172 protein-coding genes, 2 tRNA genes and 1 pseudogene (2 of these 175 running past the window's edge) are annotated in these 230,686 nt (G+C 59.4%); 87 read left to right on the forward strand and 88 right to left on the reverse strand.

Going from position 1 to position 230,686, the window contains the following annotated elements; genetic code table 11:
- From FYK55_RS03490 to FYK55_RS28905, 3 genes are all read right to left on the reverse strand, one after another.
- Window positions 1-2,042: the 5' portion of a thioredoxin domain-containing protein gene (locus tag FYK55_RS03490; protein WP_161604279.1), read on the reverse strand. The gene continues 301 nt to the left of window position 1, outside the view; only the first 2,042 of its 2,343 coding nucleotides appear in the window; its start codon is at window positions 2,040-2,042; its stop codon lies off the left edge, out of view.
- 402 nt (window positions 2,043-2,444) lie between these two features.
- Window positions 2,445-2,642 carry a hypothetical protein gene (locus FYK55_RS03495; protein WP_150074938.1) on the reverse strand — a complete coding sequence of 66 codons (198 nt, stop codon included), beginning with the start codon at window positions 2,640-2,642 and terminating at the stop codon, window positions 2,445-2,447.
- A 91-nt stretch (window positions 2,643-2,733) separates the two neighbouring features.
- A complete protein-coding gene (locus FYK55_RS28905; RefSeq protein ID WP_161604280.1) occupies window positions 2,734-2,889 on the reverse strand; it encodes a hypothetical protein in 156 nt (51 codons plus the stop codon).
- Between the two features lie 442 nt (window positions 2,890-3,331).
- Between FYK55_RS28905 and FYK55_RS28910 the strand changes: the two genes are divergently transcribed.
- Window positions 3,332-3,766 carry a nuclear transport factor 2 family protein gene (locus FYK55_RS28910; RefSeq protein WP_161604281.1) on the forward strand — a complete coding sequence of 145 codons (435 nt, stop codon included), beginning with the start codon at window positions 3,332-3,334 and terminating at the stop codon, window positions 3,764-3,766.
- A gap of 129 nt (window positions 3,767-3,895) precedes the next feature.
- Here the strand turns inward: FYK55_RS28910 and FYK55_RS03505 are convergent, their stop codons facing one another.
- Window positions 3,896-4,144, reverse strand: a complete 249-nt coding sequence (locus FYK55_RS03505; protein ID WP_150074942.1) for a hypothetical protein — start codon at window positions 4,142-4,144, stop codon at window positions 3,896-3,898.
- 360 nt (window positions 4,145-4,504) lie between these two features.
- On the opposite strand from FYK55_RS03505, the gene FYK55_RS03510 reads away from it, so the two are divergent.
- Together FYK55_RS03510 and FYK55_RS03515 are read left to right on the forward strand one after the other, a co-directional pair.
- A tRNA-Arg gene (locus tag FYK55_RS03510) sits at window positions 4,505-4,578 on the forward strand.
- 902 nt (window positions 4,579-5,480) lie between these two features.
- Window positions 5,481-6,650, forward strand: a complete 1,170-nt coding sequence (locus FYK55_RS03515) for a hypothetical protein (RefSeq protein ID WP_150074944.1) — start codon at window positions 5,481-5,483, stop codon at window positions 6,648-6,650.
- 29 nt (window positions 6,651-6,679) lie between these two features.
- Here FYK55_RS03515 and FYK55_RS03520 read toward each other — a convergent pair whose 3' ends face one another.
- The 6 genes from FYK55_RS03520 to FYK55_RS03545 all read right to left on the reverse strand — a co-directional run bounded on the left by FYK55_RS03520 (window position 6,680) and on the right by FYK55_RS03545 (window position 17,230).
- Window positions 6,680-7,969 carry a hypothetical protein gene (locus FYK55_RS03520; protein ID WP_150074946.1) on the reverse strand — a complete coding sequence of 430 codons (1,290 nt, stop codon included), beginning with the start codon at window positions 7,967-7,969 and terminating at the stop codon, window positions 6,680-6,682.
- A 357-nt stretch (window positions 7,970-8,326) separates the two neighbouring features.
- Entirely contained in the window at window positions 8,327-10,618 is a 2,292-nt protein-coding gene (locus FYK55_RS03525; protein ID WP_150074948.1) for an alpha/beta fold hydrolase, read from the reverse strand.
- A gap of 111 nt (window positions 10,619-10,729) precedes the next feature.
- A complete protein-coding gene (locus FYK55_RS03530) occupies window positions 10,730-12,151 on the reverse strand; it encodes a DUF1501 domain-containing protein (protein WP_150074950.1) in 1,422 nt (473 codons plus the stop codon).
- A gap of 14 nt (window positions 12,152-12,165) precedes the next feature.
- The gene (locus FYK55_RS03535) at window positions 12,166-15,036 is read right to left on the reverse strand and encodes a PSD1 and planctomycete cytochrome C domain-containing protein (protein WP_201743612.1); all 2,871 of its coding nucleotides are present in this window, start codon (window positions 15,034-15,036) and stop codon (window positions 12,166-12,168) included.
- Window positions 15,036-16,736, reverse strand: a complete 1,701-nt coding sequence (locus tag FYK55_RS03540) for a LamG-like jellyroll fold domain-containing protein (protein WP_150074952.1) — start codon at window positions 16,734-16,736, stop codon at window positions 15,036-15,038. Before FYK55_RS03540 ends, FYK55_RS03535 begins: the two co-directional genes overlap by 1 nt.
- Complete coding sequence (locus FYK55_RS03545) at window positions 16,736-17,230, reverse strand: sigma-70 family RNA polymerase sigma factor (RefSeq protein ID WP_150074953.1); 495 nt, start codon at window positions 17,228-17,230, stop codon at window positions 16,736-16,738. The genes FYK55_RS03540 and FYK55_RS03545 overlap by 1 nt, the downstream gene beginning before the upstream one ends.
- A gap of 439 nt (window positions 17,231-17,669) precedes the next feature.
- On the opposite strand from FYK55_RS03545, the gene FYK55_RS03550 reads away from it, so the two are divergent.
- The 6 genes from FYK55_RS03550 (at window position 17,670) to FYK55_RS03575 (ending at window position 24,919) form a co-directional block, all read left to right on the forward strand.
- On the forward strand, window positions 17,670-19,250 hold the full coding sequence (locus FYK55_RS03550; protein WP_201743613.1) for a sulfatase: 1,581 nt from the start codon (window positions 17,670-17,672) through the stop codon (window positions 19,248-19,250).
- A 111-nt stretch (window positions 19,251-19,361) separates the two neighbouring features.
- Entirely contained in the window at window positions 19,362-20,831 is a 1,470-nt protein-coding gene (locus FYK55_RS03555) for a sulfatase (RefSeq protein ID WP_235908393.1), read from the forward strand.
- Between the two features lie 250 nt (window positions 20,832-21,081).
- Complete coding sequence (locus tag FYK55_RS03560) at window positions 21,082-22,662, forward strand: sulfatase (protein ID WP_150075325.1); 1,581 nt, start codon at window positions 21,082-21,084, stop codon at window positions 22,660-22,662.
- 134 nt (window positions 22,663-22,796) lie between these two features.
- Window positions 22,797-23,105 (forward strand): hypothetical protein, encoded by a 309-nt coding sequence (locus FYK55_RS03565; RefSeq protein ID WP_150074955.1) that lies wholly within the window; start codon window positions 22,797-22,799, stop codon window positions 23,103-23,105.
- Window positions 23,106-23,322: 217 nt separating this feature from the next.
- Window positions 23,323-23,892, forward strand: coding sequence for a hypothetical protein (locus tag FYK55_RS03570; protein WP_150074957.1), 570 nt, complete (start codon window positions 23,323-23,325; stop codon window positions 23,890-23,892).
- A 295-nt stretch (window positions 23,893-24,187) separates the two neighbouring features.
- The gene (locus tag FYK55_RS03575; protein ID WP_150074959.1) at window positions 24,188-24,919 is read left to right on the forward strand and encodes a DUF1349 domain-containing protein; all 732 of its coding nucleotides are present in this window, start codon (window positions 24,188-24,190) and stop codon (window positions 24,917-24,919) included.
- Window positions 24,920-25,229: 310 nt separating this feature from the next.
- Here FYK55_RS03575 and FYK55_RS03580 read toward each other — a convergent pair whose 3' ends face one another.
- Window positions 25,230-26,285: a hypothetical protein gene (locus FYK55_RS03580; protein WP_150074961.1), complete on the reverse strand. Its 1,056-nt coding sequence runs from the start codon at window positions 26,283-26,285 to the stop codon at window positions 25,230-25,232.
- 324 nt (window positions 26,286-26,609) lie between these two features.
- Window positions 26,610-27,035, reverse strand: coding sequence for a hypothetical protein (locus tag FYK55_RS03585; RefSeq protein WP_150074963.1), 426 nt, complete (start codon window positions 27,033-27,035; stop codon window positions 26,610-26,612).
- A gap of 323 nt (window positions 27,036-27,358) precedes the next feature.
- Here FYK55_RS03585 and FYK55_RS03590 point away from each other — a divergent pair, with 323 nt between their 5' ends.
- Complete coding sequence (locus FYK55_RS03590; RefSeq protein ID WP_150074965.1) at window positions 27,359-27,766, forward strand: hypothetical protein; 408 nt, start codon at window positions 27,359-27,361, stop codon at window positions 27,764-27,766.
- A 199-nt stretch (window positions 27,767-27,965) separates the two neighbouring features.
- Here the strand turns inward: FYK55_RS03590 and FYK55_RS03595 are convergent, their stop codons facing one another.
- The gene (locus FYK55_RS03595; RefSeq protein ID WP_150074967.1) at window positions 27,966-28,439 is read right to left on the reverse strand and encodes a hypothetical protein; all 474 of its coding nucleotides are present in this window, start codon (window positions 28,437-28,439) and stop codon (window positions 27,966-27,968) included.
- A gap of 293 nt (window positions 28,440-28,732) precedes the next feature.
- On the reverse strand, window positions 28,733-29,251 hold the full coding sequence (locus FYK55_RS03600; RefSeq protein WP_201743614.1) for a hypothetical protein: 519 nt from the start codon (window positions 29,249-29,251) through the stop codon (window positions 28,733-28,735).
- A 464-nt stretch (window positions 29,252-29,715) separates the two neighbouring features.
- Here FYK55_RS03600 and FYK55_RS03605 point away from each other — a divergent pair, with 464 nt between their 5' ends.
- The 3 genes from FYK55_RS03605 to FYK55_RS03615 all read left to right on the forward strand — a co-directional run bounded on the left by FYK55_RS03605 (window position 29,716) and on the right by FYK55_RS03615 (window position 33,875).
- Window positions 29,716-30,783 (forward strand): hypothetical protein, encoded by a 1,068-nt coding sequence (locus FYK55_RS03605; RefSeq protein ID WP_150074969.1) that lies wholly within the window; start codon window positions 29,716-29,718, stop codon window positions 30,781-30,783.
- 315 nt (window positions 30,784-31,098) lie between these two features.
- The gene (locus FYK55_RS03610; protein WP_150074971.1) at window positions 31,099-33,426 is read left to right on the forward strand and encodes a glycoside hydrolase family 31 protein; all 2,328 of its coding nucleotides are present in this window, start codon (window positions 31,099-31,101) and stop codon (window positions 33,424-33,426) included.
- Between the two features lie 209 nt (window positions 33,427-33,635).
- On the forward strand, window positions 33,636-33,875 hold the full coding sequence (locus FYK55_RS03615; RefSeq protein ID WP_150074973.1) for a hypothetical protein: 240 nt from the start codon (window positions 33,636-33,638) through the stop codon (window positions 33,873-33,875).
- A 104-nt stretch (window positions 33,876-33,979) separates the two neighbouring features.
- Here the strand turns inward: FYK55_RS03615 and FYK55_RS03620 are convergent, their stop codons facing one another.
- The gene (locus tag FYK55_RS03620) at window positions 33,980-36,523 is read right to left on the reverse strand and encodes an alpha/beta hydrolase-fold protein (protein ID WP_150075327.1); all 2,544 of its coding nucleotides are present in this window, start codon (window positions 36,521-36,523) and stop codon (window positions 33,980-33,982) included.
- A 366-nt stretch (window positions 36,524-36,889) separates the two neighbouring features.
- Here FYK55_RS03620 and FYK55_RS03625 point away from each other — a divergent pair, with 366 nt between their 5' ends.
- The gene (locus tag FYK55_RS03625) at window positions 36,890-38,746 is read left to right on the forward strand and encodes a redoxin domain-containing protein (protein ID WP_161604282.1); all 1,857 of its coding nucleotides are present in this window, start codon (window positions 36,890-36,892) and stop codon (window positions 38,744-38,746) included.
- A 133-nt stretch (window positions 38,747-38,879) separates the two neighbouring features.
- On the opposite strand, the gene FYK55_RS03630 is transcribed toward FYK55_RS03625, so the two are convergent.
- The 8 genes from FYK55_RS03630 to FYK55_RS03665 all read right to left on the reverse strand — a co-directional run bounded on the left by FYK55_RS03630 (window position 38,880) and on the right by FYK55_RS03665 (window position 49,681).
- On the reverse strand, window positions 38,880-39,959 hold the full coding sequence (locus FYK55_RS03630) for a Gfo/Idh/MocA family protein (protein WP_150074977.1): 1,080 nt from the start codon (window positions 39,957-39,959) through the stop codon (window positions 38,880-38,882).
- 236 nt (window positions 39,960-40,195) lie between these two features.
- Window positions 40,196-41,617, reverse strand: a complete 1,422-nt coding sequence (locus FYK55_RS03635; RefSeq protein ID WP_150074979.1) for a sulfatase — start codon at window positions 41,615-41,617, stop codon at window positions 40,196-40,198.
- 564 nt (window positions 41,618-42,181) lie between these two features.
- Entirely contained in the window at window positions 42,182-43,150 is a 969-nt protein-coding gene (locus FYK55_RS03640; protein WP_150074981.1) for an alpha/beta hydrolase, read from the reverse strand.
- Window positions 43,151-43,260: 110 nt separating this feature from the next.
- Window positions 43,261-44,619: a DUF1552 domain-containing protein gene (locus tag FYK55_RS03645; protein WP_150074983.1), complete on the reverse strand. Its 1,359-nt coding sequence runs from the start codon at window positions 44,617-44,619 to the stop codon at window positions 43,261-43,263.
- Window positions 44,606-46,687, reverse strand: a complete 2,082-nt coding sequence (locus FYK55_RS03650; RefSeq protein WP_235908394.1) for a DUF1592 domain-containing protein — start codon at window positions 46,685-46,687, stop codon at window positions 44,606-44,608. The genes FYK55_RS03645 and FYK55_RS03650 overlap by 14 nt, the downstream gene beginning before the upstream one ends.
- Window positions 46,688-46,880: 193 nt before the next feature.
- Complete coding sequence (locus FYK55_RS03655) at window positions 46,881-47,846, reverse strand: polysaccharide deacetylase family protein (protein ID WP_150074985.1); 966 nt, start codon at window positions 47,844-47,846, stop codon at window positions 46,881-46,883.
- Complete coding sequence (locus tag FYK55_RS03660; RefSeq protein ID WP_150074987.1) at window positions 47,843-48,106, reverse strand: hypothetical protein; 264 nt, start codon at window positions 48,104-48,106, stop codon at window positions 47,843-47,845. Before FYK55_RS03660 ends, FYK55_RS03655 begins: the two co-directional genes overlap by 4 nt.
- A 9-nt stretch (window positions 48,107-48,115) precedes the next feature.
- Window positions 48,116-49,681, reverse strand: coding sequence for a sulfatase (locus tag FYK55_RS03665; protein ID WP_161604283.1), 1,566 nt, complete (start codon window positions 49,679-49,681; stop codon window positions 48,116-48,118).
- Between the two features lie 256 nt (window positions 49,682-49,937).
- Between FYK55_RS03665 and FYK55_RS28915 the strand changes: the two genes are divergently transcribed.
- The gene (locus tag FYK55_RS28915; protein WP_161604284.1) at window positions 49,938-50,102 is read left to right on the forward strand and encodes a hypothetical protein; all 165 of its coding nucleotides are present in this window, start codon (window positions 49,938-49,940) and stop codon (window positions 50,100-50,102) included.
- An 11-nt stretch (window positions 50,103-50,113) separates the two neighbouring features.
- Here FYK55_RS28915 and FYK55_RS28920 read toward each other — a convergent pair whose 3' ends face one another.
- From FYK55_RS28920 to FYK55_RS03695, 7 genes are all read right to left on the reverse strand, one after another.
- Window positions 50,114-50,275 carry a hypothetical protein gene (locus tag FYK55_RS28920; RefSeq protein ID WP_161604285.1) on the reverse strand — a complete coding sequence of 54 codons (162 nt, stop codon included), beginning with the start codon at window positions 50,273-50,275 and terminating at the stop codon, window positions 50,114-50,116.
- Between the two features lie 548 nt (window positions 50,276-50,823).
- Entirely contained in the window at window positions 50,824-51,897 is a 1,074-nt protein-coding gene (locus FYK55_RS03670; protein ID WP_161604286.1) for a GNAT family N-acetyltransferase, read from the reverse strand.
- Between the two features lie 62 nt (window positions 51,898-51,959).
- The gene (locus FYK55_RS03675; protein WP_150074993.1) at window positions 51,960-53,066 is read right to left on the reverse strand and encodes a hypothetical protein; all 1,107 of its coding nucleotides are present in this window, start codon (window positions 53,064-53,066) and stop codon (window positions 51,960-51,962) included.
- 91 nt (window positions 53,067-53,157) lie between these two features.
- A complete protein-coding gene (locus FYK55_RS03680; protein ID WP_161604287.1) occupies window positions 53,158-53,643 on the reverse strand; it encodes a hypothetical protein in 486 nt (161 codons plus the stop codon).
- Between the two features lie 299 nt (window positions 53,644-53,942).
- On the reverse strand, window positions 53,943-54,371 hold the full coding sequence (locus tag FYK55_RS03685) for a hypothetical protein (protein WP_150074997.1): 429 nt from the start codon (window positions 54,369-54,371) through the stop codon (window positions 53,943-53,945).
- A 186-nt stretch (window positions 54,372-54,557) separates the two neighbouring features.
- Complete coding sequence (locus FYK55_RS03690; RefSeq protein ID WP_150074999.1) at window positions 54,558-54,737, reverse strand: hypothetical protein; 180 nt, start codon at window positions 54,735-54,737, stop codon at window positions 54,558-54,560.
- Between the two features lie 391 nt (window positions 54,738-55,128).
- Window positions 55,129-56,031 carry a BRCT domain-containing protein gene (locus tag FYK55_RS03695; RefSeq protein ID WP_161604288.1) on the reverse strand — a complete coding sequence of 301 codons (903 nt, stop codon included), beginning with the start codon at window positions 56,029-56,031 and terminating at the stop codon, window positions 55,129-55,131.
- A 683-nt stretch (window positions 56,032-56,714) separates the two neighbouring features.
- On the opposite strand from FYK55_RS03695, the gene FYK55_RS03700 reads away from it, so the two are divergent.
- The 4 genes from FYK55_RS03700 (at window position 56,715) to FYK55_RS03715 (ending at window position 60,023) form a co-directional block, all read left to right on the forward strand.
- On the forward strand, window positions 56,715-57,665 hold the full coding sequence (locus tag FYK55_RS03700) for a lectin-like protein (RefSeq protein WP_161604289.1): 951 nt from the start codon (window positions 56,715-56,717) through the stop codon (window positions 57,663-57,665).
- Window positions 57,666-57,791: 126 nt separating this feature from the next.
- The gene (locus tag FYK55_RS03705; protein ID WP_150075005.1) at window positions 57,792-58,445 is read left to right on the forward strand and encodes a zf-TFIIB domain-containing protein; all 654 of its coding nucleotides are present in this window, start codon (window positions 57,792-57,794) and stop codon (window positions 58,443-58,445) included.
- A 94-nt stretch (window positions 58,446-58,539) separates the two neighbouring features.
- Window positions 58,540-58,734 carry a hypothetical protein gene (locus FYK55_RS03710; RefSeq protein WP_150075007.1) on the forward strand — a complete coding sequence of 65 codons (195 nt, stop codon included), beginning with the start codon at window positions 58,540-58,542 and terminating at the stop codon, window positions 58,732-58,734.
- Window positions 58,735-59,159: 425 nt separating this feature from the next.
- Window positions 59,160-60,023 (forward strand): PDZ domain-containing protein, encoded by an 864-nt coding sequence (locus FYK55_RS03715; RefSeq protein WP_161604290.1) that lies wholly within the window; start codon window positions 59,160-59,162, stop codon window positions 60,021-60,023.
- A gap of 1 nt (window position 60,024) precedes the next feature.
- Here the strand turns inward: FYK55_RS03715 and FYK55_RS03720 are convergent, their stop codons facing one another.
- From FYK55_RS03720 to FYK55_RS03745, 6 genes are all read right to left on the reverse strand, one after another.
- Entirely contained in the window at window positions 60,025-60,420 is a 396-nt protein-coding gene (locus FYK55_RS03720) for a class I SAM-dependent methyltransferase (protein WP_150075011.1), read from the reverse strand.
- A gap of 97 nt (window positions 60,421-60,517) precedes the next feature.
- On the reverse strand, window positions 60,518-61,405 hold the full coding sequence (locus FYK55_RS03725) for a hypothetical protein (RefSeq protein WP_150075013.1): 888 nt from the start codon (window positions 61,403-61,405) through the stop codon (window positions 60,518-60,520).
- Window positions 61,406-61,695: 290 nt separating this feature from the next.
- Window positions 61,696-62,286 carry a hypothetical protein gene (locus FYK55_RS03730; protein ID WP_150075015.1) on the reverse strand — a complete coding sequence of 197 codons (591 nt, stop codon included), beginning with the start codon at window positions 62,284-62,286 and terminating at the stop codon, window positions 61,696-61,698.
- Between the two features lie 365 nt (window positions 62,287-62,651).
- Window positions 62,652-62,879, reverse strand: coding sequence for a DUF1580 domain-containing protein (locus FYK55_RS03735; RefSeq protein WP_150075017.1), 228 nt, complete (start codon window positions 62,877-62,879; stop codon window positions 62,652-62,654).
- 205 nt (window positions 62,880-63,084) lie between these two features.
- Complete coding sequence (locus FYK55_RS03740) at window positions 63,085-64,335, reverse strand: tyrosine-type recombinase/integrase (protein WP_150075019.1); 1,251 nt, start codon at window positions 64,333-64,335, stop codon at window positions 63,085-63,087.
- A 130-nt stretch (window positions 64,336-64,465) separates the two neighbouring features.
- Window positions 64,466-64,538, reverse strand: a tRNA-Cys gene (locus tag FYK55_RS03745).
- 509 nt (window positions 64,539-65,047) lie between these two features.
- Here FYK55_RS03745 and FYK55_RS03750 point away from each other — a divergent pair.
- From FYK55_RS03750 to FYK55_RS03765, 4 genes are all read left to right on the forward strand, one after another.
- The gene (locus tag FYK55_RS03750) at window positions 65,048-65,566 is read left to right on the forward strand and encodes an RDD family protein (protein WP_161604291.1); all 519 of its coding nucleotides are present in this window, start codon (window positions 65,048-65,050) and stop codon (window positions 65,564-65,566) included.
- 24 nt (window positions 65,567-65,590) lie between these two features.
- Window positions 65,591-67,183: a tagaturonate epimerase family protein gene (locus tag FYK55_RS03755; RefSeq protein ID WP_150075329.1), complete on the forward strand. Its 1,593-nt coding sequence runs from the start codon at window positions 65,591-65,593 to the stop codon at window positions 67,181-67,183.
- An 82-nt stretch (window positions 67,184-67,265) separates the two neighbouring features.
- Entirely contained in the window at window positions 67,266-68,723 is a 1,458-nt protein-coding gene (locus FYK55_RS03760) for a YeiH family protein (RefSeq protein ID WP_150075023.1), read from the forward strand.
- Window positions 68,720-68,914, forward strand: a complete 195-nt coding sequence (locus tag FYK55_RS03765; protein ID WP_150075025.1) for a hypothetical protein — start codon at window positions 68,720-68,722, stop codon at window positions 68,912-68,914. Before FYK55_RS03760 ends, FYK55_RS03765 begins: the two co-directional genes overlap by 4 nt.
- Window positions 68,915-68,997: 83 nt before the next feature.
- On the opposite strand, the gene acs is transcribed toward FYK55_RS03765, so the two are convergent.
- A complete protein-coding gene (gene acs / locus FYK55_RS03770) occupies window positions 68,998-70,959 on the reverse strand; it encodes an acetate--CoA ligase (RefSeq protein WP_150075027.1) in 1,962 nt (653 codons plus the stop codon).
- 223 nt (window positions 70,960-71,182) lie between these two features.
- On the opposite strand from acs, the gene rsgA reads away from it, so the two are divergent.
- Window positions 71,183-72,325 (forward strand): ribosome small subunit-dependent GTPase A, encoded by a 1,143-nt coding sequence (gene rsgA, locus FYK55_RS03775; RefSeq protein ID WP_150075029.1) that lies wholly within the window; start codon window positions 71,183-71,185, stop codon window positions 72,323-72,325.
- 479 nt (window positions 72,326-72,804) lie between these two features.
- On the opposite strand, the gene FYK55_RS03780 is transcribed toward rsgA, so the two are convergent.
- Complete coding sequence (locus FYK55_RS03780; protein ID WP_235908396.1) at window positions 72,805-74,163, reverse strand: aminotransferase class I/II-fold pyridoxal phosphate-dependent enzyme; 1,359 nt, start codon at window positions 74,161-74,163, stop codon at window positions 72,805-72,807.
- Between the two features lie 296 nt (window positions 74,164-74,459).
- On the opposite strand from FYK55_RS03780, the gene FYK55_RS03785 reads away from it, so the two are divergent.
- Complete coding sequence (locus FYK55_RS03785; RefSeq protein ID WP_150075031.1) at window positions 74,460-75,215, forward strand: (Fe-S)-binding protein; 756 nt, start codon at window positions 74,460-74,462, stop codon at window positions 75,213-75,215.
- A 64-nt stretch (window positions 75,216-75,279) separates the two neighbouring features.
- Here the strand turns inward: FYK55_RS03785 and FYK55_RS03790 are convergent, their stop codons facing one another.
- The 10 genes from FYK55_RS03790 to FYK55_RS03835 form a co-directional block, all read right to left on the reverse strand.
- Window positions 75,280-76,737, reverse strand: coding sequence for a GspE/PulE family protein (locus FYK55_RS03790; RefSeq protein ID WP_235908397.1), 1,458 nt, complete (start codon window positions 76,735-76,737; stop codon window positions 75,280-75,282).
- 17 nt (window positions 76,738-76,754) lie between these two features.
- Window positions 76,755-77,756, reverse strand: coding sequence for a type II secretion system F family protein (locus FYK55_RS03795; RefSeq protein ID WP_235908398.1), 1,002 nt, complete (start codon window positions 77,754-77,756; stop codon window positions 76,755-76,757).
- Window positions 77,757-78,191: 435 nt separating this feature from the next.
- On the reverse strand, window positions 78,192-79,502 hold the full coding sequence (locus tag FYK55_RS03800; RefSeq protein ID WP_150075034.1) for a homoserine dehydrogenase: 1,311 nt from the start codon (window positions 79,500-79,502) through the stop codon (window positions 78,192-78,194).
- Between the two features lie 283 nt (window positions 79,503-79,785).
- On the reverse strand, window positions 79,786-80,151 hold the full coding sequence (locus tag FYK55_RS03805) for a PilZ domain-containing protein (RefSeq protein WP_161604292.1): 366 nt from the start codon (window positions 80,149-80,151) through the stop codon (window positions 79,786-79,788).
- Between the two features lie 420 nt (window positions 80,152-80,571).
- Window positions 80,572-81,450 (reverse strand): sugar phosphate isomerase/epimerase family protein, encoded by an 879-nt coding sequence (locus FYK55_RS03810; protein ID WP_150075038.1) that lies wholly within the window; start codon window positions 81,448-81,450, stop codon window positions 80,572-80,574.
- Window positions 81,451-82,055: 605 nt separating this feature from the next.
- On the reverse strand, window positions 82,056-83,558 hold the full coding sequence (locus FYK55_RS03815) for a glutamate synthase subunit beta (RefSeq protein WP_150075040.1): 1,503 nt from the start codon (window positions 83,556-83,558) through the stop codon (window positions 82,056-82,058).
- 109 nt (window positions 83,559-83,667) lie between these two features.
- The gene (gltB, locus tag FYK55_RS03820; RefSeq protein ID WP_150075042.1) at window positions 83,668-88,242 is read right to left on the reverse strand and encodes a glutamate synthase large subunit; all 4,575 of its coding nucleotides are present in this window, start codon (window positions 88,240-88,242) and stop codon (window positions 83,668-83,670) included.
- Between the two features lie 109 nt (window positions 88,243-88,351).
- Window positions 88,352-89,326 (reverse strand): LysR family transcriptional regulator, encoded by a 975-nt coding sequence (locus FYK55_RS03825; RefSeq protein ID WP_150075044.1) that lies wholly within the window; start codon window positions 89,324-89,326, stop codon window positions 88,352-88,354.
- Between the two features lie 313 nt (window positions 89,327-89,639).
- The gene (locus FYK55_RS03830; protein WP_150075046.1) at window positions 89,640-89,900 is read right to left on the reverse strand and encodes a hypothetical protein; all 261 of its coding nucleotides are present in this window, start codon (window positions 89,898-89,900) and stop codon (window positions 89,640-89,642) included.
- A 386-nt stretch (window positions 89,901-90,286) separates the two neighbouring features.
- The gene (locus tag FYK55_RS03835; protein ID WP_150075048.1) at window positions 90,287-92,362 is read right to left on the reverse strand and encodes a hypothetical protein; all 2,076 of its coding nucleotides are present in this window, start codon (window positions 92,360-92,362) and stop codon (window positions 90,287-90,289) included.
- A gap of 480 nt (window positions 92,363-92,842) precedes the next feature.
- Between FYK55_RS03835 and lepB the strand changes: the two genes are divergently transcribed.
- Entirely contained in the window at window positions 92,843-94,852 is a 2,010-nt protein-coding gene (lepB, locus tag FYK55_RS03840) for a signal peptidase I (RefSeq protein WP_150075050.1), read from the forward strand.
- Between the two features lie 67 nt (window positions 94,853-94,919).
- Entirely contained in the window at window positions 94,920-95,804 is an 885-nt protein-coding gene (gene lptB, locus FYK55_RS03845) for an LPS export ABC transporter ATP-binding protein (protein WP_150075051.1), read from the forward strand.
- Between the two features lie 73 nt (window positions 95,805-95,877).
- On the opposite strand, the gene bioD is transcribed toward lptB, so the two are convergent.
- Entirely contained in the window at window positions 95,878-96,591 is a 714-nt protein-coding gene (gene bioD, locus FYK55_RS03850) for a dethiobiotin synthase (RefSeq protein ID WP_150075052.1), read from the reverse strand.
- 33 nt (window positions 96,592-96,624) lie between these two features.
- On the opposite strand from bioD, the gene FYK55_RS03855 reads away from it, so the two are divergent.
- The 4 genes from FYK55_RS03855 to FYK55_RS03870 all read left to right on the forward strand — a co-directional run bounded on the left by FYK55_RS03855 (window position 96,625) and on the right by FYK55_RS03870 (window position 101,121).
- On the forward strand, window positions 96,625-97,506 hold the full coding sequence (locus tag FYK55_RS03855; RefSeq protein WP_315854035.1) for a carbon-nitrogen hydrolase: 882 nt from the start codon (window positions 96,625-96,627) through the stop codon (window positions 97,504-97,506).
- A gap of 38 nt (window positions 97,507-97,544) precedes the next feature.
- Window positions 97,545-98,207 carry a toprim domain-containing protein gene (locus tag FYK55_RS03860; protein ID WP_150075053.1) on the forward strand — a complete coding sequence of 221 codons (663 nt, stop codon included), beginning with the start codon at window positions 97,545-97,547 and terminating at the stop codon, window positions 98,205-98,207.
- Window positions 98,208-98,676: 469 nt separating this feature from the next.
- Window positions 98,677-99,726, forward strand: coding sequence for a hypothetical protein (locus tag FYK55_RS03865; protein WP_150075054.1), 1,050 nt, complete (start codon window positions 98,677-98,679; stop codon window positions 99,724-99,726).
- Between the two features lie 6 nt (window positions 99,727-99,732).
- The gene (locus FYK55_RS03870) at window positions 99,733-101,121 is read left to right on the forward strand and encodes an MBOAT family O-acyltransferase (RefSeq protein ID WP_150075055.1); all 1,389 of its coding nucleotides are present in this window, start codon (window positions 99,733-99,735) and stop codon (window positions 101,119-101,121) included.
- 334 nt (window positions 101,122-101,455) lie between these two features.
- On the opposite strand, the gene FYK55_RS03875 is transcribed toward FYK55_RS03870, so the two are convergent.
- Window positions 101,456-102,199, reverse strand: coding sequence for a hypothetical protein (locus tag FYK55_RS03875; protein ID WP_150075056.1), 744 nt, complete (start codon window positions 102,197-102,199; stop codon window positions 101,456-101,458).
- A 78-nt stretch (window positions 102,200-102,277) separates the two neighbouring features.
- Window positions 102,278-102,982 (reverse strand): hypothetical protein, encoded by a 705-nt coding sequence (locus FYK55_RS03880; RefSeq protein ID WP_235908399.1) that lies wholly within the window; start codon window positions 102,980-102,982, stop codon window positions 102,278-102,280.
- Window positions 102,983-103,168: 186 nt separating this feature from the next.
- Between FYK55_RS03880 and FYK55_RS03885 the strand changes: the two genes are divergently transcribed.
- From FYK55_RS03885 to FYK55_RS03895, 3 genes are all read left to right on the forward strand, one after another.
- Entirely contained in the window at window positions 103,169-106,234 is a 3,066-nt protein-coding gene (locus tag FYK55_RS03885; protein ID WP_150075057.1) for a RecQ family ATP-dependent DNA helicase, read from the forward strand.
- Window positions 106,235-106,665: 431 nt separating this feature from the next.
- On the forward strand, window positions 106,666-108,690 hold the full coding sequence (gene ftsH / locus FYK55_RS03890) for an ATP-dependent zinc metalloprotease FtsH (protein ID WP_150075058.1): 2,025 nt from the start codon (window positions 106,666-106,668) through the stop codon (window positions 108,688-108,690).
- Window positions 108,691-108,712: 22 nt separating this feature from the next.
- The gene (locus FYK55_RS03895) at window positions 108,713-109,087 is read left to right on the forward strand and encodes a (2Fe-2S) ferredoxin domain-containing protein (protein ID WP_150075059.1); all 375 of its coding nucleotides are present in this window, start codon (window positions 108,713-108,715) and stop codon (window positions 109,085-109,087) included.
- Window positions 109,088-109,166: 79 nt separating this feature from the next.
- Here FYK55_RS03895 and FYK55_RS03900 read toward each other — a convergent pair whose 3' ends face one another.
- The 5 genes from FYK55_RS03900 to aceE form a co-directional block, all read right to left on the reverse strand.
- Complete coding sequence (locus FYK55_RS03900; protein ID WP_150075060.1) at window positions 109,167-109,646, reverse strand: ExbD/TolR family protein; 480 nt, start codon at window positions 109,644-109,646, stop codon at window positions 109,167-109,169.
- Window positions 109,643-110,080, reverse strand: coding sequence for an ExbD/TolR family protein (locus FYK55_RS03905; RefSeq protein WP_150075061.1), 438 nt, complete (start codon window positions 110,078-110,080; stop codon window positions 109,643-109,645). Before FYK55_RS03905 ends, FYK55_RS03900 begins: the two co-directional genes overlap by 4 nt.
- Window positions 110,077-110,976, reverse strand: a complete 900-nt coding sequence (locus FYK55_RS03910; protein ID WP_150075062.1) for a MotA/TolQ/ExbB proton channel family protein — start codon at window positions 110,974-110,976, stop codon at window positions 110,077-110,079. The genes FYK55_RS03905 and FYK55_RS03910 overlap by 4 nt, the downstream gene beginning before the upstream one ends.
- Before the next feature lie 713 nt (window positions 110,977-111,689).
- The gene (locus FYK55_RS03915) at window positions 111,690-113,141 is read right to left on the reverse strand and encodes a 2-oxo acid dehydrogenase subunit E2 (RefSeq protein WP_150075063.1); all 1,452 of its coding nucleotides are present in this window, start codon (window positions 113,139-113,141) and stop codon (window positions 111,690-111,692) included.
- 186 nt (window positions 113,142-113,327) lie between these two features.
- Window positions 113,328-116,057 (reverse strand): pyruvate dehydrogenase (acetyl-transferring), homodimeric type, encoded by a 2,730-nt coding sequence (gene aceE / locus FYK55_RS03920; protein ID WP_150075064.1) that lies wholly within the window; start codon window positions 116,055-116,057, stop codon window positions 113,328-113,330.
- A gap of 422 nt (window positions 116,058-116,479) precedes the next feature.
- On the opposite strand from aceE, the gene FYK55_RS03925 reads away from it, so the two are divergent.
- Together FYK55_RS03925 and FYK55_RS03930 are read left to right on the forward strand one after the other, a co-directional pair.
- Window positions 116,480-117,289 carry an SDR family NAD(P)-dependent oxidoreductase gene (locus FYK55_RS03925; protein ID WP_150075065.1) on the forward strand — a complete coding sequence of 270 codons (810 nt, stop codon included), beginning with the start codon at window positions 116,480-116,482 and terminating at the stop codon, window positions 117,287-117,289.
- A 251-nt stretch (window positions 117,290-117,540) separates the two neighbouring features.
- Window positions 117,541-118,227, forward strand: coding sequence for a hypothetical protein (locus FYK55_RS03930; RefSeq protein ID WP_150075066.1), 687 nt, complete (start codon window positions 117,541-117,543; stop codon window positions 118,225-118,227).
- Window positions 118,228-118,435: 208 nt separating this feature from the next.
- Here FYK55_RS03930 and FYK55_RS03935 read toward each other — a convergent pair whose 3' ends face one another.
- On the reverse strand, window positions 118,436-120,127 hold the full coding sequence (locus FYK55_RS03935; RefSeq protein ID WP_161604293.1) for an outer membrane protein assembly factor BamB family protein: 1,692 nt from the start codon (window positions 120,125-120,127) through the stop codon (window positions 118,436-118,438).
- Window positions 120,128-120,351: 224 nt separating this feature from the next.
- Between FYK55_RS03935 and FYK55_RS03940 the strand changes: the two genes are divergently transcribed.
- From FYK55_RS03940 to FYK55_RS03955, 4 genes are all read left to right on the forward strand, one after another.
- Complete coding sequence (locus FYK55_RS03940) at window positions 120,352-121,248, forward strand: AAA family ATPase (protein WP_150075334.1); 897 nt, start codon at window positions 120,352-120,354, stop codon at window positions 121,246-121,248.
- Window positions 121,249-121,285: 37 nt separating this feature from the next.
- A complete protein-coding gene (locus FYK55_RS03945; RefSeq protein ID WP_150075068.1) occupies window positions 121,286-122,269 on the forward strand; it encodes a Gfo/Idh/MocA family protein in 984 nt (327 codons plus the stop codon).
- Window positions 122,270-122,275: 6 nt separating this feature from the next.
- On the forward strand, window positions 122,276-122,629 hold the full coding sequence (locus FYK55_RS03950; RefSeq protein WP_150075069.1) for a P-II family nitrogen regulator: 354 nt from the start codon (window positions 122,276-122,278) through the stop codon (window positions 122,627-122,629).
- Window positions 122,630-122,854: 225 nt separating this feature from the next.
- Window positions 122,855-123,931 (forward strand): alkene reductase, encoded by a 1,077-nt coding sequence (locus FYK55_RS03955; RefSeq protein ID WP_150075070.1) that lies wholly within the window; start codon window positions 122,855-122,857, stop codon window positions 123,929-123,931.
- A 427-nt stretch (window positions 123,932-124,358) separates the two neighbouring features.
- On the opposite strand, the gene FYK55_RS03960 is transcribed toward FYK55_RS03955, so the two are convergent.
- From FYK55_RS03960 to typA, 6 genes are all read right to left on the reverse strand, one after another.
- A complete protein-coding gene (locus FYK55_RS03960; RefSeq protein ID WP_150075071.1) occupies window positions 124,359-124,946 on the reverse strand; it encodes a hypothetical protein in 588 nt (195 codons plus the stop codon).
- A 238-nt stretch (window positions 124,947-125,184) separates the two neighbouring features.
- Window positions 125,185-125,847 carry a sensor histidine kinase gene (locus FYK55_RS03965; RefSeq protein ID WP_150075072.1) on the reverse strand — a complete coding sequence of 221 codons (663 nt, stop codon included), beginning with the start codon at window positions 125,845-125,847 and terminating at the stop codon, window positions 125,185-125,187.
- The gene (locus FYK55_RS03970) at window positions 125,835-126,224 is read right to left on the reverse strand and encodes an STAS domain-containing protein (protein WP_235908400.1); all 390 of its coding nucleotides are present in this window, start codon (window positions 126,222-126,224) and stop codon (window positions 125,835-125,837) included. The genes FYK55_RS03965 and FYK55_RS03970 overlap by 13 nt, the downstream gene beginning before the upstream one ends.
- A 160-nt stretch (window positions 126,225-126,384) precedes the next feature.
- Entirely contained in the window at window positions 126,385-126,966 is a 582-nt protein-coding gene (locus FYK55_RS03975) for a hypothetical protein (protein WP_150075073.1), read from the reverse strand.
- Window positions 126,963-127,478 (reverse strand): CbtA family protein, encoded by a 516-nt coding sequence (locus FYK55_RS03980; protein ID WP_150075074.1) that lies wholly within the window; start codon window positions 127,476-127,478, stop codon window positions 126,963-126,965. The genes FYK55_RS03975 and FYK55_RS03980 overlap by 4 nt, the downstream gene beginning before the upstream one ends.
- A 206-nt stretch (window positions 127,479-127,684) precedes the next feature.
- Window positions 127,685-129,508: a translational GTPase TypA gene (gene typA / locus FYK55_RS03985; protein WP_150075075.1), complete on the reverse strand. Its 1,824-nt coding sequence runs from the start codon at window positions 129,506-129,508 to the stop codon at window positions 127,685-127,687.
- A 743-nt stretch (window positions 129,509-130,251) separates the two neighbouring features.
- On the opposite strand from typA, the gene FYK55_RS03990 reads away from it, so the two are divergent.
- The 8 genes from FYK55_RS03990 to FYK55_RS04025 all read left to right on the forward strand — a co-directional run bounded on the left by FYK55_RS03990 (window position 130,252) and on the right by FYK55_RS04025 (window position 138,875).
- Window positions 130,252-131,601, forward strand: coding sequence for a Na(+)-translocating NADH-quinone reductase subunit A (locus tag FYK55_RS03990; protein WP_150075076.1), 1,350 nt, complete (start codon window positions 130,252-130,254; stop codon window positions 131,599-131,601).
- Between the two features lie 92 nt (window positions 131,602-131,693).
- Window positions 131,694-132,989, forward strand: a complete 1,296-nt coding sequence (locus FYK55_RS03995) for an NADH:ubiquinone reductase (Na(+)-transporting) subunit B (protein WP_150075077.1) — start codon at window positions 131,694-131,696, stop codon at window positions 132,987-132,989.
- A complete protein-coding gene (locus FYK55_RS04000; protein WP_150075078.1) occupies window positions 132,976-133,791 on the forward strand; it encodes a Na(+)-translocating NADH-quinone reductase subunit C in 816 nt (271 codons plus the stop codon). Before FYK55_RS03995 ends, FYK55_RS04000 begins: the two co-directional genes overlap by 14 nt.
- A 3-nt stretch (window positions 133,792-133,794) precedes the next feature.
- The gene (locus FYK55_RS04005; protein WP_150075079.1) at window positions 133,795-134,421 is read left to right on the forward strand and encodes an NADH:ubiquinone reductase (Na(+)-transporting) subunit D; all 627 of its coding nucleotides are present in this window, start codon (window positions 133,795-133,797) and stop codon (window positions 134,419-134,421) included.
- Between the two features lie 18 nt (window positions 134,422-134,439).
- The gene (gene nqrE / locus FYK55_RS04010) at window positions 134,440-135,078 is read left to right on the forward strand and encodes an NADH:ubiquinone reductase (Na(+)-transporting) subunit E (protein ID WP_201743627.1); all 639 of its coding nucleotides are present in this window, start codon (window positions 134,440-134,442) and stop codon (window positions 135,076-135,078) included.
- Window positions 135,079-135,195: 117 nt separating this feature from the next.
- On the forward strand, window positions 135,196-136,413 hold the full coding sequence (nqrF, locus tag FYK55_RS04015) for an NADH:ubiquinone reductase (Na(+)-transporting) subunit F (protein ID WP_150075081.1): 1,218 nt from the start codon (window positions 135,196-135,198) through the stop codon (window positions 136,411-136,413).
- 218 nt (window positions 136,414-136,631) lie between these two features.
- Window positions 136,632-137,987, forward strand: a complete 1,356-nt coding sequence (locus FYK55_RS04020) for an FAD:protein FMN transferase (protein WP_235908401.1) — start codon at window positions 136,632-136,634, stop codon at window positions 137,985-137,987.
- A gap of 357 nt (window positions 137,988-138,344) precedes the next feature.
- Window positions 138,345-138,875, forward strand: a complete 531-nt coding sequence (locus FYK55_RS04025) for a hypothetical protein (RefSeq protein WP_150075082.1) — start codon at window positions 138,345-138,347, stop codon at window positions 138,873-138,875.
- A gap of 67 nt (window positions 138,876-138,942) precedes the next feature.
- On the opposite strand, the gene FYK55_RS04030 is transcribed toward FYK55_RS04025, so the two are convergent.
- On the reverse strand, window positions 138,943-139,683 hold the full coding sequence (locus FYK55_RS04030) for an HAD family hydrolase (RefSeq protein ID WP_390621705.1): 741 nt from the start codon (window positions 139,681-139,683) through the stop codon (window positions 138,943-138,945).
- A 3-nt stretch (window positions 139,684-139,686) separates the two neighbouring features.
- Between FYK55_RS04030 and FYK55_RS04035 the strand changes: the two genes are divergently transcribed.
- Window positions 139,687-141,024: a DUF3754 domain-containing protein gene (locus FYK55_RS04035; RefSeq protein ID WP_150075083.1), complete on the forward strand. Its 1,338-nt coding sequence runs from the start codon at window positions 139,687-139,689 to the stop codon at window positions 141,022-141,024.
- 60 nt (window positions 141,025-141,084) lie between these two features.
- On the opposite strand, the gene FYK55_RS04040 is transcribed toward FYK55_RS04035, so the two are convergent.
- The gene (locus FYK55_RS04040; RefSeq protein WP_150075084.1) at window positions 141,085-141,297 is read right to left on the reverse strand and encodes a hypothetical protein; all 213 of its coding nucleotides are present in this window, start codon (window positions 141,295-141,297) and stop codon (window positions 141,085-141,087) included.
- 130 nt (window positions 141,298-141,427) lie between these two features.
- Window positions 141,428-142,615 (reverse strand): DUF1559 domain-containing protein, encoded by a 1,188-nt coding sequence (locus FYK55_RS04045; protein WP_150075085.1) that lies wholly within the window; start codon window positions 142,613-142,615, stop codon window positions 141,428-141,430.
- Between the two features lie 424 nt (window positions 142,616-143,039).
- Between FYK55_RS04045 and FYK55_RS04050 the strand changes: the two genes are divergently transcribed.
- From FYK55_RS04050 to FYK55_RS04065, 4 genes are all read left to right on the forward strand, one after another.
- Window positions 143,040-144,212 carry a helix-turn-helix domain-containing protein gene (locus FYK55_RS04050; RefSeq protein ID WP_150075086.1) on the forward strand — a complete coding sequence of 391 codons (1,173 nt, stop codon included), beginning with the start codon at window positions 143,040-143,042 and terminating at the stop codon, window positions 144,210-144,212.
- 449 nt (window positions 144,213-144,661) lie between these two features.
- A complete protein-coding gene (locus FYK55_RS04055) occupies window positions 144,662-145,525 on the forward strand; it encodes a hypothetical protein (RefSeq protein ID WP_150075087.1) in 864 nt (287 codons plus the stop codon).
- Complete coding sequence (locus tag FYK55_RS04060; RefSeq protein WP_161604295.1) at window positions 145,522-147,018, forward strand: NAD(P)/FAD-dependent oxidoreductase; 1,497 nt, start codon at window positions 145,522-145,524, stop codon at window positions 147,016-147,018. The genes FYK55_RS04055 and FYK55_RS04060 overlap by 4 nt, the downstream gene beginning before the upstream one ends.
- A gap of 45 nt (window positions 147,019-147,063) precedes the next feature.
- Entirely contained in the window at window positions 147,064-148,047 is a 984-nt protein-coding gene (locus tag FYK55_RS04065) for a 2-hydroxyacid dehydrogenase (RefSeq protein WP_150075089.1), read from the forward strand.
- A 58-nt stretch (window positions 148,048-148,105) separates the two neighbouring features.
- Here FYK55_RS04065 and FYK55_RS04070 read toward each other — a convergent pair whose 3' ends face one another.
- The 4 genes from FYK55_RS04070 to FYK55_RS04085 form a co-directional block, all read right to left on the reverse strand.
- Window positions 148,106-150,139: a SulP family inorganic anion transporter gene (locus tag FYK55_RS04070; RefSeq protein WP_150075090.1), complete on the reverse strand. Its 2,034-nt coding sequence runs from the start codon at window positions 150,137-150,139 to the stop codon at window positions 148,106-148,108.
- A 92-nt stretch (window positions 150,140-150,231) separates the two neighbouring features.
- Window positions 150,232-151,716 carry a proton-conducting transporter transmembrane domain-containing protein gene (locus tag FYK55_RS04075; RefSeq protein WP_150075091.1) on the reverse strand — a complete coding sequence of 495 codons (1,485 nt, stop codon included), beginning with the start codon at window positions 151,714-151,716 and terminating at the stop codon, window positions 150,232-150,234.
- A gap of 67 nt (window positions 151,717-151,783) precedes the next feature.
- Window positions 151,784-153,184, reverse strand: coding sequence for a proton-conducting transporter transmembrane domain-containing protein (locus tag FYK55_RS04080; protein WP_150075092.1), 1,401 nt, complete (start codon window positions 153,182-153,184; stop codon window positions 151,784-151,786).
- Window positions 153,185-153,254: 70 nt separating this feature from the next.
- A complete protein-coding gene (locus FYK55_RS04085) occupies window positions 153,255-156,380 on the reverse strand; it encodes a DUF2309 domain-containing protein (protein ID WP_150075093.1) in 3,126 nt (1,041 codons plus the stop codon).
- A gap of 1,669 nt (window positions 156,381-158,049) precedes the next feature.
- On the opposite strand from FYK55_RS04085, the pseudogene FYK55_RS30070 reads away from it, so the two are divergent.
- Window positions 158,050-158,214: pseudogene (locus tag FYK55_RS30070) on the forward strand (helix-turn-helix domain-containing protein); the annotation flags it as partial.
- 295 nt (window positions 158,215-158,509) lie between these two features.
- Here the strand turns inward: FYK55_RS30070 and FYK55_RS04095 are convergent.
- On the reverse strand, window positions 158,510-158,725 hold the full coding sequence (locus tag FYK55_RS04095) for a hypothetical protein (RefSeq protein WP_150075094.1): 216 nt from the start codon (window positions 158,723-158,725) through the stop codon (window positions 158,510-158,512).
- Window positions 158,726-158,908: 183 nt separating this feature from the next.
- Window positions 158,909-159,139, reverse strand: coding sequence for a hypothetical protein (locus FYK55_RS04100; protein ID WP_150075095.1), 231 nt, complete (start codon window positions 159,137-159,139; stop codon window positions 158,909-158,911).
- Window positions 159,140-159,677: 538 nt separating this feature from the next.
- Here FYK55_RS04100 and FYK55_RS04105 point away from each other — a divergent pair.
- From FYK55_RS04105 to FYK55_RS04145, 9 genes are all read left to right on the forward strand, one after another.
- Entirely contained in the window at window positions 159,678-161,570 is a 1,893-nt protein-coding gene (locus tag FYK55_RS04105) for a pyrroloquinoline quinone-dependent dehydrogenase (protein WP_150075096.1), read from the forward strand.
- Window positions 161,571-161,917: 347 nt separating this feature from the next.
- Window positions 161,918-164,827, forward strand: coding sequence for a serine/threonine-protein kinase (locus FYK55_RS04110; RefSeq protein ID WP_150075097.1), 2,910 nt, complete (start codon window positions 161,918-161,920; stop codon window positions 164,825-164,827).
- A gap of 333 nt (window positions 164,828-165,160) precedes the next feature.
- The gene (locus FYK55_RS04115; RefSeq protein ID WP_235908403.1) at window positions 165,161-166,222 is read left to right on the forward strand and encodes an AAA family ATPase; all 1,062 of its coding nucleotides are present in this window, start codon (window positions 165,161-165,163) and stop codon (window positions 166,220-166,222) included.
- Window positions 166,212-167,093, forward strand: a complete 882-nt coding sequence (locus FYK55_RS04120; protein WP_150075339.1) for a DUF58 domain-containing protein — start codon at window positions 166,212-166,214, stop codon at window positions 167,091-167,093. The genes FYK55_RS04115 and FYK55_RS04120 overlap by 11 nt, the downstream gene beginning before the upstream one ends.
- Before the next feature lie 15 nt (window positions 167,094-167,108).
- A complete protein-coding gene (locus tag FYK55_RS04125) occupies window positions 167,109-169,571 on the forward strand; it encodes a BatA domain-containing protein (protein WP_150075099.1) in 2,463 nt (820 codons plus the stop codon).
- A complete protein-coding gene (locus tag FYK55_RS04130) occupies window positions 169,571-172,372 on the forward strand; it encodes a VWA domain-containing protein (protein ID WP_235908404.1) in 2,802 nt (933 codons plus the stop codon). The genes FYK55_RS04125 and FYK55_RS04130 overlap by 1 nt, the downstream gene beginning before the upstream one ends.
- Before the next feature lie 100 nt (window positions 172,373-172,472).
- Window positions 172,473-174,878 (forward strand): polyketide synthase, encoded by a 2,406-nt coding sequence (locus FYK55_RS04135; protein WP_150075100.1) that lies wholly within the window; start codon window positions 172,473-172,475, stop codon window positions 174,876-174,878.
- A 15-nt stretch (window positions 174,879-174,893) separates the two neighbouring features.
- Window positions 174,894-176,783, forward strand: coding sequence for a hypothetical protein (locus tag FYK55_RS04140; RefSeq protein WP_235908405.1), 1,890 nt, complete (start codon window positions 174,894-174,896; stop codon window positions 176,781-176,783).
- Between the two features lie 130 nt (window positions 176,784-176,913).
- Window positions 176,914-177,960 (forward strand): hypothetical protein, encoded by a 1,047-nt coding sequence (locus FYK55_RS04145; RefSeq protein ID WP_161604296.1) that lies wholly within the window; start codon window positions 176,914-176,916, stop codon window positions 177,958-177,960.
- A gap of 218 nt (window positions 177,961-178,178) precedes the next feature.
- Here the strand turns inward: FYK55_RS04145 and FYK55_RS04150 are convergent, their stop codons facing one another.
- Complete coding sequence (locus FYK55_RS04150; RefSeq protein WP_161604297.1) at window positions 178,179-180,938, reverse strand: hypothetical protein; 2,760 nt, start codon at window positions 180,936-180,938, stop codon at window positions 178,179-178,181.
- 530 nt (window positions 180,939-181,468) lie between these two features.
- Here FYK55_RS04150 and FYK55_RS04155 point away from each other — a divergent pair.
- Together FYK55_RS04155 and FYK55_RS04160 are read left to right on the forward strand one after the other, a co-directional pair.
- Window positions 181,469-181,762 carry a transcriptional regulator gene (locus FYK55_RS04155; RefSeq protein ID WP_150075103.1) on the forward strand — a complete coding sequence of 98 codons (294 nt, stop codon included), beginning with the start codon at window positions 181,469-181,471 and terminating at the stop codon, window positions 181,760-181,762.
- A 157-nt stretch (window positions 181,763-181,919) separates the two neighbouring features.
- Window positions 181,920-183,140, forward strand: a complete 1,221-nt coding sequence (locus tag FYK55_RS04160; RefSeq protein WP_150075104.1) for a hypothetical protein — start codon at window positions 181,920-181,922, stop codon at window positions 183,138-183,140.
- Window positions 183,141-183,343: 203 nt separating this feature from the next.
- Here the strand turns inward: FYK55_RS04160 and FYK55_RS04165 are convergent, their stop codons facing one another.
- From FYK55_RS04165 to ilvD, 5 genes are all read right to left on the reverse strand, one after another.
- A complete protein-coding gene (locus FYK55_RS04165; protein WP_235908406.1) occupies window positions 183,344-184,243 on the reverse strand; it encodes a class I SAM-dependent methyltransferase in 900 nt (299 codons plus the stop codon).
- An 84-nt stretch (window positions 184,244-184,327) separates the two neighbouring features.
- Window positions 184,328-184,759 carry a Minf_1886 family protein gene (locus FYK55_RS04170; RefSeq protein ID WP_150075105.1) on the reverse strand — a complete coding sequence of 144 codons (432 nt, stop codon included), beginning with the start codon at window positions 184,757-184,759 and terminating at the stop codon, window positions 184,328-184,330.
- Between the two features lie 78 nt (window positions 184,760-184,837).
- On the reverse strand, window positions 184,838-185,770 hold the full coding sequence (locus FYK55_RS04175) for a PSP1 domain-containing protein (RefSeq protein WP_235908407.1): 933 nt from the start codon (window positions 185,768-185,770) through the stop codon (window positions 184,838-184,840).
- Window positions 185,767-186,861, reverse strand: coding sequence for a WD40 repeat domain-containing protein (locus tag FYK55_RS04180; protein ID WP_150075106.1), 1,095 nt, complete (start codon window positions 186,859-186,861; stop codon window positions 185,767-185,769). Before FYK55_RS04180 ends, FYK55_RS04175 begins: the two co-directional genes overlap by 4 nt.
- A gap of 79 nt (window positions 186,862-186,940) precedes the next feature.
- Window positions 186,941-188,617 (reverse strand): dihydroxy-acid dehydratase, encoded by a 1,677-nt coding sequence (gene ilvD / locus FYK55_RS04185; protein ID WP_150075107.1) that lies wholly within the window; start codon window positions 188,615-188,617, stop codon window positions 186,941-186,943.
- A gap of 395 nt (window positions 188,618-189,012) precedes the next feature.
- On the opposite strand from ilvD, the gene FYK55_RS04190 reads away from it, so the two are divergent.
- The 6 genes from FYK55_RS04190 to FYK55_RS04215 all read left to right on the forward strand — a co-directional run bounded on the left by FYK55_RS04190 (window position 189,013) and on the right by FYK55_RS04215 (window position 195,230).
- Complete coding sequence (locus tag FYK55_RS04190) at window positions 189,013-189,711, forward strand: 3-keto-disaccharide hydrolase (protein ID WP_150075108.1); 699 nt, start codon at window positions 189,013-189,015, stop codon at window positions 189,709-189,711.
- Window positions 189,712-189,796: 85 nt separating this feature from the next.
- Complete coding sequence (locus tag FYK55_RS04195) at window positions 189,797-190,435, forward strand: HAD family hydrolase (protein WP_150075109.1); 639 nt, start codon at window positions 189,797-189,799, stop codon at window positions 190,433-190,435.
- Window positions 190,436-190,798: 363 nt separating this feature from the next.
- Window positions 190,799-191,575: a sugar phosphate isomerase/epimerase family protein gene (locus FYK55_RS04200; protein ID WP_150075110.1), complete on the forward strand. Its 777-nt coding sequence runs from the start codon at window positions 190,799-190,801 to the stop codon at window positions 191,573-191,575.
- Between the two features lie 403 nt (window positions 191,576-191,978).
- The gene (locus tag FYK55_RS04205) at window positions 191,979-192,935 is read left to right on the forward strand and encodes an ABC transporter ATP-binding protein (protein WP_235908408.1); all 957 of its coding nucleotides are present in this window, start codon (window positions 191,979-191,981) and stop codon (window positions 192,933-192,935) included.
- Between the two features lie 7 nt (window positions 192,936-192,942).
- The gene (locus FYK55_RS04210) at window positions 192,943-194,277 is read left to right on the forward strand and encodes an ABC transporter permease (protein WP_150075112.1); all 1,335 of its coding nucleotides are present in this window, start codon (window positions 192,943-192,945) and stop codon (window positions 194,275-194,277) included.
- 38 nt (window positions 194,278-194,315) lie between these two features.
- Entirely contained in the window at window positions 194,316-195,230 is a 915-nt protein-coding gene (locus FYK55_RS04215; RefSeq protein ID WP_150075113.1) for an NAD(P)-dependent oxidoreductase, read from the forward strand.
- 78 nt (window positions 195,231-195,308) lie between these two features.
- Here the strand turns inward: FYK55_RS04215 and FYK55_RS04220 are convergent, their stop codons facing one another.
- The 6 genes from FYK55_RS04220 to FYK55_RS04245 form a co-directional block, all read right to left on the reverse strand.
- Window positions 195,309-197,012: a TolC family protein gene (locus FYK55_RS04220; RefSeq protein WP_201743615.1), complete on the reverse strand. Its 1,704-nt coding sequence runs from the start codon at window positions 197,010-197,012 to the stop codon at window positions 195,309-195,311.
- 101 nt (window positions 197,013-197,113) lie between these two features.
- On the reverse strand, window positions 197,114-198,466 hold the full coding sequence (locus tag FYK55_RS04225) for an HlyD family secretion protein (protein WP_150075114.1): 1,353 nt from the start codon (window positions 198,464-198,466) through the stop codon (window positions 197,114-197,116).
- Between the two features lie 186 nt (window positions 198,467-198,652).
- Window positions 198,653-200,785, reverse strand: a complete 2,133-nt coding sequence (locus FYK55_RS04230; RefSeq protein ID WP_150075115.1) for an ATP-binding cassette domain-containing protein — start codon at window positions 200,783-200,785, stop codon at window positions 198,653-198,655.
- Between the two features lie 15 nt (window positions 200,786-200,800).
- On the reverse strand, window positions 200,801-203,572 hold the full coding sequence (gene ppc, locus FYK55_RS04235; RefSeq protein WP_150075116.1) for a phosphoenolpyruvate carboxylase: 2,772 nt from the start codon (window positions 203,570-203,572) through the stop codon (window positions 200,801-200,803).
- A gap of 586 nt (window positions 203,573-204,158) precedes the next feature.
- A complete protein-coding gene (locus tag FYK55_RS04240; RefSeq protein ID WP_150075117.1) occupies window positions 204,159-206,846 on the reverse strand; it encodes a DUF2309 domain-containing protein in 2,688 nt (895 codons plus the stop codon).
- A 56-nt stretch (window positions 206,847-206,902) separates the two neighbouring features.
- The gene (locus tag FYK55_RS04245; protein ID WP_150075118.1) at window positions 206,903-208,495 is read right to left on the reverse strand and encodes a proton-conducting transporter transmembrane domain-containing protein; all 1,593 of its coding nucleotides are present in this window, start codon (window positions 208,493-208,495) and stop codon (window positions 206,903-206,905) included.
- A gap of 449 nt (window positions 208,496-208,944) precedes the next feature.
- Here FYK55_RS04245 and FYK55_RS04250 point away from each other — a divergent pair, with 449 nt between their 5' ends.
- The 5 genes from FYK55_RS04250 to FYK55_RS04270 all read left to right on the forward strand — a co-directional run bounded on the left by FYK55_RS04250 (window position 208,945) and on the right by FYK55_RS04270 (window position 213,010).
- Window positions 208,945-209,199 (forward strand): helix-turn-helix transcriptional regulator, encoded by a 255-nt coding sequence (locus FYK55_RS04250; RefSeq protein WP_235908409.1) that lies wholly within the window; start codon window positions 208,945-208,947, stop codon window positions 209,197-209,199.
- 504 nt (window positions 209,200-209,703) lie between these two features.
- Window positions 209,704-210,180, forward strand: coding sequence for a TIGR03067 domain-containing protein (locus tag FYK55_RS04255; RefSeq protein WP_150075120.1), 477 nt, complete (start codon window positions 209,704-209,706; stop codon window positions 210,178-210,180).
- Between the two features lie 84 nt (window positions 210,181-210,264).
- Window positions 210,265-210,915, forward strand: a complete 651-nt coding sequence (locus tag FYK55_RS04260) for a hypothetical protein (protein WP_150075121.1) — start codon at window positions 210,265-210,267, stop codon at window positions 210,913-210,915.
- Between the two features lie 465 nt (window positions 210,916-211,380).
- Window positions 211,381-212,196 (forward strand): proteasome-type protease, encoded by an 816-nt coding sequence (locus FYK55_RS04265; protein WP_150075122.1) that lies wholly within the window; start codon window positions 211,381-211,383, stop codon window positions 212,194-212,196.
- Window positions 212,171-213,010 carry a transglutaminase-like domain-containing protein gene (locus FYK55_RS04270; protein WP_150075123.1) on the forward strand — a complete coding sequence of 280 codons (840 nt, stop codon included), beginning with the start codon at window positions 212,171-212,173 and terminating at the stop codon, window positions 213,008-213,010. The genes FYK55_RS04265 and FYK55_RS04270 overlap by 26 nt, the downstream gene beginning before the upstream one ends.
- Before the next feature lie 299 nt (window positions 213,011-213,309).
- Here the strand turns inward: FYK55_RS04270 and FYK55_RS04275 are convergent, their stop codons facing one another.
- The 4 genes from FYK55_RS04275 to rfbB form a co-directional block, all read right to left on the reverse strand.
- Entirely contained in the window at window positions 213,310-214,164 is an 855-nt protein-coding gene (locus FYK55_RS04275; RefSeq protein ID WP_150075124.1) for a hypothetical protein, read from the reverse strand.
- A gap of 309 nt (window positions 214,165-214,473) precedes the next feature.
- Entirely contained in the window at window positions 214,474-215,226 is a 753-nt protein-coding gene (locus FYK55_RS04280) for a sugar transferase (protein WP_161604299.1), read from the reverse strand.
- Window positions 215,227-215,874: 648 nt separating this feature from the next.
- A complete protein-coding gene (rfbA, locus tag FYK55_RS04285; protein ID WP_150075126.1) occupies window positions 215,875-216,753 on the reverse strand; it encodes a glucose-1-phosphate thymidylyltransferase RfbA in 879 nt (292 codons plus the stop codon).
- A gap of 119 nt (window positions 216,754-216,872) precedes the next feature.
- Window positions 216,873-217,940, reverse strand: coding sequence for a dTDP-glucose 4,6-dehydratase (gene rfbB, locus FYK55_RS04290; protein ID WP_150075127.1), 1,068 nt, complete (start codon window positions 217,938-217,940; stop codon window positions 216,873-216,875).
- A gap of 482 nt (window positions 217,941-218,422) precedes the next feature.
- Between rfbB and FYK55_RS04295 the strand changes: the two genes are divergently transcribed.
- The 11 genes from FYK55_RS04295 to FYK55_RS04345 all read left to right on the forward strand — a co-directional run.
- A complete protein-coding gene (locus tag FYK55_RS04295) occupies window positions 218,423-219,301 on the forward strand; it encodes a sugar nucleotide-binding protein (protein ID WP_150075128.1) in 879 nt (292 codons plus the stop codon).
- Between the two features lie 400 nt (window positions 219,302-219,701).
- Window positions 219,702-220,199: a PEP-CTERM sorting domain-containing protein gene (locus FYK55_RS04300; RefSeq protein WP_161604300.1), complete on the forward strand. Its 498-nt coding sequence runs from the start codon at window positions 219,702-219,704 to the stop codon at window positions 220,197-220,199.
- A gap of 649 nt (window positions 220,200-220,848) precedes the next feature.
- Window positions 220,849-221,766: a WecB/TagA/CpsF family glycosyltransferase gene (locus FYK55_RS04305; protein WP_150075130.1), complete on the forward strand. Its 918-nt coding sequence runs from the start codon at window positions 220,849-220,851 to the stop codon at window positions 221,764-221,766.
- Between the two features lie 79 nt (window positions 221,767-221,845).
- Window positions 221,846-223,246: an O-antigen ligase family protein gene (locus FYK55_RS04310; RefSeq protein WP_150075131.1), complete on the forward strand. Its 1,401-nt coding sequence runs from the start codon at window positions 221,846-221,848 to the stop codon at window positions 223,244-223,246.
- Window positions 223,247-223,254: 8 nt separating this feature from the next.
- Window positions 223,255-224,193, forward strand: coding sequence for an ABC transporter permease (locus tag FYK55_RS04315; protein WP_150075132.1), 939 nt, complete (start codon window positions 223,255-223,257; stop codon window positions 224,191-224,193).
- A gap of 129 nt (window positions 224,194-224,322) precedes the next feature.
- Window positions 224,323-225,600: an ABC transporter ATP-binding protein gene (locus FYK55_RS04320; RefSeq protein WP_150075133.1), complete on the forward strand. Its 1,278-nt coding sequence runs from the start codon at window positions 224,323-224,325 to the stop codon at window positions 225,598-225,600.
- Window positions 225,601-225,721: 121 nt separating this feature from the next.
- Window positions 225,722-226,306 (forward strand): class I SAM-dependent methyltransferase, encoded by a 585-nt coding sequence (locus FYK55_RS04325; RefSeq protein WP_150075134.1) that lies wholly within the window; start codon window positions 225,722-225,724, stop codon window positions 226,304-226,306.
- A 212-nt stretch (window positions 226,307-226,518) separates the two neighbouring features.
- Entirely contained in the window at window positions 226,519-227,445 is a 927-nt protein-coding gene (locus FYK55_RS04330; protein WP_161604301.1) for a glycosyltransferase family 4 protein, read from the forward strand.
- Between the two features lie 76 nt (window positions 227,446-227,521).
- Window positions 227,522-228,511 (forward strand): glycosyltransferase, encoded by a 990-nt coding sequence (locus FYK55_RS04335; protein ID WP_150075136.1) that lies wholly within the window; start codon window positions 227,522-227,524, stop codon window positions 228,509-228,511.
- A 15-nt stretch (window positions 228,512-228,526) separates the two neighbouring features.
- Entirely contained in the window at window positions 228,527-229,723 is a 1,197-nt protein-coding gene (locus tag FYK55_RS04340; protein ID WP_150075137.1) for a glycosyltransferase family 4 protein, read from the forward strand.
- Between the two features lie 117 nt (window positions 229,724-229,840).
- Window positions 229,841-230,686, forward strand: partial view of a glycosyltransferase family 2 protein gene (locus FYK55_RS04345; RefSeq protein ID WP_150075138.1) — the 5' portion only. 78 nt of this gene lie beyond the right edge of the window; only the first 846 of its 924 coding nucleotides appear in the window; it begins with the start codon at window positions 229,841-229,843; the stop codon falls past the right edge of the window.

The following is a 230,686-nucleotide window of genomic DNA, read 5'->3' on the forward strand; positions in this document are numbered from 1 at the left end:
TGGACGAATGGGGCCTCGGGATTCGCAGCGTACAAGTGCCACGCCTCATCAATGTCGATGACCGCGGTCACGATGAAGGTTTCGTCGACACGAACTTTGGTGGCCGTGCTGGAGACTCGAATCCGGAGAGGACCAACGCGTCGCTCCAACCGATCGCTCTCGGCGTCGGCGGTCATTGTTCCGGCCGCTCCCGTGCCGTCTTCGGCGCGGGTCGCCAACCACCGCGACGTGGCGACCAACAGATCCTCACAGGTGAACGGCTGCTGCTTCATCCGTCCCGCCAGTGACCGCAGTGTTCGCTCTGCTGATTCGCGGTAGGCCGGGTTGCCGGTCAATTCCGACAGTTCAATCAGGACATTCGCAGCAACCCCGTTCGGGTTGGGCAGGTTGCCACCGCCGCCCAGATGCTTCGACCGCACCAGCAGAACCTCATGATCGTCGGTCGTGAAAAAGAACCCGCCGTCTTGGCGGTCTTCAAAATCCGCCAGCAATCGATCGGCCAACGCGGTCGCCTGGCTCAGCCAACGTTCGTCGCCGGTCGCCCGGTACAGCTGGAGCAACGCATCGGCAAAGTAGGCGTGATCATCAAGGTATCCCGGCAGCTTGGCGGTCCCGTCCCGATACGTTCGCAACAGCACACCGTCTCGAACCATTTGATCCAAAATGAACTCCGCGGCTCGTTCGGCCGATCGGATGTAGCGGGGTTCATCCAGCAGACGTCCCGCGTAGGCCAGCGATCCGATCATCAAGCCGTTCCAGCTGGTCAAGACTTTGTCGTCCTTGTGCGGCTGCGGCCAGGTGTTTCTTTCGACCAACAGCGCCGAACGGATTGCTGCCAGCCGCTTCCGCAACGCTGCAGGGTCGGTCTTTCGTTGCTCAGCGATCGTCTCGATCGACGCTTCCAGGTGCGGGATGTTCGTTCCCGTTTGCTCGCCGGTCGACTCCTCGCGGAAATTCCCTTCCGGCCGGAACTGGTAAATCTCTGCGAACAATTCGGCTTGCTCCGGAGTCAACACTTCCGACAATCGCTCGATCGGCCACACGTAGGCTTCGCCTTCCTTGCCGACTTCGCCGGAATCGATCGCCGAATAGAACGCTCCCTGCGGCGAAGTCATTTCCTGACGGAGCCACCGGTCGATGTCGGCGACGGCGTCGCGGTAACGTGGTTCACGGGTCAATGCGAAGCCGTCGGCGTAGGCGCGCATCAACTGCGCGTTGTCGTACAGCATCTTTTCAAAGTGCGGCAAAAGCCACTCACGGTCGGTGGCGTACCGGTGAAAACCGCCGCCAAGATGATCGTGGATCCCGCCCAACCACATCGCATCAAGCGTCTGCGTCACCGGCGGCAGCAGCGAAGCATCTTCGGTGACGCGGTATTGTTCAATCAGCAATTGCAGGGTGCCGTGCGGTGGGAACTTGGGGGCACCGCCAAATCCGCCATGAACCTCGTCGTAGCCCGCGGCAAGCTGCGCCGTCGCTTCTCCGACCAAAGCCGCCGACAGTTCGGGACGTTCCTCGAAGCCCGATTCGCCCAACCGCTCGGCCGCCTTCGCCAGCATGTCCGCCTGTTTCTGTACATCGTCACGGCGATTCTTCCAGACCTCATCCAACTGCTTCAACACCGCAATGAACCGCTGCTTGGGAAAATAGGTTCCCGCCATCCAGGGCCGCCCATCCGGCGTCAGCCAAACCGAGTTCGGCCACCCGCCGCGCTGCGTCATCAACTGGGTGGCAATCATGTACTGCTCGTCCAGATCAGGACGCTCTTCGCGATCGACCTTGATCGGAACAAAGTGTTCATTGATCACCGCGGCAACTTCGGGATCCTCAAACGATTCCACCTCCATCACGTGGCACCAATAGCACGTCGAGTAACCGACCGACAGAAAGATCGGTTTGTCTTCTCGCTTCGCCTTCTCAAAGGCTTCGTCGGACCAGGGGTACCAATCGACGGGATTGTGGGCGTGCTGAAGCAGGTAGGGACTGGTTTCCTTGGCCAAACGATTCGTGTGCGCTGGCTCGTCTGTGTTCGGATCGTGCACCGTTTCTTGAGCCTGAGTGTGGGAAGTGAAGGGAGGGATCGGACCAAGACTCGCGAAGGCGGCGAACAACGCAACGAGAAGCCGCCAACGACCGCGGCGGATCCGGTCACGAGTCGATCGACAACAGCCGTCAAAAACGTTTCGGCAAGTCATGGAACCAAAGCTCAAATGGAGAGACAGTTTCGTGGAAGGGTTGAAATGCGGATGCTGGGTACGACGTCGTGTTTCGACTCCAGTCGCGAAGCGACGCCAGCCCCCTGCCGTCGGCGCAAGCCGACGGACACGGCTGCCCAAAACACCACCAGCCGCGAAGCGGCGACAGCCATCCGCTTCAGCGAGAGGTAAGGAAATCCTCACCTCCCTGGAATGTACCTGAGCGAGAGCGGATCCCAACCAGGCTTGTCACAGCCCCCAGGATGAAATCACCGACAGCAAGTAACGAATCGAGTAGATGACCAGCATCACGGCAATGAAGCCCCACGAAGCGTAACCGACGACGCGCTCGAAGGCGTTGAACTCCAACAACCCCTTCCGCTTTCTCGGCTCGGGCGCTGGAGGCTCGGTCGGTTCCGGCGGCTGGTACGGGTTCGGATCGCTCACGAAAGAATTCTTCCCGCAACAAACGTTGCCAAGACCAGCCGAGTGCACGGTGGCCGTCGCGACGGTTGGCAACGGGCAGGGTGACAGAACATCACGGATCGCTGGGCACGACTTCGGCGTGTTCGGCGGGAAAGGTCCAGGAAGGCGAAAATCGAACGAATGGAATCAGACACAGGAACACGAAAAACAGGAAACCGGCCGCCACCACCACCAAGGCCCCCGCAACCGTTCGCCGACGGATCTTCATGACGGCCTCCTCGATTGCCCGGCAGGGAGTTTCGATCAGGTACTTCGACCCCCAGTCTATCGAATTTGGCGATCCGATTCAGTCGTGGAGCTTTTTCGCAGAATGCCGTAGATCGTTTCGGGCTGCCTGTTTGTCCGTGCCAGAACTTCGTCGACATCGACCCGACGCAAAGTGCAGGGGGCAATCAACACGCCGGAGCTGCCGGCGGCTCGATGTTAGCTCAAATTTCCCTCCCGGAACAGAATCACCAAACCCCTCTGGCGAGCCGTGTCGTACAATCGCCGTTGCTCCGGACGGCAGCCAACGACGTCGCCCGGCGCTCTGGGGTACCGCGACCGTATGCGGTGTGGTGAGTACCGTCACGCAAGCACCATCGGTTGACGAAGAATTTCGATTGGTCCGAGGTCCCGGGGCACAATTCAAAAAACTGGAGAGGTTTCCGATGTTGAACATCAAATCCGTTGCGTTCGCATGTTGTTGCCTTGTCGCTCTTTCGCCTAGCTGGGCGTCGGCCGACGACATCGCCGACATCAAAAAACTCGACGCGGAATTTGGCCAATCGTTGGTCGAGGGTACCGGCACGTGGTTGAAGAACAATCTTGCCGACGATTTCAAAATCGTCCTCCCGAGTGGCGACGCTCTCAACAAGCAAGAGTATGTGGAAAGGTGGACCAGCGACACGTTTGTCGTGACATCCTGCCAGACACGAGGGATCGATGTCCGATTGTTTGGAAACGTTGCGATTGTGATCGGTCACGGCCCGATCAAAGGGGAAGCGTATGGCAAGCCATTCGACGAGATTCAACAATGGACAGAAGTGTTTGTCAAAACGGACGGGAAATGGAAATGTGTGTCGTGCCACGTTTCGAATCGATAGCACGCTAACGTTTTCTCCGTCAGAATTGATCGCGAAGAGAAGACCGGCGCCCCCGCACTGCGTTCGAAAGCCACGACGCAAAATGCGGGAGCGTGCACGCGGGGATCGCCGGGGTTTGGCGGCGACTGGTCAACGATGAATCAACAGTCCGGCAAATGCCAGTTCATCGACCAGGTCCAACCAAGTCTGAGAGGACTGAAACACGCGCAGAATCTCGGTCGCGGGACCTTCAACGAACAGTCCCCAAATCTGCATCGTGACGATCGCGGCCAATGCTCCGTCCTCGGATGGGACGACATTCAAAGTTGCCACGCTGGGATCGATGTGCAGGCGGCAAATCTCGCGGCCGATTTCAAGACGGGCGTTGTGCGGTGTCATTTCCAAAGCCTCCGCCGCAGGGTTAGCAAATCGTGCGCCAAGGGCTGGGTAGCAGAGTAACCCCCGTGTTTCAGGCCGCGGGGAATCCGGGGTGCGATTTGTTCAGCTTGGACGCCGCTCTTTTCACGCTCATCGGCGAACTTCCCCGCGAATCGGGAAGTCAGGTAGCCAGGTCACCGCGCGATGGCACACATTGCCGACAGAGTGCCGGCCAGATAGACTTCTGCCGAATCGCTCGATCCTATTTGTCGAGTGATGGACTGGCATCCTCGGTCCCCACGACCGGCGACGCCGCTCCGTGCGACCCGAAAGGGGTGAGCGTCGGTACCAACGAAACGTACCCAACAGAAAACATCCCCCGCGCCCATAGCTCAGCTGGATAGAGCATCGGACTTCTAATCCGACGGTCGGAGGTTCGAATCCTCCTGGGCGTGCTGACAGAAAATACCGTCATTTACACGATAACGCCCCTGAGCGTTACCACCGTTTTGGTGTGCGGCCCCGTTTCAAAACTGAATCTGTACCGAAAAACTCGGTCCGGGTTCGCACGGGAGTCCCACCGATGGCAAGACCCAAGGCTAAAGCACTGGCACGCCGCTACCACGTGAGCGGCTAATCTGTTGGCACGATCGCGGGGCGCGACTTCTATCTCGGCAAGCATGATTCGCCCGAAATGCCGCGCCGATTGCTCTCTATCAACAGAACGGCCTAGCGCTTCCCAATGACTTCGATCCGGCCGACTTGGACGCCCGCGCTGCGAGCTTGTTTGGAAAGTCAGCATCAAAGAGAGATTGACCCGCAAGTATGTCAACCGGCTGATGGAAGTGATCGCGAGGCCCACCGGCGTCAGTCGCCCGACCGTGTATCGCGTGATCGACCAGCGGGCTTAAGCGAATCGCCGTACTGACTGGCACTTTCAATACGATCCGGCGGGGGTGGATAAAGAGCCGAGCCCTTAAACCTGCCGATCCCACCCTTGAACTTTGCGTCACAGACCCGCTGGCAAACGAGCGGCAATCGGCTTCCCTCCATTTCAGCGGCACGCGACGGCCTGCGATGTGAGCAACTGCATGCAACCGTCAGAGGAACCGTGCAGGGTGACGCTGTGAATCACCACCACGGGCAGGAGTCGAAGACTGCCGCGGATTCTTGACCCAGCACCCAGGGGGCTGAACACCTGCGTATCGGCTATCTTAGAAACTTACGTTTAAAATGCTTGTGAGTGTTGCTAGCGCAAAAAATCTCGCAGGCCTCAGTGGGGAAAATCATGCTTCAATCGTCCGTCCCCGGCGATGTCTAACATTCGTCGACATGCTAATTCGCACGGTCATAGGCAATGCCGAAAATCGCAACGCACAATTACGTCTTTGTTTTCTTCGTCGCCTTGCATGTGGGTTCTATGCATGATTGCGCTGCCCAGGACGGTGGAAACTCTGCCAAATTCGCGTCGCGATTCCGCAGGGTAAAACCTCTGATTCATCGCCGAGTCGAGATAGGCACGGTCTCCAAGCCAGCAGAGGCCGCTTGGAATCGTCTAGAGAGTGCAGCGGACAGTCGCGGGGAGTTGTTTTCACCAAGGGAGTTTGCAGACTTTCTAATCGACAACCAGTTTGAATTGGAGAGACAAGACATTGCGCACCTCTGCTCGCTCTACCAGACTTTGCAGGAGCCTCCTAAAAAATGGACGGCGATTGTCGAGTCTCACATTTCCCGTGGTGACGCTGCCGTTCCAGCACGCTACGAGTTTGAAATTGCCTACAACCAATACCCGACCAACCTACATGTCCGCTCATTTCATGATGGAAAACGTTGTACTACGTCGGCGACAAGGCGTGACTTTGGTGATACGACCGCCTTCGCAACCACCGCGACGGACGGCAAACACTTGATGCGGTTTTCCCGTGAGGGATATCGCTGCGACCAACCCATTGAGACCGCTCGGGAGGAATGGAACGCGGATATCACGCTGTTTCGCGGATACCATCAAGCGATCAGAAAAGATAATCCGTTCTTCCTGTACTTCCCGGACACATTTCAGTCGTGCTATGACATTGAAGGGACGGTCACACCTGTCGCGGAACTCAAATCGCGAGTATGGGAAGCTACCGAGACGCTGAATGGGAAGACTGTTTTTTTCTGTGGCTCACCAATCACCTACATGACATTCGACGTGCACTCGGGTGACCTACTGAGATTCTCATCCGGCGAGTACGTGCTGTCCAATGGCGGCCTTCGGCCCGGTGCGGCTGATCGGCAGAACAGCGTTTCCTTTGCATCGCACGAGCATTTCGACAGGTTGGGGCGAGTGCCGACCGAAACGACAATCAATGTCGGTGGCGGCATCACGAGCGTGCATTTGCTTGACGCGAGCCGAGTATCCGCGGCAACTGATGGAATTGTTGAGGCAACGATTCCCATCAATGCCTATGTCTTGGATCGCGTCAGAGGCGTCAAATATATCAAGCACGGCGAAAAGGGATCAGTTCCAAAGGCCAAGGAGAATTAGCTGCAACAACCTCAAAAAGAACGATGCGTTCATCGCGATAGTTCCTCCGGGAGTGACCAGGGGGTTTCCGCAGGCTGGATGGTTTGCCCGCCCGCAACTCGGTCGTAATCAAATTCAAACAGCTTACCGAGGGGCTCTCGAGGATCTTTCGTGCTCAATTCAAATACATCCGATGGAACCTCATCCCCAATTCGCCACTTGAGATAGAGATCAAGTTCTTCCAGACTGGTGTCCGCCCCGTAAAACACCGTCATGGCGGCCTGAATCCTTCGGGGAAGCCAAACATCAGATGACTTTGCCCACTCGTACCTGCCATGAATTAGGTGCTTCTTCATGATTTCAACGTCTCCTTCCGGTGTTGTGATTTCCACTTCGATGGGCATATCCCCGTGAGCTTTGCTGAACACAATTCGGAACTGCTGAGTTTTCGTCGGATACCGCTTCTTGAAGACCACCTCTGTCTGCCCCGCGCCAAGATCTCTTCCGGAGCTAAATTCCATTTCGGTAAAAAACCTTCGCGTTCGATCTTTCGTCAATCGCGGTGATGAAACTTCGGCTGGGGAAAGCCAGTCGTCGAACGGATCATGCTTTGGAACGTTGAGATTGTTCGCGTTTGACGGTTTGAGATACTTCGAGAGCTTCATCACGATCGGATCAGACTTCTCGCTGACCAACAATTTTACCTTGTCTTCACGAAACACCTCGTATGTCCAAGTCGTATACGGACGGACACTCGGCAGTGCGGCGGCCCCGCGTCCCCCTACTCGAAATACTGCGGCCGCGGTTTTCCTTGAGTGCACGAAAACCATGTCGTCTCCACGCTTCGCTGTAAGTAACAGAGAAGGGATTGCTCGGCCTTCGCGATTTCTATTCAGGTTCGGCGGACTGTAGGCGAGGCCAACCGCCATGCATGCGTAACCTTTTCTTACGATTTCGTCGCGAAACGCCTCGTATTTCGACAACGCATCGAATGCGTATGCTTCGTATTCCTTCCCGTGGTCGTCCTGAGCACTTGCCTCGTTGACGGCAAGTAGCAATGCGATTGCAACGCACACTTTCTTCATCACACATTCCTTGAAAAGTCCGCTGAAAAGCTTATTCGACGCGCAGAAACTGTACATCACCGATCGGTGCACCGCGAACAGACGATCGATGAAGGCCGGCCACTGCTCGTCTGCGAGGAACTCCGGCGGTCGGAAGTTCGAACCCTGCTTGGCGTGCCTAAATTGCGGTCCTGACGCGGTTACCCCGGTCAGGGCCGGTTTATTTTGCTCCGTGGTCGGCTCGGTTGCTGGCCCCAGACTGGTTGTCGCGTGCACGGACGACACCGCCGAACAGGTCCTCGCTCGCCGCTTGTTTCCAATCCTCGTCTGGCAGGTCGTGATGTTTCGCTACGTGGGCACGGTGTCCGATCCAGCCGTCGACGACGCGGCCGGGAAATGTTCTTCGAGATCCGTTCGGCAACACGCTCGCAAATTCTCGGAGGCCTGATGCCATGGGCAAGCGGTGCCTATTCAATGTTCCGATGAACCTGTGTCGGAACATTGTTTTTCTCGTCTGCTGTGCCTTGCGCATCGAACTTTCCGCCGACGAAGTTCGTTCGATCCAAGAATCTTCAATCGTTGCCGGCCCCCGCTTCCAACTCTCCGCGAATCTGCGACGGCGGTCTACGCGCATCAGTTTCCGAGAGATTGCGACGTCGGTCCTTTGAGGTGTTGTGAGAAGAACACTCCCGCGGCATCCATTGCTTCGTCGAACCACACCTGGGTTTCAAGAAACGGATGCGGTGCTTCGTCGATGATTCGGAGCTCGGCCGGGATGTTTAGCTCCTGCATTCGCTGTCGGAATCGTTCCGCTCGTGTGCTTCCATCATCCTTCTCACCTGTCACGATCAGGCAGGGCGGATCCGTTCTGTCCAGGTGAACCAGTGGCGAAGCAAGGCGATAGATTTCCGGCTTGTCTTTTTGTGAACCGCCCAGGAACTGACGCCAAATGCCGCCGCGATCCTTGTCGCTGGAAATGTTGAGCGTCCGTTCGGACATCAGATCCGTCTGTCCCCCCATGGGCACAACGGCATGAATGGCGCTGCTGAATTCCGAATTCCCGCCATCGCCTTCCAGTTCTGGAATCCCAGTCGAGGTCGCAAGCAAGGCGACTAGATGACCACCCGCGGAATGCCCAATTGCACCAAGGTGGTCCGGATCGATTCCATACTTGCTGGCGTTTGCTTTCAGGAATCTCACTGCGGCTTTGCAATCGTGGATCTGTGCCGGAAAGGCTGCTTCGCCACTAAGTCGATAGTCGATCGACGCCGTCACAAATCCCTTCGCAGCAAGTGTCTGGGCAACCTTCCGGTGGTGGATTTTGCTGCCATTTCTCCAACCGCCCCCATGAATGCAAACGATCGCAGGCAGTTGTCCCCAGGCGTTCTTGGGCCGAAAGATATCCATTCCAACAGTCCGTTCCCCGTATCGCGCGTAGGTCACGTCAAGAAGACTGTGCAGTCCTGCGATTGTTTCGGATGGAACTTCGGTCCTACCGTCGGCTGGTGGTGGTGAAACCTGTCCAGGCGAGCGAGCATCAAGCATCATCTCTTCCTGGAACAGAATCGCCATCCCTCGAAGCTTCCTTAGAATCTCGCGATTGCGCACGACCGTCGATTCCCCAGGGTCTTTCTCGAGATCGTACAGCTGAAGTGTGGGATTCAAAACCAGTTTCCAATTTTGCCAACGCACCGCGGACAAAGCGCCCTGGCTGCCATGATAAAAGAATGCATTGTTGAACTCATGGCGTTTGACGATCGGCTCCCACTCGCCCGCTGGACTCCAGCGACGACGCAGAGGAACGGTTGCGTTGAGTGATTTCTTCATTCCCGGTGGCGGAACGAAACTGGTTTCACCTTTCAACAGCGGGCTGATGTCGCGCCCATCGATGACATGGCCTTCAGGAACTTTGATTCCCGCAAGAGTCGCAAGCGTTGGATACCAGTCCATCGCGCGGACCACCGCCGAGGATTCCTCGCCAGACTGTAATCCTACGCCTGGTCCCCACGCGATCGCGGGGACACGAATCCCGCCTTCGTAGGTCGATAGTTTGTGTCCACGAATGTGTTGATCCGGCGTCCGCCCCGGGCCTCGACCGTTGTCGGAGGCGTAGATGACGACCGTATTGTCGGCGATGCCGAACTGCTTGAGCGCATCAAAGAGACGTCCAACGTTGTGATCGATTTCCTGAATCGCGTCGCCGTATTCTCCCCAACTGGATGTGCCTTTGAAGTCAGCACTTACGCCCAGCGGGTGATGCAACATCGTGTGCGGGAGGTACAGAAAGAACGGCCGTTCGCTGTTCCTCTTGATAAACTCAATCGCTTCGTCGGTGTAGAGTCCAGTCAGCTCATTAGGATCGGCCGGACGTTTAACGATGTCGCCATTTCGCACCAACGGTACGCCTTTGTCACCGAAATAGACGACTTTGACGGGGTCAAGGTTGTGGAGCAAACCAAAGTGGTGATCGAAGCCCTGGTTGTGCGGGAGAAATGGCTCATGAAAACCAAGGTGCCATTTGCCGATGCAGGCCGTCGAATACCCATGGGCTTTGAAGAGCTCGGCAATCGTCAACTCGTCCGGATGAATGCCCAATGGTGAATCGGCTCGATGCACCCAAATATGGTTGCCGACACGGCGCGGATAACAACCGGTCAGCAGCCCGGCGCGAGATGGACTGCAAATGGGCGCGGCGGCGTAGTAGTCCGTGAATCGCGTCCCATTCTGTGCCATCGCGTCAATGTGCGGCGTGGCAACTTCCGTCGCCCCGTAGCAACCCAAGTCATAATAACCTTGGTCATCGACGAAGATGAATACGACATTCGGTGGTGCATCGGATGCGACCAACGGCCCAGTGACGCTGAAACACAGAATCAAAGCGTGCAGCGTTACACGAAGAAGTTGCAGACATCCAATCTGATTCATTTCATTCTCTGCTTGCTGAGTGAGATTACCAGCACCAATCGCAAGCGAGTGCGTGCTCGTGCCGTAACTTCAAGATCGACGCGTCGGGTTCACCCCAAGTTCGGAACCGTCTCATGCGATCAATTCCTCGATGACTTTGCCGCCGAACTGGCTGAGTTGTTTGAAGCGGCCGGCGTGGTAATAGGTCAACCTGTTGTCGTCGAGGCCGAGTAAACGCAAGAGCGTCACGTGGAAATCTCGCACGTGGTGCACGTTTTCCACCGCCGTGGCGCCGATCTCGTCGGTCGCCCCGACGGTGTGCCCGGCTTTACAACCGCCGCCTGCCATCCAAACCGTCATCGCGTCGGGGTTGTGATCACGCCCGTAAGCCAGACCGCCGCCACGGACGCCATTGTCGGGCGTGCGTCCGAATTCACCCATCCAGACGATCAATGTCTCTTCCAGCATCCCGCGGTCCTTCAGATCATTGATCAATGCGGCGATCGGGCGGTCTACGGTGGGGATCAACGCCCCGTGGGCTTTGGCGATGTAGTCGTGCGAGTCCCACGTGCTGCAGTAGACCTGGACAAAACGAACTCCCTTTTCGACAAGCTTGCGAGCGAGCAAACAGCGGCGTCCGAAATTGTCGGTCGGCTGATTGCCGATTCCATAGCGGTCGAGTGTCTGCTGAGATTCGTCGTCGATGTTCAGCACCCCGGGCACTTCCATCTGCATCCGGAACGCCAACTCGTAATTCGCCATCCGCGCTTCTAGCTGATCGTGCTTTGGAAATCGTTTGGCGTGGCGGGCGTTGATCTGTTGCAGGAAGTCAAGGTTTTCTCGCTGATGTTGGCGGCTGATTCCTGCTGGCGGTGTGATGTCGAGAACGGGTGAACCTTTCGGCCGCAGAGGTGTTCCCTGCAGTGCCGTGGGCAAAAACCCGTTGGACCAATTCGCCGCGCCGCCTTGAGGATACGCCAGTTCCGGCAAAACGATAAAGCCCGGCAAGTCCTCGTTCTCGCTGCCGAGGCCGTAATTGACCCACGCGCCGAGGGCTGGATCGCCACCAAAGCGGTTGCCGGTGTTGACGTGGTAGTTCGCCGTCGGATGGTTGACGGATTCGACTTGGCAGCCGCGAAAGAAACAAAGATCATCGGCAACGCCCGAGAGATGCTGCCACAAGTCGCACATGTCGGCCCCGCTGTCACCCGCTTGGTGGAATTTAAACGGGCTTTGAACGTAGTACCGTTTGCCGCTGCTCATCGCCGATTGTTCGTCGCCGCTGCGATGAAATTCGTTCATGTGCAGCTTGCTCAACTGCGGCTTCGGGTCGAACGTGTCGATGTGCGACGGTCCGCCCTCCATGTACAGAAAAATACAGTGCTTCGCCTTCGCGTCGGGAAAGTGTGCCCCGTCAGCGGAGGAGACATTCTTCGCGGTATCCTGTCGGGCGGCCTGAGCCAACATCGAAGAGAATGCGACCGATCCGAGACTGGCGCCCAGGCCGTAAAGAAAATCGCGTCGGGGAACGGCCGAAACAGGTTGGAAATTCATGTCGGACAGTCCCTTCAGTAAACGTAGATGAATTCGTTGCTGTTGAGCAGAATCAGGCAGAGATCGCTCAGGGAACGTTTTTGCGGGCTCGCCTCGTGTCGGGCCAGATCTGGCTGATAGTCTTCGTAAGCGAACAGTTTTTCGGTGAACTGGAACGGTTTGCCGGTATTCTCGTCGACCGCTTCTCGCACCACCTCGGTGGGCCAGTCTTGTCGCTCGAACTTCAGCTGCGTCTGCCGCACGAGCATCTTGTGCCAGTGCTCTACCATCGCATCGACCTCTCCGGTCAGCGGATTGCGGTTGTAGACCAATCGGATCAAACGCTTCACCACCGCACGCTGGGAATCGTCACTCAGCTCGCCACCGTCCGTTTCTTTGATCAGCCGGTCGGCGAGTGCCAAAGCGCGGTCATTACTGTCGTGGCCGTTCATGAGGGCGAATACTTGCGGTGTGATGTTCGACTGGTCGCGCCCTTCGCACGAAGTCGACGATCCCGGTTGGTTGAACGTCTCCATGAACGGCATCCGATGCCCGCGCAATCGCGTGATGTAGATCGAACGCCGATTGCGTGTTGCCGGCTTGGGGTTTGGCACGTAGCTGGGCGCGAAGGTGCCCATGATCATCCGGGGCTGGAGTGCCGCTTCCAGATTCATGTCGGGCCGCACCGGGATGCCGCCGATCTTCAGGTTCAACTCGCCGGAGACGAACAGCATCGCGTCGCGGATCTCTTCGGATTCCAGCCGTCGCGGATGAAAAACCGCATACGACTGCAGATTCGGATCGGCTTTGACAAGCTGTTTCGGATGCGGGTGGGTGCTGGAGCGGCGGTAAGCCCGTGAGTTCATGATCATCCGGTGCAGATGCTTGACCGACCAGTCGTTTTCAGTGAACTCGGTCGCCAACCAATCGAGCAGCCGCGGGTGGGTCGGTTTTTTGCCGGTAGCGCCAAAGTTGTTTGGGTTGCCGGCGATTCCGCGGCCGAAGTGATACGACCAGACACGGTTGGCCATGACCCGCGACGTCAGGGAGTTTCCCGAACCGGCGATCCAGTCCGCCAGGTCCGTGCGGCGACCGCCGACTTTATCGGTGATCGCGATTTCCAGTCCGCCGGGCACCGCGCTGAGCACCCCCGGCTCGACCGGCTCACTTGGGGAAAAGACGTCGCCGCCGGTCAAGATCGCTGTCTCCTCAAGCTCGCCTTGTTTCATCGGATCTTTCGGCATTTCGATCCGACTGCCGTCGCGTGGCGGTTCTCGGGTTTTCCCGTTGTAGACCGTGAACGCCAGCGGCTTGTAGCGATCGAATTCCCAAAAAAAACGCTTCTGCCATTTGCGGGCGATCCGCTCGAGGCCGAACTCTTGGGGCGTCTTGAGCAGGTTTCCGCTTGGCAGGTCCTCTTCGGCAGCGCCGGCACTCTTCGCCTCGGCCTTGGTCTTGTAGGGTAAATCTCGTTCTTTAAACCACGCCCTTTCGTACTGTTTCTTTTTCTCGTTCAGTCGCTGTAGCGACTGTTGGTTCCACCGGTGGCGCGTCTCGTGATAGCGGTGGTCTTCCTTCATGCCGCTTCGATTTTCCTCCGGCAACCATTCGGCTTCCACCGTAGCGAACTGGGTCGTCGCAAAGTTGGCTTGGAAGCGGTAGTAGTCGCGCGTTGGGATCGGATCGAACTTGTGGTCATGACAGCGGCAGCATTGAAGGGCCTGGGCCAGGAAGACTTGGCCGACCGTGTCGGTGATGTCGTCAAGCCACTGTTGTCGGGTGACTTTCGCGACACTCATTCCGGTATGCTCCCAAGGGCCCATCCGCAGGAAACCCGCGGCGATCAGCATCTCCGGATCGTCCCGATCGATTTCATCGCCGGCGATCTGTTCGCGAATGAATTGGTCGTAGGGCTTATCTTCGTTGAACGACCGGATCACATAATCGCGGTATCGCCACGCGTTGGGCCGTTCCCAGTCGTTGGCGAAACCAGAACTGTCGGCGTATCGGACGACATCGAGCCAGTGCCGGGCCCACTGTTCGCCGTAGTGCGGACTCTCCAGCAGCCGGTCGACCAATGCAGCGAACGCATCGTCGTCGTGGCGAGGATCCTCGACGAACTGCTTAACTTGCTCAGGCGTTGGCGGTAGGCCGAGCAGATCGAACGTGGCGCGACGGATCAGCGTGCCGCGGTCGGCCAACGGAGCGGGCTCCAACTCCGGCTCCAGCTCCTTCAGGCTGCTATCGATGAAGGCATCGACCGGATTGCCGACATGACCATCGAGCAGGTCGGAGAAGTCACGCTCGATCGGTTGAAACGCCCACAGGTCTTCGGGCTTGTACTTGCGATTGGTCCACTGCTCACTCAAGCCACCGCTGGTCTGGACGCGGATGCCCGCGGCGTACTCAGCGTAAATTTTTGCGACACGGTCTTGGTCGGGCCAGGGAGCACCTTGATTGATCCAGTCGCGTACCGCCCAGACTTCTTCCTGCGAGAGCGCCTCGGCCTCCTTCGGCGGCATTTCGCAGCCGAGTTCCTCGCGTTTGACCATCGCCAACAGGTAGCTCGCTTCGGCGTCACCGGGGACCACCGCAGCATCTCCGTAGCCGACACCGCCACGCAGCAGCGACTCGCGTGAGCTAACATCCAAGTCACCCTTCAACTCGTCGGCCTCGCTGCTGTGACAGCCAAAGCACTTTTCGCGAAGCATCGGCAGGACCTCGAGGGCGAACAGCTTTTCTCCTTCGATCGGATGGCTGTCAGTAGCGCCTGACGGGTTGTCGCTATTGGTCAGTTCGTCGGCGCGGGCGGGAACCATAGCCGCCGAGATGCACACCTCAACTGCCGCGGCAACCAACCCTCCCATCAAAACAGTGAATGTCAGTCTGCTTGTTCGAATTTTCATCAATCCGGCGTCCCCAACCTGTACAAATCCTCGATCTCCTGGCCGGACAACGGCTCCCTAAAAATCAGGAATTCGTCCACTCGTCCGTTCAAGTTTCTGACCGGGAACGGCACCCCTTCCAAGGGAAGCCCCCAGTTCCCGATCTCACACCTGCCGAATGTCACTTTGCGTCCGTCGCGATGGTGCTCGCTGCCACTTCGGCTGACTTCTTTACCATCGAAATACTGCACCGCTTCACCGGTGGTCGCGCTGTAAGTCACCGCCACGTGATGCCATTGTCTGCCGGCAGCCTTGAATACCGTTTCAGAACGGTAGATCTGATTCTGGCGATAGGGTTTGAACTGCGGTCCGCCGGCAGACGGTTCCAGCAGATAACTGATCGAGAACATGAGCCGGCCGGATTGGTCAATTTGCCAGTGTGGCTCGCCATCTTCGTATCCATCGGACAACAACAGCGCGTTGTACTTGCGATCCAGACCATCCACGCGGATCCACGCGGCCATCGTCAAGCCATCAAAGCTAGCATCGCCAAGATCAATGCGAACACGGTCCCCGGGGCTCTTAAACTCCAGGGCATCCTTTGTCGGCCAGCGTCCTTCCACCCAACGAGCCCCAACGGCGGATCCGGCACGTGATCGTTGTTTTGGAATCGCAAAGTTGTTGACAAGGCGGTCCCATTTCTCATCTTCCCAATGCTTGAAGAGGTAGCATCCGACAATGCGATCGTCGGTCCGCACAGACCTCATGGAAGCCCACCATTGATTCGACTGATTCTGATAGAACGCTTCGCGCCGCTGCTCGAATTGCTGCACACTGGGGAAGTCGTCCGGGCTAGCGCGACCGGAAACGGGTGCTTGATTGGCGACCGCTTCCAGACTTTCACCAACACGAACGATCCGCATTGGGGAATCAGGCAGATGAGCTTCAACTTCGCCGTCAAAGACGTGAACCGACGATTCACCACTGTCGACCTTCACACCGAACTCCGTACCAAGATCGATGACTTTCAGCCCCGGTGCCAGCAAACGAAATCCAATTGCCGGCGGCGGAACATGCATGGTGATCTTTCCGCGAAGACATTCAGCTTCCCATGCACTGACAAGATCAACCTCACCAGAGTCTTCGATCAACATGGTCGCGCCGCTGAAAAAGTCGAGCTGCAACCCGCCAGAAAGCAGTCTCAATCGACCCGGCCGCAGAGTGTCCCCTTCGCGAAAGCTGAACCCATCTGGAAACTTGGCATCGACAACTCTGGACACAACGGCACATCCTGTTTCAACAACCTCGTTTGACACGTATTCCAAGCTGACCGCAGTGTCAGTTTCTTCTGCCAGTCGTCCGCTGCGATCACGCCCGATTCCATAACCGACAACAAGAAGCAAAGCCGCAGCGATGGCGGCCGCAAGTCCCATCCAGCCGCGGGAAACACGTGTCAGGTTTTCTTTACCGGTAACCGGATCATCGGGTGCTTTGCGCGAAAGGTACCCGTCACTTTCTTCCCGAGCATCATCGTTGCTGACGGATTCGATTGCGATGTCACTGATCACCCGCAGGTCGGCATCCATACCACAAAGGTCAACAAACTCATCCCGTCGATCTGCGGACCGCTCGAGTTCTGCTTGCAGTTCTGACGATTCGGTCTCCGTCAGCGAACCGTCCAACCAACAGGAGACAAGTCGCGTGAATGTCTCGTTGTTCATTACACGCCCTCCGTCGCGAGTGTTTGTTTCACGCAATCCAAAAGCTTGTGCCGAAGTCGTTGGATCGTTTTGTAAACGGCCTGCTCGGGGCGAGACTGCTGCGCCGCGTACTCACGAATCGTGACGCCGGGCTGATGCACCGAAAGAATCAATTTGCGCCGAGTCTCATCGAGCTTTCGCAGGCATCGCTCCAGGGCATCTCTTCGATCCGCGTCCGTGGAAGTGATGGTTCCCCGAGCATCAGCCAATTGCTCGGCCAGTTTGTCTGAAAAGACGAGTGGGCTGCGAGCGAGCGAACGACGATACTTGAGTGCCTCGAACCGCGCGATCGTCATCAGCCATCCGCCAAACTTCCCGTGGTCGTCCAGTTCATTGAACTTTTTCCACGCGATCAGACTCGTCTGCTGAACGACTTCTTCCACATCGTGCCACGTCGGAACCAGCCGACGAACGTACGCTTTAACCGCCGATTCTTCTTCGATCAGCAGTCGCATAAACGTTTCGTAGCTAGTCTCTTTGCCTATCACGAGCCGTTCGTCTGGAAACTTGAAAAGCACCACGCGTCGATTTACGGGCGATCAAAACGTCAAAGTGGTCACGCACACTTTCTCGCTCCCGCAATTCATCAGGTTGGACAGAGAAAACGGCCAATTTAAAGAAAAGGCGGAAATTCGACTGAATTCCCAGTCAAATTTTCAATCCTTCTGGAGTGAATAGTTAGACGTCCAGCTATCGGAGGGCAATTCGTGCACCGCTGCCGGTTTCTCGCCGCAGCATCTGTCTGCATTGCCTCTTTTGACGAATTTCAAAAGCGATCAACCCGTTCAGATGCTTAAAGCCAACACCGGCGAAATGGCTGAATTGAATGCCGAGCAGTGCAATTCATCAGTGCCAAGTGAAGCCTTTTATTCGCGACCCCGCATCAAGAAACTCATGAACAGACCGACTCGTTCACTCTTCAGCATCGTCCTGGTCCTCGCAAGCAGTACTGGCCATCTGGTTGCGGGCGATACCCGACCCAACGTCGTGTTTCTCGCCGTCGATGACATGAACGACTTTGTCGGATGCCTCGAGTCACGCCCGAGTGCGATCACCCCCAACATTGATCGGCTTGCCTCCCGCGGCGTGTGCTTTACGAACGCTCACACCGCCGGCGTGTTTTGCGCGCCCAGTCGTGCGGCGATTTTCTCGGGCCAGTACGCTTCAACGACCGGATGCTACACGACACCGCTGTATTTTGTGCATCGTCCGGAGCTTGAATCGCTCCAAACGAGCTTTGCCAAAGCGGGATACTCGACCCTGGGCGCTGGCAAGCTGTTTCATCATCCCGCGGGAGCGATTGACCAACGTGGATGGACGGAGTTCTTCCTGCGTAATCAGTTCCAGAAGAACGGCGGTTGGGCACTTGAATCGTGGAGCAGCGACACGCCCGTGCCACAGCCCTTTCCGGCCAGTGTCTACAACAAAGGCAAAGAAATTACCGGCGGACTGTTCCTGGAATGGGGAGCGATCCCAAACGACCAGGAAAGCGACATGGCCGACACGATACGAGCCGACTGGGCGGTCGATCAACTGAAACGGAAACACGACAAGCCGTTTTTTCTGGCCTGCGGATTCTACGCGCCGCACTACCCGAACTACTGCCCGCAAAAGTATTTCGATCTGTACGATCGAGACGCCATCGAGACTCCTGCGTTCAAAGACGATGACCTGGCGGACCTTCCGGACAAGATTCGCAGGCAACGCCAGAATCGCAAAGCGTTTCACTACGATAAGCTCGTCGCGATGGGTGCCTGGAAGGACGCTCTGCACGGATACCTTGCCTGCAACAGCTACGCCGACGCGATGGTCGGGCGGATCCTGAACGCTCTTGAAACAAGCCCCTACGCCGACAATACCCTCGTCGTGCTATGGAGCGATCACGGTTATCACTTGGGCGAAAAAGGGCAATGGGGCAAGCACACGTTATGGGAACGCACCTCCAACGTTCCGTTCGTGTGGGCCGGCCCCGGCGTGGCCGAAGGAGTCACGACCGACGTGACGGTCAGCCTGATTGACATCTATCCGACACTGGTTGAAAAATGCAGCTTGCCGACGCCCCGTCAGGAGTTGGAAGGTGTTTCGCTGGCATCGACGCTGAAGCATCCTACCGAAGCAGAAGACCGAACCGTGTATCTGCCCTACATGACCCCGGGAGAATATGCGGTGATCAATCGCGACTGGCGTTTCATCCACTATGACGACAAGAACCAAGAACTATACGACGTCAAAGAGGATCCGCACGAGTGGAACAACCTGGCAACCGACGCGCAGTACGCGGACGTCATCGCCAAGCTGCAGGATTCAGCGCCGACGGAATTCGCCGACCCGGAACCCAAACTGAACGCGAGGCGTGATCTGGTCGTCGAGGGCGAAACCTTCCGCTGGGAGAAGGGCAATGGGAACTACGTTCCGCATCCCAAATACCTGCCATACAGCGATCCCGCAATGCGGCGAAAGCAGTCGAAAGAGTAACGATGAAGTGATCCGTAACCGGCGTAGAGATACACCACTCCTTCGGCGCGGAACGCTGTCGAGACGGAAAATCAGAAAGAACTTACGTCCAGCGGGACTTGCGAGCGAATAATGAGCGTTGGCCTCTTAAAACACGTCGTCGTCTCAGCCGCCGTCCTGGCATTGTCCGCCGGTATTGTCGAAGCTTCCGACAAGCCGATGAATGTGCTGCTGCTGATCGTCGACGATCTCAACACTTGGTTGCTGGAAGAGCCCACGCGTTACTCGGGCCGAGTCGTCGCTCCCAACATCCAGCGCCTGGCGAAGCAGGGTGTTCTGTTTCACAACGCTTATACGGCCAGCCCGGTTTGCTCGCCTTCCCGGACCGCGTTCCTTTCCGGCGTTGCACCGTGGAAATCGGGCGTCTCACGTAACGGAGTCAAAGTCGGCGACAGCAAAGTTCTGCAGGGGATTCCTTCGTTGTTCAAGACGTTTCAGGATCAGGGCTACTGGGTCGCGTCGTTCGGCAAGGTAACACACGGATACGACACCGGCGTGAATTATGAGGCCTCGATGAACCACAAGCGGACTCCGCCACCACCGGGTGCACCGCTCAATGGCATCGCTCGCAGCGCTGGTGGCAATTTAACCGAACGCGACTGGGGGGCAACTCATCTTGACGAAAACGCTATGAGCGACAAGCGACTGGCCGACGCCGCGATTGAATCGCTGCATCGTGAGCATGACACACCTTTCTTCATCGCGTGCGGCCTGTTTCATCCGCATTATCCGTGGTACGTCCCGCAAAAATACCTCGATATGTATTCGCTGGATGAGATTGAGCTGCCGCCGATGCGGGACGGAGATCTCAAAGACGTGCCCGCGTACGGCCAGAAGCTGGTGAATCTTGGTTGGGACGAAAAAGTTAAGGAGAACGGTTTGGTCAAAGAAGCGATCCGCGGCTATCTGGCCAGTGTCACGTTCTCCGACACCCACGTGGGGCGAGTCTTGGACGCTCTCGACGACAGCCCACACCGCGACAACACGATCGTGATCCTGATCAGCGACCACGGTTTTCATCTCGGCGAGAAACAGAACTGGACGAAGGGGACGCTATGGGAAGAAGCGACGGACAGCGTGATGATGTGGCGGGTGCCGGGCGTGACTCAGCCGAATCAAGTTTGCAAGCGGCCGGTTTCATTGCTCGACCTCTACCCGACGCTTGTGGATCTGAACGGCATTGATAAGCCCTGCCATCTCGACGGTCAAACACTGCTGCCGTTGTTGAAAGACGTCACGGCCTCGCGGCCTCCTGGAGCCATCACCGTCTACGACGGTCACATGTCGGTTCGCACCGAAACCGCTCGATTCATCCGCTACTGGGACGGCACGACCGAACTTTATGACCTCACCAGCGATCCTCACGAGTGGACGAACCAAACAGGAAACCCTCAATTCGCGGCGCTGAAAGCGAATCTCGCGGGGCTGCTTCCCCCGCAAGAAGAAATCGTCGAACCGTTGCCGAGTCGGCAGGCAGGAGCCGTCAATTCGACGCCCCGCAAGCCGAAGCCTGAGAACAGAAATCGGGAAAGTCGAAAATGAAGTCGCCATGAGAAACCTGTTTCATTCATCCAGCAACTGGCAATGCGTCTTCAGCTCTTCGACGAAAATGAAAGTTTCAATCGCCGATGCTCAAAAATGATGTTTGCCACGACGCTTCGTTCTCATCACCACACCACCCACGCGTTTTAGAAATGGCTCAACGACTGCGGTTTGTATTCGCGTTGTCGTTGTTCGCCGTCACGGCGGTTTCAGACGCGGACAATGGCACAGCCCCACTAGGAAGGTCGATATGACTTTGAATTGGACATCGATACACTCACTTCGTGGTTTCGTAACTCTATACGCGATCACGTTCCTGCTGTCGGCCTCGCCGAGTCGTGCGGAGGGTGACGCTGAGAAGCCGAACATTGTTCTTCTGTTCATTGATGACTGGGCGTGGAACGGGTCTCCAGTTGCAATGGATGACGCGATGCCGAATTCTCGCATGCCGATCCTGCAGATGCCGAATGTCGAGCGGTTGGCTCGTGAGGGAATGAAGTTCACCAACGCCTATGCCTCACCGCAGTGCTCTCCGTCGCGAGTCTGTGTGCAGACCGGCCAGTCCTCGCCGCGAAACGGCTTTACCGTGTTTATGAACGACCGCGGACAGGATTACTTTGATGAAAAGGGCTACCCCGACTTTCCGGTGATTCCGTGCGTCTCGGACATGACGATCGACGCGGACGCTGTGACGATTCCCGAAGCTTTGAAGCCGCTCGGATATGTGAGCGCCCATGTCGGCAAATGGCACATGCGAGGCAATCCCGGCGATGAGGGTTACGTGCTTCACGATGGCGACACCAGCAATACGCCGGGCAACACACTGCCGGAGGATGCCAAGCAGCGGCTCCCGGACGACCTGACCGATCCCAAGCTGATGTTCAGCGTCACCGAGAAGGCGCTTGGCTTCATGACTCAGCAGGCCAAAGCCGGCCAGCCGTTCTATTTGCAGATCTCACACTACGCGATGCACGAAGGTCGTGAATGCCTGCCGGCGACGCGTGCCAAATACACGCGACACCCGCTCGTGCAGGCTTACTACCGGAAGATCGGAAAGACGGCTGAAACTGTCAAACGCAAGGAAGATCCGGCCATCTGGCTGGGCATGGGCGAAGACCTGGACGGACGCATTGGAACGGTGCTTGAGCGTATCAGCGAATTGGGTATCGAAGACAATACCTACGTCGTTCTGGTTTCCGACAACGGTTACCGACACCAGGAGCTCCTGCTGACGAAGGGGCTCAAGCAGCCCCACCACGCCGCAAAGTGGTGGGTCTGGCAGGGTGGCATTCGCGTTCCGATGATCGTCAAGGGGCCGGGCATCAAGGCGGGGTCAGTTTTCACGGGTAACGTTGTCAACTACGACTTCCTGCCGACGTTCGTTGATTGGGCCGGCGGTGATCCGGCCGCACTGAAAAACATTGACGGTGTCAGTCTGGCGTCATACATGGCAGGGGAATCGCCGACTGAGTCCTTCCTTGAGCGGAGTCTCTATTTTCATTACCCACACTACCGTACGACCATGCCGCACTCCGCCGTTGTCTCGGGTAATCGCAAGCTGCTGCATTTCTACGAGCGACCGGACATTCCGATGCTTTTCGACCTGACGGACGACATGGGCGAAGTCCACAACCTTGCCGCGTCTCGACCGGAAGAACACCGCCGTCTCCATGATAAGATGATCGAATATTTCGATGAGGTTGGCGCCCGCATCCCAAAACCGAACCCGAAGTACGACTCGGCGATCTACAAGAAGTCGAAGGAATACCAAAAACGCGTCCAATGGGGGCCATTTACCGGTAGCAGGCCACTTGACGAGGACGAGAAATGAATCGCTTTGGCGACTGATCAAACCGGTCGCTCGGGCGACCGCTTGATCTGTACCGCTCGAACAGCGTTTCAAACAGGTGACGCACGCGTTGCAAAGCGAACGCGGCAGCGCATAAACGCACTCAGGTGGCTGCGATGGCTCAGTATTACATGCCGCTCGGGCAGTCCGAGTCCGAAAGATTCCGGGATGCTCTGAAGGAACGCGGATATACGGTGAAGTCGCTGGCTGAAGTAATCTGGCATAAGCACTACGGTGACGGCGCGACCAAGTGGCTTCCTTGTCCCGAATCGCTGCGGTCCTTTTTGACAATGGGATGGATGTCGGGAAGGGACACACTGCCTGCCGAGTTGGTGTCCTACTTCGAAGAAGAATTGGGGGCTCCCCTCGTCGAATTGATTGAACGTCGCGACTCGAGCGGCGAAATCGGTGGGGACGACAGGTGACTGCCCACCACAGCCGTGAGAAGCCGTTTGCCTTGCAAAATGAAGTTCACCACAGTGTCAGGGCCTTCGCAATGCGTTTCCGATTGGCCGTCCAGGCAACTCGCGGCCGAGGTTGATCGGTTGCACATCTCACCAGCCTCGGAACTTGCCCGTAGCGTCTTCCTGGCTAAAAATGTGTCTCGCTACGTCTCCTCAAAACTCATCTCAGGACGCACGAATGAACTTGACCACCATGCGATTGCTTCTCGTTTTGGCCGGAATCGGCTTGACGTCTTCAGCGTTCGCGCAGCAGTTGGAACGGGTCAAGATTGACTTGCGAGACGCGGCATTCGCAGAGATCGACCCGGATGATGATTCGATCCTGACAATCGAATCGAATCGCGTCGACCCGGTCAAACGGCGACGTGTGACTCCTGTCACTCGATGGAGAACCGAAGCCAGAACTCGAGTCGTGCTTGTTGATGGGGAGCAGAAAGAGCAAACGTATCTGGTCAAGATTCCGCTCACGGAGATGACGGTCCAGGAGTACTCGGTTGAGCACACCGACGCGACGCAACGCGCCGCATTTGATCTGTCCCAGGTGAAGCTCTGGAACTTGTCGGGGGAGAGTGTCCCGGCCGAGGAGATCAAGTCACGAGTGCCTAAGCGATTTCCGGTCATCCTGCTCCAGTCGCCCTGGGACGACAGCCAGCCGCTGACGGAAGCGCAAGCCGCAGTCCTTCGTGAAGGCACCTTGCTTCTCTACCCCGAAACCGCGGTCTGGCGATCCGGCGAACCGCAAGAATGAGCCATGGATCAGCATTGGCACGCCAGGAAAGCCGCCGGAAATCCCGCTGGCGCTTGGCCTCCGCGTCGATCACCAGGGAAACCGTTCGCGGAAACGTATTCGGCCCACTGACCCTGGTGTCCCTCGAATTCGTCCAAAGCGGAACCCGCAGTGGTGGGTCGAGTTCGGTAGGGCACCGGCTGGCCGAAAAAAATCTCAAAATTCAGCGTCACAGGACCGGCGTGGCAGGCTCCAAACACAATTGCACCTCAACGACCGCGCGCCGCTGTCATGAATCCACTCAACGGAGAATCCGATGAGAAGACTGCTTCCCGTTGGCCTGATCGCCTGCCTTGTCCTTGCGGAAGGTTTTTGCACCGACGCACTTTATGGAACGATTGCGGGTTGGGGGCACATGATTGACCCCGACGGCGACAGCCGGTTCGAAGTCGCCGCAGACCAGGTCACCATCGTCTTTGGTCCCGGACGCGACGGTCTGGACGCCGAAGGTGGCCCCGAAAAGATGAACGCTCCACGTGTCCTCCGATCACAAACAGGCGATTTCAGCGTCACGACGACCGTGAAAGGCAATCTGCCGCTACCGGAATTGCCTTACGCCTACATCAGTGGCGGCCTGGTTTTGATGCAGGACGACCAGAACTACATCCGACTGGAACGAGCCAATTTTATCCGAGACGGAAAAAAGAGCTATTACACCAACTTCGAGCAGCGGATCGATGCCAAGCGGACGCGGATGGGAAGGTTTGTTGATTACGCGTTGGACGCTGAACGCGACGTCGAACTGCGTCTAGAAGTCAACGGCGAGAAGGTTCGCGCCTTGGTACGTCAAGCTGGAGAACCGTGGCACGAGATGGGGACGGCGACCATCGACGCCAGCCAGGCGCAGCACGTTGGTATTTCGGGCGTCAAGACGATCGAGGAGGAAGTCCGAGTCACTTTCAAGGATTTTCAAATCGAACAAGCATCGAACATCGACGCGGCCGAAAGTTCGAAAATCAAACTTTCTCAGCCGATCGGACAGAACTGATCAACCGCGGCCGCCGAATGGTGCAGTGATAACCCTTTGCAGCAGAAGCACGGCACTGCAGCAGCACGCAGACCCCACCAGATCGACCATGGTTAGCACGAATCCCGCGATTGCTTTCGACGAGTCCGTTTCGGTCATTGGTTGCGTCATTGAGCCTCGGGTGCTCGCATCCGGGACGCTGGATGCTGGTTGAGCAACAATGGTTCAATCCTTCAGCTAGATGCCGCATGTCAGAATGCGTCTCTCGGCTAACTCGAGTAGGAAACCGCTGAGTCAAATGAATCTCGTTCGGCAAGAAACGCTTCAACGGCTAATCGCGAATAAGAATCTCGCGATCGATGAACAGGTCATCCGGCGTGACCCAATCGGGTGCACGACGAATGTGTCCTTCATCGAAATGATCAAATTCCAAATCGAAGTGTTCGCGAAGCGGCTCACGGAAATCGACGGAATCAAAATCGAACACAGCATGGGGAACTTCGTCACCGACCAGCCAATGAAACATCATGTGAGTCTGATGTGTTTCCGGCTTCCCTTTTCTGTAAAGAACTGACGCAATCTCAACACGTTTCGGCACCCAAATCTGGTCGTGCTCCATCCAGTGGATACGGGCATGGCTAAAGAAGCCTTTGAAATCCTCCCTCGATCCGTTCGAGAATCGAACCTCGATAGGAAGGTAGGCGTCGACCGCACTTTGAACCATGACAAGATCGAACGAATTGTTTTTTCGTCCATACTTCCAATGGCTTTTCACGTTCCCTCTGGTGATCTCAACCGCGGAAACCAACTCGGACTTCTGAAAGAAAACCTTTTCGGCGCTTCCTCGATTCGCTTCGATACTCTCAAACTGGTTTCCAAAATCGACAATGTCATCGAAGGGATCGAAGTGGTAAACCTGAATGTAGTTTCGTTCTAAGAATCGATCCTCCGGTACGTTCTCAGGTTTCTCCTGGTACCGTCGCGGACCATTGACGATCCCGTCCGCGATCTTCAATGATCCGCGGGAGCGAACCATTTCCTTCCACAGCTGATTCGAATCCCAGCAACGACCGTAGGCGTAAAAATGGAACTGCTTGCTTTGGTCTGCCGCCTGGATTGCGTAGAACGGAATGATGACGGGCTGATCACCAGGGCCTCCAAGCACCTCCCGTCCCACGAAATGCTTCTCGCCCATCGCGACAAAGGCAAATCTCTTTGAAGCTTTATCGCGATTGGATACCAACTCTGCGATGCCGTCGAAAACCTTGGACTCCGGTCCGGTGAGATCGTTGTCGCGAGGGTCTTGCTTCCGGAACTGACAATGCGCTTCTGATGAACTAAGAATCAAAACAGTGAACAAGACGCATTGTTCGATCCGCCATTGCATGTCAGCACCCATCGTGGAGGGTAAAGTTCGAGAAGCTTCACCAGCATACAACGCCTGGCGGTGGGAACTCCCCGACCGTGCAATGGACCCTCAGGATCGCGTGTCGGTGCCCCATCTATCTGTCCGCTGATTGTGAAGCCGTGTGTCTCGGAGAAGCAGTTGGAATGAACGCAACTTTCACGGAGTGAAAGGCGACAATGAAGTCAACACGCTGTTAGCTTAACAAGTGTTCGAACACTTCGCTGCCATGGCACCCAGACGGTTGGTGATCCTGCCAATCCCGAGCTCTGTCGGATGTGGCTGACTGCAGGGAACGCGGTCCAACTAGCCTTCATCGCGATCGATGTGGTTCACGCGGTCGGGGTCGATTCCCGCCGATCTCAATCCGGATTTCCAACCCAAGTAAACAACATACAGGAATGCAATCTGCGGTCCCCAGCAGCAAAAAGAGGCAACGGAAAGCTCAAAGCCAGCTTCAGCGGCTCCCAGGAAAGCGGCGACCACCACTCCGAAGACGTACAGTCCGAAAAGCACACCCCCGGCAATGGCATAACGTGCGTTGCGTGTTCTCCCGTAGCGAGACATCAAAAACGCAATCGTTGGGCCGAAGACGTACAACAGGGCGCCGATGGCGATGCTGCCGTCGTAGCCCGCCAGTCTCGCGAGCGCGAACACCAAGGCGAGCACAAAGGTTGCAACCAGAAGCTGCTGGATGCCAAACTGCGTCGGTTTCGGTTTCAGCTTGAGCACCCCATTCCGTTTCCCGCCAGTTTCTTCTCAAGATCAAGGAGCGCGGTGAAACGATCACCGGTCAGCCCGAGGGCAACCGCAAAAGCCGGTTCCGGGTGCGGTGATTTACCGGGAATCAAAACACTGACGCTACCAATCTTTGGAACCGCCCCAAGAGCTGCGGGTGCAGTGTAGCGGTGCCTTGCACCCGGCGGGCGTCCGCTGACTTGCATTTTCCCCAAAGCGTGCAATAGACAGCATCGCCACCGCCTGGAGGGCTACACCGACTTCGTGACGAACCAACTTTCCGACGATCTTCCGATGGCATTTCTGTGAAGACTCAGGTGCATCACCGCTCAAACCGCTTCATCGACACGGCTATCTTTGCGACCAACTTTTCGATCGCAACGATCTTGCTCATGGCCTGCGTGATCGCAATCGCAACCGCGGACAACCCGTTCTCTTTTCTGAGTGGCCTGTTCCTGGTGGTTCCCGTTTTGGGATACGCGATAGCCGAATGGGCTTGCTGGTATCGAGAGCGAAATTGGCTCGGCCGACCGCTGGGAATCCTGAACCTGTTGCTGGCTGCGTTCTTCCTTTTTGCTGCCGCCACCAACGTCATCGAGGTGGCCCAGGATCGTGAATCGGTTGATCCATGGTTCCTTGTCGTCTTCGGACTTGGCTTCGGAATGTTTTCGGCCTACCTAGGCTACTGCGGTTGGCGACGAATTCGTCGAGCACCGTCACCGTGATTCACTGGACGGGACCGTTGCTGTCGCCGCTCCGCGGCTGGTGGTGTTTAGGGCAGGCGTTTCCGTCGGCTCACGCCGACGGCAGGGATCTGTCGCCGCTTCGCGGCTGCAAAACAAGAAAAGGGCGTCGGGGGCTGCCGTCGGTTCGCGATTGGAGGTCCTGCCGTTTGGCTTCACCCTGCTGTTCAGCGAGCAGACGTCAACGTTGTCGGTAAATCCAGATGCCGTTCAAGACGGTCCCGGCTAGCAACACGCAACCTCCCAAGAGGACCAGCGTGATCCATAGCAAGCCGCAAACCGTCAGGAAAGCCGTTAAGACAATGGTGGCCGCCAGACTTATTTCGCCCGCTTCCAGAATGGCGGGCCCGTATTTCGCGAACAATGTCAACGAAACCAAGATGTAGACGGCAGCAGAAACAAAGCTCACGCCCAGGCAGGCGAGTCCGACCAGCCCCTCCGTGATTTCTCTGCCACCGGCTGACAACACCATCATAGTCACGATGCTTGTCAGCAGTCCGATGACGAGCGCACGCTGCCAGGGACCGTAAGAAGCGATTTGCTTGTCGCTCAATGACGCATCGGACAGCTGGTTGAACAAACGAACACCCAGAAGTCCACCAAACAGGCCGACACCCGCTCCAGCAGCGGCAACGAAAGTTCCGATCACCAACATGGTGTGACCTCACTCTGACATGCAAATAAGCCGACGAACGCACGAAACTCCCCATGCGGACGCAAAGCGACTTCATTCCGGTGGGTGGATGGGAGGCGCCAGTGGAACCCTAGGTCGCGGATGAAACCGTGTCAAATGCCGATGCCGGTGGCACCACGGCTTTCACCGCGCGCCGAACCGTCGGCTTGCGCCGACGGCAGAGCGCTATCGTCGCTTTGCGACTGCATGACAACGATCGATAAACGCCGCGATCCACTCGGCAACTCTTCTTCGGATGAATGCTCGACCAAGACTCACCGGTCCGATCCGTCTGTCCTTCGCAAGACTTTCTGAATCGCTGCGCACAGTTCTTGGGGTTCATCGGTTCCAATGCGAAACTTGCGTTGGTTCGGCAAATCCAACTCGACGGCGTCCAACCCCGAGACGTTGAACATCCAGCCGTGGGGAATCAGTCGGATCCCCCAGCCGTAGTACCAGCGGTTTCGCACCACCCGCGCATCGACAATCTCGTCCACACGAAAACGCCGCCGAATCACTCCGGGACCGAACGATACCGTCACGCTTTCCGTCGTCACCTCAACCTGTAGCGCGTAGAACAAAAAGATGCAGCACAACAAGATGATCAGGACGGTGACGACCACGCGAGAGTCAGGCGCCGGCGCCCCCACCCAAACCAGGACCGTCATCACGGCACCGATTCCCAGAGACCACAGGATCAGCGTGGCGACTTGACGATGCTTGTAGATCGGTTCCATCTCGGCCTCATCCGGCTGGGAAGCTTCATCGCGGGCTTTTTCATCTTCAGCCGCCACGCTTCGGCGCGGCGTTTCCTCCCAAATGCGATCTTCCTGCTGCGCACTCGCAGTGAACCGTTCACCGACGCCGACCGAGCAGGATGACCATCAAGTTTAACGATTACGTTGACTTCGCCGCCCACTTGTCTCGCACGGGGCGCGCCGTCATTCGATCGCGCCGTGTTCAAATTCTCGGTCGAATTCGGAATCTGCCTAACGGCACAGCGCCGCTTTTGGTGAGCCGCGTGGCGCTTGACACAGGTTCTCTCGCCCCAACCGGCGGCTAGCGCCTTGCCGCTCATTGCACTGCAAATCACGGTGTTTTTGATTGAAAGTGGCACTGTCCAGCTATTTACCGGAGGTTCGATTTCCAGTTGATCCGATAAATCCAATCATAGCGAAGATCGGTTGACCCCCATCACCTTTTGGGTCAACGCGATTCTCATCGCGCATTGATTCACGGGAACTAGGTTTTCCAACCCATGTTAGCGAGACCCTGGATTCTGCTGTTGTTGCTCGCGTGTGGCCCGGCCACATCCCGGGCGGAGGAATGGTGGTCGTTGGACACGTCCACTTGGGAATGGACCAATGCGTCTGGCGACGACGGATGCGATCACTGTGATTCACTGAGTGATGCCGAATTCTGGGGCCAGGCGGAATGCGACGGTGCATGCGACTCTTGTCCTTCCTGCTCGATGCGTGCGGGTGGGGATTCATCGGGCAGCGGCTGTTCCCGGTTGGCGTACTGGAACAGGCCAGCGGAGAATTTTGTCGATCGCATCCTGCCTCGTTCGAACTTGCCCTTTCCGTTGTTGAAAGGCCTGGTCGAGGGCCGTGACGTGCCGCTGCCGTTGCACTTGGGATCGGGAGTCGTGTTCACGGAGATGGACCGCAATGTCGCCGTTTCCGACGTGCGATTGGGCCTGGGGGATGATACTCCCATGTCGGTCGATCGGGTCTCCGTCCCGACCTCCAAGTTCCATGCCTCCAGCCAAATCGCCAGACTGGATCTTTGGGTGCTCCCCTGCCTGAACCTTTATGGAATCGTCGGGCATACCAAATCGACGGGTGACATCACCGTCACGGTCGATCGGTTTCCGCTGCCAGGATCACCACCGGTTGATTTGAGAATCCCCGTCGAACTGAAAGGCACGACGGCGGGATGGGGAATGACGACCGGGATCGGCGCGAAGAATTGGTTTGCGATGCTGGACATCAACAAAACGTGGACCGACTTTTCCCAGCTCGATTCCAGTCTCACCGCATTGGTCATCGCACCCCGAGTCGGGATGCCGATTGACCGGCCGTGTTTCAAGGGCGAGATGCACGTCGGTGCCATGTGGCAGGACACCAACCAGACGGTCGAACTGACCTTGGATCACCCCATCTTGGGCGACGGGTTACACGTCGAAGTCGATCAATTTGAGCCCCGACCGTGGAACTTTCTGGTGGGAGGTCTATGGGCGATCAACGAACGTCTGCTGTTCATGGTCGAGGGGGGAATGGGTGGTCGCAGCTACGTCATCTCAGGGATCACGTTGCGACATTAGATCGGTCGCGGCCCAATGAAGCCGTAAAGCTACTCGCGAGCGTGTGATTGGTTTGGGATTCGTCGCATCGTGAGACTCTTTACTAACGGGCGTGATGAGCGGAATGACGCTGCACCCTGTCTGAAAACTCGAAAAACCCGGTATCTGCCGTCGCAACCGCGTCGGAGAGCCACGCTCCGGCGAGCGTCGCGACTCGTTATCAGATAAAGCCTGGCTGGTGAGCAGTCTGCGGTCCCACAACCCTCGGCCGGGCGGTCATCATGGATGGGAATGAACGAGTGATCTGCGCCGCCACCCTCCTTGTCTGACGTTGCCATGCTTCTGAATTCCAGTCAGCGATTTCGAGCTACCGTTTTCGCCGGAGTCTTTATCTGCCTGTGCGGAGCCACGCGGGGGCAGGGCGTGCGGACGGCCGAAGAGGCCGGCGTGTTGACAATCCGCTCGGCAGGAAATCAGACCGTCCGGATCACGCTGCAACCAGCAAATTCACCTTCCGACGTCCCTTCCACGCCGGCGTTGGTTCGATCCGCAGACGAGGATGAACCGAGATTGACACTCACCCGACTGGACGGACCTGTCTCCAGACGCATCGGGCAGCTGGACGTGGAGGTCCGCCCTGATCCGTTGACGGTGGTGGTCAGCAAGGAAGACCGAATCGTCCAACGCGTCACGTTCGATCCCGACGGCTCGCTACGTTTTCGGCTGGACGACCATCCGGTGTTGGGCCTGGGAGAAGGAGGTCCGCTGCCGCCGCGCGAAACCAACTGGCGGAAGTTGCCGGTCGAATTCGATCGACGTGGCCGCCTGCACCGCATGCGACCACGCTGGCAAGCCGACGCCTACGGATCGCGGAATCCGGTTCCCCTGATGATCGGCACCGGGGGCTGGGCGCTGTTTGTCGCGACTCCGTGGGGACAATTCGACTTGTCCGACGCGGGTGAAGGTGTCTTCACACCGATGCAGCCCGGTGATCCCACCCAAATGCAGCAATCACACCAGGACCAGCATGAGCAACGGGGCAAAGGCATTCCACCGATGAGCTCGCTGCGACCCGGCGTGTTCGATCTGTTCGTCTTCGACGCCAGCCAGCCGGCGAACTTTTTCCAAGACGTCGCGACGCTCACCGGAAAAGCGGCTCTTCCGCCACGGTGGGCCCTGGGTTACATGCAATCGCACCGCACGCTGGAAGACGAGGACCAGCTTCTGTCGATCGTGGACACGTTTCGGCAAAAGCAGATTCCCCTGGATGCGGTGATCTATCTGGGGACCGGATTCACTCCACGAGGTTGGAACACGCCGCAGCCATCCTTTCAGTTCAACCCAGAGATCTTTGATCGCGACCCTCGCGAGGTGATCGCCGACCTGCACCGGCGTCACGTGAAAGTCGTCGTTCACATGGTTCCCTGGGACCGCGACAAGCTGCCGACGTTGGCCGGCAAAATCCCACCGACAAACGATGATCAGGTCCGGCCTGGGCACTTGGCGGATTACTGGTCGCAGCACCGCGACCTGGTGGAAGCGGGCGTTGATGCATGGTGGCCGGACGAAGGCGATTGGTTCAACCTGTTCGAACGCATGAAGCGACACCAACTGTACTTCGAAGGTCCCCTCTGGACGGATCCAACGACACGCCCCTGGAGCCTTCATCGGAACGGTCACTTGGGAATCGCCCGCTGGGGCGGTTGGGTTTGGTCCGGCGACACGACATCCAGCTGGAAAACCCTGGAAGCACAAATCGCGGTCGGGCTCAATCACTCCCTGAGTCTTTCCCCGTTCTGGGGATCGGACATCGGCGGTTTTTTTCCGACGCCGGAATTGACCGGCGAGCTCTACGCGCGATGGTTCCAATTCGGCGCCTTCTGTCCCAGCTTTCGCTCGCACGGCCGGACCTGGTGGACGCGACTTCCCTGGGGCTGGGGCCTGTCAGAATTGGGCCCGTTGGAAAGTCAATCGCCACCGCTGGAATCAGAGCTGAACAATCCCACCATCGAACCGATCGTCAAGGAATACGCACAGCTCCGATATCGGCTGCTGAGCTACAACTACACGTTGGCCTGGGAAGCTCGCGCGCGTGGGCTGCCGATGATGCGTGCCATGTGGGTGCACTATCCCGACGATCCGCGGGCCCAGGGTCTGGGCGATCAGTATCTGTGGGGTCGTGACCTGTTGATCGCGCCGGTGTACAAGCCCGGAGCCAGCGAACGCGCGGTCTACCTGCCCGACGGACATTGGTACGACTGGTGGAACGGCGAACAAAATCGTGGCGGGCAAGTCGTCCATCGTCCCATCGATCTTGCCACCATGCCAATCTACGTCCGTGCGGGCGCCGTCTTGCCGATCGATCCGCAACGTCAATACACCGACGAAGCGGTGGACGCCCCGTTGCCCCTGCGCGTCTATCCGGGAGCCGACGGCGAATTCACTCTCTACGAAGATGACGGCACGAGCATGGCCTACCGGGACGGTCAATCAAAGCAAACCCGATTCGTCTGGGACGATGCCTCCAACACCCTGACAATCGACGTCGTACCCACCAGTGATCGGCAACAGCATCCCCAGCGGACCTTTCAGGTCAAACGCATGCCGGACGGCCCGACGGTGCCGGTGGTCATCGAGAACGGACGAGGCAAAGTCGTTTTCTAGATTCGTCGTCGGGCACAGCCTGAACTAATGGTAAAGAAAACGGGTTGATTAGTCGTCAGGCACAGCGTGACCTACCCCCTGGACCGACCGATCGATTGATCGGCTAAAATCGGGGTGATCCCCAGCAGCCGGATCCTGGCGCAAGTTGCTCCTGACCAGCTGCCGAACCTTTGTTCCCCTTTGCTCTTGAAGTTACTGGAGTCCTCCCGATGGCGACCCGTTTCGTTTTGAACCCGCCGATCGACGCCGATGAATTCGATCGCCGGTACTCGATCCCGCAGCACATCGAACACCGCATTGTTCGAAGCGACAACGAAGCGGTGGTCGATGCGATCACGATCGATACCGACGGCGAAGGTGAAATCTTGGCTGTCGAGCAAGAATTGCGGTACGCCTTCGAACACTGCACGCCGACAATCGAGCGCAGCGTCCCACTGGACGCACAGTGAAGCGACGGAAAGGCTCGCCCACGGGCGCCCCGAGCGACCGTCGCATTCCTGGCGGCTGAACAGCCGCCAGGGTTCTGGACCCGTCCTGGGCTTTCCACCCGATTTCACTCCACCGTCAATTTGCGGCCGTAGATCTTGGAGCCGTGCGCGATAAACAACGTCCGATGTCCGGGCCCCGCCAGGATGCAAGTGGTTAGCGGCTGGTCGGGGTTCGGCTTGGGCAGCACACCGCACGGCCGGCCGGTCGGATCGAAAATCTGCACGCCCACCTCGCTGGTAATGTAGTAGCGTCCGCGCTTATCGACAGCCATTCCGTCGCCACGAGCGGCTGAGACGTAGGGAGGCGGCCTGTTGAATTGGAAGTCACCCTTCGGATCGATCGCCCGCCGCATGGTCATTACAGGCATCTTGGCATCGAGCGACCCGTCGGGCTGAACGCGAAACATCCAAGAGAATTCACCACCGTAGTCTGAAACGGCCAACGTTCCGCCATCGTTGGAAAGCGCGATGCCGTTGGGCTTGGTGATTCCGGTGTCGACCACGGTGACGTCACCCGTGGCCGGATCAATCCGCGTGACTTGCCGTGCCCCCGTTTCAGTGATCAGAATCTGGCCCTCGCGGGTCACCGCCAAATCGTTCGGTTTGACACCCTCGGCAACCGTTTTGACTTCGCCCGTCCGAGGATGAATCGAGACCACGCGGTTCTGCGCACCCTGGCAGCCGTACAGCACCGATTCATCGGGAGCGAATTCCAAGCCACTGACGGACTCCTTGGCGATCAGCCTACGAGATCCATCGGCCGCATCGACACGGTAGATTGCCGGGGCACGCATGTCGCAAAAGTACAGATTCCCGACCCGATCGGAGCACAACGCATCGGCGAACCCCAGGTCCTCTGCCACCACGTTCCACGATTCTCCCGGTATCAGCAGGTTCAGCAGCGTCAGATCACCGCGAAGATCATCCTGCGTGTTGTACTGGGGTGTGTGTGCTTCGTTTCGCCACAACCACTTCATCGCGTCGGGGAAGCGTGAACTGCCAAAGTCGGCGTTGTGGGCGTAGCCTTCTGCCCAGTCAAACCGCACGTCGTATCCCATGTACTGCAGTGCGGACGCCATTCGTTGATTGGCCCAAGGCCAGCTGCCAAAGGCGTTGTCAACGTCACCGCTGGTATCAGCCATGTACACACGGATCGGCTTGGGCTCCGTCTTGCGAACCAGCGCCGGGTAAACGTTCCCGCCTCTCAGATTCGTAAAACTGCCGACACTTGAATACACCTTCCGGAACACATCGGGACGTTCCCAAGCCGCGGTGAAGGCGCAGATGGCGCCGGAACTGGAACCTCCGATCGCACGCATTTCCGGGTCGGACGACAGACGGTAGCGTTTTTCCACCTCCGGCAAGATCTCTTCCAGTAGGAAACGAACATAGCGGTCTCCCAGGCTGTCGTATTCATACCCGCGGTTGGAAGATTTGTTTCCCCGTCGCGGCTTGGACTTTTCGTGCCCCGGGTTGATGAACACCGCGATGGTTGGCGGCATCTCGCCGCGAGCGATCAGATTGTCGAACACGATCGGAATCCGCCAACGTCCCTTCACGTCGCGCATCCGTTCTCCATCTTGAAAGACCATCAGGGCCGCCGGTTCACTGTCCGTGTATTGGGCGGGCACGTAAATCGACCAATCACGGATCGTGCCGGGAAAGATTTTCGACTCCCACGGCGGCATCCGCTCCACGGTTCCCTGTGGGACATCGTCTTTCGCGATGGCATCGGGATGCGGCTCCCAAGCGGGCTTTGTCTCCTGGCTGGGCAGGTGAGTCGATTCCGCGTCCGGTGACCAAAGCCAGCGAAGCGCATCCGGAAAAACTTCAGCGGCCCACTTTCCGCTATGGCCTCCGTCGGTGATCACCAACTTGTAGGTGTAGCCGGCAAACTGCAACGCCGCCGCCAAGTCCTGGTTTCCCAGCGGCCAATTGCCATGCAGATTGTTCAAATCGTCTTTCCCGTCTTGCAGGTAGACCTTGATGGGCTTGGGCCGGTCCTTCGTTTGCCGCACCAATCCCGGATAGGCCCATCCGCCGCGGATGTTGGTGTAGCTGCCGATGTGGCTTAGCACCTTTCCGAACTGATCCGGTCGTTCCCAGGCGACGGTGAAAGCGCAGATTCCACCGGAGGAGATCCCGCACACTGCCCGATCCGCCGGGTCGGAAGAAACATTCAGCCCGTCCAATGCGACCGGCAGGAACTCATCGATCAGAAATCTCGCGTAGCGATCTCCCAGCGAGTCGTATTCGAACGATCGGTTGCTGCGATCACTTGCCCCAGGCTTCGTCGACGCGATGACTCCGGGATCCACAAACACCGCAATCGTGGTCGGGATCTGCTGCTGATCAATCAGTTCGTCCAAAACCTCCGGCACACGAAACGCACCATCGCTTTTGGCATAGTTGGAACCATCCATGAACACCATCAAATTGGCCGGCTGATCGGCGCTGTACTGCGCCGGGACGTAGACGCTGTAGCGGCGTGTGGTGCCCGGAAACACCTGGCTGCTGGAGAACTGGTTCGATGTCAGCTCCCCGCGCGGAACTCCGTCAGATTTCTCGCGATCGACAACTTCTTCGGCCATGCTTGGATACGCGAGCATCGCCAACAGCAGAATCAATACGGCGTTCAGGGGTTTCATGTCGATTCCGAATCAGAAGTGGAAGCAGAGGTGGGGAGGTTTCGGGGAGGCGTGTCCGCCATCGGGCAATCAACGCGACGGAGCGAGGACGGTCCAATCATCGTTCGCTGGAACCCGCCGAACAAGCCTGGCAATCCGGAGTCTCGCGGTGACGCGGAGGCATTCGTTTCGCGTCGGAACACAAGTTTTTGGTTTACAGTCGCACCTAAATCGGGTATCCAAAGGCATCGACGAGCACTGCTCGGGGGGCGACCGCACCTTTCCGGAGACAGGGTGGAGACCGAATCGACTCCGCTTGCCGTTCTTCTTGCCATGGAAACTCGAATCATGTCGACCTTTCAGCTGCGGATTGCTCGGACCATGCTGGGCTGTCTGGCAATTTCGATGACGTTGTTTTCTTCCGCGGCAATGGCGGGTGACCAAGAACACTCGATCGATCGTCAGATCGAATCCTTCACGTTGCCCGATTATCTGGGGCGAGACGTCTCGCTTGCGGATTTTAAGCAGCATCAAGCGATCGTCGTGTGTTTCTTGGGAACGGAATGTCCGCTTGCCAAGTTCTACGGACCGCGACTTCAAGCGCTAAGCCAAGCAATGGCCAATCGCGGTGTCGCGTTCATCGGAATCAATGCCAATGTGCAGGATTCGTTGACCGAAATCGCCGGCTATGCCAGGCGACACGACATTGCATTCCCGATCCTGAAGGACCTTCGCAGCCAGGTCGCCGAGCAATTCGGTGCGACTCGCACCCCGGAAGTCTTCCTTTTGGACAGCGACCGTCGCATCCGTTATCAGGGACGCGTCGACGAGCAATTCACCTTTGGTTCGGGTGTCGGACTCGCACAGCCCAATGCAACGCGAGCCGATTTGAAGCTCGCCATCGAAGAACTGCTTGCCGGAAAACCGATCACGATCAACTGGACGCCCGCCAAAGGGTGTTTGATCGGAAGGGCGAGAGAAAAAGCCGATCAGCCAACCTTCACCTATTCGGAGCACATCGCCGGCTTGATTCAAGATCACTGCCAGAACTGCCACCGCGACGGCCAGATCGCTCCCTTTGCCCTGGATTCTTATGACGAAGTGGCCGGATGGGGTGAAATGATCGCCGAAGTCGTGCGTGAGCAGCGAATGCCGCCGTGGCACGCTGGCGAGAAGTCCACCGCACATTTCCTGAACGACGCGCGTTTGAGCGATGCCCAGAAAGAAATGATTTTCCAGTGGGTCGAGGACGGATGTCCGGAAGGCGACCCCGCCGCCACGCCGCCGCCACGGCAGTTCACCAGCGGATGGTTCACCGATGAGGATTTCGATAACGTCGTTTACATCGCCGATCAGCCCGTGCCGGTCAAAGCCGAAGGCGTCGAAGAGTATCGCTACTACGAGGTCCCCGGCGTGGATCATGACCGCTGGGTGAAGACCATCGAATGCCTGCCCGGAAATCATTCGGTCGTGCACCACATCATTGTGTACGCTCGGCCTCCGGGCGGCGAACCGATTCCTCAGGGCTCCACCGGTGTCAAAACGCGACACTTCAGTTGGCTGGGTGGATTCGCCCCCGGAACGCGTCCCTTGCAGATGCCCGACGGCTGGGTCCGGATGATTCCCGCCGGATACTCATTGGTCTTCGAGATGCACTACACGCCGATCGGCACGGCCCAGACGGACCGCAGTGCCATCGGGCTGATCTACGAAGCCCCGGAGAAAGTCGAACGGGTACTGCGAACCAGCTTGACCATCAACACCGATTTCAAAATCCCACCGCATGCTGCGGATCATCGTGTGCGAGCCGACCGTCCGTTCGAGCGCGACACCCTGGTGCTCGCTCTGTTTCCCCACATGCACGTGCGGGGAAAATCGTTCCGCTATGAACTGGTTGACCCCGATGGACAAAGTCAGATTTTGCTGGATGTGCCACACTACGATTTCAACTGGCAAAACAGTTACACCCTGGCGGAACCCTTGTTGATCCGCAAAGGAAGCCAGTTTCGGACCACAGCTCATTACGACAATTCCGATTTCAATCTGGCCAATCCAAATCCGGACGAAGAAGTCACCTGGGGCGAGCAGTCGTGGGACGAAATGATGATCGGGTTTTACGATCACGGAGTCACGGTGCCGGAGGCGCGGCGTTTGTTGGCCGAAGACCTGGAAATGCTCGAGCAGCAGCGCCGGGAAAGACACTAGTCGGACGAGGGACCATCACAAAAGTGCACGGTGTCCGTCGACTCGCGCCGACGGCAGGGGGATGTCGTCGCTTTGCGACTGAACCCCATGTGGTTGTGTTTCTTTCTGACTCGCGGAGAATCGAGCACGGCCGTCACTGCACCAGTGGGACGGTCTTTTTCTCGCGTGCGCTCAGTGCGGCGGAATCGACGATCTGCTGTCCGATGCGACTGATGTCCGTCGAAAGTGGACCAGTGATTTCCGTATCCTTTTGGATCACATCGACCATGTATTGAATCGGATTCTGAAACGGCGGCGTCAACGGTTCCGGCTGAATCCATTCCCCTTCCGGACACTGCCGCGTTTGCACACGCATGGATGTGTCGTAGTCAAAACTGGAGATGGTGCCTTCGCTACCAACCAGCACAAAGCCACACTTTGGTTGCGGCTGATGCGTCCACGGGTCGGTGAAGGTTCCCCACCGGGTTTCGAATTTGGACAACCCGGTTTCGTACCGGGCGACCACCACACTGTGTTCGTCCACTTCCAACCCGGCCGGCTGGTCGACCATCGCGGAAACTTCGATCGGGCTGCGGCCGTCCATGTACCAAGTCCCCAAGGTGGTGCCGTAGCCGAGATAGTCCAAAAGCGATCCGCCGCCGTGGCTTCGCTTGTAGAACCAGCTGTTCGGTTTCTCGCGTTCGACTTCTTCCGCCGTCCTCTCCACTTTGTCGGCCACGTGCCACAAAGGGCCTCGGTTGCCTCCATAGTAGTGAACTTCCACGCATTGCCCGATGCGTCCTTCGTCGATCAACCGCTTCGCCATCCGGTGCGATGCGACCCACGCCAGGGGCCAGTTGATTGCCAGCCGCACTCCGGCCGATCGACAGGCTGCGATCATTTGATCGGCCTCCGCGAGCGATCCCGCGAACGGTTTTTCGACCAGAATGTCACAACCGAACGGCGAGATTCGCTCGGTCCACTCACCATGTTTTGAGGCCGCCGGACAAAGGATCGCCAGATCCACCTTGTTGGCCGCAAACAACGATTCCGGCTCCTGGTGGACCCGGTCTTCAGAAATCGCAAAATTCTTGGCGGCATCCCGCATCCGTTCCGGGTTCTCATCGCAGACTCCGACCAGTTCCACGTCCGGATGGTCGTGCGCCATCCGCAACAAGTCTCCCATGTGAAAGTGATCGAAGTTGATTCCGGCAACCCGAATAGGAAGTCCCATTAATCTCTCCAGCGGTTCCAGTCGTTTTCGGCGATGCTGTTCACGTCATCCAAAGACTATCTTGACAGCGCCATCCGTAATCAGAAACACCGTGACCTGCAGTTCGATTAGCGGCAAGGCGCCAGCCGCCGGTCGATGCGAAAAAGCAGCTGGCGCCACGCGGCTCACGCAAAGTGCCGTGTCAAATAAAACGCATCACGATCCGACGGCGTCCAAGCCAGTTTCACAGACCAACCTCATCGGCCGGCGCGGGCCGGCGCGCGATTGGTTGTCGGCAGGGCCTTGGATAGATCCGCGATCACGCCGGAATGTTGATCCGATAACTTGCCTGCCACCAGATTATTCCACTCCTGCGGATCGGACACCATGTCATACAGTTCTTCACTGCCGTCATGGTAGCGAATGTATCGGTAGCGATCCGACCTGACCGCGTGATTATCTTTGCCATGAGTCGTGACCGCCAAATACGGCCAGTCGGCAGACGCATCGCTCAGAAGTGGAACGACCGACCGTCCTTCGACACGGTCGTTTACGGGCAATTCACAAAGTTCCACCAACGTCGGATAGATAGAAAGCAGCTCGGTCGGTCGAGAACAACGCTGTCCCGCCGGTTTCTCCGGAGCCACGATGATCAACGGGACATGAGTAGATCGTTCCCAAAGCGAGAACTTTGTCCAACGACTCTTTTCGCCCAAGTGAAACCCGTGATCGGAATACAAAACGACGATGGTGTTGTCGGCATGAGGCGACCCGTCCAACGCATCAAGCAACCGACCAACTTGCTGATCGGTCCAACGGATGCATGCCAGGTAGGCCTGGACGGCGGGTTTCCATTGGTTTTCCTCCACAAACCAACTGTGCGGGGGCGGTGCGCGGTTTGCCGTCACGTCGGCCGCGATCGCTGGAATGTCACTCCAATCGTCCTGCTTGACGTCCGGAAGCGTGACTTGATCGCGGGACAGCATTTCATAGATTCGCCGCGGTGAATAGAACGGGACGTGCGGTCGATAGAAGCCGACGGTCAGAAAGAACGGCTTCTGTGCATCCTGCGACAACTGCTCAATGGCCCAACTGGCATCCACGTGATCCTGGAATAGGCCTTCGTCGTAATCCTGGGGACCAAAATCCCACAGCCCTGGTTTGTCCTGGGGAAAAGTATTGACGATTCGGACGTCCAGGTCCTTCAACCGTTGACCGGGGCGCGGACCGACAAGATCAAAATCGTCCTTCGGAAGCCGTGATCCGTGATAGATCTTGCCCGTTGTGGCCGTGTCGTATCCGTGCTTGGCGAACCACCGCGGCATGGTGGTCAGCTGATTCATGTGGTCGACGTTCCAAGGCAACGGACCATTCATATAGATGCCACTCGTTGACGGTCGCACACCGTACATGACCGAAGTCCGGGAGGGGTTGCAAATCGGCGCCTGACAGTGGGCATTGGTAAACAATGTTCCGCGGGCGGCCAGACGATCAATATTCGGCGTACGCGTGTCTGGGTGCCCGTTCAAACAGCCGACCCAATCATTCAGGTCGTCAATTGCGATCAGCAACACGTTCGGACGAGTCGAATGGGCGGAGGAGGATCCGAAAAGGCCAACGCCGATCGCAATTGCGAACAGCGTCACAAGCATTCGAAACGTCATCAGAAATCGATTCATCTTAGTTAACCTTTGGAAACGACACCCGCGTCATTCGGTGGCTGATCAACCGCAGGCTTGTACGGAATGTGTTTGGGTGGAGGTCACAATCGGTGTCGGCAGGAACAGGAGCGACGAACCAGATATCATGAAATGAAAGGGCGTCTTCGAACACTCCCCACCGAGTGAACCGTCTAGCTGGAAAACCCGACATTAAAACAAAAACACCGTGATTTGCAGTGCAAGGAGCGGCAAGACGCTAGTCACCGGTTGATGCGAAAAAACCCGCGGCTAGCGCCACGCGGCTCACCCCAAGAAATGCTGTCCACTTCCCGTCGCTAAGAAAGAACACGTGGCTCACGCCAAGTGGCATTGTCCACTCCAGTCGCTGAGCGACGACAGCCCCCTGCCGTCGGCGTAAGCCGACGGACACCGTCTCCCGAATCCCACCAGCCGCGAAGCGGCGACAGCAACACCGACTCAGCGAAATGAGCCGCAATCTTCCCCTCGCTGCGTTCGACCCACCTTGGAAAGGAGGGTCAACTGTTAACGTGGCATCCTGCAAAACACCTCGTCCAACAAACTCTATCGCGATAACAAACGAGCGCTCAAGTATTGCGTCGGAGTCTCGTACACAACGTCGGACGCGCCGGGGTAGACGAGGACGCATTCAACGCCGACGTCTTGGCAACGCTCGCGCAGCTTCACGCCAAAATTGGACGTATGCGTAGGATCCTTCTGCGGCTCTCCCAATGCAGGGGCAGCCGTGTAGAAAAGGTAGATGGGTGGATCATCCTTGCTGACCAGTGCGTACGGAGAATACGCGGCGATCCAGGGAAGAATTGAATCTCGCTGCGCAAGAAACTTGTCAAACGGTCGCAGCCCGAACGCGTGCCCACCGTAGCGGCTGTTGGGGGTCCACTGCTTCATTTGCTGCGGATCCAGCGTCGTTTGGGCGCCTTTGACGGCGGCACACCACAGACGCGTCGATTCGCGTGAAACCGGATCGTCACTTTGTGGATCCGCCAGATCATCATGAAAGGCTAGCCATAACGATGAACAAGCACCGGCCGATCCACCCGCGGCTCCGATCCGTTGTTTATCCAGATTCCAATTCTCCGCTTGGCTGCGGATGAACTGCAAGGCGCGAGCGGCATCGTGCAACGGTCCCTTGACCGGTGGCTCCATTCCCTCAGCCTCCGCCTGCGGCACAAAGCGATAATTGATGGCGGCAACCGAGATTCCTGCCTGCAAAAGTGCAGGTGCGTCGACGAATCGTTGCAACCGCTCCTTCGAGCCGCCCATCCAACCACCCCCGTGAATCACCAGGACCAGCGGCGTCGGCTGATCTGACTCTGCGATCCACAAATCCAACACGTTTCGATCATGTTTGCCGTAGCGCACACCGGCCAACGTCGGTGGTGGGACCTCCCGATCGTAGGTTTCGCTTCGCTCCTTCGATGAAGCATCCTTTTGCTGCGGCGCGACTTCGGCCGACGAAGCCTCAATGATGGGAAGCATTAGCGTCAACAACACGGCGGGAATGATCTTCATGAGAATCTCTGTCGGAGAAAGCGAAAAGCAGGAACCTCGGACGGGAAGGTTCGCATTCCTGGGGAAAAACTCGCTGCATCGATCGGCAATTATCCGGTTTCGCCGCCCAGCTAGGTGAGCAGCGCACCGATCTCGCCGGTGCTATCGGCAAAACGATCCAGATCCACGCCCATCATTCTGGCCTGCGTCAACCACAGGTTGGCCAAGGGGGTTCCCTCGGGCATGTTGATGTGATTGCCGGAATGGATGCGTTCGCCTCCTCCGGCAACGATAATTGGCAGGTCGTTGTATTGGTGCGTCGAACCGTCACCGAGCCCCGATCCATAGGTGAACAAAGTGCTGTCGAGCAACGTTGTTCCCTCGGCAACCTGAACGGCATCCATCCGGCCCAGCAAGTAAGCGAACTGCTCCATGTGAAAGCGATCGACTTTCAGCAGATCATCAATCATCTTGGTCTGATTGTGAGACATTTGATGATGGCTGCGCGGCGTGTCGAACAGGCTGTCATACGTGAACGGCGTGTCCCATCGTTCTGGGCCGATCATGAAAGTTGCCACATTCGTCAGCCCCGTCTGCAACGCGACCACCATCAGATCGCCCATCAATCGGATGTATTCTCCCCGTGGCAGGCGGGCTTCGGGCGGTTCTTCAAAATCCGCCTTCGCCAACTCAGACTTCATCGCTTCCAATCGGTCCATTTGCTTTTCGATCGCTCGAATCGATTCGAAGTATTCGTCAAACTTCTGGCGGTCTTGGTAGCCAAGTGCCTTGGTGAGGTCCCGTGCGTCCTCCAGAACCAGATCGGTGATGTCCCGATAGTCATCGATTTCCGTGGTGCTGAACAAGCGACGGTACATCTTTCGCGGGTCACGAATCGACGGGGCCAGATGGCCGGTGCCATACCACGAGATGTTGTCAAAGTAGATCGATTCCTTGTTGTCCCGGTGACTGTTGCAACTGAATTCCAGCGTCGGAAACGGCGTTTCGCGGCCGACGGCGTCGGCGACGATGTGATCCAAGGTGCGGTCAAGCGGCCATGCCGATTCCTTGACCGAAAACGGAGGCGCACTGCTGAGGTAACACGACGCACACTGCGCGTGAACGTCCGTCCCTTGCTGAAACGTTCGATCCATGCCGGTGATCAAGGCAACTTTCTGTTTCCATGGATCGAGTGGTTTCATCGTCGGTGTCAGCTCTGTCAGCGGCTTGACACTGAACCGCGGGTCCTGCTTGCCCAGGGACCGCATCACCCCGCCCAGATTCCCTTTCGGAATCACATGGTCTGCTTCACCGGGAAAGAATCCCCGGCGGACGACGCCGATCGGAACGTAATAGTGGGCCATCCGCAATCCGGGCCGCCCGGAGGACGCCATGGCGGACCGTTCCAACCAGGGTAACGCCAACGTCGCGCCACCGATCCCGCGAAGAAACTGACGTCGGGATGTCGATCGGGATTCAGTCGGAGACATCACTGTGAGGCTCGCTTTGCGGGGTGTACTTTCGTCGAAACGGCTCACTGAGCACGACGTGTTTGATCAACGTTTGAATTCGATAATCGTCGGCCGCTGTTTCCTGGGCGATTAGGTCGACGGCCGCCCGGTCCGATGCGTCCAGTCGTCGAGCGAGCGCGAAGGAAAGCACGTGGCCGGAAAAGCCACGTGCAAAGCGGTCCTTTTCCGCCAGGATCGCGTCCTTGAACTCGATCACGTCGCCAAACGCATGCTTTTGGAAAAGCACGCCTGACATATCGACATCCCGCCCGTTCTGGTAGCTGTCTCGCCAGACGCCGATCGGGTTGTAATTCTCCAACGCGAACCCCAAGGGGTCGATTTGTTCATGACAGCCGCGGCAATCGGCTCGCTCACGATGCGCCGACAACCTCTCGCGCAACGTCAGCTGCTCTTCACCACCTGGCGGCTTTTCTGGCAACGGCGGCACGTCGGCCGGAGGCGGATCAGGTGGGTCGTTGAAGATGACCGACGCCAACCAGGCTCCGCGTGTGATCGGCTGGGTTCGATTCGGTCCCGAAGTCATGGTCATCACCGCCGCATTGGTGATCAGACCTCCGTAACGTCGATCGTTGACCGGCAGACGGTCAAATGTCAACGTTGTCACTTCGCCGCTGTGTCGATTCTTTCGCACCTCCGCGGGAATCTCTTCTCTATACGCTTCCCGCAACAACAACGATCGGTACGTGAAATCGGAGTCAATGAACTGAGTGATCGATTGGTTCTCGATCAAGACTGTTTCGAACAACAGCAACGGCTCCACCATCATGTGCATGCTGTCGCGGTACTTCGCGAAGTAAAACTCCGGGAATTGCTCGGGATCCGGCAAGGATGAGATGATGCGATCCAACTGCAGCCATTGGGCGGGAAAGCTGTCACAGAATCGCTTGATTTTCCGGTCACGCAGCATTCGGTCCACTTGCCCCGACAGAACGTTTGCGTCCTGCAACTTGCCGGCACTGGCCAAATCGCTCAGTTCCTTGTCCGGAAGACTCCCCCACAGAAAGAATGACAACCGAGACGCGAGCTCGAAGTCGGTCAGCGGAGACGTTTCTTGCTCTCGCGTGCCTCCGTCGTACAAATACAAGAAGTTGGGCGAGGCGATCGCCGCAGCAGCCACGGCCTTCATCGCATCGGTAAACGGAACGCCTCGGTGGATCTGCCTGATCACGAACGATGTGTAGCGATTCAGCAATTCGTCGGAAACCTTTCGACGAAATGCCCGCCCCAGGAACCATTGCATCCGATCGCGCACGATCACGTCGATTTCATCCTGACCTGCCGACGGCGGGGCAAAGAAATCGTTCCAAATCCCCACGCGTCGCGGCGTGAAATCGGGACTCTGAGTGATCGACTGGCTCAGCTTCAAAAAGGATTCCATCAACAGTGGCGACAACGACAAATGATCCGCCTGGTTGTCGAAACCGTGCTCGGCGCGAAGGTCCTGAGGAAACATCGCGACACCAGCCAATCGTGGCTCGATCAACTGAGATTTTCCCAGGGGTCGACTTCCAACAACCACCGTGTCGGCCATCACGCCGGTTTCGGGGCGGAAATAGTCTCGATGCACCCGCACCATCTTTTCCGGCAGCGTGAAGACCACGCAATCCAACTGAAACAGATCGACCACCGCATTGTTGTACTGGAACCGATTCAAGCGGCGGATCGGTGCCTGGCTCCTTTCGGCCTGGTCCGACAAGGATTGATGCAACGCCTCGCGCAGCGTCTGCAGCAGCATCGTCCGCTGAACGCTGGACAGTTGCGATGCATCCTCGGGCGGCATTTCGCGGTGTTCGATCACCCGAATCAGATCATCAAACAACTCCGCTTCCCGAGCACTCGCCTTCCCGTTCTGCCACGTCATCGTCAACAAATTGACGTCGCCATTGACCTCACCGTCTTGACCGTGGCACTGAACACAGTGCTGTTGCAGCGTCGCGCGCAGCGAATCCCCCGCGTCATCGACGGCGACGCCCCGTTGGGTCGCAACGACCAAGCAGATCGCGATGAATAAGAATCGAGAAATCACGGTGCAGGGCAACCAAAGGGGTGGGCAAGCAGGGGCGGGAAAGGCGGGTTCCTGTGAGACGGGCACTTCCGTTGATGACACGGTTGCGACCTGAATTTCTCACTGGAATTGTACTTCAGAATACGGTCCCACCTTCGCACCCGCAAGAAATCGGTGGATGCGTCCTGTGAACGAGATCCGCAAATTCACCAACCTACCGGGCCTGGGCCCCATCTTCTTTCGTGTTTCGATCACGAATCACGGTCGCCTGATCGGTCGGCGAAATCGACGGGTCGACATACTTCGCCAGATCCCGCAGGGCAATGACCTGATAATCCTGACTTGCCAGGTAGTGCAAATAGGCCTCAAAGCGATCGCGCCGGCTACTGACCCAGTCATGAGCGGTGTCGGGCACGCCATGGAATTGCAGAATCGCGATGCGACCCTCCTTGGCCTGCTGGACCGCCTGAATGAAGTCCTGCAGATCCCAATCGGGACGGGCGTCTCCCGCCGATGGCAGCAAGTACGGGTGATGCTTCCCGGGCTGGAATGCGACACCGCGTCCGCCCTCGTACGGAAACTCCGGCGCCCCTCCTCGACGGGCGAACAGAATGCCATGTTCTTTCAGGGTGTTGAACGCTTTGGGGGTCCGTGCGTTTCCAGGCCACGCGAACGTCACCGGTTTGGGAATGCCGTGATCCTGGCACTGCTTTTCGATCGCTTCCAACTGTTCCGGCAACCGCTGGTAGGTCTTTTCGGTGATTCCCAGATGATCGCGGGTATGGTTTCCGATCTCAAACCCGTCGTCGTGCAGTTGGCGGATCTGTTCCCAGGTCAGGTAGTCCTCCTTATTGGTTGCAAAGTCCCAACCTTCGGTAATGAAGAACGTTGCACCAAATCCGTACTTCATCAACAACGGGCGCACGACCGTGTAATGCGACTTCGATGAATCATCAAATGTCAGTACGACCAGTCGTTCAGGGATCGGTTGACGCTCGGCCGTCGGAGAATCACTTGGAGGATCCTGTGCCCATCCCACGGCCGACATCGACAGGACGCAAACAATGCCGATGGTCAACCACGTTTGACGGAAACTTCGACCCGTGCTGCCAAAACTCCTCAGGACCTTAGAAATTCGACCGTGCTGGCAACATTGGAAACCGGAGAGCGTTTGATTCATTTCCCAGACCGTTTATTGAAGATGGCGATCACTGCGATGATGCATCCCACACCGAGCAGCAGGAGCCAGATGAGAGGGTCCAATCGCAAACCGAAGACGAAGCGGACCGCCCAGGCGCCCAGGATGAACAGCAATGCCATCGTGGCCCACCCGACGGAAGACGCACGATTCCGTTCCGGCTGGTTCTGATCGGGGATTGGGACCGGGTCGTATGGATTGGGCTTCTGATCTTGACGTTCATCCGGCTGGGAGCCGTTCATCCGACGCTCCTACGGGTCGACGAATTGCGGATTGACCTCCATCATCTCAGCGCCCACTTCTGTTCGCCACACCTTCAACATGGATTTTAACTCGGCAGCCTTGTCTGGCAGGGTATCGGACAGATCATTCTTCTCGCCCGGGTCACTGCGGAGATTGAAAAGCTGGTGGGTGCCATTTTCAAAGTATTCGATCAGCTTGAAGTCTCCCGACCTGACGGCTCCCCCGGGACTTTGCATTCCGTGATTGCTGTAGTGGGGAAAATGCCAGTAAATCGCCTGGCGATCGATCCGCTTCTCGCCACGAAGCAGCGGTACCAGACTCACTCCGTCCTGATGTTGCTCGGGTAATGGATCCAGGCCAGCCATCTCCAGGATCGTTGGGTACAAATCCGTGCTGATGACCGGTGTGGGACAGACCGCACCGGCACGACCGTCGCCCGTCCATCGGATGATCAGCGGGACTCGAATACCACCCTCGTACAGCCAGCCTTTCCCGGCCCTCAGGGGCAGATTCGAGGTGGAGAAGGCTTTGTCCAATCGATCGCTGGGGATTCTGCGCCGCGGATTTCCGAAATTGGCCGCCGACATTCCTCCGTTGTCCGAAAAGAAAACGATGATCGTTTCGTCATGGATCTTCAATTCTTCCAACAGCCCGATCAGTCGGCCCAGGCTACGATCAACCGACTGGACCATCGCGGCAAACTGAGGATTGTCCTGTCGCTGCTTGATTTTGACAGTTCGCCGCGGCAAGACGCGGAAACCCGACCAACCGGGGCGACTCATGAGTTCACTCAGTTCCGAACGCGACAACGAAACCTCGTCATCTGGATTCCCCTCGAGCCCATATTCGGGGCCATCGAAAACGCGGGCATCAAATGCTTGCTCGTATTGATCCACCAATTCCTTGGGGCCTTGAATCGGATCATGGACCGCAAAATGCGCCAGATACAAGAAGAACGGGGACTGTTGGTTTGCTCGAATGAAATCGACGGCATGATCGGTCAAACAATCTGTCAGGTAGCTGCCGTCATCAGCAACCAATCCTTCCATCTGGAACGGCGCGAAATAGCCTGCTTTTGGCCAACCCTTGTTCCAGCGTGGGACCTGCATCTCAAAGCCTTGGCTGGTCGGTCCCAGGGGCTCTTCCCCCAGATGCCACTTCCCCAGGTGCGCGGTGCGATACCCGTGATCCCTAAAGACCTCGGCCAACGTGACCTCATCGCTGGGAACCGCCGGCTCGATCTCCGCATTGAGCAGGCGTTGAAACGGGAAATCCTTTCGACCGGGCAACCAGTCCGTTAACTTCAGACGAGCCGGATACTTGCCAGTCAGAATGCTTGCGCGAGTCGGGGAACACACGTGGCATGCGGCGTAGGCATCGGTGAACCGTACGGCCGACTGTGCAAACCGATCGATGTTGGGCGTTTGGTAGGAAGGGCTTCCGTAGCATCCCAGATCGCGCCATCCCAGATCATCCACCAGGAACAGGACCACATTGGGCGGCCGTTCAACCGCCATCGTCCGCCCCCCCAACACCAACACCGCGGCCGCCAGGCAAGCGATTATCCACTTCATCCGTCCACTCCCCCATTCGTGCCGCCCATCGACTCTGTCGCTGCCATCCACCGAACAACGTTGGTGGAAAGACATTTTAATCGCCGTCAGGCCACTAAGATGCATGCATCACTCCGGTGGTGCCACGAATCAATCGCTCAGGGGCTTCTCTGGTGGGACCAGTCAACGGAACAACGCGGACACCCAACCAATGATCGCATCGAAGGTCCGCATCAGAATCGCGGGCACAACGACGGACGCGAGCCACAAGAGAAAGATGGAAGCGATCATCAAGCCGAACGGGAACGGTAATCGATGTTTCTCTTTTTGCGGCTTCGGCTTGGTCTCGTTCGGTGGCTGGTACGGATTTTCGCTCAAAACCAAGTCCGTTCAGACGGTGGCGATGCAGATATCGAAGGGCAATGCCAATGCGGCCATCTAGGAACACGCCTTCTAAAAGATACTCCACATCGTCACCCCGATCGCAGTCGCGGAGGCAACGACCAACACGAACGTGAACACCAACACGATATTCACCGGCTCTTGGTTCTGATCGACCGGCCGCGGCTGGACGTCGTGATCCGGCGGGGGCTCAAAGGGGTTCAGGTCGCTCACTACTGATCCGCATGATGCTCTCGAAACCGCCACAATGCCGCGACGATGCCTATAGACCAGACTTTTGGACCAACGCCTGGCGGGGCCGCACGGCCTTGAGGTAGCTACGCTCGCCAGAGCGACGAAGATGCCGCTCCGCCACCATTTGACGACGGTAACAAGCGCGACTACGAGCGGAGCCAACTTCCCGCTGCAAGGCACCGTTGCCCAGCAAGTGGACCGCGGACCAGATGGGTGGGAACGCTCAGAGGCATTCCGGCCGGTAAATCACTGGTTTTTGCAAAAGAGGCGACGGTGGGATTCGAACCCACGAATAAAGGATTTGCAATTCGTCCCGTGACGCCGGCTTTTCATGCTGAAAAACCCCGTTTCGGCTAATTCCCATGGTACCAGATATGCAAATTCGTTTGCAGCAATTCGCGTCAAATGGCGGTATCGACAGTTGATCGGTATTTGCCGGTACTGAAGCGATCGCGGCGAGCGATGCAGTCCTGCATGGCCTTGATGGAGTACTACGAGACGCACGCAAAGGTACCGCACCAGGAAAACTACGGCAGTCGCGGCTTGCAGATTGCCGGCGGGACTGCCTGCTGCGGGATGGGCGGAGGCGTTGCGGTGGGGAACTCTGTGTCTCCTTTGGGAACTGCCAAGGCGGCCGCCCATCGATATGGCGAGGCCGTTACCTGCAGATCCAGCGAAGACGTCAACCACTCACTTGCACTGTGATTCGCCTGATTCCAATCAGCCCAATCGATCCATACGCGAACGGAAAGCCCAGTTTCATCGCGAAGTCGCTTGAGCATCTGCAGCAATCGACTGCCAACACCCGCACGACGATACTCCGGCCGTACAAAGAAGTCTTCCACCTCAAGGTATTTGCCCCGCCGTAATGCGATGTACCATCCTTTCCGTTCGTCGGCAGCGGCATCGAAGACTTCTCCAATGTGAATCATCGAATCTGGAAGCGGCGGCATTCCAAAGTTCAGTTGGTCCCACTCTATTTCATTGTGATCACCTTCCAGATTCTGAAAAAAAACGGGCAGTCTTCCTCCGCGTGGAATCGCGTATCCCCCGAAAAAGAAACGGTCGAAATAATCGAACGACAGATGTCCATATCCGGAATTCCCCCAGCCAGGGCCCCATGAGTTGGCAAAAGTAAAAAAGTCGCGGAAGGCGTTGACCGCCCCCACGCTCACGCAGTGCCCTCCAATTGGATGATCAGACGAGCTCGGAAGTTTGATCAGCCCGTCGCTGTGATACCACTGCTCAAAAATATCAAACGCGCAGGCCGGTAATTGCCCGGATCCAATAAAGCGACTGCATGACGCCGCGTCGCGAACCCGTTGATACCACCAGGCTCGATTCAGTTTTGCGGCCGCATCAAGGCCCTCTGGTTCTGTCCAGGGCCAACTGTCACCATCGGAGGCCGGACTCCACAATCGTTCTTCGACGGAGCCCCAGCCCATCATTACGCGTGCCACGGATATCGGCCAGCTTCCTACTGAACCTTCGCCGGGGAGCGTGCCTTCAAGTTGTCGCGCACGGATCCAAAGATAGTCCCCACTGGTCGGCCCTTGGCCCTGCGAAGCTAAACGCTCAGCAAAGTGGTCAAATTCTGGCACAAAGTTCTCCAAAGGCGGTGTCCGGGAAGCCGGCGGAGCGACAGTGAGCCCGGGGCCGGGAATCAAGCGTCGTCTTGTGATCGCAGTTTAGCATTTTCGGCAATCCATTTTATCTCGTCCGCCCCGCGAACTTCCGCGATTAATGCGGGCATCACACCCGCTGACCAGATCATGACCGCATCCGCGAACTGAGTGATCCAGTCTGGATACCTCTGTTTCACGCTATTAAGCATTCTTACGAGACGCTCCATTGGCGAGGGGTACTCCGCGCCCGCCCTTGATTTGAACCCCAAGTTCTCATCGGTTGACCGACAGGCTTCAAGCAACACCTGAACACAGAACATGATACACGCACCCGCAACGCGGTAGTTTGCATCCAACGCCGCATCACGGTTCTCGTTTCGTAGGTCAGCGGGCGCAAGCAGCAGCGTCAACGCGAGATCATCGGCCGCAAACTCGTTGTGGAACCGTTCCACTGCACTGATCGACTCCAAAGATTCGTCGCAGTGTCCGTGTAGCACGTGAGCATACTCATGTGAAACGGCGAACAGTTCGGCGAAATATACAATCTGATCCAAGAAAGCCTGGCGTTGCCCCATGGGTATTTCATGCCGTGGCGCATGGTACACGGTGTGTTTATCTACAAGTGAATCGTATATCTCTACTAGAGAACTGATCGCTTGGGACTGCGTCCAACCCGACGGGGCGAAACCCGCAATCTCCGACAGTGGTCGGGAGCCACTTGGCGATTCAAGCATTATGAAATCAAGGCTGTGACAGAAGACCTTGCATACTCGGTAAATAACCTGGAATAGTTCAGCACGCACCGTGACCAAGTAGCCACCTGGAGCGTTAACCGCCCCCGCGTTCGCGAAACCCGTAGGCAATGTTCTCAGCAGAACTTTGCCGGGCAGATTGGCGTTGCACGCCCGCACGGCAGATTCCACTTCGGCTTGTATCTGATCGAGAATGTAGTCGTAGACTTGATGAAATGGTCTGCATTGGAACATTGATGCGACCTGATTCGCTTCGTCTTCCGTGGCCCCAGCTTCTTGGAGCAATTTCACCTGTGATTCAAAGTCACTTTCGCTGCATACTTCTTTTCCGAGCGGATCCGAACGTAGCTTTTCCAAGTAGTACGATTCGATGCGATCGAGGTCAGAGTTCATTGACTTCGAAATCTCCCAAAACAAGGCGTTCTCGCCCCGTCGCGTGTGGCGATAGCAGCAGCGCAGCGTCGCGTGAGAGACCTGATTCAGTCTATTTCGTCCACGCTCCGGAGCCGGCCGGATGCCAAACTAGGCGATCGTTGTGATCTTTCTGTCCATTGGCATTCCAGAAGAAACGGTCATCGAAGATCAAAAGCCGTATGTCTTCACGCGGAAAACGCAGCTGAGTTGCCACGGAATTCTTCTCTTCCTCGACGCCGTTCTTGTGCTTCGAGTCGTTTCCTGACCATTCTCCACCCGGCAGTCTCCGCAGAACGAGCCCGTCGTCGCTTCGAAACTCCGTCCGTGTGACCTCATCGTCGCCTTCGCGTCGTGTCTCCTTGATGACGTCCTCGCGACCGATCGTCTTGAAGAATGTCGTCGCTGCATCATTCGTGGGTTCGAGATACAACGCTTCTTTGAACGAGTTTGAAGCCTTCTCGATATCGCCTGCCGATATCGCTTTCTGGCCAATGGCAACAAGCTTCACAACTGCCCGACGTTCGGCAGCCTCGATTGCGTCTTCGTATTCTCGCATCACTTGGCCAATCGTCGGGACCTGATCTGCCTCTTGGGCTCCGGCGGCTCCAGGAAACAAAACGCTGGCCAGCACGATGAATCGCATAAACACTATAGGACATCCTTCTTGATACGTTGTGATGAGAGTCCGCTGCGATGAAGCAATGGAGGCAAGCGGGAAAGGCCGTTAACGAATCTCGGCCAGGGGCAATCCGAGTTTAGCGATGCATCGGCATCAGGGCTCGGAAAACCGGCGACTCCGGACCTCGCAGTTGCCAATGTGCGGCTCCGAAGCCGCCGGAATAAGTCCCAGCGATGTTAAGCGTCGTACGCTGTCAGACTGGCGATTGCGTGCTCAATTTCGGCAGCGGCTTCTTCTGCGGCCGCAGCAACTTCATTCTCTGACTGATTCGCAATCACGATCAACTCAGGAATTCGTCTCGCGAGAGCAATACGCACGGTGATTGGAAAAGCCACGCGATCGTCGATAGCGTCGCAGGACAGCAGCATATTTTTGGAGTCGACGTGCGCTATGTGTAGGCCCAAGAACCCTTCATATGAGCCGTATCTCATGTACCCCCGGCAACGCCGATCCGATACGTCGCATTCGCGCAACTCCTCCGTCACATCAATTTCACACGCTGGATGGCGGCTTCCTGGCAGGGTCTTCAGGACCTTCTCAGCAGCTCCAATTTGCTCATTCAGTCGATCCAAAGAGGCGCGCGTACGTTCAGAGATTGGTGCCATAGTTGGCTCCTTCGAAAATAGAGGGGAACTCGGTCCCAAAGATTTGATTCCGGCCACTCGGGGTCCGGCGACGCGAACACGGTCGCGTCGGATAGCAATTGTTACGATTGAGCGGTCGGAAGTCAAGTTTTTCGCGCTATTGCAATTCTGGCAGGTGTCGTCCGGTCAATTCAACGGGTTGAAACTTCAGGCGTCCAGTCGCCCACGAAGTAAGCACTCGCGGCCGAATCCGATCGGGGTTGAGTTGAACGTCCAGCGTTGAAATCCTCGCTCAAAGATCCATTGCGCTTCATAGACGCATCGCTGCCATTGCCGGTAGAAGGCGTCGACACATTCTTGGCTCTGGTAGATTTGCAAAAGCCTCAACTCGTGCTCACTACGAGGTTTCTTTCGTTCGTTGAGCCGATGAAGTAGCAGCGGTGCTGGCGCCCATGTGGTGATCACGCAAACCGATTCGGGGCGAAGGTCCGGAATTGGCTTTCTTGTTACCGGGCCACCGTTCGGCCCGAGATTTGGCTTGAGGTCATTCTTCCCGATCTCTGAGAAGTCGATCTCGATCGCGAGGTTTTGCGGAAGGTGGCCCTTGACCGGGAGCGTGCAAGCCATGATTGACAGGTCCCACCAACCATCGATCGGCGGATCAATGGGAATCGTCTCGCGAGAAAACCTAGCGAGAGTCGATTTCCCGCTGCACGGCATGCCGCCAAGAATAAACAGATTTTTGACACTCAATCCCATGCCCCTTGTCCGGGACGATTTAACAAAGGTCTTCGACCGCATCCCAGTAGTCGTTCTCGTGAACAATCGCCACGGGAAACCCCTTCATCCGCAACGATACGGCCTGCTCGACCTTCCGACCGTAGCAGGAGAACGCCCAGCACGGATTCCCCTTGGCGCCGATGACCAAGTAGTGGAGCGATTGAGTCACCCTGGGTGAGAACCACCCGCCCAGCTCGTGCACTTGTACGGCCAGTTGATCGCGGTTTGTCCGATCGGACGTGCCCGTAAAGCAGAAGCTCTTGTCATCGAACTGAATGTCGGGGCACGAGTGGCAGACGCCGGAGACCAAGTGCGACCGTCCCGGCTGCGGTTTTGAAAACGCTTTTCCACCTGTGAGCGATGAGAACTCGTTGAAATACTCCAAGAGGAATGCATGTTCCTCCGGATCGATTCTGCCGTCGCGCATAACGCGAGTGACGTGGGAATCGATCTCGTCGTACGGCCAGCAGGTCCGAAGCTGATCATTGTCATCGAGCCACTCGCGAAGACCTCGCAACTCGTCCTCCGTGATGATCCCGTCGGCGGCGATCCCGGCAACGATTCCTTGGAGCCTTTGCATGTCCGACGAGAGTTCGCAGAAGAAACTGTTCTCGGTGGAGAACTTCTCGCAGAGCCAAAGGATGTCAGCTCGCTCTTCTTCGTCGACAGCGCCGTCGGCAAGAATCTGATGAAGCCGGTCGATCACTTCGTTAAACGGATGCCGGTTGGCAAACTCTTCGTGCTCGCTGACCCATCGCGTCAGAGCCGTGAGTTCTTGCGTGTTAACAAGGTTGTCGATCGAGATTCCGCGTACGATCCCTTCGAGCGTGTGCATCGCTTTGTCGACGCGTTGCGGGCCGGTGTAGCGAAGATAGTGTGCATTGTCCTCGTTGCGCATCATTGCCCCCATTGGATGGCAGGAAAGTTCATTGCGGTGTAAACGTTACAACACTCCCGAACGAACTGTGTGACCAACTGTCGACAATCGGCCCGGTGACGTAGACCGCCAACGGGACCGCGATCTGGATGCCTTCCTTCGGTTCCCGGAATGCCCAGACAAATCTCTTGCCTCGCGATGGCGGTTCGGGAATCCCGGCGCCATCTCCAGTCATAGGGGCAATACGGGACCGGGTCCGGGCCGGGACCCCGAATCACCAACAGTAAGAGGCCCCATTTGGCACAGACTAGCAGATTTGGCGTTCATGGTGGGGGGGCTGGTATTTTTCTGGCCACCCGTACACATGCTCCCCCCTCTTGGGTTATTATTTGGTCTGACGACTGCGACCGGTAGGGGCCGGGGCGAAAGCAATTTTGAGCACACCGGTGAAATCATTTGCAGAAATGCAGATGTCTGTCCGCAACGACTTCCATCTGAAGCGAATGCAGTCGTCCTGAGAATTTCGGCGCGAGTGCGTCATCGCCTGGCTCAACGTGATTCCCCCGCGTTTCCGAATACTGCAATCCCAAAAGGTTGTGATGAGATTGATCTACTTGTTGGCGGTTCTGGCTGCCATGGCGCAGTTTGCCTCGGCCGGTGTCTTGGCTTCCAGGTTTAATTACTCGACCGGTAGCACGTATCACCTGTTGGAGTCGACGACGTGGACGGCGTCGCAGGCCGAAGCCCGTCGGTTGGGAGGGGATCTCGTAACGATCGATGACCTTGACGAGAACAACTGGGTTTACGACACCTTCACGCCTCTCGTCGCCGATGCAGGGGGGCTTTGGATCGGTCTCAATGATGTCGCAAATGAAGGGGCATTCGAGTGGGTGAGCGGAGAGCCAGTGACGTTCACCAATTGGACGGCCAGCGAACCGAATAACTCTGGACCGCAAGGTGCGGAAAACTTTGCGCACATCGTCACCAAGCCCTTTCTTAACTTCGTGTTGGGAGAATGGAACGACGTCGCAGATAACGCCGCGATGCGTTACGGCGTTGTCGAAGTGCCTGGGTTCATTCAAAACGGAAGTTTTGAGACTCCCGACGTTTCACCGGGGCGTCTCTTTGGCTTTGGCGACTCAATCGGTGGATGGAATGTTGTGTCCGGCAATACCGCCTTCTTGATTGACCAAGTGACAAACACGGGAGAGCCAGTTGATGGAAACCAGTTCATTGAAATTCACGGCGACACGATTCAGCAAACCGTCACTGGCCTAAAAGTTGGCCAGCGATACAAACTGACTTACTACGCGACCGCACGAACTCTGCCCGACTATTTCGGCTCCGGTTCGATAATCGCCACGATCGGCGGGGAGACGGACCATTACGACTATTTCCTTCCGTCCGGCTCCTATCTCTACAACTCTCCGGTCTCGCCATGGGCGAGACGCGACGTCGAGTTCATCGCAGCCGACACCACAGCGTCACTGACGTTCTCAGGCACGGCAGCAGGGCCGCTCGGCGCGATCGACGCGGTTCGAATAACAGCCGTTCCCGAACCTAGCACGGCAGCCATTTTCTTGCTTGGTGGCATGCTCGGGATGGCTATCCGTCCAAAACGAAACGCGAGTGCAATCACGCGGCCTCTCGTCAAATGAGCGACTAGAACGCCGCGTGATGCCACCAGGCAAATCATTGGATGCGATGCCGATCAGTGGAGCCTTTCTGTAGTGCGAGGCCTGTAGGTTTTGTCGATCCCGCGTGAATTTACCGAATCGATGGAGATGAAATACCAAATCATTAAGAGCGTAACGGGCAGATCCATCAAGTATTCATGTCCGAAATGCCATACCGTTCTTAGGTCTGCACTCAGGGAGGCAGGGCAATCGGATGCCTGCCCGTCGTGTGGAAATGCGTTCATTGTTCCCGGCCAGAAAGAGAGAGCCGAGTTCGAGGCCATAAGGGAAGCCAAGAGACGTGAAAAACTCGAAGCCAAGGAGAGAGAGCGGGCGAGACGCCAACAAGAATCTCTTCAGGCTGCAGCAGAAAAAGATGCTGAAAATCAACGTATCGAGATGGCGAAACGAGAGCGATCTATGCGGGAAGCAAGAGCGGCCCAATCACTGGCCGGCTCATGTTTCGACATTGCCATGCATGATTGGTCGACCGGTGCACCCTGGGCCTATGAGTGCATCGAACTCGGAACTCTTTCGGGGAACTGGCAATCCGAAATGAAGGTACTCCTGAACAACATGGCGTCTAAGGGTTGGGAGTTTTACCGTACTGAATCGCTGACAGCGGAGCGTCCCAATGGCTGTTTGGCAGCGTTGTTTGGAAGCCCGACTAGCACGTACGAAGTCGCCGTCTTGGTGTTTCGGCGCCCCGCTTCTGTCATAACTCGCGAGATTGATGTGAAAAGCGAACTTGGTTTGGTATGACCAAACCGTCGTTCGTTGGAGGATAAGGAGCCACACGACTTGATCGAGGCGAAAGATCTTTGAGATTTGAACGCTCAGATAGCCAGGATGTTAAATGAACCCCTACGAGCCAACGGTATCAGCGGCACCGGAAAAGCGGACCAAGTACTCGCGACTCTTCGTTGATTGGCTCAATCCGCTTGAGAAGATGATCGCGATAATTACGGCCGTAGTATTCATCGCGATGGCTTTGTTTGTCATTGGCATCAGTCTGTACGCCGTAGTCGCGGTCGTGGTTGACGCCCATTGAAAACCGGCGACCTCGTCGACGCACGATATCACCGCCAGCAGTGTGGCACCGAGAATTGAACCTGCTGCGGTACAAAAAGGCCGGCAAGCGGGGACCGCAACAAATTGCGAATCCCCGCCACCGGCGAGCCGGAGTGTAACTGATGGTCCGGAGCCGTGGGACCGGGGCAACGGATACCCGGATTTCCAGCAGCGCACGGTGTGATTGCGAGGGGGTTCTCCGCCAGAAACGCCGTCAAATTGGCGGCGTTTTTGAGCCTGGAAAACACGGGGTTTTTTGTTTGACGGACCGCGATTTTCTCGTTTTTCGCGCTCGTGAATTCGGCCAGAAACTACCGCTGCTTCACTTATTGCTGGACGCGTGCCCACCCGCCATCGGGGAGTGCCTATACTGGCCCGCTTTTCACTGACCAAATGGGGACAAACATGCGATGCACTCTTGCTTTGATATTTACGCTTGCAGCGGGACTTGTGACTGCAGCGGGTCCTGAAACCTCACCGTGGAAAACTGATCGGTTTTCCGGCTTCTATTCGTGCGACGTCACTGATCTGAGTGATGCACTGCCTGAGAACTTCAGCCGCTCAATCGGTAGCCAGAAAGGCGCACTCGTGCTTTCTGTCGCACCCGGATCACCAGCAGCGAAGGCCGGGCTGAGGAAGTTCAATATCGTGACAATGGTCAACGGCGAGAATGTTGAAACGGCCGAGCAACTTGCGTCGGAAATGAAGAAGACACCGTCCGATGAAACCCAAATACTTCGAGTCGAACAGCCGACCCTGCGTCGGAACAGCTTCCGGTGGAAAAGCCGCATCATTCGGTTCCAGCCTGTGCCAATTGCCGATTGGGCGGGCGATCGTGTGTCCGTTTCAAAGGATACGATTTCAGGAGTCACCACACTGGAGCCACGTGAGAAGCCAAACATCACACGGGGATCGGGCTTTTACGCCTACGCGGTAGCGAAGGGCGGCCAGAAGGACACGTTCATCCGCTTTTACCGATCCGGTGATGATTGGCTATTCATGAAGCGGTTTGAGATTCGATCGGGCGGTGAAACATACCTAGAGTCGCGTGGCTTTTTTGACGTGGAACGGGATAACTCCGCTGGTCGTGTTTGGGAATACTGCGACGTCCCATTTGCTGGTGATGTCAAAGAAGCCCTTCAAGCGATGATGCAAGGAAGTCCAGCAACCCTGCGGTTCAGCGGAGAACAATATCGAGAGGACCACGAGGTAAGCGAAATTGAACTCTACGACACCATGGCCGTGATCGCTGCAGCGGAAGCTTTGTAGATCAATAGGCTGCGACTACGCGTCTCACGTTCCCGTCGGTCACAATCTGCACCGCTGATGGCCGACGCCCGACCATCCGGTCCAGCTTCGGCAAGTCGATCGGATCCTGAACGTGATACTTGCACCAGCCCGCCGGCCATTGGTACGGAACCGTGATGATCACCGATCGGCCCACCGCGAACAGCCGGTCGACGAACGCCGGCAACTGCTCGTCCGTCAGGTGCTCGATGACCTGGCAACAGGTGACAACGTCGGCATGCTGAACCGGTAGCTCCATCGTCGCCCAGTCGCCGATCAGCGTCTCAACACAGTCCCGATCGGCCAGCCGTTCCAGATTGATTGCGATACGGCGTTGGAAGTCGCCCTGTTGAATCACGTTGGTACTACCGTTGCCCACGTCGATCAGCGTGCCGGCCGGACTGAGTGATTCGAGAACCGAAGCGACCGCCTTCTAATAGTTCAAATCGCGGCGGGCCGCTGCATAGGCTTTCCAATCATTCGTCATCGTCACGCCTCCTGTGAAAGTAGTCGCGGACCTCTTGGTGCAGATCGGGTTTATCGCTGGACCATTCCAGGATCCCGTCCGCATTGATTCGCACGTCCTGCGCCGGGTCAAAGGCGTTCCGCTGCAGGATCTTCTCCCGCGATTCGTACTGCCGGTGTCCCATGTTTCCGTGCCAGAGGTGATAGGTGGTCGCGTCCACGAAGCCGGCGGACGGGCTGTGCCGCCCCATCCTTTCGACATACGCATCCAATTCCCGCTGCAGCGATTCGCACATGATCGCGCGGCGACTCAGGTACTTCTCGCCGAAGTACCGCGCGAGGCCGAAGTAGAACCATTGGTCCCCGCCGCCGACGATGTGACACGATTGCAGACCGCCAATCGCGTCCATGAACGCCCGGTCTGCCAACCAAAGCCCGCCGGGATTGCCCCGCATTTCCTCACCGGTCGACACGCGGCCGGGGATGTCGTTCTTCCAGCGACGATCCGCTTCCAGGTATTTGATCGTCCGGAACAGTTGGACCGCCTTCGTCCCACGATCGATCATCGCCATCGCGTCGACCAGCCAGCGCGGATTCACCGTCACCATGTCGTGATCGAGCCAACCGAAGTACCGGATGTCCGGTGGGCATTCGCGCAGCGCGACGTTGATCAGCGCCTCTTTCTGCCAAAGCCAATGATCGCGTCGGTTGCCATAAATGACGGTCGATCCGTCAATCTCCGGTCGGTCGTTATCCAGAACCAACTCGTACACTCGGACCGCTTTTGCAATTCCTCCCAAGGACGGCAGCCATTCGCTGAACGTTTCGCGGATCCGTCGCGACCGACACGGATTGAAATGAACCACCGCAAGCCTGACCTGATCCAAGTTTCGGGGCACCACGGGATTCGCGGTGTCAACGAGGTGCGGGAAGTTCCCGATCGGGCAACCGAATCCGTGCGACAATTGCCGGGGGAGCGACTTCGGTTCGTCTAGCAGGGCGCACTTCAGACAGGTCGGGCTTCCGTTTGGGCACGCATGGCAGATGCCTGCTGCCGCGCGGATGTGCTGGATCATCGTGAAGTCGCTCGCTGGCCGATTCGATCCACGGACGTGGACCGTCTTCCCGCAGCATTCAAACTGCCGGCGGTGATTGGCTCCGAAAGTCCGGTTGCACTGGGAACACTTTGTCATGGTGTGAATGTCCATGTCACATCGCAATCACCTTCGTCGCCTTCGAGGGCACAACCGGCGTCTGCGCTCGATGTCCCTTCGCCGACAAGGTTCAATGTGAAGCCGCTTTGCAGGTCATTAAGGCCAACGTCCAGCGCGGTCGAACCACCGCCGTTGTAAGTCGCGTAGGCGAAGCTCCCGCCGGGCTGCGGACATTCATACAACCATTCCTGGATTACGCTCATCGTGACGCGAAACACGGGAATCGGGTATTCCGTCCCCGGCGTGGGTGTTGGAAAGTGGAGAGCGACGCGGCCACTCGCGGTAATTTGCAGCCGACCGTCCGTTGCGCCCGGACCGCTGTTCGCAGTACCCCCGGCGATCACCTGATACAGCGTGTAGTTGTCAGACGGATCGGTGGCACCGGACAATTCATCTTTGATCCATCGCGACAGCTCGCAATCCCACGCGCAAAGGCCGTCACGTTCGGCACCTTCGTTTGCCCACGCCTCGGACGGGTAGTACGTCCAAAACGGCTCGGTTGTGTGGTCCCAAAGAGTGTTCGGAAGGAGCAATGAGTTCCACTGCCAATCGGTTTGAGCGGTCACAGTGCGGGTCCCGCCCGACACTGGCCCGCTGCTGGGCGTAAATGGTGGGTCCCAGCCTGCGTGGCGCCGGGGGGCAATTCGACCGTGGCCGGAATTGCTACGGTGTGGGAGAGTTGTCCGGCATCATGCCGGAGGGAACAATGGTCCATATTGGGTCGCTTCAGTTGTTTCGCGCGACTCCACCGGTATGATGGACCCACGCAGTTGCCGCTGCTTTGCCGGTGCTCCCAATACCAAACGGAGAATGACAGTCTCACATTTGGGGGTGCCGGCCTTTTCATGCGCCGGTCGGCACCGGCGCGTCTGATTGACTGGTTCGGCCCGCGAGTCTGGTCGCTGCTAGGCCGGAGATTGAAGCTCGGCGATTACGCCGGCTGCTGGGTGCGTTCGAGGAATCGCGTGACCGCTTGACGTGACGTGAAGCGGTGTTGTCCGATCCGGACTGTTTCCAGCTTGACGCCTCGAAGCCCGCGATTTTGCCAACGCCAAACGGTGGCCTGATGGGGACGCGCGGAACTTGGGAACAACTTGGCCGCGTCAGGGATGCTGACCAAATCCTCGGTCAGCAGATGGAGATTACTTTCAGGGCTCATCCGACTCACTCACTTCGTTTCGGTGGTTGTTCGAAAGAAACCACCAAAGGAGTCGACCTGAGCGCGCACGTCCAAACGGTGATTTCTTCTCTCCGTTGGATACGTGCGCGGCGATGAGGCCACGTGTCTCAATCACCTACAGCCCGTGCTGACTGAGACGTTCACAATGTTAGCGGTCGCAAACACAATTGCAAACCGTTGCAGCTTAGAGTTTTGGTGCTGCTTTCGCCGCCCGCGTTGCCGCTTCGATGCTCTCGCGAGCGTAGTGAGCGGTCATCAATGCCGTCGAGTGCCCAAGTAAGGCTCGGGCATCCTCAATACCGAGTGCAGCACGGACTTCTGTGGCCGTCAGGTGGCGGATCTGATACGGGGTCCACTTCGGAACCTTCATGCGTTTTGCGGCACGTGTGATCGCCTGGTAATAGGATGCGGTCGTGTAGTGGTCACGGGGAGTCCGTTTCGGATTCGCTTTGCGGTTGGATCCGGGGCGGTTGCCCTGGTTTAGAGGCGTCTGTCGGTTCGCCGTTCCAATTGCCCGGCGCCATGCCATCGCCTCGGCCGGGCTGAAACAGTAGGTGTTGGGGTCTCTCTGCAGGTATTCAGTAACCGCATCGCGCGCATCGCCAACCAACGGGATCGCTTTCGGCTTGCCGGTCCAGTCCGTCTTGTGCTGACTCAATCGATAGACCCACACGTCACCGCTCCGGTCGATGTCGCACGGTTTCATGATGCAGATTTCCTTCGGGCGTGCTCCGGTGGCCACCTGGATTCGCAGCATGGCCTTTACTACCGGGGACAGCAGCTCGGCAGTTTTGCGCACGTCTCCGATCGGAACCGGTACGACGGGGGCAACTTCCCTCGCGGTCGTCTGCCCTTTTCGAAGCGGCTCCAGTGATTTCAGTTGGGCTACCTTCGTCGCGTCGATCAGTTCTCCAGCGACAGCATGCCGGAAGATCGCAACCACGCAGTTTGTCAGCCGGTTTACGTACTTTCGAGCGAAACCTTCGTCGACCAAGGTTTTCCGGAATGCTTTCAGCTTCACCGGGCCGAATTGTTCAGCCGCCACGTCACCGAATTGCTTGTCCAGCCGATCACACAGTTTGTCGTGCCGGCTTTTTTCTGACGGAGTGTTCTTGTACTTCTCTGCGATGTGCTCGCGGAACAGGCCAGTAACGTGACGAACCAGAATCGGCTGATCGGTCTGATGAGTGGCTGCCGCTTGCGGCGCGGACACGCCGAGTAGCAACGCCACGTGGGCGTCCAGCGACGTCGGATCGAAGTCATCGGGAAGTGACAACCCGTTCTGCTGGTAGACCGTGATCAGGGCAGCGTAGCGGGCGATGGACTCGGGTGAGTCGTGCTTGCCGAGATAGAAGTCACGGCCGGCGATCGTGACAACAGATTGGCCGCTGATGTGGTAGCGGCGTGCCGGGGCTTTAGCCTTGGGTCTGGCCATCGGTGGGACTCCCGTTCGAATCCGGACCGAGTTTTTCGGTACAGATTCGGTTTTGAAACGGGGCCGCACACCAAATGGGTGGTAACGCTCAGAGGCGTTCCGGCCGGTAAATCACTGGGTTTTGCAAAAGAGGCGACGGTGGGATTCGAACCCACGAATAAAGGATTTGCAATCCTTCGCCTTAGCCACTTGGCCACGTCGCCGCAGGATTCCGGAAAGGTAGAAAACTCAATCGGAATCGTCAAGAACCGCCTGATCGTTCCTCCCCGCCTGACCGGAGTACTCCGGACAACCAGAGCGGCCGTGAAGAACGATATCGGACACTTTGCGGATCCTCTTGAGGGACATCGGGCGAATTGCGGAAGTTCGCTGCCCGAGCTGCCAACCGGTCGTGGAGGCCGCCGAAAGCTGGAGTTCGAGTATCGCCTAAGAATCAGCGTCATCCCATGCCTCGGGCAGACGGGCAGCCGCCGCCGCTGCGCTCACAACACCACGTCGCAACGGGAATGTTACCAGGAGGTTTGGGGCCGAGCGGACGCCACCACCGTTCTAGAATGGATTTGCAGTGCGTTCGGCGATTCGCCTACACTTCGATCCTTCCCCCCCCACTTTTCTGTCGCGACCGATCCGGCTGCTCCGCCAAACGGCCCTACCGGACCGCTCCGTCGTCATTTTGAATCCGCGTGATGAACCCCCTGAGGAGTGTGACAGCGTGAACGATATCAATCCCTACGCGGCAACCACCGAAACGATCGAAGATCCCTACGGCTACCAGGGAGGGTCCGAATTGGCCACCCGCGGCCAACGACTGCTCGGAGCGATCATTGACGGGCTGATCCAGATGGTGATTGTGGTGCCGCTGGGAATTGCGTTGGGAATGGTGATCGCGATGACGCTCGGCGATGGCATGGTGACGCAACTGGTGGCCAACGTGGCCGGCGGGATTCTGGGATTCCTGGTCTTCTTGGCGCTCAACGGCTACTTGTTGGCAACCCAGGGGAAAACGATCGGCAAGCTGGCGATCAAGACTCGAATCGTCGATCGAGACACGGGGCAGCTGGTACCGTTTTGGCCTCTGATCGGCAAACGCTATTTGTGGTTGTGGTTGATCGCCCCCATCCCGTTCTTCAATTTCATCGTCCCCCTGATCAACGTGTTGTTGATTTTTCGCGAGAACCGGGCGTGCCTGCACGATGATATTGCCCACACCAAGGTGATCGCCGACGCGTGACGCCTCGCGTCCCCTGCGGTGATGATGCTCTCGGAAGCTGGAATCACCAGTCGAGTCACCGGTAGCGACGCTCGCCAGAACGTGGCTTTCCGCTGCGAACGTGACGGAAGCTACGGGGTTGTGCGATTCTTCAGACGGAGCCTGGAGCGTGCGTGGAGGGCATCGTTGCCGTTGGGCGAGTCCACCGTCTGGCGACGGTGGCTACGTCGACCACCGCGACGCGGTCCTCCCCGTGTTTCATGGGCTGCTCCGTGGTGTTGCCGGCCGCAGCCAGGCGGTAAGGTGTGTGCGTTTCGGGCGTCTCTCTGTGCCCTCTCCGCCATCTCACGAAACTCGATCAAATACATCATGGATCAACAATGCACGACGCTGGGGTTGGAACCCAGCTTTGGATTCGGAGACCGGACCGGATTCGCAACGCCGGGACACGTTGCCGCGATGAAACGGTGCGGTCAGGGCATCGCGCCGATTTTTCCGCAGCAGTCCATCCGTGAAATGACGCGTACCCAGCGGACACCCGAGGACGTGATGCGGGACGCGATGAGTGCCGCCCAATCGTCGGGTTGGGACGGCCCGGTCGGCGCCGATGCGGATCACCTGAAAGTGAACGAGGACGTCGACGTCACGGCGGCCGCCGGCTTTACATTCTTCACCATCGATCCCTCCGGCGATGTGGATCAACACGCCGACGATTACAACGAACCCACGCTACGGGATCGCTTCAAGATCGTCCGACAGTCCGCTTCGTGGTTCGACGGATATGTCGGGCGGACGATCCCCCTGTCGACCGGCACGACCGTTGAACTGGATGAAGAGGCCTGCATGCGTGCCGCCGTCAAATACGGCTCCGCCATTGCTCGGGCCCTGGAACTTGGCGATTACATCCGCAAAGTCAACGAAGCAGACGGGCGCGACTACGAAATCGAATTGTCGGTGGACGAAACGGAGCAACCGACGACGCTGGCCGAGCATTACATCATCGCCGACCAGTGTTTGCAGGGAGGAATGAAGCTGGTCAGCTTGGCTCCCCGCTTCATCGGTGATTTCGAAAAAGGCGTCGATTTCAAGGGGGACCTGGATGCGTTGGAGCGGTCGCTGGCTGATCATGCCGCGGTGGCGGAAACGCTGGGGCCTTACAAGTTGAGCTTGCATTCGGGCAGTGACAAGGTCTCCATGTACCCTGCCTTGGCGAGAACCACTCGTGGCAAGTTCCACGTCAAAACAGCCGGGACCAGTTACCTGGAAGCGTTGCGCGTCGTCGCGCGTCATGAACCCGAAGCGTTTCGGGAAATCGTCGACTTCTCCCGACAGCGATACGATACGGACAAAGCTACCTACCACGTCTCCGCGACGCTGGCCGATGCTCCCACCACGGATTCGGCGGACGATGCCACGTTGGAGCGCGAGTACCTGGAACTCTGGTCAGAAGTGCCGCAGGGAAAAGGCTTCACCAAGCCGGGCCGCCAGATTCTGCACTGCACGTTCGGATCCGTGTTGACCGATCCCAAATGGGGATCCATCGTGCTGGACTGCTTGAAGTCGCACCCGGAAACCTATTCCGAAGTTCTGGACGACCATTTTGGTCGGCATTTGGACGCGCTGCGTCAGGGAATGTAACGCGTATCGAAGTCGTCCTGTCGCCGCCGCTCGAAAAGAGGTGGCCCAGGCGATTGGCAAGTCGAATCAACACGAGACTGAAATGAGTGACAATCCGTTCGACCCACCGAAAACATCAAACGTCGACGCAGATGAGCAGACGCCGTCGGAACGCGTCAGCGATGCCCCACGGACCAGCACCTGGCAACAGATGAAGACGGCCGAGGACTGGTGGGCAATCTGGTGCGCGGGGCTGCTGTTGCTGGTGTCCTTCGTCGCCGTTTGGATGGCATCCGCGGCGGCCGCTGGAACGGAAGTCGCGCTGGAGAACCCGTTGAGCGGTTGGATCGCCAAGCCCGGTTCGTGGGACTCCAATCCGCTGGACGCGTTTTACGTTGCCGGAGCCGAAGGAAAACCCGCCAAGACGACGTACCTTGGCGTGCTGGGCGCATTTCTGATCATCGGCGGACTGTTCACGGTCGCGACGCGTCTTCGCGGCGAGAACGCATCGGGTTTTGCCAAGGCGTTCCCGATCATTTTTGCGCTCGCCACGCTCGCGTATCTGCTGGCGGGGCAAAGCACTGTCAAAGCATACAACCTGGAATACGCTTTGTGGGCCTTGCTGGTCGGATTGGTCATCAGCAACACGATCGGGACGGCCGCCTGGCTGCGTCCGGCCGTGCTGACCGAGTTCTTTATCAAGACCGGGTTGGTGCTGCTGGGGGCCGAGGTATTGATGAGCAAGCTGTTGGCGCTGGGCATTCCCGGCATCGGTGTGGCCTGGATCGTGACGCCAATCGTGTTGATCAGCACGTACGTGTTCGGCCAAAAAGTGCTGAAGATCCCGTCGGCATCGTTGAACATGGTGATCAGCGCCGACATGTCCGTCTGCGGCGTCTCGGCCGCGATCGCCACCGCGGCGTCTTGCAAAGCCAAGAAGGAAGAGTTGTCGCTGGCGATCGGTCTGTCGCTGTCATTCACCGTCGTGATGATGGTGGTGTTGCCGATCGTGATCCGCGCGTTGGGGTTGCCGACGGCGGTGGGTGGAGCCTGGTTAGGCGGGACGATTGACGCGACCGGCGCCGTGGCGGTGGCCGGGGCGACTCTGGGCGATGAAGCTCTGGAAGTCGCCGCGACGGTCAAAATGATTCAAAACATTCTGATCGGCGTCACCGCGTTCCTGGTCGCCGTTTACTGGGTCACCTACGTGGAGAAAGATCCCAGCGCGCCCCGTCCGGGGATCGGTGAGATTTGGTACCGATTTCCCAAGTTTGTGTTGGGGTTCATCGCCGCATCGATTCTGTTTTCCGTGCTGCACGCGACCCTGCCCGGCGGGGAAGAAATGGTGCAAACGATGATCAAGGGGGCCACCAAAACGCTCCGCGGCTGGTTCTTCTGCCTGGCGTTCGTGTGCATCGGACTGGAAACCAATTTCCGTCAACTCCTGCCGTATTTCCGCGGTGGAAAACCGGCCCTGCTGTATGTCTGCGGTCAGTCGTTGAATCTGATTCTGACGCTGGCGATGGCTTACCTGATGTTTGGGGTTTGGTTCGCGGAATGAAACGGTCTGTGCTGCACCGCCGGCTTGCCTTCGCGACCATCGTCCTGGCGATGATGTTCGTCTGGGGAATTCTGTTGCCGCAACTGTCGGCAACGCAACGGGTCCGCGACCGTCAGCAGTGGCTGGACGAACATCAGATTGATCCGGCCGCAATGTTCTACACCGACCTGCCGATGATGGACCGGCCTTAGTCCGACAGGTGCTGCGCGCCATTTCCGTCGGCTTACGCCGACGGCAGGAAGCTGTCGACACTTCGCGACTGGAGAAGCGTGGGCTACGCGTCTTGTTCGCGAAGTTTCGCCAGCACGGTGTAGTCTTCCAGCGTGCTTGTATCGCCGACCGCTTCGTGACCAGCTGCGATGTCGCGCAACAGGCGTCGCATGATTTTCCCGCTCCGGGTCTTGGGAACAGCGGCGGTGAATCGGATGTCATCCGGCTGGGCCAAAGCGCCGATTTGCTTGCGGACATGCTGACGCAAAGCTTGACGCAGTTCTTCACCCGGATTGGGATCGGTGACGGTGACGAAGGCCGCGATTGCTTGACCCTTGATGTCATCCGGACGTCCGACCACGGCGGCCTCGCATACGGACTCGTGGCTGACGAGCGCACTCTCCACTTCGATGGTGCTCAACCGGTGCCCCGAAACGTTGATCACGTCATCGATGCGGCCCATGATCCAGTAGTACCCGTCGCTGTCACAACGGGCATTGTCCCCCGTCAGGTACTTCCCTTTGACAAGCGACCAATAGGTTTCGATGAAACGCTGCTCGTCGCCCCAGACGCCGCGGAGCATCCCCGGCCAGGGTTGATCGATGCACAACATTCCGCCGTGCTCTTTTCCGACCGGCGCGCCGGTTTCGTCCACAATGATGGGCACCACACCGGGAAGCGGTTTCGTGCACGAACCGGGTTTGGTGGCCGTAATCGCCGGCAGCGGGCTCATCATGATCCCGCCGGTTTCGGTTTGCCACCAGGTATCGACGATCGGGCATTTCTCGCCGCCGATCTTTTTGTGGTACCACATCCAGGCTTCGGGGTTGATGCCTTCGCCGACGCTGCCTAGCAGTCGAAGGCTGGACAGATCGTGCTTTTCGACATGTTCGTCACCCCACTTGATGAACGCCCGGATGGCCGTCGGCGCCGTGTAGAGCACGGTGACCTTGTACTTTTCCACCAGGTCCCAAAACCGGTCTTCCGCCGGATAGTTGGGAGCGCCTTCGTACATCAGGCAAGTCGCGCCCGCGGAAAGCGGTCCGTAAACAATGTAGCTGTGGCCGGTGATCCATCCGCAGTCGGCGGTGCACCAATAGATGTCATCGTCGCGATGGTCGAACACCCACTGAAAGGTGCGTTTGGCCCACAGGTTGTATCCGGCGGTGGTGTGGCGAATGCCCTTGGGCTTGCCGGTGCTGCCGGAGGTGTACAGGATGAACAGCGTGGTTTCACTATCCAGCGGTTCGGCCGGGAAGTCGTCTGACTGCGAATCAACCACATCATGCCACCAAACGTCGCGGCCCTTGGTCATCGGCGTATCCTTTTCACCGGTTCGCCGCAGGACCAGGCATTTTTCAACGGTCGGTGACTTTTCAAGCGCCTCATCGACCGTTTTCTTCAGCGGCAGAACCTTTCCGCGGCGATACAGACCGTCGGAGGTGATCACCAGCTTGGCGCTGGCGTCGTGATTCCGGTCGGCGATCGACTCAGCACTGAAGCCGGCGAAAATCACCGAGTGGATGGCGCCGATGCGAGCACACGCGAGCATCGCGATGACCAATTCCGGCGTCATCGGCATGTAGATGCTGACCACATCGCCCTGCTGGACCCCCAGTTGGCGCAACGCCGCGGCACATTTGCAGACCTCAGACTTCAACTCGTTGTAGGTCAGCGTGCGGGTATCGCCCGGTTCCCCTTCCCAGATGATCGCCGCGCGGTCTCCCCTGCCCTGATCGATGTTGCGGTCCAGACAGTTGTAGCTGGCGTTGGTCTTTCCACCGACGAACCATTTGGCGTGGGGCGCGTCCCATTGGCAAACGTCGCCGAAGGGCTCGAACCAATGCAGATGTTCCAACGCCTGCTCTTTCCAGAATGCGTCTCGGTCATCCCGGGCTCGGGCATACATCTCGTCGTACTGCTGCTGCGTGGCGACGACGGCGTTTTCCGCGAACGAGGCCGGCGGCGGAAACAATCGGTCTTCGGCAAGCACATGGTCAACTTGGCCAGCAGCAGTGTCGGTCATCGAACGCGGATCCAAACGAGGTTGTGGGGTGGGAAATCAGTGGAGGAAATCTCACCGCACAGTCTAGCGAACGGCAGGCACGGTCACCACACGGGGAGCCGCTCGGGCGGCCAACGCGATGGCGGACGGCACCGCTCCCCCGGGCGGCGTGTCCGCTTGCAACCGAAGATGTTCGGGCGACCGGCCCGATCCCCCAGCAGCAACAAATCGTTACACTCGGTTCATGGCGAAGAAAAACCAAAAACGCAAACAGTCGCGCGTGGCTTTCCGCAAACGGCACCAGGGGAGGGTGCGCGACAGTGATTTGACCCGCCAGTTTCGTTCGGGAGAGTCCCTGGAGGACGCGGCAAAGAATGAACGCGTCAGCGGGAAAGGCGATTTGACGCGTAAGCGGACGGTGGTTGGCGTTGATGCCGAACAGCCGACGCAGTCGGACGCTGCCGAATCCAATGCTTCGCCGCTGATCGACGGCCGCGTGACATGCGTCCATGGTTTGGTCAACACGGTGCTGGCCGACGACGGACGCCACTTCGAATGCGCGATCCGCCAGGTATTGAAGTCCGTCAGTATCGAAGGTCGCGGAGCCGTCGTGGCCGGGGATCGCGTCCGATTTCGATCCGAATCCGACGACACGGGGATGATCGAGTTCGTCGCCCCGCGACACGGCGTGATCAGTCGTCAGAGTCGAGGGCAGCAGCACGTCATCGCTGCCAACGTCGACCACCTGTTGATCGTCACCAGTGCCGCCGAACCGACGCTGAAACCGGCCCTGATCGATCGATTCTTGCTGTCGGCCGAACAATGCCAGGTCAACCCGGTCATCATCATCAACAAGTGCGATCTGATTGATCCCGCATCGATTCAGCCGCTGGTCGGTGTCTACGCCGCGATGGGCTACCGAGTGCTGATGACCAGTGCCGAAGCGGGAACCAACATCCAATACCTGCGCGAACTGTTGAAGGGAAAGCAGACGGCATTTTCGGGGCAGAGCGGCGTTGGCAAGAGCAGCCTCCTGAACGCGGTGCAGCCCGGCCTGGGATTGGCCGTCTCCGAGGTCAGCAGCGACAACCAGAAAGGTCGACACACCACGACCACGTCCCGATTGATCCCGCTGGCCGATGGCGATGGGGCCGTGTTTGACACACCCGGGATCCGGCAATTCCAACTGTGGGACATCAGCCCCGAAGAGGTGGCCGGACTGATGCCCGACCTGCGTCCCTACGTCAGCCGGTGCCGCTACTCAAATTGTCTGCACCTGAGCGAAGACGACTGCGCGGTGAAAGACGCGGTCGCCGACGGCCGGATCGACGCACGACGCTACGATTCGTACTGCCACCTGTTGGAAGATGACTTGCTGCTCGGTTGATCGGGGTGGGTCTTTGTCTGAAAACCAGTAGCGACGCTCGCCAGAGTGTGGCTTTCCGCCGCGTGGCTCTCCGCCGTCTGGCGACGGCAGCTACGGGGTTGTGCGACCGTTTCAGACCGACGGCCAGCGATTGCTTTGTACCGACGCTCGCCAGAGTGTGGCTTTCCGCCGCGTGGCTCTCCGCCGTCTGGCGACGGCAGCTACGGGGTTGTGCGACCGTTTCAGACCGACGGCCAAGCGATTGCTTTGTACCGACGCTCGCCAGAGCGTGGTATTCCGCCGCGTGGCTCTCCCCCGCCATTGCGACGGCAGCTACGGGGTTGTGCGACCGTTTCAGACCGACGGTCAGCGATTGCTTTGTACCGACGCTCGCCAGAGTGTGGCTTTCCGCCGTGTGGCTCTCCGCCGTCTGGCGACGGCAGCTACAGGGTTGTGTCGCTCTCCGCCGCCATCGCGACGGCAGCGACAGGCAGCGCAGCTTATCCCAGGCACTTGCCGATTTGGCGAACCGCTTGGCGCAAGCGGTGTTCGTTCTCGACCAGCGACATCCGCAGATAGCCTTCGCCGGCGGCACCAAATCCGCTTCCGGGGCTGACGGCAACGTTGCCTTCTTCCAGCAACTTCATGGCGAAATCCATCGTGCTCATGGAACTCCGCCAAGGCTCGGGCACCTCGGCCCATACAAACATTCCCGCTTTCGGCGGCTGGACGTTCCACCCCAACCGTCGCAAACCGCTGACCAGCACGTCGCGCCGCCCTTGATAGATCTCCGACTGTTTTTCGACCGTGGCCTCGGTTTCACGCAACGCGACGATGGCTGCGATCTGGATGGCTTGGAACATCCCGTAGTCGTAGTAGCCCTTGATGGTGCCCAAACCACGAACCATGTCGGCATTGCCGGCGCAGAATCCGACGCGCCAGCCGGCCATGTTGTATCCCTTGCTCATCGTGGTGAATTCCACTCCCACGTCCTTGGCACCGGGGGCGGCCAGAAAGCTAGGGGGCACGTAGCCGTCGAAAGCCACGTCCGCATAGGCAAAGTCGTGGATCACGAGGAACCCGTACTTCTTGGCAAGTCGGACCACCTCGACGAAGAAATCGGGCTCGATCACCGCGGAGCTGGGATTGTGCGGGTAGTTGACGATCAGCACCTTGGGCACCGGTGTCAGGTTCTCGCAGGTGTACGCCACGTTGCGCAAGAATTTGTCCGGATCAGCCACATCCAGTGACACCACGTTGCCCGACGCCAGGATGACGCCATACATGTGAACCGGAAAATACGGCGACGGAATGATCGCGGTGTCCCCAGGCCCCATCAGAGCCAGGCACATGTGAGAGAACCCTTCCTTGCTGCCCAGACAGGCGATGATTTCCGTTTCCGGATCCAGCCGGACGCCGTATTTGCGATAGTACTTGCTCGCCACCTCGCGCCGCAGATTGGCGATGCCGTTGGATTTGCTGTAGCCATGGTTGCCGGGGTCCGCCGCCGCGTCGTGCAGCTTCTGGATCACAATCGGATCGGGCGGATCGGATGGATTCCCCATTCCCAGGTCAATCACGTCATCGCCGGCGCGACGCTTCTGGTACAGCGAATTGTTGATTCGCCCAAACATGTACGGCGGCAACCGGTCCACGCGTGCGGCGAACTTGACCTCGAACGGCTTGGGCACCGGATCGGTCGTGGGGGGAGAGATCGCCGGAGCGTCAAAGTCGACGGTGTCCACCACGGGGGATTGACCATCGCCCGTCTTGGCGGCCGCATCGTCGGTCGGACCGGAGGACGGCTTGGAGCCGGAGACGGGTTGTTCGGAATCGTTGACGCTAACCGTGTCGCTCATTTGCCAAACCATTGCGTTGGCGGTGAATCGTGGAAGTGGCCGGATCTATTGTCGACAAGATGTGTCCCGATGCCCAGGGGTTCGTGGGAAACCGCCGCAGAATCCTTTTTGCCGGAGGAGTCGACGGAGCGGAACGGGGACGCCTCGGCGGCGGATTGGGTCTGCCATCTCGAGCTGTCGCCGGTTTCAGCTACCATAGGGGCCACTTCATTCCGACGCCGCGCCGGTTGCAGCACCCCCACGTTCGCTCGCCCGGCCGTCTCTCCGTCACCCCGCTCCCCTTTCTCCGGTCGTCCATGTCCGTCGCTCTGTTCGTTCCCTGTTACGTCGACCAACTGTACCCTGACGTGGCGGTCGCGTCCCTCGAATTGCTCGAGCGGCTAGGTGTCGATGTGGTTTACCCCGAAGGCCAAACCTGCTGCGGACAACCGATGGCCAACACCGGGTGCGTCGACGATACCGAGCCGGTGGCCCGTCGGATGGTCGAACTGTTCGCCGATTACGATGCGATCGTGTGCCCCTCGGGATCCTGCACCGCGATGGTCCGGCACCACTACGCGGCGTTTTTTGACGCCGACGACGCACGGTTTCAGCACGTCAGCCATCACACGTACGAACTTTGCGAGTACTTGCATGACGTCGTCCGGTTGCAGCATCTGGACGTGAACTTTCCGCACCGGGTCTCCCTGCACCAAAGTTGCCACGGACTGCGCGAATTGCGATTGGGACAGTCCAGCGAATCGATGACGCCTCGGACCAACAAAGTCCGAACAATTCTGGAGTTGGTCAACGGGATCGAGTGGGTCGAGCCGGATCGTCCCGACGATTGCTGCGGATTCGGCGGCACGTTTGCGGTGAACGAGGCCGATGTTTCGGCGGAAATGGGGCGAGCCCGCATCGCCGACCATTGCGGCAAGGGCAGTGAGGTGATGGCATCGACGGACATGAGTTGCCTGATGCATCTGCAGGGACTGATCCGGCGCGAAAAGACGCCGATCCAGGTGATGCATGTTGCCCAGATCCTGTGCGGTCGCCCGCTGGGGTCAGCTTAACCCGCGCCGCCCACGCTTCCGCGCTTGGCCGCGCGCAATCGGTCGAAGTGTCCCGGCAACGCGATCAGATCCGCATCGCGACGCCCAGGACCCGACGTACTTCGGCAGGACTGGTGATGCCCTGGCGAACGAGATCCGTGGCGGATTGCCAGACCGATTTCATGCCGGCTTCGGTGGCGACGCGATAGCTGGCGCGAGAATCCCGCGTGTCCAAGATCGCCGTGGCCAGTCCCGCATCCCGGAGCGGAAGAAACTCGCTGGCGATCACACGCCCGCGGTACCCGCTATCGCAACATTCGGGGCATCCGCCAGGCACACGCGCCCAATCAATCGGCAACCCGTAGAATTCTTGCGGATCCCGGCTGTCGCCGGCACAGTGACAGAGCTTTCGCAGCAATCGCTGGCAGCAAATGCCAATCACTCCGCTGCGCAACAGGTAGGGTTCGATTCCCATGTCCAGCAAGCGGCTCACCGCAGTGACCGAACTGTCGGCGTGAAAACTGGTCAACATCAACTGACCGGTCAAACTGGCTTGGATCGCAATTTCGGCGGTCGTCGGATCACGGATCTCACCCACCATGATCACTTCCGGATCTTGGCGGAGCAGGGATCGCAGCCCGACGTGCAAATCGAATCCCGCCGCGGCGTTCACCTGGCTTTGCGAGACACCGGCGATGGGTACTTCGATCGGATCCTCCAACGACATCAGGTTGCGTGTCCCGGAGGTCTCTTGCACCAGATGCCGAAGGCACGCGTACAAGGTGGTCGATTTTCCGCTGCCGGCCGGACCACAGATCAGCAGGGCGCCGCTGGTTTCCTGCAAGCAATCCTTGATCTGGTCGACGACCTCCGTCGCGTGTCCCAGTTCTTCCAGGTCCCGGTACTGGTTGCCGTGCCCGAAGAATCTCAACACGCCGCGCTCGCCGTGCAGCGTGGGATACGTGCTGACGCGAATGTCGCCCCCTTGATCACTTTGAAGCCGACCTTCTTGCGGGATATCGCTGCGATAGGTCAGCAGGTTGGAGAGAACTTTTAACCGCGACACGATGTTCGAACTGGCTCCGGCAGGAAACTGTCCCAAGCAAAGCAGTACGCCGTCGTTGCGGAAGCGAATCTCCAACCCCTGTGCGACCGGGTGCAGATGCACGTCGCTGGTTTCCACGCGGCGAGCGAAGTCCAACAAGGCTTCGACGAATTCCGTGGCGTACGCGTCCGTTTCCGGGCGGAGGTGTTCAATCCGGCTGACCATCTCCGCCCGCTGGCTTGCCAAGTCCACTTCGGCGTCACGTGGCTTCGCGGGGGCGGTCGGAGGTCCGGGATCGCGACGGAGTCGCTGGCCGTTGGCAGAGGTGGATATCAAGGTTGTCTTTCGGTATCTCGGGTGGTGGAGCAATTCATCCTGCAACGCGTCGTCCGCGTGCGCGGCGTTGGAAGCAGAGAGAGCGATTTCATTCAGTTCGTTTTCAATCGCATCGGACGACGACTCCGCCTTGACGGGGCGTGCACGGGAGCTTGGGAACATGTGGCAAGTCGCTCGAACTAAATCTCTCGGCTGTCAATCGTCTGGATCGCCGCGTCGCTCAGGTTGCCGATGTACAACGAGAATACGCGGAAAATAATCAGGATCAGAATGGCCGCGATGGCTGCCCAAATCATTGCCGACATCAAGTACGTGATGGTTGCCATGGACATTCGGACCTGGCTTTTCAACTGCCGAAAGTGCTTGTCCAACGTCTCCGAAAGTCGCCCCGAGGCTTCGCCCAGTTCCACCGCCTCCAGCGTGTCCTTCTGGAACAGCCCCGTTTCCTCCAACACGGAATGCAGATCCCGGCCTTGCAGGATCGCTTTCTTGGCCGGTTCGGCTTTGCCAGCGAACTGCGGCGTCCCCGCGCTCTGGAAAGCCAAATCGACGGCCGACCACGCATCTAGTCCGGAGTCGATGGCCAACGACAGCGATTGAATGAATCGGGCTTCGGCAAAGACACGGAACAGGTGTCCGAAACGTGGGATCCGGGCCAGCCAATCCACCACGAACGACAGGTAGCCGCGATTGGCCAAGGCAATGAAACCGAAGAGGATCGCAAAGGCAGCCGCAACGAACAGCGAATAAGTGATCAACCCCGATGTGCCGACCAGCCCGATACCAAGCAAGTCACGTTGAGCTTCGGAATCGGCCGGGACCACAACCTCCGGCAGGTAAATCATCAGACCGACGACCACCACCGCAATCAACAATTGCGCCAGCGGCCACAAGATTGACCCGGTAAAAACTTTGCGAAAATCCGCTAGCTGTTGGTAGTAGTCTGACAGCCGATCGAGGACGCGATCCAGTCGCCCGGTCCGCTCTCCCCCCTCAATCATCTCGGCAAAATGCGACGGGAAATAATTCCCCTGCGCTTTCACCGCTTCGGCCAAGGACCCGCCTTGCCGGACGTGATCGGCGACGGACTTCATGTGTCGCCCATAGGCGTTCGCATGATTTTCCGCCTCGCGATCAAAGACGCGGTGCGGGTCCAGACCAACTTCAAACGATACTCCCACGCGCTCACAGAGCGTACTGAGGGTTTGGTGCCTAATGCGTCCGGGCAGCACTGGGATCTCGGGGAATCGGGGGGGGCGCAACGGTCATTTCGCAAACACTTCTGCCGCGGCCGGGCGTGGACAGGAAACTTCCTGGAGAAACCGACCCGAGGGCGGTGACCGAGACGCTGGAATGCGACAGGGGTGGTCGCCGGCAACCTCGAAGTCGACGGACCCACCGGGTGCGGAAGCTAGCAGATCGGAATGAACAACCGATAAAGATTGGACGAAGGAGCGTTCAAGAATCCTTCACACGCTCGCGAAACACGTCGCTTCATCCTGCCGCCGGTGGTCGTGCCGTATTGCTTCACCCTCGCTCCGGGAGGGTGAATTCTAGAAAGCAGGTCTTTTGCTGGCTCAGAGAGCTGCACCACCTGCGAGCGCCGACGGCTCGCGTCAGCCTTTGACGCGGAGCCGGGTCACCGGACCGGTGACGGACTTGAGCGCTTCGATTTCTTCCGTGGCGGTGTAGGCCGATCCTTCGGTGGCTTCGTGAGTCATGATGACCAGCGGGACCGGGTCGTGCTCTCGATCGGGGCTTTCCGATTCATGTTGAATCACCGACGCGATCGAGATGGCATGTTTCTCCAGGACCGAGGCGATGGCGGCCAGAGTGCCGGGATGATTTGCCACCTGCAGCCGCAGATAGTAACGCCCCAGCAGGGTTTCCGTGTCACGCTGCTTGGCCCGCGGCGGGTTCTCGCTGGAAAAATACTCCAGCGTCTGAAACGTCAGCTTGGTTCGACCGACCGCGGTATCGATCAGGTCGGCCACAACCGCGGAAGCGGTGGGCATCTGGCCGGCCCCCAGACCGTGATAGAACACCGGGCCGACGGCGTCGCCGACCACGCGAATTGCGTTGAAGGCGTCACGGACCTCGGCCAACGGCGTCCCGATCCGCAACAACGTGGGCGCGACCGAAAGCTCCAAGCCGTCCTCGGCCAGGTCCGCGGTCGCCAGTAGTTTGATCCGATAGCCCAGTTGGCGGGCGTAGCGCAGATCGGCAGGGTCCAGCCCGTCGATCCCGATTTTCGGAATGTCGTGCCAGTCGACGGTCGCTCCGAAAGCCAGGTGGGCCAGAATGGCCAATTTTTGAGCGGCATCGGTGCCGTCCACATCCATCGTCGGATCGGCCTCCGCGTAACCAAGCTCCTGAGCTTTGCGAACCACGTCCGCGTAGGCGGAGCCCTTCTCGTCCATCTGCGTGACGATGAAGTTGCTGGTTCCGTTCAGAATGCCCTCCAACGATTGCAACTGGTTGGCGGACAGGCACTGGCTGATGTTGGCGATGATCGGGATCCCGCCGGCCACCGACGCTTCAAAAGCGATGCTGCGTCCCAAACGCCGTGCCGCGTCAAACAATTCCGGTCCGTGTTCGGCCAGCAGCGCCTTGTTGGCGGTCACGATGTCTTTGCCGGATTCCAGCAATCGCAGCATGATCGTCCGCGCGGGCTCGAGCCCACCGATCAGCTGCGCGACCACCGTGATGTCCGGGTCCTGGATCACGTCATCCAGGGTATCGGTCAACACATCTTCGGGCAGGTCAATCCGGCCGCGGGCCTTCTCCAAGTCGCGGACGACGGCCTTCTTCAGCCACATCGTGCGTCCGGCATGCCGCGCCGTTCGGTCGCCGTGATCGAGCAATAGTTTGGCGACGCCAGTTCCAACGGTTCCCAGGCCAACAATGGCTACATTTGTCTTTTCCATGACGCAGATGGTAGCTGCCCAGGGCCGAATGAACGAGGCCCGGTCACGCGCGGAGCACCGCGGGAGTTCTCCGCCGGACCGAAGAGACGCTTCTCAGAGCGAAGAAGATGCGGCCAGATCGCGTTTCCGTCGCCGTCAGCAAGATGCACTTGCTTGATCGTGGGAAGCGCGGGGCAGACACCGTCTGGCGACGGTAGCGACGATCCGAGAGAGCTGGTTTCCGTTGCATTGCGGCGGTCGTCCAACAAGTGGATCAGCTCGACTGAGCGGAATCGAGCCCAACCTACTGGTGCACGTTGATGAATCTCCAACCGGAGATCTTCCAGTTCTGTCCGTAGGAACGGCACCAGCGACATTCAGCCAAGAACTTCACCGGCCCGCTCTTCAAGCTCTCCACCGTCAGAACCGCGACCGCGCGTTCGGGGATCTGGGTGTCGGTGATCAATCCGATCCCCGCACAGGAGACGTTGCGAGAAAAGGCGAGCAACTCGGCATCGGAGCCGCGGACACGAAGCTTGACCGGACGCACCAGGTGATCCCGGTGGGAAGAACGGTTTTCGATGCGATCGTGAAAGGCGTCCTCGTCGAGTAGATCGCGTACCGCAAACTCAACATCCATATTCGGTGCACTGCCGCTTTGACGCAACATTTCGATCAACTCCTTCCCCTGCCGACGCGGAATTCGAGGGAACGACGTTCCCTGAGACGTCCTTGGGGATTCTCTTCCGGTCTTGAGAGGATTGGTGAGAACAATTTTTCTAGTGGATTTCAACGCCATTGAAATCTGCTAGGAAAACGCCCTCGGAGCAAACGGAATGTTGAACAATTCGGCAAGAATCCTGGAAGCCTGAAAAAGCGTTCATCTTTCTGCCCCCGCAGGGGTTCCGAGCATGCGCTTCGCCAGGCCCCCCAACGGGCCAACGATGATGCGACCGCGCATCATGTGCGTCGAAAACACAACGGGCGTGCTAAACATCGCCAACCGTTTGCGGGAACCCGGCGGGAAGCCGTCACGCCGACTTCGCACCTTGTGATCGCTTTCGGGCGGTCCACCAAATCACCGACAAACTCAAAGCTGCCGCAGATACGCCATGCTTTGCTGGATGCTCTTGACCGGATGCGGAGACTGGTCTTGCTCCACGTGGCAGTGAGCCACGCCGGCATCGGCCGCGGCAGCCAGGACGGGTTCCATGTCGATCACTCCGTCGCCAAGTTCCTGAAACGCTTCCGCGGGGACCGAACCGAATTCCGGCGTCTTGACGGACGGATCCAGATCTTTGAGGTGCAACTGAGACACCCGCCCCCGAAGCTTTCGAATCAACGCGGCCGGGTCGTGACCGCCGACGCGAACCCAAAAGATATCGACTTCGAATTTCATCTTGTCGCTGAACTCATCCATGAACACGTCATAGCCGCAGCGGCCATCCTTCAGCGGTTGAAACTCGAACGCGTGGTTGTGATAAGACAGCTGGATTCCGGCCTGGCTGGCCGATTCGGCGGCCGCGTTCAAACGTTCGGCAACCTGCTTGTATTGGTCCAACGAACCGCGGAGGTCGTTGGCCAGATAGGGAACCACCAAATGCGTCAAACCGGCATCGTTGGCCTTTTCCAACAGGACGTCGACGGTGGGGGCCCCCTGGCGATCAGGATACAGAATTGCGTCGGCGTTGATGTGGGAGGAGTGGACCGCCATCCCATTGTCCTTGGCCGCCTGGATCATCTCGTCGGCGCCGGGAAAGCCATACGGTTCGACTTGCTGGTAGCCGGCTTCCGCGACCGCCTTGAGCGTTCCCGCCACGTCGTCGCGGATCTCATTGCGCAGCGTGTACAGTTGAATGCCGATTTCTTTGCGATAGCGATTGTCCGCGTCCAGAGCTTGCAGCCAACGGGACTGGGAGAGTGCCAGGGACAGCGCGGCACCGGTGCGAAGGAATTGGCGACGTTTCATTTCAATGGAACCGAAGGAAGGCGTTGAATCGTAAAAACCGAAGGGGAATTCTCCGGTGGACCGTGCGGAACCGAGAGACCGACCGCCGGGCCACGCGGACGAGGGTTAGTGTAGCCACCGTCGCCAGAGAGTGGACACGCTAAATCTAGCCAGGGTTACCGAGTCGCGTTCCTAACTGCGCAGCGCCGATTCTCATCAATAACACCGTGATTTGCCATGCCGTGGGTGGCAAGACGTTGGCCGCCGGTTGAGGCGAGAGCATTCGCGGCTAGCCCCACAGTGACGATCAATGTCAGGCGCTCTCTGCTTCACCCTCAGCTTGGAGGTCGTGCAGCTTTCCGATCGAGGGAAAAGCGTGCTTTTCTGAAATTCACCCTCCCGGAGGGAGGGTGAAAGGCGGGGCACGAGCCTTTGGGGAGGGTGTGTTCGTGAACCCACTGAAATCAATCGGGCCGGACAACCCTCCCCGCGTCGTCGCGGGGCTCCTCCGCGACCCTCCCGGAGGGAGGGTGATTCAAAGCTGCACGACCTCCGAACGGGAGGGTGAAGTGGCGGAACACGTCGTCGCTGGACCAAAGTCGCCGCGGGGACGCTCGATTGGCGCCTCAGGTGACTTGCATCGAGGTGCCCATGGTCAACCCCGGGGCCGGCAAATGACTTTCACCCTGCAGGAACACGTCGATCGCCCGGGCGGCCCCGCGGCCTTCGTTGATCGCCCACACGACCAGACTTTGGCCGCGTCGACAGTCACCGGCCGCAAACACCTTGTCGATGTTGGTCGCAAACTTTCCGTGCTCGGCTTTGAAATTGCTTCGCGGGTCCGTTTCCATCCCCAGTGACTCCGGCAAGTACTGATCGGGCCCCAGGAATCCCATCGACAACAGAATCAGTTGCGCCGGCCAGACCTTCTCGGTTTCGGGCTGTTCGGCCATCTGCCACTTCCCGTCTTCGTCCTTGGTCCATTCCACCTGCACGGTGCGGATCCCGCTGAGCTGACCGTTGTCGTCGACCATGAATTCTTTGCTGAGCAATTGGTACTCGCGGGGGTCGTGCCCAAACTTTGCTTCAGCTTCTTCGTGGCCGTAATCGACGCGGAAGATTCGCGGCCATTCCGGCCAGGGATTGTCCGGAGCGCGGTGCTCGGGCGGCTTGGGCAGCAATTCGAAGTTGACGATGCTGCGGCAACCATGTCGCAGGCTGGTGGCGATGCAGTCGGTCCCGGTATCACCGCCGCCGATCACGATCACGTCCTTTCCTTCGGCGCTGATGAAGCCGTCACCGAGCGAATCGCCGTGGACCGATTGCTTGGTGTTGGCGGTCAGGAATTCCATCGCGAAGTGTACGCCCGGTGCGTCGCGGTTGGGAATCGGCAAGTCACGCGGTTTGGTGGCCCCACAGGCCAACAGCACGGCGTCAAACTCATTGACCAGCTCTTTGGGATCGACGTCCTTGCCGACGTTCACGCCGGTTTTGAAGGTCACGCCTTCGGCGGTCATCTTATCGACGCGTCGTTGCACGACCTTCTTGGACAGTTTCATGTTGGGAATGCCGTACTGCAGCAGTCCTCCAACGCGATCGGCTCGTTCGAAAACGGTAACCTGGTGACCCGCTTTGTTCAGCTGGTCGGCGGCGGTCATGCCGGACGGGCCGCTGCCGACGATTGCCACGGTCTTGCCGGTGCGTTCGACGGGTGGCTCGGGATTGATCCAACCCTCTTCCCAGGCTCGGTCGACGATCGCGTTTTCGATGTTCTTGATGGTCACCGGCGGATGGTTGATTCCCAACACGCAGGAACCTTCGCAAGGAGCCGGACAGGTCCGACCGGTGAACTCCGGAAAGTTGTTGGTCTTGTGCAACCGTTCGATCGCTTCCTTCCAACGGTTGTTGTAAACCAGGTCGTTCCACTCGGGAATCAAGTTATCGATCGGACAGCCGCTTGCGGATTGGCAAAACGGGACCCCACAGTCCATGCAGCGAGCGCCTTGCTCCTGCAGCTGTTCGATCTTGTGCTCGGTGTAGATCTCGTCGTAGTCGTTCAAGCGAACGACCGGCAAACGCCACGGAACTTTCTTACGGTCGTACTCTTTGAATCCGGTGGGCTTACCCATGGCGATGGTCTCGTAATTTCATGCGGGAATGGCGTGTTTTGAATCGCGCGGTCGGCCGGGGGATTGAACGCCGCGCGTTTAAGTTGGATGAAGGCAACGGAGCCTGGGATCAGGTTGCGGCGGTTTTTGCCGCTTGTTGTTCCAAGACGCGTTTGTAGTCGGTCGGCATCACCTTGACGCACTGCGTCAGGAACTGATCCCAGTCCTCCAACGCGGCGGCGGCAACTTCGCTTCCGGTGTAGCGATGGTGCAGTGAAATCATTTCCTTGACTTCGGCCTGTTCGTCGGCACCTTCGATCCGGTCCAGGTCAACCAATGCCAGGTTGCAGCGAAGATTGAAATCGCCACGGCGGTCCCAGACGTAAGCGATTCCGCCACTCATCCCGGCGGCAAAGTTTCGTCCGGTTTCACCCAGAATCACGACCCGCCCGCCGGTCATGTATTCGCAACCGTGATCGCCGACGCCTTCGACCACCGCCCGGGCCCCGCTGTTGCGAACGCAGAATCGTTCGGCTGCACGGCCGCGGAAGTAGGCTTCGCCGCTGGTGGCACCGTACAGGCACACGTTGCCGACCAGGATGTTGTCCTCCGACTTGAAGGTGCTTTGCTTGGGCGGGTAGACGATGATTCGGCCACCGCTGAGCCCCTTGCCGACGTAGTCGTTGGCATCGCCTTCCAAATCGATCGTGATGCCGTGGGCCAGAAACGCCCCCAGGCTCTGACCGGCCGAACCCTGCAACTGCAAACGGATCGTGTCGTCCGGCAACCCGGGTTGGCCATGGACCTTCGCCACCTCGTTGCTGAGGATGGTTCCCACGGTCCGGTTGGTGTTCACGATCGGGGATTCGATGACGACCGGCTTTTTGGATTCGATCGCCTCACGAGCTTCGTTCAAGATCCTGGTCAGGTCCAGCGAACGATCCAGTCCGTGGTCCTGCGCCATTCGGCAGATCACTCCCACGTCCTGGTGCGGCTTGGCCGCCGGGCGGAGGATCGCCGTCAGGTCCAACCCGTCAGCCTTCCAGTGTTTGATCGCCGCGTCGGTGTGCAACACCTCGCTGTGACCCACCATTTCGTCGATCGTTCGGAAGCCCAACTTGGCCATGATGCGACGAGCTTCCTCGGCGACCATGAACAGGTAGTTGACCACGTACTCCGGCTTGCCTTCGAACTTGCTGCGCAGATACGGATCCTGCGTGGCGATTCCCACCGGGCACGTGTTCAAGTGACACTTCCGCATCATGATGCAACCGAGGGTGACCAGCGGTGCGGTGGAGAATCCGAACTCTTCGGCACCCAACAGCGCCGCGATGACGACGTCCCGTCCGGTTTTCAATCCGCCATCGGTTTGCAACACCACACGACTGCGGAGATCGTTCAAGACCAGGACCTGGTGGGTTTCGGCGATCCCCAGTTCCCAGGGCAGACCGGCGTGCTTGATGCTGGTCAGCGGCGAAGCCCCCGTTCCGCCGGTGTCACCGGAGATCAGGATGTGATCGGCAAACGCCTTGGCGACACCGCTGGCGATCACGCCCACACCCACTTCGGAAACCAGCTTGACACTGATCCGCGCCGAGCGATTCGCGTTCTTCAGGTCATGAATCAGCTGCGCCAAATCCTCGATCGAATAAATGTCGTGGTGCGGGGGCGGGCTGATCAGCCCGACGCCCGGGGTGCTGTAGCGGATGCGAGCGATGGTATCATCGACCTTGCGGCCGGGAAGCTCGCCGCCTTCGCCGGGCTTGGCACCCTGTGAGACCTTGATCTGAATCTCGTCCGCGTTGGTCAAGTATTCGATCGTCACACCGAAGCGTCCGGAAGCGACCTGCTTGATCGCCGAGCGTTTGGAGTCGCCGTTTTCCAGCGGCTGAAAGCGTGCCGGGTCTTCACCGCCTTCTCCGGTGTTGCTCTTTCCACCCAGGCGGTTCATGGCAACGGCCAGGGTTTCGTGCGATTCGGCGCTGATGCTGCCGAAACTCATCGCACCGGTGCAGAACCGTTTGACGATTTCCGAGGCCGGTTGGACCTCTTCTAAGGGGATCGAGTTGCCGGTGTCTTGGAAATCCAGCAGACCACGCAGCGTGCATCGAAGCCGGTTGTCCGAGTTGATCTTCTCGGCGAACCGCCAGTACGCATCTTCGTTATTGGTCTTCGCCGCCACTTGCAGGTTGGCGATCGATTCCGGGGTCCAGGCGTGCTTCTCGCCTTCGGCTCGCCAGTGGTACTCTCCCAGGTTCGGCAGGGACGGAAGCGTATCCGCTTTCCGCTTGGGATAGCCCAGTTCGTGACGCCGCAGCGTTTCTTCGGCCAGCACGTCGAACGAAACGCCTTGAATGCGGCTGGCGGTCCCCACGAAGCACTTCTTGATGACTTCGTCCTTCAGCCCCAAGGCCTCAAAGATCTGAGCACCCTTGTAGCTCTGCAGGGTGCTGATGCCCATCTTGGCCATCACCTTCAACATGCCCTTGGCGACGCCCTTGCGGTAAGCGGCGACGATCTTGTCATCGTCCAGGGTCGAATCCATCAGGCCGTCACGTCGAGCCTGCCACAGGGCCTCGAACGCCAGGTACGGATTGATCGCATCGGCCCCGTAGCCGATCAGCAAGCAGTGATGGTGCACCTCGCGGGCTTCTCCGGATTCGATCACCAATCCGATCCGAGTCCGTTTGGCTTGCTTGACCAGGTGATGGTGCACCGCACCGGTTGCCAGCAGCGAGCTGACCGGGACGCGATCGGGACCGATCTTTCGATCCGACAGAATCACCAACTGAACGCCCGCATCGGCGGCGGCTTCCGCTTCGGCCGAAATCCGGTCGAGCGTCTTCTGGATGCCGGCCTTGCCTTCGGCACGATCAAAGGTGATGTCGATCACACGGCTCTTCCAGCCTTCGTAGTCGATCGTCGCCAGGGCCGACAATTCTTCGTTGGTCAAAATCGGATGCTCGACCAACAACCGGTGGCAGTGAGCCGGGGTGGCATCGAGCAGGTTCTGCTCGGGACCGATGTAGCACTCCAACGACATGATGACTTCCTCGCGAATCGAATCGATCGCGGGGTTGGTCACCTGAGCGAACAGTTGTTTGAAGTAGTCATAGATCATTCGCGGCTGATCGCTCAGACACGCCAGGGCACTGTCGTTGCCCATCGACCCGACCGGATCGCGAAGATCGCGGACCAGCGGACGCAGCATGAAATTCATGGTTTCGCTGGTGTAGCCGAATGCCTGCATCCGCGGCAGCAACGTTTCCTCGTCGAACCCGTGCGCCTGGTTCTCCGGGTGCAGGTCGGCCAGACGGATCCGCTCGGCACGCAACCAGTCGCCGTAGGGCATCGCCTTGGCAAACGAACTCTTCAGCTCTTCGTCGGGAATCAGCCGGCCCTGTTCGAAATCGATCAGGAACATCTTGCCCGGTTGCAGACGGCCCTTCTCTTTGACGATGGCCGGATCGACCGGCAACACGCCGACTTCGCTGGCCATGATCACGCGGTCGTCGTGCGTGACGTAATAGCGGCTCGGACGCAGACCGTTTCGGTCCAGTGTCGCCCCGATGTACTTCCCGTCGGTGAACGCGATCGACGCCGGGCCGTCCCACGGTTCCATCAGGCACGAAAAATACTCGTAGAACGCCCGCTTGTCTTCGCTCATCGTGTCGTGCTTCTGCCACGCCTCGGGCACCATCATCATGATGGCTTCCTGCAACGTGCGGCCGTTCATCAACAAGAATTCCAGCACGTTGTCGAAGGTGCCCGAGTCACTGCATTCCGGTTCGACCACGGGAAACAGTTTGGGCAGTTCATCGCCGAACAACTTGCTTTCGGCCGTCCCCTGGCGGGCCTTCATCCAGTTGCTGTTACCGCGAAGCGTATTGATTTCGCCGTTGTGGCTCATAAACCGCAAGGGTTGAGCGCGGTCCCAGCTGGGAAACGTGTTGGTGGAGAAGCGGCTGTGCACCATTGCCAGGTGCGTCTCGAAATCTTCGTCGCGAAGATCGGGGAAGTAGGGAAGCAGCTGCGCGGGCGTCAGCATTCCCTTGTAGATGATCACCTTGGTGCTCAGCGAACAGATGTAGAACATCAAGGCCTGTTCCAACGTTTCGCTGCCGCGCAACAAATGGCTGGCACGCTTGCGAATCACGTACAACTCACGCTCGAAGGCGTCGCCCTTGAGCCCTTCGGCGGCACCAACGAAAAGCTGCTCGATCACCGGTTCAGCGGCTCGCGCGGTCGGCCCGACGTCGGCGTGGTCGGTCGCTTGCGGCACATCCCGCCAACCGAAAAAGACCTGTCCGCGGTCGGCGATCAGTTCTTCGATGACTTTCTTGCAGTGAGCCCGCTCCGCGTCGTCTTGCGGCAAGAACACCAAACCCGCGGCAAATCGCCCGGGTTCCGGAAGGTCCACGCCCAGATCTTCTTTCGCGACGCGAGTCAGGAATTTGTGGGGCAAACCGCACATCATCCCGCAACCGTCCCCGGTGTTCGGCTCGCAGCCGCACGCACCGCGGTGATCCATCGCGCGCAAGATTTGATCGGCATCCAGCACGTTCTGGTGACTGGCCACGCCTTTGATGTGCGCGATGAAGCCGACGCCACAGGCGTCTTTCTCGTGCTCGGGATCGTACAACCCCTGAGCGGGCGGCAGGTGAAAGAGTCTTTTGCGCTCGTTGGTCGGTTGGCTTGCGGTCATCTGTCGTTTAGGTCAGGGGGGAAGGTTGGATGAGTGTGGCGGGAGCAGGGCCCGCCGTTTGTCAGCGCCACCGAATTGGATCCATCGGCATCAAATGGCGAAGCGATTCTCAGGCGATGACGGAGGTCCCCGTCTCGATCGCCGCGTCGGAAACATCTGGCTTTGCCTCGCCGGGTTTCGATTTCTTGTCACGTTCCGGATCCAAGGGCCGGCCCAGCAACAGGGATCCGAACTCGTGTCCGGCGCGGCTGGGTCGCCCCGAACGTCGGAAGATGATCCCCAAAGGCCGGATCATGCTCAGGCCGCGACAGGCGACCACCCGCAAGGCTCCGGCGGCCGTCTCGCGCCGCACCGCGGCTTCGGGCAAGAACCCAGCACCGTCGTTGGCTTGGATGGCTCGAACGATCGAATCGGCGTTGTCAAACTCGGTGCGAAAATCCACGCGGACGCCGGCCCGCTTGAGGTGCTGATCGATCGAACGGCGAAGCTCCAGGCTGGAATCGAAGCCGACCATTTCCAACCCGTCCAGATCCGACAGCGAGACTTCGTTGCGTTTGGCCAGCGGGTGCTTGGCCGAACACACCAATCGCATCGGCTCCTTCTGCCACGGGACCGCCACGATCTGTTTGGTCGACTTGGGAAAACTAACCAGCCCCAGTTCAACTTCTCCGCCGAGCAACCGCTCGATCACGTCCTCGTTGCGGCCGTAATCGACTCGCACGTCCACCTCGGGATACACCCGCGCGAACTCTTCCTTCGCATCGGGTAGGTAGCTCAACCCGACCGAGTAGATCGCGGCAACGTGCAACGGACCACTGACGCGGTGCCCGGCCGTGATCACCTCGCGCTCCAGCTGGTGATACTTTGCCAACACCGACTGCAGCCCGCGAAAGTAGGTCTGGCCCGCGCGAGTCAGCGAGAGCGGGCGGCTGGACCGATCGATCAACTGCGTCCCCAACGATTCCTCCAGATGCTGCACGGTCTGGCTGACCGCACTCTGCGACACACCCCGAGCATCCGCAGCTTTCGAAAAGCTACGCAGCTTGGCGACGTCACAGAAAATCTCGAGCGAACGAAGTTGCAAATCGGAACCGGTATTAGAAACTCTTATAGACCGGGCGAGCTGCCCGTAGAATTACTAATGGGGAACGTAAACCCGGGGCCGATGCCCGTCAAGACGCGGGGCCCGCGGCCGATTTCGAATCACCGCAAGGGGCCCCACGACGCCACTACAGGTGGATCATGGAGGATCAGCCGCCACCTCGGACGGCCATCGTTCACCGCCTTTCAGGCGTTGCAGCGGCGATTTGCCGGCTGAACGTGCGTGTGCTCGTCGCCGCGGCCGAGGCTGAACGGACAACCGCCACGCCGCCTGAACGCGATTGAAAAGACCGGGCTCACTCGGCCGAAGCGTTGAACCGTTTGGGAAGCGTGAACGAGTAGATCACGATCAGGGCCCCGGCGCTGAGCACCAGCCAGGGGAACCATTCCGTCGGTTGCCAGGTCTTTGTCTGTTGTCCGGGCACGCTGGACGGATCAAAGAACTCCGTCGGCGTCGAACCGCGGTGGGAATAGAACGTGGCGCTTTCGATGATCAGGGACTCAAAGCCGACGATGATCGCCATGATGCCGAAAGCGATGAAGAGCGATCGCCACATAACTAATCGTCTCCGGATGCGTGGGAGGAGGAGAGAGGTGTTCCACCCAACCTATCGACGCCCACTTGCTAGCAATGCAGCCAATCGACCTACGTCATTACGGAAGCGCCAACCGCCGCCACCGTCACAACCGCCCTGGTGCGAATGATGCGTTCATGCGGAAGGCTACCGGACGGATGTCGGTGCTGCGGCCGAGACGGTCCAAGATTGATCGCTGGACAACACACAAGTAACCACGCTCGCCAGAGTGTGGAAGATGAAGAGACGGCATTGCCACCGTCTGGCGACGGTAGCTACATCGACTTCGTGATCAACCGGCGGCCAGCGTCCTGCCGCTCATTGCACCGCAAATCACGGTGTGCTTGATTGAAAGTGGTGCTTTCCAGCTAGCGGGCAGCTTCAAACTCGGCAAGTTGCCGCAGCATCGGCGGAGAATGCGGCATCAGGGAGAGGGCTTCCTTTTGAGTCTCGATCGCCGTTTCGATTTCACCGAGTGCAAAATAGCAGCGAGCCAGCGTATCCAGACGCGCGGACCGGCTGGACGGATCCTCGACGTTACCCATCGTCAAGGACCGTTGGCTGGCTTTGAGCGCCCGATCAAAGTCGCCCTCGGTGTTGGCGACCAGCCAGGCGTACTGGTTCAGCGTCTCCGCCAGCAGTGCCTTCCACTCCTCGATGACATTTTCCTTGACGTGCTTTTCCGCATCCGCGATTTGCTTCTCCAATTTCATGCGGTTCTGGGAGATCTGCTTTCGCACCGTCGTGTCCCAGTCGGGATCGGCGGGGTCACTGATCCGAAACATCTTGATCAGGATGTCGATGTTCTGGCTGTCATAGCGGTAGGCCAGCTGCAGCCGTTCTTTCACTCCCTGCAGTTCTGCGGGGCTAAGCCGATCCAGATCGCCATCGACTGCTGCCAGCGTTTGCATGGCCGTTTCGTACTCATACAGGCTGCGAATCTGATTGACGCTGCCCATGTTGTTGCCCATCCGCGCCTGGTACATCCGGTCCTTGGATAACCGATCGACAATGGGTTCGATGGCGTCGGTTGCTTCGGCGTGCCGAAGCTGTTCGCTGTAAATCATCGCCAAGTCGTGGCGAGCAATGACGCCCACGGACAGTTCGATGTCGCAGTGTTCGATGACGTATCGCAATTCGCGTTCGGCCCACTGGAATCGTCCCCGCTTGCGAAGCAACCTGGCGACGCGGAAGTGCGTGTAGCCGATTTCCTGCAATCGTCGATCACTGACGGCCTGCCCGTCTTCCTGTTGTTCCTGGTCCGGCTTGTCCTCGCCGGCATCAGCGACAACCGGGAACGGTTCGATTTGAAGGGCCTGTTTGGCAAGCCGCTGCGATTCGTCCTCGCGACCGGTTTGGCCGAAAGCCTCGGCAGCGGCATACAACAGGTCAGCGTTCTCTTCAAAAAGATGCAGATTCTGCTGATAGAGCTCGACCACGATCGGATACAGCCCGTGCCGGGTTGCCCAATCACAATGTTCGACCAGATCGTTGGTGCGGGGCGGGACGAGATCGATATGTTCACCGACCAATGCCAGGGCAGCATCGGTTTCACCCTCGTCAATGGCCCGCGAGGCGAGCGTGCGGATCAATTCAATCACCGAAGCGGAATCCACATTCTTGCTGGCGCCGGTGTTGACGATTTGCCGCTGCTCTTCGACCAGCTCCCGCCAGCGCTCGGCCCCGTAGGTCCCTTCACGAAGATCCTTGGCATAGGCGGACAACCATTTGGAGGCATCGCGATCGTTTCCCGACACGATCTCCTCGATGCGTTCGGCCGTCTGCCGCCGCTGGGCAACGTCCTCGGCCATCGGCTGCTTGAGAACCAGCATCGCGGCACGGCGGCTGAGCTGGATGGTGCGATCAAAACGTGCCACCCGGGCCAGGGCCGCAATGCCCATGCGGTCGGGCAAACGGCCCAGCAACTGGATTCGCGCCAGCCGCTCGGTATCCGTTTGAGCGCCGTATTCGACCAGGATTTCTCGCACTTCCTTGGGATCGGTTTCCTCGGACCAGCTGACTTGCAGGCTGCCGATCAGGTAGCGAGCCGCCGACAGGATTTCACTGTCGCTGTGGTTCTGAGCTTCTCGCAAGGCGTCGAAAGCTTGCAGACCGAACCGCTTGAGTTGATTGCGGGCTCGCATCCGCGTGGCGTAGCTGTCGCTGCCCAACTTTTCGATCCAATCCTGGATCTCCTCGTCGGTGACCCGGTTGGACGAAGTCTGAGCTTTGGACGAAGCCTGATCGTCGCCGCGGGCGACTTGCACGAGTACCAGGGAGGAGATCAAGAACCAACCGACGATCACCGTCGCAATCCGGGGCTTGATCTGCGGCCGGGATCGATCGGCGACCGCCTCCGCCGATTTGGCGGTAGCGGATGCAACGTCGGCTCGAACGCCAGACCGCTGCCGGACGTCCGATCGGTTGAAGTCAGCCAAATACATGGATTTCGATACGCCCGATCATGGGAAACGGTGCGAAAAAAAGCGTCACTGCGGGCCGGGTGTGACCGGGCGGTGCATCGACGCGGATCACGCTGAGGAAACAGGGCGGACGCGGGATTCACCCTGCCCGCTCCGTCCTCCAGCTACAGGGTCCGTCTCATCCAGGGTCCGCCGCACGTGCGACGACACCATGCCGGACGGACCCGCGCCGGACAGACCTGTTCCGGAACACACTGCACCGCGGATGCATTCTATCGGTTCCTCGAATTCTGTGCAGTTCAATCTGCTTCCGTGCACTTCAAACCGCGGTGTTTCGCAGCCAACGGGCGGTGATGGGTGGAGATCCGCAGGCAAAACCTGGCACGCGCACCAAGATCGCCCAATTCGAATCGAAGTTCCCAGACGGCATCAAAACGGCTAGGATCACGTGCGATCCCCTCCCGCGTCCTTCTCCCACTGTCCACCGCCCTGGTTCTCCAGATGAGCCGAAAATCGAAATCCCCCTCCGACGCGGCGCGAAAGCCTGCGGCCAAAAAAACGCGGAACGACGTGGGCGACACTCGGGATGACCGCACGCCCGAGCAACGGAGGGCGGAAAAGATTCGCACGTCAGGGCAGCGTGAAACGGTGGAAGCCTTCGTGGTGGCGTTCGTGCTGGCGCTGCTCTTCCGAGCCTTTGTCGCCGAAGCCTTCGTGATCCCGACCGGCTCGATGGCCCCCACGCTGATGGGCGCCCACAAGGATTTGACCTGCCAGCAATGCGGTCACGAGTTTCAGGTCGGTGCCAGCAAGGAGCGACGGGGTCCGGTCCAGAACGACACGGTGGTCGGTGGGGTGTGCCCCAACTGTCGCTACGTCAACCCGCTGGATTTGGCCGGCAACTCCAACCACGCCACGTTCAACGGCGACCGAATCCTGGTCAGCAAGTTTGCGTACACGCTGAGCCAGCCGGAGCGTTGGGACGTGATCGTGTTCAAGTTCCCGGGAAATCCCAAGCAGAACTACATCAAGCGGCTGGTGGGACTGCCCAACGAAACGCTGACGATTCAGTATGGCGATGTCTATGTGCGACCGACCGGCGAAAGCGGCCAGGGGGAAATCCTGCGCAAGCCGGCGGACAAAGTTCTGGCGATGCGTCACCACGTCTACGATACGAAGGAGCAGTCGCAGACGCTGATCAAGTCCGACTTTCCCAGTCGCATTCAACCCTGGCGTCCGGGGGCAACCAGTCCGCCGGAAGATTCCTGGCAAATCCAGCGTGGCCCGGACGGTCTGGTGGCCACCGTTGAGGCTGCCGATGCGACGCAGCCGGAGTGGATCCGATATTTCCATCACTGGCCCGATGCCTCGCAGTGGCGGGCTGCCGCCGCGGGTCAGTCGCTTTCGTCGGTCGATCCCTACAGCAGCCGATTGGTCACGGACTTTTACGCCTACGATTGCTATGTCACGGTGCCCAGCCGCGAAGTCTACTTGCGGGCGCCCTCCAACGCCCGGATGGCGTCCTCGACCGGTTTCGAAGCCGCCTATCGCTCCGGGGCGTCGCTCGACCAGTTCGGCAGCAGCCTCCGTTTTGGCGACCGCGGCGTTGGCGATGAAGGGCTGCATTGGGTGGGCGACCTGACCACCGAATGCGACGTGGAATTGTCCGAGGACTGCAAAGAATTGATCTTCGAGATTGTCGAAGCGGGCGTTTTGTACCAGTGCCATTTGGATGCGACCGACGGCACCGCCAAGCTGATGATCCTGGACGGAGCCCAGGAATTGCCTTTCCAGGGGGCGGACGGCGAACCGATCCGCTCGGTGACGGCGCAGACGGCCGTTCGGGCCGGTCAATCTCACCACATCCGATACAGCAACTGTGATGACCAACTGCTGCTGTGGATCGATGACGACCTGGTCACGTTCGATACCGCCACGACGTTCGACGCTCGGAGCTTTCGCAGCGAAGACGAGAACGTTCCCCATTACGACCCCGGCGTCCACCCGTTGGACGCGTCACCCTTCGGGCTGGCCGTGCGCGGCGGCACGGCAACGGTCCGTCGCGTCGTGATTCATCGTGACAAATATTACTGCGCGACCAACAACAGCTCATTCGGAATCTACGACTACGACATGAATGAGTTGTGGGCGTTGACCGAGCGAAACGTCTCCTTCCAGGACATCCAAACGGTGCTGGCGACACCGGACCTGTGGGACGATTTTCCGTTGTGGCAGACGCGCCGCAAAGTGAGTTTCGAACTGCACGAAGATCAGTTCTTTCCGATGGGCGACAACAGTCCGGAAAGCCTGGATGCCCGCTGCTGGGCGGGGACGAAACGGATCGCCCGTCTGCCCGAACGTTTTCGTGACCAAGCCTATGCGTTTGCGGATGCCTCCTATGTGCCGCGCGACCTGCTGGTCGGCAAGGCCTTGGTTGTGTTCTGGCCGCACCCCTGGAACGAGCCCGTCCCGTTCTATCCCAACTTCAGCCGATTCCGTTTGATCCGCTAATCGATCCAATCCATCGCCTTCTGCCGGCGTGGCGAGCGCTGCGCAACTTGAAAAGGAATTCAATTCAATGGGCACCGAATCAACCGACGCGCCGGTCCTGGAAGCTTGTGATCTGCAGAAAACCTACGGTCGGCGTCGGGTCGTCGACGGAGTGAATCTGCGTGTCGAGCGAGCCGAAATTGTCGGCCTGCTGGGTCCCAACGGGGCCGGCAAATCGACCAGCTTTCGAATGATTTGCGGGATGGTGCAGCCGGATCGAGGACGCGTTTATCTGGAAGGACGCGACGTGACCGACTGGCCCATGTTCCGGCGCGCCCGTGACGGTCACATGGGTTACCTGCCCCAAGAACCCAGCGTGTTCAAAAAGTTGACCGTGGAGCAAAACATTTCTGCGTTGCTCGAATTGCTGGGCATGGATCGCAAGGCTCGAAAGGTGCGGACCCAGGAGCTGTTGGAAGAGTTCAACATCACGCACATTCGCAAAAGCAAAGCGGCAGGGCTGAGCGGCGGTGAGCGGCGGCGGCTGGAGATCGCCAGGTGCCTGGTTTCCAACCCGCGGATCGTGATGTTGGACGAACCCTTCGCGGGGATCGATCCGGTGACCGTCCAGTCCATCCAAGGAGTGATCAAGCAATTGCGTGATTCAGGGATCAGCGTGTTGATCACTGACCACGCCGCCCGAGAAATCCTGGGCACGGTCGACCGCTGCTACGTGATTTACCAAGGACAGGTGCTGATCGATGGCACCCCGGACCAGGTCAAACGCCACCCGAAAGTCCGCGAGGAGTACCTGGGTGATCTGGACGGGGCAGCCGGCAGTGGAAAGCCCTCGGTCGATGCCGCTTGGTCCGAGGAGGAAGTCGCGGTGCCCCCGGCTGCTCGCGGTACCGCCGTCCCACGCCCCCATTTCCAGGGCAGAATCAAACGGCCGCGGCAAATCTCGGACCTGTGACGCCGCGTCCTTTTAGTGAAGCGATTTGTGCGATGGCGAATGCCCGGTGGAAAGCCGAAGGCCACGCGGGCGATCATTCCCCCCAGGCAAGCTCCGTGACCAACTGGCCCGGGCAATAGCGGCGAATCTGCTGCGCGTTGGTCGGGGTGGACGCATCGCCGTGGGGGCTGGCTGACGACAGGATCACACGCTCGATCGCCAGACCCGCATGTTCCGCCGCGCGAACGCTGGCGATCACCTGGTGGATGGCCCCCAGCCGGTTGGCCGCAACCAGAACAATCTGGGCATCGGGCCAACGCCGAAACAGATCGATGTTCAGCACGCCGTCGGCGAGGGGACTGAACAGTCCGCCGGCACCTTCGATGATCAACTGGTCGCAGTGTCCGACCCACCGCGACGCGCCGCCGTACAGGGCGTCCACGTCGACGGTTTTTCCCGCTTGCTTGGCGGCCTGGGGCGGGGCGAGCGGGGCTTCGAAGCATTGCGGGCACACCGCCGAAAGCGTCAACGGTTGCCCGGCCGCTTCCCACAACCGGACCGCGTCCAGTGACAGCAGTTCGGGTTCATCACCGCCCGCTTTCGGTACAGCCCTTTTCGGAACGGTCGCTTTTTTTAAAGACTGGTCCTTTTCTGAAAGCTCAGCGTGCCGGCGGATACAACCGCTGGCCACCGGCTTGTACACTCCAACGGCGACGCCACGGCGGCGCAGGTCCCGCGCCAGTCTCGCTGCGACGTACGTTTTGCCGACCTCCGTGTCGGTCCCGGCCACGCAAAGGATCTGCAACATTTCCACCCTCACCGATCAAGGTTTTTCGACATCGTGAACCATCGAATCATTCGTCTCGCTCTCGTCCAAATGGCTCATCACGGTTCTCGCGATCACATGTTGGACCGGGTGGAAGAACGGGTGGTCGAGGCCGCCAGCCAGGGGGCTCAGATCGTTTGCCTGCAAGAGCTGTTCGCAACGGCCTATCTGTGTCAGCTGGAGGATCACACGCATTTCGATTTCGCCGAACCCACCGACGGCCCATCCGTGCAGCGGATGCGAAAGCTGGCCGCGGAGCACGAAGTCGTGATTGTCGCACCCATCTTCGAAAAGCGCGCCCCGGGGATGTATCACAACACCGCCGTCGTGATCGACGCCGATGGCAGCGTCGCCGGTACGTATCGAAAAATGCACATCCCCGACGACCCACTTTACTACGAGAAGTTTTATTTCACACCGGGCGACCTCGGCTTCCGGCCGATTCAAACGCGCTACGCGCGATTGGGAGTCGGTGTTTGTTGGGACCAATGGTTTCCCGAAGCAGCCCGCCTGTTTGCACTGGCCGGTGCCGAGATCCTGTTGTATCCCACCGCAATCGGGTGGATCGAAGGCGAGAAAGAAGAGTTTGGTGCGGGCCAGCATGATGCGTGGCAAACGTCCATGCGGGCACACGCGATCGCCAACGGCCTTTGGTTGGGCGCACCCAATCGGGTTGGGAAAGAAGGCGACGTCGAGTTCTGGGGAGCCTCGTTCGTCGTGTCGCCCCGCGGAGAAATCGTCGAGCAAGCCGATCATGAAGCCGAACAGGTGCTGTGTGCAGACTGCTCGCTCGACGAGATCGACGTCGTTCGCACCCACTGGCCGTTCCTGCGCGACCGCCGCGTGGACGCTTATCAGGGGCTGATGAAACGCTGGATCGATTCGACCGATCTTTGACCGAAGGTGTCCCCGCAGACCTCCACGATCGCCGAACCATGACGTGGATCACCCAACACACCAAACTGATCGACTGCCGCTCGCACGGTCCCGGCAGCGAGCTGCTGTTGGTCGAAGGCGATTCGGCATCACGCAGCGTCGCGCGTCTGCGGAATGAGCGCTGCCAAGCGGTGTTGCCCATGCAGGGCAAGCCGATGAACGCCGCCAAGGCCTCCGAAAAGTCCGTGCGGCGGAATCCCTGGTACGAGGCGTTGATCAAGGCCCTGGGAGTGGGATGGAACGCTGAGAATCTTGACGCGTTACGGTATGAGCGTGTCTTGTTTTTGTTTGACCCCGACGCCGACGGGATTCACTGTGGCGCGTTGATGCTGATTTTTTTTGATCAATACCTGCGTCCCCTGCTGGACCAACGGCGGGTCTCGCTGATCAAGGCGCCTCTGTTCCGCGTTTCCGCTGACGGTTACCGAGACGCGATTTCGGTCTACAGCGAAGAACACCTCGCTCGTTTGCGCCGGCACCTCGACGACCGAAAGATTTCGCATTCGCACCAACGCTATCGTGGTCTGGCCAGCATCGACGCGGAGACGCTGCAAGAAACCTGCATCGACCCCGATTCCCGCACCGCTTATCTTTTGCAGCATTCCGACGCGGAGTCCGCACGTCAGGTTTTTGGAAAACCGGCCAAGCGGACCGCACGGTAGTGGTTCTTCCATTTTGAGTTGTGACCAGCGACATCGTGCTTGGCCACTTCACCCTCCCGCAAGCGGGAGGGTCGGAGGCGAGGAACGAGACTCCGGGGAGGGTAGAATCGGAAGCGAATGTCAAAAACGCATGGCTCAGTAACAACCCTCCCCGCGTCGTCGCAAGCTCCTCCGCGACCCTCCCGCTCGCGGGAGGGTGAACCAGAGACCGCATGCATTTATCGCTAGATCGACCTTTGCGGAATTGACCCACAAAAGCAAGTAAATTGAACCAGTTGTACCCGAGCCGACTTGTCTGTCGTCGACCTGAATCGGCTGGATTGATTCGCACATGATGTTCGTTGCCGTGAACTGGATCCTGTGCTGACAACGGGCTGCCCAACAACGGGCTTCCCGGGCGCCAACGGTAGCGGAATCGACCACCGGTCGTCATCGATTGTTTTTCCTCATCCGATTGCGAGGCTGGCTGTTGTCTGATCGACGCGTCCCGACCGCCGCGTATCACGGTCTCCGATGGCTCGTCGGCGTCGTCGCGGCAACGGCGATCATCGCGGTCACTTCCCCGTGTTTCGTTCGCAGTTATCTTCCACGTCCCTACGACACCGATCGGAATGTGAGAGTCCTTCAGCCCGGTTCGAATTACCGCTGGCGCAGTGAAGGTTACGCATCGACGACGATCGGCCCTCACGGGATGCCGGGACTTTCCGAATTACCCGACGACGACCCGGCCAGCATTCGATTGGCTTTTTGGGGGGATTCTCAGGCGGAAGGCGTGTGCGTCGCCGATCACCAGAAGGTCGCCTCCGTCGTGGCCGAGGTGTCCGGACAAGACATCGCGCTGTTACCCTTGGCTCGCAGCGGCGACAATGCGAACGACTGGATCTGCCAGATCGCCGGCATCGAGGCGACGCTGGGGCCCGCGGCACACGTGTTCCTCGTGGTGGAGCTCTCGGATTGGGCGGTCCCCGTCGAAACCGTGGCGACTGAGTCCGCGACATCGCGGGCGGCCGATGAGTGGGAAAACCAAATTGCCGCCTGGTGTCCGGCTTTTGTGATCCACGCGTCCAGGAACCTGGTGACCGACGCGGAGACCGGCGGACTTCGAACCCTGCGATTCCGGCCTCGTTGGGGGCAACCCGCTCCCGCCGCGGCTTCGCCGATCCAGGAACAAGAACCCCCGGTCGCCCCTTACGCGGCACAACTGGATCGACTGCGAAGCGTGACCGATCGTCCCTGTTTGTTCTTGTACGCTCCCAAGTTTCCGAGCATCGCGAGGGGACGGATCGTCCAAAAAGATTCCGATGCGAAAGCCTTCGACGCCTTTGAGCGACTCGCCCGAGAACGCGGATACGCCGTCGTCGACTTGCGGGATTCGATGCGACGGAGCGTCCAATCGGGTCGTTGGCCCCGCGGCTTTCACAATGGTCAGTTTGGCGTGGGCCACTACAACGCAACGGGGAATCAACTCATCGCCCGGGCGATCGCCGATACCTTCGCCACCGGCGTCGTGGGGCACTGACCGGAGATGCTGTTCACGCAGATCGAATTCCTGCTGTTTTTGATTCTGGTGATCCTGGTGGCTTGGCGTTGTCCTGGTCGCCGATCCCGGAACACGGTCTTGCTGGCAGCCAGCTATTACTTCTATGCCTACTGGGATCTTCGTTTCTGCGGCTTGCTGCTGCTATCGACGCTGGTCGACTACTGGGTCGCCCAACGGATTGATCGGGCCACCGATCCACGCATCCGTTGGACGTACCTGTGCGTCAGCCTGTTCGTGAATCTGGGCGTGCTGGCCTTCTTCAAGTACTTCAATTTTTTCATCGAATCCGCCGCGGCAATCTTCCATGGGTGGGGCTCGAATCCGGGCACGCTGGACCTGGTCCTGCCGGTCGGGATTTCGTTCTACACGTTCCAGACGCTCAGCTACACGATCGACGTTTATCGCGGCAAGATTGCCCCCACGCGATCGCTGTTGGATTTCGCGCTCTACGTCGCATTCTTTCCCCAATTGGTCGCAGGGCCGATCGTCCGCGCCGTGGAATTGCTGCCCCAACTGGCCACGGTTCCCCAATGGTCGTCGGGTCGCTTCTACGGCGGGTTCCAACTTGCCCTCCGCGGTTTGGTGAAGAAAGTTCTCTTGGCAGATCGCTTGGGCGAAATGGTCGACGTGGTCTTTGCCGGTCCGGAGTTGTACAGCGGATGGACGGTCTGGCTGGCGGTGATCGGCTATGCCGGCCAAATCTACTACGACTTCTCGGGCTACAGCGACATTGCAATCGGGATCGCCAAGATGCTGGGGTATCGCTTCCCGGTCAACTTTCGACATCCCTATCTGGCGACCAGCCTGTCCGAGTTCTGGCGTCGCTGGCACATCACGTTGTCGCGCTGGTTGCGCGACTACCTGTACATCTCGCTGGGCGGGAATCGCCGTGGTCGGTGGCGGACGAAATGGAACCTGATGGTGACCATGGTGCTGGGCGGTCTTTGGCACGGTGCCGCCTGGACGTTTGTGCTGTGGGGAACCCTGCACGGGCTCGCATTGGTTGTCGAACACACGGTCCGGACGCGGTTGAGGCCGGGCGCACGGGTGGGACCGGTCATCGGACGAATGACCACGTTGGCGGTGGTGTTGGCCGGCTGGGTGCTTTTCCGCAGCGAGACCTGGCAGAGAGCCGCGACGATCTATTCACAACTGTGCTTCACGCGATCCGGAATCGACTGGTTTCCGCCGCTGGCTGTTTTGGCTTGCGCGATTCTCGTGGTCGACCACTTGCTCTGGTCGACGCGTGCACGTCTCTGGATGCATCTGCCGGCGGACCGCTGGTACACCCCGACGGCGACCGCCCTGCTGATTTGGACGCTGCTGCTGTACTCTCCGCGAGGCTTTTCGCCGTTCGTCTACTTCCAGTTCTGATCCGGTTGGAGGGTAAAACGTGGAAGAGTGCTAGGCGCTGTCCGAAAAGTCGATGTAGCTACCGTCGCCAGACGGTGGCCAACCAAGGCTGCATCTTCCACGCTCTGGCGAGCGTGGCTACCTCAGACGGGCGCAGTCTGAAAAGTCGATGTAGCTACCGTCGCCAGACGGTGGCAAAGCTGCAACTTCCACGCTCTGGCGAGCGTAATTACGTCAGACGGGCGCTGTCCGGCAAAGCCATTGAAGGAAACCGTGCAGCTACGCTCGCCAGAGCATGGCTATCCGACGTTACCGCGACGACAGCTACGGGGTTCTGCGACTGTTCAGACAATGCCTAATGCAACGAGATCGCTTCCTGCAGCGGTCTCAGCACGGCGCCGACCAGGTACTCGTCGACCAGATCGCGGCACAACGCCGCCAACCGCTCGAATTCTTTGTCAAAGGTTTCATCGGGCCCCAAACTGTCGTAGCGACGCACGGTCAGATAGACGCTCAGCTGGTCCTCGCTGTAATCTCCGGTGCGAACCTGGTAGGCGGTCGTCCGAGATTCAAAACTGATCCGACACTGGGTGCGACAATCCTCGTCCAATGCGAATTGGATTGACGGTTCGTTGGACAGCACCTTGCCGTAGGGCAGACACGCGAAGCGTTCCAGCCCGGGAGCAATGCCGACCGCCTGGGTCAGAATCTCGTTGTGGTTGCCCCGGTAATTGAAGTCAAACCCCAGCATCACGCTCAACGATTCGCAGTCCAACGGGGTGATCGACAACTCGTAGGGGACCAGTTCCAACACGCTCCGATGCTGCTCGATCGCGGACTCCAAGGAGTCCGGATTGACGGCCCCGCTGTTCAATCGTCGCGGCTCAATCGAAACCCAACGATAAGCGCCCTGCTCTTTCTCTTCCTCCAGAACAAATTCCGATTTCTCACGCGAATAGAAATTCATCATCGAAGGGTATCGACGCCGCACCTGTTCAAAATAGTGCAGCACCGATTCCCGATTTTGCGGCAAATCCATTTCGGTTGCCAGGTTCATGTTCAGGTAGAAGTCATCGCTAAACATCCCGTATTCACTCATCCTTCACTCACTTCATCACGTAATCGGTCACCAGCCAAATTGCCCCTTTGTCGACTTCAACAAGTCGTCGCGTCGGCGCTACTTCGCTTTGACCACGACGTTGTCGAAGGCATTCAAGTCATCAAAGGACCCCAGTCCGATGCGACCGTCCGTGAAGGTTTTGTCGATGACCGACATGTGTGGCGATTCCATGTCGTCGAAATAGATGCTGATTTCTCCCGTGTCGACGTCGCGGACCAGCTTGACGTCGTGCCACTGATCGTCCCACGGCGTCGTTTTCTCGTTGGTCGTGAGTGCCAACCGCGGCGCCTCGTTGACGATCATGATCTGGCCGCTGTGCGGGTCGGGGCGGGCACCCAAATGCACGTAGTAAAAGTGCTGGTCGTCTTGATAGTTGAAAAACACACAGCAATCGCGATGATTACCGGTGTCCTTGGTGCTCTTGACACGGAACGTGATCTCGAAGCTCCCCAGTTTCAGCCCTTTGATCAACGCGACGTGCAGGGGGCTGCGCACCGGCGGCTTGTATTCACTTTGGCGATCGGTGATTTCGATCGACATCGAACCGTCGCGTTTGCTATGTTTCCATGTTTTGGGATCCAGCATTTCCCATTGTTCGGTCCCGTTTTCAAAGTCATCCGAAAACACGATGCTGTCCGCCGCGGGGTTGTTCGCCCGGGCCGGAGCCGCCAGCGTCACCAACACCGCAACGGGGCACAAAACGATCGCCAGCACGCCGAAGGCGACGCGGGCGGCAGTTTGTTTTCGATTGATCGTTTCCATCTGATTCTCTCTTGGGGCACAAGACCGCAGTCGTAGTGGAACAGCGGATTATAGACGACGGCAGTACCACCGGCTATCGGCACGGGCGACCGGACCGCCGGGAGCGGGGGCGGCTGCGCGACGTGGAAGGTAGGTGTCGCGGGAGAATGCCGATTCGTCTGCCTGTATGACCGGAAGGAAGTTGCCATGAACGCCCGCCAGACCGACCCCGAGTCGCTGCTATCGCGATTCGGATTGTCGCGTTTCCGACCCGGCCAGCTGGATGTGATTGAGGCCGTCGGGCGCGGCGAAGACGTGATGTGCGTGATGCCCACCGGAGGCGGAAAGAGCCTCTGTTACCAGTTGCCGACACTGGCACGCGACGGCACCACGATCGTCGTCTCGCCGTTGATCGCCCTGATGAAGGATCAAGTCGACTCGCTGCAGCGGTTGGGCATCGAGGCAAAGCTGATCAATTCCACTCAGGGCCTGCGCGAACAGGAAGACGTGATGGAGGAGATGCGACGAGGATCGTTGCAGCTGGTCTACGTCGCCCCGGAACGGTTACGCAACGGCCGCTTTCTGGAATGCCTGGAGCAGAGCCACGTCACGCTGTTGGCCGTCGACGAAGCACACTGCGTCAGCGAATGGGGACACGACTTTCGGCCGGACTACGCGAGATTGGGACAAGTCCGTCGGCGGTACCTGAACGGACTGCAAACCATCGCCCTGACCGCCACCGCGACGCCGGCGGTCCGCGACGACGTCTGCGATCTGCTGGGGCTGAGTGACCCGAAAGTATTTGTGACCGGGTTTGCCCGGACCAACCTGCACCTCGGCGTTGCCCAAAGCAAAACGGACAGTGAGAAAGAACAGCAACTGATCGAGTACGTGCAGCAGCAGGAGGGTGCCGGAATCATTTACGCGGCGACGCGGCGCGCCTGCGAGGCCGTCGGAGACTGGTTGCCGGAAAAGACCCGTCGCCCGATCGGGGTGTACCACGGCGGCATGGATCCCATGCAGCGCAAATCGGTCCAGGAAAAGTTCATGGAAGGAAAGTTGTCCGCGATCGTCGCGACCAACGCCTTCGGAATGGGCATCGACAAGGCCGACATTCGCTTCGTCGCCCACTACAACATGCCCGGAACGTTGGAAGCTTATTACCAGGAGGCAGGCCGCGCCGGCCGCGACGGACAGCCGAGCGATTGCCGACTGTTCTTCTCGTACCAGGATCGATACATCCAGGAGTTCTTCATCGAGAACCGGTACCCCTCCCGCGAGACGGTTCAGAAGGTCTACGAGTACCTGTTGTCGCGCACCGAGGACCCGATTGAGCTGACGCTTGAACAGGTCCGTGAAGGGATCTCCGCGGACAGTTCGGAATCGATCGGGACCGCCGAAACCCTGCTGGCGAAAACCGGCGTGTTGCGTCGACTGGACAGCGGACAGAACCAAATGATTGTCCGCCTGGACACGGACGAAGCGTCGCTGCAGGAGTTTCTCCCTCGCGAGGCAAAACTTCGACGACGGGTGATGCAAGCCGTGGAGAAGGTCATCGGCCGGAGACGACACGATGATGTGTTTGTCACGCCGCGACGCTTGATGGAGCTTGCCGACGTCCAACGGGACCAGCTGATGCGAACGCTGCGAGAGCTCAGCCGACTGAACGCGTTTGATTACGTGCCGCCGTTTCGCGGTCGGGCGATCCACTTCGTCCGCCGCGACATGAAGTTTGATGACCTGGAAATCGATTTCGATGAACTCGCACGGCGGAAGGCGTCGGAGTACGCCAAGCTGGAATCGGTGATCGGTTTCGCCCGCTCCAGCGGCTGTCGCCAACGTGTGATCCTGGACTACTTTGGCGATCCGGACAGCCGCGATTGTGGCAACTGCGACCGCTGCGGCACCGATCAGGCAACCGCGGACGGTCGCGCCGCGATGACGGCCGGACTTTCCGAATCGGATGCCCGATCGCTCGTATGCGGCATTCGAGTCGTGTTGAGCGGCGTCACGCGCATGCATGGACGGTTCGGCAAGAACCTGGTCGCCCAAATGCTTTGCGGGTCTCAAAACAAACGCATGTCGCAATGGAAACTGCAACGTCTGAGCACCTATGGGATGTTGTCGTCGATGAAGCAGTCCCAACTGGTCAAGGTGATTGATGCGTTGATCGAAGCCGGGCTGGTCGATCAACGCGAAGTCGACCAACGTCGCCCGACCATCGCGATCAACGACGTGGGCAAACAGGTCATGCACCTGAAAACGGAGATCCCGGGATCGCTGCAGTTGTCGAAGTCGCTGGCTAGATCTTTGGCACTCGCCGCCCGAGGAATCGAGTCCAGCGATGTCTCGCGTGGCGACGACGACGCCCGATCGCGGGGAGCCGAAGAATCCGTATCCCACTCCGACCCGGACGGCGCTCCCGAGCGACCAGCGGCCGAAGCGGAGTCCGATTCGGTGCCGGAAGCCGCGGCAACCGATGAGCCGATTTCGGTCACCTTGGACGCGTTGACCGACCCGGAACAGAAGCTGGTCAAGGAGATCCGGGAAACACTGCGTCGCTGGCGGCGGCGGATTTCCGCCGCCTTAGGAGTACCGGCATTTCGTGTCCTGACCAATTCGACCATCGACCGCCTGGCCGAATTACGTCCGGAATCCAGCACCGCGTTGGAAGACGTCTCGGGGATCGGTCCGGCGACGATGGAACAGCACGGCTATGACATTCTGGAAATGATCCGCGAGTGCGTGTCCGCCGCCGCCATCGGGGACGATCCCGCTGCCCAGGACAGTCCCGCCGCTGCCCAGGACAGTCCCGCGGCCGCGGCCCGCAACAGCACAAATGGACGTGAGCAGGCTGGGAGCGGGCCAACGGTGTTCCAAGAGCTCTCGACGGTGCCGGCGACGGATGTGCCGGAGACGGATGTGCCGGAGACGGATGTGACCGACACGGAACAAGACGCCCGGGAATCCTCCCTGAGAACCGATCGACCACTGGGCGATACCGGCCCCATCGACCCAACGGACCACTCCGCACGTAGTGACGCCGGACACCCGATGCCGCCGCCGGTGGAGAGTGCGGTGGCCAACCAGCCCGACAGCCAGGATGACTCGGTGGCGACGCGAGACTCGTATTGGACGTGGCGGTTGTTCTCCGAGGGCTTCACCATGCAGGAAGTTTGTCAGATTCGGCGTCTGTCACGCCGAGAGGTGTCTCGGCAACTGAAAGAAGCCGCCAACCAGGGGCGACAGGTCTCGGCAAGCTGGCACAACTGAGCCGGCTGAAAGGGTCAATCCGCTCGGCGGGTCGGTTGAAAGGATCGCAACCGGCGGGCTGGTTCCCCGGTCCAGCATTGCTGATCTCAACCGGCCGGCCGGCCTAGCCTCCGACGACCGAAAACCCGGGAAGCCTTTTTCGTGCAAATTGCTACAATCAGACCCCTGACGACCTTCGGAGAGGGCAATCCCCCCGGGTTCATTCGGCCCCCAGACTTGGTTTTGGGGAATGCTTTGACACAGATTTAACATACCGACGTGCTACGCTCGATTGCCTGCGGCACACTCTGGCATTGGGTTTGCTCACGCTTGGGCAGGCCGCCCGCCGTCTGTCATCACGTCACCCGCCCAAAACCGCACCGATTCTTTCGAATTTTTCAGAGATTTTCCCGCCGCAGTTCGGCGGGTTGGTACCAGCCTAAAGACCACTAATGGAAAACCGTCGCGAAGACACAGACGCGCAGAATCCTGGACCGCGTAAGAACAACGGACTTCTGATCGCCATCGTCCTTGCGATTGCCTTTGCGATCGTGTTTTGGCGTTCGGAGGATCCGGGTTCGTCGATTTCAGCCAGCTTCTTTCGGGAGCAGTTGAAGAAAAACAACGTCGAACGGGTCAGCATCGGCGAGCGTGTCGTCACCGGAACGTTCCGCACTCCGCCCAAAGCGCCGCCGACGATCAAGGATGGCGTGGAACACTACGAGAAGGACGACAACGGCGACCCGGTCGAGCTGGATAAGAAGTTCTACTTCAACATCTCGCTGGACCCGCAGTCCTCCGCCCGCCTGGAGGGGGAACTGATCGATGCCGACGTTCCCTACGACTTCCAGCCGCCGGACAACACCCAGGAATTGATCAACTTGCTGGTCTTCATCGGGCTGCCGCTGGCGGTCTTCCTGTTCGTGTTCATGATGATCCGTCGCACACGGAACGACATGATGGGCGGGGGGTTCCTATCAGGATTCGGAAAGAGCCCGGCGAAGCGATTCGAGGCCAATGACAAGACGGTCACGTTCGAAGATGTGGCCGGCCTGGAGGGCGTGAAAGCCGATCTGCAAGAAATCGTCGACTACCTGAAGACCCCCGACAAGTTCCAAAAACTGGGCGGCCGTGTTCCCAAGGGTGTGCTGTTGAACGGCCCTCCCGGTACGGGGAAAACCCTGCTGGCGCGTGCGGTCGCGGGCGAAGCTGAAGTCCCGTTCTACTCGGTCAACGGCAGCGAATTCATCCAGATGTTTGTCGGTGTCGGTGCCAGCCGTGTCCGCGACCTGTTCCAGACCGCAAAACAAAACAGCCCGGCCATCATTTTCATCGACGAAATCGACGCGGTCGGACGTCAGCGCGGTGCCGGATTGGGCGGCGGACATGACGAGCGTGAACAGACGTTGAATCAGATCCTGGGCGAAATGGATGGATTCACACCCAGCCAAGCGGTGATCGTGATCGCCGCAACCAACCGCCCCGACGTGCTGGACCCGGCACTATTGCGTCCCGGACGCTTCGACCGTCACGTGACGGTCAACCGTCCCACCATGAAGGGCCGCGAGGAAATCTTCAAGGTTCACGTCCGCGATGTGCCGCTGGACGACGACGTCAAACTGGACCGACTGGCTGCTGGCACGATCGGACTGACCGGAGCCGACATCCAGAACATGGTCAACGAAGCCGCCTTGTGGGCCGCACGGCAAAACAAGAAAGCCGTCAGCATGAGCGATTTTGACTACGCACGGGACAAGATCCTGATGGGGGCCAAGCGTGAAGAGGTCCTGAAGGGGATTGAGAAAGAAAAGACCGCCTACCATGAAGCCGGTCATACCCTGACCGCATGGCATTTGGACGGCGCCCACACCGTGCACAAGGTCACCATCGTGCCACGAGGACGGGCCCTCGGCGTCACGCAGTACGTCCCCAACGAAGATCGTTTGAACATCAGCAAGAAAGAGTTGGAACATCAGTTGATCGTGCTGCTCGGTGGCCGAGCCGCTGAGAAGATCATCTACGATGAGCCGACGGTGGGGGCCGAAAACGATTTGGAACGCGCCACCAGCATCGCCCGCAAGATGGTCACGCACTGGGGGATGAGCCCCAAATTGGGGCCGGTGTGCTACAAGACCAGCGACGAGGACCCGTTTCTGGGGCGCGAGATGCACCGCTCACGACAGTTCAGCGAGCACACGCAGGAATTGATCGACGAGGAGGTCGGCCGAATCTTGATGGAAGCCGATCAGCGGGCCGAACAACTGCTTCGCGAACACCGGGGCGACCTGGACAAGATTGCCAAAGCCTTGACCGAGGAAGAGGAACTGGACGAAGACCAGCTGACCGAACTGATCGGCCAGTCCATCCAGGCGAAACAGCGCGAGCAAAATCGCGAGTTGGAAGGAACCGTGAATTCTCCCGACGTGAATGATCCCGGCAAAGGAGTTTCTGAACCGGTCATCAATCGCGACGAATGATTCCCCTCTCCGCCGGAATTTTATGTCGGATCGTTTGAAACAGGCCCGTCGAAAAGCTGACAAACTGGGCTTCAATGACGCTCAGTACACGCTGGTGATGTGCGTGGACCGGAAAACGTCCAAGTGTTGCAGCGGCGAATCCATGAACGTCGCCTGGAAGCATTTGAAGCAGCGGGCAAAGCAGTGGAGAAAATCCGGTCAGCGGTCGGTCTTGCGAATCAAATCGTCCTGCATCGGCGTCTGCAAAGGCGGCCCCATCATCGGGGTGCTGCCCGAGGGAGCCTGGTACGGCGGCTGCACGCCGGAGGTGATCGATCGGATCTTTGACGAGCACCTCGCAAACGGCCAGCTGGTCGAAGAACACCTGATCGCCAGCGCCCCAATCCCCGCGAACTGAGGAAAAGGGGACGGGGGTCAATAGCCGGAACGGCCCTTCGGGTGCTACGCACTATTGACCCCCGTCCCCTTTTCCGAAGCTAGCGGCGGGGCTTTGCGAACTTGATGCGTTCGATCAACTTGACCACCTGGTCGGTTTCGTCGCGGTAACCGCTGACGGCGGTGATCGCTTGGATCACGTACGCGTAACGCAGGTTGTAATCGGTGTCGATTTCGATTTCCGGTCCCTCTTCACCTTCCGCCGGGGCGTCGGTTCCAACCAGCGAAATGACGTTCGCGCGCAGCTGGTCGAAATCGTTTCCCAGATTGATCTCGTTGAGCGACATCGAAGTCAGCCGACCTTGGTTGTCCGCACGCAACCGCAACTTCAGTGGCAGGTCCGTCACGTCGGAAGTCGCTCCGCCGCTGCCCGCAAGCGGCATTCGGATGCTGAAGTCGCCTTCCATTTCGACGATCTTGAACGTCATCACGAAGAACACCAGCAGCAGAAAGACGATGTCAATCATGCTGGTCATGTTCAGTTCGTTCTTCTCCCGTTCAACGGGGTGCCGCATTTTCATGACCGGTCCTCCTTGGCGCGCAATGCGAACCGTTCCAGTTCGTTCTCCTGAGCCACTCGGATGATTTCCTGAATCTCGCCCGCGGCGACATCCTGGTGACCCCGGATGATCACGTTGGCGTCACTGGCGGATTTCTTTTCGGCACGCATCACAGCCAATTCACGCCGCAATCCGGTGCTCAGTGTCTCGGTAGTGTAGCTTTCACCCCCCAAGATGATCTCACCATCTTGGGCAACATGCAAAATGATCGGGAAGTCCAACGGGGCTTCCGGCGGTTTCACCAGCTGGCTGCTGGGCAGCACGACCCGCTCATTGGATTCCGTTTGGGAAAAGTTGATCAACACCATGAAGAAAGCGATCAACTGGAACGTCATATCGATCATCGGGGTCAGATCCCCTTCGGCCAGATCCGGCTTGTTCGACTTGACCCTCACTTCAGGCCGCCTCCGGGTTGAACATCCTCAAAGCGGCTCATCAAGTTCTCGCTGGTCACGCCGACTTCCAGCAGCAAACTTGCCACGCGGTTTCGCAGAATGTTGTAGGCGGCGATGGCGGGGATCGCGATTGCCAGTCCGACCAGGGTGGTGAACAACGCCGTGGAAATCCCTTCGGCCAACTGAGACGGCTTTGGTGTCGTCGGGCTGGTCGCAATGACGCGGAATGAAGAGATCATCCCTTGGACGGTTCCGAACAGTCCGATCATGGGACTCAGGTTCCCGATCAATGCCATGTAGCTCAGGCGGTGCTCCAGCTTCATGCTCTCTTCCTCACCCACTTCCTGCATCCCTTCAATCGCTTTGTTGTAGCCTCGCGACAGCTTCGCCAAGCCGGCCGAGAGCACTTGGCCCAACACGGATTCGTCCGTCCGCGCCAGATCGTAGGCCTCCTGAAACTGTTTTTCGTTCAGCTTCTCTTCAAACCCTTCGACCAGCTCCTGCGGGCACAAGGTCTCACGTCGCGCCGCCAGCATGTTCATCACGAACAGTGAAACCAGCGTGACCGAGAGCAGCAGAAACACGATCATGTAGGTGTAGCCAAGCGACTTGGTCACCCACTCCAACATCGTGTCGGTGTCCTTCGATGTCGCTCCCGGAGAGCCGCCGGGGGGCGGTGCGGCATCCCCTGCCCCGGCAGGAGGCTCCGCCGCGGGCTCTTCACCTGGTCCCGCAATGTCACCGAATTCTTCCGCGGCATCGTCTTGCGCCCAACTCGATGACACCGGACCGGCAATACAGCACAGGGCCGCCAACACAATGATCGCCACGTGAATCAACGACGTGGTGCGCTGGGGAAGCCCGAAAAACGAACGAAGTCCATTCGCGTTGGTCATCAACGACAATCTCCACAAGAAAAGCGGTTTCAGTTGGGGCGCGACGCCGGAACAGGAGTCCGCCGCGAAGCAGACAAGAGGTCACAGCGGCGAATTCCAATTAGAACAGAAAAGTCTAGCAAACGTGCTCAGTCATCCGGAAGCAAGGTTCGTCAGAGTCGATTTTTTGTTTCCGATCGGGCGAGTTGTGACCGTTCTGCGTGATGTCGGGGACCCCGCAAAAATGCGCCGATCCGGCGGCACGCACAAACAAGCCGCCGAATGATGCCCCGTGAAGCGATCCCTTGTTGAATGCGCATTCGCAGCCGCACCGCAGCAACCGATTGCATCGCTCGCGTCACACACCCGACAACCGATCCGATTGCGGCAACGTTTGTCCAGTCTTTAGAGCGTGTTTGTCTGCTGTTCGGAGACACCACTTACCCGAACACCCTTCACCCACCCACGAGGTGGTGCGTGCATGGACTTCATCCGCCTTTTCAGAGGTCGCGCAGCATTGCTTCACCCTCTCTCCGGGAGGGTCGCGGAGGAGCCCCCGCGACGACGCGGGGAGGGAATGTCCGTCGCCATTGATCTAAGCCGTCTCTTTAACGCACCCTCCCCAACGGCTCGTGCCTCGCCTTTGACCCTCTCGGAGGGAAGGTGAATCTCAGAAAAGCAAGTCTTTTCCCGGCTCGGAAAGCTGCACGACCTTTCAGCAAGAAGGGGACGGATCAGAACGCCAGCAGCAGCCGGCTGGGAGCCTCCAAGTATCCGATCACGTCGTTCAGGAATCTTGCCGCGGTGCCTCCGTCGACCAATCGGTGATCATAAGACAGCGACAACGGCATCATCAAACGAGCCTGGATCGAATCATCGGGCATCACAACCGGCAGTTTTCGACTTCGTCCCACCAGCAGGATGGCGACTTCCGGAATGTTGACGATCGGTGTGGAATACTGTCCCCCGATCGCTCCCAGGTTGCTGATCGTGAACGTGCCTCCGCGAAGATCGTTCACGGCAAATTGGCCGCTGCGGACCTTGCCGGCCATGTCGGCCAAAGCACGTGTCGTATCCGGGATGCTCATGTGGTCGGCGTTCTTCATCACCGGCACGACCAGCCCGCGATCGGTATCCACGGCGATTCCGACGTTGACGTACTCCTTGTAGATCAACTGCTCGTTTTCTTCGTCGATCGTCGCGTTGATGGAGGGGTGATGCTTCAAAGCCGTGGCGACGGCTTTGATCAAGAACGGCATCGTGGTCAGCTTCAATCCTTGCTGGGCGTAGTCTTCCTTGCTGCTCTGGCGGAGCCGTTCCAGTTCGGTGATGTCGGCATCGTCGAAGTTGGTCACACGCGGCACGGTCGACCAGCTGGCGTGCATTTGCTTGCTGATCGTCTTGCGGATCTTGCTCATCCGTTCGACGCGAATCGTGCCGTGGTCATCGACGTCGGGCGTCCCCGGCAGATCGGCCCCGGGAGCCACCTGCTGAGCCGTCGCGGTCGCGCTAGCGCCGGTCGGCGTCGACGCGGCAGCGGGACGAGCGGCCGATTGGCTGGCCGCGCGGACGGCGGTCAACACGTCGTCGCGGGTGATGCGTCCGCCTTCCCCGGTGCCTTGCACTCGGCTCAAGTCGACACCGACCTCCCGCGCGAACCGTCGCACGGCCGGTCCAGCGGGGATCGCGCCGCCGGGCGCGGTCGATTGGCCCGTCGCTGGGGCGGGTGAGGCAGGCGGATTCGCCGGGGCGGGGGCATCCGAAGAAGCGGTCGAAGCGGGCTTGGCAGGCGCGGCAGTTGTCGGCTGGGGCGCAGGTGCCGCCTGGCTCGATGCGGCCGGTTGCTGCGCGGCGGGTTCCGGCTCTGGCTCCGGCTCAGCTTCCTGTTCCGGTTCAGCAGCTTCCTGCGCGGGCGGCTCCGCGGGAGCTTCCGCTTGGGCGGCACCCTCGGCTGCTTCGACTTCCAACAGCACCGCACCGATCGGCACCGAATCGCCTTCACTGACAACAATCTTGGTGACCTTCCCGCCGGCGGACGCCGGAACCGGAACGGTCGCCTTGTCGGTTTCCATTTCGACGATGTCTTGGCCTTCGGTGATGACATCGCCAACGGAGACAAAGATTTCCAGGACGTCACCAGATTCGATGCCGTCACCCAGATCGGGAAGTTTTACTTCAGTAGCCATAAGGGAAACGAAAAACGATGAGCGGTTGATGGAAAAATCGGCGAGCCGCCTGGGGATTGCCGACTGGGATGGATCAAGTTGGCTGCGCCACAACCGGGGCAAGGAAAACAAACGGTTCACCCGGCCGACAAGTTGCGGCGGCCGCGGGCATCAAGGGACCGATCGAACTGCCACGGTCGATGGGCATCAAGCGTAAAGCGGATTGGGTTTGTCGGGGTCGTATCCGAGATCTTCGATCGCCTTCTGCACGTCGGCGGGCTTGAAGACATCCGTCTTGCACAATCGGCTGAGTGTTGCGATGGCAATCGATTCGGCATCGACTTCGAAATGCCGGCGAAGGGCTTCGCGGGTTTCGCTACGGCCCATGCCATCGGTTCCCAGCACGAAGTAGTCGCCCGGAATCCACGGCGTGAGTTGCTCACCCAACGCTTGGACGTAGTCACTGGCGGAGATGAAAGGCCCTTCGACGCCTTCGAGCACGGTTTCCAGGTAGCTCTTCCGCGGCGTTTCTTTGGGGTGCAACATGTTCCAGCGCTGGCATGCGGCCGCGTCCCGGCGCAGTTGCGTGTAACTCGTCACGCTCCAAACGTCGCTGGCGATGTTGTACTTTTCGGCCAACAATTCCTGAGCGGCCAAGACACAGTTCAGGATGGCTCCGCTGCCGAACAACTGGACTCGCGCCTTGGCGCCGTCCACTTCGCGACTGCTGTACTTGTACATCCCATTGACGATGCCCTCGGCGCAACCTTCGGGCATGTTGGGATGATGGTAGGGCTCATTCTCGCTCATCAAGTAGTAGATGCACTGCTCGCCTTCTGCGTACATCTTCTGCAGCCCGTGCTGGATAATCACCACGGCCTCGTAGGCGAATGCGGGATCGTAGGCGCGAACGGTGGGGAAGGCGATTGCATTGAGCAGGCTGTGTCCGTCCTGGTGCTGAAGGCCTTCGCCGTTGAGCGTCGTGCGGCCGGCGGTCCCGCCAATCAAGAAGCCCTTGGCACGCATGTCCGCCGCGGCCCAGATCAGATCGCCGATCCGCTGAAACCCGAACATGCTGTAATAGATGAAGAACGGCACCATGTTGACGCCGTGACAGCTATAAGCCGTGCCGGCGGCGTTGAAGCTGGACATGGAGCCCGCTTCGGTGATGCCCTCTTCGAGAATCTGTCCGTCCTGAGCTTCCTTGTAATAGGAAACCTGCGCCGAATCGACGGGCTCATACAGCTGGCCGGCGTGGGCGTAGATCCCAAATTGCCGGAACATGCCCTCCATCCCGAAGGTTCGCGACTCGTCGGGAACGATCGGCACCATGTACTTGCCAATCTTCTTATCGCGACACAGTGCTGTCAGCGTCTGCACGACGGCGAACGTTGTGCTGCACTCCTTGTCTTCCAGCTTGCTGATGACCTTCTTCAAATCATCCAGCGAAGGAACTTCCATCGTGGGGTGTTCCACCGGACGGCTGGGGACATAGCCTCCCAGCGCTTCACGCCGTTGACGAAGGTATTTGATCTCGGTGCTGTTTTCCGGCGGCTTGTAGAAAGGCGCTTTGCCGACTTCCTCGTCGCTGATGGGAATGCCAAACCGGGTCCGGAACTCCAACAGTTCCTCTTCGTTCATTTTCTTTTGATTGTGGGCGACGTTGCGTCCTTCCCCCGCTTCGCCCAGCCCATAACCCTTGATGGTTTTTGCCAACACCACGGTCGGCTTTCCGTTCTTCAATTCGGTCGCCATCTTGTAGGCGGCGTAGACCTTTTCGGGGTCATGACCTCCGCGCCGGAGCCCTTCCAGCTTTTCGTCGCTGAAGTTGTCGACCAGCTTCAGCAGTTCCGGGTACTTCCCGAAGAAGTGTTCGCGGATGTAGCTGCCGGGCATCCCCGTGTATTTCTGGTACTGGCCGTCGACGACTTCATTCATCCGCTCGACCAGCGTTCCGGTCGTGTCCTTTGCCAACAACGGATCCCAGTCGTCGCCCCAAATGACTTTGATCACGTTCCACCCCGCCCCGCGGAAAATCGACTCCAGTTCCTGGATGATCTTCCCGTTGCCGCGGACCGGACCGTCCAACCGCTGCAGGTTGCAGTTGATGACAAAGATCAGGTTGTCCAGTTTCTCACGAGCGGCCAGTCCGATCGCACCCAAAGTTTCCGGTTCATCACATTCACCGTCCCCGAGAAACGCCCACACGCGTTGTTTGGAGGTGTCTTTGATCCCTCGATCACGCAGGTATTCGTTAAACCGGGCCTGGTAGATCGACATGATCGGTCCCAAGCCCATGGAGACCGTGGGGTACTCCCAGAAACCGGGCATCAGCCACGGGTGGGGATAGCTGGAAAGGCCACCGCCCTCTTCCAACTCGCGTCGGAAGTTCTCCAGGTTCTGCTCGTTCAACCGGCCCTCCAGGTAGGCGCGGCTGTACATGCCCGGAGAGGCGTGGCCCTGGAAGTAAATGGAATCGCCGTCGTAGCCGCTCTCACCGCGACCACGAAAGAAATGATTGAAGGCGACTTCGTACAGGGTTGCACTGGAAGCGAAGGTGCTGATGTGTCCGCCAACGCCCCCGTCGCGTTTGTTGGCGCGAACGACCATTGCCATCGCGTTCCAACGGATGATCGATTTGATCCGCCGCTCCAATTCGCGGTTGCCCGGATACGCCGGCTGATCTTCCAGCGGAATCGTGTTCAGATAGGGTGTGTTGGTATCCGCGGCCGATTGCACCCCTTGCTCGGCTGCACGGTCGCGCAGTTTGTCCAACAGGAAGCGGACCCGATCGGGTCCCTTGCTCTTCAGGACGTATTCCAGCGACGAAAGCCACTCGTTCGTTTCCGCGACATCGACATCCACTTCGGCGGTTTTGGCCAGCTCGCCGAGTTGCTGTTTGACTTCGGCCTGGGCGACCGTTTTGGAATCCGACATACGAACAAGTTCCCTCGAGGCGTTTATCCCGGTGAAGGCAGATCGAAACTGGGCGGGGGCGGAGGACATCGTGTCCCGGTTCGCCGTCGCTCAGCAATCCAACCCGTCGATCGGTGAAACCGCGACGGTAGCGTGAATGCTTCCGGCAGTTTTGTTTGCGGGGTTTACGGTAATTCTGCGACCCCAAAAGAGTAGCCACCAGGGCATCCAGACGGCAAGGGCACGCGTCGCACTTGCCGCGATCTCACCCCTTCGGCTGGTTCGACCGGTAAAGAGCAAGCCGCTGCCCGATTTTCGTGCAAAACGCTAAAATGGCCTGCCAAAGAGGCCTGCGGTCCCCATTGCTTCGCCCCAGTCCCCTCCCCTGGCATTTTGAAACCACCCCGCTTCCGTTGACAGCGCCCCACCAGGAGCCCTATCGCATGCAGCCGATTCGCGCGATCGTGACCGGCGCCTCCTCCGGAATCGGTCGCGAGATTGCCGTCGAGCTCGCCCGTCGGGTCGCCGCCGAAAGCCCCGCCGCCGAAAGCCCCGCCGAGCAATCGCGGATCGTGGTGCACTACCGGTCCAACTTGGAGGGAGCCCGCGAAACCGTCCGACAGATCCACCGCTTTGGAATCCAGACCCATCTCGTGGCTTCCGATATTCGCGACGCCGACGACCGCCGAGAACTGGTCCGACAGGCCTGGGACTTTCTGGAGACGCCCACGACCTGGATCAACAATGCCGGGGCCGATGTGCTGACCGGTGACGCCAAGGATGGCTCGTTCGAGAACAAACTGCGGCTGCTGATGGAAACGGATGTGTTGGGCACCATCGAATTGACACGGGCGGTGGTGCAGCGCTGGTCGTCCGCCTCCGATCTGCCTGCTCAGCCACCGAGCGTGACCATGATTGGTTGGGATCAGGCGCCGGACGGCATGGAGGGAGACGCGGGGCAGATGTTCGGACCGGTCAAAGCAGCCGTAATGGCGTTTGCGAATAGCCTTGCCCAAGATCTTGCGCCTCGCATTCGCGTCAACACCGTCGCCCCGGGCTGGATTCGCACCGCCTGGGGTGAATCGACCGATGCCTACTGGGATCGCCGGGCTCGCGAGCAGTCTTTGATGCGGCGTTGGGGAACCCCTCAAGACGTCGCGGCGGCGGTGTGCTACGTCGCCGACCCCGCCAATTCTTTCTGCACCGGGCAAACGCTGGTGGTCAACGGCGGATTCGACCGGACGCACCGCTGAACGCCGCCCGAGTGACAACGCCGCCCGAGTGACGCTGGACGCTTGCCGATTCGACGTAGCCACGCTCGCCAGAGTCACGTCGCTACGCTTGCCTGAGCGCGGAAGCTGCATCCTTTCCACCGCCGGGCGACGGCTCGCTGGGCCCTTCTGGACGTGGTGCATGACTTTTCCTGCAACGGCCAAGATGGCAACTACACTGGATTTCCCTCCTTGTTTCCCACCTTGACCTTGCAATCGAATCGGGTAATCCCATGACATCGATCCGCTCTTTCGCCCGGTTGGGCATCTTCTCGGCCCTGATCACCGCTTCCGCAATGCCGTCGCTGGCCGGGCATGCTTTGTTCTCCAAACACGGCTGTGCTCCGGCACCTTCCTCCTGCGACCGCGGCGGCGCGATGTTCACCTCCGGTTGTGGCGGAGCGATGCCGACCGATTTGAACGTCCTGCTGACCGAAGAACTGATTGCGCTGCGTGAGCAGGTCCAGTCGCTGCAGCAGGCACAAGCGGCCAACGAAAAAGCGTTGGCGGAACAGGAGCAACTGGTCAGCAAACAAGCCGAGGAATCCGAAAACCGGCTGAAACAGTTCAAGGCCCAAATGGCCGCCACCGAAAAAGCTGAAAAACAAGCCGAGGCGGCGCAACAGTCCGCCAAAGAAGCCGAAGCAAAAGTCCAACAATTGACCGAGCAATTGGCGAAAACCAAAGACGCTTTGGCAACGCAGCGAAAGAAGGCGACGGCCAACGCACAAGCGGCCAAAAAACAACGTGAGCGAGCCGACAAGCTAGCCAAGCGGACCGAACAGTTGGAAGCTTCGCTGAACGAAGCCGAAAGCAAACTGGCAGAAAAGGCGGGCGATGATCCCAGCCCTTCAGACACGCCCACGCCAGTCACCGACAAGGCCGCCTCGACGGAACCCAAACGCGACGAAGAAACCTAAGGGAACAGTGCCGTGATGGGGTAAGCACGCTCGCCGGAGCGTGCTTACCTAGCCACCGTCTGGCGACGGTAGCCACTTAGAACCCTAGCCACCGTCTGGCGACGGTAGCCACTTAGAACTCTTGCCACCGTCTGGCGACGGTAGCCACTTGGAATTGGCGATGAACGAGCACGCCGCGAGAAAGCGGCGATCCTCTCCGTCGCTCCGATCAGATGTCCGCGCGTGGCGGCAAACGGTAACAGATCGCGTGGCGATCATTTCGAACCAACAGAATGCGGCCCGCCAGCGTCGGAATGTTCCACGTCTTTGCGTCGAGCGCCGGCAGCCGCAAAAGTTCGTGGTACCGATCGGTCGTGGCGTCGGCAAACACGACGTCACCCATCTCGTCTTGGATGATCAAAGTGTCCTCGGCCAGCAACACATGGCCTTGTCCCGCCCGACTGCTTCGGGGCTGGATCCAAAGCCGCTTCGGCTGGGAAAGGTCGACCGCCTCCAAGGCTCCGTTGCTGATGCCGTAGCCGATTTCACCGTCAACACAGGTGTGATTGAACTTCGTCTTTAGAAGCCGATTGCTGCGCCAAACGTCTTCGGCGACCCAGCGGTCGCCGTCACGCTTGATGCGCACCAGCGCGCTTCCGCCACCGTAGCCCTTGCCCACCAGGACCCGATCCTCCCCGACTTGGATCGCCGAAGAACAGGTGGCACCGGCGTTAGACGAACCGGGCCAGGAAAAGGTCCACAGCACCTGTCCGCTGCGGATGGCATGCCCTGAGACACTGCTCTCATTGACGATCACGACCTGTCGCTGCCCGCTAAGCAGCATCATCATCGGCGATGCGTAACTCAGTTGGTCGTCGCCGGATCGCCAGCGAACTTCGCCGCTTTCCGCATCGACGGCGATCAAACTGGCCGCCGACTCTTCGCCGACAGGACCGCCCATGGCCAGGATGCAGTAGCCGTCGGTCAACAACGGCGAACCGGCGTATCCCCAACTGGCCGCCTGCTCGAATTCGGTCTGTTCCCAACCGGCCGTTGCCAACAGATCCAGCGTCCAGATGTCCTCGCCAGTTTGCAGGTCAACGCACCAGACATACCCGGTCGCCGTCGTCGCGTAAACTCGATCGCGATCAATCGTCGGTGTCGACCGAGGCCCAACTCCGCCCATCGGGTTTTCGTGACGGCCGTCGTGACGGCGGATCCACAACAGCTCACCGTCGGAGAGCCGATAACAGGTGAGACATTCCTCTTGTTCACGCTGTTCCAAAGTCACCGCACGGCCGCCCGCCACCGCGAACGCTCCCCAACCTTCGCCGATCCCCTGATCCCACAGCACTTCGATCTGCTGTTCAGGATCCGGCACCGCGAATTCGCGGCGGGCTATCACCCCATTGCGCTGCGGTCCCAGGAACTGCGGCGATCGCGCAGCAAGGATTTCCGGGGATTCCGAACCGGTCGTTTCATCGGGCGACGTTTCCGACGCGGCCCGCTGCAGCGGAAGGTCGCGCTGCGGCGCAAACCGGAATCGCAATTGCGGCACGAGTTCCCCGCTGAAACCGTCAAAACGGAAACAGACGATCAACAGCAGGATGGTTGCCAGCACGCCAAGCGGGACGCGATACGGACGCCCGAAATACCAAAACCGACGCTGCAGTTGGACCAGAAAGACCAACAGCCCCAACGCGAAGACAGCCACGCCGGCCAGGTTGGCGTTCTGGTGGTCAAAATCTTGGCCGGCAAACTTGATCATCACCGCAATCAGGCTGCTCAACAGCAGGGCCGCCCAGGCAGCCAACAGTGACGGCGCGCGTGACGTTGGCGGCGACGACGGGTCGCCGGCCGTGTCCTGCACCGGCGGAGATTCAAAGGGTTCGGACGTGGGCTCGGGCGTGCGCTCGGACACGGCTGTCTCTCCACCGGGGATTTTGTGTTTCGGATCGCGGCAGCAAGGCGTAGCGGGTTCCGCCGGCCTGTCGATCTGGGGTACGATACGCGACTTGCAAGGCAATGGCTTTTCCAACCCGCGGGCCATTCGCGGAACAGTGCCTTGTTCGTTTGTCCGATCCGAATCTTGTTTTATCGACCATGCAGCAAGCTTACGAGACCGCTCGACGGCTGCGGGAGAACATGGAATCAGTGATCTTGGGCAAAGCCGAAACCGTGCGGCTGATCGTGCTGACCCTGCTGGCGGGAGAGCATTTGCTGCTGGAGGACGTTCCCGGCGTCGGAAAAACTTTGGCGGCGAAGGCCCTGGCGGGAAGCATCGATGCGGAATTTTCCCGAATCCAGTTCACGCCCGATCTGTTGCCCAGCGACATCACCGGAAGCTCGATTTATCGAAGCGACACCCGCGACTTTCAATTCACCCGCGGGCCGATCTTTGCCAACGTGGTGCTGGCCGATGAGATCAATCGTGCCCCGCCGAGGACCCAGTCGGCACTGCTGGAAGCGATGAGCGACCAACAGGTGTCGGTCGACGGGACGACCTACGCCCTGCCCAAACCGTTCATCGTCGTCGCCACGCAGAATCCATTCGAATTCGAGGGCACCTACGTGTTGCCCGAAAGTCAGATGGACCGGTTCCTGATGCGGACCAGCATCGGCTACCCCGCGCGACAAAGCGAGCGCAGTGTGCTGGAATCCCACCGCGACGGTGAACCGGTCGATTCGATCAAGAGCGTCGCGTCGACCGACGACGTTCGCGAGGCGCAGAACGCCGTCCGCAAAGTCCGCTTCGATCCGACCCTGGAAGACTATTTGCTGGAGATCGTCTACCAGACACGGTCGTCGGAATTGTTTCGGTTGGGTGTCAGCACCCGGGCGGCGCTCAGCTTCTACCGCGGTTGCCAGGCGCGGGCGATCACCGAAGGCCGGGACTTTGTGATTCCCGACGACATCAAGGCCCTGGCAATCTCCACCCTGTCCCACCGCGTGCTGGTCGACGATCATTTGGGCGATTCCAGCCGCGACGTGGCCGAAGAACGGATCGGCGACTTGCTGCGACGGATTCCCGTACCCGTTTGAAGACGACACCCGTGCCGGCGCTCACGGAAGGAAACTCATGCGATTTGGAGTGATCGGAACTGGACGCATCACGCGACGCCTGGTGGCCGATTTGCAATCGACCGACGGAGTGACGGTTTCGGCGATCGCCAGTCGAACGGCCGAGCGGGCGCGTTGGTTTGCCTCGCAATACGGAATCGCCGCCAGCGTCGAAGGCTATCAGGCCCTGATCGATCGCGAGGACGTCGACGCCGTGTACATCGCCTTGCCGCCGTCGATGCACACGCAGTGGTGCGTGAAAGCTGCCGAGGCGGGCAAGCACGTGCTGTGCGAGAAGCCCTTGGCGACGAGCTTGGAACAGGGCGACCAGATGGCTCGCGCGTGCGACCAGGCGTCGGTCCGCTGGCTTGATGCGACAGGCTGGTTGCACCATGGTCGCACCATCAAAATGCTGGACCTCGTCAACGCCGGGCTGTTGGGAACGCCCACCCATTTCACCGCATCGGTTTCGTTTTACCGTCCCTTTCAGTCTGACGAACACCGTCTGGATGCGTCTCTCGGTGGCGGCTGTTTGTTGGATCTGGGTTGGTATGCGGCCGGCGCCGCATGCCGGTTCGTCGGCGAGGCACCGCAACGCGTGTTCGCCGACTGGCAGTTGGAAAACGGCGTTCCGATTCGCACCACGGCCATCCTGTGGTTCAACAACAACGTGACCGCTTCGGTCTCTTGCGGCTACGACACGGCCACCCGGAAGTGGTTTGAATTTGCCGGCTCGGAGGCTTCCATCATCTGCGACGATTTCACGCGACCATGGGCCGACCGCCCGCCCCGGTTTTGGGTTCATCAGGCCCACGGCGAGGTGCAGTCGCATGAAGTCGCCGACCGACAGGAGCAGCGGATGATCCGGACGCTCGTTGGCGAAGAGTCGCTGGCGGACTATAACCGGCACGCCTTGGCGACCCAAGGAACGCTGGATGCACTGGCTGCGTCGGCCGCATCGGGCCGTCCCGTGTCATTGGCCCCCTCCCCGTCTCCTGAATGAGCTGTCATGCGCGTCATCGTTGCCATCATCCAACCCACCAAGCTTTCGGTCGTGCGTGACGCGCTACGCGCGTTGGAAATTGACGACATCACTGTCTGTGACGCGATGGGATATGGTCGGCAACGTGGGCAAATTGCGATCTTTCGTGGCAACGAATACAAGGTCGACCTGTTGCGCAAGGTAGTGATCGAGGTGCTGGTCCACGAAGACCAACTGGAACCGGTGCTGGACACGATCCGCCAGCACGCCTTGACCGGTTCGACCGGGCAGATCGGCGACGGGAAAGTTTTTGTTCTTCCGGTGGCCGAGGTCATCGATATCGCAACCGCATCGGGCCGCTATCAGCCAGTCGATGGCTGAAGCTCCCGCGACCGGCCCCGGGCTGACTTGACGAGGGCCAATGCTGCCCCCGGGAAGGAAAGGGTCCTGGCAGAAATTGCGGTGACCGCTGCAAGATCGGGCGGTCTCCCTGGTATTCCTCCGTAGCCGCATCCCACCGTAACCGCCTTGTCGCGGCGGCTCCGCAGCTTGTTCAGACCATGACATTTCACTCGGGAGACAACCGTGTCGCACGCACCTTCTTTGATGCAACCTTTTGATTTGCGCGGCCTGCAGTTGAAAAATCGCGTCGTGCTGGCCCCCATGACACGTGCCAGGGCGGGGGCAGATCGAATTCCCAATGACTTGATGGCGGAGTACTACGTCCAACGCGCCTCGGCGGGACTGTTGATTTCCGAGGCCACCGTGATCTCGGAGCAGGCGATCGGCTGGGTGGACACACCCGGCATCTACACGGGGGCAATGACGGACGGCTGGGCCGCGGTCGTCGATGCCGTTCATCAAGCTGGATCCAAGATTTTTTTGCAACTGTGGCACACCGGTCGCGCTTCGCACAGCAGTTTCCACAACGGACAACCCGCGGTCGCCCCCTCGGCAATCAGGATGAACACCGAAGCGGTGCACACCCCCAACGGCAAGGAACCTCCCGAAACGCCTCGGGCGTTGGAAACCGTCGAGGTTCGACAGGTGGTTTCCGACTACGCCGCCGCTGCCCGCCGAGCACTCCAAGCGGGGTTCGACGGCGTCGAGATTCACTCGGCCAACGGGTACCTGCTGGACACCTTCCTGCAGTCCAAAACGAATCATCGAAAGGACGAATACGGAGGAAATGTCGCCAACCGCTACCGCTTGCTTGATGAGGTGGTTCGTGCCGTCAGTGATGTCTACTCGGCCGAACGCGTGGCGGTCCGGTTGTCGCCCAACGGGTCCTTCAACGACATGGGGTCCACCGACTTTCGGGAACAATTCAGTTACGCCGCGGAACAGTTGAATCAATACCCGTTGGCCTACCTGCACGTCATGGACGGACTGGCCTTCGGGTTCCATGAATTAGGGTCACCGATGACCTTAGACGACTTCCGCCAAGTCTTTGACGGACCGCTGATGGGAAACTGTGGCTACACCCGCGACACCGCCGATCAGGCGATCGCGTCGGGATCCGCCGATCTGATTTCCTTCGCCCGCCCGTTCATCAGCAACCCGGATTTGGTCGAACGTTTTGATCGCAACTTGACGCTGGCCCCCGACGCGGACATGAAAGACTGGTACGCGCCGGAAGGTGAGAAAGGGTACACCGATTTCCCCACCCACTCGGCTTCCTAACTGGGCAGGTTCCGAATGGGACAGGGCTGCTTTGTGTGAGCCGCGGGTTCCTTCGCATCAACCGGCGGCTAGCGCCTTGCCGCTTACGGTCCAGCAAATCACGGTGTTTTTTTGATTGAAAGTGGCGATCTTCCAGCGAAGCACTGTCTGAAATCGAGTAGCGACGCTCGCCAGAGCGTCGCTTTCCGCCGCGATCGCGCTGGGCACGACAAAATTTCCTTCGCATCGACCGGCGGCTAGCGCCTTGCCGCTCACGGTCCAGCAAATCACGGTGTTTTCGATTGAAAGTGGCGCTGTCCAGCGAAGCACGGTCTGAAATCGGGTAGCTACGCTCGCCAGAGCGTGGCATTCCGCCGCGATCGCGCTGGCAGCCACGGGCGCACGACCTGCACTTCATCGCCGGTCACGAACAAACGTGAGTCGTCGGTCACCGCGAATCACGATCGCTGGCGAGTCCCACGTAGCCTCCGCAGACGGTCCGCATCTCCGCGAAACAATCTTCGCAAACGCGATAGGTCAGCTGCGGAAACGGCGGCGACGCGGCTTCGGGGAACTGCTCATCAAGCTCATCAAACTCGATCCATCTGCCCGCGTCGGTTTGAACGCGTTTGCAAAAACTGCACATTCGCAGCTCCGATTGGGATCGCGGCAGCCTCGGATCCAAAAGCGATACCCGGTGCCGCCGCGCTCGAACCAGAATACTTTCGTAAAGCACGTGGCCCGAACCATCACTGCTGACGGTCAAACTGATCCGACGCTCCATCGATGGCGAATCGCATCGGAACGGAACCACCAAGGCCAAACCGGCGGTTCGCACGTAGCGATGGATCTCTTTGTAAACGTCGCGCGTGGCCGGATCAGAAATGAACTCCCACAGTGGCCGTCCGACCACGGTCGATTCGGCCAGTCCGCCGGCATCATTTTCCTTGGCGAAGGCCAGCCACCACCGGTCCACCCAGACCAATCGGTCCAAGGCATCCACGGCGTACTGGCAGGTGGTGAATTCGATGCTCATAGCAACGCGACGACCGATTCAGAGCGGTCCGAGTCGCGAACCTTGGGGAGGTGAACGACACTGCTCCCATTTTACCGGTTTCCAAGGGTCACCACCGACGAATCCTTAAAACGCATCAAATCTCACGTTTGGGCCAGGACTCGCTCGCGATCACACACGATTTCGCATCCGGGAAACCTTCCCCGGCTCGATTGTGCCAGTATGTCACGCCCTCCCCGGCGGTTTGGATGTTGCGCCGTCAACCGTCGGCGAGCGTCATGGTGACGGTGGTGGGACCACCGGGCGACGATTCGACTTGCAAGCTTTTTCCGACCAGCGTGGCTCGGCCGCGCATCGCGCGGATGCCGAAATGGTTCGGTGGCACTTGATCGGGATCGAATCCGCTGCCGTCGTCGACGATGCAAATCCGCTTGCGGTCGCACCGGATGGCAACGGTATCGGCTTTTCCATGACGCACCGCGTTCCGCACCGCTTCGATGACCACGCGGTAGGCAGCCGTTGCCACATCGCGGTCCCAATCGGGGCGACCGACCGGAGCATCCTCGTCGACTTTCCAAACCAATTCGCATTGATCGCCGCAGATCCGCGAGGTGGTTTCCTTCGCCGCGGCAAGCCAACCCAATTGTTCCAACTCGGGCGGATAGATCTGCGTCAGCAGGTTGCGACCGAGCGTCATCGCCTCCTGCAGCCACTGGCGTGCCTGCGTCAGGCGTTCCCGATCGGAAGCCGACAGGGGACGATCGCCCACCTGATCAATCACCGATTGCAGATTGGCCGACGAGGCAAAGATGAGGGGAAGCAGCAGATCGTGCAGGTCATGACCGATCTGCGACCGTTCTGCTTCGATGATCGTGCTGGCCGACAGTGCGTCGCCCGCCCCTCCCGCACTCAACCGAACCAACCTTTCTTCTCGAAGCTGGACAAAGCCTTCTCTTCGGTCGTCTGAATGTCGAACAGTTTGTTCAACTTCGTGATCTTGAAGACTTCCAGCACGTTCGGGGAGACCTCACAAAACTTCAAGGCCACGCCTTGAGCCTTGCAAGTCTTGTTCAACATCACCAGCTTGGTGATCATTGCCGAGGACATAAAGGAGACGCCTCGGAAGTTCAGCAACAGCTTCTTGTGCATCGCCTGGGGAACGGCGTCCTGCAATTCCCGCCCGACCTGCTCGATTCGCTGACTGTCCAGGATTTTGCTGTCCATGAAACCGACGACTAAGATTTCGCCGTTTGTTTCCGTTGTGGTGGCCGACATGTACGCGCTTTGAAAAAAGGACATGAAGAGCAGGTGTACCAAGCGTCTGGCTGCGTCGCGCACCCTCGCTGTCACCGGCCATAGCGTATCAACGTTCAGCAGCGGTCGCAATTCGGGGGCGACCGCGTGGACCGGCTTTCAGCCGTTTGGATTCCACCCCGCCCGGTCAGGTCCTACCAGCGTGTCAGTTTGGCGATCGGTACACGCCGGACGCATCGACCATCACCGAGTCGACCGCGGCGTCGTACTGTGCGGTGCCGGTCACATAGACCACATCGCCCTTGCGGACACCCAGGACCTGGCGAGCGTCGCCGGCCAGCACGTTTCCGTCCGCGTCGCGGAACTGGACGATCGCCTTGGGGGCGTTCTTGAGCTTGCGTTTGCAGAACGGGCAATTGTCGGCGTGGTTCGGATCCCCTTCGCCGTGACCTTCATCGGGCAACTGGGTGACGACGAACGCCACCTGGGCCGGCTGGAAAGGATCCAGGTCGCCGGCATCAATCCGACCGGCAAGGACGACCGACTGCGAGGCTTCCCCGGCGTCTTTGACGTCGGTCGGTGACTGGGCTGCATCCTCAGGCATCTCGGCGAGCAGCAATTCCGGACGGGTTGCTTGCCGCGTCACGCTCCCGCCCAACTCGCCAGCGCCCTGCTCAGTCGCGGATTCGCAACCGATGCACAGAATCAATACGAGCCCCGCTGCGATCCGCCCTCCGGCGCAGAAGGGCCCGCGTTGTCGTCGGTTCCAGGTTCCGATCCGGTTCATTGCGTGTCCTGGTTCAACGTGTCGAGTGCCGACTGGATGGATTCGCTGACTTCGTCGTACGACTTGCCCCCGTCGCCGTGCAGACTTTCATCGATCGCGCCAAATGCATCGAACAGTTGCTCGATGGCGGCGGCCAACTCCTGCTTCCGCGGTTCGGGCAAATCGGATTCCTGCACCCAGTGATCGGTTGCTTCCAGCACTTCACCGATGTGGTGCAAGGGATCATGCGCCGCGTCGACATCGTTGTTGGCAAAGCCGTCTTTGATCGTCTTGTTCAACGATTCGATTTCCTCGGTGGCCTCGTCCAGCGTGGCAAACTCGTGTTCATGCTCATCGTCGGCATGATCATGTTCGCCCTCGGCATGATCGTGATCGCCCGCTTCCGAGTCGTGATCGTGGGCGGCTTCCGCGGACGTGTCGGCCGGTTCAGTCGGCTGACTGCACCCGGTCAGAGTGGCAAAACCGAGGGCGGCCAGAAAACCGGCGCAAAGCGAAAGCGATCTGCATGACATGGGAGGCAATCCGAGCAAGGTCGAGGGGAAGCCGGCCAGGCCGGCGGAAAACGGTGTCACCGTCCTGGAATCGGACGGCAACCGGCAGTTTAGCACGTTCTACGTCGCCGGCCAGAAAGGGTTCATTGCGTCGCGGCGCCATCGAACCCTCCACAAGTAACCCCTGCGGCAGTGAAACCGTCGCGTGAACCTCGCCGCCAGGAAACTCATTTCCGGTTGCTGCGACGGCGATCGGATTCCTTCAACAGGATCTTCCGCAGCCGAATGCTCTCCGGCGTGACCTCGACCAGTTCGTCATCCTCGATGTACTCCAGCGCGGCTTCCAACGACATGTCGCGCGGCGGTTTCAAGATCACGTTTTCGTCGCTGCCGGAAGCACGCATGTTGGTCAGTTTCTTTTCCCGGCAGGGATTCACATTCATGTCATTCTCGCGGGCGTTCTCGCCCACAATCATCCCCTCGTAGACTTCGACGCCCGGCGGGACAAACAGGTCACTTCGGTCCTGCAGTGCGAACAGGGCGAACGGCATCGTCTTGCCACCGACCATCGACACCAACACGCCGTTGGATCGTCCGGGCACCTCGGGTTCCACCGGTCGGTAGCTTTCAAAACGATGGTGGATGACCGCCGTTCCTCGGGTGGCATTGAGCAGTCGGGTGCGGAGTCCGATCAGGCCCCGCGAAGGAATGTTGAATCGCAGCAAGCTGTATTCGCCGCGCTGATTCATTTCCTCCAAAGTGCCCCGTCGCAATCCGACCAGCTCCATCACCGGGCCCATCGCTTCGGTCGGAACCTCCACGCGCAGCGACTCAAACGGCTCATGAGGCTTGCCATCGATGATGCGGTTGATGACCCGCGGTTTTCCCACACTCAGCTCGAAACCTTCTCGACGCATGGTTTCGATCAAGACTGCCAGGTGCAGCACGCCGCGGCCTTTGACGGCGTAGGATTCCGTCCCGGGAATCATCTCCACCCGCAACGCGACGTTGCGCTCCAGTTCTTTCTCCAGACGCCCCTTGATCTGGCGAGTCGTCACGTACTTGCCTTCCCGACCGGCCAGCGGCGAGGAGTTGACGGCAAACACCATTTCCAGCGTGGGCTCGTCCACGGCCAGTCGCTTGAACGGATTGTTGGCATCGACCGCCGAAACGGTGTCACCAATCTCAACGCTGTCCAGGCCTTCGATCGCCACGATGTCTCCCGCCCGCGCCTCGTCGGTCCGAGCGCGCCCCAGATTGTCAAACACGTACAACCCGGAAAGCTTCTGTTTCGCGACGGCATCCTTTTGATGCAGGTCGATGTTCTGGTTGGCCCGCAACACTCCGGACTGGATCCGACCGACCGCGATCCGACCGACGTATTCGCTCCAGTCCAGCGTCGTGACCAGCATTCGCAGCGGAGCCTCAACGTCAATCTCCGGTCCCGGTAAATGGTCGACCAGCAGATCCAGCAACGGCCGCATGTCCGATCCGGGCTCGGCCGGATCGGTCGTCGCGTAGCCCGCTTTGGCGCTGGCGAACACGTAGGCGACCGAGTCCAATTGGTCTTCCCCGCCCAGATCCGCAAGCAGTTCCAGGGCTTCGTCCAAAGCCTCCAATGACCGCGCGTCCGGCCGGTCAATCTTGTTGACCACGATGATCGGTTTGACGCCCGCCGCCAACGCTTTCTCCAACACGTAGCGGGTCTGAGGCATGGGGCCTTCGGCGGCATCGACCAACACCAGGCAGCCATCCGCCATCGTCACCACGCGTTCCACCTCGCCACCGAAATCCGCGTGCCCCGGCGTGTCGATCAAGTTGATTTTCACATCGCGATAGGGGATCGCGATGTTCTTCGACAAGATGGTGATGCCTCGTTCCCGCTCCAGATCGTTGGAGTCCAGGATCCGCTCCCCTTTCAGCTCGGCATCGCGGAACTGACCACTTTGACGCAACAGGCAATCGACGAGCGTCGTCTTGCCATGATCGACGTGGGCAATGATGACAACGTTGCGAATGTCCGTTCGCCGGTCCGTAAGAAGGTTCGACACGAGAGCGCTTGTGGATAAAAAACGATGGTGTTGGACGCCAGCGGAATGCTCCGAGCAATTTGCCTGACAGTCACAACGCGGATTGAGTAAAGGTCACGGTGCGAAAAAATGTGGATGGTCCGATCAGGCAGGGTTTCCGATCAGGCCGATTTGAGGTTCCCGAGCATTTCGAACGCGATCGTTCGGAAAACGACTGAGGCCGGAACGGTTGCGGTCGCCGTCTCCGGACGGGCCTGTCCGGTGTGAAAGCCTGCCTGGGACAAACCGCCCTGAGCCAAACGACTTCGCGCTACCGCGAAGGCCGACCCGCACCGGTTTTTGCCAGCAATCGCAACATTCTGTGGATTCGCACACCGGGCCGCGTTGCCGCCCATCGCGGGTGGCCGCCTGCGTCACACCGCGATCGGTCACCGCCGCCGCTTGCGGACCGGATGGCGATAGTGAATACGTTGTCAGCGATTTGTGCTAGAGCTTTCTCGGCATGCGGGCCAGAGCCACGCTAGGCGGCATCTGCGGCAGAGTGACATCCCTAAGGAGCCGCCGAGGGAGTCTGGTCGTCCAGCCGGTTTGTCTGCCGTTGCGAGTTCTGGTCAGCTATGTAATATTCCGTTGAACGGAACTCTGGCGTGTTTCTTTGCCCGCAAATGCTCGCGGGCATTCGCTCGCGCGCCGCTTGTGAAAAAAATCACAATGTCCCGGCGTCGGAGTGTTCCCCCACGCCGCCCACCGATCTGCCAAGACACATGATCACAATCAAAGAGGGGTTGGATCTCCCGATCCTCGGCAACCCCGCCCAGCACATTGAAGTTGCCAAGCCCGTCAGCCAGGTGGCCCTCCTGGGGGACGACTACATCGGCATGAAGCCGACGATGTTGGTTTCGGTCGGTGACCGTGTCAAAATTGGCCAGCCTTTATTTTCCGACAAGAAGACCGAAGGGGTCACTTACACCTCACCGGCAGCCGGCACCGTGGCCGACGTCGTGCGGGGCAAGAAGCGAAAATTCGAATCGATCGTGATCGATGTGGACCCCTCGCCGAGCGACTCCGATTACGAGTCCTTCGAACCGGGCGAAGTGGGCGCGATGGATCGGCAATCCGCCGCCGACCTGTTGATCGCCAGCGGACTTTGGACGTCGTTTCGCACGCGTCCCTACGGCAAAGTGCCCAAACCCGGATCGACCCCGCATTCGATCTTCGTGCAAGCGATCGACACCAACCCGCTGGCCGCCTCGCCGTCCGTCGCGATGGCCGACCGAAAGGACCAGTTCCTGGTCGGATTGAACGTGATCGCCAAGCTGACCGACGGAACCGTGCACGTCTGCAAGGCGTCGGGGGCGGAGATCCCTGGCAACGGCGTGGAAGGGGTCCGCGTGTCGGAGTTTTCCGGCCCCCATCCGGCCGGCCTGGTCGGGACCCACATTCACGAACTAGATCCGGTCGGTCCGACCAAAACGGTTTGGTACATCGGATACCAGGACGTGATCGCCATTGGGGCCTTGATGTTGACCGGCCGCTTGGACGTTCGCCGCGTGATTTCCCTGGCCGGGCCGATCATCGAAAAGCCGCGGCTGCTGGAGACCCGCTTGGGCGCTAACATCCCGCAATTGATCGAAGGGGAGCTCAACAGCGACGTCAAGATCCGTCCGATTTCCGGATCGGTTCTGTGTGGCCGCACCGCTCGGGACCCGCATCATTTCCTGGGACGCTACCACACGCAGATTTCCGTCATCCAGGAGGGCGATGACCGCGAGTTCCTGGGCTGGCAGAAGCCCGGATTTGACAAGTACAGCATCACCAAAGTCTTCGCGTCATCGATGTTGCCCCACCAACGGTTCGCGTTCACCACCAGCACCGGTGGCAGCGAACGAGCGATGGTGCCGCTGGGGACCTATGAAAAAGTGATGCCGTTGGACATCCTGCCGACCCAACTTCTGCGGGCGTTGATCGTTCGCGACACTGACCAGGCCCAGCAATTGGGCGCGTTGGAGCTGGAAGAGGAAGACTTGGCCCTCTGCACGTTCGTCTGTCCCGGCAAGTACGAATACGGTTCGCTGCTCCGCGAGAACCTGACCACGATTGAGCGCGAGGGCTGATCGGTCAGCCTGTTCGGCACCCCGCCGCCGCGTCCGGGTCGCACGACGACCCACCCTTCATTCATTTTTTTCGTTTCTGGACCTACTGACCAATGAAAGCACTTCGCGCTGCTCTGGACAAAGTCCATCCGCTCTTTGCAAAGGGCGGACCGTTGCAGATCGCGTACCCGATGTACGAGGCGCTCGACACGTTTTTGTACACGCCGGGGGAAGTCACACATGGGCAAACGCACGTGCGTGACAACATCGATCTGAAACGGATGATGATCACCGTCGTCCTGGCGCTGGTCCCCGTCACCCTGTTCGGCATGTGGAACGTCGGCTACCAGGCGAACCAGGCGGTTCAGCAGGTGGTTGAGGCCGGAGAGAAATATGTCGGCGACTGGCACTACTCGGTCCACCATGCCTTGGGATTCGGACACGACCCCGGCAATCACGCCGACAACTTCGTGTTGGGGGCGATCTTTTTTCTGCCGATGTACATCGTCTGTATGTTCGTCGGGGGCCACATCGAACTGGTCTTCAGCGTGCTTCGTGGTCACGAGATCAACGAGGGCTTTCTGGTCACCGGCTTGCTGTTCCCGCTGACGCTGCCGGCATCGATTCCGCTATGGCAGGTCGCGGTCGGCATCGCGTTCGGCGTGGTCGTTGCCAAAGAGGTGTTCGGCGGCACGGGACGGAACTTTTTGAACGTGGCCCTGACCAGCCGGGCGTTCCTGTACTTCGCCTACGCCGGTCAGATCAGTGGGGACGAAGTTTGGACGGCCGTGGACGGGTTCAGCGGAGCAACCGCATTGGGCCAGATGGCCGTTGCTGCTCCGGCCGACGGCGCCAGCGGCGTCGCCGTTCAATCACTCAGCAGCATCAACTACGCGGTCGGCAACGCGGACCCGGTCACGTGGTCGGCACCGATCACCTGGGGAAGTGCGTTTCTGGGGACGATCCAGGGATGTGTCGGCGAAACCAGCACGCTGCTGTGCATCGTCGGTGCGGTGATTCTGATTGCGTCCGGGATCGGATCCTGGAAGATCATGGCCGGCGTGGTCGGAGGGGCGATCGGCACCTCGCTGTTCCTCAACGGGGTCAGCAGCCACACCAATCCGATGATGGACGTTCCTTTCTACTGGCACCTGGTGATTGGCGGTCTGGCGTTCGGCCTGGTCTTCATGGCCACCGACCCGGTCAGCGCTTCGATGACGGAGACCGGCAAGTGGATTTATGGGGCCTTGATCGGCTTCATGACGATCTTGATCCGGTGCATCAACCCGGCGTTTCCCGAAGGCATCATGTTGGCAATCCTGTTTGGCAACGTCTTCGCCCCGCTGATTGACTATTTCGTCGTATCCGTGAACGTTCGTCGGAGGATGGCCCGCTATGCCGCAACGTGATTCATTTGCAGGAACCTTGATCACGGCGACGATTCTGTGCATCGCGTGTTCGTTCGTCGTCAGCGTCGCTGCGGTCGGACTGCGTGACAAGCAGGAAGCCAACAAGGTTCTGGACCGCCAGAAAAACATCCTGGACGCCGCCGGACTCTCCTACGGCGAGTTCGGTAAATCGGCCAGCGAACTCTCCAAGGAGCAAATCGACGAACTGTACAGCTGGGTCAGCGAAGAACTCGTCGACCTCGACACGGGTGAGTTCGTCAGCGACGCCAAGCCGTCCGACTACGACGCCCGGGAAGCGGCAGAAAAGCCTGACACGAGTGTCCCGATCGTCGACCCGCAATTCGATCCCGGCGTGGACCGACGCGAGAAAATCGCCAAGGTCTACTTCGTCACCAAGCCCGGATCGGACACTTTCCAGCAGGTGGTCTTGCCGGTGTACGGCAAAGGACTCTGGTCCACCCTGTACGGATACCTGGCACTCCGGAGCGATCTCAAAACGATTCAGGGTCTGACCTTCTACGAGCACGCCGAAACGCCCGGATTGGGTGGCGAGGTTGACAACCCCGCCTGGAAGGCTCAATGGGAAGGCAAAGAACTGTACGACGACTCGGGCAAGCCCGCCGCGCTGGTCTACAAGGGCAGCGCTCCCGACGGCAATCCCTACGCCGTGGACGGGCTTTCCGGTGCAACCATCACCAGTCGGGGCGTGACCAATCTGCTCCGCTACTGGGCCAGCGACGACGGCTACGGGCCGTTTCTGGCACGACTTCGAAAAAACGAATCCCCGACGGCAGGGAGTTAAATCATGGCGCGATCCAAAGCAGCCTCGGTATTGGTCGATCCGTTGATCGACAACAACCCCATCGCACTGCAGATCCTCGGGATCTGTAGCGCCCTGGCGGTCACAACCAAGATGGAAACATCGATCGTGATGGCGGTTGCTGTGATCGCCGTGACGGCCTTCAGCAACCTGGCCGTCAGTGCGATCCGAAACTACATCCCCAGCAGCATCCGGATCATCGTCCAGATGACCATCATCGCTTCGCTGGTTATCGTGGTGGACCAGATCTTGAAGGCTTACTTTTTTGACATCAGCAAACAGCTTTCGGTGTTCGTCGGTTTGATCATCACCAACTGCATCGTGATGGGTCGCGCCGAAGGATTCGCGATGAAGAACAAGCCGGGTGTCAGCTTTCTGGACGGCCTGGGCAACGGCCTCGGTTACGGTCTGGTGTTGCTGTTCGTCGCGTTCTTTCGCGAGCTGTTCGGCAGCGGTTCCCTGTTCGGCTACACCATCTTGCCGTTGACCCGCAACGGCGGCTGGTACAACCCCAACAACTTGATGCTGTTGCCGCCCAGCGCGTTCTTTTTGATCGGCCTGCTGATCTGGTTGATCCGATCATTCAAACCGGAACAAATCGAAGAAGCATAAGGCAGAACGATGGAAAATATCATTGAAACGCACCTGAGCATTTTGCTCAAAGCCGTGTTCGTCGAGAACTTGGCGTTGGCGTTCTTCCTGGGGATGTGCACGTTCCTGGCAATCAGCAAGAACGTCAAAACTGCTCTGGGCCTGGGCGTGGCGGTGATCGTGATCGAAGCGATCACGGTGCCGGCCAACCAGCTGATCTACAGCTTGCTGCTGAAGAAGGGCGCGCTGACCTGGATGAACGAGTTCATTCCGACCGAGCGTGTCGATTTCTCGCAGGTCGATCTGACGTTCCTGGGCTTCATCAGCTTCATCGGCGTGATCGCGGCGATGGTTCAGATCCTGGAAATGTTTTTGGATAAGTTCGTCCCCTCGCTGTACAACACGCTGGGGATCTTTTTGCCGCTGATCACCGTCAACTGCGCCATCCTGGGTGCATCGCTGTTCATGCAGGAACGCTCCTACACGTTCGCAGAATCATGCACGTACGGACTGGGATGCGGCATCGGCTGGGCACTGGCGATCGCCGCCCTGGCCGGAATCCGCGAGAAGATGAAATACAGTGACGTTCCTCCGCCGCTTCGCGGTTTGGGAATCACCTTCATCACCGTCGGGTTGATGGCGTTGGCATTCATGTCCTTCAGCGGAATTCAACTGTAAGCGGCCTCCCGATTTGACCGGCCGGTCGCCGCCGGAGGTGGCGGCCACCGGGACGCCAGGCAATGACTCCTGGCTCGTTTAGCCTCATTATTTCCTACAACAGAAAACGGTTCCGAAATGGAAATCGTCCTTGGCATCGTGATGTTCACCATCGTCGTGTTGGCGTTGGTGGCGGTGATTTTGGGGGCCAAGAAGCAACTGGTTGCTTCCGGTCCGGTCAAAATCATGATCAACGAACAGAAAGAAATTCAGGTCCCCGCCGGGGGCAAACTGCTCGGTGCTCTGGCCGATGCCGGCGTGTTCGTCTCCAGCGCCTGCGGGGGCGGTGGAACCTGCGCCCAGTGCAAGGTCAAAGTGCTGGACGGCGGCGGCGAGATCCTGGCCACCGAAAAGGACCACATCAACAAAAAGGCCGCCCGGGAGGGAGAGCGTTTGTCGTGCCAGGTGGCCGTCAAACAGGACATGGTGGTCGAGGTGCCCGCCGAAGCGTTCGATACCAAGAAGTGGGAATGCACCGTCAAGAGCAACGACAACGTTGCCACGTTCATCAAAGAGTTTGTCCTGCAGCTACCCGAAGGCGAAGACGTCAACTTCAAAGCCGGCGGCTACATCCAGATCGAATGTGAACCGCACACGGTTCACTACAAGGACTTTGTGATCGACAAAGAGTATCACGAAGACTGGGACAAGTACGACATCTGGCGGTACACGTCCAAAGTCGATGAGCACGTCGTGCGCGCCTACTCTATGGCAAACTACCCGGGCGAGAAAGGCATCATCATGCTGAACGTCCGGATCGCGACACCGCCGCCGCGGAACCCCGACGTCCCGCCGGGGAAGATGAGTAGTTACATCTTCAGCCTGAAACCGGGGGACAAGGCGACCATCAGCGGCCCCTACGGCGAATTCTTTATCAAGGATTCCGACGCCGAAATGGTGTACATCGGCGGTGGTGCCGGGATGGCGCCCCTGCGAAGTCACATCTTCGAACTGTTCAAACGCCAAAAGTCCAAGCGAAAGGTCAGTTACTGGTACGGCGGCCGAAGCCTGCGAGAGCTTTTCTACATCGAGCATTTCCGAGAGATCGAAAAGGATTTCCCGAACTTCCAGTTCAATATCGCCCTGTCGGATCCCCTGCCCGAGGACAATTGGAATGGCTACGTCGGGTTCATCCACCAGGTCCTGCTGGAGAACTACCTCAGCAAACACCCGGCGCCGGAGGACATCGAGTACTACATCTGTGGTCCGCCGATGATGAACCAGGCCGTCTTCCGGATGTTGGACGATTTGGGAGTCGAACCCGAGAACATCGCGTATGATGACTTCGGCGGCTAACGGGACGGCGCCACTTTTGATCAACAGATCCGTGATTTGCGATGCAATGAGCGGCAAGGCGGTAGCCGCCGGTTGATTCGGAAAAAAAGCGTCGCTAGCGCCACCGGCTCATTCAAAGTGGCGTTGTTCAGCGAAGCCTCGTCTGATTCGCGTTCTGGCGAGCGTCGCGACGTGTGCCTAGACAAAGCGTAATCGTCTGTCCGATCGGAGCAGAGAGCATGCATTCCAAACAAACGCGACGAGCGATCCTGTTCGTCGCGTTTCTCATTTTCGGCTTCCAGGGCGCCTTGTTGGTCCCCCCGGGAACGGTCGCCGCGCAGACGCCTCGCCTGGCGCAAAACAACTCCTCGGTCCGCCAGGTCCGCGAATTCCGCGGACGAACGATGGGGACCACCTACATGGTCAAGGTCGCGGGGGCCGAGCAGCTCGGTGACGACGAGATCCGCGTCGGCGTCGATGCGGAATTGCGGCGGGTCAACGACCAAATGTCGACCTACCTGAAACAATCCGAAATCAGTCAGTTCAATGAGTCTGGTTCGACCGACTGGTTCAGTGTCAGCCCGGAATTCGCCCAGGTGGTGAGCGCGGCTCAAGACATCGCCCGTCGCACCGAGGGTGCGTTTGACATCACTGTCGCCCCGCTGGTCAATGCCTGGAGTTTCGGACCGGGCGAGCGGACCGGATCCGTGCCCGACCCCCAGATGCTGAAGCAGCTGCGGGAGCGTGTCGGCTATCAACACCTGGAGGTGCGTTCCGATCCGCCGGCAATTCGCAAATCGATTCCCGAGCTGCAGATCGATCTGTCTTCGATCGCCAAGGGCCATGGCGTGGATCGAGTCGTCGAACTGCTGCGATCCAAAGGCGCAGACAGCGTCTTTGTGGAAATCGGCGGCGAAGTCCGCACGATCGGTGACAAACCAGGTGGCCCCTGGCGTGTCGGGATCCAGTTGCCCGATGCCGCTCAGGACACCGTCATGATCGCTCACCCCATGGTGCCGGGAACCGAAGCCGGAAACGCGATGGCGACGTCCGGAGACTACCGGAACTACTTTGTTGCCGACGGCAAGCGGTATTCCCACACGATTGATCCCCGCACGGGTGCGCCGATCGAGCATAGCCTGGCATCGGTCACCGTGATTGCCCCGACCTGCATGCTGGCGGACGCCTGGGCGACGGCCATCAATGTGCTGGGAAGGGACACGGGTCTGGCGACCGCCAAGGAACAGGGCTTGGACGTGCTCCTGGTGTTGCGTGGGGGCGAAACCGGGTACGAGCTGGAAGGCACCGGAACACTGGCCGAATACGCCGTTCAGGACCGATCCGCCGATGCGGGCGGAACCAGCTGGGCGGCGATCATTCCGATCACGATCCTGACCTTCGCCGTGTTTTCAATTCTGCTTTTTGCGATGGCGATCGGGGTACTGTTCGGACGCAAATCGATCAGCGGGTCCTGTGGAGGACTGGCCAATCAGAAGAATCCCGATGGCAGCACCAGTTGCGCCCTGTGCAGCAACCCGTCGGACGCCTGCCAGGAACTTCGCGAGAAAATGGCCCAGGAGCAGCGTTCGTCTTAGACGGCTGCCAACCAGGTTCCGGTGCCAAACGGGTGGTCAGCAGGCCGAGCCTGCTGAATCAGCCGGTTCCAAGGCGGGAGCCTTGGAACCAGGGGCGTTCGCAATTCCGCTGCTGCGCGACGCCTCGTTCCCGGGCTCCCGCACGCGAACCCACTGTGCTTTCTCGCTCCACCAGGGCCTTCTCACTCCGCCAATCGATCGAAAAGTCGCCGATTGATGTCGGGCAGCTACAGTCAATGGGCTACGATCGGCAGGCATCGCTACCGTCAGATTTCGATGACCGTGGAACTCAACGTCCCTCGGCACGTCCAACACAAAACGCACCCGTCTTTCCGACCCGCAACCAGGTGGACATCCGTGAGTCGATTCAACTACTGTGCTTTGGTTCTGTTTCTTTTGGGGACCACATCGACGTCCGCCCAATCTTCGACGGCCGAACCGTCCACCAACGGTCCGAATCGCGATTTGACCTTCCAGCTGGTCTGGCTGATCGAATCCGACGATGCGAATCGAATCGAGTACGACGGCGCGGCGCGGGCCGGATTGTCGGAGCAGGGGTTCGATCGTTTGGTGCCCGCCGGTTCAGCGATGGCACCGATCAGCGTGGGAGAAGGTGTCTCGGTGCGCGGTGATTCGCGGTACGGTCAGATGTCCGTGACGACGTCCATGTTGAATACCACGGAGCCGGATGAAGTCCAGGTGCGGATCGAACTCAAGACGACGAACCAGTCGCCTGTTTCGATTCAAACATCGACTCGCGTTCCGCTGGGACGTTGGTTCCTGGTGGGGGCGGCGGATTCACGAGTCGGCATCCCGCTTCATGCCGACGATGGGAAACGCAGCGTCGTGATCATGAAAGTACAGCGGGGACCGATCCTGTTGGATTGATTGCCCGTGGTGGAGCTTGATCGGTCAACCCCAATCACTTCGCCGTCGATCGACAACGGGTAGCGTATTATCGCAACAGATCCCAAAGACGCGGGTCGGAGAGCGATTCGGCGACCAGTAGGGCCCCGGTAAAGTCCTGGTTTCGGGTGTGCTCATTGGGGACCGCAACCACGAGGGCACCGGACGCCACGCCGGCTGCGCACCCGTTCCCGCTGTCTTCCAGAACAAGCATTTGATCGGGCGGAATACCAAACCGTTCAATCGCCGTCAGATAGATCTCCGGATGGGGCTTGCCGTTGTTCACGTCATCGCCGGTCAACACAAACGCCAGAGCTTCGCGCCACGACAGATCGGCAAAGATCACGTCCACCCATTTGCGGCGACTGCTGGTCGTCAGTGCGAATGGAACGTCGCGAGCGTGCAGATAGTCGATCCACGATTCCAGTCCCGGCATCGGACGCAATAGCGTCGGCAACAATTCTCCGTACAGCTGATCCGATTCACGGAGCAGGTCTTCCGGAGATTCGTCCAATCGGTGAAAGGCGATCATTTGCTCGACGGCCGCCGTCCCGACTCGGCCCATCATCCGGGCCTGCAGGTCGGCGCTGTAGCGGTGGCCACGCCGCTGCAGGACCGTGTCGCCGACCTGCCAGTAAATGCGTTCGGTATCGAATAGCAATCCGTCCATGTCCAACGCGATCCCCGCGAACGCGGTGTCCGCCGTGCGGTCGCTTTCGTCGGGGTCTCCGATCGGTTCCAATGGAACGCCGGGTGCCATCATTGATCCTTGTCGTTGGAAGCGAATCATTCCGTGTCAGAATCGGTCGACCGAATTCTTACCAGCTGGTCCGTTAGCGGTACAGGGCCGCTGACGCAAAGCCTGGCGGAGCTGAGCACCTCGGGATGGATTGACCCCGACGCGACTCACTGGTCGATCGAAGCGTTTTTGCCAATCGAATTGCAGACCCTGCGGACCTACCTGGTCGACCGGGCCGCACGGCAAGACGAATTGGGCCACGACGCCCGACAGGTGTTTTTGATTGGCGCCGACCGCATCACGGCAGAAGTCGATCACCGCTGTTCCCGCTACCACGCTGAGTTTTCAAAACGCTACGGCACCGTGGATCCCGACAGCGACTGCAAGGTTCCTCCATCGCTTGAATCGCCTGGCAACGACCAGTTGTCGGCTGAACTGATGCAGTTGGCCGATGAAATCCTGACACGGGCGGCGTATCAAAAACTTAGCCAAGAAGACATTGAAAAGTGCGTTGGGGTGGCAAGCCAGTGGGGCGTCCCGTTGAGCGTCGATTTCGACCTGTTTGCGAATCTGGCGGTCTACGCACGGGGGGACATCATCGGACAGCGTTTCCGACGGCGGCTGAGAAATCTGTATCGCCCCGAGTTGGTCGATGTGCCGATTTATCAACGCCTGGTCGTGCTGTTTCAGCTTGCCCAGGATCACGAAAGTGGGGAAACCCTGGTCGCCGGTCAATTCCATTTGCGGATCTTCAAGAACATTCCCAAGCAGGACGTGGACATGCTGCTGCCCGGGACGAAGGTCCGATTGAGCAAGTTTGACCAGGCGAAAGTCATCGTCCCCAGCTTGAGCGGGTGGCTGTTTTCGCTGCAGAAGATTTCGCGATTTGTCTTGGTCACTTTGGCACTGGCTGCCTACTACTCGACCGCGCTGGTCATCGGTCTTGTCCTGGCGGCGATCGGCTACGTCGTCAAAAGTTGTTTCAGCTACTTTCAAACGAAGAACCGCTACCTGCTGGATCTGACTCGCAACCTGTACTTTCAAAAACTGGATACCAACGCCGGTGCGGCGTTTCAAATGATCCAGCAATCGGGACGTCAATCGGCTTGCGAAGGGTTGCTGGCTTACTACGCGATGTTGACGGAAAACGAACCGGTAAGCTCACGCCGTCTGCGGCGGAAGTGCGAGCGATTGATTCGCGAAGCCATTGACGTCGAAATCGATTTTCAAGTCGAACGCGCCACACAGCTGCTTTCCCAAGTCGGATTGGTCACGGCAACCGACGATGCCAAGTGGGCTTGCCGTGATGCCATTGAACCGAGCCAGGACAGAGGCCAATCCGGTGACACGAGCGGAAGCGGCGACATTCAACCGTCGCCAGAATCCGCCTGACCCGTGGACAGCCCCGGTTCGTCTAATCAGCGGCGCGCTTTCGAACGGTCGGGGCGACGATCAGTTGCCCGGAGACGGTGGCGGTCCCATCCGTTCCGCTTCCTTCTTCATTTCCGCTTTAAAGTCGGCAATGGCGGCGGCGTCGGCACCATCGGTGACGCTGGTCGCTTGACCGCTTCCACAACCGGCGACTCCGGCGATCAGCGCGAGAAAAACATACCCGAATAGTCGCCGGGAAGGATTGCGTCTTTGGTGAGGCAACAAACAATTCATGGAGCGGTCCTGTGAACGATAGAGGGTCAAGATTGGTACGTTGAAGAATCACGGAGATTTGAAAACGCCATGCTCAGTCCGCCGGCACGCAAAGCGCGCCCGAGCTTGCATGACATCGATCGACGGTCCCCTAAAGAGATTCGTTGATCACTTCGCGATTGGCGCGAGTTCCGAGCGCCCCCCACAGCCCGTACGGGCTCGGGGCTCCCGGCAGGTAGTTGTCGGCGCCGCCGTCGGCCGGCAGACGAACCATCGGGTTGTTCGAATTCCCGGCCTCGATCGAATCGGTGATGAAGGTCACCGAACCGTCACAGAGCAACACGTGGCACCCGCCTTGGTGACGACTGGCGGGCGGCAAGACTTCGGCATTGGCCCAATTGGTCGAAGTGCAAAACTCTCGGTTCGGCGGCAAGATGGTGGTGAATGCCGAGAACGGGTTGTAGGCCGACGCCCACCGAAACCCTCGACCGTTGTAGTTGGAGGTTCGCGGCGGTGCCGATGGTCCCCAGAATTGCGGTCGCTGCGGATCCTTGAATCCCAAGTCCGCGCAGTCATTGGGGTTGTCCAGCGGGTTGGCGCCACCGGCGGAAGCGAGCGGGATGGTCCGCACGTCGTTGTCGCCCAAGTCGGTCGCGATCTCTCCCATGCAGATGGTGTTGGACAAGCCGTCCAGAATATCGCGGAACGCCAATTGCCGGTGCAGGACAAATGCCCCTCGGTGAGACGCCCGAGACTGCGCCGAGCGGGTCGCGTTTTCATGCAACCACAACGACAGGGCACCCTGATTGATCAAATATCCCGAATCACCAACGCAGACCGCGTAGTTGGTCCGGCCCAACGCGGGCAATCCCGTTCCAGGGTCGCTGGGGCAGCGGTAAGTCGGTATCTCCGTCGTCCACGGCTTGTAGTCGATCTCTTCTTGCGTCGGCCCCATCGCTGGCCACACGCCGTTCTCGTTGCTGGGGTTGGCGATCTGTTCCCACAGCCCTTGTTGCTCGATGAACGGCGTCAGCGAAACCAGGATGCTCAGCATCTTGTTGTTGTACAAATCACTTTGCTGGTACCAGTACGATACGAATGCCGGGGAATCATCATCGGTCCCCGCACCCTGCATGGGCATCTTTTTGAATGCACTGTGGTAGTTGTGGATCCCCAGACCGATCTGCTTGAAGTTGTTACTGCAACTCATCCGGCGAGCCGCTTCGCGAGCGGATTGAACGGCGGGAAGCAGCAAACCAACCAGGATTCCGATGATGGCGATGACCACCAGAAGCTCCACAAGCGTGAATCCTGCGGAAAAAGAACGTCGACGATTCATAACGGCTCCAATTAAACCTGACTGACGGAAAGTGTTCCGAACCCGCCTTCGGTGTTGTGACGTCGAAGTTCTAGCTGCGAACCGGATCGTGCTCTGTGCCCATCAGTTCGCCCGGTTTGCCGTTTCGTTCAGGGACGAGAGTAGGTGCCACGGAGCCCCGTTACATCGAGATTGCGGGGCAAACGACAAAGGTTGTCAGGCCACTTTTCCGCGAATCATTTTCCGGGCCCGTTCACAGGCCGGTTAAAGGTTTGATTCGTCGATCAGGAAACGAAGACCGAATCACCTTCCGGCAACGTCTCAGTGCCCTGACCGGGCAGAATTCCGCCCCAGGGAGGGCCAATTTGCCATTTCGTAAAAAGTGCTATCCTGTTTCGTACTGCGGGGTGCGTTATCGACGGGATGTGGAACAGATGAGTGGCTGATGGCCGACAACACGATTCCAATCGCTGTGATTCTGCCGGCGGGTCAGGAGTTCGCGTCTCGATTGATGACCGGGGTCAATCACTACCGGGATGAGCGTCCCGAGCTCGATCCGCTGGAGCTGCACTACCGCAATGCCGATGACAACCCGTTGGTGCGTGAACGTGTGGACGTCGCCGGCGCCATTCTGTGGGTGGATCGGAACAGTGCCTGGCCGCCGACGATCGTTGCGCGGGGCGTCAAGGCCGTCAATTGTTGTTTCGACTGGCGGGGCGAACCTGGCATCGTGTCGCTGGGCATCGATTTGGACGCCAGCTGTGACTTGGTCCTTTCCCACGTCTCCTCCATCGCCCCGCGTCAGTTTGCGGTTGTCGGGGTCAATTTTTCCAAGCGTCCGCACTCGGCCGCACTGTGCCAACGATTGGTCGATCGGGCCGCCGAGGACGGCTGGTCGGCCAAGACACACGAGATCCAAGGACCGCACCCGGACGAACAACGCCGGCGGATGACCGAGGTCGCTGCTGAATCGGAACTGCTGGAGTTTCTCCGAAATCTGGAGAAGCCGGCGTTCCTGTGGTGTGAGAATGATCACGTCGCAAGGATGCTCTGCAACGCGGCGGAACACCTGCATCTTTCGGTGCCGGAACAATTGGCGATCATGGGGTCGGGAGACTACCGTGTCGCCTCTCACTATTCTCCATCGCTCTCGACCCTGCCTCGTCCGGCTGAAGAAATGGGCTACGCCGCGGCCAGGTTATTGCACGAGTGGATCCTGGAGGATGGGGCCCAGCCACCGGACCTCGAAATCCCGCCGCGTCCCATTCTGATGCGGCAGTCCACCGTGGATACGACGAACTGGGAAAAGATCCGTCAAGCACGGCTGTTGATCGAAACGGAAGCCTGCAACGGGATCACGGTGGATCGCATTTGCCGCCGGGTTCAATTGTCCAAAGGCACGTTCACCAAGCGGTACGCCACACTTTACGGCGTGACCCCCGGTGCCGACATCAGTAACGTCAAGATTGAAACGGCAAAACGATTGCTCCGTGAATCCAGTCAAAGCGTGGCGGAGGTCGGCAGCACGATCGGTTTCAGCGAGCAATCCAAGTTCAGTAAGTTCTTTAAACGCTGGACGGGGCTGACTCCCACACAGTATCGGCGGTCACCGACGTAGGTCATCCTTTTCCTCGCTGTGCCATCATCCACGTGGCGAGGACCATCCAAGCGGCAACCACGGGCATGCTCCCAGCGGGAATGGGGGATTGGAAAGCGGTACCCCGGCGAAGGGTCACGCGGTCGCCGCGCGGCGGCTACAATCCTCTCGTGGCCGTCCATTGTGTCAGCCCGCGGGGCGCCGGTACGCTCGGGGCGCCGGTACCCGCGGGGCGCCGGTACCCGCGGGGCAGCGGTATCGTCATGCGGACAGCGTGACCATCCAGAGGAACACCGCGATCAAGGTTGTCACCGTCAGCAAGGCGCCCAGCGTCCAGCGGCGGCGGAAGCCTTTCATGGGGATTCGTCGGACAGGGCTCTCGCACCAGGGGCACGTTTCCCGATTCGCGTGGACGCGCGCACCGCAATCCGCACACGTTTGCCAATTCGTTGTCACCGAACGCTCATCCGATGGTGTCTCCGCAAAATCGCCCCTTGGACTTTCTATTGGAGCAGGAACCGTTTCGGAGGGCCAACACGGACGTCAACTTGGTGGACGTTTCGACAATCTTTTTGCTCGGTCAACGATGTCCGGTGGGCTGCGCGATGTGTGACCTTCATGTCGGCCTGCTAGAGCAGCCGACGCCGGCCGGTGCGATCCCAAATCAGATCGACTTTGCCCAACAGAGATTGCCAACGACGCCGTGGATCAAGCTTTACAACGGCGGGAACTTTTTTGATCCCAGCGGGATCCCCCCCACCGATTTGCCGGCCATCGCGGATCGTTGTCGGTCCTACGACCGGGTCGTGGTGGAGAACCATCCTCGTTTTGGCTCGCACCGGCATCGCGAGTTTCGCGACTCGATTCCAGGACGACTGGAAGTGGCCGTCGGACTGGAAAGCGTCCAACCGAGGTTCCTGGATCGAATCAACAAACGAATGACGCGAGACGATTTCGATCGCTATGCCCGCCGTCTCGAACAATGGGACATCGATTTGCGAGTGTTCTTGATCGTGGGAGCCCCTGGCCTGTCGATCGCCGAATCGATCCGCTGGGCACGGTTATCGGTCCGGCACGCGATGTCCGCCGGTGCGCGGCACATCAGTTTGATTCCCGCCCGCTCTGGCAGCGGATGGAATGGCCAGGCCGGAGCCTTGCCGCAAATCACCGCCGATGTGCTGGGCGAATTGTTTTCCGCGTCTCTCGAAGATCTGAGCGGCCCCGCTTGCTTGTCGGTCGACCTGTGGGGTTTCCAACAGCCGGGCATTGAAGCGGAAGCCCGGTCGGAACTGGGGCGTCTGGAATCGGCCATTCGCAATCAGGTATCGCTGTGACCCGTGATTCTTTTGATGTTCTGATCGTCGGATCAGGTTTCTCCGGTTCCATCCTGGCACGGATTCTGGCGACGGCCGGCCGGAAAGTGGTCCTGGTCGATTCCGTCGCGCATCCTCGTTTCGCAATCGGAGAATCGTCCACACCGATCGCCGATCGCTTGCTGGCCGCTATAGGACAACGGTACAGGCTTGCTGACCTGATTCAGCTCTCGTGCTACGGCAGCTGGCAGTCCCAGTTTCCACAGCTGGCGTGCGGAAAGAAACGGGGGTTCAGCTATTTCGACCACCGCGAACCCGGCGGTGAACGTGCTTCGCCGCCTGGCAAGTCAAGTATCCCGGATGGCCAGCGTCCCGAAAGCCAACTCGGGGAGCGAAGCTTGCTGGTCGCGGCGAGCCCGAATGATGAACGCAGCGATACACACTGGTACCGAAGCGACGTCGACCACTTTCTCTTTCAACGGGCGAAGGACGCTGGGGTCCAGTGCCTGGAAACCTGCGAGGTCGTGGAATTTTGTCCCGGAGAACCTAATCGGATTCGGATGGCGGATGGACGTGTCCTGATCGCAGATCAGGTCGTTGATGCCTCGGGACGATCGGCGGTGACCGCGCGTCTGCTGGATCGCCCCGACTGGACCGTTCGCCTGCGGACTCGAACCTGTTGTTCTTTCAGCCACTATGAGAACGTCTCATCGTTCTCGAATCACTTCGATCGCATGCATCAAGATCGGCGGGCGACGGTACCCTTTGATGCGGACGACGCAGCGCAGCATCACTTGGTCGACGGAGGCTGGGTGTGGATGCTGCGGATGAACAACGGGATCACGAGCATCGGATGCACGCTTACAGGAGATCATCCGGCGTCGGTGGCGCGCAGCCAGCGACTGATGGAATCTCGCTTTGAAGATTACCCGGCCATCCACGCCGTGTTGCAGTGTGCACGACCAAGCGAGGCGATCGGTGTCCGGAGCATCGGCCGACTGCAGCACTTTCGCAATCCAATGGTGGCGCCAACCTGCTGGATGCTACCGACGACCGCGGCCACTTTGGATCCGTTGCATAGTACGGGGATCGCCCATGCCTTGGCTGGCGTGCACCGCCTCGCCCGCTTGATCCTCCAGGGTCCGACGCAATCTGCCATCGACGAATACCAATCGGTGGTCGTGGGGGAACTGTTGCATTTAGATCGTCTGATCCAGCTGGCGTATTCCGCCATGGCATCGTTCGCTCGATTTGAAGCCGCCTGCATGATCTACTTTGCCGCGGCGATCCACACGGAAGAACGACTGCAAGCGGGAGAACTCCCCCGGACGTTCTGGCTTGCCGATGACGACCGCTTCGTGGCGATGGTCGCCCGCGCGGAACAGTGGATCGTTTCCGGCGCCCCCGACGGGGAAGTCGTCGGCGCGGTCCGTCGGTTGCTGGAACCATTCAATCAAATCGGCTTGCTGCACGAAGACGTGCATCGCCGGTATGCGTATACCGCGACCAAATGACATCCCGGGGCAGACTTCTCACCGGCCATCTGGTAGACCATCGCCATGAACAAATCACCACGAATCTTCCTGACCCGGCGACTTCCGCCGCAGACGATGCGTCGACTGGACGAATCGGCCACCTTGCTTTCCGTCGATCTGGATCGCCCCCTCCGTCCCGAGGAGTTGGCGGAGGGGATCAGAGACGCCGACGGTCTGATCTGTTTGCTGACCGACAAGATCGACGGCGAATTGCTGGACGCGAATCCCGATTTAAAAGTGGTTTCCAACTATGCCGTCGGGTTCAACAACATCGATCTCCAGGCGGCAACCGAACGTCACGTCGCGGTCACCAACACGCCGGACGTGTTGACCGATTGCACCGCCGACATGGCGTGGGCTCTGTTGATGACATCCGCACGGCGGGTGCTGGAAGGGGATCGCCTGGTGCGTTCAGGACAATGGTCCGGATGGGGTCCGTTGCAACTGTTGGGAACCGAGGTCACCGGTTCCACCCTCGGACTGGTCGGATTTGGACGCATCGCCCAAGCGGTCGCACAACGGGCCAAAGCATTTCAGATGCGCATTCTGTACTGGAATCGCACCCGACTTTCGCCCCAGCGCGAAGCCGAACTGGGTGTCGAATACCGTGAACTGGATGAACTGCTGCCGGAATGCGATTTTGTTTCCATCCACGTCGCCCTGTGTGACCAGACGCGTCATCTGATCTCCGCACCGCAATTTGCTGCAATGAAATCGTCCGCAACGTTGATCAACACGGCGCGGGGAGCGGTCGTGGATGAAGAAGCCTTGGTCGCGGCGCTTCAACGGAGCGACATCGCTGCGGCGGCCTTGGACGTTTATGAACACGAGCCCGAGGTGCAGGCGCCGCTGCTTGAAATGGACAACGTCGTGTTGGCGCCGCACTTGGGGAGCGCAACGATCAACACGCGGACGAAGATGGGGAACCTGGCGTTGGAAAACTGCCTGGCGGCGTGCCGCGGCGAGCGGCCACCCAACTTGGTCAACACCGACTGGACTGCTCGGTAACGGCCAGCGGATTTCCACGCTGCGGTACCGCCATTCTGCCGATCCTGGAGAACGTCGGTCAACCGTTGACCGCCTGGAGGTTCTCATTCGAAAGCTTACTCGTCTCGTCCAACGGTTCCTCGTTGGTGCCGACGAATGGTTCCAACCCGGAAACTTGCACGGTGTCCGCATAGAACGTCAGCCGATGATTTGGCTGCAGCTCGCGTCGCAGGTATTCCATCATGCGTTCGCACGCGTCCTTGGGAGCCAGGATCTCGATCCGGACCTGGGAAAGCGGTTCGACAACACCGGTCGGCAGGTTGCTCCGTCCGCTGCCGTAACACGGAATCGACGTGAATCCGCTGGCGCCCAAACGGACCAATTCGCGTTCCACGGTTTGCTCCAAGTCGGGATCGGTGACGATCGTCAACCGTTTGACCGTGCAAATTCCTTTGCGGCGAGCAGACTGGGCGTGAGCGGCGAATGGCTGGTGGGCATCCAGGCCGACGACCTCAAAATTCAACCCCTGTTGGGCGAAGTCGGATTCCATCTCGTGCAGTTTGTCCATCACGCTGTGATCGACCAGATGCGTTTCCGACAGGTCAAATCGGACATTCTTGCGTTCCAGCAACCCGACGCGCTCGATCTGTCGGCGAATCGGAATCCAGTTGCTGAAGACGGCAGATTTGAACGCCCGGATCGACACGGTTTCCCCGTCGTCGTCGCTGATCTCGATATCAGGCTTGAACAGGGACCGAAGGGGGACTCCATTTGCCAGGTGAATGGCGACCTTCGTGGCAATCCCGATGGCAATCCCGATTAGCAAATCTGTCGCCAGCACGGCAACCAATGTGACCACAAAAATCACGAACTGTTCGCGCCCGATCTTCCACACGTTCATGAACTCGCTGGGGTGGGCAAGGCGAAATCCGGTGTAGATCAGCATCGCCGCCAGAGCGGCCATCGGAATCCGGTGCAGCACCATCGGAATGAACGCCACACAGACCAGAAGAAACATTCCGTGCCAGAAATCGGCGAAACGCGTGCGCGCACCATTATCGATGTTCGCTTTACTCCGCACGATCTCCGAAATCATGGGAAGTCCGCCAACCAACGCGCAACAGAGGTTGCCGGCACCGACCGCCACCATGTCGCGATCCATGCTGCTTTTCCGCTTCCAAGGGTCAATGATGTCGACCGCCTTGGCACTCAGTAGCGATTCCAAGCTACCGATAATGAAAAACATAAACACCCATTTCCAGGCAACTGGCTGCTGCAGCGCGGCGAAATCAGGGGCCGTCAACGAGTCGAACATTCCGAAGACACGGTCAGGCATGTCCACCAAATAGGTTTCGTCAAGCTGATACTCATGGTTCTGAAGCGTGTAAGAATGCTTGTGCATCAGATCGAACCCCATCCCCAGCGGGATGGCGACCAGCAGGACGATCAGCGGCGATGGAAGCTTCTTGAGTATCGGAAATTTTTTGCCGGCCAGTGGCCAGGCGAACATGATCAGGACGCTGATCAGCCCGATCGCGGCGATCGCCGGATTCGCCGCGGCAAGGAATTCGGGGATGCGTTGGAGCAAATCCAGGGGTTCGCCCGAGGCGCTCACTCCCAACGCCACCGGGATCTGTTTGGCGATGATGATCACACCGATTGCCGCCAGCATCCCATGGACGGCCGAGATCGGAAAAAACTCGCCCAGAATGCCCGCACGAAACATCCCGAACAAGATCTGCAGGACCGCCGCCGCGACTCCGACGGCAAGGGCCGCGCGGTAGGCCGCCGTATCAATACTGGTCCAATCCCCGACCATGCCGTCGCCACCGAAGTCGCTGATGCAGCCGATGGCGATCACGATCAAACCAGCCGCCGGACCCTTAATTGTCAGTTCTGAATCACTGATGATCGTGGCAACCACCGAACCGATGATCGCGGTGAAAATCCCCGCGATCGGCGGATAGCCGCTGGCGATCGAGATGCCCAGACACAGGGGCAGGGCGATTAGAAAGACGAGCAAGCCGGAGACAAAGTCGTACTTGAAGTACTTGGTAAACCCCGCGAGATTCCCGCGAGGCTTTTCCAGCTCAGCCGGAGTCGACGAATTCATAGAAGATTCCATGGGTAAAGTGTTGAGGATGAAGGCCGGACGGCTTTCGCGTCTTGGCCGTAATCGTCCGTTTGTTCAGATTTGAAAGTGGTTCATGGGGTCAAGGATCCCGTCGCCGGCGTTTCCATCGAAGGGCGACTTGACGTGTCTTTCCGGACGACCGTGACGTCCGCCGCAGAACGCAAAGCAAGGTCTTCGTTTCGCTGCTCCGACAGCGCTTGGGCGGCGTGGTATCGGTTCTTGACTCCTGGCTGCGGAAACAATCCGCCCAGCAAGATGACGACGCTAAGAACCATCACGGCGAATCGTTCGGCGGGACGGGCGTGCATCGGAACACGGGTTCGATTCTCGCGACCGGTGAAAATCCGAAAGAAGGCTGAAAGCACCGTGATCCCACTCAGCGCCGCCGCAATCACGACCATCGTTCCCACCAGCGGGTACACCTCAACCGCTCCCTCGATCAACAGTTCCATCCCCACGAAACCGATGGTTGCCGGAAAGCCGATGGCCGCCAGCCCCGTCAGCAGAAAGAAACCCGCCAGCATGGGCATCTGTCGGTACAGCCCGTGAAAGTCGACCAGCGAGATTCGAGAGATGCGTGATTCGATTGATCGCAGGACGATCGCAAACCCGGTCATCGAAAGGCCCACCGAAAGCCACACGCACAGGGCGCCGGTCAAACCGATCGGCGTGACCAATTCCAAGCCAACCAACACCAGCGACGACTGACTGAGCAGCAAGTAGCAGAACATGCGGCGCGCCTCCCGCTGGATCGACGCCATGCCTGCGGCGTAAACCGCCGTCACCAGTGACAGCACGGCAATGCTCTGCAACGCCCACGTGGGGGCGATCGGCAGCACCAGACGCATCACCGCGTAGGCGCCGACGAGCGGGGTGGTGTAGAGAATTGCCGTTCCGAAGGTTCCCTTCTCAAAAAGATCGGTGATCCACAGATGCAACGGAAAGACACCGCTGCGTAGCAATGCCGCCACCGTGATCAAAGCCCCCGGAATTAGCGCCGTCGGCGACGCCGGTTCGATCAGTGACAACCAGCCCCAACCGATCACCAGCAGGACCGCGAACAATCCCATGTGCAGAGTGTAAATCCGTGTGCACCGCTGGCGTTGACGCAGTTCGATCCAAGGCGGAATTGCCGATCCGATCAACAACAAGATCAGGGTCCACGACGGCCGGCAGCTAAAGGTGGCCAGCACCAACGTCTCAGACACCAATGCCAGTTCCACCGGAAAACGCGGGGACTTGGTCCGCAGGGTCGACGTGATGGTGACCAGAAAGATCAATGCGGCCAGCGGCAATTGAAACGCGCTCAGCTCATCCACCACAAACACGTCGCGGTCAAAAAGCCAATCAAAAAACGGCCAATGATCATGAGCTTCGAACGAACCGATCAACGTGAAGTCGATCAATTCTCCCAGGGTCAACAACAACGTCAGACCACAAACCGCTGCGGCGATTGCCAACACGTTGTCTCGTTTCCCCATGAATTGGATCCACAGGGCACCCAGCAGCGGTACCAGGATGGAGACTTGGATCCAGGGAAAATGAAGCTCGGACATCAAACGGTCACCATGGAGGAAATGGCCGGTTGCGTCCGCGTCCCGGCAGCGACATACAAATCAGACATCAGGCAGCCTTCTCCAATTCTTCCGGGTGCAGCTTTGCCTGCTCAGATTCTCGCGAGGACTCCCGGCTGATCACGTCGGTCACTCGATGTTCGACGCGATCAAACCAAGAGAAAAAATCCTGGAACGGCGCAACAATCCAGCGGTCCAGCGCCGTGTCCATGAAGCCACGGTCGAAGCCGAAGCGATAACACCAGCGTTGAACATCGACCGGCAGATTCCGAGCACCTGCCCATGCTTCGCGTGGCAGACGTGACCCCATGGCATTCTCCAATTCGTCGTAGTCACGCAACAGCGTCGGGGCACGAAGCAACTGCATGGTCCGAAGGCAGGCGTGGCCGACGATGTGGATGAGCGCCAAATAGTGCAGGCCCAATCCGATCTCGATCACGATCAGCCCCACCTGCGTCAGCGAGGCGTAGGCCAGCGAAGCCTTGATGTCGCTTTGCACGCGAGACATTAGCGAGCCGCTGATCGCGGTGACCGTCCCCAATGCGATCACCATCAACTGCAGTAGCAACGAAGCTTGGATGATCGGGCTGACTCGCAGCAACAGAAACGCTCCCAGGTGGACCGACAACGCCCCATAGAAAATGGCACTCGAAGGGGTCGGCCCCTCCATCGCACGCGGCAGCCAGCCGGAAAAGGGGAACAGAGCTGATTTCCCGGCCGCAGCGACCAGCAACAGACTGCCGACCAATAATGCTTGAGTCGAGGTGATCGTCGCCGTGCCGTACGGCCAAACGCCGGTACTGAGCAGCCCCCCAAAATCGCCCCGTCCGGTCATGTGATGCATCGTGATCGCCGCGATCAGGAATGCCGCGTCGGCCAAGCGATACACCGACCACACGCGTTGCCCGTTGCGGACGGGGTTCTCCCGTTCCAAGAAATAGGCGACCAATAACGCCGAGGAAAGCCCGACCATCTCCCAGCCGACGAACAGCGTTTCGATGGTGCCGGCCAGCGATGACGTCACCATGCCCGAAAAGAAAATGGCGTAGTACAGAAAGAACCGCCCATAACCCTCTTCTCGGTGCAGGTACCGTTGCGTGAACGCCCCCACGATGCCGCACAGAACGCACGAAAGCAACACAAACGGGATGCTCAACGCGTCGAACACGAACTTCAAGTGAAAGTGAAAATGATGTTCGGGGATCGTGACCCAATCGCCCCATTCCACGGGGACATAGCTGCGACCGACCACCAACATCAACCCGACCAGTGTCAGAGCGGAGGCCAGCGCAACAGCGACCGCGACCTGAGTCATCCGAGAGATCAGAGACTCCGTGAGCGGTTTGCCGACCAGGGCGGAGACTCCCAGGACGGCAAGCAAGATCATCGGGCTGGCCACCACGGCGGTTCCCAAGACCTGAAACGGCATTTCACTGTCAATCACATTCATCGCGTCACATGTTGGTAATTCGGTGCGACCCGGCCGAGGTGCAAAAGGTCAATGGGCCGATCCCCCCGCGTCATCCTGCGGGTGGGGCGCGGTCGACGATCGAGGCAAAACCCAGATTGGTGCGGGTTCCTCGGTACCAGTCGATGGAGGATTCGACTTGCGGCAGATCGTTGGACGACGGCGTGTAAGGTTCAAATTGTCTGTCGACGTATCGCATGATCGAGGACGTTTCCGGATCGATCAGGGCAACCGAAACCCAGTGACCCTCGACCAACCGCGCAATGCCTTCGTTCTTTTCAATGATCCGAGCCATCTTTTCGGGCGTGGTCTCAATGACGAACAAGATCCGCATCGGTTCGTGAATCTCGATCATCTGCTGGGAAAGCCCCGGTCGCAGGTCACTGGCGGCTCCCGTCATCACCCCGACCATCGAAGCGACGTTGTGGGGCAACTTCGATCCGCATCCGTAGCCTTCGACGTCGATCGACGAGAAGTAATACTCCAGACTGATGCCGGCACACACGGGGATGGCGGCCGAAAGGATCCGCGTCAGCACGTTGACGTCCTCATCGTCGACGGCCGGATCGTACTCCGTCAGAAAAACGCGACGGTCCATGAACAGCCCCCGCGTCCAGTGGCGACGACCGACCGTCACCAGAGCATTGGTGGCGTGATTGTACTCCGGACGTGCCTGAGAGAGATCCTGGGAACGCTCCTCAACGTGCTCGAGCGCCTCACGCGGTGTCATATCCAGTGGCGCCGATTCGAATCGTCTGGCACGCTCGTGCGCGTCCCTCGCACGTGTCTGATCCACGCTCTTCTCGATCTCGCGAAACAGTCCTCGGTGTGAACGCGGCAACAAGTCCAAATCGTAGTACTCAACACTGTCGTCACAGGTGTTGTGGAAGGCGCCCACGAACCGAACCTCAGAGGGAAGTTCGATGCCCCGCTTTGCAACCAGCTCGCGGACCCGAGGATCATTGGCCATCATCGCGAACGCCCGGGCGTTGGGCCCGCCACGGCCACCGCTGCAAGCACCGCAGTTGTAAGCGGATTCATGCGGATTGTTCAGACTGCTGCTGCCGTGACCGAAAAAGACGACGATCCGAGGCAGATTCTTGACGTGTCCGATGTCCTGCAGGATGCGCACCACGATCGCCGCCATCTCGTCCAGGCTGTAGCCGAGCGACTCGGGATCCGATCCCGGTTCCTCGGCTTCGCGTTCCAAGTGCAACTCGGTTGCCGGCGGACGCATGAAGGTTCCCAGTGATTCACGCATCTTGGCGGTTAACCGCGGGGCCAGGATCCGCGTGACCATTGGAATCGTCGCCAACGCCCCAAACACCGCCGTGAACATCCCGCCAATCAGGGATCGCGAGTTTGCGTGGACCCGGTGCTTCATCTGGCCCAGTTGGCGTCGTCGATTGGCCCGCCGTTTACTCGCTTCGATGGTGGAAAACAGCGGCTCCTCTTGCACGTAGTGATTGGGCTGGATGATGGCCGGACACAACGGGCGGTAGTGTGCTTGATCGGCTCCGCGATAATACATCGCAACGGCAAAGAAGCCCGCGGCTGACGCCGTTTCGCAACGCGGATCGACTTCCTCCAGATGCCGACGAAAGGATTCTTCCCGGTCATCGATGCAAAACACCGCCAAGAATGACGGCTTGGTTTCCGGGCTTCTCGGCAATTCTCTCCGGCGTCGGGCGTGCACCGCCAGGGCGTCCAACGTCTGCACCATGTAATGACGCTCATAGGCCGTGTGCAAGATCCGCCGTCGTTCCAAGGAAGAAAACGACTGGAACTCGTTCACCAGACACGTCCACTGGTGACTGGTCATGTCGAACAACTGTTGTGGAGTCCAACCGCCAATCTGCGCGACCTGAAAGATGGCATGCGTCCGCTCATCAATCGACGGTTGATGGCGAGCCTCCGTCGCCGAATCGACACGACTGCGAATCTGCGCCAAATCCGAAGTACCGAAATGACGGCGACCGACATCGGAAATGGCATACCGCTGCAAAAGCAAACGGATCGCCAAGTATTCAAAGAAGGAACCGTCGGGAATCGGCTTGGGCAGGAAAGGTGTCGCCGTTTCCATCTGCCAAATCATTCCCGCCCAGCCTCGCAACGCCAGCGCGGCCTCGCAGATCTCTTCATCGAATTCGTCGAATTCGATGCCCATCCGCGCCAGTGAATCGGCAATCGAAAGCATCGGATCGAAGGGCCCCTCAACGATCGCCCGCAGTTCGCGTTTGATGCCCTCCATCCATGCCGGAGTGACGACCAGTTTCTCCAAATACAGTTTCGCAAATGATGTTGCAAATCCTAGGTCGCGGTCCGGAAGTTCCCAGTCCGCAAATCCCTGATCGAGGAAGACGCCAACGAATCGAATCAGGACGTCGTTGACCACCCTGGCGGTGTCTTCGCCGGTGACTCGCGAGATCTTCTGATGCAGGGTCAGCGGGGTCGAGGCCGTCGGAGACGGGACCTGAGCCTGCTGGATGCCGTCGCGACATGCCTGCCACAACAATCGCAACGTCAATTCTTCCCATCGCCGCTCGGACCAGTGCTGAATGTCACCGCTCCCGAAATCCGACATCACTCCCAAGACCGATTCGGGAAGCGACGACGCGGCGGTGCTGTCGGCCGACCGCGCGGACCCGGCAACGTGACGCGCGACCCAATTTCGCGTCTGAGTGATCATCTGCTCTCGCCGCTGCGGCGACACTTCTTCGCGGAATTTTCGCAGAAGATCGGTTTCGGCGATCAGCCACCGCAATTCGGCATCGGGCACCGCATCGATCGTGACCTGCAGCATGGCCAGGCGGAGCGTGTACCGGGTCCCAAAGCTGGCCACCAAGTCGTCAGCATGATCACCCAAGTCGTCCATCAACACCTGACGCAGATCATCAATCGAAATCCGACCGCGGTGAAGTTCATCCCGGTAACGCGACTCCGACAAATACGGTTCGCAACCGTATCGACGTCCGCCCTCGATCACGGCTTGGTCGAAAGGCAGGTGTTCAAACGAATGCAGCGTGTTGTGGTGAACGAAGATCGAAATCGGGCCCTGCGTCGGCAGGTACTCAATCGCGTGCTCGATGGCTCGAGCCAGACTCTCCGGCTGAATCGATGTGCCCAATCGAGAATCGGCGCTTTCGTTTGCCGGGATCACAACGGAAGCGTCGTGCATTCGGGAGTCCTGAGACGATGGTCGATAGGCGATCCTACCGACTGGGTGGAGAGAATGAAGCCGACGCCAGCAGCGCGGATCTGAAGCGTGGCAATCCGCGGTCGTGAAGAAAATCCGTGCGGCATTCCGAGACGATTCTTCACGCTTCGCGCGTGCGGTGCCGATTTAGCAACGCTCATACCAACGTCCCCGGCCTTCGCGAGTCGATCAGGGCCGATCCGCCCCATTTGCGCCCCGCAGCGGGAATCTGATGGGAAATACCGGTGCAATCCGTTGTTTTCGTGACTCCAACGGAGGTCCAAACGCCCCTGGACGTGCAAGTTTCTGCAGCTTTCACGCAACTTGTTGCACAGACAACTGGCAGCTGTTTCCAACAAAAAACCATCCAAACAAGCTGCGGACCCGGGTTGCCGTCGGAGGCTTCGGTACGCTTACCGCGCGCCCCGTGCGGATCTGTCCGCCCAGAGGGCTTCCAGGCACCGCCCCAGGCAATTCGGCGACACCGAATCGCCTTGCCGCGGAAGCGGAGCAACCATGTTGCGTTGGCGTTAGAAGAGTGAAGTAAAACGGCATGGCTCCGAAAAGCGACGACAGCTCCCTGCCGTCGGCGCAAGTCGATGGATACGACGGCCCAGAACACCACCAGCCTCGGAGCGGCGACAGCAACACGCCGTCAGCGAGAAACGGGCAATCCTCCCTCGCTGCCGCGACACACTCCTTGCCAAGCGACGTGCAGGAAAACGACGCGACCTACCCTCGAATCGCAGGCCCTGCAAAAAGATGCATGCCTGATGCACGCAGTTGCAGGATTCGAGCTCCGGGGACAGGTCCATCAATCAATTTGCAAAGGTTTTGGGGCAAAGTTCGATCGCAAGGATTGGGCGGCACGAACCATTGAAGGAAGTCTGCCTGGGCTTCCGCTGAACGCAGTTTCGCAGCGTCTGGACAACGGAAACCGACCGAGGCGCGTCCTTAGCGGTCGTCATTGCCGTCACCACATCCGGCGTGCCCGAGGCTGTCGGCGGCATTGTTCTGGCACACAGCTTGCCCTGTCGAGCAACGACCGATCGATTCGTCGACCGCTGAATGTTTTTGCTCGTGCTCACACACACATGCGAAAGCGGCATTCAAACGACCCGGCGGATCCGTCCATTCTCAACCCGTGAGACTTTGCCCATCAACATCCGAGCCTGGCCGATGCAACAGAGTTTCCACCACTCGTGTCTGCGGAATACCTGACGTGAAAGACGCATCTTTTCGGATACTGATTGTCGGTGGCACGTCGTCAATGCGTTCTGCCCTGGCCCATGGCTTGCAATCAGATGCCGACGTCGTCGAATCGGCGATTGACATCAACCCTGTCTCGGACCGACCAGGCGAACAGGCCTGGCAGATGGTCCTGGCGAACATCGACTGTCTGGATCCGCCTGCCGTTCGAGCCATGGTGCAACGAATCAGGATGCTGCATCCCAACGCCTCGATTCTTTGCCTGCTTTCCGACCCTGCTTGCCCGTCCGCGGCAGCTGCGATTGAGGCGGGAGCTTTGGATTGCCTGTCCGATCAAATCCCGTGGCCGTTGGTTCGGCAAAAGGTTCACCTGATCCGCGATCGTTGGCGGCTTCACGAAGAGAACCGACAATTGCGTTCGCGATTCCAGCCGTCCGAGTCACGCTCTCTGCCGGACTCCTTGGCCGATGCCGTGGCTGAATGCGAGCGGGCCACGATCACCGCAGCGCTTGCTCAGTGCAATCATCATCGCGAACGAACCGCCAAGCGGCTTGGTATCAGCGTCCGAACGCTGCATTACAAGATGGGCCGCTACAGCCTGCACTAGGGGTTCTTCCATTTTGAGTTTGTGTCCAGCCACGTCGTGTTCGGTCACTTCACCCTCCGCTTGCGGGAGGGTGAATCAGAGAACGCATGCACTTATCGCTAGCTGGACTTCTGCGGAATTGACCCACAAAAGCAAGCAAGTTGAGCCACTCGACTTTGTCTAAAAAAGTGTAGCTACGCTCGCCAGAGCGTGGCTTTCCGCCATATCCGTCGGCTTGCGCCGACGGAAGAGGGCTGTCATCGCTAAGCGACTGAAATCAGGCAAGGTCCAGCAACGCCGGATGGAACTTGCCAGATTATCCCTGTTCGCCACGCAGTTGGAACCCGATGCTTCGTCGGGCCTCAAGCACAGCGCGTCGCTTTTCCTCGTCATCCTGGGAAACTTGGATCTCCGCAGTGAGGTTGGTGTTGGATTGGTTGTTGGTGTGTTCTCCATGCGGATGGAGCGCGTCGTAGGCCGATCCCGACAACAGGGCTGTCGTCAACGACAATGCAAGTGATCGTGTTTTCATGATCGTTTCTCAGGTACGGACAATCGCCGGCGGTCGCCGGCATCTCGCTTCAATCAGAATCAGAAAGTCCCCGCGGAGATGTGACTGGTGACGAACCCACCTGTCGCACAACCGCGGGGACGAATTTGGCGACGCGGATGAAGCAGACGCGTCGCACGGAGCGAACGGGAAAGGAAACGCGGTTTATCCGTTGACACGAACGGTTCGCACCACGCGGGCGTTGGTGTTGCGGTCATCCACACGAATCACGGTGGCATGGCGATGGTGGGAGTCGTCTCGTTTGAACAGGCAATGTCCTGGGTGTTGTCGGCGGTTCACGGTACTGCGGATGTGGGAGGCCTGTGCGACACTCGCACCCGAAACAACCGTGATCAATGTTGCGGCAACCATCAAATGACGAAGTCTGCGTGACATTTCGACACCTCTTTTTAGATCGGCAAGATCATCTGGTCGCTTTTCACGACGGTCGAAGAATCCGATCTGAATGGGCCTGACCAAATCCGCCTTAGGATCAGTCCTCGATGATCTTATTGGTTTGACTTCAACGCACCGCCCATGCCAAAGCGTGATTCGTTGCCGGCAAGGCGTATTTCCCCCGTCTAGCACCGGTTCTTCGGGTGAATCCGGTGCCCAAAACTGCAAACGCTTGCGCTGCGATGCAATCGCTTGCAGCGCAAGCGTGAAAGCGTCGGCTTTCAATCCGAAAGTACCGTGATTTGCGGAGTAATGAGCGGCGCGGCGTTAGCCGCCGGTTGAAGCGAGAAAACCCGCGGCTGACGCCACGCGGCTCACCCAGAGTGGCGCCATGTAGGCACTGTCTGGAAACGAGTAGCTACGCTCGCCAGAGCGTGGCTTTCCGCCACGATCACGACGGCTGCGACGGGGTTACAATGCGGCGGCAAGACGACAGTGCGAGGAAATCCGACAACGCGAACTGGTCAGGATCGAACGTATGCGTATCGCAACGCTCAGAACACTCTTGGTAGTCAGCGGACTTTTTTCGGGGCTGCTGATTCTCGATCGCCCCGCCGCCGGGCAGACGGCGGAAGATTGGGTGTGCGTCGGCGGCGATCGTGGATGCCGACGCTATTCCACGTTGACGCAGATCAATCAATCCAACGTCGATCAGTTGGAGATTGCCTGGACGTATCGCACGGGTGAGTTGATCGATGGCCGCGGACGCATCATTGAGTGCACCCCGGTGATCGTCGACGGCGTCGTCTATGTCAGCACTGCGAATCGACGTGTCGTCGCACTTGACGGAGCGACCGGTCAAGTGAAGTGGCGGTTTGATCCTGCCGACCATGGTCCGCTGGCCGGCCCCCTGGCCTCCGGCGGCGTCAACCGCGGAGTCGCCTTTTGGTCCGATGGCATGCCGGACGGCGAACGACGCATCCTGCACGGAACGTCGGATGGCCGACTGTTTTCGATCGACGCGCGTTCGGGACAACTGGACGCCGCATTTGGAGCCGAGGGCATCAAGGACCTGAGAGAGGACTTGGAGCGGGACATTTCGAAACTTCCCTATGGACCCACCTCCGCCCCAGCGGTCGTCGGAGACGTCGTCGTCTTGGGAGTCTCCAACGGTGAAGGCCCGGGTTTGGCGGCGCCCGGTGACATCCGCGCCTTCGACGTCCGCACCGGCAAGCAGGCATGGCGGTTCCACACCGTGCCGCGGCCGGGCGAATTCGGGAACGACACATGGCGCAACGATGGCTGGAAGAATCGGGGCGGCGCCAACGCCTGGGGGGGAGCCAGCGTTGACACCGATCGGGGCCTGGTTTTTGTCGCCTTGGGTTCGGCGGCGTTTGACTTTTATGGAGGCGATCGTCAGGGAGACAACTTGTTTGCGAATTGCGTGCTGGCGCTGGACGCATCGACGGGACGCCGACGTTGGCATTTTCAAACGCTGCGGCACGACTTATGGGACCACGACTTGCCGGTCTACCCGACGCTTGTCACCGTGACACGCGGGGAACGTGTGGTGGCCGCCGTTGCGCAGGTCACCAAAACAGGTTTCGTTTACGTGCTCGATCGCGAAACGGGTGAGCCGCTGTTTCCGATTCGCGAGGTTTCCGTTCCCGCTTCAGATGTGCCTGGAGAAGTCGCTGCCAAGACGCAACCCGTTCCGACCTTGCCGCCGCCGTTTGCTGCCCAGTCCTTTGACGAAACGAACGTGACAAACATTGGCCCGGCAAATCGCCAGAGCGTGTTGGACCAATTGACGAAGCTTCGCAGTGGTCCGGCTTTCAATCCGCCCAGCCTGCAGGGGACGGTCGTGATCCCGGGCTATCACGGCGGAGCCAACTGGTCGGGCGCATCCTTTGATCCGACCACGTCCACGCTTTACGTCAATTCGACAAACCTCCCCAACGTCGTCCAACTGAAGGAGGCACCACCGGACAGTCGCTACCGGTACCAACATCTGGGGTACACGCAATTGCGTGACTCGGAAGGCTATCCCGCCATCCAACCGCCCTGGGGACAACTCAACGCGATTGACTTGAACTCGGGGCAGTTTCGCTGGCGCTCGACGCTGGGCGAATACCCCGAACTGACCGCGCGGGGTATTCCACCCACCGGGACGGAAAACTTTGGCGGGTCGATCGTCACCGCGGGCGGCCTGGTATTCATCGGCGCGACCAAGGACGAGCGATTTCGCGCGTTCGACAAGCAGACCGGCCAGAAGTTGTGGGAAGTCCAATTGGACGCGGGAGCCTACGCCACGCCGGCGACCTATCAGACGGCGGGGAAGCAGTTTGTCATCGTCGCGGCCGGGGGGGCCGGGAAGCTGGGGACCCGCGCCGGGGACGCCTTCTACGCCTTCGCGCTGCCGTCAAATTGATTTGCTCGGCAAGACCAGTCGGAACGATTCGAACCACGTGTCGTCCCGGTGGTGAAACGGAGTTCGATCCGCCAACGTGCGGCAAGGACCGACGGAATGAAGCATTTGGCGTTCTGGAGACTGCAGCGACGGGTGCGACTGGCGGCGACGACGGTCAACGTGGCAACCGATATACGCCTCACAACCGACGGTCGGAGGGGCCGGCAACCGACCAGATTCGTTGACCGGTCATTTCCAGACGACTACCATTGGTTGGGTGTCTCGCTTTGTCGCATGAACGGAACGGTGACGGCGGCGCAGGGTTTGGCGCCGCGGATCGGACACGCTCTTTTCTGGCTTCTTCTTTGATGGACAGCAACGACCCCTCTGCGACGGATCAGACCGTCCACCGTCGAATCGGCGCTGGATCGGGTGGAGATGGTGAGTCGGCGTCCAGCCAAAAGCTCAACGGAGGAGACTTTGCGATTGACGGTCTGGAGGAGGGGCTGCAAGAGGCCCAGACGGTCATCAAACAGACCAGCGACTCCAACCGCAGGGAGTCCAAGCCGGTTGGCAGGACCCCGGCTGAAGTCGCGAAGGTTTTGGTCGGCCAGACACTGAACCAATACTTCCTGGATCAGATGATTGGCGGCGGCGGCATGGGAGCCGTCTTTCGGGCCCACGATCAGCAGCTGGACCGCGTCGTCGCGCTCAAGGTGATTCCCTTTGTCGGAAATGACCCGGAGTTGCAGCGGAGGTTTCGCAACGAGGCGCAAAATGCGGCCAAGCTGGATCACCCGCGGATCGCCCGGATCTTTGATGCCGGCAGCCACGGCGACTGGCACTACATCGTCTTCGAATACATCCAGGGAACGAATCTGCGTGACCTGATTCAGTCCCAGGGCCCGCTGACCTTGGACGACGCCGTTTTCTACACGGCGCAGGTCGCCGAAGCGATCGATCACGCGTCGCAGCGGGGGATCGTTCACCGCGACATCAAACCATCGAATGTCCTGATTGCCGACGACGGATCGGTGAAATTGGTCGACATGGGATTGGCGCGAAGCGACAACCTGGATTTGAGCGAGGACATGACCGCCAGCGGCGTGACCTTGGGGACCTTCGATTACATCTCACCCGAACAGGCGTTGGATCCTCGTGACGCCGACGTCCGCAGCGATCTGTACTCGCTCGGCTGCACCTTCTACTTCATGTTGACCGGTGAGGCGCCCTATCACGGCGGGACGATGCTGCAAAAGTTGCTCAGCCACGGCAACGCCCCGCTGCCCAACCCCCAGTCGTTGCGAAAAGATCTTCCCGACGAATTTGTGGCGGTCGTGCACCGCATGATGGCCAAGGAGCCCAAGGCCCGCTACCAAAACGCCAGCGACTTACTGGCCGACCTGAACGAACTGGCCTTTCGCTTCCAGCTGAAACGTTCCAAGGCGACCGCGGCGATTGCCCCGCCCCCGATCAACGAAGGGCTGCAGCGGTTGCAAACGCACCTGCCGTGGATGATCGCCGTGCTCCTGGTGTTGATGATCGCCGGCTACCTGGAACTGCAGTCGACGGCGATCAACGATTCCTTTGCGGTCGAACGCCGCAGCGGCATGGTGACTGACACGTCGACCGGTTTTGACGACGACTCGGGCGGTTCGGCGATCCGCAATGCATCGGGCGGTTCGACATCGAGCCGCGGGGATGCTGCCCAGGGGCCAGCATCACCGACCGACGAAGCCTCGGGTAGTGAGTCCGAAGTTTCCTCCACCGATTCACTCGCCGGCGATCCGACCGAGCAGCGGCGTTCGATGCAAAGTTCGGACTCGGAGAGAATCGCCGCTTCAGCGGCCAAGCCTCCACCGCTGGTCGACGAGCTACCGCTTCCGATCGCGGACCGCGACAGCGAGGACGGCGACGGACGATCACCCGCCATGAGTGAGATCAACCCGTCCGTCGGTCCAGCATCGGAAAAGCTGTCCGGCGACGGCAGCAACGCCGCCGGCGGGGGCCCGGCCGAGACCGCAATCGGGTCCATCGGGAGCGCCGTCGACACGCCGGAATCCGATCCGGTGGGCGGCCTCCCGGCACCCGAAGCCGTTCGGATTGTCCCACAAAGTCTGCTGGCACTCGCCCAGCAAGTCGATCAGGTCGATCGAGATACCGACGGTGCCATCCTGGCGTCCACGCTCCCCGACGCGCTGGACCTGGCGATGCGATTCGGCGTGTTGCGTGTTGAGTTCGCGACCGCCGAGATCGTTACCGGACCGGTCTCGCTTCCCTCGGACAACATGTCCTTCGTCTCGACGGTCGGACGGACCAGCGTCCGGATGGTGTCCACCGATCCGATGGCGATTGGCCGCAGCGAGCTTTTGAACATCGGCAATAACCGCGCCCGGTTCGAGAATCTGGACTTTCAATGGGAATTGACCGGCGACCAGGTGGACGGCGGCGCGATGTTCGTCGTCAACGACAACCGATTGGTGCGATTCAGCAATTGCACGTTCACGCTGGTCAATCGAGCCAACCATGATCGCGTGGTCTTCTTCCAAATCGTGACCGACCCGGAAGCGCTTCCCGAATCCGACACGCTGCCGGGGCGCATCTTCAATCCCAATGAGCGGGCGCTGCCCTTGGTCGCGATCCAGCTGGATGACTGCATCGCCCGTGGTGAGGCAACGTTTATCTCAATGGACTACGCGGTCGCACTGCAGCTGGTCTGGAACAACGGATTGCTGGCCATCAACGGTCGTTTGATCGAGACTTTCGGGGCTCGCGTGCGTCCGCCGATGACCAGTGGCCCGATGCAGTTGGCGCTCTCCAACGTCACCGCGGAGATCCCCGGCGGTTTGATCCGCATGCGATTGGGTCCCAGCGGCGTGTTCCCGGTCCCCATCGAGCGCCAGGCCAACCAGTGCGTCTTTCTGGTCGATGAGGGCCAGCCGCATGTGGAGATTGCCGGGACCGACACGCTGGCGTCGCCTTCGTCACTGCTGACGTGGCGTGGTGAGGAGAATGCGTATGTGGTGACGCCTCCGACGTTGAGCGATCCGCTGCTGTTGATTTCCGACCTGGAAGGCAACAGTCGGGTGACGACCATGGCAGATCTGCAATCGGATCGGCTGACTTGGTCCAGCGAAAGGAGCCCCGGTTGGTCGGTCTACTGGTCGATGCCACGGTCCTCCATTCCCGCTTACCATCGGCGCACACCGGCGGACTACCGTCAGGACGGCGCGGTGGTCCGCGGCTTTGACGAAGCGGATCTGCCGCCACTGCCCTGATGACGGGACCATCGTGGGGCGTCTTTTTGACGCGACCTGAATCCCCATGGGAAGCGTACCATCTGGGCCAGCCAACGGATTGCGGCGGTCCGAACGCCGTCGACGGTGGTTGAACTGATCTCCGGCGGCCCTTGCCGATCCGGACTCGTCGGAGAATCTGGCTCGGGTTACCAGGCGGATTCCCGGGTGAATTTCCGGGCGGGGGGCACCCGCGGCAATCCGGTATCCGCACGGTGGCGGCCCTGATATCCTGTGTGGGGAAATCCCCCGTGGCATCATTCGTTCATCTAGTGCAATGGAAGTTATATGTCGGCCGAGGCGACCAGGGACACAATGGAAAATGGCGAACGCAACGCCGGAGAACTGTCGGCGGCCGATGCGGGTCGACTGAACGCGGCGAAGAAGCAGATCGGCGACGAGTTGGGAAAGGTGATTGTCGGTCAACAGGATGTGATCGACGAAATCATGATCGGACTGTTCAGCCGCGGCCACGTGCTGCTGGAGGGCGTTCCCGGCTTGGCCAAGACACTGATGATCAGCACGCTGGCCCGCACGATGGATCTGGCGTTTTCGCGTATCCAGTTCACGCCCGACCTGATGCCCGCCGACGTCACCGGGACTGAGATCATCGAAGAGGACCGGTCGACCGGGCACCGCGATTTTCGATTCATGAAGGGTCCGCTGTTCGCCAACATCATCCTGGCCGACGAAATCAACCGGACTCCGCCCAAGACCCAGGCGTCTTTGCTGGAAGCAATGCAGGAGCGGCAGGTGACCGTGGGCCGCACGCCGCACGAATTGCCCAACCCGTTCTTCGTGCTGGCAACGCAAAACCCCATTGAACAAGAAGGCACCTACCCGCTGCCAGAGGCGCAGCAGGACCGGTTCATGTTCAAGGTCTTTGTTCAATACCCGTCGTTTGACGAAGAGTTCGAAGTGGCGCGGCGGACGACCGGGACTGACGTGCACAACGTCCAACCGGTGCTCAACGCCGAAGAGATCATCAAGCTGCAAGACCTGGTGCGACGCGTCCCGGTCAGCGACCACGTCGTCCGCTATGCCCTCTCACTGGTGCGGCAAACACGCGTCGGAGACGAAGGCGTGCCCGACTTTGTTGACGAACTGGTTGGTTGGGGCGCCGGTCCCCGTGCTGTCCAGTTTCTGATCCTGGGTGGGAAAGCCCGGGCATTGCTGGAAGGTCGATTCCATGTCGCGATCGAGGACATTCAAAAGCTTGCCAAGCCGGTTCTCCGTCACCGCATGGTGGTCAATTTTGCGGCCGAAAGCGATGGCGTCAGCAGCGACAACGTGATCGATCGCATTGTTGCGGCGACCCCGACGACCGAAGACGAGCTCTCACGCGATGCCCGATTCCAAAAAATATTTGCGTCCTGAAGTCACGCAGCGGATCCGTCGGCTGGAGCTGACGGCCAGGCGGGTGGTGGAAGGATTTCTTTCGGGAATGCACCGCAGCCCCTACTTCGGCCAGTCGATCGAATTCCTGCAGCACCGCCAGTACCACCCGGGCGATGAGATCCGTCACATCGACTGGAAGGTCTACGCCCGGCAGGACCGGCTGCACGTCAAGCAGTACGAGGAAGAAACCAATCTGCGGCTGACGCTGTTGGTCGATCGCAGCGCGAGCATGGCGTACGGTGACGGCGAGTCGAACAAGTTTGACTTCTCCGCATCGATTGCGGCCTCGCTGGCTTACCTGGCGCTTCGCCAAAAAGACGCCTGCGGCTTGATCACCTTCGACACCGAGGTGGGTGCCAGCGTCCCCGCCAAGAGCAACCAGCAGCAACTGGCGCGGATCCTTTCGTTGTTGGAAGACGTCGGCGCAGACGGTCGAACGGAATTTGTCCGCGTTGCCAAACAGGTCGGGCAGTTGATCCCCCGACGTGGCCTGGTCGTCATTATCTCGGACTTGCTGGGCGTCGATTCGCTTGTCGAAGGGCTGCGCGTGCTGCGTTCACGCGGTCACGACGTCGCGTTGTTTCACGTGCTTCACAATGACGAGATCGATTTTCCCTTCAGCGGTTCGACGCGATTCGAAGCGCTGGAGAGTGACGACCTGTTGAACTGCAACCCTCGCGCGCTCCGCGAGGGCTACCTACAGGCGTTGGACGACTTTTTGACCTCCACGCGACGGGCCTGTGGGCGTCTTTCGATCGACTACGTGCAGGTGCGGACCAGCGAACCGCTGGACGCGCTGCTGGCAAAGTTTCTGTCGCATCGAATCTCGCTGCCCAAGTTGCGACGGTAAGGAGGCCACCCGATCATGTTTTTGTACCCCGCTCTGCTTGCCGGATTCGCCTTCGTGGCCGTCCCGCTATTGGTGCACCTGATCAACATGCTCCGGCATCGGCGGCAACGCTGGGCGGCCATGGAGTTCTTGCTTGCCAGTTATCGCAAGCAGAAAAAGTGGCTGCGGATGCGACAATTGCTGTTGCTGCTGGCTCGCCTGGCCGTTGCGTTCTTGTTGGTCGCCCTGCTGTGCGGCTGGACCGGCGGGCGGCGATTGCTAAGCGTTCTCGGCGGCCAAACGACCCACCACATTGTTGTCTTGGACGACAGCTATTCGATGGGCGACCAGAGCGGCAGCGGCGAAATCACCGCCTACGGCAGAGCCCGGTTGGCGCTTCAGCAGCTGACCCGGCAGTTGGCCGGAGATGAAGGCAATCACCAGTTGACCGTGATGCGCGCCAGCCGCGCTGCCTTGGCGATGCGGGGCGGCAGCGATTCCGGTGACGCTGCCGCCGACTTGTCGGCGCGAACGGTCAACAGTGACGCCGGACTGATCGCGCGGGTGATGTCGACGGACGCATCGCCGATCCGCACCGACCTCGTTTCGGCCTTGGATTTGGCAGCGGAGTTGGCCGAGGCAAGCTCGGCCGACGAACAAAAGCTTTACATTGCCAGCGACTTTCGTCAGCGAGACTGGGAGTCCTCGGAACGTCTGGCCGAATCGATGCGACGGTTTGCCGGCGACGACGTTGAGATTCGAATGATCGATTGCGCGGCGCGTCCGGAAGCCAATCTGGCCATCACGGCACTTGCCCCGGTCCGTGACGTGTGGGTCGCCGGCGTCCCGGTGGTCGTCCGCGTCAGCATCAAGAATTACGGTCAGGTCCCGGCGGAGAACGTCACGATGGCCTGCCGAGTGATCCGCTACGACGAAACCGTTTCGTCGGTCGATCCGTCTCGCCGAGTCAGCGGCGTGATCGAGAATCTGCCGGGCATGGTCATCGAGTCATTGGCGCCGGGGGCCGAGATCACAAAGTCCTTTCAGGTCTTTGTCAATCAAACGGGAACCCACGCGATCGAAGTGGAGCTGCCGCCCGATGCGATGTCCATCGACAACACGCGCGTCTGTACGTTGCCCCTGTCCGATGTCGAACGGGTGCTGGTGATCGATTCCGATCCCGATCAGTCGGGCGCGTCGACCATCGCCGCCGTGCTGGATCCGGGCAGCCAAGTTCGCATCGGTGCCGTCCCGGATTTGAAACCACCGGGCTTCCTGCGTCAGGCGACAATCGAAACGTTGACCCCCTATCGGGCGATCTACTTGATCAACTTGCCCGAGATCAGCGAAACCTCCGCAGCGGTGCTCCAGGAATACGTCCGGGCCGGCGGCGGGCTGGCGTGGTTCCTCGGGGATCAGGTTCAGCCGCAACGTTACAACAGCGTGCTGCTCTCTCAACAACGTCAACTACTTCCGGCGCTGCTGGAGTCCATCACACCGTTGGAATCTGGTGGCGCCGCCGACGCCGGTGACCTGGCCTTTGCCGATCAGGACACCCTGATCGACCCGCTCCGAGGGGCGGGGGATTCCGTGTTGGCGATGGTCGGATTGGCCAAGTCCTGGATCTTTTCCGAAGACGAATCCGGAACGACAGTCGGATCGCCGCCAGACGGGCCCAACGCGAATCCCAGTGATCAAGTTCGATTTCGCAGTGTCCTGCGCCGCCGTGACGGCCGGCCGCTGGTGACCGAACACACCTCAGGGGCGGGAACCGTCGTCACCGTTCTGACCGGGTTGGACCCGGCCTGGACCAACTGGGCCGGAGATCCAACATTCGTGCCGTTCATGTTGCTCGCCAACGCCCGACTTTGGAGCGGCGCCGCCGCGGCGACGTCCCGAACGGTCGATAGCCCGTTGGAGCAGCGGTTCTCCCTGCGAGAGTTTTTTCCGGAGGTCAAATTGTTGACACCCGTTCAATCGCCTCCGCGGGTGACCATCGAGATGACCGCCGAATCGGACGACTCCGATTCAGCTTCCCAGACGGCTTCGATCATTCTGGATCCGGTCGAGTGGCTGATCGCCGGCCAGTCCAACGTCGATGACCTGCTTCAACCTGGCGTCACCGAGTGGGGGCTGCTGCGTGCCGAGGGCGGTGGCAAGGTGATTCCGACCGCGACCGTCATCGAAAACGGAGAAGGCGATTTGCAGCGAGCGGATGCAGCGGAGATTCAGCGTGCCTTGTTGCCGTTGGAAGTGGAATTCGTCTCCAGCGATGACTGGAACCAACAAACCCAGTTGGCCGGCAGCTCCAGCATCGCGCTCATGTTGTTGGCGATCTTGGGACTGTTGTTGGCTGCCGAACAGGCGTTGGCCTACTGGGCCAGCTATCACAGTTCCGGCGAGACGCGTTCGCCGGCCGAACTAGGACATCTCGGTGGACGTCGTCCAGCCTTCGGGCTCGATGCCGGTTCGACGACTTCGGCGGGAGGAAAGGCGTGATGGAACCGACGGCCCCAGACGCGATGGCATCGCGTCAAACGATTTATGAATTTGCTCGCGCCGCTTCGATCGAAGGCTGGTGGTGGTGGGCGTTGTTGATCGCTTCGTTGGCGTTGATCGTCTTCGGATGCGTTCGCTTTTACCGACGCGATACGGCCGAGCTATCCCGCCCGATTCGGATCACCCTGATCTTCTTGCGGCTAGCTTCGGTGGCGGCACTGGTGTTCTTTTTCTTTGATTTTCAACGCCGCACCCAGCGGGAGATCACGCGTCCCAGCGAAGTCGTCGTGCTGGTCGATACCAGCCAGAGCATGTCGCTGGCGGAATCCGACCAGATCACCGGCGAAAGCCGTGCCGAGCGGGCCGCGGCGCTGCTGGGTGAGACGGACCTGTTGGAACAGTTCGGCAAGGAACACCGTGTCAGCGTGTATGCCTTCGGCGACACCGCGGAACCGGTGCTGTTGGAATCGCACACCAATGTCGGGCCGATGGGTGATGGAAATCAAGATGCGGATTCGGTCGAGAGCGCTCCGGCAGCCGGTTCACTGTCTTTGGTTGCCATCGCCGGCCTGATCTTGATCGGCGTCGCCATCGCCCTGTCCCTTTCCTCACTGCTGATCGCCGGTTTTGGACCAGCGGTCATCGGTGACCAAAGTTCCTCGCCGCGTGTCGGCTGGTTGTTGGTCACGACCGCGGTCACGTTGGTTCTCGGAATCATCGTTGCTGGCAGCGCCTACTGCGCCGATCCCGAGATGTCATTTGCGCAGTTGATCGGGATCGAAGGGGCTGAGAGTTCGGGCGACGAAGACGACGTGCGGCAAGACCCGGACGAAGCGGACCAAAAGCCGATTCGTGTGATCGACTGGAATGAAGCAATCGCGGCATCGGCCGCGCAGAGTCGTATCGGTGATGCGATCAGCGGAGTGCTTGCCAGCCACGACCCGACCACCCTGGCCGGCGTGGTTCTGTTAAGCGACGGCCAAAACAACGGGGGCGAAAACGTGGCGGCGGCCATGGCCACGGCGCGACGCAGCGAGGTTTCGGTTTACCCGGTCGGGTTGGGCAGCAGCCAACCGCCGGTCAATGTTCGCGTGGTCGACTTGGACGTTCCGCGACGCGTGTACCCGAACGACAAGTTCGCGATTTCGGCGGTCCTGCAGGCGACCGGCAGCAAGGAATTGGAAGTGACGATTGAACTGCTGGACGGTTTGGATTCGACCGCGTCCGGCACACCCCAGGACGGCGGGAATGATCTGCCCGTTGAAGTGATCGACTCGCAAACCATCACCATCCCCGGTGACGGGACCTTGGCGGGAGCCAAATTTGAGCTGGAACCGGAGTCGGTGGGCCGCCGACGCCTGGCAATCCGCGTGATTCCACCCCAACAGGACCAAAACGACAAAGACAACGTTCGCGACGCACGGTACGAAGTCGTCGCGCGGAAACTGCGTGTGCTAACCGTCGCGGGCGGGCCGACCCGCGAATACCGCTTCGTCCGCAACCTGCTGTATCGCGAAAACTCCATCCGGCTGGATACATGGCTGCAATCGGGCCAGGAGGGAATGAGCCAGGATGCCGACACGCTGCTGAACGAATTCCCTTCCACCGCCGCGGAACTTTTTGAATACGACGCGATCGTGATGTTTGATCCGGACTGGACGGCCATTCCGGCAGAGTCGCTGGACATGCTGGATCGTTGGCTGGCGTCGCAAGCGGGCGGTTTGGTGATCATCGGCGGTCCGGTTTATCACCCGCAATGGCTGCGGCTGCGCACCGACCCACGGGTCGCGCGGATCGCCGGTTTCTTTCCGGTGACTTTTTCCAGTCGGGGATTGTTGATGGGATCCGGCCGTGAGGGCGGCGAAACGGCGTGGCCGCTGGAATTCACGCCGGAGGCCCGGCGGGCGGAATTCTTGTGGGTCACTGATGATCCCGCGAGCAGCTTTGAAGCCTGGGAGAGCTTCGGCGGGGTTTACGACTACGTGGGTGTCAAAGCGGCCAAACCAATTTCCAAGGTCTATGCATACTTTTCCGATCCGACCACCCAGATCGGAGACACGTTGCCCGTCTACCTGGCCAGCCAGTTCTATGGTGCCGGAAGGGTTTATTTCCAAGGCAGCGGCGAAATGTGGCGGATGCGACGGGAGAGCGTGGCCTACTTCGACAGCTACTACACAAAGCTGATCCGCTGGGTTTCCGAGGGACGACTGCTGCGCGACAGCAATCGGGGTGTGCTGCTGGTCGACAATCCGCGGGCAATGGTTGGTGACACGATTACGGTGCGTGCCGTGTTGACCGATGAACAGTTCGAACCGTTGAACGTTCCGGAAGTCATGGCCAAGCTGCTGACGCCTGACGGCCGAATCATCGATGTCCGCTTGACGCCGCTGGAAGGCGAATCGCGGCCCGGAACGTACAGCGGCCGATTCGTCGTCCGACAAGCCGGCAATCACGAACTTCGTCTGACGTTGGGTGACGCCTTGGGCGAACAACTGTTTCGTCAGAACGTGCAGGTACGACTGCCGACGATCGAACTGGAACGTCCGCGGCGCAACGATGACGAATTGGCGGATTTGGCCAAGACGACCGGTGGAACGTATTGGAAAGTCGATCCGGACGTGACGAACACCGCCCTGGCGGCCGCGATGCACAACACGATTCGGCCGCAGCCACAACTGACCGTCCTGCCGGGAACGCCGGATAAATTGTTTGCCCAGCGTCGCAATGCCGTGTTGCTGTGGCTGATCGCAAGCGCGCTGACGATGGAGTGGGTTGTTCGCCGCTTGCACCGCCTGGCCTGACCGCCTGACTGGAGCCCCCCGGATCGATTGCAATTGACAGAACGTTTTCGCGTCCCCCTGATGCCTCCTTCGATTTCCATCACTCGACCCTCCTGACTCGATGCTTGATCCTCAACTGCAATCGCTGCTCCAGTCGCTTCGCGGGCGTGTCCGGCGGTACGTCGTCGTGGATTCGCTGTTGGCGATCGTGGCGGTCATTCTGATCGGCTTCTGGGTCGGATACCTGATCGATTACCTGCCGGTGTTGCTCGGTGGCAGCGAGATGCCTCGGCTGGCCAGAGCGATCTTGCTTGGCATCGTCGTCGCCGCCGTGGCGGCGATCGCGGTGCGACTGTTGGTCGCCAGACTCCGGCGCCCCCTTCCCGACGACAGCCTGGCGTTGTTGATTGAACGCCATCATCCGCAGTTGGGTGGCAGGTTGGTGACGGCGGTCCAATTGAATCAGCCCGGTCGTCACGGCGACGCCCATTCGCCGGACCTGTTGCAGATGGTGCACCGCCAAGCGTCGGATCGGATTGGCGAGGTTGATCCGGGGCGCGTGTTTCGACACCAACCGTTGTTTCGCAAGGCCCTGGTCGCAGGTCCCTTGCTGCTGTTGGCGATCGTCTTTGCGGCCATCAGCCCACAGGGATTCGCCCGCGCGGCGGGCCGGCTTTCGTTGCTTTCCGATGCGCGTTGGCCAAGGCGGGCAAAGCTTGAAATGGTCGGTGTGGATCTGCCAATCGTCACGGCGTCCGGATCCCAGGAAATGGATCCGGAACGAATCGAGTTCGTCGACGGGGTGATGCGGTTGCCCAAGGGCAGCAGCGGCGTCCTGCGGATCCGAGCCGTCGCCGATGACGCCGAAGTACCGTCGCTGTGCACGGTTTACTATCGGAGCGAAGACGGAACACGCGGACAGTCCAACATGCGGCGGGTCGGTCGCCAGCGCGATGGCTACCAGGCCTTCATTCTGGATGGGGCGCCGTTGAGCAATTTGAGCGATTCATTCGAGTTTTCCGTGCAAGGGTTGGACGACCGTTTGACCGACTTTCGGATCGAGGCGGTTCCGCCGCCGGTCATCACCCAGATGGACGTCAAAATACGGTACCCAAAATACCTGCAATCGGTCGCATCCACGGAAGACTCAAATACCTTTGACTTCGAGACCCCCTACCAGGCCGGACTGCGGGTCAGCGAGGGAAGCGACGTCTTGTTGCAGGCGGTTTCGAGTGAACCGTTGGGCGAAGTCGATGTGGTTCTGGAGGCGGCGGGAGTCGAGCGGCCGGCGCAAGACCTGACGTTCTCCTCCGATCGACGCGTCGTGACGGTGTCACTAAAGGATTTCGATCAACCGACCGCGGTCAAGCTGGTCCCGGCCGACCAGACGGGTATCAGTGCCCAAGCCCCGTTTCGGTACTTTCTGGGAGCGGTGATGGACGAGCCCCCCACGGTGGAACTGGCGCTCAAGGGCATTCAGTCGGCCGTCACGCCGATCGCCAGATTGCCGATCGAGTGTCGCGTCAGCGACGACTACGGCGTCGAATCTTTGCAGGCTTTTGTGGCTCCCAAGCACTCCACCGACGAAAACGAACCCGCGGCGGGTCCGGAGGACGGCTCCACGGAGGATGACGACGCGACGGCGCAAAACGTCGAAGACGCCTCCGCCGAGCAAACCACACTTGCGGTCTCGCTCCGGCCGGACCGCGAGGGGAATGCATCGACCGTTGTCGATTTGCGGGAATTGGTCAACGACGGAAGCCTGCAACCGATCGAACCCGGTGGAGCAATCAGTGTCTACGCAGAAGCCCGAGATGGATACAATCTGGATGGACAGCATCTGACTTCCAGCGAACTGTACCGTTTGCAAGTGGTGACGCCAGAAGAACTGTTGAGTCTGCTGGAGCGACGCGAGCTAGGATTGAGAACGCGGTTGGAGCAAACCGTGACCGAGGCTCAGGGGTTGCGCGACCAATTGGCGCGATTCCGAGCGGAACGTTTTGAAGTTTCCCCACCGAACAATCCCGAGGCGTCGTCCGAGAGCGACCAGGACGTGCGGCAGCGGGAACTGCAGATTCTGCGGCTGCGCGTCCAACAGAGTCGTCTGCAAGCCAGCAAGGCGAAGGAGGAATTGACCGGAATCGCGGAGTCCCTTGATGACATTTTGCAGGAGATGGTCAACAACCGCGTCGATTCGGCGGACCGGCAGGAACGTCTGGGATCGGGGGTTCGAGACCCGCTTCGACGGATTGCCGACGTGTCCATGGAACAGTTGGGGCAGCAGATTGCCGAAATCGAATCGGCCGTCGACCAGCCGGAACTCGCGATGCAACGGACCGAGGCCGCTTTGCAAACGGCCGACAAAATCCTGTTGGATCTCACCGCGGTTTTGGAAAAAATGCTGGATCTGGAAAGCTACAACGAAATCCTGGATCTGGTCCGCGGTTTAATCGACGACCAGGAAAAACTGAAAGAAGACACTCAGAAAGAACGTAAAAAGCGAGTGTTGGATTTGTTCAACGACTAACAGGTTCGATCAACCATGAACCCCGCTCATCCCATCTGCTGTGACCGCCCGCGGTTTCGAATTTTCCGGGCCAGAGGACTGAAGTGGGGAATCGGCCTGATGATCCTCTGCTTGCCGCTGCTCCCTTCGCGCGGCATTGGCCAGGAGACGCCCAGCCCCGCCCAGGAGTCGGACCTGCTGCTTCGCCAGTCGGGGGTGGCCGAGCGATACGAGCGCCTGGAAGAACTGTTGCTCCGTTTGGCCGACATGGAGGCGGCAGAAAACCCGGAGCGGTCCGCATTGCTGCGTCGGGCCGCAAAACAGTCACGCGACAAGTTTGTTTTGCAGCAATTGCGCAACGCATCCGAAGCACTGCGGGATGAAAAGTTCGCCGACGCGGTTTCCAACCAAGATTCGGCGCAAAAGGGCTTGGCGGAAATCCTGAAGTTGCTGACCAGTGAGGACCGCGCGAACCGAATTCGCGACGAAAAGAAACGCGTCGCTGAGATGATCAAGGATCTGAAGCGCATCGAGCGTTCACAGCGGAGCACTCGCGCGCGGACCGAAAACGGGTCAGAATTGGAGCGTCTGAAAGCGGAGCAGGCGGCTCTTGCCGAGCGGGGCCAGAAACTGCAAGACGAACTCGGTGAAGAGCAGGAAGGAGAGGCAGAGGGGAACTCGGACGCGTCCGACCAGCAGTCGTCCGACGAACCACAAACCGGGAATGCCGATCCGGCAAGCGATCAGCCCCCAGGCGAAGCGAATGAATCCGGCGACTCGGATGAATCGGGCGAGCCAAAAGAGTCCGGCGGGAAAGAAGATCGGCCAGAAAAGAATTCCGACGACAGCGATGCCGGCAAACCGTCCGAGCAAGATCCCTCCGGACAGCCTGCCGGCCAAGAATCCCCCAACGGCTCGGATCAATCGCAGGAGTCCACCCCGTCGGATTCCCAGTCTGGTGAATCCCAACCATCCCAGCAGGGTCAACCGAGCCCGTCCGAATCGCAGCCCAGCGAATCACAGCCCAGCGAATCGCAACCCAGCCAACAGGGGCAATCGGGGCAGGACTCGAGCCAGCAGTCCCCGACGCCTCCGCCCACCCCCCAGCAGCAGGCCGAACAGCAGCTGCAAAAGGCGGTCGAACGGATGCGTCAGGCGGAGCAGGAACTGGAGGACTCCAAACGGAAAGATGCAGTCGATCAGCAACTGGCCGCCGAGGAAAACCTGCGGAAAGCGATCGACGAGTTGGAGCAGATCCTGCGTCAGCTTCGCGAAGAAGAAATGCAGCGGGAACTTGCCCGGCTGGAAAGTCGTCTTAAGAAAATGGCGGCGATGCAGTCGAAAATCCTCGATGACACCGCCTCGCTGTCGGCAACCCCGAAATCGCAACGCAATCGGCAAACCGATCTGAAAGCCGGTGACCTTTCATTCGAACAGAAAAAAGTGACCGTCGAAGCGGATCGGGCCATGCTGCTGCTCCGTGAAGAGGGCTCCAGCGTGGCCTTTCCCGAAGTCGTCGCGCAGATCCGTGACGATAGCGATCGGATTGCACAACGTTTGGGCAAATCACAAATCGATGCCGTCACTCAAGGCATTCAACAAGATGTCCTGGCCGCGATCGAAGAAATGATCCAGGCTTTGCAGCAAGCGCAGCGGGACCTGGAAAAACAAAAGCAACAGGGAGAAACCCCGCCGCAACAACCCGGCGAGCCTGGTGAACAGCCGCTGGTGGACGCGATCGCAGAACTGAAACTGATCCGAACGATGGAAACCCGAATCAAATCGACGACACAGCGTTATTCGGGACTGCTACAATCGGATGAGGGTTCGGCACAGGAGTTGCTTCCGCTGCTAAAGAACTTGTCCGAGCGTCAATCGCGGTTGTACAAAATAACACGCGACTTGGTGATGCGGCGGAACCAATGACCGGCGGCGGTGGGTCCTGAACCCGCGGACGACGCGTGACAGGACCAACGCATCCGACCGATGACTCAAAATGAGGCGGAACGTTGTGAATCGTTTTCGATCTACCCTTCGGCGACACGATGCGGCCAGTTTGATTCCCTTGCTCTCGATCGGGCTCTTATCGATCGGGGTCGTCGCCCGTGCGGATCAGTCGCTCCAGCGGGAAAGCAAGTGGGACGCTCTCAGTTCCGACCAAATGTCCACGGTGCTGCGAAGTTCCCTGGACGAGTACGGCGCCGGTCCGAGTCTGATTGACCAGGCGACGGAGAAATTTCAGGGAGATCTGCAAACCCAATCGCGTGACGCCATCGACGCGTTCGTCACGGCGGTCGCGTCACTGACCGATTCGGTCGAGCAGTTGGTGGCACTCGCGGAAAAAGATCCGGTCGCCGCGGCGGTCAGCATCGATCCCTCGGCAGCCGAATACGCAGAAATCGAATCGCTTCCGAAGCCGATTCGTATGACGGTGCGAACTTGGTTGGGTCGCAGGTTGGTACGACAACGACTCTACGACGAAGCCATGCCTGTGATCGCCGAAGTCGATCCGGTCGCTTCCATCGATCCGGCAAGCTCACTGTTCTACCGCGGGGCCTGTTACCACGCCTTGCTGATGAAAAAGGAGGCGCTCGCGGATCTCAGGCTGTTGCTCGAGAATGAGGAAGACAGCCCGGAACGGTTCGCCCGGTTGGCCAAGTTGATGATCGCCGACATCAAACCGTTGAAGGAAGATTCGCTCGATGAAATCTCCCGTCTGATGACCGACGTTTCGCGACGGTTGGACCTGGGACGGAGTGGCGAGAAGGTCGAGGGCCAAGAGCAAAAGATCATCGACAAGCTGAGCAAGCTGATCGACAAGCTCGAAGAGCAACAACAGCAACAGCAGCAGCAACAACAATCCGGCGGCAGCGGGCAAGGTTCCTCGGGTGGTGCTCAAGCGTCACCGATGCAGGACAGCCAGATCGCCGGCGGAAGCGGGGCGGGGAACGTCGACAAGAAGGAACAAGAAACCGACGACAAGTGGGGCAACTTGCCTCCCGCAGAACGCAAAGAAGCGCTGCAAAAAATCAGCCGTGACCTGCCGACCCACTATCGCGACGCGATCGAGGCTTACTTCCGCAAACGGGCAACCGACGGATAGGGACCGGCCGCTTGCTGGAACCGTGGTTGCCCTGGCGAGAGGTATGGCTGTTTTCTCGCTACCGATGTTGCTGGCGCCGCTTCGCGGCTGAGGGTGTGTTGGGCAGCCATTCCCGTCGGCTTCCGCCGACGGCCGGGTGCTGTCGTCCCTTCGAGACTGTGCTTCACTCTGCTTTCCAAGGCGGGTCGAGCGTCAGCGAGGGGAACGTCTCTCAATGCTCATCGCTCCCAATTCTCGCTGATTCTTCGCAGCGGTAACGTCGGCAATGGTTCGGGGGCCCAGGCTCGGACCGACACTTCGTCGACGATTGCTTCGCCGTCGCCGATGATTTCGAAGTGCACCTTCAAGTCTTCCTGGCCAAAACTTTGGCGGTACAGACGAACCGGAGTCCACTCGGTCGCACCACGCACCAGAACTCCCATCTCCGGACCGCCCAAACTGTCGTACACCAGAACGCCCTGGTGTGGCGCTCCAAACCCAATCGTTCGGATCATGGCGTCAATCCGAACCGCCTGATTCTTTTTCAATGAAACTGGAGGACTGGACAGCACTGCCACGGTTCCTTCGTAGCCACCGCCCAGCGGCTCGGGCGTGGTCGACGTGGCAACCAGACGTGCCGCGCCTCGGCCATCGAAGAAGCCCCGGGAAACCCAGGAGATGCTGCTCCGTGAACGGACGACCTGTCTTTGGGCAAATTCCCATCGTCCCTCGCCCAAGTCTTCGGGCCGATCCAGGCCACCGGCGGCGATCAGGTTCTCACTCCAACCCTCATCGCCCATCAACGGTTGCCAACCGATCTGCAACTGCGGATGTCCCGCCGACATCGGTGGGCTGCTGACGTAAGCTTCGCCGGGACGGGATCGCATTCCCGGCATCAGGGCTTCGGTCAGTTGCCAGGCGGATCGCAAGCCCCAGGCGTCGGCCCGGCTCGACAGTCGCAATGTCGTTTCCGCATCGCCCGCCCGATACGCCGGTTCGGCATCCCTGAGCGTTCGCTCCGCCACCGTCATCAAATCCACGGGAACCAGAGATTCCGTCGCCCCCGAACCGACCGCTTGGCTCCACGCGGCTCGCACCGCGGCAACGCGCTCGTTGGTCAGTTGCCACCGATCGGCGGACGCGTGCCGTGCAAATTGAAGCGCCGACTGGTTCAGCGGCACGCCCGTCCCCGCATCGCCGCTGATCACCAGCAGCTCGCAGACGTCCGGGGAAACGATCTGGATCTTGGCTCCGGTTGGCGTGGAATCAATGTCGACTCGCTGCGCGGAAAAGTGCGTCATTCGCCAGGCAATCCGGTTCTCGTGCCCCGGCGGAAGCAACACATTGATGACCTTTCCGTCGCCGGCAAGGATTTCGTCACCGCGAGCTTGCTGCGAACTGATCAGCAGCAATTCTTCTCCATCCGCGCGAAGGCACCCGCATCGATAGGGGGCACCTTCAATCGTGTACGATGACACCGGCTCGGAGGACGCGAGCCACGGAGAGATCATGGCCACAAACCGATTGACGTAACTGAGTGCCATCGAGCGTTGCTGCGAATCGACGTCACCCGAGACGAGGGACCGGTTGGAGCGAAACAGCAAGGCCCGCGGGGCGTGCTCCAGGGCTTGGACCGTTTGCGCCCACATTGAATGCCAGCGATACATCCCGCCCGGAGCCACGCCAATCGAGTTTTCGATGGCACGGTTCATCTCGGTCAACCGATTGGGCAGTGACGACTGGATCGCGATGGCGACGTCGTGTCCGCCCCCAATCTGCGAGATCTTGTTGGCGATTGCCAGGGACTGTTCGCTGGCCGACAGGTCGCGACCGCGCGGCGGCGCATCGGTGACCACACCGTCGGCCAGACTCGCATACTGTGGCCAACTTTCGGTCGGTGCCACGACGATGGGACGCTGCCAGACACCAGGCAGACGTCGCAGCCGACGCACCGTTTTGTCGGTCTGTTCGACCCGCTGGTTATCCAAGGCGACACCGCCTCCCAGGTACCAGGCGACCACCGGATCCAGCAACGTCTGTAACTCGGGATCGGGCGCTGTTGGCGGTGGAGCGTAGACCAACACCCGAGATTGAATCGCTTCACGCAGCAATTCCGCGGTCGGCGGTTGATCGATCAAAACGGCATCGAAGCCGAGCCGCCGGACCCAGTTCAACGGCTCGCCCTGATGCTCCAAAATGCGAATCACCCGCCCGTGTGGAAACGCGGGTCCCGGCCGCAAGTTTCGGGTCGATTCAGCCAGTTCACCGGCTAGGCTCTGACGCAACACCATCGACGTCCCACTCTCGCGGTCGCTACCAGATCGAGCAACCATGGCCCCCGACGCGCCGGGTCGAGGCCGACCGGAACTCAATCCGGGGACCGGATCGACTCGGCCGTGGTCTCCGATCGGGATCATGCCGCGCAACGAGAGGCTATCGACGCGGATTCCCGTATCGCCGCGACCGCTGTAGGCGTTGATCACGATGGCATCGACATAGGGATCCGACACGTCGGCCGAGGCTCCGTGGGCGCCGCGGAGGTTGGCCTGTTTGATTCGCAACGGCCGTTCGATGCTGCCGATTCCGATCGACTCGAACTTTCCGGCACGCTCATAGGTCGCACCGTAAATGATGGCGGAGACCGGACGCCGCGTTTGAGGATCGCGGAGATAGGGAAACCGCACCCGCAGCCCGATGCGGGACCCGCGGCGGGCGCTCATCACCGAAACGTTGGCGACCAGATCGTCGGTCGGTCGCACCGGTTCAATGCTGTAGACAAACAGCACCTCGCTTCCCAAACCGGCGTGAAATTCAATCGACTCACATGCCCCTCCGTCCGCACCGCCACTGTGCAGATTGCGATGGTTCAGGATGCGTGCATCACAATCCGACCGATCCAGGTGCCAGCGCGGCGGATAGGCGTCCAGGGAATCAAACAACTCCCCGCCGGCCAGGGCTGGGTGGATGACCGAGGATGCGAGCGAGACGATCAAACACAAGGCGATCCACCGTCGGACTGCTCGGCGACCTGGTTGCCGGACTGTCGCACCGAGCCCGGCTGCGATCGATGCCGGAAAGGATTGCCGAGCCGGAACGACCGACGGGCGTTTGACGGCTCGCTGTCGGGTTTTGTGCATCGATGATTGACCTAAACCTCCACAGCCCGAACAATCGGCCGCACGACGGGGGAAACGGGTGTCGGTGGAGCGACCGATGGCCAGCCGGGTTCGTGAAATGAAGCGTGCGGTTGACGCGACGATGTTGAAAAAAAACCACATCCCGTCGCAACCCGCAGCTACCTGCGTAAAACGTTGGTGTATCAAGATTTACGTTGCCGGGCCAAGGTGAATCAACGTTGTTTTTCTTCAACGTTGCGTTTTGACAACCTGGGCCGACAGATCATCGTAAGTTGTTTGGTAACCGAACGTTACGCATCCAGATTCGCTCGGCTGGCCGGAGCTGGCATCGAGAATGCATTGGAGGCATGCAACGCAATCAATCACTGTCTCTCTACCCGGAGCCCAGGCGCATGCATAAGACATCGACCGGATCGACCCCCACCGCCAAAGACGACGTCCCCCAAGAGCTGCGGGAACTGAATGCCGCGATCGACGCTTTGCCGGCGACCTATCGCGACGCGGTGGCACCGGCACTGATGCGAGCGATCGAATGCAGCACCCGCCGCCGCCGCATCCTGAATCTGGTGCAAGAAGCTCTGTCCCAACTGCGTCTGGACATGAAGTATCTGGTGTTTGACTTGGAAGCGACCCGTCGGGAACGCGATCAATACCGTGATATGCTGGAAAAGGACGGCTTGATGTAGAAACGGGGGCCCGGCCTGGCGACCTCGCCTTGGGCGATGTCGCTCGCCAGATGTGGCTAAGCAACGGGGCTCTTGATGATCCGCTATCATACCGGCCGCGACCGATCCCTTGGTCGCATCCACACGATGGCACCATCAAGCTTGCACGGAACCGAACATGCGTCACGCTTCCCGTCCGCCATTAGCGATCGGAGATACCCGCCGCTCTCAACTAAGAATGCTGGCATTCGGGGCACTGCTTGCCGGTGGCCTGCACGCGGCCGGACTTGTTGCGGAAGACCGCGCCCCGAATCCGGAACTGCAGGCGGTCGCAGCACCGGATGGGACAGCCGCCTCGGATCGAGCCGCTGCCCAGTCCGCGGCAAACCTTCAATCCCTGCCTTCTGAACAGGTGATTCAGGTTCTGAACGCATTCGGGCAGGCCACTCCGCGCGGCAAGAATTGGCTGCGAGCGCTGGCGGCCGACGTCGCCGACAACGGACCCTTTCCGCGTGAAGCGTTGCAACGATTCTTTGACGACCGCTCCGGTGATCCGGATGCCCGCTACGTTGCCTTCCAACTGCTCGCTCAGCAAGACCCAGCACTCCGTACCGAATTGCTTGCTGAAGCTCAAACCGATCCATCGTTGCCCGTTCGCTACCTAAGGATTCGGGACCTGCTGGACGAAGCCGCCGGACTGGTCGATGAGCGGCCGGAAGAAGCCAAAGCCCTTGCGACGACCGCGATCGAAAACGGTCGCAGCCCGGCGCAACTGGAACGTGCCGCCAAGTTGTTGGAGCAGTTGGACGTTCCCGTCGACCTGGCCGAAACCCTGGGGATGATGCGATCCTGGTTGGTGATCGGGCCGTTTGACAACACCGACAGCGAGGATTTTGATACCGCCTACGTTCCAGAGAACCGCTACCTGGAACTGGGGACGCCGATCGATCCCCAAAACGGCGGTGAACCGGCTGCCGAGAAGGGAAAACGGGGTCCCGTTCAGTGGCAAAAGGTTTCCAGTGACGACAGCCAGGGAATGGTGGACTTGAATGCGCCGCTGTCCAACGAGAAGGATGCGGTGGCGTACGCGTATCAAAAGCTCACGGTGCAGGGAGAGCAACTACCGCTGAAAGCGGAAGCACGGTTGGGATCCATCACCGCGAACAAGGTGTGGGTCAACGGTCAGTTGGTCATTTCCAACAATGTCTATCACTCTGGCACCCGAATCGACCAGTACGTTGGAGAATGCCAGTTGCTACCGGGCGAGAACACGGTCCTGATCAAGGTGCTGCAGAATGCCCAGACAGAGCCTTGGGCCCAGGATTGGCAATTCCAGTTTCGGCTTACGCACCCGGACGGACGCCCCATCAAAACAACGCCGGTTGAAGTCGAACTCTGACGTGACCGAGAAGGCCGGCGGGACGACTCCGAGTCGAAGTGTGACCGTCTTTGACAAGGAGGGGCAGCAAAGCGTTGTGAAGCCCAAGTCGCGAAGCGACGATAGCCCCCTGCCGTCGGCATAAGCCGACGGAAACCGCTGCCCTAAACACCCCAGCGGCGCCAGCCACACCGCGTCAGCAGCGCGGGCATGCACAGCATGCCCTACCTTCCTCGGTTCGATCCGTCGTCCAGACGCTGCAAGACTTCGTCGGTCGGTTCGGGCTGAATCTCCTCCAGCGGGCTGTCGTCTCGCGCGAAGAACATCAGGTGTTGCCAGGGCAGTTCGTTGTATTCCCGAACCAATTTGAACCCGTTGGCCTGGTACTCTTTCATGATTTGCCGCTTGGACATTTTGTGCAGCGGCTTGATCGGAACGGTGGGATCCTCCTCGCGGTATTCCAGTAGCGCGATTACCCCCGTCGGTTTGAGTGCACGACGGATCTCCCACAGCATCGACTGGGGATGAGAGAACTCGTGATACACGTCCACCATCAACAAGAGATCCAAGGTGTCCTCGGGCAGCTTGGGGTCGTCCACGGTTCCCAGGACCGGCTGGATATTCTTCAGGTTGTACCGGTCGGCTCGCTGGCGAAGTTTTTGCAGCATTTCGCGTTGAATGTCGACGGCATAAACGCGTCCGTCTTCACCAACTTTGCGTGCCATCGGCAACGTCCAATACCCGTTACCACAGCCCAGATCGCAGACGACCATGCCGTCGGTCAGTTTCAATTGCTGGAACGATACCGACGCGTTCTCTTCTTCATCGCGTTCGGGGCGGATCAGCCACGGTGCTCCCAGATGGCTCATCGGCTTGGCGACGACGCGTCCCAGGTAGCTGTTCCGTGGCTCTTCCACCGGTTTCGACTGCGACGCAGAACCGGCTTCCTTTGCGGCCTCTTCAGCCGCCGGTTCTGATGGAGATGCGACCGGCTGGGCGATCCCCTCAGCGGCCCCGACCAGGGTCAGCAACAACCCGAGCACAGAGACCAGCAAACGAGCTCGACCGTCGACCGGCGTGCCTGAATACCAGCGGACGGAGCGGGAACGGAAAGAGATCATCATGCGAGCGGATTTGGGGGAAGACGTGCGAAGCGGATCCGCTGGCGCTGAACGGCAAACTGGGACAGCCGGTAGGATGCAAACGGCCTATATGTCCAGCGTGTCGGTGGGCTTGGGCAGCGCAAAATCAGGTTCAAATGCGCCATCGAAAGAATAAACGTCGTCAAAATCTTCGCGGCGATCGGAATCGCTTTTTCGCATCTGCTCGATCCGAATCAGATTGTAAACCAGCTCGCCAAAGTCACTGGTCGATCGAACGCCCCAGCTTTCGAGCACCATCCGAGCGAGGTAGCCGAATTGGTCGATCGCGTAATGCCGACAGGCCTCGCAGAGTTGCTGGCCGGTAATGTGCCTGGGACGCGGTTTGGAGAATGAATCATTGGCCGCCACCGCCTGAGACAATTCGGGCAGGTGTTCGTGAGCGTACTGGAGCGCCTCGCGAATGAATTGGTACGCCTCGTACTTGTACCGCGGGTCCTCTTTCAAAAGCTTTCGCATCGCTTGAAGGGGCGAGTTCATCAGTTCATTGCTCATACGGCGTTTGGCAGGTTTGCGAAAACGTTTCTTCTATCATAGTGAAGCTGTGGGCTGGCCAGCTCAATTTTTTCGTCTGGGCGATCGAGACTTGGCCGGAGGAGGATGCTTCGTGATCCGCACGACCTGGTCGGCGGCGATCAGGATCCTCCGCTTGTCTTCCGTTCGTACCATCAATTGTTGCGAAAGAATGTCCTGAGCCAAGACCGCAACGGTCCCATCTCGGGTCAAAACCTCGGCCCCCACCGGAGGCAATTGGTCAGCAAGTTCCTGGTAAGTGTCAAATTCGTAACGCAGGCAGCACTTCAGTCGGCCACAACGCCCGGAAATTTTGGTCGGATCCAGCGTCGACCGCTGGAGTTTTGCCATTTTCATCGATACAGGCGGCATTTTGCTCAAAAACGTCGCACAGCACAGCGGACGGCCGCAATCGCCGTAGTCCGCCAGCAGCTTCGCTTCATCGCGAACGCCGATTTGACGCATCTCGATCCGGGTTTGGAATTCGCCGGCTAAGTCCCGCACCAGCTGGCGAAAATCGACCCGCCCCTCCGCAACATAGTAAACGACGATCCGTTCTCCCCCCAATAGTCGTTCGACGTCCACCAGGTCCATGGCCAGGCCAAGTCGATCGACACATTTCTGACACTTGGCCAAATCGTCGCGTGACATCGCGTCGATGTGGTCCCATTGGATCTGATCGTCGCCCGTCACCGCTCGCACGATTTTTCCGGCAGAGTTCTCCTGCATCGAATCGACCGCCGCGGGGGTGGCTTCGCAAAGCACCGTGCCGATTTCGGTTCCACGCTCGGTGCGAACCACCACCTGGTCTCCATAACGAAATGGTGTCCGTGAACCCATCACGCCCAAGATCCGCATCGAGCCGAAACGCACGACATATTCCAGATCGGTTTGCCCCGATCCGGCGGCGTCACCATTCCGGTCTCCGCGCGGTGGGGACTCGATCGGAGGTTCGCCACGCCGATCCGACGGGGTCATGGTGATTCCTGATCCGGCTTGGAAGCTTCCTCCTCCACTTCAGCAGCCGCAGCTTCCTCCTGGCCGGCATCGTCAACCGCCTCATCTTTTTCGGCCGACTCGTCAGCGGCGGGCGTCGCCGTCGTGGTCACGGCCGGATTCCACGTCCAACTTTGCCCAGCCGTCACGATGCCGTTCTTGCGAGTTCCCACAAGCAACTGTCCCGGACCGCCGAAGCACAACGCCCACACACCACTCTCGGCGCCGATCGTGGTCAGTTTGCTTCCGTCGGCGAAGTGAATCTTGCCGCTCACTTCGGACGCAGCGATCTGGCCGCTGGGCGACACTGCAATCCGCGTGATCCAGTCGGTGCCCTGCGCGATCGACTCTGGTTTGGCATCGGGAGCCGCCCGAACCTGGTACAGGTTCCGATCGGCTGAACCGACAACCAGCGATTCGGAGTCTTGAGTGAACGACAAGCACCAAGCCGTTTCATCACTGATGCTGATGACGCCGATGCTATCCAACTCCGGCCACTTCAACAGGTGAACCTTTCCGGCTCCGTCCGTTGCTGCAACCTTGGTCGCGTCGGGAGAAACCGCCAGATCCGTGATCGCTGCCTCACTCAGCTCAACCGTTTTCGCCAACTCGCCTTTTGCGAGATCGAAGGAGAATAGCTTTCCAGATTCATTACCGGCCAAGACGGTTTTATCGTCCGGTCCCATCACCAGGGTTTGGCACCACCGTTCAAAAACCGATTCGTGCGTGGTCGGAGTCTTGGACGCCACGTCGTACACAATCAGATTGCCGCGATAGTCAACGCTGGCAATGGTGTTCGCATCGTCGGTCGCGGCAACGTCCCATACCGCGGCCGGGTGCTCGTAAAGTTTCTCCAGCTGGCCGGTATTGGCCAGCTTGACGCGTGAAACGGTACCGGGGCGCAAAAGCAATCCCGTGGCCGTGCCCACGACGAACGAGTCGCCGCCGCCGGGAACGATGGAGGTGACCCAAAGCGATTCGGAATCGACGCTGCCGGAATCGTCCGCCGGTTCAGCGGCTGCCGTGACGGAAATCAGGCCAAGCAGCAACGCAATCATGCAGGGAGCTTTCATCAATCAACGCGCGGGATGGAGGAAGGGAGGTTGGAAGGTCTTCCCCGCATTGTAACGGTTCCCGCGTCCGATTGAGAGATCACTCGTCGGTGACGCATCCCTCGCTGGCCGTCTTGACGTTCTTGATGTACTTGTACAGCGTCCCGCGCGTCGCCTTCAGCGGAGGCGCCGTCCAAGCCTTTCGGCGTTTATCCAGCTCTTCCGGATCCAGAGCGACATCCAGGGAATTGCTTTCGGCATCGATGGTGACCTCGTCACCGTCTTGCAACAACCCGATGGGCCCACCCAGTTGGGCTTCCGGGGTGACGTGCCCCACGATGAATCCGTGACTGCCGCCGCTGAAGCGACCGTCGGTGATCATCGCCACATCGGCCCCCAAACCGGCGCCCATGATCGCGCTGGTCGGGGTCAACATCTCTGGCATCCCCGGACCGCCCTGCGGACCTTCGTAGCGAATGACGACGACATCGCCTTTCTGGATCTTCTTTTGTTCCAGTGCCGCCAGCATGTCCTCTTCGCTGTCGAAACAGCGGGCCGGCCCGGAGAATTTCAATCCTTCTTTGCCGGTAATTTTGGCGACGGCACCTCCCGGTGCCAGGCTGCCGCGGAGAATGCGGATGTGTCCGGTCGGTTTGATCGGTGCTTCGACCGTCTTGACCACCTTTTGTCCTTCCTTCAGTCCAGGAAGGGAATCCACGTTCTCGGCCAACGTTTTGCCCGTCACCGTCATGCAGCTCCCGTCCATGAACCCTTTCTCCAGCAGGTACTTCATCACGGCCGGAGTGCCGCCAACCGAATGCAGGTCTTCCTGCACGAAACGGCCGCTGGGTTTCAGATCCGCCAGCAACGGTACGCGATCACTGACCGATTGAAAGTCGTCGATGGTCAGCGGCACGTCGACGGCCCGGGCCATCGCGATCAGGTGCAGCACGGCGTTGGTGCTGCCGCCCAGTGCCATCACCGTGACCATCGCATTCTCGAAGGCGGCACGGGTCATGATGTCCCGCGGCTTGAGGTCCAGCTTCAGCAACTCCAGCATGGCCGCCCCCGCGCGGCGGCACTCCTCTTTTTTCTCAGGGTCTTCGGCAGGAATGCTGGCCGAATACGGCAGCGACATCCCCAGCGCCTCGATCGCCGTGGCCATGGTGTTGGCGGTGTACATCCCGCCGCAAGCGCCCGCGCCCGGGCAGCTTTTTTCGACGATCTCCTGACGTTCTTCGTCACTGATCTGACCCGCCAGGAATTGTCCGTAACACTGAAACGCGCTGACGATGTCCAGCTTCTCGTCTTTGCGGAACCCCGGTTTGATGGTTCCACCGTAGACCATCAAGGCCGGTCGATTCAAACGTCCCATCGCGATCAAACATCCCGGCATGTTCTTGTCACATCCGGGCAGCGCCACCAGTCCGTCATACCACTGCGCGCCCATGATGGTTTCGATCGAATCGGCGATCAGGTCACGGCTCTGCAACGAAAAGCTCATCCCCTCGGTGCCCATCGAAATCCCATCGCTGACTCCGATGGTATTGAATCGCATGCCCACCATTCCCGCGTCGGTCACGCCCTTCTTGACCTCCGCGGCCAAGTCCAGCAGGTGCATGTTGCAGCTGTTCCCCTCGTACCAGACGCTGGCAATCCCGACCTGCGGCTTGTTCATGTCCTCGCGTGAAAGTCCGGTGGCGTACAGCATCGCCTGAGACGCGCCCTGGCTCTTGGGCTGGGTGATCTTGCTGGAGTACTTGTTCAACTGCGTCATGGGAATTTGGGATGGAGGGTGGGATCGGACGAGAGGATGGACCCTGGGAAGATCCGGTCAGTTTAAATTCGGCCAGTGTGAATTCAGGCAAGCCGTGCTGGAAGTGGATCGTGGTGGTAACGGTCGGCGAAAGGAAAACACCGTCGGACGCTCGCATCCTGCGCGCGAGGCCGTCACAATGAGCACCTCCGCACCACGGTAGGCCCGACGACGAACGGCCCGACGACACGCCAGCGGCATGCCGCCCACCGTCACGACGACACCCGCCCCAGCAGGACAGGTTCGCGGGTCGCCAAAAATGCGAGCGTTGCGTGTTTGCCATTCGGCGTCGCGTATTATCCCTATGCCGGCGGTTCTCACAATCCGCCCCTTCCCTCCTCCGCAGGTATCCCCCCATGACTCCCTTCGGTTCACTTTTTCCGGTCAAGGTCGTCCGCGTCACGCTGGTCGCGGTGCTGGGATGCTGTCTGCCGTCCCCGCCGGTTCGAGGCCAGGACACTGGAATCCAAGACCAGGCGTCCTCCTCCCAGGTGAAGTTGTTTGACGGAAAAACACTGCAGGGCTTCAACGGGGACGAAGCCTGGTTTCGCGTTCAGGACGGTGTCATCATTGCCGGCAGCCTGGAGAAACCGATTCCGCACAACTACTTTCTGTGCACCGACAAGACCTACAGCGACTTTGAGCTGACCGTGGAAGCCAAGCTGGTGGGACAAGGAAACAACGCGGGTGTCCAGTTTCGCACCAAGCGGATTCCCAACGACACCGAAGTGATCGGCTATCAGGCGGACATCGGTTTCGTCAATCAATCCACTCCATGCTGGGGCGCCCTGTACGATGAATCGCGGCGAAGAAAATTCCTGGACGAATCTCCGCAAAAGGCGATGAAGGCGCTTAAACGGGGCGACTGGAACCAGCTGAAAGTGATTGCAAAGGGGGACCACATCCAGATTTTCCTGAACGGAGTCCAGACGGTCGACTACGTGGAACAGGACCCGAAGATTGAACGCGAAGGAGTCATCGCCTTGCAGGTTCACAGCGGGCCACCATTGGAAGCACACTACCGCAATCTGCAGCTCCGCATCCTGGAAGACTGACCGCGTCATTCGCGCGACGTGGAATCGCGTCTGATGTATTCGTCGTAAGCCTTCCCTTGTGTGATCGCCTTAGCCGCCTGCACCGATGAGTGACTCCCCGAACGCGTCGATCGAATTCTGCTATTTCGATTTGGGCAACATCCTGGTGTCCTTCGATGAATCGGTGGCCTGTGAGAATCTGTCGCGCCAGACAAAGCTACCGATCGATCAAATTCGGGAACGAATCTACGCCAGCGGATTGCAACAACGCTATGAACGTGGCCAGCTGGATGACGAAGCCTATGCCGATCTGGCTCGACAAGCCCTGGGGCTGAGCATCGATCAACTTTCCACGCGAGATTTTTTGACCGCCATCAGCGACATGTTTTCGCCGATCGAATCCATGGTGGCGGCGGTTCAAGCGATGCGTCGCCAGACCGGTCGCGTTGGCATCCTCTCCAACACCTGCGACGCCCATTGGCGGTGGATCCGCAACCAAGATTGGAGGATCTCCGGCGTGGAGTTCGATGTCACCATCCTCAGCTACCAGATCGGATGGATGAAGCCGGACGTGCAGATCTACGACGCCGCCGAACAGGCCGCCGGAGTGCCGCCGGAAAGAATCCTGTTCATTGATGACAAGGACGAAAACGTCCATGCGGCGCGTCAACGCGGCTGGCAGGCAGCCCAATGCTGGGGCGGACCGGACGCCTGCGCCGCGCTCGATCGATACATGATCCGATAGTCGTCGCACGGGCCGGCGTCGGGCCGCCTCCTGTGACGATTCGGCAGATCGGCCCCAAGACTGCATGGACAGCGCCAGTTTCAATCAAAAACACCGTGACGTGCAGTGCAATGAGCGGCAAGTCGCTTGCCGCCGGTGGAGGCGAGACAACCCGCGGCGAGCGCCACGCCGGCTCACCTAAAGTGGCGTTTGACCGGCAGCTTCCACGCTCTGGCGAGCGTGGCTACTTGCCGGACCGCTGTGCGCTGCACGTCATCGCGGCTACGGTATCGTGCGACGTGCTGCCGGGCTGTCGGTTCGTTGCCTCTTCGCCGCGAATCTGGAAAGCGCCGGCCCCTTCATGACTTCCTTGAGTCGATTGTTATGGCCGAATTGAAACTTGCGGTACGTTTGGATTCACTCGGATTGCCATTGAAACGTGGATTGGATGTTGCCGCCCGCCTGGGTGTTCGCGGGGTGGAACTGAACGCCCGCGGCGAAGTTCATCCGGAAGCGCTAAGCGAAACGGGGCTGCGTCACCTGAGGAAGATGCTGGAGGACCGGAACTTGTCGGTGGCGGCGCTCCGGTTCCAAACGCGGCGCGGCTACGAAAACCCGCAGGATCTGCAACGGCGGGTTGAGGCGACAAAGTCGGCGATGAGCCTGGCCTACAAGCTCGGCGCGCCGGCTGTCATCAATTCCATCGGGTACGTCAGCGACGACAAGGACGATCCACGCTACAACACGCTGCAGGCGGTGATCGAGGACCTGGGACGTTTTGGGGCTCGCGTCGGTGCTTTTCTGGCGGCGGAGACCGGGGCCGAATCGGGTGAAACGCTGTCCGAGATCCTGGGGGAGAGCGAAGACGGGTTTGTCGCGGTGGCTTTCAATCCGGGCCAGTTGATCGTCAACCGGCACAGCGTGCTGGACGCCGTTCGCGTGTTGAAAGATCGCATCGTGGTCGTGTGCGCCACCGATGGCGTGGTCGACCTGGCCGCCGGGCGGGGCATCCGTGTTCCGATCGGTGAGGGTACGGCGGACTTTCCGCAGATTCTCGCGACGCTGGAAGATTCTGATTTCCGCGGACCGGTGATCGTGGGACGCTCGGACGCGACGTTGGCCGAGCTGGACCAGGGGGTCCAATACCTGACGAACTTGTAGCAGCCGCCCGGGGTGGGTGCGACCTTGCGGTTCGCACGTTCAGACGGCCGGTCGCCGGTGGCAAATGTCCCCGGTGGTTCGGACGTTTCGCGGGGAAAGGCCGGCAGAGCCGGCGCGTGCAGTGCGTTCCCGGGCGGGATCCCGGGAACGAGGGGGGGCCCCTGGTCCCAAGGCTCCCGCCTTGGAACCAACGGCTTGGTAGGCTCCGCCTGCCAGCTCCCGCAGATGCTCTATCTCCGGACGCCTTGGTCCCGGAACAAGCCAGAGCGGCCGGAATCGACGGCTTGGGCTAAGCCGAAAGTCGAAGGCGGAAAGTTGAAAGTTCAAGGTGACTCCAAGGCCTGATTTTTGACATACTTCGTTGCAGTGTGGTCCCAACTGTCCATGGCCGAGCCCTCCTGCAGTGATCCGATCCGACATTTTCGCCTTGCAGATCGCGAATCTTCGCAAGAGATATCGCCGACTGGACGCGCTCCGCGGCGTGGATTTCGCGTTGTCCGAAGGTGAACGGTTGGCGTTTCTGGGGCCCAACGGTGCGGGAAAAACCACGCTGATCCGTTGCCTCGCGGGGCGGACCCGTCCCACCGAGGGCCAAATCCTGGTATTTGGCCACCCGATCAACGCGCCGGGCGTCCGCCAATCGTTGGGACTGGTGCCTCAAGAACTGGCCCTCTACGACGATCTGACGACTCGGGAAAACCTTCGCGCCTTTGGCAAGTTTCACGGCATCGGCCGGCGTGAACTGAGGGATCAAGTGGAGTGGGCTTTAGAATGGACCGGGTTGCGTGACCGCGCCGACGATCTGCTGGGGGGCTTTTCCGGCGGAATGAAGCGACGCGTTAATCTTGCCTGTGGCGTGCTGCATCAACCCCGAATCATCTTGTTGGACGAACCGACCGTTGGCGTCGATCCGCAGAGTCGCCAGCGGATCTTTGCAATGCTGGACGAGTTGAATGATCGGGGCGCATCCATCCTGTTGACCACCCATCACCTGGATGAGGCTCAACAGCGAAGCGACCGGATCGTCATCATGGATCAAGGCAGAGTGATCGCCGACGGAACGATCGAAGATCTCGTCCGGCAGACGGTCGGCAAGTCGCGGATGATCAAGATGCGAGTTGACCGACCGCTGGAGTCGCCGCTGGTGTTCCACGGGGACGGGGAACACGTCGCGCCGCGATCAGTCGGGGTCGCCGGCCAAGACACTTTTGAAACTCGAATCGACGACGTCACCGTTTCACTGGGGCGCCTCATCCAATCCGTCCGGCACAGCGGCTATTCGGTTTCGGACATGGAAGTCCAGTCGCCTTCGTTGCATCATGTCTTCTTGCATCTGACCGGTCACGAACTCAGGGATTGAGCGGCCGATGATTTTTACCATCATCCAGATCAGCCTTCGAAGGTTGCTTCACAATCGGATTGAACTGCTGCTGACGTTCGTCGTTCCGATCGCGTTCTTCAGCGTGTTTGCAGTGATCTTCGGTAACGGGATTGGCAGCGGGACGACCCCCAAGATCAAAGTCGTCGTCGTCGACGAAGCCGAAACGTCGGAATCTGAATCGCTGGCCGCGTCCCTGCGTGATAGCGCCGGACTGCGATTCATGGATTCGGGCGCGGATTCGGGCGGGGAATCGGGCGAAGAATCTTCGGCAGCGTTGCACGGGACCTTGTCTCGTGAACAAGCCTCCGACCTGGTCCGCCACGGAAACGTCACGATTGGGATCGTGCTGCGACCCGCGGAAGATGGCGTCGGTGCGGACCTGCTGGCCGACGCGTCCGATCAGGTGGCTGGGCAAGTGGTTGCCGCTTTGGTAGGGCGGGAACTGGCAATCGCGCGCACGAAAAGTCTGGCGGCCGCTCGCGTTGCATCGCATCGGACTCCTGCCGGGATAGGCTCGCAGGCCCCCGCGCAAACTTCTTCGCTGCGAAAACCGCCTGGAACCGGAGCCGTCCCGAATTCACCTCCAGCCGATTCCGCCTCCTTTGTGAAGCTGTCACAGGGCACCGCGATGGCCCGTGGAGCGGACGTACCGCAGGACGGGTCCGAGATCCTCTCCCCGGCGATCCAAATTGTGGACGTGATTGGCGAAGGAAAAACGAATCCCGTGGTCAGCATGTACGCCGCGGGGATTGCCGTGATGTTTCTGCTGTTCGGTGCAACCGGCGGAGGAGGCGCACTGCTTGAAGAACGCGAGAACACGACCTTGGACCGGTTGCTTTCGACGCGGTTGACCATGGATCAATTGTTGTTGGGGAAATGGTTCTACCTGACAGGGCTGGGATTCTTTCAGGTCTGCGTGATGTTCCTGTGGGGGCAGTTCGTCTTCGGCGTCGATTTGCTCGGTCACCTGGACGGATTTGTAATGATGACGCTGGTGACCAGCTCCGCCGCAGCGGCGTTTGGCCTGCTCCTGGCGACACTCTGCAAGACGCGAGGCCAGTTGAATGGGCTGTCCGTCATCCTGGTATTGACCATGAGCGCTTTGGGCGGATCGATGGTGCCTCGCTATGTGATGAGCGAACGGATGCAGGAGTTGGGGTTATGGACGTTCAACGCGTGGGCACTGGACGGATACAACAAAGTTTTCTGGCGAGACATGCCGGTGGAAACCCTGTGGCCGCAGTTGGCCGTGTTGATGGCGGCCGGGGTAACGTTTCTACTGGTGGCTCGAGCGCTCGCGGTTCGTTGGGAATTCGATTGAGTGCTGGTTCTCCCAATCCTTGAGACGGCGACTTTGTCATGAATTCAGTGAGCCCCGGCCAAACACGACTCGGATGGATCGGTACCGGTGTCATGGGGTACAGCATGTGCGGACACCTGATCGACGCCGGCTACGACATGACCGTCTACAACCGATCGCCGGACAAGGCCAAACCGCTCGCCGAGCGCGGGGCGAAGATCAAAACGTCACCCAAAGAAGTTGCCCAAGAAAGTGACATCGTTTTCACGATCGTGGGTTTTCCGAAAGACGTCCGCGAAGTCATCCTGGGAGAACAAGGGGTTTTGGCCGGATCACGTTCCGGCATGACGTTGGTGGATATGACGACCAGCCAACCAAGCCTGGCACGCGAGATCGCAGAAACCTGCGAGGCTGCTTCGATTGATGCAATCGATGCGCCCGTCAGCGGCGGTGACAGCGGCGCAAAGAACGGGACCCTCTCCATCATGGTTGGCGGCAAGGCGGACGCGGTTGCGCGTGTCGAACCGCTGCTTCAGTTGATGGGAAAGACCATCGTCCACCAGGGCGGACCGGGCTGTGGCCAACACACCAAGATGGTCAACCAGACCCTGATCGCAACCGGCATGATCTCCATCTGCGAAGCCCTGCTGTACGCTCACCGCGTCGGCCTGGATATCCCCACGGTTCTCAAGAGCGTTGCTTCCGGTGCCGCGGGAAGCTGGGCCCTGTCCAACCTTGCCCCGCGGATGCTCGACGGCGACTTTGACCCGGGATTTTTCGTCGAACACTTCTTGAAAGACATGAAGATCGCGTTGGACGAAGCCGCTCGGATGAATCTGGCTCTACCCGGAATGGCCCTGGGCTACCAACTGTACCAAGCCGCCGCGGCTCAAGGGCATCGCCGCAACGGGACCCAATCTCTGATCCTGGCGCTCGCCAAACTGAACGCCATCGATTGGCCGACCGGTCGATGAACCCAGGCCTGCCCTCGGGTCGGGGTCCCTGGACGGCGAGGACGGTGACTCAAGTGGCCGTTGACTTCAACAACGCGTTCATTCTGGTTTGACAGAGTGCGTTTTCCAGTCACGCTCAAACGCTTCTGGGTCCGGTTCGCTGACACTGGGCAAATGGCCGGGGCCGGGAACTTTGCTAGAGGGAAGCGATGAAACCACGACCGCCTGATCCAGCGGATCCAGCCCCAGGGTCACCTGCAGCGATGCCAACGCCAAGAACCAATCCCGCTGCGCTTCGACCAACTTGATCTCGGCCTCGTTCGTCTTCGTTTCCAGCAGGTTCAAGTAGATCAGGTCAATCTTTCCCCGCTCAAACGCAAATCGATAGCGTTCCAACGTGTCGATGGCGGCCAGCAACGAGATTTCCGTTTGTTCAACGATTTCCGAGGCCAACGTCAAAGCGTTGAATGCCGTCAGCAGCTCCGTCGCAATCTTGTCTTGGACCAAACGAATCTTTTCGTTGATCTGAATCATCTTGGCGGAGGTGGACTGGACCTTTCCCCTCGCCTTGCGCCGCTGGATGGGCACTTCACTGCGAAATCCGATTACCAGCTCGAACCACCCCTTGTCGTCATCCTTTGTTGCGGGGGCTCCCATGTCTTGCGAAGCCTCGGCGACAAAATCCAAATTGGGTAACATCTGGTTGTAGGCCAACCGCCGGTCCAGGTTTGTCTGCTGCAGTTGCAGGCGAAGGATCTGCGGCTCAGGGCGACGGCTGATCGCGGCGGCCAGGTCTTGTTCAAAACCCTCGGTGGTCGGCATTTCGATCTCCGGGAACTGTTCGGGAAGCCATTGATCGTTTGGAACCAGCGGCTGGCCTTCCTCGTCTCTCAGAAATAGTGCCAACTTGAACGACGTCGCGCGATACTTCTGTTGGCTTTTGAGCAAAATGGCTCGGCGTTCGGCGATCAACTGGTTGTTCAAAACCACATCGATCTCGGCAAACTTTCCGGCTTCCAAACCGGCTTCAAACTGCTCCCCCCGTCGCTCCGCCAGATCCAACAACTCTTCGCGTGCCTGGAGAATCGCTCCGGCGGCGACCCAATCCCAGTACACCGTTGCGGCCTGCAGCGACGTGTCCAAAATAACCTTTTGGACTTGGGGAGTCGCAGCCTGTCGCGCCAGCGAAGCCTGAAAAACGGCGACCCGCTCGGCATCGATCGCGCGGCCCTGCAGCAACGGTGTGGCGACGCTCAGCTTGAATTCGCCCGCATCGTCGGTTTGTCGTTCCTTGTACCACGGTTGGTAGTAGCCTCGGCCGATCCGGTAACCCGCTGAAAGATATCCGCCCCACCAGGTTTGCCGCGCCAATCCCAACCCGTTGCGATAGTTTCTGTAAAAGCCCGTGGGCTCGGAAAGCGAATGGGCGTTGAATTTGGTGTCGTAGGCGCCGTACGCCGACACCAGTTCACCGTTGGCAATGCGCCCCAACTCTCGGGCCTGCGTGATCTCCGGATAGAACCGATACAGACTGGCAATCACGTCCGAGAGCTGGAGCCCCGAATCGGGCGATTCGGTCTCTTCGGCGGTCCCTGGCGGCGCGGGCAGCAGTTCGGCGTCGCCAGTGCCAATGCCCGCGCCGGCGTCGGGCATTTCTGCCGGACCGGCATTCGGAGGAACCGCCGCTGCGCCAGGCGATTGCGCCGGCACTGCCGGACTGGCCGGGGTCGCGTCCTCCAACCCGGATTGGCTCACTTGTGACAGAAAATCTGCGAAGTCCCTGCCGTCGGACGGATCCGCCATGCGCGGACGCGGTTCCTGCCCGTGTAAAGGATGGACGATCAGCAAGGACAGGATGGCCGTGACGACGATCCCAAAAGCTGTCGCCGTTGCGCCCAGCCGATTCAGGGCTTGGGTAGCTTGACCTTGCTGCCCTTGGATGAATTGGGCTGTTTCGGTTCGTCCTCCGCGACGACCGGTGGAAACCCGTTGAACTGACGCCATATTTCATAACCGAGTGGAACTCGTTTCAGCAAAACCCAACCATTCGCGCGCACGCCTTGACGCAAGTATCGGTTGTCCGGCCATCCATCCTCCCGCGGAAAATGATTGTCCGGCGTGACGACGACGCGAAAGTTTCCCATGCCATCATCAGTTGGGAAGACTCGGTTGACTTTGCCGCCGAACGTCCCCACGGCGACCGATGGCCAGCCCACGAACTGAACAGCGGGCCAACCTTCGAATTGCAGCCGGACCCGCGCCCCTTCCTGAATCAGCGGCATATCGTTCCCGTTCACCTTCAATTCGACCGCCAACTGGTCCGCGTCGGGGACAATGATGAACAGTTGGTCTCCTTCTTTAACCGTATCACTCCCTTCGACTCCGAACCATTGCTGGATGTATCCCGATCGCGGCGCCGGAATCTCCAAGCGGTCCAGCTCTTGTCGCTTGTTGCGTAGATCCAGGATTTCCTTCTCGATCGTGTTAATCTTTTGCATCTCGTCGAGCACTTTCTGGTTGGCTTGCTGGTTCTTGATCGCGATTTCCTGCTTTTTTGCTTCAATTTCTTCTTCTTTGGAAAGCAGGCTCGCGTAGGCTTCCGCGACGGCGCCTTCCGCTTTCAAAACCTTCGCGACCTGAGCTTCGACCGCCTGACGCTTGGAGAACAGTTCCTCGCGAGACACCAAACCCTTCTCGGCGACTTCTTCCGCGATGCGAAGCTGGTTGCGTTTGTCGTCCAGTTCAGCCTGAAGCAGCGTCACTTCGTTCTTGGCCTGTTCCCATTTCTGCCTGGCCGCCTGGTAATCCTGATTGAGTGATTCGGTCATCCGTTGACCACTGTTTTCCTGCAACGCCACCGCTTGCTTGGCGACCTCCAGACTGGAAAGCGCGGAAGCCTCTTTGGACTCCATCGCAACGATCTGCGTGTCCAACTGCGAAACGGAGTCGACGGCAAACGGGGTCAATCGCAGCAGCAGTTCACCCTCTTCGACGTAACTTCCTTCACGCAGATCCGGTTTGACGTAGCTGACAACGCCCTTGGACGGGCTGAGCACCGGTTGGGGCCGCTGCTGCGGGTCCAACGCGACGACCGTTCCGATGCCTCGTGCCGTCTGTCGCCATGGCACGAAGATCATCGCAATGATCGAAAGCACCATCGCCGCAAAAGTCAGCTTGCCGATCCGGCGCACCAACCGTCCCGTACGGACCATCTGCAAGGCCGGGAAATCGTCGGTCAAAAGTCGTTCGTCAAACATCACGGGGAGCTCGGAAAGGAGCGTTGAAATTGTTAACGAGTGTGGATTGAACGCCAATGCTCGTCCGGAAAGCGTTTTCTGTCGTCACGCGATCCGGTGCGTGGCAACCGCTGCCGGGCCAACCTTTGGCGGCGGTGACGACCGTGGGCCGGCTGCCATCGCAACTCTCTTTTTGACGAATCCGCATCACGTATTTCGCACGGAAATACGGCTGTCGCAAAGGTCCGCCACGTCCTTGCGGTTGGTCACCAAAACCAACGTCCACGGGGCGTCGTCGCGGACGAGCCCCTGCCAGACTTCGGCACGCGTCTGGTCGTCCAATCCGTCCAACAATCCATCGACGACCAGAACCTTGGGATCGCTGACCACGGAACGGGCAAGAATCAACTGAGAGATTTGCTGGCCCGAAAGGGGATATCCTCCGGTCTGCAGCCGCGTCCGCAGTCCCTCCCGCAACCGCAGGATCACTTTGGAAAGTCCTACCTGAGTGAGCGCATCGCGGATTTGTCGCTGACCGATTCCCGCGCGACCCAGATCGACGTTTTCCGCCAGGGTGCCGTGAAAAATGCCGCACTCGCCGGCGTACGCGACAACGCTGCCCTGCCCGCCAATTGCGGCGTGGGTGGCGTCGTAACCTGCCACCTGCACCAATCCCTCGTCGGGTTCCAACAAACCGGCGATCGCCTTGGCGAGCATCGTCTTTCCGGCCGTGTCGTCACCGACGATCGCCACCCGCGTTCCGGGCGCGATGGACGCTGGGCCGACACGGGAGTGGATGGCTGGTCCGCGAAAATGCAACGGACCCCAGGTCAGTTCCGCCGGGCCGTCGGGCGGATGCGTGACGCTGACGCGAGGATCGGCGGGAATGTCCAGCAGATGCCCGACCTTATCGATGCCGGCCATCAGGTCATAAAACTTTTCGAGCGACTTGCCCGCCTTGGCGAACGCGCCGACCACCACCGTGACCACCAATTCGCTGGCGACCAGCTGTCCGAGAGTCAGCTGTCCCTGAATCACCAACCAGCCCCCCAGGCCCAGCAGGGCCGTCGAAGCCAACACCTGCAAGCTGACGGCAAAAATGACTTGCCGGATCACCACCGCAAACTGGCTCTGGCGGGCGCTCAGGTAGTCCGTGGTCAACTGGTTGGCACGCTGAATCGCCAGTGCTTCGCCGCCGCCCGTTTTGAACGCCGCCGGCGACGCGATCACATCTTGCAACCAATGAGCCACACGGTATTTCGTGATCGATTCACCGATCGCCGTCCGGACCCCTCCTCGGCCCAGGATCCAGGTGAATGACAACATCGTGATGATCAGCACGATGTCAAACCCCAGCAGAAACGGGTGGTAGAACGCCAGCAGAACCAGCCCCAGCACCGTCGTCAACACGATCGACAAGCCGTCCAACAGTAAGACGGCCGTGGCCTTCTGGATCGTCATGATGTCGAACACCCGGTTGGCAAGCTCGCGTGGATACTCGCCTCGCAATGCCGACTGGCTGGCGCGCGGAAAGCGGTGGGCCAAGTCGCTGACGATCCGGACGAACTGTCGGCGCTGGATCAATTCCACCACCACGGTCTGCAGGACTCGCAGCACACCGGCCAGCCCCAGGCAAACCAGCAACATTCCCGCCAACACCACCAGGGGTTGGAAGTAGGTGCCCCAGCTGACCACGTTGACCAGGCTTTCGACGACCAGGGGCGAGGCCAAGGCCAGCACTCCCGCGACGAGCGCGAAGATCACGATCAGACCGAGGTCCCGTTTATCCAAAGCCAGCAGCGAAACGAACCGCCGGAAAGGCGTCGGATGGTCGTGCGGATGGCCGGCGCTGTGCTCGCCGGGCGAGTCTGAAAGGGAGTCACACTCCAGCTCTTTCTTCGCAACCATCATCCGAACCGCGGAGGGATCCCCCAGCAGTTTCTTCAGCCCGCGACGGTTGACCCAACGCTGTTCGACGGTCGACCCGATCACGCTGCACTCGATTTTTCTGCCCTCGGCGTGCTCCATCACGATCAGACGTCCGTCGTCGGGCGCGATCACGATCGGGAACCCCTGCCGCACCATGGCCATCGTGTCGGCAACCGAATGCAACTCGGTTTCCTTGATAAAAATCCCCGAGTGTTCCGCCAGGGCGAACAGGTCGTCCAGCGGATCGGCCACGTCATCGAGGTGATTGTCCGTCTCGTCAGAATCGCCGGAAAGTTCTTTCAGCGAGACGTTGACGGCGAGCGCGATCCCCAGCCGCTCGATCGCTTTGACGATCTCCTGGCGGCTCGGTCCCGGTGTCGGGTCGGAATGATTGGCTGTGCGTTCTAACATGCTTTGGTTGAATTCTTACCCGCTGGTCCGCATTCCGGCTGCGATTCCATTGATTGACAGCCGAGTCAAGTGCCTGAGTTCTTCATCGTCGGTTTCTGCCGTCGAATCTTCCCCCCGTCGGCGAAGCAGCTCGATTTGAATCAGGTTTAGCGGATCGATGTACCGATTGCGAACCCGGATGGACTCTTTTAGCCACGGTGTCTGATCCAGCAATTCCTTTTGCCCGGTCAGTTGCAGCACCCCCGCACGTGACCGCTGAAACTCCTCGGTCAGCAAATTGGCAATGGGCGAGGGGTCCGCTGGGCCGCCGGCAAGCCGCATGTACGCGCCGGCGATGTCCTGATCCGACTTCGCCAATGCCAGCTCCGCATTGTCGATGACGGCGCGAAAAAACGTCCATTCGTCGTACATTTGACGAAGCGTTTGCCGCTCCGGTTCGGTCTGCGACATTTCCTGCAGCGACGTTCCCAAACCGTACCAGGCGGGGATCAGGCACCGCGTCTGGGTCCAAGAGAAGACCCACGGAATCGCTCGCAGGTCGCTCAAATCGCCACCAGACTTGCGGCGTGACGGACGCGATCCGATCGGCAATTGCTCGATTTCCGACAGCGGCGTGACTCTCCGGAAAAAATCGACAAACCCCGGCTGCTCAAGCAGTTCGCGGTAGGCCTTGAACGACTTTTGGGCCAACCCCTCCATGACGGGATACCAGCGCCGCGCGTCGACGGCTTGCAGCCCCCCGGCGGCCAGCAGCGACGACCAGATCACCTGCTCCAAATGCCGATGGGCGATCACCGGGTCATCATATCGGTCCGCCAACACTTCGCCCTGTTCGGTCAGACGCAAAGATCCTTGGAACGTCCCCTGTGGCAGCGACAGAATGCTGCGGGCAGCGGGGCCACCACCGCGGCCCAGCGATCCGCCTCGGCCATGAAAAAATGTCACCTCCACCCCAAACTCCTGTGCGACGTCGACCAGTTCCTGCTGTGCCTGGTGCAAGGACCAACAGGACGAGAGATAGCCGCCGTCCTTGGTGCTGTCGGAATATCCCAGCATGATCAGTTGGTGATCACCCTGACCGCGGACATGCTCCCGATACTCCGGAACCGACAGCATTTCACGAAAGATCCGCGGCGCGGCCGCCAAATCTTCGATCGTTTCCAGCAGCGGCGCGATGGGCAGGGTCCAGGCTTCGACCGGTGCGGTGATCGAATGGCTGCGATCATCCGTCTGACGCCACAACCACAGGATCGAAAGCACATCACTCGCATGGCCGGCCATGCTGATCACGTAAGCCCCCAGAGCATCGCCCGAATACGCGTTCTTCACTTGATGGATCAAGTCGAAGACGTCCAGCAACTCACGAGACTGCGGCGACAGATCTTCTCGACAGACGGAAAGCTCTGCATCCAGAGTCTTGCAAAGGATCGCTCTCCGATCGGACTCATTCAACTCCGCGGGCGCTTCACAGACGTCGCTGACGCGGAGCAATTCGTCGATCACTTCGCGGTGGATCTTGGCATTCTGCCGGACGTCCAACCGGGCCAGACTCAATCCGAACGTGTCGATCTGAGTCAACCAGGTGCGGATCTCGTCAATCACGGAGTCGGTCGACACCTCGCGCAGCGAGCTCTCCAGCACCGCCACATCCGAATGCAGATCGCGTGCTGAGCGGTAAACGCCAAACGGACGCGGTTGTCCCCCCATCTCCGAAAGATCCGCGTGCTCGAGTGTTTGCTGCAGACGCCAGGCGATCACCGACAGCCACCGGCGGCACCACTCACCGGGTGGCAACTGGGCCAGACGTTCTTTCAACGCCGGCCACCGATCCACCGCGGCATCGATGTGCTCGATCAGTTCGTCACCCAGGTGGACCTGACGTCGCGACAGACTCAAGGAATCGAAAAGACGTTCGCAGGCCGTACGATGAAATTGCACCGCTTCGCGACGCAGCCACTGCAAGGTTTGGCGGGTGACCGAAGAGGTGACGCCAGGGTGCCCGTCACGGTCACCGCCCATCCAGGAACCGAACGACAAACAGGGCCGTTTGATTCGCACTTGATCCCCAAAGTGCTCCCGCAGGGCGCGCCGCAGCTCGTCGTCGATGCGGGGCACTTGATCCCACAGGACGCGTTTGAACGACAAACCGCGGCCGACTTCGTTTAAAACCGAAGGACGCCAGGGTCGGATGAAATCCGTTTGCCACAGCTTGGTGATTTCCGCTCGGATCTGACGCTCGGTGCGATCCCGATCTTCCGGCAGCTGATCGGAATCGTATGCATCCAACAGGTGCCGCAGGGCACGCAGCTTCGCCCGCACCGATCGCCGCTTGGCTTCGGTCGGGTGCGCCGTGAAAACGAGTTCCAAATGCAGGTGGTCGACAATCGTTTGGACCTGCTCGGCGGACAACCCCGATTCTTTTAAACTGGCCACGGCCTGACGGACGGACTCCGCGTGCGGATTCGGATACGCCCGACGGGCACGTTGTCCTAAAACTCGAATCCGCCGACGATCCTCGACCAGATTGGCCAGGTCCAAGAACACGGTGAAGGCCCGGATCACCGTTCGCACCTGCTGATCGTCCAGCCCGGCAACCAAGGCTTTCAGCCGCTCATCGGCCTCGGCAGCTCCGCGACGACGGTCACGCGCCGCGAGCCGCAGGTTCTCGACCAGCTCCAAAGCCGCGGCTCCCTCGCATTGTCGAATGATTTCCCCCAGCACGGTGCCCAGAAAACCGATCTCCGCGCGAAGGGTGTTGTCCGAATCTGACGTGGTTGCCGACGACATGACGTTGCGATCCTGTGGCGGTGAAGGAAATATCGGGCATTTGGCTGCTCCGCTGATAGGACACCCATCGGGAAAAGATGCTAGCGGACACAGAACATCAGGCCCGGTCGGGGACAGCAATGGCAGCGATCGGGCTCTTCCAGTCGGAAGAACAGTGGATTATCGCCACCAGGGAACCATCCGTGCCACCGCCGTCGGCGGGCCATCCGCCGACCGGCGGTTGATCAAACGCTGGCAGGTGCACAACGGCGGAGATGCATGCATCGCCGTCGCACGCGCAGCGAAGGTCGGGTAGCGTGGCGTCCGCACCGAACCGTCGCCCACGCAATCTGAACAGCCCGGTAAATCACAAACGGGCCGGTAAATCACAAACGGGCCCGTACATCGCAAACAGGGCCAGTACAGCGACAATCAATTCGTCCGGCGTGAATCAGCCGGTACGACCTCAGTCAGATCGCAGATTCCGAAGCCTGCAGGATGCTTGCGCTCCGCATCTCAGGCTCCGGCGGGCGTCGCTCCCGCCAGCTGACGTCTCGCCTTGTGCCTCGCAAACCTGAATCGCCAACGGACCTCGCATCGATGAACCTCATGCATCGGACGCTGCGAAAGTCGGTTGCGGTGGCCGGGCGTTTTCCCTCTCGCGGCGATTCTGAGAACCTTGTGTGTCGGATTGAAGCCGCCCGAGATCTCCCAGCGACCGCCACCGGCCGTCGTGTCCGTATCGAAACGCCCGTCCCTGATCGATCGCGATCAAGTGCATCCAGCCGCCAGCCAGCAAGTTTCGGACGACGGCGTGCGTGTCGATCACGGCCTGGATCTTTTCCCGCGGCGCCACGATGACCGACTGCAAACGCAAGGGATGATGTTGGAATCGTTTGCCGTTGTGAATCGATTGCCAAGCCATGCCGGTTTTCAGATCGCCTCCGTTGCCCGAAAGGATGCCGAATTGTCCCACCACGTTATGAACGGCCTTGCTGCCGCTGCCAAAGCGACCGTGATCGGCGACGGACGCGTAGTACTGCATGTTGATCCAATGGGCCACGACCATCGGTGCCGTCATGATCGTTTCCAGGACCGTTCCGTCTTCGTCCTGACGATGATCGTAGCTGTGCAGAAACGATCGGCCATCCAGGTTTGCCCCGCGCGTCCAACTCCGTGGCCCCGCGACGAATCCGGCGTTCCCCGCCAATCCCCATTCCGGACGAACCTCCGACCAATCCGTTGCCAGTTGTTGCACCAGGGTGTCCGCGTTGGAAGACTCGCCAGCCTGAGCCGCCGTTTCAACATGACGTTCTTGTCGCGTTTGCAGTCCCGCTTGCTCCGCCATCGCTTTCAGTTGATCCAGATCCGCACTGACCCGCGAGGGCATGGAGTCCTGGTCGAAGAATTCCAACTGGTCGGTGGTCGTGTTGTGCAGCGCGGCGACGAAACACGTGTCTTCCGGGATCTCGATTCCCTGCTCGGATAAGCCTCGGCGAACCTCCGGCCGATTCAACAACATCGCTGCCAATCGCGCGTTGGGTTCGCCCGAATGCCCCCCACAGGCTCCGCAGTCCAAGGCGGCCGCCAAGGGGTTGTTGGCACTTTGACTGGCGTGCCCACACAAGACCACCAATCGAGCAAAATCCGACTTCAGGCCAACGGCGCCCAGCATCGATGCCGCCAATTGGACCTGCTCTTTCTCGCCCAGGGTCTGCAGATCAGTAGGATCGATCGCCAAAGCGACCTTGTCGCGATCCCGCCTGTGAATCCCGTCCCATCGTCCCTCCGAGGGATCCGCTACGGGGAACCCGAGCACCCATTTGGCGAACTTCACCCCATACCACAACCCCGTCGTTTCGACGAACGAAAAGCATCCGACCGCCGAGGTCTGAAACGATTGCCACAGTGCCCGCCAGTCCCGGCAGCGCTGACGCGATTCGACCGTCGTCGGTTCCGGCTGTTGAGCATCCGCGGACAGCGTCTCGCGAACTCTCAGGCTGGGCTTGAGCAACGCCGGGACATGGTGATCCCCCTCGCAGCCGCCCAGTTCAATCGATTCGATCGGCATCCCAAAGAATCCCGCGACTCCAAAGGTTTCCACTTCATCGGAAACCCGCTCCAAGTTTCGTCGAAAGCGTTCGGATCGGACGTCAATGCAGAAGGCAAGTTGTGCCAGCTTGCGATCCGTTGACACCGTTTCCCCCGCGGACTCACGATCTACTGATTCACTCAATTCCGCCGGCGAAAGCGAACCTAGCAGCGTCTCGCGATATCGGATCTCGGTGGCGCGAAGCAGCAGTTGACGGAGCCGCGCATCCCGAACTTCCGCGGCTGACTCCTTCGGCAGCACTGCGGATTCCGCATTCCCATAGAACCCCCAGTTGAATTGGATGTTCAATCCGCGCCCCAGCCCCGCATCGTAAGCCAAACGAATGGCCAACAGCCCCAGGAAATGATCCGCATCGGACACCTCGGCCTGTTGCTGATCCTGGTACCGGGTCCACGCGGCCCAACCCGGGATCGAGAGGGCCTGACACAACAGAAAACTCTCCCACAAGGACCGCGGGATCCTCAAGTCGGAAAGACATTTCAAAAGGGCCGACCGGGCGGATCCAGGCAGGCTGCTGACGTATTCGCGAAAACCGGGAAGCCCGGCAATCTCCATGCTCAAGTCCTTGGACGCGGCAGATCGCCAAGCCTGGAACAGCGTCAAATCCTTCCAAGGGCTTTTCCAAGTCGCTTGACCTTCATCGTAGTGCGCCGCGAGGTGCTTGGAGATTTCATCGACGATGGTCTCCTGCCAGGACGTCGCCAGTGATGCGTCGCAGGTCTCCGCCATCGTCCGAATGCGGTGTCGTTTCCGCACCGGCGATTCATTGTCACCCTGTTTTTTCGCGTACGCGTCCTGCAGCGTCTGCACGACTTGCTCGACGGTCCAAGGCGTTTGCCCGGCCTCTTCCGATTCGGCCAGCTCACTCAATGCGGCTTCGATCTCCGCAATTCCAAGTTCTCCTTCGACAAACTGTTCCGCGTAATATGCCAAAGGCATCAACGTTTCGCAGTCCGAAACAATCCGCAGGTACTCGCGCGTTTCGCCAAAGGAACGCTCGCTAAGTCCGGCCAGCGGATTGACCGCGATGTAGTCCTTCAACGGCCAAACCGGCATGATCGCCTCGCTCACTCTTGCGATCAGTTCCTGGAACTGTCGCAACACGTGCGGATCCTCGTACGGCGGCGGCAAGAATTCTCCCACCACGGGCTCGGTATCGCATTCGGTAGCGTGAAGATTCATCTTCTCTTTCTCGCAGGATAAAGAAACGTGAAACGGTTCGGTAAGACGGCGACGATTCAGCTGGAGCGAAGCGGGACCAGAATGCGACGCAGCAGTTCGTCCAGGTAAAACCCGTTCGAAGCGTGCACATACCAGGGACGCAACCAGTCCGCCGACCGGCTCGCGGCTGCAAGGGTTTGCAACGTCCAAAGACCGCTGAACGTCAGCGCCAGTGCGATCAACACAAACGTGCCGGCGTACAGAGACGTGACGGACGCAACGTTCGGCGAAACCAGGAAATCGATTCCCCGATATGCGGTGGCGTACAACGCGCACAGCCCCGCCGAGACTCCGATCGCACGCACCAGCAATCCGGTGTCACCGATCTGTCGGACTCGGGCCAGCCAATCAGTCAACGCAAGGCTTAGCACCGCTGCCAAAAGCAATCCGCCCGGCTTGTGCAGCGGGTCAACGCCCAGCAGTGCCAGCATTGCGACGCAGCCAGCCAGCACCGCTGCCGCCATCAACCAGCAACCTGACCACCCATTTGCGATCGTGCCCGGTCGACTCCCATGCACAGCGCGACTTCGGTCGATCACGCTTCCACTGCTGAGAAATGCGTGGGCCTTGTACAACGAGTGTGCCAGCAAATGCAGCATCGCGGCTGCGTAGGCTCCCAAACCGCATTGCAGCATCATGAACCCCATCTGTGCGATGGTCGAATAAGCCAACGATTTTTTCACACTGGTTTGGGTCATCATGACCAACGCCGCAAACCCCGCCGTCAGCCCACCGAGGATCGCCAGCCCCGAGAGTGCGACCGGTGACAAGGCGACCAACGGGCTGGTCCGAATGATCAGGTACCCGCCGGCATTGATGATGCCGGCGTGCATCAAGGCCGAAACTGGAGTCGGTGTTTCCAGCGATTGAGGTACCCAGGTATGAAACGGGAGCTGTGCCGATTTCATGGCGGCCGCGACCGCCAGCAATCCTCCGATCGCTTGGACCGCGGGTGTGGACGTCAAACCCGGATCCTTTAGCAGTTCAAACAGCTGGGGCAGATCCAGCGTCCCAAACGTCCGGTAGACCAAGACGATGGCGGCCGCAAACGCAGCATCGCCCATGCGACTGACGGTGAACTTCGACCACGCCGCACGCCCGGCCGCCGGGCGTTCTCGGTAGTGCAGTAACAATTGATGCAAGCCGAATCCGACAACGATCCAGCTCACCCACATCAGCGCGAGGTTGCCGGAAAGGATGAACAACGAAACGGAACCCAGCGTCGTGCCAACCCAGCAGAAATAAGCACCCTGGTTCGGTTCTCCGTCCAGATACCGGATCGAGTACCGACAGATCACCCAACCGATCGAAGCGACCAGGCAAAACATCAGCGAAGAAACACCGTCCAGATAAATCGTGGCCGCCAACGGCGTCCCCGGAAGTTCCATCAACGGCAGACGAACCGCTTGTGTCGGGGATTCCCCAATCTTGGAAAGCACGATCCATCCAAGGGCGACCCAGCCGAACAGGGCTTGGACGGCGGCGATCGCCGTCACCCATTGACGGACCACGCGTGGATTCCGGTTGGCCAGCCCGCACGAGGGTAGGACGACGAAGCCGAGCAGCAGGAAAGCCGTCAGGGACGGGAGGAAGGTGATCGCATCAGCCATGGGGTCACTCCGGTCAAGTTAAGTGCCTGGGTTTTCGCGAAATCTATTACACGACTTTTGTGTCGTCAATTGCATGTCGTCAAAATCCGCGGCTTTGCTTGAGCGTTTTGACCGTGGTTGCAGCGACAATCGACGCGAATCCCCCGCGATTTACCGGATTTCCGTGTCACGAAAAAAAATTCGTGAATTGTGGCGACTGGTTGGTCTGATAGACTGATGACGCAGGTGCTCTTCCTCTTCCCCTCCGGTACGGCCCTGGCTCGCGGCGTCCCCGGCTGCGGCCGGCTACCCGGTCACAGGACTCGCCGTTCGGAAACATGGCCCCCAAAACCAATCGAAGCCGATCCCCGCAGGCTCGCGGCGCTGCGGGCCCCTCTGAGCGCGCGGCGGAAACCGCGACGCTGGCCCCTCGGACTGCTTCCGGAGAGCCGCTTCACCGCTGGACATTCTTGACCAACCATGCCCACGTCCTGATCGTGTTGAATTCCAGTCCCGGGCTGGTGTTGAGAGAAGTCGCGGCACGGGTCGGCATCACCGAACGCGCGGTGCAACGGATCCTGCAAGACCTGGAAGAAGGCGGTTTCATTCGTCGCGAGAAGGTCGGTCGGCGAAATCAGTACGAGGTGCTGACCGATGCCCCGCTTCGCCATCCGATTGAAGAACACCGGAACATCGGCGACTTACTCCGCCTGATCAACGGTTGACGGGGAAACACCGCAACTTGCGGTCAGCATCGAACGGCAAGAAGTGACGCGGCACCACCGCCCGGTGAAGGCACGTGCATGCATTCCGCCAACGCGATCTTTCTGTGCGTGGTGACGTGCGCTGGGGTGTGAACGATTCCGTCGTGCGACGCAGTCCATCTGATTGAATCCGCCGGTGAAAGATCGCCGGCTGGCATTTTCGGTCAACCGGCGACCCGCGCCACGTGATCTCTGTTTGACCCTCTTGCCATCCGCAAAACGGCCATCTGATCGCAAATCACGCAACCTGTTTGCTTAAACACCCGTCGTAGCGGGCCGTTGGCGATTGGTCCGGGACTTGCATCACTGGCCAACAAACCTGAACGCGTGTGTTCGCGATCAGCTTCATCGTGTTCCGTCGGCATTGACGACGGGTGGCCACCCTCAAGGTTGCCAGCGCGGCGCCTGACGTCCGCATTGCACGGAACCGTTTCCTTACTACTGCTTGCCTGATAGGAGCCCCCGATGACGTCCGTCCGCCCCATGTTGGTTGCAACCGCCGTCGCCCTGTCCGTTTCCTTTTGCGGTTGGGGAATTGCGGAAGAAACTGCCGGTAAAGACGAGTCTCAATCCATCCGCGAGCAACTTGCCGGAAGCTGGAAACTTTCCAAAGGCGTGAGCCAAGGTCGTGAGTTGTCCGAGGATCAGTTGGACGGCCGCAGGGTGATGATCGAAAAAAACACGATCATCACGTTCGACAAAGAAAAGAACGAACTTTACCGCGCCCTGTTTTTGATCGACTCGTCCGCGTCGCCGATCGAAATCACGATGACGACCGACATGAAAGACGTCCCGGAAACGAAGGCTCTGGGGATCCTGCGTCTACTGGATGATGGCGGATGGGAGCTGTGTTACGGCCTGCCGGGAACCCCACGCCCGAAGAAGTTCGAATCACAGAAAGGGAGCAAGCACATGTTGTTCGGGATGGAGCCTCTCAAATAAACGCGTTGCCCCGACGTTGGTCCGTCTGCGGCGAATCGGTTCGCCCGCAGGCAAACAGTCACTTCTGCACACCGAGTCAAAACAATGAAATCTACATCGTTCTTTGCGGTCCTTGCCCTTCTCTTTTGTTTCTCTGCGACATCTCCGGCGGACGACGACTTGTTCGACGACGACGACGCATCCACCGCGGCGGGTGATGTCATCGAAGCGCGGGGAGAGTTGGCGCGAGGGCTTGGAAAAGGCAGCTACCTGAAATCGCTGTCGGCGAAACAGCTGCAAGCGGCCATCGACAAGATGTTGGACAACCGGCGTGAAAGCGTCGAAACCTATTACAAGTTGCGAGAGCTTCGTGATGAGGCCGTCGACAACGAAACGAACATCACTCAGGAGCGGGCTCAGCGGATCGCGGCGATGAAAGCCCCTGATCGTCTGACGAAAAGTCAAATTGACCGCAACTCCGGAAAGTTGTATTGGCCATCGCCGTTGGATGATGACGCACTGGCGGCGTACCGCAAACCGATTGAAGAGACGCTGAAAAAACGAAGCTCTCCCGGGGAAGAGTACAACAAGTGGGACCACCTGAAAGTCCGCCGGATGGTCAGTTTGATCTCCGCCGCCGTGGAATCCGTGGAAGACAGGATGGACCCAGCCGAGGTGGTGGCGCTGAACCAGTACCTCGACCGGATCGATTACGAGTCGCGATTCAACGCTGCCGATGAGCGCGTCGATTTCTAAGGACGTCTGAGGTGAAGGGCCCACGCGGTTCGTGGCGTGGGCCCATCCAATTGACTCTCCTTCAATCAAGGAGGGTCGAGCGGCAGCGAGAAGGATCTTATTCGTCTTCTCGCTGCCGCCCGATTCTCTCGTTCGAAACTGGGCGCATTGCCACAGCGAGCCACAACCGGAGCCGTGGACGGTTCCCGTAGGAGACGCGTGGCTGCAAGCCCATTTGTTCTTCCGCACCGCATAAAACATTGCTGCGGCCGTTGCCGGATTCCCGGCGTCGGAAAACCTTGTTTCAGATTTCAGAGGTGACCTCTGACTCGGTCGGTGCGGCCGTCTCGGGCACCTTGCCTGACTGCGTATCCCGTGTGAAACTTCCTGAATCGTGTGAATGTTTTGGCGCTCACCAAGCCGATCCGTTCTGCAGTTCGCCGATCATGGCGTGATGAGAAACTCAATCTAATTTCAGGAAGCGACGTGACGTTTTGTATCGGGATTCAGGTCCGTGAAGGGATCATCGCTCTAGCGGACACTCGAATCGTCCGCGGGAGCGAGCGACTGAATAAGCGCAAACTTGCCGAGTTCCAACATGCCAATCAGTCTCTTTTCACGATGACCAGCGGCCTGCGGTCGGTACGTGACAAGACGCTTGTGTATTGCGAAGAAGTGCTTGAGCAGACGACCGAACCCTGCAGCCGACTTTACCAATTCGTCAATCTGTTCGGGCAACAACTTCGGCGTGTGCGCGACGAGGATGGCCCGTCCTTGGGCGCGACCGGACACGCATTCAACCTGCACGCGATCATCGGCGGGTGTCTGACCGACGATGAAGTCGCACAGTTGTTCTACATCTATCCCGAAGGCAATTGGGTCGAGGCGGCCGCCGACACACCGTACTTCATCATCGGCCGCACCTACTACGGCCGGCCAATCCTGGATCGCTTGCTGACCTACGAGACGTCGTTGACGTCCGCGTTGACGCTGGCACTGTTGGCGTTCGATGCGACGCGGACCAGCGTGACCGATGTGGACTACCCGATCGATGTTGCCGTGATCGCATCAGGGAGTCGGCAACCGGTCTTCAAACGCTTTAGCGAGGCAGAGCTTGCCCAAACCACGCATTGGTGGACTCAGACGTTGACGAATGCGATCACGTCCATTCCGATGAATTGGGCCGAAGGTCTTCTGCCTCCTTCCCCCGGCGCTCCACCGCAGGGGACGGCACCGAATTCGTTCCCATCACCCAACCCCCTTCCAGGTCCAAACAATGACCCGAATTCAAATTGGCAGTGAGCTTGTCTATGACGTCCGGCAGGAAACCGTGTTCCTGTTTAACATTGCCGCCAGTCAGACAGACCAGCAGCACATCGAACAGGAAGTGCTGACCTTTGATCCCGACGTCAGCGTCGAATCGTGCCAAGTGGGACTGGAGGGCAATCGGCTGCACCGCGCTGTCGTTTTGCCCTGCCAGCTGACGGTCCGTTACCAAGCGACCGCAGCTTTGCAACCTACCGTTGAACAGCCCTCGGGAGTTACCGAAACGGTCACCTCGCAAATGCCCCCCGAGGTGTTGGTGTATCTGAATCCCAGCCGATACTGTGAAAGCGATCTATTGGCCCGGTTCGCATTCGAGGAATTCGGGAGCATGGAACGCGGCTATCAACGCGTTCAGGCCATTTGCGATTGGGTGTACGACCACCTGGATTACACGCCGGGCAGTACCAACGCTTCGACCACCGCTGCCGATGTGCTGCTGCAACGCACCGGCGTCTGCCGAGACTACGCCCACTTGGCGATCACGCTCTGCCGCGGTGTTGGCATTCCCGCGAGATACGTCTCCGGCTACGCCGTCAATCTGCAGCCGCCCGATTTTCACGGATTCTTCGAAGCCTTCTTGGACGGAGCCTGGTACCTGTTTGACCCAACGCAGTTGGCCCGGACCACAGGGCTTGTTCGAATCGGAACGGGACGCGACGCGGCCGACACGGCCTTCTGCACCCTGAATGGCGATGCAGTGCTGAGCCAGAAAAGCGTCTGGGCCAATCCCGAATCGCCCAGTGAAGAACCCACGGATCAGGACGAGTCGTCAGCCGTCTCGACCAGTTGATCGCACCATCGAGATTGTTCGGGTTCAGTCCGGCGGAGCTTTGTCCGCCATCGGCAAAATTGCTCTCCAGAGCGTGGCTGTCCGCCGACTGGTCGTGACATCCACGGAGGTTGTGCGATGTTGCCTTGTGCTCTGCAAAATCAGCGCAAGGCAACGCCGCATTCATGCAGTGAAAGATGACCGTCAAGAATCAATCGGCCGTAAGCAAACGGAGCAAGTTGACCAGACTCTGATCCGATCTCTCGCGGGTAGTGATCCGCCAACCTGTTTTTCGTAAACGCCCAGACAACTGGTTCAGGCTATTCGCTGAGCGGACTCAACGGCGGATAATCGATGAACTCCGGGCAGCTTTCATTGTCAGCACCGATGAAGGCAATCGTCGGAGCAATCAACGAGTCCAGCCACTGCACGAATGTGATGTCCTGTGGCCGTTGATCGAACTGTTCGAAAGCCATCAAGAACAGATCTTCGATAATGTCCGCCATGAACAGGTGATCGGCGTGGGCTTCGTCTGGCATCACGTCGCAGCGGACCTCGCGGCCGATTCGCTCATGGAGATGCGGCTCCAACGGGTACAGCTGGGCGCGAAATTGAGCATAGTTGTTCTGCTCGACGGCCCGCTGAAGGGCGGACTCGTCCAATGCCCATCTGGCTCGACCAACCGCTTCTTCGTCGGACGATTCGCGGCCGGCGCCTAAGGTGCCATTCGATTCGACCGCGGCTTCGAAACGAGGAACCAGTTTTCGAATGGCCGTACGCAACGCGGTTTGCCACTGACCATCATTGGCGCGTGAATGAACCGATTGGCCAGACACCTCGGTGTCGATCAGCACGTGGTAAATCTCACCATCCGGATCGAACCGAATCGAAACATGCGGAAGCTGCTCCGGTCTTTCAGTGACCAGCGGTCGCACCCGATTGATTTCACTGGAGACGACCGCCAACTCTTCTGGTGAAAGCGTGAACCCTTCGACACTCAACCCCGTGGCTGGGTCGTTGGCCGCCTGCCAGGCCGCCGTTCCAGAAGCTCCGGACAAACTTTCGCCTGAACGAGGACCGGAGTTGGCCCCGTCGTCGAACACCGAACCATTGTTTGGTCCGATACCGCCTCCCAACTCAGGAGACGCGGGTGAGGGAGCAGTAAGCGATTCCATGTGTGGTCCCCTTGCAACCGAGTGAAGTTTGCAACTGATTGTTCACTTCGTTTCCGTGGCGGTTGCGGCTAACACGCGGCAGCAAAGCACTCGCTCGGCGAGACACCGATGAACCGACTTTGACCAGCATGGTCTCGATTCCAACGCGGATGAACCATCGCTGAATCGAGGCTCGGACACATCAGCCGCAACCCACAAGGGTCTTTAGTGTAGCATTTTTCGTACCACGCTGCATCAATCGTCCGGGTGCGACTGATTTGACACACGCTTGCCACCAACCGGCATGACAAAAAGTCGCGCGGCGACGAATCAGCGCGCCCCGTCAGCCAACAGAAGCGCCGGAATGGTCTGAACGATCAGGGACAAATCGGTCAGCAAGGAGCATTCATCGATGTAGCGACGGTCGAGCTCGAATTGCTTGTCAAAGCTCAGATTCCCGCGTCCGCTCACCTGCCAAAAACAGGTCAGCCCCGGTTTAGCCGCCAACCGAACCAAGTGCTCGGCGTCATAGCAGGCGACTTCGCTGGGGATCGCCGGTCGCGGTCCCACCAGACTCATCTCGCCACCGAGCACGTTCCAAAGCTGGGGAAGTTCGTCGATGCTGGTGCGACGCATGAAGTGCCCCACCCAGGGGATCACTCGCGGGTCTCGATCCATCTTGAAAGTGATCGATTCGCCGTGGCCGTTATGAGACCGCAATTCTTCCAACCGCGCTTCGGCGTCCTTGACCATCGTGCGAAACTTCAGAATCGTGAATTCACGCCCGTCCAGCCCCACGCGGGTCTGCCGAAAAATCACCGGCCCCCCGTCAACCAGATAGACCGCCAGGGCGCCGATCGCAAGCAGCGGACTTAAAACGATCATTCCCACCAACGCGCCCACCACGTCGCATATCCGCTTGAGCGATCGATAGACCGGGTCGTGGACGGCCGCACATGCAAAATAGTCCAGCGAAGATCCCGGGTCGTATCCGACCACCAAGGCTCCATCGGCCGGAGAGCGTTCACCGGAAACAACCGCCGTTCGGCTGGCGACCGGTGCCCCAGAAGCCATGCGATCCATCACCTCCGTATCCATTACACCATCCTCAATTCTGTGAAACCATTTGACTCTGGTGGAAGCAATCCGATGCGGCGACAAAACCGCATTCCGCTCCACTGCTATCCGACACGCGGACTCTCTTGCCCACTCGTTGACGCGCGAGCTTTCATGGCTCACGACCGGTTGCGACCATTTTTGTGCTGAATCTTTCACGGCCGGTCGTAGCGAGTATAGGAGTGCGGCAGGTTGTATCAAATGAAGGTTTGGCGAGAAGGAGGTGCAAGCAAAGAGCTTTGCGGGCAACGCTTGAACGAGGTTTTGCTGCGGCGCGTTAAGGCCGACCAATGGGATTCAAAATCACATCCGCAGCACCTCGACGAGAAAGATTTTTTCGCCCTTTTTTTTGCCCCGGAGCGACCTTGGTGCCGGGCTTTCGGGTTAGCCCTGTCGGACCGCGATTCCCGGAACCGACGGCCAATGACGGCATATCTCGGGGGGTCCCCGGAACAGCCTGCCTTCAATCACCGAGCCAACGTCGTGGGCCGGGTGGAGCGCCAACAGGCCTGGCGTCGAGCGCGATGACGCGGCGCAGCGGGGGATCCGGGCGATGAGGCAGAGCCCCGCACCTCGGCCTTCACCACCTCCAACTCCATCGCGGCCGCGTTCGCGTCACCGCGGGCGCGTCAGCAGATCGCGCAGATAATGGCCGTAGTCGTTGGGGTAGCGATCAGCCAGTGCGACGATGTCTGCATCGTCCAGCCAACGGTTCCGCCACGCCACTTCTTCCGGACAAGCGATCTTCAACCCCTGTCGAGTCTCGATCGCCTCGACGTAGTCCGAAGCCGAGAGCAGGGACTGGTGCGTCCCCGTGTCCAGCCAAGCAAATCCGCGGCCCAACATTTGGACGTTCAATGATCCGTCATCCAGGTAGAATCGATTGACGTCCGTGATTTCCAACTCGCCACGCTGCGACGGCTGAAGTCCCTTGGCGATCTCGCAGACCCGTTGGTCGTAGAAGTAAAGCCCGGTAATTGCGAGATTGCTCTTTGGCTTGGCCGGTTTTTCTTCCAAGCTGACCGCGTTTCCGTTGGGCCCCATTTCAACGATGCCGTAACGTTGCGGGTCGACGACGGGGTAGCCAAAGATTGTCGCCCCGTGCTCATGTCGCCGGGCCTCGCGCAGCATGCTGGAGAAGCCGTTGCCGTAAAAAATGTTGTCGCCCAAGATCAGCGCCGCGGCGTCGCCCCCCAGAAAGTCTTCCCCAATGAGAAAGGCTTGTGCCAGACCGCCGGGTTCCGGCTGGACTTCAAATTGGATCGACATCGACCATTGCGATCCATCCCCTAGCAACCGCTGGAACATGGGGGTGTGCTCCGGTGTCGAAATGATCAGCACATCACGGATCCCCCCCAGCATCAACGTCGTCAGCGGGTAATAGATCATCGGCTTGTCATAGACCGGCAACAGTTGCTTGCTGACCGCCAGCGTTGCCGGGAACAGTCGCGTTCCCGAACCGCCAGCCAAGATGATGCCCTTGTCGATCGCCATCGAGTTCGCCTGTGGGTCGGATGGTTGGTGCCGAGTCACTCGCGACCGAAGTCACTTGGTCGCGGGTGCCAAAATGCTAGATGCGGCGGAGAGATTGGAATTGGCCGGGGGCACGATGATCACGTCGTTGCGTCGGCGAACCGAACACCCTGCCGACGGTATTCACCACTCCGCACCCGCTGAACCCAGTCCCGGTGCTGCAAGTACCACCGAACCGTTTGCTGAAGCCCCTCTTCAAAAGACCGTTGTGGCGACCATCCCAATTCCTGATGAATCTTGGAAAAGTCGATCGCGTAACGTCGATCGTGTCCCGGCCGATCGGTGACGCTCCGCACAAGATCCTTCAGGGGACGTGACGGACAATCGGCCTGCAGTTCGTCCAGGCAGTCGCAGATGGCGTGGACGATGTCGATATTCGCCCGCTCGCAATCGCCGCCAATGTTGTAGGTCGCCCCCGGAACACCTTCACGCAAGACCAACGCGATCGCGTCGCAGTGATCGTCGACAAACAACCAATCCCGGACCTGTTGCCCGTCGCCGTAGACGGGCAAATGTTTGCCTTCCAGGGCGTTCATGATCATCACCGGAATCAACTTTTCCGGAAACTGATAGGGACCGTAATTGTTCGAACAGTTGGTGATCAGGGTCGGCAGTCCGTAGGTGTGATGATAGGCACCCACGAAGTGATCACTGGAAGCTTTCGATGCCGAGTACGGACTGTTGGGAGAATACGGCGTCCGTTCGGTGAACTTGCCCTCCTTCCCCAGCGAGCCAAACACTTCGTCGGTCGAGACATGCAAGAACCGAAACGCTTCTCGCTGCGGTTCCGACAGAGACTCCCAGTAGGCCAGCGTCGCATCAAGCAGCTTGAATGTCCCCAACACGTTGGTGACGACAAACGCCTCCGGGCTGTCGATGCTGCGGTCCACGTGACTTTCGGCGGCAAAATTGATTACCGCATCGATCTGCTCTTCGGCCAACAGTTTGCCAAGCAGTTCAGAGTCGCCGATGTCGCCGCGGACAAAGCGAACTTCAGGATCGAGCAATACCGACTCAATCGATTCCAAGTTGCCCGCATAGGTCAAACTGTCCAGCACGACCAACCGAAGCCCCGGCTGGCCAGCAAACATCCGCAGAAATGCACCGCCTATGAAGCCTGCCCCGCCGGTCACCAGCCAGGTTGTCATCAATCAATCCCCTTCCGTATGCGACTTGCGTGACCGGGACGCGATGGTCCCAGTGGGTGACGTTGTCCGATGGGGCCAAAGGTTCGACCCATGGCTTCCAGAAGTGTACCGCGCGTCGCTTCCTGCCTGCGGTGGTCGATCACCAAACCATAGTCCAATCAGCACGAAAGAGAAGCGGGCACCGACCCGCGAGTGACCTCACGGCAAGCCTCCGGGCCCCTGTCTGTTCGTTTGTCGTTCCGGTCGACCGGGATCCTCAACGTCTCGGTCGACCGGCACGTTGCCGCTCAAGCGGAGCCGCCGATTCGATTTGCGGCGGGTTGTTGCGACCGGGTGGTCGAACTGGACAATCCGTGTTCACCCGGCTAGCGTTGCAGTCGAACGGAACTGTCTGAGCCACGGTTGCCGCAGTTCCACCGCGATGGTGGTCATCGGTTCAACACGCCCTTGCCGCCATCGGATCCACGCACGCTGAAATTCATATGATCATTCTGTTAGGTGCCAGCGGGTTCATTGGCCAGGCGATTGCCGACGCGCTGCGAGACGCCGACTTGGAGTTTGCGCCGCTGGGTCGGCGCGACGTTGACCACGGGGACGTGGATGCCCTTGCCAATGCAATTGCGGCTCACGACGCAACCTTCCTGATCAATAGCGCCGGCTACACCGGCAAGCCCAACGTTGACGCATGTGAGATTCACAAGACCGAATGTCTGGACGGAAACGCGACGCTTCCGGGACGCATTCGCATGGCCTGCCAGCGCGCCGGCATTGCGTTCGGACACGTGTCCAGCGGTTGCATCTACGCCGGTAGTCGGCCGGACGGGTCCGGGTTCACCGAATTGGATCCGCCCAACTTTTGTTTCCGAACGGACAATTGCAGTTTCTATTCGGGCTGCAAGGCGTTGGGGGAAGAGCTCCTGGCCGATTGTGATTCGTGTTACATCTGGCGATTGCGGATCCCATTCAATGAAGTCGATTCGACGCGCAACTACTTGAGCAAGGTGATGCGCTACGAGCGACTGCTGGATGCCACGAACAGCCTGTCTCATCTGGGCGAATTTGCCTCGGCCTGCGTTCAGTCGTGGCAGCGAAGGATCCCCTTCGGAACGTACAACGTGGTCAACACCGGCAGCATCACCACGCGACGCGTCACGGAATTGATCCAGGAGAACCTTCCCGGTGAGCGTCGCTTCGACTTCTTTGACAACGAGGCGGAGTTCATGCGGTTGGCAGCGGCAACGCCGCGCAGCAACTGCGTCTTGGACAACACCAAGATCCGGCAGACGGGGATCGAGCTATCGACGGTCGAAGAAGCCCTGATCGATTCGTTGCAACAGTGGCGAAGCCCGGTCGCCAGCTGACGCCGCCGGTTGCGGCTCCACACCGTCATCCTCACGCAGCGGCTCTCTACCACGCAGCCGACATCGCCAGACGGCGGAAAGCCGGCTCCGGATAGCTTCCTGAGACGCGCACCCAACGCTACCGGGTGGTGCGTTTGTGCAGTACTCCGTCTCACTCCGCCTTGGCTTGCAGCTGCAAGCCGCGTGTGAATTGGCGCTCGAACGCCAAAAAACCGGCTTCCCGCCGTTATGGTGGGATGTTTCACGTAGCCTTCCACGCATGGTGCGACGGCTTGGCGTTAGACGGGCCGATCGATTCCCTAAATTGCCCACCCGTAAATCTGGAAACTTGCTCATAAGGGGTGCGATCACTACGATCGCCCAAGTATCTCTCACTTCGCGAACTCTCTGGAGGGACTGTATGAAGAATTGGATACTTGGGTTATCCGTTGCGATGACCCTGGCCGTTGCCACTTCGGCATCTGCCATGTCCGTCACCGTCGGGTCGACGACGGAGACTGCGGACGCCTTCGGCTTTATCAGCTTCGACTTCAGCGGCGTGACTCCCACGACCTCTGATAGCGGAGTTCTGATGCTGACGTCGTCAAGCCCGCAGACTCCGTTTGCCAGCACCGGGGAAGTGGCGTTTTCGGCACCGTTTGCCATGGGGACACTTGATCCTCCCGGCGACATGTCGGCGCCTTTCACCTACGTGTTCGACATCGTCAGCGGCTTGGCCGCTGCGTCGGCAGACGGCTTGATCGAGATCAACGGGATTGCTGCCGGCGGCGTGTCTTACCAGGCCGTCATCATGGTCGAATCACCGGTGACTGCCGTTCCCGAACCGGGAACCCTGTCGATGATCGCCTTGGGCGGCTTGGTCGGCGGATGCGGACTTGTCCGCAGACGTCGTCGTTGAGCTGTCTTCCCATGAGCGATCTCGACATCGTTCAAGACGGAAGATCATTCTGGAGACTGGTCTGCGGATCAGTCTCTTTTTATGCGCTCCCTTCGCCTTTCCGCGATCGGGCTCGCACCCCGGGGCGGATGTCGCCCCCCCGAGAACGGACGCTTTGACGCCGCAAAAGAGTCCACAAACCGGCTGCAAAACGATGCTTCGGCAAGGGGGCAGGTTGCTCGCTTATCGACGCGCTAGGTGAGTCTCTGGACGGCAATCATTGAATTAGCAAACCCGCAAACGTCGCTTGTGGACTCTGGTCGGAGTCAGTTCTACATTACGCCGCGTTGCCAAGCCAACGAGATTGACGACCCACAGGCACTCCAACGGCGAACCATTCGCTGACACGAGCCGGTCGCCAGCAATTGTGATTCAGCGAAGACCTCCCCAGGCAGAAAGCCGGTGGGAATGCGGCAAGGACGCGTTTGGCAGCAGAACAAGCTTGAGATGACACGGCAGAGAGGTGGATTGCCGTGGCGCGACGCAATCGATCGCGCGGTCACCCAAGCGGACGAAGTCCGCGCATACTCAACGCCCATCGCCGCTTCGCCCCGGCGGCACACGACTGGCACGGTCCACCCCGCCAACCGTGTCGTGGCGAGATCCTTGCATGCTCTCTGATCAAACTCCCACCACCGAACAGCTCGAGCCCGAACTTGCCAACGCCGAAACCGCTGGCAGACTCGACCGACCGTCCGGCGTCGCTGAGTCAGCCCAGCTCGCTTCAGCACAGGCCAATTCAGCACGGGCCGCTTTGGCACCGCCGCGGCCCCACGTCCTGTGGTCGATTCCGATCGACCCGGTCACGATGCAACAGGCCATCGATCGCATCTTCGGATGGATCGACCAGGGGGCACCGGAGTGCCGGCTGGTGGTCACACCGAACGTCGATCACGTCGTGCAGTTGCATCGCCAACCAGAACTCAGACCCGTCTATCGCCAAGCCAGCCTGACGTTGGCCGACGGTTGGCCACTGGTCACCATGTCGCGGGTTTACGGAATGCCGTTGCCACAGCGGGTTGCGGGTTCAGATCTGTTGCCGGGGTTGTGCGCCCACGCCCAGCAACACGACCGGTCGTTGAGGCTGTTCTTGTTGGGAGGCTTTCCGGGCGTCGCTGAACGCGCGGCAAAGGAGATCCATGCAGCGTGGCCGGCGGTTCGGGTGGTCGATTGCTACAGCCCGCCGTTCGGTTTCGAAACCGACGCGATGATCAACTCGGAGATTCAACAACGGATCGCGAGCAGTGACGCCGATGTGCTGGTGGTCGGATTGGGATTCCCAAAGCAAGAGAAATGGTTGGCCGCCCACCGCTCCCACCTGCGAGTTCCCGTGGCGTTGGCCGTGGGTGCGACCATTGATTTTCTGGCGGGCGAGCAGACGCGTGCCCCGCGTTGGGTTCAGCAAATCAAAATGGAATGGCTGCACCGACTGGCGAGCAATCCTCGCCGGCTTGCCCGGCGTTACGCTCAAGACGCCTTTTACTTTCCGCTGCTGTGCCTCCGTCAGTGGCGGTCCATGCGGAAATGACCAACGAATCAAAGCACCCCACCGGAGCCAATCCTGACCGACCAGCGCCAGCGTTGCGTTGGCGGGAGCATGCCAAAGGATGAGCTTGCTGGTCCCGTTGGCGATGTTTGGTTGGATCCCCGTGATCCTGTGCCTGTACGCCGTGCTGCGTCCGCGCCTTGCGACCGGGATCGCGTTCGCGGCGGGTTGGTGTTTCCTGCCGATGGCTGCCTACGAACTGCCCGGTTTGCCGGACTACTCGAAGATGTTCGCCACTTCCGCCGGGGCGCTCCTGGGACTGGCGGCATTTCATCCCGCCACGCTGATGCGGTTCCGCTTCGGATGGATCGACCTGCCGATCCTGGTGTGGTGCGTTTGCCCGATGTTCTCCAGCCTGACCAACGGGCTGGGGGCGTACGACGGTCTGGCCGCGACGGTGCACCAGACAATCCTGTGGGGCCTGCCCTATTTCATCGGCCGGACGGTGTATCGCAAACCGGAGCACCTGGTTCCGCTGGCGGTCGCGGTGTTGATGTGTGGCATCGTGTATGCGCCGCTGTGCCTTTGGGAAGCACGAATGAGTCCGCAGTTGCACCTTCAGGTCTTCGGATTTCGCCAGCACGTCTTTGGCCAGTCGGTGCGGTTCGGCGGTTATCGCCCGATGGTCTTCATGCAACACGGCTTGCAAGTTGCACTCTGGATCGCCAGCTGTTTCGTGTTGGCCTTCGCCGGTTGGCGCTGCGGAGGCATTCGTCGATGGCGTGGCTATCCGGTGTGGCCCGTCGTCATTGCGTTGGGCGTGACGCTGGTGATGTGCCGGTCGTTGGGCGCCTGGACGCTAGCCTTTGCGGCGGTCGCCGGTTTGTACTGGGTCAACCTGAGGCGAGCGGTGTGGCCGTTGGTGCTGTTGACCCTGTTGGTTCCCGGCTACATGTTTGCCCGATCGACAGGCTTGTTTTCCGGCCGCAGCCTGGTTCGGTTCGTCGCCGAGGTGATCAGCGAAGACAAAGCGGATTCGTTGGAATTCCGGCTTGAGAATGAAGAGATGCTGATCGCCAAAGCCTGGCAACGACCGGTGTTTGGCTGGGGCGGTTGGGGACGCAACCGGGTGCAGGATGACGAGGGCAACGACCTGTCGGTCACCGACGGCCTGTGGATCATTGTGTTTGGCACCAACGGCCTGGTTGGACTGTCCGCCCTGTACGGGATGCTGATTCTGGGGCCCATCAGAATGATCCGCCGATGTCACCCCAAGCAGCTCAAAGCGAACCCCGAAATGGCGATTGCGCTCGGAGTGGCGGTGGTCTGCGTGATCAACGCGATCGACTCCCTGCCCAACGCGATGGTGATTCCCGTCTTCACGATGGCAACCGGTGCGGTCACAAGCGCATCGCTCGTCCGTAAGACGAAGCGTCGCACCGTCCCCGGAGTCGTCCAGGCGACGGCCGAAACGAATCATGTGTGGCCACACGCGCATTCCACGTCTCAACCCACACGATAACCTTCCCGATGACAGCTGCCACCACACCCGACCAGATCGAGAAGCCAAGACGTAGCGACATGTCAGACACCGTGACGGTTCACAATCAATTGGGAATCGACGACCTACCGGTTCGCGTCTACTCGCCGTCACCCGCAATTGAGCATCCCGGCCGGCTGTTGCAGGACATGGGACACGACCTGATGGCGGGTCGCGAATTGGCTTGGCGACTGTTCATGCGTGACTTGAAGGCCCAGTACCGGCAAACCTATCTGGGTTATCTGTGGGCTTTCCTGCCGCCTCTGGTCGCATCGCTGACCTTTATCTTCCTGCAAAGTCAGGGAATCACGAACATTCGGGGCACGACGGTTCCCTACGCGGCATTCGCGATGATGGGAACGTTGCTTTGGCAAACCTTTGTCGAGGCGATGCAAAGTCCGCTCAACTCAATAACCACCGCGAAACCGATGTTGGCCAAGGTCAACTTTCCACGCGAAGCGATCTTGGTTTCCGGTATGTACATGGTCGGATTCAACTTCCTGATTCGCTTGGTTTTGCTTGCTGCCGTGATGGCCTACTGGCAGGTGGTCCCGGGCGCTACCGTGATCCTTTTCCCGTTGGCAATGCTGGGATTGTTGCTGTGTGGATTCTGCATCGGTCTGCTGATGGTTCCGATCGGCGGTTTGTACGGGGACGTGCTCAAAGCCATTCCGATCGTGGCGCAGTTCTGGATGTTACTCACCCCAGTCGTCTACCCGCCACAATCCGACGGGTTGGCTGGTTTTTTGGCGATGTGGAATCCGATCTCTCCGTTGATCACCACCGCCCGGGCCACGCTGACGGGAGACCCGCTGACACAGCTGCCTTTGACGATCGCAATCACCCTGTGCGCCGCATGCATTGCGACGGCAGGTCTCATTGCGTACCGGCTGATCATGCCGCACTTGATTGAACGGATGGGCGGATAGCTTGGCAGCCATCGACGTCCGCCACGCGGATGAAGCTCCCGCGAGCCTTCCTGGTCGCCCGGCCACGGCTCGCACGTCCGGTCTGACCGGGGCTGATCGGGCGAAGTTTTTGAACCATTTGGAGAGTCCATGAGCACGATCACCGCGACGAACCGAGAGCGATCTACCGGTGCCCTGCCACTGGAGGCGGCGGCGAACGACGATCAGGTTTTGGTTGACGTCCGAGGTGTCCGAAAAAAGTTCTGCCGCAGTCTGAAGCGGAGTCTGTGGTATGGGGTCAAGGACATCGCCGGAGAGTTGGTTCCGGCGTCGCGACCTTCGGCGTCCCAACCCCACGACTCATCACGCTCGGAGCTGCGGAAGGATGAATTCTGGGCGGTGGATGGTGTGTCTTTCCAACTCCGTCGGGGCGAATGCCTGGGATTGATCGGACACAACGGGGCCGGCAAGACGACCCTGCTGAAAATGCTCAACGGCCTGATCAAGCCCGACGGGGGCCAGATCTCGATGAGAGGTCGCGTCGGCGCACTGATCGCACTCGGTGCCGGCTTCAATCCAATTCTGTCCGGTCGCGAGAACATTTACGTCAACGCGGCGGTTCTCGGTTTGTCCAAACGTGAAACCGAGGACAAGCTGGACGAAATCATCGACTTCACGGAGATCGAGGAGTTCATCGATTCCCCCGTTCAAAGTTACAGTTCGGGAATGCAGGTTCGGCTTGGCTTTGCGGTGGCAACCGCACTTGATCCCGACGTCCTGATTCTGGACGAAGTTCTGGCCGTTGGGGACGCGACATTCCGGGCAAAGTGTTTTGCTCGAATCGGGAAGGTTTTGGACCGCGCCGCGGTGATCTTTGTTTCTCACAGCGAGTCTCAGGTTCAGCGGATTTGCAACCGCGGTCTGTTCATGAGCAAGGGCCGCCCGGAATACCTTGGCGACACCGCATCCGCGTTGATCGCTTATCGAAGTAGTCGTACGGGCCAAGCCGATGACCAACGAGATTGGATCTGCGGTGACGATGTTCGAAATGCGACGTCTGGCGCCGATAAGACACACTTAAAATGGGGCGACAAGCTCGTATTTAGAGTCAACATCGTCTGCGATCGTCCTATCAGTGTTTCCAACTTGTACATCCAGTGGCATCGGCAAGGGATTGCCTTCATGGAGTCGCACCACAACGTTGGCCTGGAAGCGCCAATTGAATTGAATGCTGGACCAAACGAATTGTTAATCGAATCCAGTCCCGTACATTTGGCCGAGGGGAAGTACGACGTTTCTTTCGCGGCATTTGCATCCAAAGGTAAACAGACCGTGGCTCACACCTATTGTGCTGTCGAGATTCAAGTCGAAGGGCCTCTTGGTGCGGGCCCGGCGGTTCAATCCCCCTGCACCATTACCTGCAAGTGATTGTCATTGGCGAGGCCACTTCGTCGGACGATGCACCGCTCACGAAACCGTTGTCGCATTCAGAAGTAGAAAGCGTTTTCGGACGTTTCCAAAAACAGTAACCCCACAAGGTTCGGAATTGATGTCAACCTGTAACGTACCTGCCGAAATGTCGCTGGCTCAATTGATCGAGGAGGAGCGTCCGACGCCGCTGAAGCTTCATCTGGGATGCGGCGGTGTCCGATGGAAAGACTTCTTGAACGTCGATTTGAATCCGGCGCAACCCGATGAGACGGATTCTTCCCGAGATGGATGCGTGGCGGATTGTTACGCCGATATGCGTGACCTGGGTTTGCCGGATAACTCGGTTGACGAAATCTTCACTTCGCACACGATCGATCATTTCACACGGTGGGAAGGAATCGACATGTTTTCCGATTGGAAACGGATGCTCAAACCAGGCGGAAAAGCCGTGATGGAAGCGGCGGATTTTCGCCGTTGCGTACTTTGGCTGTTCCATCCCCGTAAACACAAACGACATCTCGCACGCACACAGTTTTACGGGAACCAATGGGATCGGATTGACTACGAAACGCACCGGTACCTGTGGAGTTCCACGGAACTCGCTAGAGAATTGAAGAAGATCGGTTACTCCGACGTATCCATTAGCCATCAGACCGAAACGCACTACCCGGGCCGCGACATGCGAATCACCGCGATCAAATGACATGTGCCAACGCACATCGGATCTAACTTGCCCTCCAGTCGGATGTCATGCTTTTTGATGCGTTAATCATCCCAGATTCGTATGAATGGATTACTGCTGAATGGGCCAAGCACATTCAAGACGGGTTGAAACCATTTCGGACGCTGGTCGCCCCCACATCCATTCTTCGAAAACACAACCGGGTGCGCCGGATCCTCTTCGAAAGGTCTCGAGTGCTTGTCAATCTGGATCCATGGTATGCCGCGGCAATCCTTCACCACAGGACACCGTCAAACGTGGTTTTCTCCGTTCTGCATCACGTCAACGCGGATGACCCAAACGCGCCATCAGTCGCGTCCGCGGATGTCCCCGTGGCGGCGTGCGAGCAAGCATTGAAGCTATTGAAGCAATTGGCCCCGGATGACCGGGAAGTCCTGCTGATCGAAAACGGTGTCGATGTCCGGCGGTTCGTCCGACACTCAAAGTCGTCGGCAAGGCAAACGCTCGGAATCAGCAATGACTCATTCCTGGTCGGGTATTCCGGAAAGTATTCAAGTGATTATGGCGGGCGAAAGGGATTAGATATCCTGGAAAGTGTGATCCGGAAACTCACATCGATCGACGATCGCGTTCGATTCGTGCTTTGCGGCAAGGGATGGGATCACTGGCTGGATACGGCGGGCAAGGACGTTCGCGACGGCGTGATTAATCTCGGATTCCTTCCGTCCAGTCACCTCCCCCAGTTCTACTCGGCGATGGACGTTTTTGTATCAACCAGCCGCGTCGAAGCAGGCCCGGCGACCGTTCTGGAATCCCTCGCTTGTGGAACTCCCGTGGTTGCATCGAAGACTGGCGTTGTACCCAAAGTCGTCGTTGACGGACGGACCGGTGTATGCGTGCAAGGTGATTCAGCCGATGATTTTGTAATCGCGTTGGTTAACCTGCGTGATGATCCGGAACTTCGGACACAGCTTGCGTCGAACGCCCGATCGATGATCGAGAACTGCTGGTCGTGGGAATCGAAAATGACCCCCTTTGTCGACGCGATCCGCCAGCGACTCTGTGAGAGCGACCAAAAGGTTTCGCGGTGGACCGGACCGGAGATGTCGCAGCTGATGCAGCGGATCGGCGCAATCTACGAACGCCGGATCAGTCATTGAGCTCTGTGTCGGTCATTCGCGTCATGAATCGCCAGAAAGCTCCAGAGAACCAGACTTCAGCAGGCGATTGAATCAATTGGATTCTATTGGCGAATCGTTTCAGGTGACCACCGAGCTGGGAGCGGTGCGGCATGAGCAAACAACGGGTTGCGAGGGAGGCGATCCATTGTTGTCGATCGTGATGGCCGTGCATGACGGCGCGGACTATCTGCCGGCAGCAATCGATAGCATCTTGAACCAGACTTTCAGTCAGTTTGAATTCTTGATCGTCGATGATGGGTCAGATTCCGCCACCAAAGAGATTCTTTCCCAAATCTCGGATTCACGAGTCCAAATCATCACGCAATCTCAACAAGGCTTGACCCGATCCCTCAACACAGGACTCGCAAAGGCGCGAGGAAAGTACATTGCCCGCATGGACGCGGACGATGTCGCATTCCCTGATCGTCTGGAACGGCAATTCCAATACTTGGAAGCAAATCCTGACGTCGTCGCGCTCGGAACCAACGTCGTCTACATTGATCGCGACAACCGGTCACTTTTCATGAGACGCCTCCCGGTGAATCACGACGAGATCATCAAGTGCCAGTTATCGGACTGGGGCGGATTCCTCGTGCATCCTTCCGTGATGATGAGGTCGCAATCGGTAAGAGAGATTGGTGGTTATGATGATTCCTTTCGCTACGCCCAAGATTACGACCTCTGGTTCCGTCTGGCCGATACCGGAAAGCTCGCGAATCTGTCGTCCCCGCTTCTGTACTATCGCATTCACGGAAAAGGGCTGACTCAGTCGCGTCAAAACGAACAGGCCCAATGCAGGGAAGCAATCTTAAATCGTGAATTGGCGAAGCGGGGTTACCCGACCAGTATTCCGTTGCCCGATCCGTATCGGATCCGCATCAACGACGCTCGCTGGATGCTGAAAGCGTCAGCCCGTGACGGCTACGTCGGGACCTGCTTGAAATCATCGGCCCGCGTCATCCGATCCTCGATTCGCGACCTTGCATTGTGCCCGTGGTTAATCGGGAAATGCATGTTTCATTCGGTTTTCAAAACAAAGCTCTAGTCCTCCGCGTAGATCATGGCACGAATTGCATTTATCAGCGGGATGGGTGGCTTTGCTTGGGGCGGTTCGGAGGAACTGTGGAGCCAGGCGGCAACGATCTTGGCCGGTCGTGGTCACCAACTGATCGCCTACGTCAACCGCTCACAGCCGCGTCCCGTGCAGGTACAGGCGTTGGCCGACGCCGGGATCAAGATTCTGGAGGGACACCCGCGGCAGAAGCTTCGGCGCGATCGGGCCAAGGACTTTGTCCGCTACCGGATCGGTGGATCGATCTTTTCGGCTCAGGCGACTCCCGTGTTCAATCGACGTGCAAAAGAGGCGCTTTTGAAATTCTCTCCCGATCTGGTCGTCGTTTCGAACGGGGCAATCGGCTGTGGTCTGGATTGGATGGAGTTCTGCCGACAAGAATCGCTTCCCTATGTTGTGATTGCTCAGGCGAATTCGGAAACCTTGTGGCCCAAGGACGCCATCGCCGAGAGGCTGCGGGCGTGTTACCAATCAGCACAAGTGTCTTGTTTCGTTTCGCAACGAAACCGAGAACTGTTTGAGATGCAAGTTGGGCAGCGGCTGGACAACGCCGTCGTCGTGCGGAACCCATTGAACTTGGATAAGCCGAACGCGCCTCTGCCCTTTCCGCCACAACCTCCTTGGGTGCTTTCGTGTGTCGGACGTTTGGACCCTACCGCGAAAGGCCAAGACATCCTGCTTCAAACACTTGCCCTTCCCGGTTGGCGGGAGCGATCAGTGCGAGTGGACGTCTACGGTCAAGGGCCAATGGCTAGAACCCTGACGCAAGCGGTAACCATGCTTGGTCTGGAAAACCGGGTCCGGATGTGCGGACAAGTTCAAGACGTCAAAGAGATCTGGAAACAGTCCCATGCGTTGGTGTTGCCCTCGCGTTACGAAGGACTACCACTTGTCGTCGTGGAAGCGATGATTTGTGGTCGCATCCCGATTGTCACGGATGTCGCCGGAAACACTGAAGTCGTCACGGACGGCCGCACCGGTTTTGTCGCGGAAGCTCCCACCGTCCCACTCTTTTCGGCCGCCTTGGAACGGGCGTGGCAACAACGCGATCGATGGTGCGACATGGGAGCTGCCGCCAGAGATGAGATCTTGGCGAGTTTTCCGGAATGCTCCGCGACCGCGTTCGCCGAGCTCGTCGAAGACGCCATCCACCGCGATGCAGTTGCCTCAAATCCGGCCGGATAACGTTCCTGCTGAACCCCAGCCGATTGGTGCTCCCCAAACGCATCGCCTGGGTGCCGTCGAGCTCTCGTTTGATCCGTTTCCGGATGCTTTTTCCGTTTCCTTTGATGCGATAATGTTGTGATAGATCTTCCAGTCCCACGCGTTTCGGTGATCCTTCCGATCTACAATTGTGAACGGTACATCGAGGAAGCCATCGATAGTGTGCTTTCGCAATCATTTGACGACTTTGAATTGCTTGCGTTTGACGACGGCAGTTCCGACGGCACGCTAGACCTTCTTCGATCGCTGGAAAAGCGCGACGATAGAATTCGCGTCTTCACTCGCGAGAACCGTGGATTCGCCGCGACACTCAATGAGCTGATCGAGCATTCCCGGGGAGAGTACCTGGCGCGAATGGATGGCGACGACGTTTGCCTGCCCGATCGTTTCCAGTTGCAGGTGGACTACTTGGACCAGCACCCCGAGTGCGGATGCGTTGGCGGTTGGGTCGTCTTTACCGACAACTTCGGCCGGCCGCTGATCCAGTTTAAATTGCCGGCCGGTGACGCCGAGATCCAGCAACAATTGCTGGACGGGGAATACCCGTTGGCCCACCCGGCGTGCATGTTTCGCCGCAGCGTTTTCGACAAAGTCCACGCCTACGACGCAGATTTCCTTTGGGGTGAAGACGCGGACCTTTGGCTCCGCATGGGCGAGCATTTCTCGTTGGCCAATGTGCAAGAACCGGTGCTTCGCTACCGCAATCACCCGAAATCCGGTTCCCAGGAGAACCATGACATCCAGCAGGGTAACATGCTGCGGGCCCGCCAAAACGCGGCCAAACGGCGGGGCATCCAACTTTCGGCCGACGGAATGCGGGTCCGCCCCCAATCGACACGCACCAACAACCTGGCGAAATTCGGATGGTGGGCGTTGAACTCCGGTGACCGCAAGGTGGCGTGCGAATACGCCTTCCGGCGACTG

This window comes from Roseiconus nitratireducens, from assembly GCF_008629675.1.
Taxonomy (GTDB): domain Bacteria; phylum Planctomycetota; class Planctomycetia; order Pirellulales; family Pirellulaceae; genus Stieleria; species Stieleria nitratireducens.

Excerpts from the sequence above, each read along its gene's own strand:
- FYK55_RS28905 (WP_161604280.1), bottom strand. The coding sequence starts at position 2,889 with ATGAAGATCCGTCGGCGAACGGTTGCGGGGGCCTTGGTGGTGGTGGCG.
- FYK55_RS28910 (WP_161604281.1), top strand. The coding sequence starts at position 3,332 with ATGTTGAACATCAAATCCGTTGCGTTCGCATGTTGTTGCCTTGTCGCT.
- FYK55_RS03505 (WP_150074942.1), bottom strand. The coding sequence starts at position 4,144 with ATGACACCGCACAACGCCCGTCTTGAAATCGGCCGCGAGATTTGCCGC.
- FYK55_RS03515 (WP_150074944.1), top strand. The coding sequence starts at position 5,481 with ATGCCGAAAATCGCAACGCACAATTACGTCTTTGTTTTCTTCGTCGCC.
- FYK55_RS03525 (WP_150074948.1), bottom strand. The coding sequence starts at position 10,618 with ATGAATCAGATTGGATGTCTGCAACTTCTTCGTGTAACGCTGCACGCT.
- FYK55_RS03530 (WP_150074950.1), bottom strand. The coding sequence starts at position 12,151 with ATGAATTTCCAACCTGTTTCGGCCGTTCCCCGACGCGATTTTCTTTAC.
- FYK55_RS03535 (WP_201743612.1), bottom strand. The coding sequence starts at position 15,036 with ATGAAAATTCGAACAAGCAGACTGACATTCACTGTTTTGATGGGAGGG.
- FYK55_RS03540 (WP_150074952.1), bottom strand. The coding sequence starts at position 16,736 with ATGAACAACGAGACATTCACGCGACTTGTCTCCTGTTGGTTGGACGGT.
- FYK55_RS03545 (WP_150074953.1), bottom strand. The coding sequence starts at position 17,230 with ATGCGACTGCTGATCGAAGAAGAATCGGCGGTTAAAGCGTACGTTCGT.
- FYK55_RS03550 (WP_201743613.1), top strand. The coding sequence starts at position 17,670 with ATGAACAGACCGACTCGTTCACTCTTCAGCATCGTCCTGGTCCTCGCA.
- FYK55_RS03555 (WP_235908393.1), top strand. The coding sequence starts at position 19,362 with ATGAGCGTTGGCCTCTTAAAACACGTCGTCGTCTCAGCCGCCGTCCTG.
- FYK55_RS03560 (WP_150075325.1), top strand. The coding sequence starts at position 21,082 with ATGACTTTGAATTGGACATCGATACACTCACTTCGTGGTTTCGTAACT.
- FYK55_RS03565 (WP_150074955.1), top strand. The coding sequence starts at position 22,797 with ATGGCTCAGTATTACATGCCGCTCGGGCAGTCCGAGTCCGAAAGATTC.
- FYK55_RS03570 (WP_150074957.1), top strand. The coding sequence starts at position 23,323 with ATGAACTTGACCACCATGCGATTGCTTCTCGTTTTGGCCGGAATCGGC.
- FYK55_RS03575 (WP_150074959.1), top strand. The coding sequence starts at position 24,188 with ATGAGAAGACTGCTTCCCGTTGGCCTGATCGCCTGCCTTGTCCTTGCG.
- FYK55_RS03580 (WP_150074961.1), bottom strand. The coding sequence starts at position 26,285 with ATGCAATGGCGGATCGAACAATGCGTCTTGTTCACTGTTTTGATTCTT.
- FYK55_RS03595 (WP_150074967.1), bottom strand. The coding sequence starts at position 28,439 with ATGTTGGTGATCGGAACTTTCGTTGCCGCTGCTGGAGCGGGTGTCGGC.
- FYK55_RS03605 (WP_150074969.1), top strand. The coding sequence starts at position 29,716 with ATGTTAGCGAGACCCTGGATTCTGCTGTTGTTGCTCGCGTGTGGCCCG.
- FYK55_RS03610 (WP_150074971.1), top strand. The coding sequence starts at position 31,099 with ATGCTTCTGAATTCCAGTCAGCGATTTCGAGCTACCGTTTTCGCCGGA.
- FYK55_RS03615 (WP_150074973.1), top strand. The coding sequence starts at position 33,636 with ATGGCGACCCGTTTCGTTTTGAACCCGCCGATCGACGCCGATGAATTC.
- FYK55_RS03620 (WP_150075327.1), bottom strand. The coding sequence starts at position 36,523 with ATGCTCGCGTATCCAAGCATGGCCGAAGAAGTTGTCGATCGCGAGAAA.
- FYK55_RS03625 (WP_161604282.1), top strand. The coding sequence starts at position 36,890 with ATGTCGACCTTTCAGCTGCGGATTGCTCGGACCATGCTGGGCTGTCTG.
- FYK55_RS03630 (WP_150074977.1), bottom strand. The coding sequence starts at position 39,959 with ATGGGACTTCCTATTCGGGTTGCCGGAATCAACTTCGATCACTTTCAC.
- FYK55_RS03635 (WP_150074979.1), bottom strand. The coding sequence starts at position 41,617 with ATGAATCGATTTCTGATGACGTTTCGAATGCTTGTGACGCTGTTCGCA.
- FYK55_RS03640 (WP_150074981.1), bottom strand. The coding sequence starts at position 43,150 with ATGAAGATCATTCCCGCCGTGTTGTTGACGCTAATGCTTCCCATCATT.
- FYK55_RS03645 (WP_150074983.1), bottom strand. The coding sequence starts at position 44,619 with ATGTCTCCGACTGAATCCCGATCGACATCCCGACGTCAGTTTCTTCGC.
- FYK55_RS03655 (WP_150074985.1), bottom strand. The coding sequence starts at position 47,846 with ATGAATCAAACGCTCTCCGGTTTCCAATGTTGCCAGCACGGTCGAATT.
- FYK55_RS03660 (WP_150074987.1), bottom strand. The coding sequence starts at position 48,106 with ATGAACGGCTCCCAGCCGGATGAACGTCAAGATCAGAAGCCCAATCCA.
- FYK55_RS03665 (WP_161604283.1), bottom strand. The coding sequence starts at position 49,681 with ATGAAGTGGATAATCGCTTGCCTGGCGGCCGCGGTGTTGGTGTTGGGG.
- FYK55_RS28915 (WP_161604284.1), top strand. The coding sequence starts at position 49,938 with ATGGAAGCGATCATCAAGCCGAACGGGAACGGTAATCGATGTTTCTCT.
- FYK55_RS03675 (WP_150074993.1), bottom strand. The coding sequence starts at position 53,066 with ATGAACTCTGACCTCGATCGCATCGAATCGTACTACTTGGAAAAGCTA.
- FYK55_RS03680 (WP_161604287.1), bottom strand. The coding sequence starts at position 53,643 with ATGCGAGAATACGAAGACGCAATCGAGGCTGCCGAACGTCGGGCAGTT.
- FYK55_RS03685 (WP_150074997.1), bottom strand. The coding sequence starts at position 54,371 with ATGGCACCAATCTCTGAACGTACGCGCGCCTCTTTGGATCGACTGAAT.
- FYK55_RS03695 (WP_161604288.1), bottom strand. The coding sequence starts at position 56,031 with ATGATGCGCAACGAGGACAATGCACACTATCTTCGCTACACCGGCCCG.
- FYK55_RS03705 (WP_150075005.1), top strand. The coding sequence starts at position 57,792 with ATGAAATACCAAATCATTAAGAGCGTAACGGGCAGATCCATCAAGTAT.
- FYK55_RS03710 (WP_150075007.1), top strand. The coding sequence starts at position 58,540 with ATGAACCCCTACGAGCCAACGGTATCAGCGGCACCGGAAAAGCGGACC.
- FYK55_RS03715 (WP_161604290.1), top strand. The coding sequence starts at position 59,160 with ATGCGATGCACTCTTGCTTTGATATTTACGCTTGCAGCGGGACTTGTG.
- FYK55_RS03735 (WP_150075017.1), bottom strand. The coding sequence starts at position 62,879 with ATGAGCCCTGAAAGTAATCTCCATCTGCTGACCGAGGATTTGGTCAGC.
- FYK55_RS03740 (WP_150075019.1), bottom strand. The coding sequence starts at position 64,335 with ATGGCCAGACCCAAGGCTAAAGCCCCGGCACGCCGCTACCACATCAGC.
- FYK55_RS03755 (WP_150075329.1), top strand. The coding sequence starts at position 65,591 with ATGCTCTCGGAAGCTGGAATCACCAGTCGAGTCACCGGTAGCGACGCT.
- FYK55_RS03760 (WP_150075023.1), top strand. The coding sequence starts at position 67,266 with ATGAGTGACAATCCGTTCGACCCACCGAAAACATCAAACGTCGACGCA.
- FYK55_RS03765 (WP_150075025.1), top strand. The coding sequence starts at position 68,720 with ATGAAACGGTCTGTGCTGCACCGCCGGCTTGCCTTCGCGACCATCGTC.
- acs (WP_150075027.1), bottom strand. The coding sequence starts at position 70,959 with ATGACCGACACTGCTGCTGGCCAAGTTGACCATGTGCTTGCCGAAGAC.
- rsgA (WP_150075029.1), top strand. The coding sequence starts at position 71,183 with ATGGCGAAGAAAAACCAAAAACGCAAACAGTCGCGCGTGGCTTTCCGC.
- FYK55_RS03780 (WP_235908396.1), bottom strand. The coding sequence starts at position 74,163 with ATGAGCGACACGGTTAGCGTCAACGATTCCGAACAACCCGTCTCCGGC.
- FYK55_RS03785 (WP_150075031.1), top strand. The coding sequence starts at position 74,460 with ATGTCCGTCGCTCTGTTCGTTCCCTGTTACGTCGACCAACTGTACCCT.
- FYK55_RS03790 (WP_235908397.1), bottom strand. The coding sequence starts at position 76,737 with ATGTTCCCAAGCTCCCGTGCACGCCCCGTCAAGGCGGAGTCGTCGTCC.
- FYK55_RS03800 (WP_150075034.1), bottom strand. The coding sequence starts at position 79,502 with ATGGAAAAGACAAATGTAGCCATTGTTGGCCTGGGAACCGTTGGAACT.
- FYK55_RS03805 (WP_161604292.1), bottom strand. The coding sequence starts at position 80,151 with ATGTTGCGTCAAAGCGGCAGTGCACCGAATATGGATGTTGAGTTTGCG.
- FYK55_RS03810 (WP_150075038.1), bottom strand. The coding sequence starts at position 81,450 with ATGAAACGTCGCCAATTCCTTCGCACCGGTGCCGCGCTGTCCCTGGCA.
- FYK55_RS03815 (WP_150075040.1), bottom strand. The coding sequence starts at position 83,558 with ATGGGTAAGCCCACCGGATTCAAAGAGTACGACCGTAAGAAAGTTCCG.
- gltB (WP_150075042.1), bottom strand. The coding sequence starts at position 88,242 with ATGACCGCAAGCCAACCGACCAACGAGCGCAAAAGACTCTTTCACCTG.
- FYK55_RS03830 (WP_150075046.1), bottom strand. The coding sequence starts at position 89,900 with ATGTGGCGATCGCTCTTCATCGCTTTCGGCATCATGGCGATCATCGTC.
- FYK55_RS03835 (WP_150075048.1), bottom strand. The coding sequence starts at position 92,362 with ATGTATTTGGCTGACTTCAACCGATCGGACGTCCGGCAGCGGTCTGGC.
- lepB (WP_150075050.1), top strand. The coding sequence starts at position 92,843 with ATGAGCCGAAAATCGAAATCCCCCTCCGACGCGGCGCGAAAGCCTGCG.
- lptB (WP_150075051.1), top strand. The coding sequence starts at position 94,920 with ATGGGCACCGAATCAACCGACGCGCCGGTCCTGGAAGCTTGTGATCTG.
- bioD (WP_150075052.1), bottom strand. The coding sequence starts at position 96,591 with ATGTTGCAGATCCTTTGCGTGGCCGGGACCGACACGGAGGTCGGCAAA.
- FYK55_RS03860 (WP_150075053.1), top strand. The coding sequence starts at position 97,545 with ATGACGTGGATCACCCAACACACCAAACTGATCGACTGCCGCTCGCAC.
- FYK55_RS03870 (WP_150075055.1), top strand. The coding sequence starts at position 99,733 with ATGCTGTTCACGCAGATCGAATTCCTGCTGTTTTTGATTCTGGTGATC.
- FYK55_RS03875 (WP_150075056.1), bottom strand. The coding sequence starts at position 102,199 with ATGAGTGAATACGGGATGTTTAGCGATGACTTCTACCTGAACATGAAC.
- FYK55_RS03880 (WP_235908399.1), bottom strand. The coding sequence starts at position 102,982 with ATGGAAACGATCAATCGAAAACAAACTGCCGCCCGCGTCGCCTTCGGC.
- FYK55_RS03885 (WP_150075057.1), top strand. The coding sequence starts at position 103,169 with ATGAACGCCCGCCAGACCGACCCCGAGTCGCTGCTATCGCGATTCGGA.
- ftsH (WP_150075058.1), top strand. The coding sequence starts at position 106,666 with ATGGAAAACCGTCGCGAAGACACAGACGCGCAGAATCCTGGACCGCGT.
- FYK55_RS03895 (WP_150075059.1), top strand. The coding sequence starts at position 108,713 with ATGTCGGATCGTTTGAAACAGGCCCGTCGAAAAGCTGACAAACTGGGC.
- FYK55_RS03900 (WP_150075060.1), bottom strand. The coding sequence starts at position 109,646 with ATGAAAATGCGGCACCCCGTTGAACGGGAGAAGAACGAACTGAACATG.
- FYK55_RS03910 (WP_150075062.1), bottom strand. The coding sequence starts at position 110,976 with ATGACCAACGCGAATGGACTTCGTTCGTTTTTCGGGCTTCCCCAGCGC.
- FYK55_RS03915 (WP_150075063.1), bottom strand. The coding sequence starts at position 113,141 with ATGGCTACTGAAGTAAAACTTCCCGATCTGGGTGACGGCATCGAATCT.
- aceE (WP_150075064.1), bottom strand. The coding sequence starts at position 116,057 with ATGTCGGATTCCAAAACGGTCGCCCAGGCCGAAGTCAAACAGCAACTC.
- FYK55_RS03925 (WP_150075065.1), top strand. The coding sequence starts at position 116,480 with ATGCAGCCGATTCGCGCGATCGTGACCGGCGCCTCCTCCGGAATCGGT.
- FYK55_RS03930 (WP_150075066.1), top strand. The coding sequence starts at position 117,541 with ATGACATCGATCCGCTCTTTCGCCCGGTTGGGCATCTTCTCGGCCCTG.
- FYK55_RS03940 (WP_150075334.1), top strand. The coding sequence starts at position 120,352 with ATGGAATCAGTGATCTTGGGCAAAGCCGAAACCGTGCGGCTGATCGTG.
- FYK55_RS03945 (WP_150075068.1), top strand. The coding sequence starts at position 121,286 with ATGCGATTTGGAGTGATCGGAACTGGACGCATCACGCGACGCCTGGTG.
- FYK55_RS03950 (WP_150075069.1), top strand. The coding sequence starts at position 122,276 with ATGCGCGTCATCGTTGCCATCATCCAACCCACCAAGCTTTCGGTCGTG.
- FYK55_RS03955 (WP_150075070.1), top strand. The coding sequence starts at position 122,855 with ATGCAACCTTTTGATTTGCGCGGCCTGCAGTTGAAAAATCGCGTCGTG.
- FYK55_RS03960 (WP_150075071.1), bottom strand. The coding sequence starts at position 124,946 with ATGAGCATCGAATTCACCACCTGCCAGTACGCCGTGGATGCCTTGGAC.
- FYK55_RS03970 (WP_235908400.1), bottom strand. The coding sequence starts at position 126,224 with ATGTCCTTTTTTCAAAGCGCGTACATGTCGGCCACCACAACGGAAACA.
- FYK55_RS03975 (WP_150075073.1), bottom strand. The coding sequence starts at position 126,966 with ATGAACCGGATCGGAACCTGGAACCGACGACAACGCGGGCCCTTCTGC.
- FYK55_RS03980 (WP_150075074.1), bottom strand. The coding sequence starts at position 127,478 with ATGTCATGCAGATCGCTTTCGCTTTGCGCCGGTTTTCTGGCCGCCCTC.
- FYK55_RS03990 (WP_150075076.1), top strand. The coding sequence starts at position 130,252 with ATGATCACAATCAAAGAGGGGTTGGATCTCCCGATCCTCGGCAACCCC.
- FYK55_RS03995 (WP_150075077.1), top strand. The coding sequence starts at position 131,694 with ATGAAAGCACTTCGCGCTGCTCTGGACAAAGTCCATCCGCTCTTTGCA.
- FYK55_RS04000 (WP_150075078.1), top strand. The coding sequence starts at position 132,976 with ATGCCGCAACGTGATTCATTTGCAGGAACCTTGATCACGGCGACGATT.
- FYK55_RS04005 (WP_150075079.1), top strand. The coding sequence starts at position 133,795 with ATGGCGCGATCCAAAGCAGCCTCGGTATTGGTCGATCCGTTGATCGAC.
- nqrF (WP_150075081.1), top strand. The coding sequence starts at position 135,196 with ATGGAAATCGTCCTTGGCATCGTGATGTTCACCATCGTCGTGTTGGCG.
- FYK55_RS04020 (WP_235908401.1), top strand. The coding sequence starts at position 136,632 with ATGCATTCCAAACAAACGCGACGAGCGATCCTGTTCGTCGCGTTTCTC.
- FYK55_RS04030 (WP_390621705.1), bottom strand. The coding sequence starts at position 139,683 with ATGATTCGCTTCCAACGACAAGGATCAATGATGGCACCCGGCGTTCCA.
- FYK55_RS04040 (WP_150075084.1), bottom strand. The coding sequence starts at position 141,297 with ATGAATTGTTTGTTGCCTCACCAAAGACGCAATCCTTCCCGGCGACTA.
- FYK55_RS04045 (WP_150075085.1), bottom strand. The coding sequence starts at position 142,615 with ATGAATCGTCGACGTTCTTTTTCCGCAGGATTCACGCTTGTGGAGCTT.
- FYK55_RS04050 (WP_150075086.1), top strand. The coding sequence starts at position 143,040 with ATGGCCGACAACACGATTCCAATCGCTGTGATTCTGCCGGCGGGTCAG.
- FYK55_RS04055 (WP_150075087.1), top strand. The coding sequence starts at position 144,662 with ATGGTGTCTCCGCAAAATCGCCCCTTGGACTTTCTATTGGAGCAGGAA.
- FYK55_RS04065 (WP_150075089.1), top strand. The coding sequence starts at position 147,064 with ATGAACAAATCACCACGAATCTTCCTGACCCGGCGACTTCCGCCGCAG.
- FYK55_RS04070 (WP_150075090.1), bottom strand. The coding sequence starts at position 150,139 with ATGAATTCGTCGACTCCGGCTGAGCTGGAAAAGCCTCGCGGGAATCTC.
- FYK55_RS04075 (WP_150075091.1), bottom strand. The coding sequence starts at position 151,716 with ATGTCCGAGCTTCATTTTCCCTGGATCCAAGTCTCCATCCTGGTACCG.
- FYK55_RS04080 (WP_150075092.1), bottom strand. The coding sequence starts at position 153,184 with ATGAATGTGATTGACAGTGAAATGCCGTTTCAGGTCTTGGGAACCGCC.
- FYK55_RS04085 (WP_150075093.1), bottom strand. The coding sequence starts at position 156,380 with ATGCACGACGCTTCCGTTGTGATCCCGGCAAACGAAAGCGCCGATTCT.
- FYK55_RS04095 (WP_150075094.1), bottom strand. The coding sequence starts at position 158,725 with ATGAAAACACGATCACTTGCATTGTCGTTGACGACAGCCCTGTTGTCG.
- FYK55_RS04100 (WP_150075095.1), bottom strand. The coding sequence starts at position 159,139 with ATGTCACGCAGACTTCGTCATTTGATGGTTGCCGCAACATTGATCACG.
- FYK55_RS04105 (WP_150075096.1), top strand. The coding sequence starts at position 159,678 with ATGCGTATCGCAACGCTCAGAACACTCTTGGTAGTCAGCGGACTTTTT.
- FYK55_RS04110 (WP_150075097.1), top strand. The coding sequence starts at position 161,918 with ATGGACAGCAACGACCCCTCTGCGACGGATCAGACCGTCCACCGTCGA.
- FYK55_RS04115 (WP_235908403.1), top strand. The coding sequence starts at position 165,161 with ATGGAAAATGGCGAACGCAACGCCGGAGAACTGTCGGCGGCCGATGCG.
- FYK55_RS04125 (WP_150075099.1), top strand. The coding sequence starts at position 167,109 with ATGTTTTTGTACCCCGCTCTGCTTGCCGGATTCGCCTTCGTGGCCGTC.
- FYK55_RS04130 (WP_235908404.1), top strand. The coding sequence starts at position 169,571 with ATGGAACCGACGGCCCCAGACGCGATGGCATCGCGTCAAACGATTTAT.
- FYK55_RS04135 (WP_150075100.1), top strand. The coding sequence starts at position 172,473 with ATGCTTGATCCTCAACTGCAATCGCTGCTCCAGTCGCTTCGCGGGCGT.
- FYK55_RS04140 (WP_235908405.1), top strand. The coding sequence starts at position 174,894 with ATGAACCCCGCTCATCCCATCTGCTGTGACCGCCCGCGGTTTCGAATT.
- FYK55_RS04155 (WP_150075103.1), top strand. The coding sequence starts at position 181,469 with ATGCATAAGACATCGACCGGATCGACCCCCACCGCCAAAGACGACGTC.
- FYK55_RS04160 (WP_150075104.1), top strand. The coding sequence starts at position 181,920 with ATGCGTCACGCTTCCCGTCCGCCATTAGCGATCGGAGATACCCGCCGC.
- FYK55_RS04165 (WP_235908406.1), bottom strand. The coding sequence starts at position 184,243 with ATGATGATCTCTTTCCGTTCCCGCTCCGTCCGCTGGTATTCAGGCACG.
- FYK55_RS04170 (WP_150075105.1), bottom strand. The coding sequence starts at position 184,759 with ATGAACTCGCCCCTTCAAGCGATGCGAAAGCTTTTGAAAGAGGACCCG.
- FYK55_RS04175 (WP_235908407.1), bottom strand. The coding sequence starts at position 185,770 with ATGACCCCGTCGGATCGGCGTGGCGAACCTCCGATCGAGTCCCCACCG.
- FYK55_RS04180 (WP_150075106.1), bottom strand. The coding sequence starts at position 186,861 with ATGAAAGCTCCCTGCATGATTGCGTTGCTGCTTGGCCTGATTTCCGTC.
- ilvD (WP_150075107.1), bottom strand. The coding sequence starts at position 188,617 with ATGACGCAGTTGAACAAGTACTCCAGCAAGATCACCCAGCCCAAGAGC.
- FYK55_RS04190 (WP_150075108.1), top strand. The coding sequence starts at position 189,013 with ATGACTCCCTTCGGTTCACTTTTTCCGGTCAAGGTCGTCCGCGTCACG.
- FYK55_RS04195 (WP_150075109.1), top strand. The coding sequence starts at position 189,797 with ATGAGTGACTCCCCGAACGCGTCGATCGAATTCTGCTATTTCGATTTG.
- FYK55_RS04200 (WP_150075110.1), top strand. The coding sequence starts at position 190,799 with ATGGCCGAATTGAAACTTGCGGTACGTTTGGATTCACTCGGATTGCCA.
- FYK55_RS04210 (WP_150075112.1), top strand. The coding sequence starts at position 192,943 with ATGATTTTTACCATCATCCAGATCAGCCTTCGAAGGTTGCTTCACAAT.
- FYK55_RS04215 (WP_150075113.1), top strand. The coding sequence starts at position 194,316 with ATGAATTCAGTGAGCCCCGGCCAAACACGACTCGGATGGATCGGTACC.
- FYK55_RS04220 (WP_201743615.1), bottom strand. The coding sequence starts at position 197,012 with ATGGCGGATCCGTCCGACGGCAGGGACTTCGCAGATTTTCTGTCACAA.
- FYK55_RS04225 (WP_150075114.1), bottom strand. The coding sequence starts at position 198,466 with ATGTTTGACGAACGACTTTTGACCGACGATTTCCCGGCCTTGCAGATG.
- FYK55_RS04230 (WP_150075115.1), bottom strand. The coding sequence starts at position 200,785 with ATGTTAGAACGCACAGCCAATCATTCCGACCCGACACCGGGACCGAGC.
- ppc (WP_150075116.1), bottom strand. The coding sequence starts at position 203,572 with ATGTCGTCGGCAACCACGTCAGATTCGGACAACACCCTTCGCGCGGAG.
- FYK55_RS04240 (WP_150075117.1), bottom strand. The coding sequence starts at position 206,846 with ATGAATCTTCACGCTACCGAATGCGATACCGAGCCCGTGGTGGGAGAA.
- FYK55_RS04245 (WP_150075118.1), bottom strand. The coding sequence starts at position 208,495 with ATGGCTGATGCGATCACCTTCCTCCCGTCCCTGACGGCTTTCCTGCTG.
- FYK55_RS04255 (WP_150075120.1), top strand. The coding sequence starts at position 209,704 with ATGACGTCCGTCCGCCCCATGTTGGTTGCAACCGCCGTCGCCCTGTCC.
- FYK55_RS04260 (WP_150075121.1), top strand. The coding sequence starts at position 210,265 with ATGAAATCTACATCGTTCTTTGCGGTCCTTGCCCTTCTCTTTTGTTTC.
- FYK55_RS04270 (WP_150075123.1), top strand. The coding sequence starts at position 212,171 with ATGACCCGAATTCAAATTGGCAGTGAGCTTGTCTATGACGTCCGGCAG.
- FYK55_RS04275 (WP_150075124.1), bottom strand. The coding sequence starts at position 214,164 with ATGGAATCGCTTACTGCTCCCTCACCCGCGTCTCCTGAGTTGGGAGGC.
- FYK55_RS04280 (WP_161604299.1), bottom strand. The coding sequence starts at position 215,226 with ATGGATCGCATGGCTTCTGGGGCACCGGTCGCCAGCCGAACGGCGGTT.
- rfbA (WP_150075126.1), bottom strand. The coding sequence starts at position 216,753 with ATGGCGATCGACAAGGGCATCATCTTGGCTGGCGGTTCGGGAACGCGA.
- rfbB (WP_150075127.1), bottom strand. The coding sequence starts at position 217,940 with ATGACAACCTGGCTGGTGACCGGCGGGGCAGGCTTCATAGGCGGTGCA.
- FYK55_RS04295 (WP_150075128.1), top strand. The coding sequence starts at position 218,423 with ATGATCATTCTGTTAGGTGCCAGCGGGTTCATTGGCCAGGCGATTGCC.
- FYK55_RS04300 (WP_161604300.1), top strand. The coding sequence starts at position 219,702 with ATGAAGAATTGGATACTTGGGTTATCCGTTGCGATGACCCTGGCCGTT.
- FYK55_RS04305 (WP_150075130.1), top strand. The coding sequence starts at position 220,849 with ATGCTCTCTGATCAAACTCCCACCACCGAACAGCTCGAGCCCGAACTT.
- FYK55_RS04310 (WP_150075131.1), top strand. The coding sequence starts at position 221,846 with ATGAGCTTGCTGGTCCCGTTGGCGATGTTTGGTTGGATCCCCGTGATC.
- FYK55_RS04315 (WP_150075132.1), top strand. The coding sequence starts at position 223,255 with ATGACAGCTGCCACCACACCCGACCAGATCGAGAAGCCAAGACGTAGC.
- FYK55_RS04320 (WP_150075133.1), top strand. The coding sequence starts at position 224,323 with ATGAGCACGATCACCGCGACGAACCGAGAGCGATCTACCGGTGCCCTG.
- FYK55_RS04325 (WP_150075134.1), top strand. The coding sequence starts at position 225,722 with ATGTCAACCTGTAACGTACCTGCCGAAATGTCGCTGGCTCAATTGATC.
- FYK55_RS04340 (WP_150075137.1), top strand. The coding sequence starts at position 228,527 with ATGGCACGAATTGCATTTATCAGCGGGATGGGTGGCTTTGCTTGGGGC.